211 protein-coding genes, 3 tRNA genes, 5 pseudogenes and 2 riboswitches (1 of these 221 running past the window's edge) are annotated in these 224003 nt (G+C 73.0%); of the genes and pseudogenes, 124 read left to right on the top strand and 95 right to left on the bottom strand.

Features of this window, described 5'->3' with window-relative positions; translation table 11 throughout:
- Positions 1-165: 165 nt before the first annotated feature.
- Positions 166-843, bottom strand: coding sequence for a hypothetical protein (locus ACGFIA_RS19645; protein WP_357474306.1), 678 nt, complete (start codon positions 841-843; stop codon positions 166-168).
- 69 nt (positions 844-912) lie between these two features.
- On the opposite strand from ACGFIA_RS19645, the gene ACGFIA_RS19650 reads away from it, so the two are divergent.
- The 3 genes from ACGFIA_RS19650 to ACGFIA_RS19660 are packed head-to-tail and all read left to right on the top strand — an operon-like array spanning position 913 to position 5376.
- Positions 913-3531, top strand: a complete 2619-nt coding sequence (locus tag ACGFIA_RS19650; protein WP_393261294.1) for a valine--tRNA ligase — start codon at positions 913-915, stop codon at positions 3529-3531.
- A 58-nt stretch (positions 3532-3589) separates the two neighbouring features.
- Positions 3590-4924: a folylpolyglutamate synthase/dihydrofolate synthase family protein gene (locus ACGFIA_RS19655; protein ID WP_357474312.1), complete on the top strand. Its 1335-nt coding sequence runs from the start codon at positions 3590-3592 to the stop codon at positions 4922-4924.
- Complete coding sequence (locus ACGFIA_RS19660; protein WP_357474315.1) at positions 4921-5376, top strand: DUF4233 domain-containing protein; 456 nt, start codon at positions 4921-4923, stop codon at positions 5374-5376. Before ACGFIA_RS19655 ends, ACGFIA_RS19660 begins: the two co-directional genes overlap by 4 nt.
- Before the next feature lie 20 nt (positions 5377-5396).
- Here ACGFIA_RS19660 and ACGFIA_RS19665 read toward each other — a convergent pair whose 3' ends face one another.
- The gene (locus ACGFIA_RS19665; protein WP_357474318.1) at positions 5397-6755 is read right to left on the bottom strand and encodes a VOC family protein; all 1359 of its coding nucleotides are present in this window, start codon (positions 6753-6755) and stop codon (positions 5397-5399) included.
- 144 nt (positions 6756-6899) lie between these two features.
- Here ACGFIA_RS19665 and ndk point away from each other — a divergent pair, with 144 nt between their 5' ends.
- Positions 6900-7325 (top strand): nucleoside-diphosphate kinase, encoded by a 426-nt coding sequence (ndk, locus tag ACGFIA_RS19670; RefSeq protein WP_030503075.1) that lies wholly within the window; start codon positions 6900-6902, stop codon positions 7323-7325.
- Positions 7326-7421: 96 nt separating this feature from the next.
- On the opposite strand, the gene ACGFIA_RS19675 is transcribed toward ndk, so the two are convergent.
- Entirely contained in the window at positions 7422-7862 is a 441-nt protein-coding gene (locus ACGFIA_RS19675) for a carboxymuconolactone decarboxylase family protein (RefSeq protein ID WP_357391061.1), read from the bottom strand.
- A 283-nt stretch (positions 7863-8145) separates the two neighbouring features.
- Here ACGFIA_RS19675 and ACGFIA_RS19680 point away from each other — a divergent pair.
- The 3 genes and pseudogenes from ACGFIA_RS19680 to ACGFIA_RS19690 all read left to right on the top strand — a co-directional run.
- Positions 8146-8427 (top strand): annotated as a pseudogene (locus ACGFIA_RS19680) (alkaline phosphatase); the annotation flags it as partial.
- Positions 8428-8804: 377 nt separating this feature from the next.
- A complete protein-coding gene (ileS, locus tag ACGFIA_RS19685; RefSeq protein ID WP_393261299.1) occupies positions 8805-11951 on the top strand; it encodes an isoleucine--tRNA ligase in 3147 nt (1048 codons plus the stop codon).
- Positions 11952-12092: 141 nt separating this feature from the next.
- Entirely contained in the window at positions 12093-12800 is a 708-nt protein-coding gene (locus ACGFIA_RS19690; protein WP_357391067.1) for a lysophospholipid acyltransferase family protein, read from the top strand.
- A gap of 4 nt (positions 12801-12804) precedes the next feature.
- Here the strand turns inward: ACGFIA_RS19690 and ACGFIA_RS19695 are convergent, their stop codons facing one another.
- A complete protein-coding gene (locus tag ACGFIA_RS19695) occupies positions 12805-14955 on the bottom strand; it encodes a hypothetical protein (RefSeq protein WP_393261302.1) in 2151 nt (716 codons plus the stop codon).
- Between the two features lie 237 nt (positions 14956-15192).
- On the opposite strand from ACGFIA_RS19695, the gene ACGFIA_RS19700 reads away from it, so the two are divergent.
- The 10 genes from ACGFIA_RS19700 to ACGFIA_RS19745 all read left to right on the top strand — a co-directional run bounded on the left by ACGFIA_RS19700 (position 15193) and on the right by ACGFIA_RS19745 (position 28182).
- Positions 15193-17178, top strand: a complete 1986-nt coding sequence (locus ACGFIA_RS19700; protein WP_357476426.1) for a TIGR03960 family B12-binding radical SAM protein — start codon at positions 15193-15195, stop codon at positions 17176-17178.
- 170 nt (positions 17179-17348) lie between these two features.
- Positions 17349-17786, top strand: a complete 438-nt coding sequence (locus ACGFIA_RS19705) for a hypothetical protein (protein WP_357388411.1) — start codon at positions 17349-17351, stop codon at positions 17784-17786.
- 16 nt (positions 17787-17802) lie between these two features.
- On the top strand, positions 17803-19284 hold the full coding sequence (locus ACGFIA_RS19710) for a hypothetical protein (protein ID WP_393261305.1): 1482 nt from the start codon (positions 17803-17805) through the stop codon (positions 19282-19284).
- 10 nt (positions 19285-19294) lie between these two features.
- On the top strand, positions 19295-20704 hold the full coding sequence (gene mycP / locus ACGFIA_RS19715; protein ID WP_357476430.1) for a type VII secretion-associated serine protease mycosin: 1410 nt from the start codon (positions 19295-19297) through the stop codon (positions 20702-20704).
- A 368-nt stretch (positions 20705-21072) separates the two neighbouring features.
- Positions 21073-21792 (top strand): TIGR03936 family radical SAM-associated protein, encoded by a 720-nt coding sequence (locus tag ACGFIA_RS19720; RefSeq protein ID WP_357388519.1) that lies wholly within the window; start codon positions 21073-21075, stop codon positions 21790-21792.
- A 130-nt stretch (positions 21793-21922) separates the two neighbouring features.
- Positions 21923-25255: an Rne/Rng family ribonuclease gene (locus ACGFIA_RS19725; protein ID WP_393261308.1), complete on the top strand. Its 3333-nt coding sequence runs from the start codon at positions 21923-21925 to the stop codon at positions 25253-25255.
- A gap of 295 nt (positions 25256-25550) precedes the next feature.
- Positions 25551-25865 (top strand): 50S ribosomal protein L21, encoded by a 315-nt coding sequence (gene rplU / locus ACGFIA_RS19730; protein ID WP_018787289.1) that lies wholly within the window; start codon positions 25551-25553, stop codon positions 25863-25865.
- 11 nt (positions 25866-25876) lie between these two features.
- Positions 25877-26131 carry a 50S ribosomal protein L27 gene (gene rpmA / locus ACGFIA_RS19735; protein ID WP_013288010.1) on the top strand — a complete coding sequence of 85 codons (255 nt, stop codon included), beginning with the start codon at positions 25877-25879 and terminating at the stop codon, positions 26129-26131.
- A 90-nt stretch (positions 26132-26221) separates the two neighbouring features.
- Positions 26222-27673, top strand: coding sequence for a GTPase ObgE (gene obgE, locus ACGFIA_RS19740; protein ID WP_393261311.1), 1452 nt, complete (start codon positions 26222-26224; stop codon positions 27671-27673).
- Between the two features lie 59 nt (positions 27674-27732).
- A complete protein-coding gene (locus tag ACGFIA_RS19745; protein ID WP_357388421.1) occupies positions 27733-28182 on the top strand; it encodes a GNAT family N-acetyltransferase in 450 nt (149 codons plus the stop codon).
- 3 nt (positions 28183-28185) lie between these two features.
- On the opposite strand, the gene ACGFIA_RS19750 is transcribed toward ACGFIA_RS19745, so the two are convergent.
- Positions 28186-28845 (bottom strand): DUF6766 family protein, encoded by a 660-nt coding sequence (locus ACGFIA_RS19750; protein WP_393261314.1) that lies wholly within the window; start codon positions 28843-28845, stop codon positions 28186-28188.
- A gap of 77 nt (positions 28846-28922) precedes the next feature.
- Positions 28923-29387 carry a DUF4383 domain-containing protein gene (locus ACGFIA_RS19755; protein ID WP_393261576.1) on the bottom strand — a complete coding sequence of 155 codons (465 nt, stop codon included), beginning with the start codon at positions 29385-29387 and terminating at the stop codon, positions 28923-28925.
- Between the two features lie 209 nt (positions 29388-29596).
- Between ACGFIA_RS19755 and ACGFIA_RS19760 the strand changes: the two genes are divergently transcribed.
- Genes ACGFIA_RS19760 through ACGFIA_RS19770 form a run of 3 tightly spaced genes read left to right on the top strand, consistent with a single transcriptional unit; the run spans position 29597 to position 31501 of the window.
- The gene (locus ACGFIA_RS19760; protein ID WP_357388425.1) at positions 29597-30382 is read left to right on the top strand and encodes a hypothetical protein; all 786 of its coding nucleotides are present in this window, start codon (positions 29597-29599) and stop codon (positions 30380-30382) included.
- Positions 30383-30413: 31 nt separating this feature from the next.
- Entirely contained in the window at positions 30414-30866 is a 453-nt protein-coding gene (locus ACGFIA_RS19765) for a phage holin family protein (RefSeq protein ID WP_018787295.1), read from the top strand.
- A complete protein-coding gene (locus ACGFIA_RS19770) occupies positions 30863-31501 on the top strand; it encodes a DUF3618 domain-containing protein (protein WP_357388427.1) in 639 nt (212 codons plus the stop codon). The genes ACGFIA_RS19765 and ACGFIA_RS19770 overlap by 4 nt, the downstream gene beginning before the upstream one ends.
- Positions 31502-31564: 63 nt before the next feature.
- On the opposite strand, the gene ACGFIA_RS19775 is transcribed toward ACGFIA_RS19770, so the two are convergent.
- On the bottom strand, positions 31565-32647 hold the full coding sequence (locus ACGFIA_RS19775) for a glycosyltransferase (protein ID WP_393261319.1): 1083 nt from the start codon (positions 32645-32647) through the stop codon (positions 31565-31567).
- Between the two features lie 120 nt (positions 32648-32767).
- Between ACGFIA_RS19775 and ACGFIA_RS19780 the strand changes: the two genes are divergently transcribed.
- Together ACGFIA_RS19780 and ACGFIA_RS19785 are read left to right on the top strand one after the other, a co-directional pair.
- Positions 32768-33406: a cyclase gene (locus tag ACGFIA_RS19780; RefSeq protein WP_357476436.1), complete on the top strand. Its 639-nt coding sequence runs from the start codon at positions 32768-32770 to the stop codon at positions 33404-33406.
- Positions 33403-34581, top strand: a complete 1179-nt coding sequence (locus ACGFIA_RS19785; RefSeq protein WP_357476438.1) for a zinc-dependent alcohol dehydrogenase — start codon at positions 33403-33405, stop codon at positions 34579-34581. Before ACGFIA_RS19780 ends, ACGFIA_RS19785 begins: the two co-directional genes overlap by 4 nt.
- Before the next feature lie 21 nt (positions 34582-34602).
- Here the strand turns inward: ACGFIA_RS19785 and ACGFIA_RS19790 are convergent, their stop codons facing one another.
- Positions 34603-35886 carry a cytochrome P450 gene (locus tag ACGFIA_RS19790; protein ID WP_393261323.1) on the bottom strand — a complete coding sequence of 428 codons (1284 nt, stop codon included), beginning with the start codon at positions 35884-35886 and terminating at the stop codon, positions 34603-34605.
- Between the two features lie 239 nt (positions 35887-36125).
- Here ACGFIA_RS19790 and ACGFIA_RS19795 point away from each other — a divergent pair, with 239 nt between their 5' ends.
- Positions 36126-36512, top strand: coding sequence for a hypothetical protein (locus ACGFIA_RS19795; RefSeq protein WP_357388437.1), 387 nt, complete (start codon positions 36126-36128; stop codon positions 36510-36512).
- Positions 36513-36519: 7 nt separating this feature from the next.
- Here the strand turns inward: ACGFIA_RS19795 and ACGFIA_RS19800 are convergent, their stop codons facing one another.
- The gene (locus tag ACGFIA_RS19800; RefSeq protein ID WP_013287999.1) at positions 36520-36738 is read right to left on the bottom strand and encodes a DUF397 domain-containing protein; all 219 of its coding nucleotides are present in this window, start codon (positions 36736-36738) and stop codon (positions 36520-36522) included.
- 66 nt (positions 36739-36804) lie between these two features.
- Here ACGFIA_RS19800 and pepN point away from each other — a divergent pair, with 66 nt between their 5' ends.
- The 11 genes and pseudogenes from pepN (at position 36805) to ACGFIA_RS19855 (ending at position 48245) form a co-directional block, all read left to right on the top strand.
- Positions 36805-39321 carry an aminopeptidase N gene (pepN, locus tag ACGFIA_RS19805; protein ID WP_357388439.1) on the top strand — a complete coding sequence of 839 codons (2517 nt, stop codon included), beginning with the start codon at positions 36805-36807 and terminating at the stop codon, positions 39319-39321.
- 84 nt (positions 39322-39405) lie between these two features.
- Complete coding sequence (nadD, locus tag ACGFIA_RS19810) at positions 39406-40002, top strand: nicotinate-nucleotide adenylyltransferase (protein ID WP_357388441.1); 597 nt, start codon at positions 39406-39408, stop codon at positions 40000-40002.
- 110 nt (positions 40003-40112) lie between these two features.
- The gene (rsfS, locus tag ACGFIA_RS19815; protein ID WP_393261328.1) at positions 40113-40535 is read left to right on the top strand and encodes a ribosome silencing factor; all 423 of its coding nucleotides are present in this window, start codon (positions 40113-40115) and stop codon (positions 40533-40535) included.
- Complete coding sequence (locus ACGFIA_RS19820) at positions 40532-41161, top strand: histidine phosphatase family protein (RefSeq protein ID WP_357388443.1); 630 nt, start codon at positions 40532-40534, stop codon at positions 41159-41161. Before rsfS ends, ACGFIA_RS19820 begins: the two co-directional genes overlap by 4 nt.
- 48 nt (positions 41162-41209) lie before the next feature.
- Positions 41210-42064, top strand: coding sequence for a DegV family protein (locus ACGFIA_RS19825; RefSeq protein WP_357388445.1), 855 nt, complete (start codon positions 41210-41212; stop codon positions 42062-42064).
- 9 nt (positions 42065-42073) lie between these two features.
- A pseudogene (locus ACGFIA_RS19830) lies at positions 42074-42580 on the top strand (SDR family NAD(P)-dependent oxidoreductase); the annotation flags it as partial.
- 112 nt (positions 42581-42692) lie between these two features.
- Complete coding sequence (locus ACGFIA_RS19835) at positions 42693-42857, top strand: SDR family oxidoreductase (protein WP_393261579.1); 165 nt, start codon at positions 42693-42695, stop codon at positions 42855-42857.
- Positions 42858-43390: 533 nt separating this feature from the next.
- The gene (locus tag ACGFIA_RS19840; protein ID WP_357388523.1) at positions 43391-44185 is read left to right on the top strand and encodes a ComEA family DNA-binding protein; all 795 of its coding nucleotides are present in this window, start codon (positions 43391-43393) and stop codon (positions 44183-44185) included.
- Positions 44186-44274: 89 nt separating this feature from the next.
- Positions 44275-46725: a ComEC/Rec2 family competence protein gene (locus ACGFIA_RS19845; protein ID WP_393261582.1), complete on the top strand. Its 2451-nt coding sequence runs from the start codon at positions 44275-44277 to the stop codon at positions 46723-46725.
- 120 nt (positions 46726-46845) lie between these two features.
- A complete protein-coding gene (gene holA, locus ACGFIA_RS19850) occupies positions 46846-47826 on the top strand; it encodes a DNA polymerase III subunit delta (RefSeq protein WP_357388449.1) in 981 nt (326 codons plus the stop codon).
- Positions 47823-48245 carry a hypothetical protein gene (locus ACGFIA_RS19855; protein ID WP_393261332.1) on the top strand — a complete coding sequence of 141 codons (423 nt, stop codon included), beginning with the start codon at positions 47823-47825 and terminating at the stop codon, positions 48243-48245. Before holA ends, ACGFIA_RS19855 begins: the two co-directional genes overlap by 4 nt.
- Positions 48246-48416: 171 nt before the next feature.
- On the opposite strand, the gene rpsT is transcribed toward ACGFIA_RS19855, so the two are convergent.
- Both rpsT and ACGFIA_RS19865 read right to left on the bottom strand, forming a co-directional pair.
- Positions 48417-48683: a 30S ribosomal protein S20 gene (gene rpsT / locus ACGFIA_RS19860; protein ID WP_357388453.1), complete on the bottom strand. Its 267-nt coding sequence runs from the start codon at positions 48681-48683 to the stop codon at positions 48417-48419.
- A 236-nt stretch (positions 48684-48919) separates the two neighbouring features.
- Complete coding sequence (locus ACGFIA_RS19865; protein WP_393261335.1) at positions 48920-49990, bottom strand: phosphotransferase family protein; 1071 nt, start codon at positions 49988-49990, stop codon at positions 48920-48922.
- On the opposite strand from ACGFIA_RS19865, the gene ACGFIA_RS19870 reads away from it, so the two are divergent.
- The 7 genes from ACGFIA_RS19870 to ACGFIA_RS19900 all read left to right on the top strand — a co-directional run bounded on the left by ACGFIA_RS19870 (position 49989) and on the right by ACGFIA_RS19900 (position 56887).
- Positions 49989-50525 carry a DUF4240 domain-containing protein gene (locus ACGFIA_RS19870; RefSeq protein ID WP_357388457.1) on the top strand — a complete coding sequence of 179 codons (537 nt, stop codon included), beginning with the start codon at positions 49989-49991 and terminating at the stop codon, positions 50523-50525. The genes ACGFIA_RS19865 and ACGFIA_RS19870 overlap by 2 nt on opposite strands.
- A gap of 106 nt (positions 50526-50631) precedes the next feature.
- Positions 50632-52509, top strand: a complete 1878-nt coding sequence (gene lepA / locus ACGFIA_RS19875) for a translation elongation factor 4 (protein WP_357388459.1) — start codon at positions 50632-50634, stop codon at positions 52507-52509.
- 222 nt (positions 52510-52731) lie between these two features.
- Complete coding sequence (locus ACGFIA_RS19880) at positions 52732-53019, top strand: GlsB/YeaQ/YmgE family stress response membrane protein (protein ID WP_116507974.1); 288 nt, start codon at positions 52732-52734, stop codon at positions 53017-53019.
- Positions 53020-53272: 253 nt separating this feature from the next.
- Entirely contained in the window at positions 53273-53557 is a 285-nt protein-coding gene (locus ACGFIA_RS19885) for a GlsB/YeaQ/YmgE family stress response membrane protein (protein WP_013287983.1), read from the top strand.
- A 224-nt stretch (positions 53558-53781) separates the two neighbouring features.
- Entirely contained in the window at positions 53782-55074 is a 1293-nt protein-coding gene (locus ACGFIA_RS19890) for a sugar ABC transporter substrate-binding protein (protein ID WP_357388461.1), read from the top strand.
- A complete protein-coding gene (locus tag ACGFIA_RS19895; protein WP_357388463.1) occupies positions 55071-56057 on the top strand; it encodes a sugar ABC transporter permease in 987 nt (328 codons plus the stop codon). The genes ACGFIA_RS19890 and ACGFIA_RS19895 overlap by 4 nt, the downstream gene beginning before the upstream one ends.
- Complete coding sequence (locus tag ACGFIA_RS19900; RefSeq protein WP_013287980.1) at positions 56054-56887, top strand: carbohydrate ABC transporter permease; 834 nt, start codon at positions 56054-56056, stop codon at positions 56885-56887. The genes ACGFIA_RS19895 and ACGFIA_RS19900 overlap by 4 nt, the downstream gene beginning before the upstream one ends.
- A gap of 23 nt (positions 56888-56910) precedes the next feature.
- On the opposite strand, the gene ACGFIA_RS19905 is transcribed toward ACGFIA_RS19900, so the two are convergent.
- Positions 56911-57768: a hypothetical protein gene (locus ACGFIA_RS19905; protein WP_357470642.1), complete on the bottom strand. Its 858-nt coding sequence runs from the start codon at positions 57766-57768 to the stop codon at positions 56911-56913.
- A 102-nt stretch (positions 57769-57870) separates the two neighbouring features.
- Positions 57871-58656 carry an enoyl-CoA hydratase family protein gene (locus tag ACGFIA_RS19910; protein WP_393261340.1) on the bottom strand — a complete coding sequence of 262 codons (786 nt, stop codon included), beginning with the start codon at positions 58654-58656 and terminating at the stop codon, positions 57871-57873.
- A 19-nt stretch (positions 58657-58675) separates the two neighbouring features.
- Between ACGFIA_RS19910 and hemW the strand changes: the two genes are divergently transcribed.
- Complete coding sequence (gene hemW, locus ACGFIA_RS19915) at positions 58676-59899, top strand: radical SAM family heme chaperone HemW (protein ID WP_393261343.1); 1224 nt, start codon at positions 58676-58678, stop codon at positions 59897-59899.
- Between the two features lie 39 nt (positions 59900-59938).
- On the opposite strand, the gene ACGFIA_RS19920 is transcribed toward hemW, so the two are convergent.
- On the bottom strand, positions 59939-60532 hold the full coding sequence (locus ACGFIA_RS19920) for a DUF4870 domain-containing protein (protein ID WP_357388473.1): 594 nt from the start codon (positions 60530-60532) through the stop codon (positions 59939-59941).
- Positions 60533-60764: 232 nt separating this feature from the next.
- Here ACGFIA_RS19920 and hrcA point away from each other — a divergent pair, with 232 nt between their 5' ends.
- The 3 genes from hrcA to ACGFIA_RS19935 all read left to right on the top strand — a co-directional run bounded on the left by hrcA (position 60765) and on the right by ACGFIA_RS19935 (position 63742).
- Positions 60765-61787, top strand: a complete 1023-nt coding sequence (gene hrcA / locus ACGFIA_RS19925) for a heat-inducible transcriptional repressor HrcA (RefSeq protein WP_262015148.1) — start codon at positions 60765-60767, stop codon at positions 61785-61787.
- 73 nt (positions 61788-61860) lie between these two features.
- A complete protein-coding gene (gene dnaJ / locus ACGFIA_RS19930; protein ID WP_269704585.1) occupies positions 61861-63006 on the top strand; it encodes a molecular chaperone DnaJ in 1146 nt (381 codons plus the stop codon).
- Between the two features lies 1 nt (position 63007).
- Positions 63008-63742: a 16S rRNA (uracil(1498)-N(3))-methyltransferase gene (locus ACGFIA_RS19935; protein ID WP_357388476.1), complete on the top strand. Its 735-nt coding sequence runs from the start codon at positions 63008-63010 to the stop codon at positions 63740-63742.
- Between the two features lie 115 nt (positions 63743-63857).
- Here the strand turns inward: ACGFIA_RS19935 and ACGFIA_RS19940 are convergent, their stop codons facing one another.
- On the bottom strand, positions 63858-64619 hold the full coding sequence (locus ACGFIA_RS19940; RefSeq protein ID WP_357388478.1) for an SDR family oxidoreductase: 762 nt from the start codon (positions 64617-64619) through the stop codon (positions 63858-63860).
- Positions 64620-64699: 80 nt separating this feature from the next.
- Here ACGFIA_RS19940 and ACGFIA_RS19945 point away from each other — a divergent pair, with 80 nt between their 5' ends.
- From ACGFIA_RS19945 to ACGFIA_RS19990, 10 genes and pseudogenes are all read left to right on the top strand, one after another.
- Entirely contained in the window at positions 64700-65044 is a 345-nt protein-coding gene (locus ACGFIA_RS19945; RefSeq protein ID WP_013475524.1) for a histidine triad nucleotide-binding protein, read from the top strand.
- The gene (locus ACGFIA_RS19950) at positions 65041-66417 is read left to right on the top strand and encodes a serine hydrolase domain-containing protein (RefSeq protein ID WP_357470633.1); all 1377 of its coding nucleotides are present in this window, start codon (positions 65041-65043) and stop codon (positions 66415-66417) included. The genes ACGFIA_RS19945 and ACGFIA_RS19950 overlap by 4 nt, the downstream gene beginning before the upstream one ends.
- Before the next feature lie 133 nt (positions 66418-66550).
- Positions 66551-67246, top strand: a pseudogene (locus tag ACGFIA_RS19955) (PhoH family protein); the annotation flags it as partial.
- Positions 67247-67570: 324 nt separating this feature from the next.
- A pseudogene (locus tag ACGFIA_RS19960) lies at positions 67571-68056 on the top strand (LAGLIDADG family homing endonuclease); the annotation flags it as partial.
- A gap of 261 nt (positions 68057-68317) precedes the next feature.
- Positions 68318-68680: pseudogene (locus ACGFIA_RS19965) on the top strand (PhoH family protein); the annotation flags it as partial.
- Between the two features lie 17 nt (positions 68681-68697).
- On the top strand, positions 68698-69171 hold the full coding sequence (ybeY, locus tag ACGFIA_RS19970; RefSeq protein ID WP_357388482.1) for an rRNA maturation RNase YbeY: 474 nt from the start codon (positions 68698-68700) through the stop codon (positions 69169-69171).
- A complete protein-coding gene (locus ACGFIA_RS19975) occupies positions 69147-70556 on the top strand; it encodes a hemolysin family protein (RefSeq protein WP_357388527.1) in 1410 nt (469 codons plus the stop codon). Before ybeY ends, ACGFIA_RS19975 begins: the two co-directional genes overlap by 25 nt.
- Positions 70549-70935, top strand: coding sequence for a cytidine deaminase (locus ACGFIA_RS19980; protein ID WP_354873826.1), 387 nt, complete (start codon positions 70549-70551; stop codon positions 70933-70935). The genes ACGFIA_RS19975 and ACGFIA_RS19980 overlap by 8 nt, the downstream gene beginning before the upstream one ends.
- The gene (era, locus tag ACGFIA_RS19985) at positions 70932-71828 is read left to right on the top strand and encodes a GTPase Era (RefSeq protein ID WP_357470630.1); all 897 of its coding nucleotides are present in this window, start codon (positions 70932-70934) and stop codon (positions 71826-71828) included. Before ACGFIA_RS19980 ends, era begins: the two co-directional genes overlap by 4 nt.
- Positions 71829-71978: 150 nt before the next feature.
- Entirely contained in the window at positions 71979-73154 is a 1176-nt protein-coding gene (locus tag ACGFIA_RS19990) for an acyltransferase (RefSeq protein ID WP_393261351.1), read from the top strand.
- Between the two features lie 393 nt (positions 73155-73547).
- Here the strand turns inward: ACGFIA_RS19990 and ACGFIA_RS19995 are convergent, their stop codons facing one another.
- The gene (locus tag ACGFIA_RS19995; protein WP_357388488.1) at positions 73548-74345 is read right to left on the bottom strand and encodes a DUF4097 family beta strand repeat-containing protein; all 798 of its coding nucleotides are present in this window, start codon (positions 74343-74345) and stop codon (positions 73548-73550) included.
- 102 nt (positions 74346-74447) lie between these two features.
- Between ACGFIA_RS19995 and recO the strand changes: the two genes are divergently transcribed.
- From recO to ACGFIA_RS20010, 3 genes are all read left to right on the top strand, one after another.
- The gene (gene recO / locus ACGFIA_RS20000; protein WP_357388490.1) at positions 74448-75323 is read left to right on the top strand and encodes a DNA repair protein RecO; all 876 of its coding nucleotides are present in this window, start codon (positions 74448-74450) and stop codon (positions 75321-75323) included.
- A gap of 32 nt (positions 75324-75355) precedes the next feature.
- The gene (locus ACGFIA_RS20005) at positions 75356-76132 is read left to right on the top strand and encodes an isoprenyl transferase (RefSeq protein WP_357388529.1); all 777 of its coding nucleotides are present in this window, start codon (positions 75356-75358) and stop codon (positions 76130-76132) included.
- Between the two features lie 68 nt (positions 76133-76200).
- The gene (locus ACGFIA_RS20010) at positions 76201-76386 is read left to right on the top strand and encodes a hypothetical protein (RefSeq protein WP_073831832.1); all 186 of its coding nucleotides are present in this window, start codon (positions 76201-76203) and stop codon (positions 76384-76386) included.
- Positions 76387-76495: 109 nt separating this feature from the next.
- Here the strand turns inward: ACGFIA_RS20010 and gndA are convergent, their stop codons facing one another.
- The 4 genes from gndA to ACGFIA_RS20030 form a co-directional block, all read right to left on the bottom strand.
- The gene (gene gndA, locus ACGFIA_RS20015; protein ID WP_393261354.1) at positions 76496-77938 is read right to left on the bottom strand and encodes an NADP-dependent phosphogluconate dehydrogenase; all 1443 of its coding nucleotides are present in this window, start codon (positions 77936-77938) and stop codon (positions 76496-76498) included.
- 881 nt (positions 77939-78819) lie between these two features.
- The gene (locus tag ACGFIA_RS20020) at positions 78820-79620 is read right to left on the bottom strand and encodes an energy-coupling factor transporter transmembrane component T (RefSeq protein ID WP_357388494.1); all 801 of its coding nucleotides are present in this window, start codon (positions 79618-79620) and stop codon (positions 78820-78822) included.
- A complete protein-coding gene (locus ACGFIA_RS20025) occupies positions 79617-81050 on the bottom strand; it encodes an ABC transporter ATP-binding protein (protein ID WP_357470621.1) in 1434 nt (477 codons plus the stop codon). Before ACGFIA_RS20025 ends, ACGFIA_RS20020 begins: the two co-directional genes overlap by 4 nt.
- 117 nt (positions 81051-81167) lie before the next feature.
- Positions 81168-81758: an ECF transporter S component gene (locus ACGFIA_RS20030; protein WP_357388498.1), complete on the bottom strand. Its 591-nt coding sequence runs from the start codon at positions 81756-81758 to the stop codon at positions 81168-81170.
- 75 nt (positions 81759-81833) lie between these two features.
- A riboswitch (TPP riboswitch) is annotated at positions 81834-81940 on the bottom strand.
- 76 nt (positions 81941-82016) lie between these two features.
- On the opposite strand from ACGFIA_RS20030, the gene ACGFIA_RS20035 reads away from it, so the two are divergent.
- The 4 genes from ACGFIA_RS20035 (at position 82017) to ACGFIA_RS20050 (ending at position 86274) form a co-directional block, all read left to right on the top strand.
- Positions 82017-82853, top strand: coding sequence for an alpha/beta fold hydrolase (locus ACGFIA_RS20035; RefSeq protein ID WP_393261358.1), 837 nt, complete (start codon positions 82017-82019; stop codon positions 82851-82853).
- Positions 82850-83599, top strand: a complete 750-nt coding sequence (locus tag ACGFIA_RS20040) for an SIS domain-containing protein (protein WP_357476456.1) — start codon at positions 82850-82852, stop codon at positions 83597-83599. Before ACGFIA_RS20035 ends, ACGFIA_RS20040 begins: the two co-directional genes overlap by 4 nt.
- Positions 83600-83688: 89 nt before the next feature.
- Entirely contained in the window at positions 83689-84192 is a 504-nt protein-coding gene (locus ACGFIA_RS20045) for a DUF6328 family protein (protein WP_357388504.1), read from the top strand.
- Between the two features lie 108 nt (positions 84193-84300).
- Positions 84301-86274 carry an acyl-CoA dehydrogenase family protein gene (locus tag ACGFIA_RS20050; RefSeq protein ID WP_357476458.1) on the top strand — a complete coding sequence of 658 codons (1974 nt, stop codon included), beginning with the start codon at positions 84301-84303 and terminating at the stop codon, positions 86272-86274.
- A gap of 78 nt (positions 86275-86352) precedes the next feature.
- Here ACGFIA_RS20050 and ACGFIA_RS20055 read toward each other — a convergent pair whose 3' ends face one another.
- The 6 genes from ACGFIA_RS20055 to ACGFIA_RS20080 all read right to left on the bottom strand — a co-directional run bounded on the left by ACGFIA_RS20055 (position 86353) and on the right by ACGFIA_RS20080 (position 90285).
- Positions 86353-86958 (bottom strand): hypothetical protein, encoded by a 606-nt coding sequence (locus ACGFIA_RS20055; protein WP_194802331.1) that lies wholly within the window; start codon positions 86956-86958, stop codon positions 86353-86355.
- A gap of 52 nt (positions 86959-87010) precedes the next feature.
- Positions 87011-87313, bottom strand: a complete 303-nt coding sequence (locus ACGFIA_RS20060) for a metalloregulator ArsR/SmtB family transcription factor (RefSeq protein ID WP_357388508.1) — start codon at positions 87311-87313, stop codon at positions 87011-87013.
- Positions 87314-87356: 43 nt separating this feature from the next.
- Positions 87357-88232 (bottom strand): metal ABC transporter permease, encoded by an 876-nt coding sequence (locus ACGFIA_RS20065; RefSeq protein WP_393261363.1) that lies wholly within the window; start codon positions 88230-88232, stop codon positions 87357-87359.
- Position 88233: 1 nt separating this feature from the next.
- Entirely contained in the window at positions 88234-88998 is a 765-nt protein-coding gene (locus ACGFIA_RS20070) for a metal ABC transporter ATP-binding protein (protein ID WP_357388512.1), read from the bottom strand.
- Positions 88995-89939 carry a metal ABC transporter substrate-binding protein gene (locus ACGFIA_RS20075; protein WP_357388514.1) on the bottom strand — a complete coding sequence of 315 codons (945 nt, stop codon included), beginning with the start codon at positions 89937-89939 and terminating at the stop codon, positions 88995-88997. Before ACGFIA_RS20075 ends, ACGFIA_RS20070 begins: the two co-directional genes overlap by 4 nt.
- 82 nt (positions 89940-90021) lie before the next feature.
- Positions 90022-90285, bottom strand: a complete 264-nt coding sequence (locus ACGFIA_RS20080; protein ID WP_355512794.1) for a DUF6703 family protein — start codon at positions 90283-90285, stop codon at positions 90022-90024.
- 27 nt (positions 90286-90312) lie between these two features.
- Here ACGFIA_RS20080 and ACGFIA_RS20085 point away from each other — a divergent pair, with 27 nt between their 5' ends.
- The 3 genes from ACGFIA_RS20085 to ACGFIA_RS20095 all read left to right on the top strand — a co-directional run bounded on the left by ACGFIA_RS20085 (position 90313) and on the right by ACGFIA_RS20095 (position 92715).
- The gene (locus ACGFIA_RS20085) at positions 90313-90654 is read left to right on the top strand and encodes an antibiotic biosynthesis monooxygenase family protein (RefSeq protein ID WP_357388516.1); all 342 of its coding nucleotides are present in this window, start codon (positions 90313-90315) and stop codon (positions 90652-90654) included.
- Positions 90655-90748: 94 nt separating this feature from the next.
- Positions 90749-91222: a hypothetical protein gene (locus tag ACGFIA_RS20090; RefSeq protein WP_357388531.1), complete on the top strand. Its 474-nt coding sequence runs from the start codon at positions 90749-90751 to the stop codon at positions 91220-91222.
- Between the two features lie 113 nt (positions 91223-91335).
- Positions 91336-92715 carry a glycine--tRNA ligase gene (locus ACGFIA_RS20095; protein WP_194802327.1) on the top strand — a complete coding sequence of 460 codons (1380 nt, stop codon included), beginning with the start codon at positions 91336-91338 and terminating at the stop codon, positions 92713-92715.
- A gap of 65 nt (positions 92716-92780) precedes the next feature.
- Here the strand turns inward: ACGFIA_RS20095 and ACGFIA_RS20100 are convergent, their stop codons facing one another.
- Entirely contained in the window at positions 92781-93743 is a 963-nt protein-coding gene (locus ACGFIA_RS20100; protein ID WP_357388670.1) for a type IV toxin-antitoxin system AbiEi family antitoxin domain-containing protein, read from the bottom strand.
- A gap of 178 nt (positions 93744-93921) precedes the next feature.
- On the opposite strand from ACGFIA_RS20100, the gene dusB reads away from it, so the two are divergent.
- On the top strand, positions 93922-95085 hold the full coding sequence (gene dusB, locus ACGFIA_RS20105) for a tRNA dihydrouridine synthase DusB (RefSeq protein ID WP_357388668.1): 1164 nt from the start codon (positions 93922-93924) through the stop codon (positions 95083-95085).
- 60 nt (positions 95086-95145) lie between these two features.
- Here the strand turns inward: dusB and ACGFIA_RS20110 are convergent, their stop codons facing one another.
- Positions 95146-95799: a C39 family peptidase gene (locus tag ACGFIA_RS20110; protein WP_357388666.1), complete on the bottom strand. Its 654-nt coding sequence runs from the start codon at positions 95797-95799 to the stop codon at positions 95146-95148.
- A 660-nt stretch (positions 95800-96459) separates the two neighbouring features.
- The gene (locus ACGFIA_RS20115; RefSeq protein ID WP_393261586.1) at positions 96460-98202 is read right to left on the bottom strand and encodes a beta-N-acetylhexosaminidase; all 1743 of its coding nucleotides are present in this window, start codon (positions 98200-98202) and stop codon (positions 96460-96462) included.
- Between the two features lie 399 nt (positions 98203-98601).
- Between ACGFIA_RS20115 and ppdK the strand changes: the two genes are divergently transcribed.
- From ppdK to ACGFIA_RS20165, 10 genes are all read left to right on the top strand, one after another.
- Complete coding sequence (gene ppdK / locus ACGFIA_RS20120; RefSeq protein ID WP_357388662.1) at positions 98602-101310, top strand: pyruvate, phosphate dikinase; 2709 nt, start codon at positions 98602-98604, stop codon at positions 101308-101310.
- Positions 101311-101425: 115 nt separating this feature from the next.
- Positions 101426-101779, top strand: coding sequence for a VOC family protein (locus tag ACGFIA_RS20125; protein WP_357388660.1), 354 nt, complete (start codon positions 101426-101428; stop codon positions 101777-101779).
- 57 nt (positions 101780-101836) lie between these two features.
- Complete coding sequence (locus ACGFIA_RS20130) at positions 101837-103072, top strand: deoxyguanosinetriphosphate triphosphohydrolase (protein WP_357388658.1); 1236 nt, start codon at positions 101837-101839, stop codon at positions 103070-103072.
- 39 nt (positions 103073-103111) lie between these two features.
- On the top strand, positions 103112-103948 hold the full coding sequence (locus tag ACGFIA_RS20135) for a siderophore-interacting protein (RefSeq protein ID WP_357388656.1): 837 nt from the start codon (positions 103112-103114) through the stop codon (positions 103946-103948).
- A gap of 57 nt (positions 103949-104005) precedes the next feature.
- Complete coding sequence (locus ACGFIA_RS20140; RefSeq protein WP_357388654.1) at positions 104006-105640, top strand: BCCT family transporter; 1635 nt, start codon at positions 104006-104008, stop codon at positions 105638-105640.
- A gap of 44 nt (positions 105641-105684) precedes the next feature.
- Entirely contained in the window at positions 105685-106659 is a 975-nt protein-coding gene (locus ACGFIA_RS20145) for an ABC transporter ATP-binding protein (protein ID WP_357388652.1), read from the top strand.
- Positions 106656-107507: an ABC transporter permease gene (locus ACGFIA_RS20150; protein ID WP_357388650.1), complete on the top strand. Its 852-nt coding sequence runs from the start codon at positions 106656-106658 to the stop codon at positions 107505-107507. The genes ACGFIA_RS20145 and ACGFIA_RS20150 overlap by 4 nt, the downstream gene beginning before the upstream one ends.
- Positions 107508-107517: 10 nt before the next feature.
- A complete protein-coding gene (locus ACGFIA_RS20155; protein ID WP_357388648.1) occupies positions 107518-107763 on the top strand; it encodes a helix-turn-helix transcriptional regulator in 246 nt (81 codons plus the stop codon).
- 96 nt (positions 107764-107859) lie between these two features.
- A complete protein-coding gene (dnaG, locus tag ACGFIA_RS20160) occupies positions 107860-109731 on the top strand; it encodes a DNA primase (RefSeq protein WP_357388646.1) in 1872 nt (623 codons plus the stop codon).
- Positions 109731-110270 carry a hypothetical protein gene (locus tag ACGFIA_RS20165; RefSeq protein ID WP_357388644.1) on the top strand — a complete coding sequence of 180 codons (540 nt, stop codon included), beginning with the start codon at positions 109731-109733 and terminating at the stop codon, positions 110268-110270. The genes dnaG and ACGFIA_RS20165 overlap by 1 nt, the downstream gene beginning before the upstream one ends.
- A gap of 3 nt (positions 110271-110273) precedes the next feature.
- Here ACGFIA_RS20165 and ACGFIA_RS20170 read toward each other — a convergent pair whose 3' ends face one another.
- The 5 genes from ACGFIA_RS20170 to ACGFIA_RS20190 are packed head-to-tail and all read right to left on the bottom strand — an operon-like array spanning position 110274 to position 113238.
- Positions 110274-110648, bottom strand: coding sequence for a type II toxin-antitoxin system VapC family toxin (locus ACGFIA_RS20170; protein ID WP_357388642.1), 375 nt, complete (start codon positions 110646-110648; stop codon positions 110274-110276).
- On the bottom strand, positions 110645-110899 hold the full coding sequence (locus tag ACGFIA_RS20175) for a type II toxin-antitoxin system Phd/YefM family antitoxin (protein ID WP_043329066.1): 255 nt from the start codon (positions 110897-110899) through the stop codon (positions 110645-110647). The genes ACGFIA_RS20170 and ACGFIA_RS20175 overlap by 4 nt, the downstream gene beginning before the upstream one ends.
- 33 nt (positions 110900-110932) lie before the next feature.
- The gene (locus ACGFIA_RS20180) at positions 110933-111490 is read right to left on the bottom strand and encodes a TetR/AcrR family transcriptional regulator (RefSeq protein WP_357388640.1); all 558 of its coding nucleotides are present in this window, start codon (positions 111488-111490) and stop codon (positions 110933-110935) included.
- Entirely contained in the window at positions 111487-112311 is an 825-nt protein-coding gene (locus tag ACGFIA_RS20185; protein WP_393261375.1) for an ABC transporter permease, read from the bottom strand. The genes ACGFIA_RS20180 and ACGFIA_RS20185 overlap by 4 nt, the downstream gene beginning before the upstream one ends.
- A gap of 3 nt (positions 112312-112314) precedes the next feature.
- The gene (locus ACGFIA_RS20190) at positions 112315-113238 is read right to left on the bottom strand and encodes an ABC transporter ATP-binding protein (protein WP_357388636.1); all 924 of its coding nucleotides are present in this window, start codon (positions 113236-113238) and stop codon (positions 112315-112317) included.
- A 77-nt stretch (positions 113239-113315) separates the two neighbouring features.
- Here ACGFIA_RS20190 and ACGFIA_RS20195 point away from each other — a divergent pair, with 77 nt between their 5' ends.
- Positions 113316-113855, top strand: a complete 540-nt coding sequence (locus ACGFIA_RS20195) for a GNAT family protein (RefSeq protein WP_357388634.1) — start codon at positions 113316-113318, stop codon at positions 113853-113855.
- 15 nt (positions 113856-113870) lie between these two features.
- Here the strand turns inward: ACGFIA_RS20195 and ACGFIA_RS20200 are convergent, their stop codons facing one another.
- From ACGFIA_RS20200 to ACGFIA_RS20220, 5 genes are all read right to left on the bottom strand, one after another.
- Positions 113871-114842 carry a TAXI family TRAP transporter solute-binding subunit gene (locus tag ACGFIA_RS20200; protein ID WP_357388632.1) on the bottom strand — a complete coding sequence of 324 codons (972 nt, stop codon included), beginning with the start codon at positions 114840-114842 and terminating at the stop codon, positions 113871-113873.
- Entirely contained in the window at positions 114839-115231 is a 393-nt protein-coding gene (locus tag ACGFIA_RS20205; protein ID WP_357388630.1) for a roadblock/LC7 domain-containing protein, read from the bottom strand. Before ACGFIA_RS20205 ends, ACGFIA_RS20200 begins: the two co-directional genes overlap by 4 nt.
- The gene (locus ACGFIA_RS20210; RefSeq protein ID WP_357388628.1) at positions 115228-117582 is read right to left on the bottom strand and encodes a sensor histidine kinase; all 2355 of its coding nucleotides are present in this window, start codon (positions 117580-117582) and stop codon (positions 115228-115230) included. Before ACGFIA_RS20210 ends, ACGFIA_RS20205 begins: the two co-directional genes overlap by 4 nt.
- Positions 117583-117646: 64 nt before the next feature.
- On the bottom strand, positions 117647-118666 hold the full coding sequence (locus ACGFIA_RS20215; RefSeq protein ID WP_357470605.1) for a TAXI family TRAP transporter solute-binding subunit: 1020 nt from the start codon (positions 118664-118666) through the stop codon (positions 117647-117649).
- The gene (locus ACGFIA_RS20220) at positions 118642-120942 is read right to left on the bottom strand and encodes a TRAP transporter fused permease subunit (RefSeq protein ID WP_357470601.1); all 2301 of its coding nucleotides are present in this window, start codon (positions 120940-120942) and stop codon (positions 118642-118644) included. Before ACGFIA_RS20220 ends, ACGFIA_RS20215 begins: the two co-directional genes overlap by 25 nt.
- Positions 120943-121890: 948 nt before the next feature.
- On the opposite strand from ACGFIA_RS20220, the gene ACGFIA_RS20225 reads away from it, so the two are divergent.
- From ACGFIA_RS20225 to ACGFIA_RS20255, 7 genes are all read left to right on the top strand, one after another.
- Positions 121891-122994 carry a YihY/virulence factor BrkB family protein gene (locus ACGFIA_RS20225; protein WP_357388622.1) on the top strand — a complete coding sequence of 368 codons (1104 nt, stop codon included), beginning with the start codon at positions 121891-121893 and terminating at the stop codon, positions 122992-122994.
- A gap of 207 nt (positions 122995-123201) precedes the next feature.
- Positions 123202-124380, top strand: a complete 1179-nt coding sequence (locus ACGFIA_RS20230; RefSeq protein ID WP_357470598.1) for an ROK family protein — start codon at positions 123202-123204, stop codon at positions 124378-124380.
- 238 nt (positions 124381-124618) lie between these two features.
- Positions 124619-126172 carry a sugar ABC transporter ATP-binding protein gene (locus ACGFIA_RS20235; protein ID WP_393261381.1) on the top strand — a complete coding sequence of 518 codons (1554 nt, stop codon included), beginning with the start codon at positions 124619-124621 and terminating at the stop codon, positions 126170-126172.
- A gap of 76 nt (positions 126173-126248) precedes the next feature.
- Positions 126249-127337: an ABC transporter permease gene (locus ACGFIA_RS20240; RefSeq protein ID WP_357388616.1), complete on the top strand. Its 1089-nt coding sequence runs from the start codon at positions 126249-126251 to the stop codon at positions 127335-127337.
- 92 nt (positions 127338-127429) lie between these two features.
- Positions 127430-128482, top strand: a complete 1053-nt coding sequence (locus ACGFIA_RS20245; protein WP_357388614.1) for a substrate-binding domain-containing protein — start codon at positions 127430-127432, stop codon at positions 128480-128482.
- Between the two features lie 53 nt (positions 128483-128535).
- A complete protein-coding gene (locus ACGFIA_RS20250) occupies positions 128536-129708 on the top strand; it encodes a Gfo/Idh/MocA family protein (protein WP_393261589.1) in 1173 nt (390 codons plus the stop codon).
- 329 nt (positions 129709-130037) lie between these two features.
- Positions 130038-131045, top strand: a complete 1008-nt coding sequence (locus ACGFIA_RS20255) for a sugar phosphate isomerase/epimerase family protein (protein ID WP_357388610.1) — start codon at positions 130038-130040, stop codon at positions 131043-131045.
- 150 nt (positions 131046-131195) lie between these two features.
- On the opposite strand, the gene ACGFIA_RS20260 is transcribed toward ACGFIA_RS20255, so the two are convergent.
- The gene (locus tag ACGFIA_RS20260; protein WP_357388608.1) at positions 131196-132380 is read right to left on the bottom strand and encodes an ROK family transcriptional regulator; all 1185 of its coding nucleotides are present in this window, start codon (positions 132378-132380) and stop codon (positions 131196-131198) included.
- Positions 132381-132476: 96 nt separating this feature from the next.
- Positions 132477-132869, bottom strand: coding sequence for a hypothetical protein (locus tag ACGFIA_RS20265; RefSeq protein WP_357388606.1), 393 nt, complete (start codon positions 132867-132869; stop codon positions 132477-132479).
- A 270-nt stretch (positions 132870-133139) separates the two neighbouring features.
- Here ACGFIA_RS20265 and ACGFIA_RS20270 point away from each other — a divergent pair.
- The 4 genes from ACGFIA_RS20270 (at position 133140) to ACGFIA_RS20285 (ending at position 136954) form a co-directional block, all read left to right on the top strand.
- Positions 133140-133212: transfer RNA gene (locus ACGFIA_RS20270), tRNA-Asn, on the top strand.
- A 178-nt stretch (positions 133213-133390) separates the two neighbouring features.
- A complete protein-coding gene (locus ACGFIA_RS20275) occupies positions 133391-135526 on the top strand; it encodes an MMPL family transporter (protein ID WP_357470592.1) in 2136 nt (711 codons plus the stop codon).
- On the top strand, positions 135519-136754 hold the full coding sequence (locus ACGFIA_RS20280; RefSeq protein WP_357470589.1) for an NAD(P)/FAD-dependent oxidoreductase: 1236 nt from the start codon (positions 135519-135521) through the stop codon (positions 136752-136754). Before ACGFIA_RS20275 ends, ACGFIA_RS20280 begins: the two co-directional genes overlap by 8 nt.
- A gap of 123 nt (positions 136755-136877) precedes the next feature.
- Positions 136878-136954: transfer RNA gene (locus ACGFIA_RS20285), tRNA-Ile, on the top strand.
- A gap of 24 nt (positions 136955-136978) precedes the next feature.
- Here ACGFIA_RS20285 and ACGFIA_RS20290 read toward each other — a convergent pair.
- Positions 136979-137353, bottom strand: a complete 375-nt coding sequence (locus ACGFIA_RS20290; RefSeq protein WP_357388600.1) for a hypothetical protein — start codon at positions 137351-137353, stop codon at positions 136979-136981.
- A gap of 568 nt (positions 137354-137921) precedes the next feature.
- On the opposite strand from ACGFIA_RS20290, the gene ACGFIA_RS20295 reads away from it, so the two are divergent.
- Positions 137922-138761 (top strand): alpha/beta fold hydrolase, encoded by an 840-nt coding sequence (locus tag ACGFIA_RS20295; protein ID WP_357470577.1) that lies wholly within the window; start codon positions 137922-137924, stop codon positions 138759-138761.
- Positions 138762-138860: 99 nt separating this feature from the next.
- Positions 138861-139661, top strand: a complete 801-nt coding sequence (locus tag ACGFIA_RS20300; RefSeq protein ID WP_357388596.1) for a helix-turn-helix domain-containing protein — start codon at positions 138861-138863, stop codon at positions 139659-139661.
- 472 nt (positions 139662-140133) lie between these two features.
- Here the strand turns inward: ACGFIA_RS20300 and ACGFIA_RS20305 are convergent, their stop codons facing one another.
- The gene (locus ACGFIA_RS20305) at positions 140134-140925 is read right to left on the bottom strand and encodes an AAC(3) family N-acetyltransferase (protein ID WP_357470574.1); all 792 of its coding nucleotides are present in this window, start codon (positions 140923-140925) and stop codon (positions 140134-140136) included.
- Between the two features lie 178 nt (positions 140926-141103).
- On the opposite strand from ACGFIA_RS20305, the gene ACGFIA_RS20310 reads away from it, so the two are divergent.
- Positions 141104-141691 carry a GNAT family N-acetyltransferase gene (locus ACGFIA_RS20310; RefSeq protein ID WP_357388593.1) on the top strand — a complete coding sequence of 196 codons (588 nt, stop codon included), beginning with the start codon at positions 141104-141106 and terminating at the stop codon, positions 141689-141691.
- Positions 141692-141724: 33 nt separating this feature from the next.
- Here ACGFIA_RS20310 and ACGFIA_RS20315 read toward each other — a convergent pair whose 3' ends face one another.
- Positions 141725-142192, bottom strand: coding sequence for an SRPBCC family protein (locus ACGFIA_RS20315; RefSeq protein WP_357388591.1), 468 nt, complete (start codon positions 142190-142192; stop codon positions 141725-141727).
- Positions 142193-142244: 52 nt separating this feature from the next.
- Here ACGFIA_RS20315 and ACGFIA_RS20320 point away from each other — a divergent pair, with 52 nt between their 5' ends.
- Positions 142245-143015, top strand: a complete 771-nt coding sequence (locus ACGFIA_RS20320) for a GNAT family N-acetyltransferase (protein ID WP_357470571.1) — start codon at positions 142245-142247, stop codon at positions 143013-143015.
- Positions 143016-143053: 38 nt separating this feature from the next.
- On the opposite strand, the gene ACGFIA_RS20325 is transcribed toward ACGFIA_RS20320, so the two are convergent.
- Positions 143054-143746 carry a hypothetical protein gene (locus ACGFIA_RS20325; RefSeq protein ID WP_393261392.1) on the bottom strand — a complete coding sequence of 231 codons (693 nt, stop codon included), beginning with the start codon at positions 143744-143746 and terminating at the stop codon, positions 143054-143056.
- 50 nt (positions 143747-143796) lie between these two features.
- Between ACGFIA_RS20325 and ACGFIA_RS20330 the strand changes: the two genes are divergently transcribed.
- Entirely contained in the window at positions 143797-146940 is a 3144-nt protein-coding gene (locus ACGFIA_RS20330; protein ID WP_393261395.1) for a BTAD domain-containing putative transcriptional regulator, read from the top strand.
- A gap of 33 nt (positions 146941-146973) precedes the next feature.
- Here the strand turns inward: ACGFIA_RS20330 and ACGFIA_RS20335 are convergent, their stop codons facing one another.
- Positions 146974-147798, bottom strand: coding sequence for an ABC transporter permease (locus tag ACGFIA_RS20335; RefSeq protein WP_357388585.1), 825 nt, complete (start codon positions 147796-147798; stop codon positions 146974-146976).
- Positions 147795-148751, bottom strand: a complete 957-nt coding sequence (locus ACGFIA_RS20340; RefSeq protein WP_357388583.1) for an ATP-binding cassette domain-containing protein — start codon at positions 148749-148751, stop codon at positions 147795-147797. The genes ACGFIA_RS20335 and ACGFIA_RS20340 overlap by 4 nt, the downstream gene beginning before the upstream one ends.
- 125 nt (positions 148752-148876) lie before the next feature.
- On the opposite strand from ACGFIA_RS20340, the gene ACGFIA_RS20345 reads away from it, so the two are divergent.
- Both ACGFIA_RS20345 and ACGFIA_RS20350 read left to right on the top strand, forming a co-directional pair.
- The gene (locus ACGFIA_RS20345; RefSeq protein ID WP_357388581.1) at positions 148877-149260 is read left to right on the top strand and encodes a hypothetical protein; all 384 of its coding nucleotides are present in this window, start codon (positions 148877-148879) and stop codon (positions 149258-149260) included.
- A 47-nt stretch (positions 149261-149307) separates the two neighbouring features.
- Positions 149308-149865, top strand: coding sequence for a Uma2 family endonuclease (locus tag ACGFIA_RS20350; RefSeq protein WP_357388579.1), 558 nt, complete (start codon positions 149308-149310; stop codon positions 149863-149865).
- A gap of 21 nt (positions 149866-149886) precedes the next feature.
- On the opposite strand, the gene ACGFIA_RS20355 is transcribed toward ACGFIA_RS20350, so the two are convergent.
- Together ACGFIA_RS20355 and ACGFIA_RS20360 are read right to left on the bottom strand one after the other, a co-directional pair.
- Positions 149887-150408 carry an SRPBCC family protein gene (locus tag ACGFIA_RS20355; RefSeq protein WP_357388577.1) on the bottom strand — a complete coding sequence of 174 codons (522 nt, stop codon included), beginning with the start codon at positions 150406-150408 and terminating at the stop codon, positions 149887-149889.
- A 3-nt stretch (positions 150409-150411) separates the two neighbouring features.
- Positions 150412-150720 (bottom strand): metalloregulator ArsR/SmtB family transcription factor, encoded by a 309-nt coding sequence (locus tag ACGFIA_RS20360; protein WP_357388575.1) that lies wholly within the window; start codon positions 150718-150720, stop codon positions 150412-150414.
- An 87-nt stretch (positions 150721-150807) separates the two neighbouring features.
- Between ACGFIA_RS20360 and ACGFIA_RS20365 the strand changes: the two genes are divergently transcribed.
- Entirely contained in the window at positions 150808-151737 is a 930-nt protein-coding gene (locus ACGFIA_RS20365; RefSeq protein ID WP_357388573.1) for an LLM class F420-dependent oxidoreductase, read from the top strand.
- A gap of 174 nt (positions 151738-151911) precedes the next feature.
- Here ACGFIA_RS20365 and ACGFIA_RS20370 read toward each other — a convergent pair whose 3' ends face one another.
- Positions 151912-152340, bottom strand: a complete 429-nt coding sequence (locus ACGFIA_RS20370; protein ID WP_357470556.1) for a hypothetical protein — start codon at positions 152338-152340, stop codon at positions 151912-151914.
- A gap of 67 nt (positions 152341-152407) precedes the next feature.
- On the opposite strand from ACGFIA_RS20370, the gene ACGFIA_RS20375 reads away from it, so the two are divergent.
- Positions 152408-153634: an FAD-binding protein gene (locus ACGFIA_RS20375; RefSeq protein ID WP_357470553.1), complete on the top strand. Its 1227-nt coding sequence runs from the start codon at positions 152408-152410 to the stop codon at positions 153632-153634.
- A gap of 2 nt (positions 153635-153636) precedes the next feature.
- On the opposite strand, the gene ACGFIA_RS20380 is transcribed toward ACGFIA_RS20375, so the two are convergent.
- Positions 153637-154776 (bottom strand): site-2 protease family protein, encoded by a 1140-nt coding sequence (locus ACGFIA_RS20380; protein ID WP_357388567.1) that lies wholly within the window; start codon positions 154774-154776, stop codon positions 153637-153639.
- 93 nt (positions 154777-154869) lie between these two features.
- Between ACGFIA_RS20380 and ACGFIA_RS20385 the strand changes: the two genes are divergently transcribed.
- Positions 154870-155139, top strand: coding sequence for a type II toxin-antitoxin system prevent-host-death family antitoxin (locus tag ACGFIA_RS20385; protein ID WP_174361730.1), 270 nt, complete (start codon positions 154870-154872; stop codon positions 155137-155139).
- Positions 155136-155417 carry a type II toxin-antitoxin system RelE/ParE family toxin gene (locus tag ACGFIA_RS20390; protein ID WP_357388564.1) on the top strand — a complete coding sequence of 94 codons (282 nt, stop codon included), beginning with the start codon at positions 155136-155138 and terminating at the stop codon, positions 155415-155417. The genes ACGFIA_RS20385 and ACGFIA_RS20390 overlap by 4 nt, the downstream gene beginning before the upstream one ends.
- Positions 155418-155472: 55 nt before the next feature.
- Here ACGFIA_RS20390 and ACGFIA_RS20395 read toward each other — a convergent pair whose 3' ends face one another.
- Together ACGFIA_RS20395 and ACGFIA_RS20400 are read right to left on the bottom strand one after the other, a co-directional pair.
- Entirely contained in the window at positions 155473-155673 is a 201-nt protein-coding gene (locus tag ACGFIA_RS20395; protein ID WP_357388562.1) for a DUF397 domain-containing protein, read from the bottom strand.
- Positions 155666-156544, bottom strand: coding sequence for a helix-turn-helix transcriptional regulator (locus ACGFIA_RS20400; protein WP_357388560.1), 879 nt, complete (start codon positions 156542-156544; stop codon positions 155666-155668). The genes ACGFIA_RS20395 and ACGFIA_RS20400 overlap by 8 nt, the downstream gene beginning before the upstream one ends.
- 366 nt (positions 156545-156910) lie before the next feature.
- On the opposite strand from ACGFIA_RS20400, the gene ACGFIA_RS20405 reads away from it, so the two are divergent.
- The 4 genes from ACGFIA_RS20405 (at position 156911) to ACGFIA_RS20420 (ending at position 158244) form a co-directional block, all read left to right on the top strand.
- Entirely contained in the window at positions 156911-157225 is a 315-nt protein-coding gene (locus tag ACGFIA_RS20405; RefSeq protein WP_357388558.1) for a DivIVA domain-containing protein, read from the top strand.
- Positions 157222-157476, top strand: coding sequence for a hypothetical protein (locus tag ACGFIA_RS20410; protein WP_013287870.1), 255 nt, complete (start codon positions 157222-157224; stop codon positions 157474-157476). The genes ACGFIA_RS20405 and ACGFIA_RS20410 overlap by 4 nt, the downstream gene beginning before the upstream one ends.
- 76 nt (positions 157477-157552) lie before the next feature.
- A complete protein-coding gene (locus ACGFIA_RS20415; RefSeq protein WP_357470550.1) occupies positions 157553-157837 on the top strand; it encodes a hypothetical protein in 285 nt (94 codons plus the stop codon).
- Positions 157834-158244, top strand: coding sequence for a PIN domain-containing protein (locus tag ACGFIA_RS20420; RefSeq protein WP_357470547.1), 411 nt, complete (start codon positions 157834-157836; stop codon positions 158242-158244). Before ACGFIA_RS20415 ends, ACGFIA_RS20420 begins: the two co-directional genes overlap by 4 nt.
- A 13-nt stretch (positions 158245-158257) precedes the next feature.
- Here ACGFIA_RS20420 and ACGFIA_RS20425 read toward each other — a convergent pair whose 3' ends face one another.
- The 3 genes from ACGFIA_RS20425 to ACGFIA_RS20435 form a co-directional block, all read right to left on the bottom strand.
- Positions 158258-158677: a PIN domain nuclease gene (locus ACGFIA_RS20425; RefSeq protein ID WP_357470544.1), complete on the bottom strand. Its 420-nt coding sequence runs from the start codon at positions 158675-158677 to the stop codon at positions 158258-158260.
- Positions 158674-158883: a type II toxin-antitoxin system VapB family antitoxin gene (locus tag ACGFIA_RS20430; protein WP_357388550.1), complete on the bottom strand. Its 210-nt coding sequence runs from the start codon at positions 158881-158883 to the stop codon at positions 158674-158676. The genes ACGFIA_RS20425 and ACGFIA_RS20430 overlap by 4 nt, the downstream gene beginning before the upstream one ends.
- 94 nt (positions 158884-158977) lie before the next feature.
- Positions 158978-159829, bottom strand: coding sequence for an alpha/beta fold hydrolase (locus tag ACGFIA_RS20435; RefSeq protein ID WP_357470541.1), 852 nt, complete (start codon positions 159827-159829; stop codon positions 158978-158980).
- A gap of 137 nt (positions 159830-159966) precedes the next feature.
- On the opposite strand from ACGFIA_RS20435, the gene ACGFIA_RS20440 reads away from it, so the two are divergent.
- Positions 159967-160710 carry a 3-oxoacyl-ACP reductase family protein gene (locus ACGFIA_RS20440; RefSeq protein ID WP_357470538.1) on the top strand — a complete coding sequence of 248 codons (744 nt, stop codon included), beginning with the start codon at positions 159967-159969 and terminating at the stop codon, positions 160708-160710.
- 40 nt (positions 160711-160750) lie between these two features.
- Here the strand turns inward: ACGFIA_RS20440 and ACGFIA_RS20445 are convergent, their stop codons facing one another.
- The gene (locus tag ACGFIA_RS20445; protein ID WP_357470535.1) at positions 160751-161641 is read right to left on the bottom strand and encodes a L,D-transpeptidase; all 891 of its coding nucleotides are present in this window, start codon (positions 161639-161641) and stop codon (positions 160751-160753) included.
- A gap of 73 nt (positions 161642-161714) precedes the next feature.
- Positions 161715-163160 carry an alpha-amylase family protein gene (locus ACGFIA_RS20450; RefSeq protein WP_357470532.1) on the bottom strand — a complete coding sequence of 482 codons (1446 nt, stop codon included), beginning with the start codon at positions 163158-163160 and terminating at the stop codon, positions 161715-161717.
- Between the two features lie 291 nt (positions 163161-163451).
- Here ACGFIA_RS20450 and ACGFIA_RS20455 point away from each other — a divergent pair, with 291 nt between their 5' ends.
- Genes ACGFIA_RS20455 through ACGFIA_RS20470 form a run of 4 tightly spaced genes read left to right on the top strand, consistent with a single transcriptional unit; the run spans position 163452 to position 168088 of the window.
- Complete coding sequence (locus tag ACGFIA_RS20455; protein ID WP_357470528.1) at positions 163452-165065, top strand: hypothetical protein; 1614 nt, start codon at positions 163452-163454, stop codon at positions 165063-165065.
- Positions 165062-166528: an NADH-ubiquinone oxidoreductase-F iron-sulfur binding region domain-containing protein gene (locus ACGFIA_RS20460; protein WP_357388538.1), complete on the top strand. Its 1467-nt coding sequence runs from the start codon at positions 165062-165064 to the stop codon at positions 166526-166528. The genes ACGFIA_RS20455 and ACGFIA_RS20460 overlap by 4 nt, the downstream gene beginning before the upstream one ends.
- 13 nt (positions 166529-166541) lie before the next feature.
- Complete coding sequence (locus ACGFIA_RS20465) at positions 166542-167129, top strand: redoxin family protein (RefSeq protein WP_357470525.1); 588 nt, start codon at positions 166542-166544, stop codon at positions 167127-167129.
- Entirely contained in the window at positions 167126-168088 is a 963-nt protein-coding gene (locus ACGFIA_RS20470; protein ID WP_357470522.1) for a cytochrome c biogenesis CcdA family protein, read from the top strand. Before ACGFIA_RS20465 ends, ACGFIA_RS20470 begins: the two co-directional genes overlap by 4 nt.
- On the opposite strand, the gene serS is transcribed toward ACGFIA_RS20470, so the two are convergent.
- From serS to ACGFIA_RS20495, 5 genes are all read right to left on the bottom strand, one after another.
- The gene (gene serS / locus ACGFIA_RS20475; protein WP_184975299.1) at positions 168075-169358 is read right to left on the bottom strand and encodes a serine--tRNA ligase; all 1284 of its coding nucleotides are present in this window, start codon (positions 169356-169358) and stop codon (positions 168075-168077) included. The genes ACGFIA_RS20470 and serS overlap by 14 nt on opposite strands.
- 417 nt (positions 169359-169775) lie before the next feature.
- Complete coding sequence (locus tag ACGFIA_RS20480; protein WP_357470519.1) at positions 169776-170876, bottom strand: MerR family transcriptional regulator; 1101 nt, start codon at positions 170874-170876, stop codon at positions 169776-169778.
- A 31-nt stretch (positions 170877-170907) separates the two neighbouring features.
- A complete protein-coding gene (locus tag ACGFIA_RS20485; RefSeq protein ID WP_357470516.1) occupies positions 170908-172083 on the bottom strand; it encodes a saccharopine dehydrogenase NADP-binding domain-containing protein in 1176 nt (391 codons plus the stop codon).
- Positions 172084-172114: 31 nt separating this feature from the next.
- Positions 172115-173251, bottom strand: a complete 1137-nt coding sequence (locus ACGFIA_RS20490) for an alcohol dehydrogenase catalytic domain-containing protein (RefSeq protein WP_357470513.1) — start codon at positions 173249-173251, stop codon at positions 172115-172117.
- On the bottom strand, positions 173248-173691 hold the full coding sequence (locus tag ACGFIA_RS20495) for a hypothetical protein (protein WP_357391181.1): 444 nt from the start codon (positions 173689-173691) through the stop codon (positions 173248-173250). Before ACGFIA_RS20495 ends, ACGFIA_RS20490 begins: the two co-directional genes overlap by 4 nt.
- A 151-nt stretch (positions 173692-173842) precedes the next feature.
- On the opposite strand from ACGFIA_RS20495, the gene ACGFIA_RS20500 reads away from it, so the two are divergent.
- Positions 173843-176611 (top strand): LuxR C-terminal-related transcriptional regulator, encoded by a 2769-nt coding sequence (locus tag ACGFIA_RS20500; RefSeq protein WP_357470510.1) that lies wholly within the window; start codon positions 173843-173845, stop codon positions 176609-176611.
- 6 nt (positions 176612-176617) lie between these two features.
- Here the strand turns inward: ACGFIA_RS20500 and ACGFIA_RS20505 are convergent, their stop codons facing one another.
- From ACGFIA_RS20505 to ACGFIA_RS20515, 3 genes are all read right to left on the bottom strand, one after another.
- Positions 176618-177169, bottom strand: a complete 552-nt coding sequence (locus tag ACGFIA_RS20505) for a thioredoxin domain-containing protein (RefSeq protein ID WP_357391177.1) — start codon at positions 177167-177169, stop codon at positions 176618-176620.
- Positions 177170-177276: 107 nt separating this feature from the next.
- On the bottom strand, positions 177277-177951 hold the full coding sequence (locus ACGFIA_RS20510; RefSeq protein WP_357391175.1) for a BON domain-containing protein: 675 nt from the start codon (positions 177949-177951) through the stop codon (positions 177277-177279).
- Positions 177952-178111: 160 nt separating this feature from the next.
- Complete coding sequence (locus tag ACGFIA_RS20515; protein WP_357390347.1) at positions 178112-178516, bottom strand: hypothetical protein; 405 nt, start codon at positions 178514-178516, stop codon at positions 178112-178114.
- Between the two features lie 418 nt (positions 178517-178934).
- On the opposite strand from ACGFIA_RS20515, the gene ACGFIA_RS20520 reads away from it, so the two are divergent.
- Positions 178935-179294, top strand: a complete 360-nt coding sequence (locus ACGFIA_RS20520; protein ID WP_354872311.1) for an STAS domain-containing protein — start codon at positions 178935-178937, stop codon at positions 179292-179294.
- A gap of 101 nt (positions 179295-179395) precedes the next feature.
- Positions 179396-179848, top strand: a complete 453-nt coding sequence (locus ACGFIA_RS20525) for an SRPBCC family protein (protein WP_357390345.1) — start codon at positions 179396-179398, stop codon at positions 179846-179848.
- Between the two features lie 23 nt (positions 179849-179871).
- Here the strand turns inward: ACGFIA_RS20525 and ACGFIA_RS20530 are convergent, their stop codons facing one another.
- From ACGFIA_RS20530 to ACGFIA_RS20545, 4 genes are all read right to left on the bottom strand, one after another.
- Positions 179872-180945, bottom strand: coding sequence for a hypothetical protein (locus ACGFIA_RS20530; protein WP_357390343.1), 1074 nt, complete (start codon positions 180943-180945; stop codon positions 179872-179874).
- A 4-nt stretch (positions 180946-180949) separates the two neighbouring features.
- Positions 180950-181080, bottom strand: a riboswitch (cyclic di-AMP (ydaO/yuaA leader).
- A gap of 143 nt (positions 181081-181223) precedes the next feature.
- Entirely contained in the window at positions 181224-182138 is a 915-nt protein-coding gene (locus ACGFIA_RS20535) for a cation diffusion facilitator family transporter (protein WP_357390341.1), read from the bottom strand.
- A gap of 104 nt (positions 182139-182242) precedes the next feature.
- Positions 182243-184357, bottom strand: a complete 2115-nt coding sequence (locus tag ACGFIA_RS20540; protein WP_357390339.1) for an AAA family ATPase — start codon at positions 184355-184357, stop codon at positions 182243-182245.
- A gap of 123 nt (positions 184358-184480) precedes the next feature.
- Entirely contained in the window at positions 184481-185395 is a 915-nt protein-coding gene (locus ACGFIA_RS20545; protein WP_357390337.1) for an alpha/beta hydrolase, read from the bottom strand.
- A gap of 147 nt (positions 185396-185542) precedes the next feature.
- Between ACGFIA_RS20545 and ACGFIA_RS20550 the strand changes: the two genes are divergently transcribed.
- Entirely contained in the window at positions 185543-186181 is a 639-nt protein-coding gene (locus tag ACGFIA_RS20550) for a carbonic anhydrase (RefSeq protein ID WP_357390335.1), read from the top strand.
- A gap of 21 nt (positions 186182-186202) precedes the next feature.
- Here the strand turns inward: ACGFIA_RS20550 and ACGFIA_RS20555 are convergent, their stop codons facing one another.
- Positions 186203-186532 (bottom strand): hypothetical protein, encoded by a 330-nt coding sequence (locus ACGFIA_RS20555; RefSeq protein WP_013287842.1) that lies wholly within the window; start codon positions 186530-186532, stop codon positions 186203-186205.
- A 326-nt stretch (positions 186533-186858) separates the two neighbouring features.
- On the opposite strand from ACGFIA_RS20555, the gene ACGFIA_RS20560 reads away from it, so the two are divergent.
- From ACGFIA_RS20560 to ACGFIA_RS20570, 3 genes are read left to right on the top strand one after another with little or no spacing between them, the layout of a single operon-like run.
- Complete coding sequence (locus tag ACGFIA_RS20560; RefSeq protein WP_135241468.1) at positions 186859-187350, top strand: DUF3145 domain-containing protein; 492 nt, start codon at positions 186859-186861, stop codon at positions 187348-187350.
- A gap of 33 nt (positions 187351-187383) precedes the next feature.
- Positions 187384-189108, top strand: coding sequence for a glycoside hydrolase family 3 protein (locus ACGFIA_RS20565; protein WP_357390333.1), 1725 nt, complete (start codon positions 187384-187386; stop codon positions 189106-189108).
- Between the two features lie 54 nt (positions 189109-189162).
- Complete coding sequence (locus ACGFIA_RS20570; RefSeq protein ID WP_357390331.1) at positions 189163-189384, top strand: hypothetical protein; 222 nt, start codon at positions 189163-189165, stop codon at positions 189382-189384.
- Positions 189385-189478: 94 nt separating this feature from the next.
- Here the strand turns inward: ACGFIA_RS20570 and fabF are convergent, their stop codons facing one another.
- The 5 genes from fabF to ACGFIA_RS20595 form a co-directional block, all read right to left on the bottom strand.
- On the bottom strand, positions 189479-190705 hold the full coding sequence (gene fabF / locus ACGFIA_RS20575; RefSeq protein ID WP_357390329.1) for a beta-ketoacyl-ACP synthase II: 1227 nt from the start codon (positions 190703-190705) through the stop codon (positions 189479-189481).
- 2 nt (positions 190706-190707) lie between these two features.
- The gene (locus ACGFIA_RS20580; protein ID WP_007072348.1) at positions 190708-190947 is read right to left on the bottom strand and encodes an acyl carrier protein; all 240 of its coding nucleotides are present in this window, start codon (positions 190945-190947) and stop codon (positions 190708-190710) included.
- 83 nt (positions 190948-191030) lie between these two features.
- Positions 191031-191975: a beta-ketoacyl-ACP synthase III gene (locus tag ACGFIA_RS20585; protein WP_357390327.1), complete on the bottom strand. Its 945-nt coding sequence runs from the start codon at positions 191973-191975 to the stop codon at positions 191031-191033.
- Positions 191976-193145 (bottom strand): acyltransferase domain-containing protein, encoded by a 1170-nt coding sequence (locus ACGFIA_RS20590; protein ID WP_357390325.1) that lies wholly within the window; start codon positions 193143-193145, stop codon positions 191976-191978.
- Between the two features lie 97 nt (positions 193146-193242).
- Positions 193243-194517 carry a helix-turn-helix domain-containing protein gene (locus ACGFIA_RS20595; protein ID WP_357390323.1) on the bottom strand — a complete coding sequence of 425 codons (1275 nt, stop codon included), beginning with the start codon at positions 194515-194517 and terminating at the stop codon, positions 193243-193245.
- A gap of 104 nt (positions 194518-194621) precedes the next feature.
- Between ACGFIA_RS20595 and ACGFIA_RS20600 the strand changes: the two genes are divergently transcribed.
- On the top strand, positions 194622-194951 hold the full coding sequence (locus ACGFIA_RS20600; protein ID WP_357390321.1) for a hypothetical protein: 330 nt from the start codon (positions 194622-194624) through the stop codon (positions 194949-194951).
- Positions 194952-195009: 58 nt separating this feature from the next.
- Here the strand turns inward: ACGFIA_RS20600 and ACGFIA_RS20605 are convergent, their stop codons facing one another.
- Complete coding sequence (locus ACGFIA_RS20605; RefSeq protein ID WP_357390319.1) at positions 195010-195678, bottom strand: hypothetical protein; 669 nt, start codon at positions 195676-195678, stop codon at positions 195010-195012.
- A gap of 191 nt (positions 195679-195869) precedes the next feature.
- On the opposite strand from ACGFIA_RS20605, the gene ACGFIA_RS20610 reads away from it, so the two are divergent.
- Positions 195870-196469 (top strand): copper resistance protein CopC, encoded by a 600-nt coding sequence (locus tag ACGFIA_RS20610; RefSeq protein WP_357390317.1) that lies wholly within the window; start codon positions 195870-195872, stop codon positions 196467-196469.
- A 148-nt stretch (positions 196470-196617) separates the two neighbouring features.
- Here ACGFIA_RS20610 and gltX read toward each other — a convergent pair whose 3' ends face one another.
- The 3 genes from gltX to ACGFIA_RS20625 are packed head-to-tail and all read right to left on the bottom strand — an operon-like array spanning position 196618 to position 200664.
- Complete coding sequence (gltX, locus tag ACGFIA_RS20615; RefSeq protein ID WP_357476528.1) at positions 196618-198027, bottom strand: glutamate--tRNA ligase; 1410 nt, start codon at positions 198025-198027, stop codon at positions 196618-196620.
- A 49-nt stretch (positions 198028-198076) separates the two neighbouring features.
- On the bottom strand, positions 198077-199354 hold the full coding sequence (locus ACGFIA_RS20620; RefSeq protein ID WP_357470500.1) for an MFS transporter: 1278 nt from the start codon (positions 199352-199354) through the stop codon (positions 198077-198079).
- The gene (locus ACGFIA_RS20625; RefSeq protein WP_357390311.1) at positions 199351-200664 is read right to left on the bottom strand and encodes a GH1 family beta-glucosidase; all 1314 of its coding nucleotides are present in this window, start codon (positions 200662-200664) and stop codon (positions 199351-199353) included. Before ACGFIA_RS20625 ends, ACGFIA_RS20620 begins: the two co-directional genes overlap by 4 nt.
- Positions 200665-200861: 197 nt before the next feature.
- On the opposite strand from ACGFIA_RS20625, the gene ACGFIA_RS20630 reads away from it, so the two are divergent.
- Positions 200862-201308 carry an SRPBCC family protein gene (locus tag ACGFIA_RS20630; protein ID WP_357390309.1) on the top strand — a complete coding sequence of 149 codons (447 nt, stop codon included), beginning with the start codon at positions 200862-200864 and terminating at the stop codon, positions 201306-201308.
- Between the two features lie 132 nt (positions 201309-201440).
- On the opposite strand, the gene aceE is transcribed toward ACGFIA_RS20630, so the two are convergent.
- Positions 201441-204185, bottom strand: a complete 2745-nt coding sequence (gene aceE, locus ACGFIA_RS20635; protein WP_357390307.1) for a pyruvate dehydrogenase (acetyl-transferring), homodimeric type — start codon at positions 204183-204185, stop codon at positions 201441-201443.
- 189 nt (positions 204186-204374) lie between these two features.
- Here aceE and ACGFIA_RS20640 point away from each other — a divergent pair, with 189 nt between their 5' ends.
- Positions 204375-204779: a secondary thiamine-phosphate synthase enzyme YjbQ gene (locus ACGFIA_RS20640; RefSeq protein WP_357390305.1), complete on the top strand. Its 405-nt coding sequence runs from the start codon at positions 204375-204377 to the stop codon at positions 204777-204779.
- 40 nt (positions 204780-204819) lie between these two features.
- On the opposite strand, the gene ACGFIA_RS20645 is transcribed toward ACGFIA_RS20640, so the two are convergent.
- Positions 204820-206463 carry an alkaline phosphatase D family protein gene (locus ACGFIA_RS20645; protein ID WP_357470495.1) on the bottom strand — a complete coding sequence of 548 codons (1644 nt, stop codon included), beginning with the start codon at positions 206461-206463 and terminating at the stop codon, positions 204820-204822.
- Positions 206464-206648: 185 nt separating this feature from the next.
- On the opposite strand from ACGFIA_RS20645, the gene ACGFIA_RS20650 reads away from it, so the two are divergent.
- From ACGFIA_RS20650 to ACGFIA_RS20670, 5 genes are all read left to right on the top strand, one after another.
- Positions 206649-207119: a MarR family transcriptional regulator gene (locus tag ACGFIA_RS20650; RefSeq protein WP_357390301.1), complete on the top strand. Its 471-nt coding sequence runs from the start codon at positions 206649-206651 to the stop codon at positions 207117-207119.
- A gap of 221 nt (positions 207120-207340) precedes the next feature.
- Complete coding sequence (locus ACGFIA_RS20655) at positions 207341-209746, top strand: transketolase C-terminal domain-containing protein (protein ID WP_393261592.1); 2406 nt, start codon at positions 207341-207343, stop codon at positions 209744-209746.
- A 111-nt stretch (positions 209747-209857) separates the two neighbouring features.
- Complete coding sequence (locus ACGFIA_RS20660; protein WP_013287823.1) at positions 209858-210292, top strand: DUF3052 domain-containing protein; 435 nt, start codon at positions 209858-209860, stop codon at positions 210290-210292.
- Positions 210293-210373: 81 nt separating this feature from the next.
- Complete coding sequence (locus ACGFIA_RS20665; RefSeq protein WP_128138072.1) at positions 210374-210841, top strand: peroxiredoxin; 468 nt, start codon at positions 210374-210376, stop codon at positions 210839-210841.
- Between the two features lie 83 nt (positions 210842-210924).
- Positions 210925-210996 (top strand) — tRNA-Val (locus tag ACGFIA_RS20670).
- Between the two features lie 545 nt (positions 210997-211541).
- Here the strand turns inward: ACGFIA_RS20670 and ACGFIA_RS20675 are convergent.
- From ACGFIA_RS20675 to ACGFIA_RS20735, 13 genes are all read right to left on the bottom strand, one after another.
- A complete protein-coding gene (locus ACGFIA_RS20675) occupies positions 211542-211895 on the bottom strand; it encodes a hypothetical protein (protein WP_357389175.1) in 354 nt (117 codons plus the stop codon).
- Positions 211896-211961: 66 nt separating this feature from the next.
- A complete protein-coding gene (locus ACGFIA_RS20680) occupies positions 211962-212153 on the bottom strand; it encodes a hypothetical protein (RefSeq protein ID WP_357389173.1) in 192 nt (63 codons plus the stop codon).
- A 466-nt stretch (positions 212154-212619) separates the two neighbouring features.
- The gene (locus tag ACGFIA_RS20685) at positions 212620-213054 is read right to left on the bottom strand and encodes a hypothetical protein (protein ID WP_357389169.1); all 435 of its coding nucleotides are present in this window, start codon (positions 213052-213054) and stop codon (positions 212620-212622) included.
- A 146-nt stretch (positions 213055-213200) separates the two neighbouring features.
- Positions 213201-213908, bottom strand: a complete 708-nt coding sequence (locus ACGFIA_RS20690; protein ID WP_357389167.1) for an ABC transporter ATP-binding protein — start codon at positions 213906-213908, stop codon at positions 213201-213203.
- Between the two features lie 2 nt (positions 213909-213910).
- Complete coding sequence (locus ACGFIA_RS20695; protein WP_357470439.1) at positions 213911-216751, bottom strand: FtsX-like permease family protein; 2841 nt, start codon at positions 216749-216751, stop codon at positions 213911-213913.
- Positions 216751-217212 carry a hypothetical protein gene (locus tag ACGFIA_RS20700; RefSeq protein WP_357389163.1) on the bottom strand — a complete coding sequence of 154 codons (462 nt, stop codon included), beginning with the start codon at positions 217210-217212 and terminating at the stop codon, positions 216751-216753. The genes ACGFIA_RS20695 and ACGFIA_RS20700 overlap by 1 nt, the downstream gene beginning before the upstream one ends.
- Before the next feature lie 75 nt (positions 217213-217287).
- Positions 217288-217821: a hypothetical protein gene (locus ACGFIA_RS20705; protein WP_357389161.1), complete on the bottom strand. Its 534-nt coding sequence runs from the start codon at positions 217819-217821 to the stop codon at positions 217288-217290.
- Positions 217822-218142: 321 nt separating this feature from the next.
- Positions 218143-218349, bottom strand: coding sequence for a hypothetical protein (locus ACGFIA_RS20710; RefSeq protein ID WP_357389159.1), 207 nt, complete (start codon positions 218347-218349; stop codon positions 218143-218145).
- 100 nt (positions 218350-218449) lie between these two features.
- Positions 218450-218908 carry a hypothetical protein gene (locus ACGFIA_RS20715; protein ID WP_357470436.1) on the bottom strand — a complete coding sequence of 153 codons (459 nt, stop codon included), beginning with the start codon at positions 218906-218908 and terminating at the stop codon, positions 218450-218452.
- 63 nt (positions 218909-218971) lie between these two features.
- Positions 218972-219502, bottom strand: coding sequence for a hypothetical protein (locus ACGFIA_RS20720; RefSeq protein WP_393261427.1), 531 nt, complete (start codon positions 219500-219502; stop codon positions 218972-218974).
- A gap of 370 nt (positions 219503-219872) precedes the next feature.
- The gene (locus tag ACGFIA_RS20725; RefSeq protein ID WP_393261429.1) at positions 219873-221585 is read right to left on the bottom strand and encodes an ABC-F family ATP-binding cassette domain-containing protein; all 1713 of its coding nucleotides are present in this window, start codon (positions 221583-221585) and stop codon (positions 219873-219875) included.
- A gap of 201 nt (positions 221586-221786) precedes the next feature.
- Positions 221787-223634: a glycoside hydrolase family 15 protein gene (locus ACGFIA_RS20730; protein WP_393261432.1), complete on the bottom strand. Its 1848-nt coding sequence runs from the start codon at positions 223632-223634 to the stop codon at positions 221787-221789.
- Between the two features lie 58 nt (positions 223635-223692).
- A protein-coding gene (locus tag ACGFIA_RS20735) for an NAD(P)/FAD-dependent oxidoreductase (protein ID WP_210868837.1) crosses the window boundary here: on the bottom strand, positions 223693-224003 show its 3' end. Its footprint extends 661 nt past the window's final position; 311 of the gene's 972 nt are visible here — the last part of the coding sequence; its start codon lies off the right edge, out of view; it ends in the stop codon at positions 223693-223695.

A 224003-nucleotide genomic window follows, 5' to 3' on the forward strand; every position in this document is an offset into this window, starting at 1 on the left:
CGGAAGCTAAGCCCTCCAGCGCCGATGGTACTGCACTCGGGAGGGTGTGGGAGAGTAGGACACCGCCGGACAATCTTTCAATTCAGGGCCACCCCCGTGCGGGGTGGCCCTGAATTGCGTTGAGTCCCGGAAAGCCGGCCGGAGCCGGCCCTCGGATGAGCGGGGTCAGCGGCTCTGGACGGACTCGCGGATGTCGCGGAACAGCGCTGCCGCGTCGTCGATCCGGCGGCCCGGGAACATCCCCATTACGACGCTGCCGTGGTCGGCCCAGCCGCACACCGCGAAGTCGCCACCGTCGCCGGTGGTCGTACCGCACTTCATCACGCCGCCCAGGCGGCCGGCGTCCACCTCGCGCAACCCGGCCACCCGGCCGGTCTCGTCCGCCATCAGCCCGAACAGGGTGTCCAGGTCGCGTTCGGGCTGCCACAGCAGCGTGGTGCCGCCGAACAGGAGCACCGAGCGCTTGACGTCTCCCCGGTCGGAGTAGACAGCCCCGAAGCCGCGGTCCAGCTCGATGTCGGCGGCCAGCCCGTCGCGCAGGTACTCAGCGGTGCTGCGGGCCCGCTCACTGTCGTCCCGCACCAGCCCGGCCACCTCGGCGGGCTGGCCGAGGGTCGTGTCCTTCTGCTGGAGCACGCGCCAGCCGCCCACTCCGAAGGCGCCGGCACCGGCCAGGCCGGCCGCGACCAGGGCGGCAAGGACGATCTTCCGGCGCCGCGAGAACGGACGGCGTTCGGACTCCTGCGCGGGGTCGCGGCGGCTCAGCTCGATCGGCTCTTCGGTCAGCTCGAACGGATCGGAACCCCCGTCGACCGCGCGCTCCGTGAGATGCGCATCGGACATGACCGCCACCGTACGCGAATCACAGGTGGTGCACGTCGGGTCCCCGAAAGCGCTCCGTAGACTTTCAGAGTGACCGAGAGACTGGATGCCCGACGCCCCGACGCCCCGACCCTCGCCGGCCAGTACCAGCCCGGCGAGGTAGAGCAGCGACGGTACGAGCAGTGGGTAGCCGGCGGCCACTTCCGGGCGTCGGCGGACAGCGAGAAGCCGCCGTTCACCATCGTCATCCCGCCGCCGAACGTCACCGGGTCGCTGCACATGGGGCACGCGTTCGAGCACACCCTCATGGACGCGCTCACCCGGCGCAAGAAGATGCAGGGGTACGAGGCGCTCTGGCTGCCGGGCATGGACCACGCCGGTATCGCCACCCAGAACCTGGTCGAGCGGCAGCTCGCCGGGGAAGGGCTGTCCCGCCACGACCTCGGACGGGAGAAGTTCGTCGAGCGGGTCTGGCAGTGGAAGGCCGAGTCCGGCGGCGCGATCCTCGGCCAGATGCGCCGGCTCGGCGACGCGGTCGACTGGGACCGTGAGCGCTTCACCATGGACGAGGGCCTGTCCCGGGCCGTGCAGACCATGTTCAAGAAGCTCTTCGACGACGGGCTCATCTACCGGGCCAACCGGATCATCAACTGGTGCCCGCGTTGCCTCACCGCGCTGTCCGACATCGAGGTGGAGCACACCGACGACGAGGGCGAGCTGGTGTCGATCCGCTACGGCGACGAGGTCGTGGTGGCGACCACCCGCGCGGAGACGATGCTCGGCGACACGGCGGTGGCGGTGCACCCCGACGACGAGCGCTACCGGCACCTGATCGGCACCGAGGTGGAGCTTCCGCTCACCGACCGGCGCATCCCGATCGTCGCCGACGAGCACGTCGACCCGAGCTTCGGGACCGGCATGGTCAAGGTGACCCCGGCGCACGACCCGAACGACTTCGAGATCGGCCAGCGGCACGACCTGCCCTCGCTGACGATCATGGACGAGCGCGGCGTCATCACCGCGCCCGGCCCGTTCCAGGGCCTGGACCGGTACGAGGCCCGGCTGGCGATCGTCGCGGCGCTGCGCGAGCAGGGCCGGATCGTGGCCGAGAAGCGGCCGTACCTGCACGCGGTGGGGCACTGCTCGCGGTGCAAGACGACTGTCGAGCCGCGCCTGTCGTTGCAGTGGTTCGTCAACACCGCGCCGCTGGCGAAGGCGGCCGGTGACGCGGTGCGCGACGGCCGGGTGAAGATCGAGCCGGCCGAGCTGGCCAAGCGTTACTTCGCCTGGGTCGACAACATGCACGACTGGTGCATCTCCCGCCAGCTGTGGTGGGGCCACCGCATCCCCGTCTGGTACGGCCCGGACGGCGAGATCGTCTGCGTCGGCCCGGACGAGGAGCCGCCGACCGGCGAGGGCTGGCGGCAGGACGAGGACGTCCTGGACACCTGGTTCTCCAGCGGCCTGTGGCCGTTCTCCACGCTCGGCTGGCCCGAGCGCACCCCCGACCTGGCGAAGTTCTACCCGACCAGCGTGCTCGTCACCGGCTACGACATCCTGTTCTTCTGGGTCGCCCGGATGATGATGTTCGGCCTGTACGCGATGGACGGCGTGCAGCCGTTCGACGTGGTGGCGCTGCACGGCATGGTCCGCGACGAGCACGGCAAGAAGATGTCGAAGTCGTTCGGCAACGTGGTGGACCCGCTGGACTGGATCGACCGCTTCGGCGCCGACGCGACCCGGTTCACGCTGGCCCGGGGCGCGAACCCCGGTCAGGACGTGCCGGTCAGCGAGGAGTGGTGCCAGGGCTCCCGCAACTTCTGCAACAAGCTCTGGAACGCCACCCGCTTCGCGCTCCTGAACGGCGCGCACACCGACGGCCCGCTGCCGGACGCCGCAGGCCTATCCACCGTCGACAGGTGGATCCTGTCCCGGCTGGCGCACGTCACGGCCGAGGTGGACGAGCAGTTCGAGGCGTACGAGTTCGCCAAGGTCTGTGACCTGCTCTACCACTTCGCCTGGGACGACGTCTGCGACTGGTACGTGGAGCTGAGCAAGCCGGTGCTCGCCGAGGGTGGGCCGGCTGCCGACACCACCCGCCGGGTGCTCGGACACGTGCTGGACCAGCTCCTGCGGCTGCTGCACCCGGTCATCCCGTTCGTCACCGACGAGCTGTGGTCCGCGCTCAGCGGCGGCGAGACCGTGCTGACGGCGTCCTGGCCGGTCGCCGACCGTACCCTGATCGACGACGCCGCGGAGGGCGAGGTCGCCACGCTTCAGCGGGTGGTGACCGAGGTCCGGCGGTTCCGCTCCGACCAGGGGCTGCGGCCGACCCAGCGGGTCGCGGCGCGGCTCGACGGCCTGGCCGGCGCGGGCATCGCGGCGCACGAGCCGCTGGTGCGCTCGCTGGCCCGGCTCGACGCGCCCGGCGACGGCTTCCAGGCCAGCGCCACGCTCGCCATGCCCGGTGCGGTGAGCGTCGCGCTCGACACCCGCGGCTCGATCGACGTGGCCGCCGAGCGCGCCCGGCTCACCAAGGACCGGGCGGCGGCCGAGAAGGAGGCCACCCAGGCGCGGGCGAAGCTGGACAATCCGGCGTTCGTCGGCAAGGCGCCCGAACCGGTGGTGGCGAAGATCCGCGAACGGCTGGCGGTGGCCGAGGCGGACCTGGTCCGGATCGACGCCGCCCTGGAGGCGCTGCCCTCGTGAGCGCGAGGAGAGAGCCGGGGGCGCGAGCCCCGCAGTCGCGAACGGAAAGTGGTGCCGCATGAGCGACCGCACCGAGTTCGCCGAGGTGGAGGCCGCGCTCAACGCGCGCGGCTTCACCCGGATGCACTTCGAGCTGGAGAAGATCGAGACCCTGCTCGACCTGCTGGGCAGCCCGCAGCGGGCGTACCCGTCGATCCACCTGACCGGAACCAACGGCAAGACCTCGACGGCCCGGATGATCGACTCGCTGCTGCGGGCGTTCGGGCTGCACACCGGCCGCTACACGAGCCCGCACCTGGAGACCGTCCGGGAGCGGATCAGCCTGGACGGCGAATCGGTGAGCGAGGAGCGGTTCGTGTCCACGTACCGCGAGATCGCGCCGCTGGCCGAGCTGGTCGACCAGCGGTTCGCCGAGCCGCTGACCTACTTCGACATGACCACGGCGCTGGCGTTCGCCACGTTCGCCGACGCTCCGGTCGACGTGGCGGTGGTGGAGGTCGGGCTCGGCGGCGCGGAGGACGCGACGAACGTCATCCAGGCCGGCGTCGCCGTGATCACCCCGATCGGGCTGGACCACACCGAGTGGCTCGGCGACACGATCGAGGACATCGCGCTGCACAAGGCGGGCATCATCCACCCCGGCGCCACAGTCATCGCGGCGGCGCAGGAGGAGGATGCGGCCCGGCCGATCCTGGAACGCTGCGCCGAGGTGAACGCCACCGTCGCGCGGGAGGGCGCCGAGTTCGGCGTGCTGCGCCGCGCGGTGGCCGTCGGCGGCCAGGTGCTGACCATCCAGGGCCTGGGCGGGGTGTACGAGGAGATCTTCATCCCGCTGCACGGCGCGCACCAGGCGCAGAACGCGGCGGTGGCGCTCGCCGCCGTGGAGGCGTTCCTGGGCGCCGGGGCCCGGCGGCAGCTCGACATCGAGGCGGTCCGTGAGGGCTTCGCCGCCACCAGTTCGCCGGGCCGGCTGGAGCGGGTGCGTACCGCCCCGACGGTGCTGCTCGACGGCGCGCACAACCCGCACGGGATGGCTGCCACGGTCGCCGCCGTGCAGGAGGAGTTCGCGTTCAGCAAGCTCGTCGGCGTGCTGGCGGTGCTCGGCGACAAGGACGCGGCGAGCCTGCTGGAACTGCTCGAACCGGTGCTCGACTCGATCGTGGTGGCGGAGAACAGCTCGGCCCGGGCGATGCCGGTGGACGAGCTGGCCGCGCTGGCGCGGGAGATCTTCGGGCCGGAGCGGGTGCAGGCGACCCGGGAGATGCCCGACGCCATCGAGGCGGCCGTGGCGGAGGCCGAGGCGGACGTGCCGGGCGAACTGTCCGGGGTGGGCGTGCTGATCACCGGATCGGTGGTGACAGTGGCCGACGCCCGCCGGCTGCTCAAGCGATGACCGGCCCGCAGCAGCGCCCGGCCGGCGCTGAGCAGCCGACGGGTCCGGAGCAGGCGACGGGTCCGCAGCAGCCGGCTGGCGACGCGGCGGAGGACCGGGCGCCGGACGGCGGGCGGCGGTCCGGGCTACGGAACCCGGACAAGGCGGTACGCGGGCTGGGCGCCGGCACGATGTCGCTGGAGGCGCTGGTGCTGCTGCTGGCCATCCAGCCGATCCGGGTGGTCGGCGGTGACCTGAGCGGCGCGGCGATCGGCGCGATCGTGGCGCTGGCGGTCGCCTGCGTGGTGCTGGCCGGCATGATGCGCCGCCCGTGGGCGTGGCACGCCGGCACCGTGCTCCAGGGTCTGCTGCTGCTCTCCGGGCTGCTGCACTGGTCGCTGTTCGCGCTCGGGGTGATGTTCGCGCTGGTGTGGGCGTACGCGCTGCACGTGCGGCGGGTCATCCTCGGCTGAGGACGGCCGCCGGGTACGGCTCAGGCGTCGGCGAGCGTGCGCCACTGGGTCAGGGCCACGCCGTGGCCGTCGGGGTCGCGGAACGCCGCCGCCCACACCTCCAGCTTGGTGCCCCGGTTGACCACGCGCGGGGCGTACGTGAACCGGACGCCGGAGTCGCGCAGCCGCTCGTACGCCCCCTGGATGTCGTCCACCTCCAGGTTGACGTGCACCAGCCGGCGGCTGATCGGGGCGGCACCGGTCACCCGGCGCAGCACCAGCCGGGTCGGGCCGGAGGAGAGCACGGCGTTGCCCTCGCCCCGGTCCAGTTCGTCGAAGCCCAGTTCGCGGTAGAAGTCGAGGGACCGGTCCAGGTCGGCGACGAGCAGCGTGATGCCGACGCCACTGATCGGGCTGGCCAGATCGTCCGGCTCGGCCGAGCCGAAGATCGCCTCGTCCAGTTCCTCGGCGGTCGGCGGCACGTCGGAGCGCCGAGGAGAGTCCGAGGGATCGTCCAGCGGCACGTCGATCGGGTCGGGCAGGGTGTCAGCTGCCGGCGCGGGGTCGGCTACCGGTCCGGCGTCGGCTGCCGGTTCAGGGTCGACCGCCGGTCCGGGGTCGGCGAGCACCGTGTCGACACGCACCGTGTCGGCCGGCTCCTCGGCCGGTGCGCGGGGCGCGGGGGCACGGCGGGGGAGCGGGCCGGTGGTGGCGGCCCGTTCGACGAGCTGCCCCTCCAGCACCACCGGGCCGCCAGGGCTCTGGTGCAGCACCACCGGCTCGCGTTCCTCGGCCCGGGGCGGGACGTCGTCCAGGTACGGGTCCGGCGCGGGCGGGTAGTCGTCGCGGAAGTCGTCCTCCGGCGCGCGCCCGGCCCACGGCGGCGCCTCCTGCGCGATCAGCGGCTCGTCCAGCGGGTCCGGCTCGGGGGCGTACTCGGGCGGCATATCGGCGACGGCGGCGGCGCTCTCCGTGTGCGTGGGCACCTCGTCCCAGAGCACGCGTACGTGCCGCTGGTCGTCGAGCGCCACCCGGACCGGCAGCGCCTGGCCCAGCGAGGGCCACTTGGCGACCGGCACCCGAGGCTCGATGATCTTCTTGGAGCGGGGCGGCAGCCCCGGCGCGTCGATGACGAGTTGCAGCTCGCACCGGCCGAACGCGTACTGGGTGGGTGGCTCGGAGGCGCTGTGCACGTGCCCCAGGCCGATCACCCAGGTGCGACCGCCGCCGCGCACCGTGGCCAGGGCGATCGCCAGCACGAGCAGGGCGACGCCGAGGGCCACGATGGCCCAGCTCGTCATGCCGAGCCCGAACACCGTCACGAAGGTGGCGACGGTGCCCAGCACCACGCCGATCAGTTTGCGTACCGGCGCGATCGTGCGGTTCCCGCCATTCGCCACAGTGGACCTCCCAGGGGTTCCATGGTCAGGCTAGGCCGCCGCGGCGGGCCAGGGAAGACGCAGCCGCCGCGCCGGCGTCGGGACCGGGTCGCTACGCTGACCGTACCCAGCCGAACCCCGTTGAGCGCACAGGAGGCAACCAGCGTGTCCAGCAGCAGCCCGGACGAGCGGACGCTCGTACTGATCAAGCCCGACGCGGTGCGCCGGGGTCTGGTGGGCGAGATCCTGTCCCGCTTCGAGCGCAAGGGCCTGCGGATCGACGCGATGGTGAGCCGGACCATGGACGGCGACTTCGCCGACCAGCACTACGCCGAGCACGTCGACAAGCCGTTCTACCCGCCGCTGAAGACGTTCATGACCAGCGGACCGCTGGTGGCGCTCGTGCTCTCCGGCGACCAGGTGATCGAGGTGGTGCGCGCGATGATCGGCAGCACCGACGGCCGCAAGGCCGCCGCCGGCACCATCCGCGGCGACCTGTCGCTGTCGAACCGGGAGAACCTGGTGCACGCCTCCGACTCGGCGGACAGCGCCAAGCGCGAGATCGCGCTCTGGTTCCCCGAGCTGGCCTGACCGACCCGCCGACGGCCCCGGCCCCGCGTCTTCGCGGGACCGGGGCCGTCGTGTGTCCGCATTCAGACACAGGCCGCCGTCAGACCAGGGCCGCCCTCAGGCCAGGGCGGGCGGCTGGGTCTGGCAGGTCACCGCGATCCGGTTCCACACGTTGATGGTGGCGATCGCCATCACCAGGTCCGCCAGTTCCTTCTCCGACCACACCTTCGCCGCGGCGTCCCAGACCTCGTCCGGCACGCCGTGCTCGCCGAGCCGGGTCACCGCGTCGGTGAGGGCCAGCGCGGCCCGCTCCCGCTCGTCGAAGAACGGCGCCTCGCGCCACGCCGCCACAGCGAACAGCCGGCGGCTGTCCTCACCGGCCGCCAGCGCGTCCCGGCTGTGCATGTCGACGCAGAACGCGCAGCCGTTGCGCATCGACGCCCGCAGCTTCACCAGCTCCAGCACGGTGTGGTCCACGTTCGCCCGGACGTACTTCTCCAGGCCCAGCACGGCCTGGTACGCCTCCGGTGCCACCGCCACCATGTCCATCCGGCTCATCGCCGCCTCCTCGAGGTTGGGTACGCGGACAGGACGAGGTGGCGCGGGCGCGGTGTGACGGGACGGCGGTGTGACGGTGGTCATGATCGGGCGCTGGACAGCGGGCGTTGACATGCCGGTCACCTCGACCGGAGTTCCCGGCCCCCTGCGGCCGGTAGACCGGGCTGGCGACACTGCCGAGACCGGGAGAACCCATGACGCACTTCGATCGACGTACCCTGCTCCGCGCCGGCCTGGTCGCCGGTGCCGGAGTCGCCGGCGGCGCGCTGCTCGGCGCGCCCGGCGCGCGCGGGCGGCGGTCGGCGACTTCAGCCCGCTCTGGGAGTTCGTCTCCGGCCCCGCGCACGCCGGTGCGTTCGGCCCGAACGCGCTCGACGGCACGTTCGGCCCGAAGGCGGTCTTCGTGCACGCGCCGCCGCGCGCCAACACCTCCCCGGCCGAGGGCTTCCAGCACTTCGGCGAGGTGTCGATCGACGGCCCGTCGGCGGCCCTGACGGTGCACCTGCGGGACCGCTCCGGCGCCTCCCTCTGGACCACCACTCTCACGGCCCCGTCGCGCCGCTGACCCCCGGCCGACTCCGTTGATCATGAGGTTGGCGGCGATGTCGATCTCGGATGTCGCCGTCAACCTCATGATCGCCGGGGGAGAGGTGGGGCGGGCGATACTCGGCGGCGCGGCGGGTGGGAGGTCGAGTACGCTTCAACCCACAGGCGACGACCCGGCCATCACCGGTGAGCCTCCGGAAGAACGGCCGGGTCACCGGCTCAGTAGAACCGGACGGGACGGCCCGTCACAGCCGGCCAACGAGCGGGCGGTCGCACCTCGGCCGCCAAGCGGGGTGGTACCGCGGGCCACGCCCGGTACGCCGTTCACGGCGTACCGGATTCGGCTCGTCCTCGCAGACCACAGACGAGTGAGCTGCTGAGGGAGAGCGACAGGCGATGGCCTATCCGTTGCACGACCCGACCGGCGCCGGTGTCCCGGCAAGCCCGGACCTGCCCGCGGTCGAGCGCCGGGTGCTGGAGCACTGGACGGCCGACAAGACCTTCGAGGCGTCGGTGGAGGCCCGCGACGCCGGCCGCGACGGCGAGAACGAGTACGTCTTCTACGACGGCCCGCCGTTCGCCAACGGCCTGCCGCACTACGGGCACCTGTTCACCGGCTACGTCAAGGACGTGGTGCCGCGCTACCAGACCATGCGCGGGCGGCGCGTCGAGCGCCGGTTCGGCTGGGACTGCCACGGCCTGCCCGCCGAGGTGGTGGCCGAGAAGCAGCTCGGCATCACCACCAAGGCGGAGATCCTGGACCTCGGCGTGGCCCGGTTCAACGACGCCTGCCGCACCTCGGTGCTGGAGTTCACCCACGACTGGGAGCGGTACGTCACCCGGCAGGCCCGCTGGGTCGACTTCGCCAACGACTACAAGACGCTCGACCTGGACTACATGGAAAGCGTCATGTGGGCCTTCAAGACCCTGCACGACAAGGGGCTGGTCTACGAGGGCTTCCGGGTGCTCGCGTACTGCTGGCGGTGCGAGACGCCGCTGTCGAACACCGAGACCCGGATGGACGACGTCTACCGGGACCGGCACGACCCGACGCTCACCGTCTGGTTCGAGCTGACCGCCGACGAGAACGCGCCGGAGCCGCTGCGCGGGCCGGTCAAGCTGGGCGTCTGGACGACCACGCCGTGGACCCTGCCGTCGAACCTGGCGCTCGCCGTCGGCCCCGACATCGAGTACGCGCTGCTGGAACGCGACGGCGAGCGCTACGTCGTCGGTGCCGCGCGCCTCGGCGCGTACGCCAAGGAACTCGAGGGGTACGAGCAGGTCGGCACCGTGTACGGCCGCGACCTGGTCGGACGCCGCTACACGCCGCTGTACGACTTCCTCGTCGAGCCGGCCGGCCCGAACGCCTACCAGGTGCTCGGCGCGGACTTCGTCACCACCGAGGACGGCACCGGGATCGTCCACCTGGCCCCCGCCTTCGGCGAGGACGACCAGAACACCTGCAACGCCGCCGGCATCCCCACCGTCGTGACGGTGGATGACCACACGCGGTTCACCGCGCTGGTGCCGCCGTACCAGGGCGAGCAGGTCTTCGACGTGAACAAGCCGGTGATCCGGGAGCTGAAGGAGCGGGGGGTGGTGCTGCGGCAGGACACGTACACCCACTCCTACCCGCACTGCTGGCGCTGCGACACCCCGCTGGTCTACAAGGCGGTGTCGTCGTGGTTCGTCGCGGTGACGACGTTCAAGGACCGGATGGTCGAGCTGAACCAGCAGATCAACTGGACCCCCGGCCACATCAAGGACGGCTCGTTCGGCAAGTGGCTCGCGAACGCCCGGGACTGGTCGATCAGCCGGAACCGGTTCTGGGGCTCGCCGATCCCGGTGTGGCGCTCCGACGACCCGAACTACCCGCGCGTCGACGTGTACGGCTCGCTCGCCGACATCGAGCGTGACTTCGGCGTACGCCTGACCGACCTGCACCGGCCGGCGGTGGACGACCTGGTCCGCCCCAACCCGGACGACCCGACGGGCAAGTCGATGATGCGCCGGGTGCCGGAGGTGCTTGACTGCTGGTTCGAGTCCGGCTCGATGCCGTTCGCCCAGGTGCACTACCCGTTCGAGAACCGCGAGTGGTTCGAGCACCACTACCCGGGCGACTTCATCGTCGAGTACATCGGGCAGACCCGCGGCTGGTTCTACACCATGCACGTGCTGGCCACCGCGCTGTTCGACAGGCCGGCGTTCCGCAACTGCCTGAGCCACGGCATCCTGCTCGGCTCGGACGGGCGCAAGATGTCCAAGAGCCTGCGCAACTACCCGGACGTCTACCACGTCTTCGACGCCTACGGGTCGGACGCGATGCGGTGGATGCTGATGTCCTCGCCGGTGCTGCGCGGCGGCGACATGGCGGTCACCGAGGCGGGCATCCGGGACGCGGTGCGCCAGGTGCTGCTGCCGCTGTGGAACGTCTGGTACTTCTTCTCGCTCTACGCCAACGCCGACGGCCACACCGCGCGTCGTCGTACCGACTCGGCGAACGTGCTCGACAGGTACGTGCTGGCGAAGACGAACGAGCTGGTCGCGACCATCGGCGCGCAGATGGACGCGTACGACATCTCCGGCGCCTGCGCCACCGTGCGGTCCTACCTGGACGCGCTCACCAACTGGTACGTGCGCCGGTCCCGGGACCGGTTCTGGGCCGGCGACGCGGACGCGTTCGACACGCTGTGGACCGTGCTGGAGACGCTGTGCCGGGTGGTGGCGCCGCTGGCGCCGCTGACCGCCGAGGAGATCTGGCGGGGGCTGACCGGCGAGCGGTCGGTGCACCTGACCGACTGGCCGCAGGCGGCGCAGTTCCCGGCCGACCACGAACTGGTCTCCGCGATGGACAACGTCCGGGCGGTCGCCTCGGCGGCGCTGTCCCTGCGCAAGGCAAAGGGCCTGCGGGTGCGGCTGCCGCTGGCGAAGCTCACCGTGGCGTCGCCGGTCGCCGACCAGCTGCGGCCCTTCGCCGACCTGGTCGCCGACGAGGTGAACGTCAAGGAGGTCGTGCTCACCGACGAGGTGTCCGCGTACTGCCAGCAGGTGCTCACCGTGGTGCCGCGGGCGCTCGGCCCGCGTGTCGGCAAGGCCGTCCAGCAGGTGATCAAGGCGGTCAAGGCGGGGGAGTGGGAGCTGCGCGACGGTGCCCCGGTCGCCGCCGGGGTCACGCTCGCCGAGGGCGAGTACGAGCTGCGCCTGGTCGCCGCCGACGCCGAGCACTCCGCGCCGCTACCAGGCGGTGAGGGAGTGGTCGTGCTGGACACCGAGGTCACGCCGGAACTCGCCGCCGAAGGGCTGGCCCGGGACGTGGTCCGCGTCGTGCAGCAGGCCCGCCGCGACGCCGACCTGGACGTCTCGGACCGGATCACGGTGGCCGTCTCCGCCTCGGAGGAGGTACGCGCGGCGGTCGCCGCGTACACCGATTTCGTGGCCCGGGAGGTGCTGGCCGACAGCGTCGACTTCGCCGAGGGCCTCGACGGCTTCGCCGGTGAGGCGGGCGAGGGCGAGCGCGTGACGGTGACGGTCCGCAAGGTGTGAGCGGACCGGGCCCTCCTGCACCCCCTCGGGTGGAGGAGGGCCCGGCCCCAGCGAGTGGACTGCGGGCCACCCGCTCGGTGGCGGACGGCCGCGTCGGCTACCGTGACAGCGCCTGTTTCACGTACGACCGCCGGAGGACCCGTGCCCCTGCTCTACACCATCGGCAAGCTCACCGTGGCACCCGCGCTCCGGTTGGCCTTCCGTCCGCACGTGGAGGGTTTGGAGCACATCCCGGCGACCGGCGGCGCGATCTTCGCCAGCAACCACCTCTCCGTCGCCGACGAACTGCTCCTCGGCACCGTGGTGCCCCGCCACCTGGCGTTCTGGGCCAAGTCGGAGTACTTCAACGGCACCGGGCTCAAGGGCGGCTTCTCCAAGTTCGTGCTCACCGGGCTGGGCGCGATCCCGGTCGAGCGGGCCGGTGGGCGGGCCGCGCTCACCGCGTTCGACGCGGCGATCCCGGTGCTCAAGGCCGGTGACCTGGTCGCCGTCTACCCGGAGGGCACCCGCTCCCCGGACGGGCGGCTCTACCGCGGGCGTACCGGCACCGTCCGGCTGGCGATCGCCGCGGGCGTGCCGGTCATCCCGGTCGGCGTGACCGGCACCGACAAGGCCCAGCCGATCGGTACGCGGATCCCGCGTCCGGGCCGCGCCAAGATCACCATGAAGTTCGGCAAGCCGCTGGACTTCACCGGCCGCTCCGACGACCGCACGTCGCTGCGCGTGATGACCGACGAGATGATGGCCGAGATCCAGAAGCTCAGCGGCCAGGTGTACGTCCCGCGGTACGCGCCGAAGCGCGCCGACCAGGCCACGGGCGACCAGGCCGGCGGCGAGCAGACCGCCTGAGCGGTCAGGACTTCGGCACCACCACGCGCTGGCGCAGGTCGTTCAGCAGCCGCCCACTGTCGTCCACCGACAGCCGGGTGAACACCCCGGTGGTGAGGCTGCCGTGGTCGGCCGAGACGCAGACCACCACCGAGTCGCCGTCCGCCCGGCCGACCGCGCAGCGCTCGTGGCGTCCCCGCACGCCGGTGTCCACCACCACCGACTCCTGCAGGGCGTAGTCCCCGGCGAGGCGGTCGAGTTCCGACTTGGCGTCCGACTCCGGACTGAACCGCAGGCCGGTGCTGCCGAACAACGTCACCCGCTTGCCGTCGCTGGTGGTGTAGATGCCGGCGAACGTGTCCTCGGCGAGCAGGTTCGACTCGCGTACCCGGGCTTTCAGCTCCTCGGCGACGGCCCGGCTGCTCTCGTCCTGGCGTAGCTGCATCGAGTCGATCTGGTCCGGAAGGCTGGCGCTGGCCGGGTACTGGCTGGAGATCGGCAGGAACCACCAGAGCGGCAGTCCGCAGCAGCAGGCGATGGAGAGCAGCAGCACCCAGGGCCAGCGGCGCCGGCGACGGGTCCGCTTGGGCGGCTGCTGCCAGCCGGGCGGCGGCGCGACCGGCGGTCCGGCCTTGCCCCGGCGCTGCTTCGGCGGCCGTCCGGGCTTCGCCGGCGGCGCGACCGGCGCGGCCGGTGGCATCGGACGGGCGGCCGGCGGTGCGGGGTGGCGCGGCGGCGAGACCGGCCGGGCCGGTCCCGGGTAGGGCGCGCTGGGCGGCGGCGAGACCGGCCGGGCCGGTCCGGGGTACGGCGCGCCGGGCGGCGGCGACACCGGGCGGGCGGCGGGCGGCGCGGGATGGGCCGCGGGCGGTGCCGGCTGCGGGGCGGAATGCGCCGGGTGGGCCGGTGGCGCCGCGGGTGGGGCCGGGTGGGCCGGGTGCGGGTTCGGCGCGGCCCAGGGCGCGGTGTACGGCAGCGTCGGTGTCAGGGGCGGCAGCTCCGGGGCGTGCAGCTCCCAGCCGGTGGTGTCCACCCCCGCCCACGGGTCGACAGGTGTGGCGTGTTCCGGCGACGCGAGCGGCGGCACCGGCGTGGGCTCGGCGGACTCCCCCCAGGCGGGCCGGCGTGGCGGCGGTGGCGGGACGGCGGCGGAACCACTCCAGCGGGGCGCGGGCGCCTCGACCCGGGTCGGGTCCGGGGTCGTCTCCACCCGTGTGGGATCCGGCGTGCTCGCGGCCCGGGCGGCGTTCTCGACCTTCGTGGGGTCCGGGGCGGTGGTGGCCCGGGGCGGCTGCGGCGCGAGGTCGATCCGGGTCGGATCCGGCCGGCGCCCGGTCCGGGGAGTGGGTACGGGCGTGGTGCGGCCCGGAACCGGTGCCGATCCCCGAGCCCGGGTGACCGGTGCGGGCGATCCTGCCCCGGCGGTCGGTGCCTCGGCCGTGTCACTCGGCGTCCCGGCGGGAGCGTCGCCGGTCGCCGCGTCGCCGGTCGCCGCGTCGCCGGTCGCCGCGTCGCTGGTCGCCGCGTCGGCGGGCGGGTGCGGGGTGGCGTCGTCGAGTAGGGCGGTGCCGGCAGGGTCCGCGTGGCTCCCCGCCGGTTCGGCTCGTTCGTCCTGCCGCGCGGCTTCGGCCCGCGCCGTCGGTTCGGCCTGCGCTGTCGGTTCGGCCCGCACTGTCGGTTCGGCGGGGCCTGGGGAATCTGCCGCCGCTTCGGTCTGCGCCGTCGTCCCGGCCTGTGGTGCCGCGGTCGGCGCGGGCGTGGACTGCGGGTCGAGGGTCGAGGTCGCCGGACTCTGGGCGGTCGGGACGTCCGGAGGCGAGTCGTCGGAGTGGTCGCCCGACGGCCGGTCACCGGGCTCGGCACCGCGCGGCTGCTCGCCGGACGCGGCGGACGGCCGGCGGTCGGGCGTACCGTCGTGCGGCCTGCTGTCGGCGTCGGACGAGCGGTCGACTGGTGCCCCGGCGGGGGTCTGGTCGGCGGCGGCGTCCGACGGCCGTTCGGCCGGTGCCCTGTCGGGGGTCCGGTCGTCGGCGGTCTCCGGCGTGCCGGCGGACGGAGACGCCGGAGCCGAGGCGCCGGTGGCGTCCTCGGTGTCGACGGCGGTCGCCGGCTCGGTGACGGACGGCATCTCGGCCCCGTCGGCCGGCCGGCCCGCCGCCGGCTGCGGCTGCGGCATCGCGGCTATCTCCTCTCGCGCCCGTTGCGAGGTTAGTACCGTCCCGCCACCCACCACGAATCCCGCCCTCTCGCACCGGTGATCTAGTCCCCACGCCGGTGATCAAGGAGTTCGTGTCCGTCAGGAGCGCGGAACAGCACGCAAACTCCTTGATCAACGCGGCGGAGCCGGGCGCGGGCGGGTGGCGGCGGGGCGGAGGGCGGGGGAGGGCGGGGGCACCGCGTACGCTTGGGCATCATGAGTGCCCCGTCCACGACCCCGCGTCCCGCCGCCGCCAACTCGGTCTGGCCTCGGCTGGAGCCGTTGCTGCCGCAGGTGACAAAGCCCATCCAGTACGTGGGTGGAGAGCTGGGAGCGGTGGTCAAGGACTGGGACGCGGCCACCGTCCGCTGGGCGCTGATGTACCCGGACGCGTACGAGGTGGGTCTGCCCAACCAGGGCGTGCAGATCCTGTACGAGGTGCTCAACGAGCTGCCCGACGTGCTGGCCGAGCGCACCTACGCGGTCTGGCCCGACCTGGAGAAGCTGATGCGCGCCCACGGCGTGCCGCAGTTCACCGTCGACGCCCACCGTCCGGTGCGTGACTTCGACGTGTTCGGCGTCTCGTTCTCCACCGAGCTGGGCTACACCAACCTGCTCACCGCGATCGACCTGGCCGGCATCCCGCTGCTCGCCGCCGACCGCACCGACGCCGACCCGGTGATCGTGGCCGGCGGGCACGCCGCGTTCAACCCGGAGCCGATCGCCGACTTCGTCGACGCCGCGGTGCTCGGCGACGGCGAGGAGGCGGTGCTGGAGATCACCGCCATCGTCCGGGAGTGGAAGGCGGAGGGCTCCCCGGGCGGCCGGGACGAGCTGCTGCTGCGGCTGGCCCGCACCGAGAGCGTCTACGTGCCGCGCTTCTACGACGTCGACTACCTGCCGGACGGCCGGATCCAGCGGGTCGTGCCGAACCGCCCGGACGTGCCGTTCCGCGTGCACAAGCGCACGACGATGGACCTGGACGCCTGGCCGTACCCGAAGAAGCCCCTGGTCCCGCTCGCCGAGACCGTGCACGAGCGGTACGCGGTGGAGATCTTCCGCGGTTGCACCCGGGGCTGCCGGTTCTGCCAGGCCGGCATGATCACCCGACCGGTGCGGGAGCGCTCGATCACCACCGTCGGCCAGATGGTCAAGGAGGGGCTGGAGTTCTCCGGCTTCCACGAGGTGGGCCTGCTGTCGCTGTCGTCGGCCGACCACTCGGAGATCGGCGACATGTGCTCCGGCCTGGCCGAGCAGTACGCCGGCACCAACGTCTCGCTGTCGCTGCCCTCGACCCGGGTGGACGCGTTCAACATCGACCTGGCCCAGGAGCTGTCCCGCAACGGGCGGCGGACCGGTCTGACGTTCGCCCCGGAGGGCGGGTCGGAGCGGATCCGCAAGGTGATCAACAAGATGGTGTCGAAGGAAGACCTCATCCGCACCGTGGTCACCGCGTACTCCAACGGCTGGCGCCAGGTGAAGCTCTACTTCATGTGCGGCCTGCCCACCGAGACCGACGAGGACGTCCTGGAGATCGCCGACATGGCGCACGAGGTGATCCGGGCCGGCCGCGCGGCCACCGGATCCAAGGACATCCGCTGCACGGTCTCCATCGGCGGGTTCGTGCCGAAGCCGCACACCCCGTTCCAGTGGGCCTCGATGGAGCGGCCGGAGGTCATCGACGGCCGGCTCAAGCTGCTCAAGCAGGCGATCAACAGCGACCGGTCGCTGGGCCGGGCGATCGGCTTCCGCTACCACGACGGCGAGCCGTCGCTGATCGAGGGCCTGCTGTCCCGGGGTGACCGCCGGGTCGGCGCGGTGATCCGCAAGGTCTGGGAGAACGGCGGCCGGTTCGACGGCTGGAGCGAGCACTTCTCGTACCAGCGCTGGGTCGACGCCGCCGCCGAGGTGCTGCCGGCGTACGGGGTGGACCTCGACTGGTACACCACCCGGGAGCGCGAGGAGCTGGAGGTCCTGCCCTGGGACCACCTCGACTCCGGCCTGGACAAGGACTGGCTCTGGCAGGACTGGCAGGACTCGCTGTCGGAGTACGAGCAGGACGACTGCCGCTGGACGCCCTGCTTCGACTGCGGCGTCTGCCCGTCCATGGACACCGAGATCCAGATCGGCCCGACCGGCCGCAAGCTGCTGCCACTCACCCCGGTCAACGGTCTCAAGCTGCCCGCCACCGCCCAGGGCTGAGGCCGCCGGCACCCGACCGGAGCGCGGGCACCCCACCGGGTGCCCGCGCTCCGTCGTCTCTGCCGGTGGCCACCGCGCGACGCGGGGTGGGGGTGCCCCGACTGGTCCATCCTCGATACGCTGCGTCCGTAGTGGACCGGCCGGGGCCGGCAGCGGGGAGGACAGGCAGCATGGGCATCAATCCGCCGGACACCGGCGATCTGCACGTCAGCGTCGAGGACCTGGATGCGGCGGCCGAATACATCGAGCGCCTCAAGCAGTACGTCGAGGACACCATCTCCTGGGAGATGGAGCGCATCAAGCTGAACATGCAGGGCGACAGCAACAGCCCGCAGATCGTGGCCAACGGCACCCCGTTCGGCGCCTTCAGCGACGCCCGCCTGCAGTGGCAGGCGCTGGAACGCTCCACGGCCAACATGGAGAGCCACCTCAAGGGCCTCTCCGCGAAGCTGGCCGGTCTGAAGAAGGGCACCGAGGAGATCGCCAAGGCGTTCCGCGACGCCGAGGAGCGCAACGCCGCCAACGGCAAGGACATCGAACGGCTGCTGGAGTCGGCGGCGGAGCCGCCGGCCGCGGCAGAGCCGCCCACCTACCCGTACCCGGCCTGAGAGAGAGGAGACGGTCATGGCTGGAGCCACCTGGGAACGCTGTGTCCGCGAGGTGACGCTGTCAGCGGATCCGTACACCGTCGGCCTGGTCGGCTCGGGGTGGAGCAACCTCTCCACCGCTCTCGGCCACCTGCGCGACTCCCTCGCCGGCCGGTCGTTCGTCGGCCCGATCGCGGCCGGCCAGGAGCGCCCGCACACCGGCGGCCTGCCCGGGATGCTCGCCGGCTGGAAGGGCAGCGGCGGCGACGCGTACCGCGAGCACCTGTCCGAGATCGGCAAGGACATCGAGGATCTGATCACGCACGCCAGCAACGTCAGCGGGGCGCTGTCGCGGATCGAGAGTGACATCCGCAAGACGGTGGCCAGCATCCCGATCCCGCTGATGGACAACTTCGGCTGGAACGAGTGGAGCCTGCCCGGCGGCACCGAGCTGGACGACGCGCGCGACGGTGAGAGCCAGTCCGGCTTCCTCGCCGCCCTGCGCAGCGACTTCCAGGCGAACCAGGCGCTGTACGCCGACGGCGCGTTCCGCGACAAGGCCGACGACCTCGAAGCCACCATGAAGATCGACGGCAACGCCAACGACCAGAAGCGTGGCGGCTGGTGGGACACCAAGTCGCACCTCGACAACTGGTACAACGACAACCAGAAGGCGGCCAACGCGGCGATGTCGCCGCTTCCCGCCGCGGTGGATGCCGAGCGTCCCAAGCTGGCCGTACCCCGTCCCACCCGGGAAGAGCTGGACGACGGCTACCGGGGGGACCCGCGGGTCCCCCCGACGGGTGTGCCCGGCGGTGGCCTGCCGGGTGGCGGCGGGATGCCGGGCGGCGGGATGCCCGGAGGCGGCGGTGGCGGCCCGATGCCGTCGATCGGCAGCACCGGCATCGGTGGCGGCACGCCCGGTGGTGGTTCGTACACGCCGCCCCCCGGTGGGCCCGGCAGCGGCGTCCCCGGCGGCGGTTCCTACACCCCGCCGACCATCGGCGGGCCCCCCGAGCTCGGTGGTGCCCCGGGCTCGGGCACCCCGGAGTACGGCAGCGGCCTGGCGGGCGCGGGCGGGCCCGGCACGGTCACCGCGGGCGGACCGGCCACGCTCGGTCTCGGCGGGGGCGGACTGAGCGCTGGTGGCGGCGGCTTCGGTGGCGGTGGCGGCGGCGCCGGTCTGGGTTCGGCCGGTGGGATCGGCGGCGGTGGGATCGGTGCGGCCGGCGGCCTGGCCATGGGCGGCCTGCCCGGCATGGTCGGTGGCGGTAACGGCAAGGTTCCGCCGCTGACCAGCGCGGCCAGCGCGCTGAAGGCCGCGGCCGGAGCGGGGCCGGGCGGCGCGGCCGGTACGCGTGGCGGGATGGCCGGCGCCGGGATGATGGGCGGCGGAATGATGGGCGGTCACGGCGGCGCCGGGCACGGGGGTGACGCGGCAGGGCACTCGTCGTGGTTGACTGAGGACGACGATCCGTGGGGTGCCGGTGACGGTGCGTCCCCGGGCATCCTGCGATGAGGACGGACGGATGAAGGTGCACGTCGGCGCGCTTCGGCCGGTGGCGGCCGGTCTGCTTGCCGGACTGATGCTGCTGGGCGCCGTCCAGCCGGCGGTCGCCGCTCCGCGCCGTGCCGAGCAGTGGTATCTGGACGAGCTGCGGATCGACAGGGCACATCAGATCTCCACCGGGCGGGGCGTCGTCGTCGGCGTGCTGGACACCGGTGTCGACGCCGGGCACCCCGACATGCGGGGTCAGCTCCTGGCCGGGGGCAGCACCCGCGGCTCGGGCGACGGCCGGAGCGACCCGGACGGCCACGGCACCCACATGGCCGGGATCATCGCGGCCAACGGCGCCGGGGTGGTCGGCATCGCGCCCGACGCCCGGATCCTGCCCATCCGCAAGCCCGTCGGCGCGGCGGCCACCCCGGACGACTCCGCGACCGGCATCCGGATGGCAGTCGACGGCGGGGCGAAGGTGCTCAACCTGTCGTACGGCGGTGGTGGGGCCGTGGACGAGGGCGAGGCGGCCGCGATCCGGTACGCGCTGGAGCGCGACGTGGTCGTGGTGGCCGCCGCCGGCAACATCCGGCAGTCCGGCCCGGACGTCGCCTCACCCGCAAACATTCCCGGCGTGATCGCGGTGACCGGCACGGTCCGGGGTGGAGGCTTCTGGTCCGGATCGGCCCAGGGCCCGGAGGCGGTGATCGCCGCACCCGGCGACGAGGTCTACAACATCGGCCCGGACCGGGGCTACGGCTGGGGGGACGGCACCTCCGACGCCGCCGCCATCGTCTCCGGCGTCGCGGCGCTGATCCGGTCGAAGCACCGCGACCTCTCCGCGCCCGACGTGATCAACCGGATCATCCGCACCGCTCGGGACGCCGGCCCTCCCGGCCGGGATCCCCGGTTCGGCTTCGGCCGGATCGACCCGGTCGCGGCACTCACCGCCGACGTGCCGTCGGTGTCGGCGAACCCACTGCTCGGGGACGCCGCGCCGAGCGCGTCCGCGCCACCGGCCGCCGCCGAGGACGACAACTTCGACGTGACGAAGTACGGCGACCGGGGCGGCCCCACCGACCAGCAGGTGATGGTGATCGGCATCGGCATCGCCGTGGCGCTCGTCGTGCTGCTGGCGCTCGTGGTGTTCCTGATCTGGAACCGCCGCCGTCACCGGCGCGAACTGGCCCGGGCCGGCTCGATCCCGGACGAGGAACTGGACCGGATGAACGGGCAGGGCCCGCCGGTGCCCGCCGGTCACGTGACCGCCCAGCCGCCCGGCTACGGCCCGCCCGGCGCCTACCCGCAGCCGGGCGGACACCCCCAGCCCGGTGCGTACCCGCCGCCCGGCGCGGGCACCTACCCGCCCCACGGTCAGGCCCACCACACTCCACCCGGCCGGAGCCCGTACGCCCCACCCGGTGACGACGACCGTTCCTGACCCACCGCGGGTACGGATCCCGCACACCACCCCTCACCGCCCCCGGAGAGCCGCCCCCGCACGCCCGCGCCCGGACGCCCGGCCGGGCCCCTGAGCTCGTCGATCATGAAGTTGACGGCGCAATCGGAGATCGACTCCGCCGCTAACTTCATGATCGACGAGGCGGGGTCCAGGGCGGGGTGGGGTGGGCTGGGGCGAGGGTGGGGCGAGTTTGGGTGGGTTTGGGGTGGGTGGGGTGGCCCCGGGTGTGGGGCGCGGTGAGCGCTGCGTCAGGATGAGACCGATACGCAGGCACAGCCGAGGAGCTCACGATCGCCAGAAAGCCTCAACCCGAGGGCGGCCAGGCCCCCGTCGTCCAGCGGGTCCGTATCCGGTACGCCAAGCGTGGGCCGCTGCGGTTCACCTCGCACCGGGACTTCGCCCGGGCCTTCGAGCGCGCGCTGCGCCGGGCCGGCGTGCCGATCGCCTTCTCCCAGGGCTTCACCCCACATCCGAAGATCTCGTACGCCTCGGCCGCCCCGACGGGCGTGGCGAGTGAGGCCGAATACCTGGAGATCGGGCTCCGTGAGCCCGTCGACCCGGCGCGGCTGCGCGAGGCCCTCGACGCCGCGCTCTCGCCCGGCCTCGACGTACTCGACGCGGTGGAGGCCACCGGCGGCAGCCTGGCCGACCGGATCGAGGCGTCGTACTGGCGTATCGAGCTGCCCGAGGTCGACCCGAAGGTGCTGGCGGAGGCCGTGGCGGCCTTCACCGCCGCCGAGGAGATCCAGGTCGAGCGGATGACCAAGCAGGGGCGGCGTACGTTCGACGCCCGTGCGGCAGTGGCGTCGATCGATGTCGTGGCTCCGGCTGAGACGCCTTCCGGGGCGGCGGCCGTACCGTGTGCGATACTCGAACTGGTCGTGCGGCAGGTCACCCCGTCCGTTCGGCCCGATGACGTCCTGTCCGGCCTCCGCGCGGTGGCCGCCCTGGAGCCGCCGGTCACCCCGAAGGTGATCCGGCTGGCGCAGGGCACGTTGACCGCGCAGGGCGAGATCGTCGATCCGTTGGACGCGGATCGCGACGGGGCAACCATCGGAGAGCGCTGACCGTCGGTCAACGCTCTGGCAGGCAGACTTCGGCGGTCGCGCGTCTGCGCGCCCGGCGGAAACACCTTTGCGGCAACCCTGCGTGGCAGCGCTCACCCGCGCCCGGGGCGGCCAGAACTGGAGAACGTCCATGCTCGAGAACGAGCCCGAGGGCGGCGAACGGACCGGCGCGCAGCCGGCCGGGACGACCGCCGACAGTGCCACCACCGCCTCCGGCGGCGCCGCGAGCGCGGCCTCCGCCGGTGCCGAGGGTGCCGCCTCCGGCAGCGCCGACGGCGCTGTCGCGGAGGGCGTGGCCGAGACCAAGCCGCCGGCCCGCAAGCGGGCCAGCCGCCGCAAGGCCGCCCCGTTGAACCAGCCGGAGCAGACCGACGCGCCGGTCGAGGCGTCCACGACGGTGACCGGCAGCGGCGAGTCGCCGCAGGCCGAGGTGTTCGCGCCGGTGGCCGGCGAGTTGGACACCGCGCCGAAGACCACCCGGCGGCGTCGTAAGGCGACACCGGCGAAGGCGGTCGAGGAGCCGGTGGCCGCAGCCGGGGTGGAGGCCGCCTCGGAGGAGGTCGTGCCGCCGGTCAAGGTGACCCGGACCCGCCGTCGCAAGGCCCCGCCGCCGGCCGCCGAGACCGTGGCGCCGGACGAGACCGCCGCTGGGCAGGCGCCCGCGGACGCGGTGATCGACGGGCCGGTCTCCGCGCCCGGTGGCGACCTGATCGCCGAGGGACGCGCCGACATCGACGGCGGCGAGGCCGGCGTCGACCGGCCCGCCACGGGCGAGGCCGTCGGCGGGGAGGCCGCCGCGGCTGCCGGGCAGCCCACCACCGGCCGGCGCACCACCCGCAGCCGCAAGGCGAGCACCCGCGGTACGGCGAGCACCGAGGGCACGGCGAGCACGGCCGCCATCAGCGGCACGGCCGCCATCGGCGAGCCCGTCGAGGACGAGGACGCCGAGGGCGAGACCACGAGCGCCGCGTCGACGCGTACCCAGGAGGTCGACCTGGCTCGCGGCGGCGGCCCGGCGGACGCGACGGGCGTGGTGTCGACGGGCGCCGCGGTACCGCGTGCGGACGAGGAGCCGGCGGAGACGCCGCCTGCCACCGGCCGCCGGCGTCGTGCCGCGCTCTCCGCGCCGACCGTCCTGTTCATGGCGCCGCAGCCCGACGAGGCGCCGGCCGTCCAGGTGACCTACCCGGCCGCTGAGGAGCCGATCGAGGAAGCGGTCGAGACCACCCGGCGCCGCCGTCGTGGCCGCCGTGAGGTCGAGCCGGTCGAGGCCGAGGTCGAGCCGGAGGCCGTCGAGGAGGAGCCGGTCACCGAGGCCGAGGAGTCCGCCGAGGCGGACGAGGCGGACGAGGACGACGAGACGGCCGCCGCCCGGCGTCGCCGCCGCCGGGGCCGCCGTGGTCGCGGCCGGGGCAAGGGCGGCGCGGACGAGGCCGACGACGAGGATGTCGACGAGTCCGGCGCGGCCGAGACCGCCGAGGGTGAGGCCGAGGAGCCCGCGGAGGACGAGGAGGCCGAGGGCGAGGGGATGACCCGTCGCCGTCGCCGTCGCCGCCGCCGGGGCGCCGGGGAGGCGGACACCGCCGCCGAGGACGGCGTACCGACCGTGGTCAAGATCCGCGAGCCGCGCAAGCCGGTCGACGAGGTGCAGGGTGTCTCCGGCTCGACCCGGCTGGAGGCCAAGCGGCAGCGCCGCCGGGACGGCCGCGAGCAGCGGCGTACGCGGCCGCCGATCCTGAGCGAGTCGGAGTTCCTGGCCCGCCGCGAGGCGGTGGACCGGGTGATGGTGGTCCGCCAGCGCGGTGACCGTACCCAGATCGCCGTGCTCGAGGACGGCGTGCTGGTCGAGCACTACGTCACGCGCAACTCGTCCGGCACCATGGCCGGCAACGTCTACCTGGGCAAGGTCCAGAACGTCCTGCCGAGCATGGAGGCGGCCTTCGTCGACATCGGGCGCGGACGCAACGCGGTCCTGTACGCCGGTGAGGTCAACTGGGACGCCACCGGCCTGGAGGGCCGGGCCCGCTCGATCGAGCAGGCGCTGCGCTCCGGTGACTCGGTGCTGGTGCAGGTCACCAAGGACCCGATCGGGCACAAGGGCGCGCGGCTGACCAGCCACATCGCGCTCTCCGGCCGGCACCTGGTCTACGTGCCGAACGGCAACGCCTCGGGGATCAGCCGCAAGCTGCCCGACACCGAGCGCAAGCGGCTGCGCGACGTGCTGAAGAAGCTGGTGCCGGACGGCGCCGGGGTGATCGTCCGGACCGCGGCCGAGGGCGCCAGCGAGGACGAGCTGGCCCGTGACGTCAAGCGGCTGCAGGCGCAGTGGGAGGACATCCAGGCCAAGGCGACCGAGGGTGGCGCGCCGGTGCTGCTCTACGAGGAGCCGGACCTGGTCATCCGCGTGGTCCGGGATCTCTTCAACGAGGACTTCCGCGAGCTGGTCATCGAGGGCGAGTCCGCGTACGGCATGGTCGAGTCGTACCTGTCGCACGTCTCCCCGGACCTGGTGGAGCGGCTGCGCCGGCACGCCGGGGTGGTGGACGTGTTCGCCGAGTACCGGATCGACGAGCAGATCCTCAAGGGGCTGGACCGGAAGGTCTTCCTCCCCTCCGGCGGCTCGCTGGTGATCGACCGCACCGAGGCGATGACTGTCATCGACGTCAACACCGGCAAGTACACCGGCTCCGGGGGCAACCTGGAGGAGACGGTCACCCGCAACAACCTGGAGGCGGCCGAGGAGATCGTGCGCCAGCTGCGGCTGCGCGACATCGGCGGCATCGTGGTGATCGACTTCATCGACATGGTGCTGGAGTCGAACCGGGAACTGGTGCTGCGCCGGCTCACCGAGTGCCTCGGCCGGGACCGCACCAAGCACCAGGTCACCGAGATCACCTCGCTCGGCCTGGTGCAGATGACCCGCAAGCGCATCGGTGCGGGCCTGCTGGAGGCGTTCAGCGAGACCTGCGAGTGCTGCAAGGGCCGGGGCGTGATCATTCACACGGAGCCGGTGCCGGAGAAGCCGCGCGGCGGTGCGGGGGAGAAGGTCAAGGCGGTCGCCTCGGCGGTCGCCGCGCCGGCCGAGGAGAAGGGCCGCCGCCGGGGTCGCAAGACCGCCGCGGCGGAGGCCGCGCCGGAACAGCCTGCCGCGTCGCCGCAGGCCGCCGACGAGGCACCGGCCGTCCCGGCCGCCCCGGAGCGGACCGTCGCCCCGGAGCGGACCGTCGCCGAGGTGGTCGAGAACGACGACGACTACTACGACACCCAGGGCTACGACCTGTCCCGGTTCGAGACGGACACGCCCGCCGCCTCGGCGGTCGCGGACAGCCAGGAGGGCGACTCGGCCCGGCTGGCCGCCGCCGACGACCCGGACGCGATCGGTGACGGCGACAACGACGACGACAGCGGCGCCCCGCGCCGGCGGGCGCGGCGCGGCGGTGCCCGGCGGCGTACCCGGCCGTGAGGCGCTGATCTGCTCGAACAGAACCCCCGAATCCGCGCCCTATGGGCGGATTCGGGGGTTCTGTCGTGTCCGTCGGTCGGCCGTGAGGACGCGGACCGCGGGCCCGGTTTGGGGGGCGGGCCGGGTATGCCGTACGCTTGCCTGCGGCGCACTTTGGTGTGCTGAGTTCCCGCGTGCCCGCGCTGCCGGTGTCACGGCTCCCGGCGAGACGCCGTGGGAACGACCGTGAACGGTGTGACAGCCGACAGCGGTGGAATAGACGCCAGTAGCCTCAACGACAGGGAGTCCGCCTCCGATGTACGCGATCGTCAAGACCGGCGGCAAGCAGTACAAGGTCGCCGAGGGCGACGTGATCGAGGTCGAGAAGCTCGCCGGTGCCCCCGGCGACGCGGTGAAGCTCACCGCGGTGCTCCTCGTCGACGGTGACGACCTGGTGACCGACGCGGCGAAGCTCGCCAAGGTCGCGGTGTCCGGCGAGATCGCCGCGCACACCAAGGGCCCGAAGATCCGGATCCACAAGTTCAAGAACAAGACCGGCTACCACAAGCGCCAGGGTCACCGCCAGCCGCTGACCCAGGTCAAGGTGACCGGCATCTCCAGCGGGAAGTAGGTCGTCCTCCAATGGCTCACAAAAAGGGTGCGTCCAGCTCGCGTAACGGCCGTGACTCCGCGGCCCAGCGGCTCGGCGTGAAGCGCTTCGGTGGTCAGGTCGTCAGCGCGGGTGAGATCCTCATCCGTCAGCGTGGCACCAAGTTCCACCCCGGTGACCTGGTCGGCCGTGGCGGCGACGACACGCTGTTCGCGCTGGCCGCCGGTTCGGTGCAGTTCGGCACCAAGCGCGGTCGCAAGACCGTCAGCATCGTGCCGCAGCAGTAGTTCTCAAAGCGTTGCGGGCCGCGGACCTCGAGTCCCGGCCCGCTTCGCTTTTCCCCGTGCGGGGCGGACCCCGCTGGAAGGATTGGCGTCGTGACGACGTTCGTTGACCGGGTCGTCCTGCACATGCAGGCCGGCGACGGCGGGCACGGCTGTGTCTCGATCCACCGGGAGAAGTTCAAGCCGTTCGGTGGGCCCGACGGCGGTAACGGCGGCCACGGCGGCAGCGTGTCGCTGGTGGTCGACCCGCAGGTCACCACGCTGCTCGACTTCCACTTCCGGCCGCACCTGAAGGCCGAGAACGGCAAGGGCGGCGCCGGCTCGAACCGGGACGGCGCCAACGGCCGCGACCTGCTCATCAAGGTGCCGAACGGCACAGTTGTGCAGAGCCTCGACGGCGAGGTGCTGGCCGACCTGGTCGGCGTCGGCACCACGTTCGAGGCGGCCCGGGGTGGACGGGGCGGGCGCGGCAACGCCTCGCTGGCCAACGCCCGCCGCAAGGCGCCCGGCTTCGCCGAGCTGGGTGAGCCCGGCGACCGGCTGGACGTCGTGCTGGAGCTCAAGAGCGTCGCCGACGTGGGCCTGGTCGGCTTTCCGTCCGCCGGCAAGTCGTCGCTGATCTCGGTGATCTCGGCGGCCAAGCCGAAGATCGCCGACTACCCGTTCACCACGCTGGTGCCGAACCTGGGCGTGGTCCGGGTGGACAACCACACCTTCACCGTCGCCGACGTGCCCGGCCTGATCCCCGGCGCGGCCAGCGGCAAGGGCCTGGGCCTGGAGTTCCTCCGCCACGTCGAGCGCTGTGCCGTGCTGGTGCACGTGATCGACACCGCGACGCTGGAGCCCGGCCGCGACCCGCTCGCCGACATCGACGCCATCGAGTCCGAGCTGTCCCAGTACGGCGGGCTCGCCGACCGGCCCCGGCTGGTCGCGCTCAACAAGGTCGACGTGCCGGACGGCAAGGACCTCGCCGACATCGTCCGCCCCGACCTGGAGGCGCGCGGGCTGCGCGTGTTCGACGTCTCCACCGCCACCCGGGAGGGCCTGCGCGAGCTGACGTACGCGATGGCGGAGCTGGTCGACCAGGGCCGCCGCGCCGCCCCGCCGGCCGAGCCGACCCGGATCGTGATCCGCCCGAAGGCGGTCGACGACGCCGGCTTCACCATCGAGGCCGAGGACGACGGCTCGTACACGGTGCGCGGCAGCCGCCCGGAGCGCTGGGTGAAGCAGACCAACTTCGACAACGACGAGGCGGTGGGTTACCTGGCCGACCGGCTGGCCCGCCTCGGCGTCGAGGAGAAGCTCGCCAAGGCCGGCGCCCAGGCCGGCGACCTGGTGCGCATCGGCGACCGGGAGTTCGACTGGCAGCCGACGCTCTACGCCGGTGTCGACTTCGTACCCGGTAACCGGGGCACCGACGTCCGGCTGGAGGAGAAGTCGAACCGTCCGTCGGCGTCCGACCGGCTGGCGGCCCGCAAGGCCCGCCGGGTCCGGCCGGAGGACGAGATCGAGGCCGCGTCCGCCGCGGAAGCGGACGCCGAGTAGCCGTTTGCGGGTCGGTGGCGGGAAACCTGCGCGAAATCCGGCCGATCTAGCGTACGGACATGTTGATCGAGTCCCGTCCCGTCACCGATCCGGAGATCGCCGCGCTCGTCGTCGCCCAGCAGCGTGAGCTGCGCGACGCGGACGGCGGCCTGGACGGGCAGGTCACAGTCGTGCACACCGACATCCACTACCTGGCCGCTGTCGTCGGCGGCCGGGCGGTCGGCTGCGGCGGACTCCAGGCGCTCGACGCCGGCACCGGCGAGCTGAAGCGGATGTACGTGCGGCCGGCGTACCGGGGGCGGGGCATCGCCCGGCAGCTGCTCGTGGCGCTGGAGGAACTGGCGTTCCGGCAGGGTCACCGCACGGTGTGCCTGGAGACGGGCACCTACCTGCCGGCCGCGATCGGGCTCTACCGGTCCAGTGGTTACGAGCCGATCCCGGTCTACGGCGAGTACGTGGACAACCCGTACAGCGTCTGCTTCGCCAAGCGGCTGCCGGTCGCGGCCTGACGCTCAGGCGCTGGTCTGCGCGTGCGGCGCGGTGACCGGCTTGGACTCCGGGCTGGCGTGCTGGCGCAGCACGATGCTGAGCAGGATCAGCACGCCGACGGCGAGGAACTCGCTCTGCCAGTTCTGCATGGACTGGAACCAGAAGTCGCTGGTGCCGAGGAACTGCCAGGCGCTGATCGGGGCGGCGCCACTCTCCAGCGCCTGCTCCCGGTTGTAGGTGGCCACGCCGCCGAACAGGTGCCCCAGGAACGCGCCCCCGAAGATCATCAGGAGTGCGATGGCGAGGCTGTTGCGGTAGACCACGAGCGGCAGCCCGCCCACGCGTACCGGCCACGGCGCGTGCGGGCCGGCGTGGTCGCGGTTGTCCTCCGGCCGGTCCGTCTGGTCCACCGGCTTCGACTCGGCCGAGCCCTTCTGCACCAGGTACGCGGTGAGCAGCACGTAGCCGCCCATCTGGAGGAACTCCGACTCCCAGTTCTCGAACACCGCCTCGGCGAAGTGCCCGGTGCCCAGATAGGCCCACCAGCTCAGCGGCTCGGCGCCGTACCGGCTCAGTTCCTCGTTGTGCACCTGCCAGCCGAACACGCTCTGCAGCAGCAGGAAGACGAGGAACGCGCCGAGCATGGCCACCGAGAGCATGTTGTCGCGCAACCACCGTGGCATCGCCCGAACCTCCTCGTCGCTGCCCTCCTGCCCCCGGCGGTACCCGGGCAAACGCCGGCCCGGCGTGTCGCGCCTGGTCAGGGGCGGTCGAACGGGGCCTCGACCGGGCTGCCGGTGCCGAGATTGTCGTTGAGCAGCAGGCCGGCGGCGAGCATGCCGAAGCCGAGGAACAGGTGCAGCCAGTTGTCGGCGTCGTTCACCGGCACGAAGTTCGCGGCGGTGTCCCTGTCGACGGCGAAGCCGTACAGCCACAGCACCAGGTAGAGCGTGCCGCCACCGGCCAGGAACACCCGTGCCCCGGCCAGCCGCCGGGCCATCACCAGCCCGACCAGCCCGAACAGCAGGTGCAGCAGGTTGTGCAGCACCGACACCTGGAACACCCCGAGCAGCTTCGCCCCGGAGTGGTGCCCGGCGAACGTCAACTCGCCGTAGTGGGTGGTGATGCCGGGCACGAAGCCGAGCACGCCGATGAGCGCGAAGAGGGCCGCCGCCGCGAGGGCGACCTTCTGCACCGCAGGCCGGGCGGGCGCGTGTTCGCGCAGGTCACGTGCCATCCCTGTCACCCCCGTGGGACGCGTCGCCGCCCGGGTGGGCAGGCATCCCATTCTCTGACCGGGGCGGGCCGGTCCCGCAGAGAATTCACGAATCAGGCATGGAGTCGTCGACCTGGGGTAGGGCGATTGTCACGCGGAAACGATCCGCGTACCCCCCGAAGACAACCGCTGGGAAACACACGAGCGGAAGGGACACCATGACTCAGGATCTTTCCCCCAGTTCGGCCACGTACCAGTCGACGAACGGTGGTGGCGGCGTACGTGATCAGGCCCGCCAGGTCGGCTCCGACGCCGCGAACGCGGGCGGCGCTGTCGCGCAGACCGCCAAGGAGCAGGGCCGGGAGGTGGTGGGCGAGGCCAAGCGGCAGGCCCGCGACCTCTACGGCGAGACCCGCAGCCAGGTCACCGCCCAGGCCGGCCAGCAGCAGCAGCGCGCCGCCAGCGGGCTGCGCTCGCTCGCCGACGAGATGCGCACCATGGCGCAGCAGGGCGGCGGCTCCGGGCCGGTCACCGAGCTGGCCCACCAGGCGGCCGAGCGGGTGCACGGCGTGGCCGGCTGGCTGGAGCAGCGCGAGCCGGGCGACCTGCTCAACGAGGTGAAGAGCTACGCCCGCCGCAACCCGGGCACGTTCCTCGTCGGCGCGGCGCTGCTCGGCGTGGTCGCCGGGCGGCTCACCCGCAACATCGCCGCGATCGGCGACGACAGCACGGCGCGGCCGGCGTACGACCCGGACCGCACCGCCGTCATCCCGACCGCGCGCGAGGTGCCGGGCCAGGTGCCGCCGGGCGGCTACCTCGACCCGACGCCGGGCAGCTACGCCGAGCCGGACCCGGGCTACTCCGCGCCGGGCGCGACCTACCCGGCCGGCGGCGCCCCGAACACCTGGGCCGACCCGGCGGGTGGCACCGGTCAGCCGCTGCCGCCGCCGGAGCGCACCGACCCGCTGCCTGGTGTCCCGTCCACCGGTGCTCCCCGCCCGTGACCGGCCGCACCGGCAGAAGGGAGGCGACGGCATGACCGTACCCACGCAGGACCCCGGCTATCAGGCGGCGGGCGCACCGCCCCACGCCGACGAGGTGCGCGGCAGCTCGCTCGGTGACCTGATGCGTCAGGTCACCACCGACCTGTCCACGCTGATGCGCCAGGAGGTCGAGCTCGCCAAGGCCGAGATCCGCCAGGAGGGCAAGAAGGCGGGCAAGGCCGCCGGACTGTTCGGCGGCGCCGGCTTCGGCGGCTACATGGTGGCGCTCTTCGTCTCGATCGCGATCTGGCAGTTCCTCGACAACGTCATGGACTCCGGGCTGGCCGCGCTGATCGTGGCCGTGATCTGGGCCGCTGTCGCGGCGGTCCTGTACTCGATGGGCAAGAAGAACGCCGAGCGGATCCGCGGCCTGAAGCAGACGAACGACAGTGTGCAGCGCATCCCCGACGCGCTCAAGCCGCACCCGGAGGGAGTCACCCGATGAGCACCGATCCCGAGCAGATCCGCCGTGAGATCGAAGCCACTCGCAACAACCTCAGCTCGGACGTGGACGCCCTGGCGTACAAGGTCAGCCCGAGCCGCATCGTCGACGACCGCAAGCAGCGCGTACGCAGCGCGCTGACGAACGTGAAGGACAAGGTGATGGGAACCGCTTCGGACCTCGGCCACAGCACCGGCCACGCCGCCCACTCGGTGGGCGACCACGCCTCCTCGATGGCCTCCACGGTGGGCGACAAGGCGCAGTCCGCCGCCGCCACGGTGAGTGACGCCGCCCACCGGGCGCCGCAGGTGGTGCGGCGCAAGTCCGAGGGCAACCCGATCGCCGCCGGCGTGATCGCCTTCGGCGTCGGCATGCTGGTCTCCTCGCTGATTCCGGCCACCCGCCGCGAGCAGCAGGTCGCCGCGCAGGTCAAGGAGAAGGCCGCCGAGCACGGTGGCGTGGTCAAGGAGAAGCTTGGCGAGGTCGCCGGTGAGCTGAAGGAGGAGCTGCGCGAGCCCGCGCAGCACGCCGCCGAGTCGGTGAAGGCGACCGCGCAGGACGCCGCGTACGCGGTCAAGGACGACGGCCGCGCCGCCGCGCAGGACGTCCGGCACAGCGCCGAGCAGGTGCGGTCCTGAAGTCCGCGCCCTCGGTAAGGAAGGGCCCCTTCTTATCGCCAGGCGATAAGAAGGGGCCCTTCCTTACACCTCGGCGCGCAGCGGCGGGGGCAGTGCCCCGGCCTGCACCCAGAGCACCAGATCGTCGGGGCGGCGCCGCGTCATCCGCCGGCGCAGGGCGCGTGTGGGGTTGGCCGCCGTCCGCAGCCGGGCGCCCGCGTAGGGCACCCCGCCGCGCAGCCGCCGGCCCACCGCCAGCCAGGCGCACAGGCCACGCTCCAGCACCCAGGCGGGCGCGGCGAGGCCGGTGTACGCCGGGAAGACCCGGGCGCCGCCGGCCCGGCGCCGGCCCAGCTCCGCCACCGCGACCGTCGCCAGCCCGGCCCGCAGCAGCAGCCCGGGCCGGCGGGCGGCGATCGCGACCGCCGTCGCCGGCAGCACCGCCAGCGCGGCCAGCAGCCACACCGGCCGGGCCGTCTCGTCGTACGCCTGGCGCACCCGCTGCCCGAGGAAGTGCGCGGCGGAGGGCGGTAGCCGCCGCACGTACAGCCAGGCCGGGGTGGCGGTGCTGCCGCCGTACGCCCGCACGGTCCGGGCCAGCTCCAGGTTTTCGAAGAGCACGTCGGGGTCGTAGCCGCCCATCGCCAGGAACGTGCTCCGCCGCACTCCCAGGGTGCCCGGCCAGTCGCCGCCGAACACGCGGGCCAGCAGCGTCCGGCCGGTGTCCCACCAGGCGTGCCAGGGCAGCGGGTCGAAGTGGTTCTGCGGCCGGACCAGGTCCACCCCGTCCAGCATCTGGTGCACCGCGCACAGGGCGGGCCGGTCGTACCGGACGTCGTCGTCGGCGATCACCACGTGCTCGTGCCGGGCCAGCGCGACGCCGGTGAGCACGCCGAGCGCCTTGCCGTTGCGCCCGCGCAGCGCCGGGTCCGGCGGCACGTGCCGCACGAGCCCGCGCCAGGCGGCGGCGTGCCGGGCGAACAGCTCCGGCGCCGATCCGTCGACCACCACCACGTCGACAGACCGGCTCAGCTCGCGCAGGTACCCGGTCAGCTCGTCCAGGCCGCTGTCGTCGTGGGCGCGCAGCGGCAGGACGTACGCCATCGGAAGCCGGACCGGCGCGGACGCGGCGCCCTCGTCGCGGTACGCGGCGGTCGGTCGGGTCACGTCGCCTCCCTCGTGTCGGGTGACGCGACTTGCCCGGAATGCGGTCGCTGAAACCGTTTCGGGCGTGCTGCGTCGGGTAGCGCAGCCGGATACGGACGGACCGAGTCGGAAGGAGACGTGATGCCCAGCAACGCGACGAGATGGGCGCTGGCCGGCGCCGCCGCCGTGACGGCGCTCGGAGTCACCCGGACGGTGGCGCGGCGGCGGCACCGGCACCAGCCCGACCGGGAGGACGGCTGGTACGTGGTGCACCGGGGGATCACCGTGAACCGGCCGGTCGACGAGGTGATCGGCTTCTGGACCGACCGGGAACGGCTCGACCGAGGGCTGGCCGAGTGGGCCACGCTGGAGCAGCTCGACGCGAACCGGTGGCGCTGCGTGGCGGTCGACCCGGCCGGCGGCGGCACCGAGTGGCGGGCCGAGATCACCGTCGACGGGCCGGGCCGGCTGAGCTGGCGGGTCACCGACGGGCCGGTCGCCCAGCGCGGCCGGGTCGAGCTGGTCGCCGCCCCGCAGGACCGGGGCACCGAGATCCGGGCCGAGCTGCGGTGGCGCTCCGGGCCGATCCGGCGGGCGGTCGGCCTGGCCGGCGGCGACGACCCGGACCTGGGGCTGCGTACCGCGCTGCGCCGGATCAAGTCGCTGATCGAGACCGGGCAGGTGCTGGACACCCGGCACGACCCGTCCGGGCGCAACCCCCGGCAGGAACGGGCGACGGACAAGGTACGCGAGAGGCTGACGGCGGGAGGACGACCGTGAGGGCGCTGTGCTGGGAGGGCGTGGGCAAGCTGGCGGTGCGGGACGTGCCGGAGCCGACCATCAGGTCCGGCGGCGACATCATCGTCAAGGTGCGCGCGAGCAGTGTCTGCGGCTCCGACCTGCACCTGATCAACGGTTACCTGCCGGCCATGCGCGAGGGCGACATCCTCGGCCACGAGTTCATGGGCGAGGTGGTCGAGACCGGCCCGGACGTGCGGCGGATCTCCGTCGGTGACCGGGTGGTGGTCGGATCCGTGGTGGCCTGCGGCTCGTGCTGGTACTGCCGCACCGAGCAGTTCTCGCTCTGCGACAACTCCAACCCGCAGCCGGTCTTCACCGAGAAGCTGTGGGGCCACTCGCCCGCCGGCATCCTCGGCTACTCGCACGCGGCGGGCGGCTACTCCGGCAGCCACGCCGAGTACATCCGGGTGCCGTTCGGCGACGTCGGCGCGTTCACGGTGCCCGACGGGGTGCCGGACGACTCGGTCGTCTTCGCCTCCGACGCGATGCCGACCGGCTGGATGGCCGCCGACTTCTGTGACCTCAAGGGCGGCGAGGTGGTGGCCGTCTGGGGCGCCGGCGGCGTCGGCCAGATGGCCGCCCGGTCCGCGCAGATCCTCGGCGCCGAGCGCGTCGTGGTCATCGACCGGCTGCCGGAACGGCTCGCCACCGCCGCGCAGCGGCTCGGCGTGGAGACGATCAACTACGCCGAGACCGACGTGCTGGAGGCGCTGCGGGAGATGACCGCCGGGCGCGGCCCGGACGCCTGCATCGAGGCCGTCGGCATGGAGTCGCACGACGTCGGCCCGGCGTACGCGTACGACAAGGCCAAGCAGACGGTACGCGCGCAGACCGACCGGCCCACCTCGGTCCGTCAGGCGATCATGGCGGCTCGCAAGGGCGGCACGGTGAGCATCGTCGGCGTGTACGGCGGCCTGGTGGACAAGTTCCCGCTCGGCGCGGCCATGAACAAGGCACTGGTGCTGCGGATGGGGCAGATGCACGCCCAGCGCTACATCCCGATGCTGCTGGACCGGGTCGCGGCCGGCGAGATCGACCCCGGCTACCTGGCGACCCACCCGATGTCGCTGGAACAGGGCGCCCGGGGCTACGAGATCTTCGAGAAGAAGGAGGACGGCTGCCTGCGTAGCGTGCTGCACCCGCAGGCCGCCTGACCGAGTGAGGGGTGCGCCCGTTCAGCGCAGCGGGCGTACCCCGTCGGCCGGGTGTGCCCCGTCGGCCGGGCGTACCCCGTCGAGCACCAGTCCGGCGGGCGGCAACGCCGGCATCGAACCGAGGTCGAGCGCCAGGTCCTGGGGCGGTACGCGGTAGCTCATCGCCCCGGTCAGGTTCGTCACGGCCCGCTTCATCAGCTCGATGGTGATCCACTCACCGGCGCAGCGGTGGCCGGTGAAGTGGTCACCGCCGCCCTGCGGGATCAGGCCGAACGGGTCGTCGCGCCAGCCGGTGAACCGCTCCGGGCGGAACTGCTCCGGCTCGGGCCACACGTCGGGGTGGTGGTTGGTGCCGTACAGGTCGAGCAGCACCCGCCGGCCCTGCGGGAACGTGTACCCCCGCCACTGGAACGAGCGGCGCACCCGGGCCGCGGTGACCGGGAAGAACGGGTAGTAGCGGCGTACCTCCTGCACGAACTGCTCGGTCGCGTCGTCGTCGCCGGACAGCCGGTCCCGCCAGTGCGGGTGGTCGTGCAGCGCCAGCGCGGCGAAGACCACGTACCGGTCCACCGCGACGGTGGGGCGCAGCACGTTCAGCAGCTCCACGGCGGCGATCCGGCGCGGCAGCGGCAGGCCCCGCTCGTCCCGGTGCCCGGCCACGACCGCCAGCGCGCTGCCCTCGGGTGCGGGCACCGCGCCCGCGCGTACCCGCTCGATCAGCTCGCCGGCCCAGCGTTGCGCGTGCCGGCGGCCGAGCCGCCCGCGCCAGTGCCGGGGGCCCAGCGCGGCCGGTGACTCGATCATGGCGTGCATCTCGGCGGTCCGGCGCGGCACGTCGGCCTCGGCCAGCGGCACCCCGGCCCAGGCCCAGACCGTACGGGTCAGGATCCGGCCCACCTCGTCGTAGAGCACCACCGGCCCGCCCCGCGCCCAGACCGGGATCCGGGCCCGCCACTGCTCGTCGAAGACCTCCCCGAGGCGGCGGATCGCGGCCGGCGTCATGATCGACATGAACATCGCCTTGCGGACCCGGTGCGCCTCGCCGTCGAGGCCCTGCACACCACCGACGCCGGTGAGCGTGCGCTGCCCGCGCATCGGCATCGCGCCGCGCCGGACGAACCGCTCCTCGTCGTAGAACAACTCGGCGGCCTCCCGGCCGCGCAGGCAGATCGTCGGCTCCAGCAGCAGCCGGGTCTGGAAGACATCGGTGCCGAGGCGGTCGCAGCGGGCGCCGACGAAGCGGTAGCCCTCACGGAGGAACGCGAGCGTGCTGTCCGGGCTCCGGTCGCTCGGCATGGTGCTCATCTCAGCTGCTCCTGACGCGGTTCGGCGGCCCTGCCTACCTACCCGGGCCGGCGCGGCCGAACCCTCCATTCCAGCAGCTCCGGCCCGTTGAGGGAGGGGCCGGCGACACGGACGCGTGCTGGCCCCTCCCCGGGCGCGGAAAAGCTGGTTGTCTCGGTGTCGCGGACCGGCGGCGACCGGCCCGCCGCCGCCGGCGCGACGTCCGGCGGCGCGGTCACCGGAGACGGGGGAGGACACCGATGCGTGACGACAGGGCGGTACGACGGCACCGCGAGGCGACGGCCCGGCTGCGCGGCGACCGCGGCGGCGGGCCGCTGATCGGCGCGCCCCGGCGCTCCGCGCCCCGCCCGCCGCGCCACTTCACAGTGCACCTGGGCTTCGCCGCCGCCGATCCCGCCGTCGCGCGGGAGCACGCGGTGGCGTACGCCGAAGCCCTCGGCCTGCTCCGCCCGGAGCTGGCGCTCGGCGCGGCGGCGTTGTCCCCGGCGGACGCCTGGCACCGCGCCGAGCGGCTGTTCTGCGACGCCCTCGGCCCCGACGGCGAGGGCTGTGCGGACGTGGCCGGCCACCCCGGCTTCCACCACGCGCCCGGTCCGGGCGGCCTCGGCTGGGGCGACGGTGACTGAGCCGCGCTCAGTCCAGGTCGAACTCGCCGTCCTGGGCGCCCGCGACGAACGCGTCCCACTCGGCCTGGGTGAAGACCAGCACCGGCCCGTCCGGCTCGGCGGAGTTGCGCATACCGATCAGGTCGTCGACGAATGCCACTTCGACCGCTCCCTCGGAGGTGTCGCCCTCAGCCCGCTGCCAAACCGCCCGGGAGAGGTCGAAATCGCCCTTGGGGTGCTGACCCATCGCTGTTCCTCCATCGCCACGCGTAACGAGACGGCCCGAGCGGACCACATCGGGCAGGATAAGCGGATGCCGAGCCTCACCCGTGCAGAGGCGACCGCGCGCCGCGCGTCGATCACCGTCGAGTCCTACGATGTGGACCTCGACCTGACCGGCGACGCCGAGCGGTTCCGCTCCGCCGTCACCATCCGGTTCCGGGCCACCCCCGGCGCCGAGACCTTCGTCGACGTCAAGCCGCGCCGACTCCTCGCCGTCCGCCTCAACGGCAACGACCTCGACCCGGCCCTGCTGGCCGGCGACCGGCTGCCGCTGACCGGCCTGGCCGAGGACAACACGCTCACCGTCGAGGCCGAGATGGCCTACTCCAACACCGGCGAGGGGCTGCACCGTTTCGTCGACCCGGCAGACGGCGAGACCTACCTCTACGCGCTGTCGTTCCTGGACGACGGGCCGCGCGTCTTCGCCGCGTTCGACCAGCCCGACCTGAAGGCCCCTGTGACGCTGACCGTCACCGCGCCGCCGGAGTGGACTGTCGCCGCCAACGGGCCGCTGGCCGACCGGCCCGCACCGGGGCGTTGGGACTTCGCCACCACCGAACCCCTGGCCACCTACTTCGTCTCGCTGATCGCCGGGCCCTGGCACGTGCTGCGCGCCGAGCACGACGGCATCCCGCTCGGCCTCTACTGCCGGCGTTCGCTCGCCGCCCACCTGGACGCCGACGCCGACGAGATCCTCACCGTCACCCGGCAGTGCCTCGACCGCTTCCACCAGCTCTTCGCCGAGCGCTACCCGTTCGGCAAGTACGACCAGGCGTTCGTGCCCGAGTTCAACGCCGGCGCGATGGAGAACCCGGGCCTGGTCACGATCCGCGACGACTACGTCTTCCGCTCCGCCGTCACCGACACCCAGCGGGAGCTGCGCGCCACCACCATCGCCCACGAGATGGCGCACATGTGGTTCGGTGACCTGGTCACCATGAGCTGGTGGGACGACCTGTGGCTCAACGAGTCCTTCGCCGAATACCTCGGCACCCGGGTCACCGCCGAGGCGACCCGGTTCGACCGGGCGTGGACCACGTTCGCGAGCCACCGCAAGGCCTGGGGCTACACCGCCGACCAGCGCCCCTCCACCCACCCGGTGGCGCCGGAGGAGGTGGCAGACGCCGCGCAGGCGCTGCTCAACTTCGACGGCATCTCGTACGCCAAGGGCGCCAGCGTGCTGCGCCAGCTCGTCGCCTGGCTCGGTGACGAGGCGTTCCTGGCCGGGCTGAACGCGCACTTCGCCGCGCACCGGTTCGGCAACGCCACGCTCGCCGACCTGCTGGCCGCCCTGGGCGCGGCGAGCGGCCGCGACCTGGACGGCTGGGCGGAACGCTGGCTGCGCCGCGCGCAGGTGAACACGCTGCGGGTCGACACCGCCGTGGACGCCGACGGCCGGTGGACCGATGTGGCGATCGTGCAGACCGCCCCGGCGAGCCACCCGGTGCTGCGGCCGCACCGCATCGGGGTGGCCCACCACACCGCCGACGGTCCGGCGTACCGGTTCGAGGTCGACCTCGACCCCGACGCCGACGGCGGTCGTACGCCGCTGCCCGAGCTGGTCGGGCGGCCTGCCACCGGGCTCGTGCTGCCGAACGCCGGTGACCTGACGTTCGCCAAGATCCGGCTCGACCCGGCCTCGGCGGACGCGGTGCCGCTGCTGCTGCCGGGGCTCGACGATTCGCTGGCCCGGGCGCTGCTCTGGGCCGAGACGCTGGACGCGGTCACCGACGGGGAACGGCCGGCCGGCGCGCTCGCCGGGCTGATCGCGGCGGCGCTACCCGCCGAGACCGAAGTGACGATCGTCGAGGACGTGCTGCTGCTCAGCCGCCGGCTGATCGACCGCTACCTCGACCCGCTCGCCCGGGACGCGGCGCTGCTGCGGGTGGCGACCGCCTGCGCGGCGCTGCTCGACTCGGCGCCCGCGGGCGGCTCCCTGCAACTGGCGGCGGCGCGGGGCCTGATCGGTGCCACCACCGACACGGCCATGCTGACCGGCTGGCTCGCCGGCAAGGACGTGCCGCCAGGGCTCGCGGTCGACGCCGACCTGCGGTGGGCGGTGCTTCGCCGGCTCGTGGTGCTCGGCGCGGCCGGGGCGCCGGAGATCGACGCCGAGGCCGACGGCGACCGCAGCGCCACCGGCGCCGAGCAGGCCGCCGCGTGCCGGGCCGCGCTGCCCGACGCCGACGCGAAACGGGCCGCCTGGGAGATCGTCACGCGCAGCACCGAGCTGTCGAACCGGCTGGTCGAGGCGACCGCCGAGGGCTTCTGGCAGCCCGAGCAGCCCGAGCTGACCGCCGGGTACGTGGAGCGCTACTTCACCGATATGCCGGCGGCGGCGCGTCTGCGTACCGCCTGGGTGGCCGACGCGGTCACTGTCGCCGCGTACCCCCGTTACGCCGTGTCGCAGCCCACCCGGGAGATGGCCGCGGCGCTGCTGGCCCGCGACGACCTCACGCCCGGTCTGCGGCGGTGGGTGACCGACCTGGACGACGACATGCGCCGGGCGCTCGTGGCGCGGACGGCGGTGGCCGCCGCGTCGGCCTGACCGGGCACGCCGGGCGGGGGGCGCACCCGCCCGGCGTGGCCGACCCCGCCCGGGCCCGTCCGAGACGCGGCCTACGATCGCTGGGTGGAGGAAGACATCCGGCGGATCGGCATCATGGGCGGCACGTTCGACCCGATCCACCACGGGCACCTGGTAGCGGCGAGCGAGGTGGCCGACCGGTTCGGCCTGGACGAGGTCGTCTTCGTGCCGACCGGGCAACCGTGGCAGAAGGCGGAGGAAGCGGTCACCCCGGCCGAGGACCGCTATCTCATGACGGTGATCGCCACCGCCTCCAACCCGCGTTTCCAGGTGAGCCGGGTCGACATCGACCGGGGCGGCCCCACCTACACCGTCGACACGCTGCGCGACCTGCACGCCGAGTACGGCCCGAAGGCCCAGCTGTTCTTCATCACCGGCGCGGACGCCCTGGAGCGCATCCTCTCCTGGAAGGACCTGGACGAGGCGCTCGAACTGGCCCACTTCATCGGCGTGACCCGGCCCGGTTTCGAACTCACCGACAAGCACCTGCCGGCCGACTCGGTGAGCCTGGTGCAGGTGCCGGCGATGGCGATCTCGTCGACCGACTGCCGTGCGCGCGTCGCACGGGGCGAGCCGGTGTGGTACCTGGTGCCCGACGGTGTGGTGCAGTACATCGCGAAACGGCGTCTTTACCAGCGGTGATTCGCCCCGTTCCGTCCCGGTCCATGCCTGAAATCGACCAGAACTGACGAGTCGCCACACCGCCGGGTGTGAGACGCTTGGAGGGTCGCACTGTTGATCGAAGGAGAACGGTGACAGTTTCCGAACGCGCGCACGAGCTGGCGATGGCCGCCGCCCAGGCCGCGGCCGACAAGAAGGCACAGGACATCGTCATCATCGACGTGGGCGACCAGCTCGCGATCACCGACGCGTTCCTGCTGGCCGCCGCTCCGAACGAGCGTCAGGTGCTCGCCATCGTCGACGCCATCGAGGAGCGCCTGCTGGAGCTGCCGGAGAAGGCCAAGCCGGTGCGCCGCGAGGGCGAGCGCGGTGGCCGCTGGGTGCTGCTCGACTACGTCGACATCGTGGTGCACGTCCAGCACACCGAGGAGCGCGAGTTCTACGCGCTGGACCGGCTCTGGAAGGACTGCCCGCAGATCCCGTTCACCGATCGCGACCTGGCCGACTCGGCCGCCGGCACCGCCACCGCCACCGCCACCGCCACCGCCGAATGACCCGCCTGATCATCTGGCGGCACGGCAACACCGACTGGAACGCCGGCAACCGCGTCCAGGGCCAGACCGACGTACCGCTCAACGACCTCGGCCGGGAGCAGGCCCGGGCCGCCGCGCCGGTGCTCGCCGCGCTGCGCCCGGACGCGATCGTCGCCAGCGACCTGCGCCGGGCCGCCGACACCGCCGCCGCGCTGGCGGCGCTGACCGGGCTGCCGGTCCGCTCCGACGCCCGGCTGCGCGAACGGCACTTCGGCCAGTGGCAGGGCCTCACCCTGACCGAGGTGGCCGAGCGGTTCCCCGACGAGTACGCGCGCTGGCGGGCCGGCGACCCGGACCCCGGCGCCGGCATCGAACCCCTGGACGACCTGGGCGCCCGGCTCGGCGCCGGATTCCAGGACGCGGCCGATCTGGCCACCGGCGGCACCGTCGTGGTGACCACGCACGGCGGCGGCGCCCGGCAGGGCGTCGGGCACCTGCTCGGCTGGGACCACGCGGTGCTGCGCAGCCTCGGCTCGCTGGCCAACTGCCACTGGTCCGAGCTGCGCCACGACGACGTCCGGGGCTGGCACCTGCGCGCGCACAACGTCGGCCTGATCACCCAGCCGGCGCTCACCGACGCGTTCTGACACCTCCGGCCCCGGCACGTCACAGCGCCATCGGCTAGCGTGCCGGGCATGCCCGTCGCGGTCGTCACCGACTCCACCGCCTACCTGCCCCCCGACCTGGCCCGCGCCCGCGGCCTCACGGTCGTCCCGCTGACCGTCGTGCTCAACGGCGCGGAAGGGCTGGAGGGCGTCGAGACCTCGCCCGCCGACGCCACCCGCGCGCTGGGCGCGCGGCGGGTCTCGGTGAGCACGTCCCGGCCCGCGCCGGAACAGTTCGCGCAGGTCTACCGCAGGCTGCTCGCCGAGGGCGCCGACGGCGTGGTGTCCGTGCACCTGTCCGCCGAGCTGTCCGGCACGGTCGAGGCCGCCCGGCTGGCCGCCGCCGAGGTCGGCGACGACAAGGTCACCGTGGTCGACAGCCGATCCACAGGCATGGGCCTCGGCTTCCCGGCGCTCGCGGCCGCCGCGGCCGCCGCGCGGGGCGCCGACCTGACCGGGGTACGCGACGCGGCGCTGGACGCCGTCGCCCGGACCACCATCTACTTCTACGTCGACACGCTGGAGTTCCTGCGGCGGGGCGGCCGGATCAACGCGGCCGAGGCACTGCTCGGCACCGCCCTCTCGGTCAAGCCGATCATGCACATGCCGGACGGCGCGATCGTGGTCAAGGACAAGGTCCGTACCGCCAGCCGGGGTGTGGCGCGCCTGGTCGACCTCGCCGTCGAGGCGGCAGACGACGCCGAGGTGGACCTCGCGGTGCACCACCTCGCCGCGCCGCAGCGGGCCGAACATCTGCTGACCGCGCTGACCGAGCGGCTGGGCGACCGCCTGCACGACACGTACGTCACCGAGGCCGGAGCGGTGGTCGCCGCCCACGCCGGGCCGGGGCTGGCATGCGTGGTGATCCACCGCCGCACGCCCTAGGGTGGCCGGATGAGCCCACTGTCGTACGTCGTCACCGGCGGCGGGCGCGGCGTCGGGCGGGCCGTCGTGGAACGGCTCGCCGCCGACGGCGGAACCGTGGTCGTGGTCGAGCGGGACACCAGCGCGCTGGACTGGCTGGCCCGGCATCCGCTCGCCGACCGGCTGCACGCGGTGACCGGCGACGCCGGCGACGAGGCGGTCACCGACCGGGCCGCCGACCGCGCCGAGGCGCACGCGCCGCTGGGCGGCTGGGTCAACAACGCCGCCGTCTTCCGCGACGCCGACCTGCACCGCGCGCCCGCGAGCGAGGTCGTCGACCTGATCGCGCTCAACCTGCGCCCCGCCGTGGCCGGGGCCGGCACCGCCGTACGCCGGTTCCTGGCCGCCCGCACCGGCGGCGCGATCGTCAACGTCTCCTCCCACCAGGCACGCCGGGCGGTGCCCGGTGCGCTGCCGTACGCGACGGCGAAGGCCGCGCTGGAAGGGCTGACCCGGGCGCTGGCAGTCGACTACGGTCCCCGGGGGATCCGCGCCAACGCGGTGGCGCTCGGCTCCGTCCACACCGAACGGCACGCCGCCTACCTGGCCGGACTCGACCCCGGTGGAGGCGGCGCACGTCGACGCGGAGATGGCCCGGCTGCACCCGGTCGGCCGGATCGGCCGCACCGACGAGGTGGCCGAGGTGGTCGCGTTCCTGCTCTCCGAACGCGCCTCGTTCGTCAACGGCGCTACGGTGCCGGTCGACGGTGGACGGGCCGCGCTCGGGCTGGACCCGGAGGCACGGCCGGCGTGACCCGCTGATCTGCCGGGCGCCGTGCCTAGCACGGCCACTGCTTGATCGGGTGCCTGTCCACAGCGCATCGGTCGTCCACAGGTGAGCGTTCACCGGCCGATGCGGGACGAACGATCGCCGTACCGTCCCGAGCCGTGCCAGACGACGAGGAGACGACGGTACGGCGGCGGCTCGCCCGGCTGTTCGGGTTCGCGGACGCCGCTGGTGTTCCGCCGATCCCCGCCGACCGCGTGGGCGGGTCGGGCCGGGCGGAGCGGTCCTCGCGGCGGCCGGGGCTGTCCCCGTCCGGACCCGACCGCGAGCCCGGGCCCGGCCGCGAGCCCGGACCCGAGGAAGCCGGGCCGTTCTTCGAGCCTGGGCCCGGGGAAGCCGGGCCGTTCTTCGAGCCCGGGCCCGAGGAAGCCGGGCGGGTCTTCGAGCCCGGGCCCGAGGCGGCCGGGCCGGTCTTCTTCGCGGCCGGGGCCGGCTCCGGGTCCGCCCCCGGCGGCGCCTGGCCCGATCTCCCTGCTCGGCCCGGGCGTGCGCCGGGCGGGATCGAGCCGGGTTTCGGCCTGCGCCGTGGCTTCCCGGAGCACGACAGCGGGCGGGAGCATCCGTTCGGGACGGAGCCGGCCTCCGGCGATCCGGACGACGACGGAATCCACGACGCCCCGGCGACCGGGCGCGGCCTGTCCCGGCTGCCCGGCCCCGGTGCGTTCGATCCCGGTCGCCGGGGCGTCCGCGCGCTCGCGGCGGTGGCGGCAGTGGTGGTCGTGGCGGCAGCCGTCTGGGCGTGGCGCTCGCGTCCGAGCGCCGAAGCCGTCCAGCCGGTCGCGGCGTCCGCCGAGGCGCCGGTGACCGAAGCGGTTTCCGGGGCACCCGTGCCCGCGGGCTCATCCGGTCAGGTGGTGGTCGCTTTGGCCGGGAAGGTCCGGCGGCCCGGCCTGGTCCGTCTCCCGGCCGGCGCGCGAGTCGCCGACGCGATCGAGGCGGCGGGCGGTGCGTTGCCCGGCGTCGACACCGCCCTGCTCAATCCCGCCCGCAAGGTCACCGACGGGGAGCTGATCCTGGTCGGCGTCACCGCCCCGCCCGGCCAGGCCGCGCCCGGCCCGGCGGCGGGCGGCGGTGGAGCGCCGGGCGGCCCGGCGGCACCGGCCGGACCGGTCAACCTGAACACCGCCACCCTGGCCCAGCTCGACGCGCTGCCGGGCGTCGGTCCGGTGCTCGCCCAGCGGATCCTCGACCACCGGGACCGCAACGGCGGGTTCCGGTCCGTGTCCGACCTGCGCCAGGTCGACGGCATCGGCGACGCCCGGTACGAGCAGCTCAAGGAACTGGTGACGGTGTGAACGGCCGGCGCCAGCCGTCCTCGGACCTGGATCGCCCCAACTTCGCCGGTGCGGGCACCACCGAACGAGCCGGTGCCCGCGTGACGGGTATGGAGCGGGCGCGATCCGGCGCCGCGGCGAGCGGCGAGCGCGGCCGAGGCATTCCCGCGAGCTCCTTCACCGTCGACGGGGAGTCGGCGGGTCGCGACGCTCCCGACCTGCGGCTGGCCGGGCTGGCGGTGGCGGCGTGGCTCGCCGCGCTGGCCGGGCTGCACCTCAGCCTCGGGGTGACGGTGTGGGTGGCCGCCGTCGCCGCCACGCTCGCCCTGCTCGCGGGCCTGCACCTGGGAGGTGTGCTGGGCCGGCCGGGTGTGGCGGCCCGCCGCTACGGCTGGATCGCGGTCGCCGTGCTGCTCGGCGTGCTCTGCGGGGCGGCGGCCACCGGCGCCCGCGTCGTGGTCCGCGACGCCGCTCCGGTCCGCGCGCTCATCGCCGACCGTGCCCAGGTCACCGCCGAGCTGGTGCTGCGCGACGATCCCCGCCCGGTACGCGGTGCGCCCGGGCGGCAACCGATGCTGCTGGTCCGCGTGGATCTGATCCGGCTCACCGGGCCCGACGGCGCGCGCGTCACCGGCCCGGTACGCGCCCTGGTGCTCGCCACCGACCCGGCCTGGCGTCCACTGCTCCCCGGGCAGCGGGTCACCAGCCGGGGACGGCTGTCCGCGCCGCGCGGCGGCGACCTGACCGCCGCCGTGCTCTCCACCACCGGCCCGCCCACGCCGCGCGGCGCGGCGTCGTGGCCGCAACGGGCCGCGGGCGTGCTGCGGACCGGGCTGCAACGGGCCTGCGAGCCGCTACCCGACGCGCCGGGCGGGCTGCTGCCCGGCCTGGTGGTGGGCGACACCAGCCGGCTGCTGCCGGAGGTGGAGGAGGACTTCCGGGCCACCGGGATGACCCACCTCAACGCCGTGTCCGGGTCGAACGTGGCGATCGTCGTCGGGGCGGTGCTGCTGCTGGCCCGCTGGGCCCGCGCCGGCCCGCGTACCGCCGCCGTGCTCTGCGTACTCGCGCTCGTCGGGTTCGTCATCCTGGTGCGGCCGTCGCCGAGCGTGGTGCGCGCCGCCGCGATGGGCGCGATCGGGCTCGCCGCGCTCGCCGCCGGGCGGTCCCGGTCGGCGCTGCCGGCGCTCGCCACCGCTGTCACCGGCCTGATCCTGTACGACCCGGACCTCGCCGGCGACCCGGGCTTCGCGTTGTCGGTGTGTGCCACCGGGGGACTGCTGCTGCTCGCGCCCGGGTGGCGGGACGCGCTGCGGCGCCGGGGCGTACCGGCCGGGCTGGCCGAGGCGCTCGCGGTGCCGGCCGCCGCGCAACTGGCCTGCGGCCCGGTCATCGCCGGGCTGTCCGCGACGGTGAGCCTGGTGGCGGTGCCGGCGAACCTGCTCGCGGTGCCCGCCGTCGCGCCGGCCACCGTGCTCGGGGTGCTGGCGGCGGTGCTGTCACCGCTGTGGCCGGGCGGCGCGGAGTTCCTGGCCTGGCTGGCGAGCTGGCCGGCGCGCTGGCTGGTGGCGGTCGCCGCATACGGGGCGGACCTGCCCGCCGGGAACCTCCCGTGGGCGGGCGGGGTGGCCGGCGCCCTGCTGCTGGCGGCGGTGAGCGTGGCGCTGCTGCTCGGCTTCCGGCGACGCCGGGCGCGGCGGCTGATCGCTGTCGTCGCGGTCGCTGTGGTGCTCGGTGCGGTGCCGATCCGGCTGCTCGCCTCCGGCTGGCCGCCGCGCGGCTGGGTGGTGGTGGCGTGCGCGGTGGGGCAGGGGGACGCCGTGGTGCTGCCGGTCGCCCCCGGCCGGGCCGTCGTGGTCGACGCCGGCCCGGAGCCGTCCGGCGTGGACGCCTGCCTGCGCCGCCTTGGCGTACGCGAGGTGCCGCTGCTGGTGGTCAGTCACTTCCACGTCGACCACGTCGGCGGCGTGGCCGGAGTGTTCCGGGGCCGGCGGGTGGGCGCGGTGGTGGGTCCGTCCTGGTCCGAGCCGCCCTACGGCGCCGCCCAGGTACGCGAGGCGGCCCGCCGGGCCGGTGCGCCGCTCGCCTCGGTGCGGGCGGGCTGGCGGTGGCGGGCGGGTGCGGTGGACCTGGCAGCTGTCGGTCCGCCGTATCCGCTGCGGGGCAGCCGGTCCGATCCGAACAACAACTCGCTGGTGCTGGCCGCCACAGTGGGCGGGGTACGGATCCTGCTCACCGGTGACGCCGAGACCGAGGAGCAGCGGGCGATGCTGGAGACGACGCCGGCCGCCGCGATCCGGGCGGACGTGCTGAAGGTCGCCCACCACGGGTCGGCGTACCAGGCGCCGGAGTTCCTGGCCGCGGTGCGTCCGGCGGTGGCGCTGGTGTGCGTAGGCGTCGACAACGACTACGGGCATCCGAACGCGGGGCTGCTGGACCGGCTGACCCGGGGTGGCGCCCGGGTGCTGCGCACCGACGTCGACGGGGACGTCGCCGCGGTCCGGGCGGGCGACGGTCTCGTGGTGGTGAGGCGCGGCCGCGAGTCCGAACCGTCACGATGAACGGGGATCTTGTGGCGGTAGGCGGTAGATCAAGGCAAATGTCTGGATTTGCGCTGTGTGCGGGCTGTGCCGTCACAGTCCCCGATGAGCGGGCCCGGCAGGGTCGGAGGGCGTGCGAGTATGGGCGACGTGACCCCCGCCGACCTGCCTCCTATTGTGCTCGTCCTCGGCGACGAGGAGCTGCTCGCCACGCGAGCGGTCACCGAAGCCGTCGCCCGGGCCCGCGAGGTCGACCCCGACGTGGACGTGCGGGAATACCAGGCCGGCACGCTCACTGTCGGCGAGATCGCCGAGATGCTCAGCCCGTCGCTGTTCGGCGGTCGCCGGGTGCTCGTGCTCCGCTCCGGCCAGGACGCCCGCAAGGACCTGTCCACCGCGCTGCTGGCGTACGCGAAGAACCCCGACCCGGACGTGCAACTGGTGGTGCTGCACCTGGGCGGGGCCAAGGGCAAGGCGTTCGCCGACGGCCTGCGTGCGGCGGGTGCCACAGTGGTGCCGGCGGTCAAGCTCAAGGGCGACCGGGAGCGGGCCGCCTTCGTGCGGGACGAGATCCGCCGCATCGGCGGCAAGTGCTCGCCCGACGCGGCCGACGCCCTGGTCGCCGCAGTCGGCAACGACATGCGCGAGCTGGCCGCCGCCTGCTCGCAACTGGTCGCCGACACCGACGGGCGCATCGGCGCCGACACGGTCGCCCGGTACTACCGGGGCCGGGCCGAGGTGACCGGCTTCACCGTCGCCGACGCGACGATGGTCGGTGACGTGCCAGGCGCGCTGGAGGCGCTGCGGTGGGCGCTGCACGTCGGCGTCGACCCGGTGCCGATCGCCGACGCGCTGGCCGACGGCGTACGGACCGTGGCCCGGGTCGCCGCCGCCGGCCGGGGTAACGCGTTCCAACTGGCCAAGACGCTCGGCATGCCGGCGTGGAAGATCGAGAAGGCTCAGGTACGCGCCCGGGGCTGGACGCCGGAGGGTCTGGTCGAGGCGATGCGGGTGGCCGCCGAGTGCAACGCGGCGGTGAAGGGCGGCGCCGACGACCGCGCGTACGCGCTGGAGCGGGCCGTGTTCTCGGTGGCCGCGGCCCGGCAGGGCGGCGCCCGGTGACCCGAGCGTGGTCGACGGTGGCCACGGACGAGGAGCGGTACCGACCGCTCTACGCCCGGGTGCTCGGACTGCGCTTCATCAACCCGGGTGGGGTGCTCTGTTTCCTCTTCTTCGAGGGCGCGATGGCGCTGGCCGTCCTGCTCGCGCTCGCGGAGCTGGTGAGCTGGTGGGCGGTGGTGGTGCTGCCGATCGCGGTGGCCGCAATGGTCAAGCTCAACGACGTGGTGGCCGAGGTGGTCGTCCGCACCGCGGCGCAGGTGCCGGAGCAGGAGCGGGACCGCTTCCGCCGGCAGATGGAGCCGGTGATCGGGCGGGCCCGGGTGCCGGCCAGCGCCCGCGCGATGCCGGTCGCCGGCTCCCGGGGCGTCCGCTACCACCACCCGCAACAGTCGACGTTCCACCACCCAGGCGAGCGGTAGCACGCGTCGCCCGTGAGCACGCCGCAGATCTTGGTACGAAACGGCCCCTGTGGGGGCCACCTCGTACCAAGATCTCGCGCTGGTGTGCCGGCGCGATCAGGGGAGGGCGGACGGCCGGAAGCCCCGTGGGCACGATGGCCCCGGGGCTTCCGGTGTGATCTGTAGCGCTGGTCAGGCGGAGAACGAGGCGACGCGCTTGGCGATCGCCGACTTCCGGTTGGCCGCCTGGTTCAAGTGGATGACACCCTTGCTGGCAGCCTTGTCCAGCTTGCGGGTGGCCTCACGCATGAGCACGGTGGCCTTCTCGGTGTCGCCCGCCTCGGCAGCCTCGTGGAACTTCCGGATGGCGGTCTTCAGCGACGACTTGACCGACTTGTTACGCAGCCGGCGCTTCTCGTTCTGCCGGTTGCGCTTGATCTGGGACTTGATGTTCGCCACGCGACAGCCTCGTCTTGATAGCTCGGGTTGGTCTGCTTTCGCGCACGACGAGCATGCGTCATCGCCGCGCGAAAAGCCAGGCTACCAGGTCGGCCCCGGACGAGCCAAAACGCCTCCGCCCGGCCCTTCCGGCACCGCCACCATCCTGCCCTCGCGGCCAGGGATCACGCCAGGCCGGACCGGTTCCCGGGCTGGGCGCGGGAGACGTCCCCGCCCTCCCGGCGAAGCGGTGTGGATCAAGAGGTGGGACGAGCCCAGGACCAGCCCCGCCGCTCGGCCAGCCAGCCGAGCGCCTGCTCCCCGCTCCAGCGCTGGTGGGCGCGCAGGTGCGGGGAGCCGTTCGGCGGCCCGGCCGCGGCGCCGGTCAGGTAGTAGCCGGCCAGCGCGGCGAGCGTCACGTCCAGCGCGTCGCCGGGCGCTCCGGCCGCCGCCGGGTGACCGGCGAACGCGGCGTCCGCGTCCAGGCCGCTGGCGTACGCGGTGAGCAGCAGCCCGGCCAGGTCGAACCAGGCCGGTCCGTGGCAGAGCCAGGGCCAGTCGCACAGCCAGGCCCGTCCCTCGGGGCCGATCAGGAGGTTGTCCACCCGCAGGTCGCCGTGGGCGAGCCCGGGGGCGGCGTCGGCGTACGTGGGCAGGCGCGACTCCAGCGCGACCAGCTCGGCCAGCGGGGCGCCGGCGGCCGGCTCGGGCAGCGGCTCGCGCCCGGCGGTCACCTCGCCCCACCAGAGGATGTCGTCGCGGGCCAGGTCGGCGAGGCGGGGGAGCCGGAGCGCGGCCAGCTCCGCGGGCGGGTCGGCGAGCGCGGCGGCCACTTCGGCGTACGTGGCGAGGGCGGCGTCCAGCTCGGCCGGCGCCCAGGGCAACCGGGGGGTGTGCCCGTCGATCGCGTCGAGCGCGAGCGCGTACCAGCCGGACTCGGTGAGGGCCCAGCGCGGCCGGGGCACCGGCAGCCCGGCCGGGAGCCGGGCCAGGACCGCCGCCTCGTGGGCGTACCAGTCGACCAGGTGCCGTTGCCCGTGCAGCGCCGCCGCCTTGACGAACACGCGCTCCCCGGCGGGGCCGGTCAGCACGGCGGTGAAGCCGCTGGTGAACCCGCCGGCCGCCACCCGTACCGCCGCCGGTGGACCGCCGATCCGGGCGGCCAGCGCGTCGCGCAGCCCGGCCGGCAGGTCGGGCCAGCCGGGCCGGACGGCTGTCGACCCGTACGGAACCGGCGGTAGGGAGATCGCGCGCACCGCACCATGCTGCCGCACCGGCGGCGCGCGTCGGGCCGGTGCGTCGGTGGGCTCTGCCAGACTGCCCACCATGAGGACCGACGAGTTCTGGCAGTTGATCGACGACGCCCGCGCCGGTGCCGGGGGAGAGCCCGACGCGGTGGCCGCCCGGGCGGTCGCGCTGCTGGCCGAGCGCGACCCGGAGGAGATCGTCGGCTACGCCCACCACCAGCGGCGGGTGCTCGCCGCCTCCTACAAGGTCGACCTGTGGGGTGCGGCCTACCTGATCAACGGGGGCGCCTCGGACGACGGCTTCGAGTACTTCCGGGGCTGGCTGATGACGCAGGGGCGGACGGTGTTCGCCAAGGCGGTCGGCGACCCGGACGCGCTGGCCGGGCTGCCGCAGGTGCGGGCCGCCGCGCTCAGCGGCGAGGAGTTCGAGTGCGAGCAGATGCTGGCGGTGCCGTGGGACGCGTACCGGAAGGCCACCGCGTCCGACCTGCCGGCCGAGCGCGACCCGGTCCCGGTGCCCGACCTGAACGACTTCTGGGACTTCGACGACGAGGAGGAGGCCCGCCGCCGGCTGCCGAGGCTGGCCGCCCTGTTCGTCGAGCCACCTGTGGAATAGCCGTGGAGTGAAGGGGGAGTCCGGGCGCGTCCCGGAGGACGTGGGACCATGGAGCGGGCCGGCGGCGCGCCGGCCCGCTCACGTCAGCCGACCAGAACGGACCGCTGTGCCACCGACGCTCGATCCCGGCGCGAACGCTCCTGGTGCCACCGACCCGGCGCGCATCCGGAACTTCTGCATCATCGCCCACATCGACCACGGGAAGTCGACCCTGGCCGACCGGATGTTGCAGCTCACCGGTGTGGTCGACCCCCGGCAGATGCGCGCGCAGTACCTGGACCGGATGGACATCGAGCGCGAGCGCGGCATCACCATCAAGAGCCAGGCCGTGCGGATGCCGTGGACGATCCGTGAGGGCGACCGGGCCGGCGAGGCCGCCGTGCTCAACATGATCGACACCCCGGGGCACGTCGACTTCACCTACGAGGTGTCCCGTTCGCTGGCCGCCTGCGAGGGCGCGCTCCTGCTCGTCGACGCCGCGCAGGGCATCGAGGCGCAGACCCTGGCGAACCTCTACCTGGCGCTCGAGAACGACCTGCGCATCATTCCGGTGCTCAACAAGATCGATCTGCCGGCCGCCCAGCCCGAGAAGTACGCCGAGGAGCTGGCCCACCTGATCGGCGGCGACCCGTCGGACTGCATCCGGGTCTCCGGCAAGACCGGCGACGGTGTGCCCTACCTGCTGGACGAGATCGTCCGGCAGTTCGTGCCGCCGGTGGGTGAGGCCCAGTCACCGGCCCGCGCGATGATCTTCGACTCGGTGTACGACGTCTACCGGGGCGTGGTCACGTACGTCCGGGTGATCGACGGCCGGATCTCGGCCCGGGACCGGATCAAGATGATGTCCACCGGCGCGGTGCACGAGCTGCTGGAGATCGGCGTCATCTCGCCGGAGATGGTCAAGGCCGACGCGCTCGGCGTCGGCGAGGTGGGTTACCTGATCACCGGCGTGAAGGACGTGCGCCAGTCCCGGGTCGGTGACACGGTCACCATCAACGGCAATCCGGCCAAGGAGGCCCTCGGCGGCTACAAGGACCCGAAGCCGATGGTCTACTCGGGGCTCTACCCGATCGACGGCTCGGACTACCCGAACCTGCGCGAGGCGCTGGACAAGCTCAAGCTCAACGACGCCGCGCTGGTCTACGAGCCGGAGACCTCCGGCGCGCTGGGCTTCGGCTTCCGCTGCGGCTTCCTCGGCCTGCTGCACCTGGAGATCATCCGGGAGCGGCTGGAGCGCGAGTTCAACCTCGACCTCATCTCCACCGCCCCGAACGTGGTCTACCGCGCCATCCAGGAGGACGGCGAGGAGATCGTGGTCACCAACCCGAGCGAGTACCCGACCGGCAAGATCGCCGAGGTGTACGAGCCGACGGTGCGGGCCACGGTGCTGACCCCGAACGACTACGTCGGCGCGGTGATGGAGCTGTGCCAGGGCCGCCGGGGCAGCCTGCTCGGCATGGACTACCTCTCCGCCGACCGGGTGGAGCTGCGTTACACGCTGCCGCTGGCCGAGATCATCTTCGACTTCTTCGACCAGCTCAAGAGCCGTACCAAGGGCTATGCCTCGCTCGACTACGAGCCCTCCGGCGAGCAGGCGTCCGACCTGGTGAAGGTGGACATCCTGCTGCACGGCGAGCCGGTCGACGCGTTCAGCGCGATCGTGCACAAGGACAAGGCGTACACGTACGGGACGACGATCGCGGCGAAGCTGCGCACGCTGATCCCGCGCCAGCAGTTCGAGGTGCCGATCCAGGCGGCGATCGGCAGCCGGGTGATCGCCCGGGAGACCATCCGCGCGATCCGCAAGGACGTGCTCGCCAAGTGCTACGGCGGTGACATCAGCCGTAAGCGCAAGCTGCTGGAGAAGCAGAAGGAGGGCAAGAAGCGGATGAAGATGGTGGGCCGGGTGGAGGTCCCCCAGGAGGCGTTCATCGCGGCGCTGTCGTCCGACTCCGGCGACGGCAAGCCCGCCGGCAAGAAGTAGCCGTCAGAGCCCACGAACCGGCCGGCGTCCTCTCCTGCGAGGGTGCCGGCCGGTCGCGTACCCAGGGAATTTTCAGCTTGTGGCAGCGCTCCCACCTGCGGATTCGGCCAGGCCGGGGGAGCGGCGGTCGATGCGGCCGGTTTCGGTTTTCGATGCGTCGGGCACTTAGCGGGCACGACAGCAAACGCACAGAACGTGCGAAATCGTTTAGGAGGACCGACCGTGGAGTTCACCGTCTGGGGCATCATCACCGCGCTCGTCGTGGGTCTGATCGTCGGCGCGCTGGGCCGGCTGGTCGTGCCGGGCCGGCAGAACATGCCGATGTGGCTGCACATGGTGATCGGCGTCGGCGCCGCGCTGCTGGGTACCGTCCTGGCCCGCGCGCTCGGCATCGCCACGCAGACCGCCGGCATCGACTGGGCCGAGCTGGCCGTGCAGGTCGTGCTCGCCGCCATCGGTGTGGCCCTGGTGGCCGGCGTCGGCCGCCGCCGCAGCGTCTCGCGTTACTGATCGACGCACCACGCGCCTCGACGGGCGCCCGGCCGCACCGGCCGGGCGCCCGTCGGCGCATTCGGCGCATTGAACCCTGTCGGTGCGCCGGGCCCGCCCGCCGCGCCGGGTTTCGGGGCGAAGTGGCAGGTCAGGGTACGTCTGAACAATTCGTCACCGGAGTCGGTTTGGATTTCCGGGCGGTCGGGAACTTAGCGATCACGACAGTAACCACACAGGAATGTGTGACCCGATCTTAAGGAGGAGGGCGACCATGGAGCTCACCGTTTGGGGCATCATCACGGCGCTGGTCGTTGGTCTGATCGTCGGCGCGCTGGGCCGGCTGGTCGTGCCGGGCCGTCAGAACATGCCGATCTGGCTGCACATGCTGATCGGTGTCGGCGCCGCGCTTCTGGGCACGATCGTGGCCCGGGCCTCCGGCTTCGCCGAGACCGCCGGTATCGACTGGCGCGAGCTGATGCTGCAGGTGCTGTTCGCCGCGATCGGCGTGGCCCTGGTGGCCGGCGTCGGCCGTCGCCGCGGCGTCTCGCGCTACTGACCCCGCACCCCGCGCCTCGACGGGCGCCCGGCCTCACCGGCCGGGCGCCCGTCGGCGTATGCGGGGGCTCCGAACAGCCCGGTCGGCATCGATGTCGGCCGGGCTCCGGCTGCGATACGGTCGCCTGTGCCCTCCGTCACGCACACCCCCTGTTGTAAAGGAAATTTTCCTACTAAGGTGCGGCGGAGAAGGTTAGTGCCAAACGGCCCTGAGGGAGATATGGCGTGAACAGGTGGAAGCGGCTGGCTCCGGTCACCGCCATCGTGGCGTCGGCCGCGTTGGTGCTGACCGCGTGCGGTGGCTCCGGCGACGACGACAGCGCCGCCGACAACAGCAAGCTCACTGTGTGGATGATGGGTGAGGGCGGCGACGCCCAGACCACGTTCCTCGACGGCGTCGAGGCGGAGTTCAAGAAGAAGCACCCCGAGACCGACGTCGTGGTGCAGTACATCCCCTGGCTCGAAGCGCCGAAGAAGTTCCAGGCCGCGCTGGCCGGCGGCGAGGGCCCGGACGTCACCGAGCTGGGTAACACCGAGACCCAGGGCTGGGCCGCGCAGGAGGCCCTGGCCGATGTCTCGGACAAGTTCAACGGCTGGTCCGAGGGCAAGGACATCCTGCCCGACCTGGTCAAGAACGCCCAGCTGGACGGCAAGCAGTACGGCGTGCCGTGGTACGCCGGCGTACGCGCCGTCTACTACCGCACCGACTGGTTCGCCGAGGCCGGCGTGAAGCCGCCGACGAACTGGGAGGAGATGGTCGCCGCCGCGAAGGCCGTGCAGGCCAAGAAGCCCGGCACCTATGGCATCGCCCTGCCCGGCAACTCCGAGCTGCCGTTCTACTCCTTCCTCTGGGGTGCCGGCGCGGAGATCGCCACCAAGGAGGGCGACAGCTGGAAGTCCGGCTACAACACCCCCGAGGCGCAGAAGGCGGTCAAGTTCTGGACCGACCTGGTGACCGTGCACAAGGTCGCCCCGCCGGCCGCCGCCGGGTGGAACGAGGTCGACGCCCGTACCCAGTTCGCCACCGGCAAGGCCGCCATGGCGTTCGCCGGTAGCTGGCAGGGCGGCGCGATGAAGAAGGACAACCCCGACATCGAGAAGGTGTGGGGCACGTTCCCGATCCCCGGCCCGGACGGCAAGGCCGCCCCGGCGTTCGCCGGCGGCTCCGACATCGCCATCTGGAAGGACAGTAAGCGGGCGGCGCTGGCCTGGGACTACATGACCGTGCTGCTGAGCAAGCAGAAGGACAAGGAGTTCGCCAGCAGCCTCGGCTTCTTCCCGGTCTACCAGGATCTGGTGAGCAGCGGCGACTACGCCAACGACAAGGTGATGGCCGCGTTCGCCACCGCCATCCAGAACACCAAGCTGACCCCGCTCACCCCGAAGTGGGTCGAGGTCAGCCGGACCAAGACGGTGACCCAGGCGATGAACAGCTCGGTCATCAAGGGCCAGAAGACGGTCGAGAAGGCCACCGCCGACGCGGCCACCGAGATCGAAAGCATCCTCAACGCCAAGTGACCACGCTGACCAAGGCCACCGGCGAGGCCGCCGCGCGGGAGACCCCCGCGCGGCGGCGCCGTCGCCGGGTGGACCACCTTCCGTACCTGCTCCTGCTGCCCTGCCTGGCGATCATCGCCGTGTTGCTGCTCTGGCCGCTCGGCCAGGTCGTGTGGATGTCCTTCCACAAGCTGGACAGCGTCCGGCAGCTGCGCGGCGACCGCGAGTGGCCGTGGGTCGGCCTGGCCAACTACGCGCAGATCCTCGGCGACCCGTTCTTCCGTACGGTGCTGCGCAACACGGTGCTGTTCGCGCTCGCCAACGTGGCGCTCACGATGATCCTCGGCACCCTGGTCGGGCTGCTGCTCAACCGCCTGGGCAAGAAGATGGCCACGTTCGTGGCGAGCTGCGTGATGCTCGCCTGGGCCACCCCGGCGCTGACCGGCACGATCGTCTGGAAGTGGATCTTCGACGACACGAGTGGCCTGGTCACCTGGCTGTTCAACAAGCTCCCCGACGGGCTCTCCACGGCCCTGTTCGGGCGCAGCGACTGGACCGGGTACGGCTGGTTCAACGACCCGCTGCTGTTCTTCGCCATCCTGACGCTGGTGGTGGTCTGGCACTCGTTCCCGTTCATTGCGGTGAGCGTGCTGGCCGGGCTCAAGAGCGTGCCGACGGAGTTGCAGGAGGCGGCCCGGGTCGACGGCGCCGGGCCGTGGAAGGTGTTCTGGTCGGTCACGTTCCCGGTCCTGCGGCCGGTCTTCGGCATCCTCGTGGTGCTCTCCACGATCTGGGACTTCAAGGTCTTCACCCAGCAGTTCGTGCTGGCCGGCGGCACCCAGGACCGGTCGACGTTCATGCTGTCGATCTACTCGTACGCGGAGGCGTTCTCGCCGCCGCCCAAGTACGGCCTCGGCTCGGCCATCGCGGTCATCCTCACCGTGATCCTGCTCGTGGTGACCGCCCTGTACGTCCGCATGGTGCTGCGGCAGGAGGACGAATGATGAAGAAGATCGCCCTCAACGGCGCGGGCCTGCTGGTCGCGCTCTTCGCCGCGTTCCCGGTCTACTGGATGGTGGCGACCTCGCTGAAGCCCAACCGGGAGATCTTCTCGTCCACGCCCCGGCCGGTGCCGGCGGAGCCGACGCTGGAGCACTACCGGGAGATCCTCACCGGCAACCTCATCCCGGGCGTGACGTTCGCCGACTTCTTCCTCAACAGCGCGCTCGTCGCGCTGGCGACGGTGCTGCTCAGCGGGCTGGTCGCGCTGCTCGCGGCGACCGCCGTGGCCCGGTTCCGGTTCAAGCTGCGCACCACGTTCCTGATCATGCTGCTGGTGGTGCAGATGATCCCGCTGGAGGCGCTTGTCATCCCGCTGTTCCTGATGATCCAGCGGCTCGGCCTCTACAACACGCTGCCCAGCCTGATCCTCACGTACCTCGGTTTCTCACTGCCGTTCGCGGTCTGGATGCTGCGCGGCTTCGTCGCGGCGGTGCCGAAGGAACTGGAGGAGGCCGCCGCCATCGACGGGGCCAGCCGGGCCCAGACGTTCCGCAAGGTGCTGTTCCCGCTCGTCGCGCCCGGCCTGGTCGCCACCAGCATCTTCTCGTTCATCACCGCCTGGAACGAGCTGATCTTCGCGTTGACCTTCATCAACGACCAGCAGAAGTACACCCTGCCGGTGGCCATGACGTTCTTCTTCGGCCGCGACGACACCGCCTGGGGCTCGGTGATGGCCGCGTCCACGCTGTTCACCCTGCCGGTGATCGTGTTCTTCCTGCTGGTGCAGCGCCGGATGGTCTCCGGCCTGGTCGCCGGAGCGGTGAAGGGCTGAGCGCCGGGGCGATCCGGCGCCGGTCAGGCGGCGAACACCTCGGCGCGCACCTCGGTGGCCGGGTCGCCCTTCACCCGGGCCCAGGAGCCCTGCTCGGCGGTCCACTCCAGGTTGCCGAAGCGGACCTTCTTCACGCCGTGGTCGTCGGCGTGCGAGACCAGCCAGTGCGCGTACCGCCAGCCGTTGCGGTCGTCACCGGCCGGCACGGTGAGCGCGGTCAGGTCCGTCGCCGTGGGCAGCCGGGGCAGCCCCCAGTCCAGCGACAGGCTCTCCAGCACGGCGCTGGCGGCGGCCGGGCCGCGCATCGTCGGCGGTGAGGAGACGGTGCAGGCCACCGCGCCGGTCGCGTGGCCGAGCAGCGCCCGGGTGAGGACCTCCGACTCGTCCGCCCACTTCTCGTACGCCTCGGGGAACGCCGACCGCTGCACCCGCTGGGCGGCGTCGGTGACCCGCATCCGCTCCCAGCCCTTGACCTTCTTCAGCGCGGCGTAGAACTTGTTCGCCGAGTACCGCGGGTCCTGCACCTGCTCCGGGGTGCCCCAGCCCTGGCTCGGGCGCTGCTGGAACAGGCCGAGCGAGTCGCGGTCGCCGTGCGCGATGTTGCGCAGGTGCGACTCCTGGTACGCGGTCGCCAGCGCCACCACCACCGCCCGCTCGGGCATCCGGCGTTGCATCCCGATGGCCGCGATGGTGGCCGCGTTCGCCATCTGGTCGGCGCCGAGCACCACCTCGCCGTCCGCCTTGACCGTGCAGGTCCGGCTGGCCAGCGGCAGCCGCAGGTGCTCGCCGAACTGCTTGGTCACGACATAGACCGCGAGCAGTGCCAGCACGCACACCGCCACACCGGCCGCCACGATCGCCCCTCGCGTCCGCACCCGCACCCCCTGTCCCGACAGTCCGACAAGCGTACGTCCCATCCGCCGGCGCGGGCCTCGGCCGACCGGCGGGCCCCAGGTCGGCTCACCCGGGGCCCGCCGTACGGCTCAGTCGCCGGCGGGCACCCAGGCGGCGGGACGCTTCTCCCGGAACGCCATCACGCCCTCGCGCCCCTCGTCGGAGAGGAAGTACCCGGTGGACAGCGCGGCCAACTCGGCGATCTCGGCCCGCAGGTCAGGCCCGGCGGGCCGGCGCAGCAGCTCCTTCGCCCCGGCCAGTGCCCCGGGCGCGCCCCTGACGAGCGAGTCGCAGTAGCGCGCGACTGCGGCGTCCAGCTCGTCGGCCGGCACCGCGGCGGTGACCAGGCCGATCTCGGCGGCGCGGCGGCCGTCGAACGTGTCGCCGGTCAGGTACAGCTCGGCGGCGGCGCGCTGACCCAGCCGGGGCAGCACGGTCGCCGAGATCACCGCCGGGATCACCCCGATCCGCACCTCGGTGAACGCGAACGTCGCCTCCCGCGCGCAGACCGCCAGGTCGGCGGCGGCGATCAGGCCCAGCCCACCGGCCCGGGCCGGGCCGGCCACCTTCGCCACCACCGGCTTCGGGCATTCCCGCACCGCCACCAGCACGTCGCCGAGCATCCCGGCGGGCACGGTGCCGCTGGCGTACGCGGCGGCGGTCTCCTTCAGGTCGGCGCCGGAGCAGAAGACCGGGCCGGTGTGGCCGAGCACGATCGCGCGTACCGCGTCGTCGGCGACCGCGTCGGCCAGCCCGGCCAGCAGCTGGGTCATCAGGGGCGTGGAGAGCGCGTTGCGATTGTGCGGGCTGTCCAGGGTGAGGGTGGTCACCCCACGGGCCGTGGCGACTCGCACGAGAGCGTCCGGAGAGGTCATGCCGGGCACACTAGTGGCCATGCCCGGCGTCCTTCCAGAAGGCGAACCCGTCCCGCGCGACGGATCGCTGCCCGCCACCGCCCGTCGCGCCGTCGGCGCGCGCGGCTTCGGCGTGTACGTCCACGTCCCGTTCTGCGCCAGCCGGTGCGGTTACTGCGACTTCAACACGTACACCGCCGCGGAGCTGGGCGGCGGGGCGAGCCGGGAGACGTACGCCGACTCCGTGCTGGCCGAACTGGCGCTGGCCGCCCGGGTGCTGGGCGACTCGCCGCCGCAGCGGGTGGACACCGTGTTCGTCGGCGGCGGCACGCCGACCCTGCTGCCCGCCGACGACCTGGCCCGGATCCTCGACGGCATCGACCGCGTCTGGGGGCTGGCCGCCGACGCCGAGGTGACCACCGAGGCCAACCCCGAGTCGGTGAGCCCGGAGTCGCTCAAGACGCTGCGGGCGGCCGGCTACACCCGGATCTCGCTGGGCATGCAGTCCGCCGCGCCGGGGGTGCTCGCGGTGCTCGACCGGCGGCACAGCGCGGGCCGGGCCGCCGCCGCCGCGCTGGAGGCCCGCGACGCCGGGTTCGAGCACGTCAACCTGGACCTGATCTACGGCACGCCGGGCGAGACAGCAGAGGACTTCGCCACCTCGCTGGCCCAGGTGGTCGACGCCGGGGTGGACCACGTCAGCGCGTACGCCCTGATCGTGGAGGACGGCACCCGGCTGGCCGCGCGGATGCGCCGGGGCGAGCTGCCGTACCCCTCCGACGACGTGGCGGCGGACCGTTACCTGGCCGCGGAGGAGGCGCTCGGCGCGGCCGGATTCTCCTGGTACGAGGTGTCGAACTGGGCCCGCTCGGCGGCGGCCCGGTGCCGGCACAACCTGCTCTACTGGACCGGCGCCGACTGGTGGGGCCTGGGCCCGGGGGCGCACAGCCACGTCGGCGGCGTGCGCTGGTGGAACGTCAAGCACCCGAGCGCGTACGCGGCGCGGCTGGCCGAGGGCGCCTCGCCCGCACTGGCCCGGGAACAGCTCAGCCCGGACGAACAGCACATGGAGGACGTGATGCTGCGGGTGCGGCTCGCCTCCGGGCTGCCGCTGGACGTGCTGGGCGCCGCCGGCCGGACGGGCGCCGAGCGGGCCCGGGACGCCGGGCTGCTCGACGCCGGGGCGTACGCGCGAGGGCTTGTGGTGCTGACGCTGCGCGGCCGGCTGCTGGCCGACGCGGTGGTACGCGACCTGCTGCCGTGACCGGCACCGGCCGGCCGCCCCCTCGGCCGGCCGGCGGTGTCACTTGACGAAGTTGTAGGTCATCGGATAGCGGTAGAGCACGCCCTCGTTGGCCTTGACCCCGCCGATGATCCCGAAGATCAGCGGCACCAGCCAGACCAGCATCGGGACGAAGAACAGGATCCCGCAGGTGATGACCGTGATCACCCAGGCGAGCACGCTGGCGATGGTCCAGGTGATCTGGAAGTTCAGCGCCGAGACCGCGTGGGCGCGGACGGTCGGCGACTGCTGACCCCGGGTCATCATCGCGATCAGCGGGGCGACCCAGCCGAGCAGGCCGCCGCCGACGATGACACCGGCCGCGCCGCCGAAGTGCGCCACCAGGGCCCACGTCTTCTCGTCGCTGTTCGCGTATCCGGCGGGGCCGTAGCCGCCACCGGCGGGGTAGCCGGCGCCGTAGCCGGGCGTGCCGCCCGGCGGGGGGTAGCCGCCCGGAGGCGGATAGTCGCCGGGCGGGGGATAGCCGCCGGCACCCGGAGCCCCGGACAGTGGAGCGGTGGGCGGTTCGCTGCCCGGCGACGAGCCGTATGGCGCCGACGGGTCGGGCTGGGGTCCGTAGTCCCCTGCCCCCGGTGGGCGAGGAGGTTCAGTCATGGTCGCCACGGTAGGTGCACGGGTCAACTCGCACCAGAGCGACACAGACCGACGATGACCGGCTGTTCGGGCCGATCGGGCCGGGCCGTGTGGCGGGCCGCACCGCGGGTCCGTCAGGCGCTCGTCGCGTCGGCGGGGGTGCCGACGTAGACTGGCACTCGCTACAGTCGAGTGCCAGCCGCCCGGCGGATGTCGCGCGCCGGCCCGACCGAGCTGCGTCAGGAGGTGGGACATGGGTCTCGACGACCGCAAACTCGCCGTGCTGCGCGCGATCGTCGAGGACTACGTCGCCACGCAGGAGCCGGTCGGCAGCAAGGCCCTCGTCGAACGGCACCAGCTCGGTGTCTCGCCGGCCACCGTGCGCAACGACATGGCGGTGCTGGAGGAGGAGGGCTACATCCGGCAGCCGCACACCAGCGCCGGCCGGGTGCCCACCGACCGCGGCTACCGCCTCTTCGTCGACCGGCTCTCCCGGGTCAAGCCGCTGAGCCCGGCCGAGCGTCGGGCGATCGAGCGCTTCCTCGTCGGCGCCGTCGACCTGGACGACGTGGTGCACCGCACGGTCCGGCTGCTCGCGCAGCTCACCCGGCAGGTCGCCGTGGTGCAGTACCCGAGCCTGGCCCGCTCCAAGGTGCGCCACCTGGAGCTGGTGCCGATCTCCACCACCCGGCTGATGGTCGTCATGATCGCCGACACCGGCCGGGTCGAGCAGCGGCTGGTCGAGCTGCCCGCCCCGGTGCCCGCCGACGACGTGACCGACCTGCGCCGGCTGGTGAACGAGAAACTCGTCGGCTGCCAGCTCGCCGAGACGCCGCCGCTGGTGCAGGCGCTCGTCGAGGAGTCCGCGCCGCATCTGCGCCCGGCCATGACGACGCTCTCCACAGTGCTGCTGGAAACCCTCGTGGAACGGCACGAGGAACGCCTCGCGCTGGCCGGGCAGGCCAACCTCACCCGGGGTGGCCTGCTCGACTTCCAGGGTTCGCTGCGGCCCATCCTGGAGGCGCTCGAAGAAGAGGTCGTACTGCTCAAGCTGATCGGCGAGACGGAGCCGAGCACCACCCGGGTGCTCATCGGCGACGAGAACGAATTCGACAACCTGCGGGCCGCCTCGGTGGTCAGCACCGGCTACGGACCGGGCAGCACGATCGTCGGTGGTCTCGGCGTGCTCGGGCCGACCCGGATGGACTACCCCGGCAATATCGCCATGGTGAGAGCCGTGGCACGCTACGTGGGCGAACTGCTGGCCCAGAACTGACCAGTCAGGGCCGACGGCCGGTTCCGGCCGACGACCGGAGCGACGCGAGACGAACATGAGGACACCTAACGCAGTGGCCAGGGACTACTACGGCATTCTCGGCGTGAGCCGGGACGCCTCCGACGACGAGATCAAGCGCGCCTACCGCAAGCTGGCGCGGCAGTTCCACCCGGACGTCAATCCGGACCCGGAGGCCCAGGAGAAGTTCAAGGACATCAACGCCGCGTACGAGGTCCTCTCGGACGACCGGAAGCGGCAGATCGTCGACCTGGGTGGCGACCCGCTCGCCCCGGGCGGCGGTGGCATGGGCGGTCCGGGCGGGCCCGGCGGCGCCGGTCCGTTCGTCGGCTTCCAGGACATCATGGACGCGTTCTTCGGCGGCGCCGCGGGCGGCAGCCGGGGGCCGCGTCCGCGTACCCGCCCCGGCGCGGACGCGATCCTGCGCCTGGAACTGGATCTCAACGAGACCGCGTTCGGTGTCGAGGCGCCGATCACCGTCGACACCGCTGTGCTCTGCACCACCTGCTCCGGCGCCGGCACCGCCGCCGGCACCCACCTGGCGACCTGCGAGGCGTGCGGTGGCCGGGGCGAGGTGCAGTCGGTGCAGCGGACCTTCCTCGGCCAGGTGGTCTCCGCCCGGCCGTGCACCGTCTGCCAGGGCTACGGCACCACCATCCCGCACCCCTGCCCGACGTGCGCCGGTGACGGCCGGGTGCGTACCCGCCGCTCGCTGACCGTCAAGATCCCGGCCGGGGTCGAGGACGGCATGCGGATCCGGCTCGCCCAGCAGGGCGAGGTCGGCCCGGGTGGCGGCACCGCTGGTGACCTCTACGTCGAGATCCACGAGCGGCCGCACGACGTCTACTCCCGCAAGGGCGACGACCTGCACTGCCGGGTCACCGTCCCGATGACCGCCGCCGCGCTCGGCACCCGGCTGACCATCAAGACGCTGGACAGCGAGGAAGCCGTCGACGTCAAGCCCGGCACCCAGCCCGGCAGCACGCTGCGGCTGCGCGCCCGGGGCGTACCGCACCTGCGCGGCACCGGCCGGGGTGACCTCTACGTGCACCTGGACGTGCGTACCCCGACCAAGCTCGACGCCGACCAGGAGCGGATGCTGCGCGACTTCGCCAAGACGCGCGGCGAGGAGGTCGCCGAGCTGACCAAGCAGGGCGGCTTCTTCTCCCGGATGCGCGACGCCTTCAACGGGCACGCCTGAGGTGTCCGCCCCGCTGTTCCTGGTCGAGGCGCTGCCCACCGCTGACACGCTGACGCTGGACGGCCCGGAGGGCCACCACGCGGCCACCGTGCAGCGGCTGCGCGTCGGTGAGGAACTGCTGCTCGCCGACGGCCGGGGCGGCACCGCCGCCGCCGTGGTCACCGCCGTCGGCCGCGGGACGCTCGACCTGCGGGTCACCAGCCGGGGGTACGCGGACGCGCCGGTGCCCCGGCTGGTCGTGGTGCAGGGCATCGCCAAGGGCGACCGGGGCGAACTCGCCGTGCAGGCGATGACCGAGGTCGGGGTGGACGAGATCGTGCCCTGGGCGGCGTCCCGCTCGGTGGCGCAGTGGCGCGGCGAACGGGGCGAACGGGCCCGGCAGAAGTGGGTCGCGACCGCCCGGGAGGCGGCCAAGCAGGCCCGCCGCCCGTGGCTGCCGGTGGTGGCCGGCGCACCTGACGAGTCCACCGCCTCGGTGGCCCGCCGGATCGCCGGTGCGGCCGGCGCGTTCGTGCTGCACGAGGGCGCCCGGGACCGGCTGACCACAGTCGACCTGCCGACGGCCGGCGAGATCGTGCTCGTGGTCGGGCCGGAGGGCGGCATCGCCGATCACGAGCTGGCCACCTTCACCGACGCGGGTGCCCGCCCGGTCCGCCTGGGCCCGACGGTCCTGCGCACGTCCACAGCAGGCGTGGCCGCCCTGACAGTCCTGGCCACCCGCCTGACCCACTGGTAACCCCCCCCCGGCGTTCTCCCCGCACGCGTCGATCTTGCAGGTTCGGCCCGCGTGGCGTCTCTTTTGTGATGTTTTGCCGGGGCTGAAAGTGCAAGACCGCCGGGGTCGGGGTGGGTCAGGAGCGGAGGTAGGAGGCGCCGTTCAGGTCGATGATCGTGCCTGCCGCCCACTCGGCCTCGGGGCTCGCCAGCCAGTGCACCGCCCCGGCGATCTCCTCCGGCCGGGCGACCCGGTGGAACGGGGACTGGGCGCGTACCGCCTCGCCCCGCTCGGCCTTCAGGTGCTCGTTCGTCATGTCGGTCTCGACGAAACCGGGTGCCACGCAGGCCACCCCGATGCCGTACGGCGCCAGCGCCACCGCCAGCGACTGGGCCATCGCGTTCATCCCCGCCTTGCTGGCCCCGTACGCCGGGTTGGCCGGCTCGCCCCGGAACGCGCCCCGGGACGACACGTTCACGATCCGGCCCCCGCGTTCGCGCATGTGCTGCGCGGCGCACCAGGCGGCGTTCGCGGCGCCGACCAGGTTGGTGTCCAGCACCTCCCGCCACCGTGCCCGCCACTGCTCGTAGCTGCTCTCGAAGACCGGGTGCGGGGGATCGGCCGGCCCGAACACGCCGGCGTTGTTCACCAGCACGTCGAGGCCGCCGAGCCGCTGGGCCGCCTCGTCCACCATGGCGCGTACCGCGTCGGGGTCGGCCATGTCCGCGCGGACCACGACGTGCCCGTCACCGGGCAGTTCGGCGCGCAGCCGCCCGGCCAGCTCGGCCGAGTCCCGGTGGTGGATCGCCACCCGGTCCCCGCTCGCGGCGAACGCCCGCGCCACCGCCCGCCCGATGCCCCGCGAGGCCCCCGTCACCAGCACCGCCCGTCCCGTCATGGCGGCCATCCTGCCGCACCGGGCCGGTCCGTCCGGCGGTGCCCCCGCCGCGCTCTGCGCCCTCTCCTTACACTGCTGCGATGGACTGCCTCTTCTGCCGGATCGTCGCCGGGGAGATCCCGGCCACCATCGTCCGCGAGACCGCCACCACGCTGGCCTTCCGCGACATCGACCCGAAGGCGCCCACCCACGTGCTGGTGATCCCGAAGGAGCACTACGCGGACGTGGCCACGCTGGCCCAGGGCGCACCCGAGCTGGCCGGCGAGGTGCTCCAGACCGCCGCCGTGGTGGCCGAGGAGGAGGGCCTGACCGTGGACGGGTTCCGGCTGATGTTCAACACCGGCCCGTACGGCGGCCAGGAGGTCTTCCACGTGCACGCCCACCTGCTCGGCGGCGCGCCACTCGGCCCGATGCTCTGCCGATGACCGACGTGTCCGACCGGCTCGGCCGGATGGTCCGCCAGGCCCAGGCCACCGGGCGGATCCCGGCGGTTTCGGCCGCCCTGCACCGGGCCGACCGGCCGCTGTGGACGTGCGCCGTCGGCGACACCGGCAACGACACCGCGCTCGGGCCGGAGACGGTGTTCCGGATCGGCTCGGTCACCAAGACCTTCACCGCGGCGCTGGTCATGCAGTGCCGCGACGACGGCCTGCTCGACCTCGACGACCCGATCGGGCGGCACCTCGACCTGCCCGCGCACGGCGACGCGACAGTACGCCGGCTGCTGTCGCACACCGCCGGCCTGCAACGCGAGCCGCACGGCGACGTGTGGGACAGCCTGCGCGCCCCGGCCGTCGACGAGCTGCTGGCCGGCCTGGCCCGGGTCGAGCGGGTGCTGCCCGCCGGTCGCCGCTTCCACTACTCCAACCTCGGCCTGGCGCTGCTCGGCGAGACTGTCGCCCGGCTGCGCGGCGGCACCTGGGCGGAGGTGCTGGCCGACCGGGTGCTCACCCCGCTCGGGCTGACCGCCACCGGCCCGCAGCCGACCGGGCGCGCCGCCACCGGGTTCCTGGTCGACGCGTACTCCGACGAGGCCCACCCGGAACCGCCCACCGACTTCGGCGCGGTGGCCCTCGCCGCGCAGCTCTGGAGCACCGCGACGGACATGGCCCGCTGGGCCGCGTTCCTGGCCGACCCGGCGGCGGTGGACCCGGACGGCGCGGTGCTCGCCGCGACGACGGTCGAGGAGATGCGCTGGCCGCTCACCCCCACCGACGAGTCGGTCTGGTCGGCCGGCTTCGGGCTGGGGCTGATCCTGATCCCGCAGCCGGAGCGGGTGACCCACGTCGGCCACGACGGCGCGATGCCCGGATTCCTCGCCGCCGTCTACGGGCGGCGCGGCGGGCAGGGCACCGCCGGGGCGATGGGTGCCGCGGTGCTCGGCTCGTCCGGCACCGGCGTGGAGGTGTTCGACCTGGCACACCGGCTGCTCGCCGCCGCCGCCGAGCACGACCCGGCGGAGATCGAGCCGTGGCGTCCCGGCCCGCCCGCCCCGGCCCACCTGCGCGGCGTGCTGGGCCGCTGGTGGGGCGAGGGCTTCGAGTACGTCTTCTCCTGGCACGACGGGACGCTGCGGGCGCGGGGCGCGGACGACCCGGCCGGGAGGCCGCCCGCCGTGTTCGCGCCGCTGCCGGACCGGCCGGACGTGTTCCGCACGGTCTCCGGCCGCGAGGCGGGGGAGCTGCTGCGGCTGACCCGCGACGAACGGGGCGTGGTGGTCCGGATGCACTGGGCGACCTACCGCTTCACCCGCGCCCAGGAGACCTTCGACGGGTACGACTTCCGCGCCGGCGGCTGACCGCCGGGCACCCGAAATGGGCGCGGTGCGTACGGTGCCGACCCGATACGATGGAGGTAACCGTACGCCGTGCCAGCAGGGCCCGGCGCCGAGTAGCGGAGAGCAGGTGGCGCAGGGCCCGACGGCCCGACCTATGACCGGCACCCCACCTCCCGGCACGCCGCGTGTGCAGACCAGGATCACGGTCGGAGACCAGAAGATCATGGTGAACCTGCTCGGCGCGGGCGACGAGATCCTGCGGCTCGTCGAGCGCTCGATCGACAGCGACGTCCACGTCCGCGGCAACGAGATCACCATCACCGGCGCCCCGGCCGACAACGCCCTCGCCGAGCGCCTCTTCAGTGAGCTGCTCGAACTGATCGAGAAAGGCGAGACCCTGACCACAGACGCGGTACGGCGTACCGTCGGCATGCTCGAGCAGGGCGGCACCGAGCGGCCCGCCGAAGTGCTGACGCTCAACATCCTCTCCCGGCGCGGCCGCACCATCCGTCCCAAGACGCTGGGCCAGAAGAAGTACGTCGACGCGATCGACGCACACACCATCGTCTTCGGCATCGGCCCGGCGGGTACCGGCAAGACGTACCTGGCCATGGCGAAGGCCGTGCAGGCGCTCCAGGCCAAGCAGGTCAACCGGATCATCCTGACCCGGCCGGCGGTCGAGGCGGGGGAGCGGCTGGGCTTCCTGCCCGGGACCCTGAACGAGAAGATCGACCCCTACCTGCGCCCGCTCTACGACGCGCTGCACGACATGCTCGACCCGGAGACCATCCCGAAGCTGATGGCCGCCGGCACGATCGAGGTGGCGCCGCTGGCATACATGCGCGGGCGGGCCCAGCCCTACGACGCCCGGGTGCTGACCCCGGAGGGCTTCCGGCCGTTCGGCTCGCTCCAGGTCGGTGACCTGGTCATCGGCTCGAACGGGACGCCCACGCCGGTGATCGGCATCTACCCCCAAGGCCAGAAGCAGGTCTACCGGGTCACCACCCAGGACGGCGCGTCCACGCTCTGCTGCGGCGAGCACCTGTGGACCGTAGCCACGCCGGACGACAAACGTCGCGGCCGGCGGCGCACGATCGAGACGCAGGAGATGATCGGCAAGGAGTGGCGAGGCCACACCCGTCGCTACGAACTCCCGCTCGTCGCGCCGGTGCAGATGGAGCCGCGGGCGGTTCCGCTCGACCCGTACGCGCTCGGGCTGCTGCTCGGCGACGGCACGATCTCGTCCCGCGCCACGCCGGCCTTCCGCACTGCCGACCCGGAGCTGGCGACCGCGCTGGAGGATGCGCTCGTCGACATCCAACTGGTTCGCAAGGGTGACTACGACTACGTCCTCCGGCACGTCAACGGGCACCGCGGCGGCGTGATCGTGGCGAACCCGGTGACGGTGGCCGTCCGCGAACTGGGGCTGGCCGGGGCCACCTCGGGCACGAAGTTCGTCCCCGAGGTCTACAAGAACAACAGCGTCGGCGTCCGGCTGGCGGTCCTGCAAGGGCTGCTGGACACCGACGGCGGGCCGGTCACCCAGGCCGGACGCACGTGCCGTGTGCAGTACTCGACCACGTCTCCCCGGTTGTGCGACGACGTGGTCCACCTGGTCGAGTCGCTCGGAGGGGTGGCCACGGCACGGGTTCGTCCCGCCGAGGGACGCAAGCCCGGTCTGGCGAAAGGCCGGCCGGTTCCGTACCGGTCCGACGCCTATGTCGTGGAGATCCGGCTGCCCGCCGGTGTCGCGCCGTTCCGCCTGTCGCGCAAGCGCCGGCTCTACGACGAGCACGGCGGTGGCCGACCGATGCGGTTCATCGACTCGATCATCCCGGCAGGGGTGCGGGAGACGATGTGCATCCAGGTCGCGGCGGAGGACTCGCTCTACGTCACCGACGACTTCCTGGTGACTCACAACACGCTCAACGACGCGTTCATCATCCTGGACGAGGCGCAGAACACCACGCCCGAGCAGATGAAGATGTTCCTCACCCGGCTCGGCTTCGGCTCCAAGATCGTCGTCACCGGCGACGTCACCCAGGTGGACCTTCCCGGCGGGACGACCAGCGGCCTGCGGGTGGTCCGGGAGATCCTGAACAACGTCGAGGACGTGCACTTCGCCCAGCTCTCCAGCTCCGACGTGGTGCGCCACAAGCTGGTGGGCGACATCGTCGACGCGTACGCCCGCTGGGACGCCGAGCGGGAGAACCAGCAGGCGCAGAGCGTGCACGCCGTGCCGGGCCGGACGGCCCAGGGCAGCCGGCCGGGCCGGCGCCGCTAACCACCAGAGGAAGACAGTTGTCCATCGAGATCGCCAACGAGTCGGGTGTCGACGTCGACACCGACGCCGTGCTCGCCGTCGCGCGGCACGCCCTCGACGAGATGGGGGTCAACCCCCTCGCCGAGCTGTCCGTGCTGCTCGTCGACATCGAATACATGTCGGAGCTGAACCACCGCTGGATGGGCGGCGACGGCCCGACCGACGTGCTCGCCTTCCCCATGGACGAGGGCAGCGTCGACCACGGCCCGGGTGAGAGCACCCCGGCCGGCGGTGAGCCGGCCCTGCTCGGCGACATCGTGCTCTGCCCGGGGGTGGCGGCCAAGCAGGCCGCCGCGGCCGGGCACTCGGCGGCCGACGAGCTGCACCTGCTCACCGTGCACGGCGTGCTGCACCTGCTCGGTTACGACCACGCCGAGCCCGAGGAGGAGCGGGAGATGTTCGGTCTCCAGGCCCGGCTGCTGGCCAGCTGGCGGTCGACCCGGTCGCGGTGATGGACGCCTTGGCGGCGGTCCGGGCCCCCGCCGGTCTGCCCGATCTCCAGCTGCTGTTCTTCGCCGCCGGGCTGGTGGTGCTCGCCGGCCTGATCGCGATGACCGAGGCGGCGCTGGCAGCGGTCTCGCCGGCCCGCGCCGCCGAACTGACCAGGGACGGCGCGCGCGGCGCTCGCGCCCTCCAGGTGGTCGCCGGTGACGTGGTCCGCCACCTGAACCTGCTGCTCCTGCTGCGGCTGCTGGCCGAGCTGACCGCCACCACGCTCGTCGCGCTGGTGGCCGTCGACACGTTCGGCGCGGGCTGGCGGGCGGCGCTGGTGACGGCGGGCGCGATGACGGTGGTGAGCTTCGTGGCGGTCGGGGTCGGCCCTCGTACGCTCGGCCGCCAGCACGCCTACGCGGTCGGCCGGGCGGTCGCGCCGCTGGTGCGGTGGCTGGGCCGCGCGCTCAACCCGCTGGCGTCGCTGCTGATCCTGATCGGCAACGCGGTCACTCCCGGCAAGGGTTTCCGCGAGGGGCCGTTCGCGACCCAGGTGGAGCTGCGTGAGCTGGTCGACCTGGCCGAGCAGCGCGGGGTGGTGGAGCACGGCGAGCGCCAGATGATCCACTCGGTCTTCGCGCTCGGCGACACCATCGCCCGCGAGGTGATGGTGCCGCGTACCGAGATGGTGTGGATCGAGGAACGCAAGACGCTCGCGCAGGCGCTGGCGTTGTTCCTGCGCTCCGGGTTCTCCCGCATCCCGGTGATCGGCGAGAACGTCGACGACGTGCTCGGTGTGCTCTACCTCAAGGACCTGATCCGGCGGGTGCAGGGCGACCAGGCCGCCCGGCAGATGCCGGTGGCCGAGCTGATGCGCCCGGCCACGTTCGTGCCGGAGTCCAAGCCGGTGGACGACCTGCTCTCGGAGATGCAGGCGGCCCGTAACCACCTGGTCATCGTGGTCGACGAGTACGGCGGCACCGGCGGGCTGGTCACCATCGAGGACATCCTGGAGGAGATCGTCGGGGAGATCACCGACGAGTACGATGTCGAACGCCCGCCGGTCGAGCACCTGCCGGACGGGGCCGTGCGGGTGACCGCGCGGCTGCCGGTGGAGAATCTGGGCGAGCTGTTCGACACCGACCTGCCCACCGACGAGGTGGAGACGGTCGGTGGCCTGCTCGCCCAGGCGCTGGGCCGGGTGCCCATCCCGGGCGCCGAGGCCGAGGTGGCCGGCCTGCGGCTGGTGGCCGAGGGCACGACCGGCCGGCGCAACCGGATAGACACGGTCCTGGTGAGCCGGGTCGACCGGGGCGACGCCCCGGAGGGCACCAACCGAAGTGAGCCGCCCGATTCCCGTGGCGACAACAACCGTTCCGAGGAGAGGCAACCCGCCGATGCCTGAGACACCCGCCGTACCGGCTGCCCTGCCCACCCCCGCCGATCCGGCCGAGCTGAGCGCCGAGGACGCCAAGCTGGTCGTCCTGGCCCGGGGCGCGCGGAGCCGGGTGGCGGCCGTGGAGGGCGCCGCGGTCCGCGACCAGGACGGCCGGACGTACGCGGCGGCGAGCGTGGCGCTGCCGTCGCTGACGCTGACCGCGCTCCAGCTCGCGGTGGCCTCGGCGGTGGCGGCGGGCGCGAGCCGGCTGGAGGCCGCCGTGGTGGTGACCGAGGCGTCGACGCTGGACGGGGCAGGGCACGCCGCCGTGCGGGACCTGTCCGCCGACGCGCCGATCCACGTGGCCGCGCCGGACGGCACCGTCCTCGGCACGGTGGTCGAGTGACAACGCCCGAGGCACGTCCCTACCGGGCCGGTTTCGCCTGTTTCGTCGGGCGGCCGAACGCTGGCAAGTCGACGCTCACCAACGCGATCGTCGGCACCAAGATCGCGATCACCTCGAACAAGCCGCAGACCACCCGGCACATCATCCGGGCGGTGCTGCACCGGCCGGACTCGCAGCTCGTGCTGGTCGACACCCCGGGCCTGCACCGGCCCCGGACGCTGCTCGGCGAACGCCTCAACGACCTGGTACGGGAGACCTGGAGCGAGGTCGACGTGATCGGCCTGTGCGTCCCGGCGAACGAGCCGGTCGGCCGGGGCGACCGATTCATCACCGGCGAGCTGGCCAGCCTCAAGGCCACGGTGCTGGCGGTGGTCACCAAGACCGACCTGGTCGACAAGAAGCGGCTGGCCGAGCAGTTGCTCGCGGTGAGCGAGCTGGGTGAGTTCGCCGACGTGGTGCCGGTCAGCGCGGTCTCCGGCCACCAGGTCGACACGCTCGTCGACGTGATGACCGGTTATCTGCCGTCGTCACCGCAGCTCTACCCGGACGACATGCTCACCGACGACCCGGAGCAGGTGCTGGTGGCGGAGCTGGTCCGCGAGGCGGCGCTGGAGGGCGTCCGCGACGAGCTGCCGCACTCCATCGCCGTGGTGGTCGAGGAGATGATCCCGGAGGGCAACCTCACCAAGATCTACGCCGACGTGTACGTGGAGCGGTCGAGCCAGAAGGCCATCGTGATCGGGCACCGGGGCAGCCGGCTCAAGCATGTGGGCACCACCGCCCGGCGGCAGATCGAGGAGTTGCTCGGCACCCGGGTCTACCTCGACCTGCACGTACGCGTGGCGAAGGACTGGCAGCGCGACCCGAAGCAGTTGCGCAAGCTCGGCTTCTGACCGGCGGCCGGCCACGGCTTGGCGGTAGGTGATCAGGATCAGCCAGACCTATGGGACATCTCACTTTCCATAGGTGTTCTTGGCTGTTTCACAGGGTCCCGGAGCAGGGTAGGGAGCATTGTCTCTGCCCCCGGACCCCGCCGCGAGCTGATGCGAAACCGCTACCTGGACCTGCTCCGCTTCCTGGCCATCCTGCGCGTCGTCACCTACCACGTCACCGGCTACGCCACGCTCACGCTGGTGTTCCCGGCCATGTCGGTGATGTTCGCCCTGGCCGGGTCGCTGATGGCGGCGTCACTCGACCGCAACGGGGTGCGCGCGGTCGGCCGCCGGCTGCGCCGCCTCCTGCCGTCGCTGTGGGTGGTCGCCGCGGTCTTCGTACCGGCCATGCTGCTCACCGGGCTGACGTTCAGCCCGAAGGTGTTCCTCTGGCTCTTCCCGATCAGTGACCCGCCGGCCAACTACTGGGGTGGGCTGGCGCTCAGCCCGATCTGGTACCTGCGCGACTACCTGTGGTTCGTGCTCGCCTCACCGCTGGTGCTCTGGCTGTTCCGCCGGGCACCGCTGCCCACGCTCGCCGCGCCGTACCTGCTGCTGATCGCGATCGAGGCCGGCGTCCTGGCGAACCCGCACACGGTGCTGCGCGAGTTCGGCCTCTACTTCGGCGCCTGGCTGCTGGGCTTCGCCCACCACGACGGGCTGCTGCGCCGGATGCGCAACCGGGTGCTGCTGCCGGTGGCCGCTGTGGTCGGCGCCGCCGGGCTGGCCTGGATCCTCACCCACCAGGGCCCGCGCGGATACGACATCAACGACATCCCGCTTGGTAACGCGCTCTGGTCGGCCGCGTTCATCCTGGTGGCGATCGGCCGGGCGCCGGTCGGGGTGAGCTGGGTCGACCGGGTGCCGGCGTTCGGCCGGGCGGTGACGGTGGTGAACCGGCGCGCGCTGACGATCTACCTGTGGCACATGCCGTTCGTGGTGGCGCTCACCCCGCTGGTCGGCCTGGTCGGCTGGTCGCCGCGCGACCCGGTGGGCCTGTGGCTGCGGGTGGGGCTGGTCTTCGCCCTCGTCGGCGTGGTGACGCTGATGGTCGGCTGGGTCGAGGACGTGGCGGCCCGGCGTACCCCCGAACTGCTTCCCGGCAAGGCGCGGCGGACGGTGGCCGACCGGGCGGCGGCCGCTCCGGCCAGCCCGGCCCCCGCCGGTGCGGAGGACGCGCTGGTGAGCGCCGGGGCCCGGGTCCCGGCACCGCGCCGCCCGGCCGAGGCCCCCGTGCGCCCCGGCCGGGACAGCGCCCCGGCGTCCCGGCGGGACGGGCCCGGCTGAGCCACCACCGGGTACGGCCCCGGTCCTCACGACGTCCGCGACCGCCCGGCCGCCTGTCCCCGTTGATCATGAGGTTGGCGGCAGTTCGTGCCCGATTTGTCGCCGCCAACCTCATGATCGCCGAGGTGAGGGCGGGGTCGCGGCACCAGTTCGGGGGAATGGGGGTGTCCGGGGTGCGTGGACCTAGCCACTTCCCCGTACTGGTTTCGTCCCGCCTCGGGCGCCCCGGTGATCAAGGGGTTTGGGTCGTCTTGGCCTGCCTGAGGGGACACCAACTCCTTGGTCAACTTCCGGGAACGTGGGGTTCCGGCCGGGGCCGTCACGCGAAGCCAGTTTGGGGAGTGGGGGTGTCGGGGGTGCGTGGATGCAGTCACCCGGCCGGACGCCGTCGGCTCAGCGCGTGCTGACCGTGACGTTGCCGCTGGTGGCGGACGCTTCGAGCTGGATCGACGCGGTCGGGTCGTCGGTGACGCGCACGTCGGTGTCGCCGGAGGTGGCGGTGGCGCGTACCCGGTAGCGGCCGGCCGGCACGGCCAGGTCGACGTCTCCGCTGGTGGCGTGCAGCCGGGCCGGAGCCGGCTGGTCCAGTTCGACGACGATGTTGCCGGAGGTGGTCTCCACGTCGGCGGCGGAGGCGAGCCGGCGGGCCTCGATGTCGCCGGAGCGGGCCCGCAGCCGCACCGGGCCGGCCGCCTCGACGACCCGCATGTTGCCCGACGTGGTGGACGCCCGGACCTCGCCGGTGGCGCCCCTGACGGTCAGGTCGCCGGAGCTGAGCGTGAAGTCGACCGCGCCGACGTCGGTGAGGTCGACGTTGCCGGAGCCGGTGCCGCCGCGTACCACCACGCCGGGCGGCGCTGTCACCTCCCAGGAGATGCTGCACCGGTGCCCGCAGTCGGTGGGCAGGACGAGTTCGTCGCCCTTGATCTCGTACCGGCTGGTCGGCTCGTCGCCCTGGTAGCGGACCACGCGCTTGACGCGTACCTGGTCGGCGGGGCCGTTGGCCCGGACCACCACGTCGCCGGCACCGTCGTCGTCCACGGTGATCTTCGTGATCTTCGTCCGCTCGGTGTGGTCGTAGTCGAGCCGGCGGAACGAGAGCGTGTCACACCCGGCGAGCACGATGAGCGTGGTGGCCGCGGTGGCGGCCACCACGCCACGCAGCCGGGGTGCGGTGCGGAGCGAAGCCATGGCCAGCACACTAGGACCGGCCGGACGCCCGGCACATCGGGGATCGCCCGACGGTCCACCCCGAGCCGACCCTGAGATCGCACCCGGAGGGAGAATGGCCTGATGGCCGGGTACCGCCGACAGCTCTACCGCGACGACGCGGTGGTGCTGCGTGTGCAGAAGCTGGGCGAGTCCGACCGGATCATCACCCTGTTCACCCGCCGGCACGGCCGGTTGCGCGCGGTGGCCCGGGGCGTGCGGCGCACCACGAGCCGCTTCGGCGCGCGGCTGGAGCCGTTCGGGCACGTCGACCTCCAGCTCGCCGGTGACCCCAAGGGCAACCAGGGCAGCTCGCTGCACACCGTCAGCCAGGTCGAGGCGATCGAGCTGTACGGCAAGCGCTTCCTCGGCGACTACCCCCGCTACACGGCGGCCAGCGCGATAGCCGAGACCGCCGAGCGGCTCACCCCGGTCGAGCGGGAGCCCTCGCTGCGGCTGTTCCAGCTCACCCTCGGCGCGATGAAGTCGCTGGCCCGCGGCGAGCACGCCACCACGCTCGTGCTCGACGCGTACCTGCTGCGCGGCATGGCGTTCGCCGGCTGGGCGCCGGCGCTCGCCGCCTGCGCGGTCTGCGGCGAGCCGGGCCGGCACCGCGCGTTCTCCGTACCGGCCGGCGGCGCGGTCTGCCCGGACTGCCGGCCCCCCGGCGCCGCCCACCCCGCGCCCGCCACGCTGGCGCTGATGTCCGCGCTGACCTCCGGCGACTGGGGGTACGCCGACGCCGCCGAGACCGGCGTACGCCGGGAGTGCAGCGGGCTGGTCGCGGCGCACCTCCAGTGGCATCTGGAGCGCGCGCTACGCTCGCTGCCGCTGGTCGACCGGGGCGCCCCGGCGTCCGGCGCGGTCCCGCCGCCCGGCGGCGCGGGTCCGGATGTGGTCCCGTCGCCGCGCTCCGGCGCCGGGCCCGTCGCCGGAGTGAACAGGGAGATGACCGAGTGATCCGATCGACGAGGGCGACCCGCCGCGAGCCGGTGCCGCCGACCCCGCACCCCTCCGGCGCGCGCCCGCCGGCGCTGCCGCCCGCCGCGGTGCCCCGGCACGTCGCCATCGTGATGGACGGCAACGGCCGCTGGGCCAAGGAGCGCGGGCTGCCCCGCACGAAGGGGCACGAGCAGGGCGAGCACAGCCTGTTCGACGCCGTCGAGGGCGCGATCGAGATGGGGATCCCCTACCTGTCGGCGTACGCGTTCTCCACCGAGAACTGGCGGCGCTCGCCGGACGAGGTCCGCTTCCTGATGGGCTTCAACCGCGACGTCATCCGCCGCCGCCGCGACCAGCTGGTCGACCTGGGCGTACGGGTGGTCTGGTCGGGTCGCGCGGGCCGGCTGTGGAAGAGCGTCATCTCCGAGTTGCAGACCGCCGAGGAGATGTCCCGCGGCAACTCGACGCTGACGCTGCAGTTCTGCGTCAACTACGGCGGCCAGGCCGAGATCGCCGACGCCGCCGCCGGGATCGCGCGCGACGTGGCGGCCGGCAAGCTCGACCCGGCCAAGGTGAACGAGAAGACGATCGCGCGTTACCTCTACCACCCCGAGGTGCCCGAGGTCGACCTGTTCCTGCGCCCCTCCGGCGAGCAGCGCATCTCCAACTTCCTGCTCTGGCAGACCGCGTACGCCGAACTGGTCTACCTGGACACGCTCTGGCCCGACTTCGACCGCCGCCACCTCTGGTACGCCTGCGAGCTGTACGCCCAGCGCGACCGCCGCTTCGGCGGCGCACTGCCCAACCCGGTCGCCCCGGGCGTCTGACGTCACGCTTACCGACGCGCCGAGCTGGGTACCGATACCTCCAGACAGCAAACGCGGAGGTGAACCACATGATTCAGAAGCGGATCGCGCAGTGGGCGGTCATGGCGGTCGCCGTGCCGCTGGCGGCGGCCGGCGCGCGCCGGCTCAGCCACACCCTGGAGGCCCGTCGCGGCCCGTCCGGGGTGAGCCGTCTGCTGACCAAGGGCGCCGACCTGGTCCGGCCGCAGAAGGCCAAGCGTCGCCGGTTCTTCTGACCGCGACGCCCGGCCCGACCGTAACGCCCCGCATCCGGCCTTCCCGCCGGGCGCGGGGCGTTTCCGCTCTACGGTCGGCGCAGGCGCGCCGCGAGGCTGCCTGCCCGGCTCACGCCCGCACTTCGGAGCGGTCGCCCGCCCAGCGGGTGTGGAACGAGCCGTCCCGGTCCACCCGGTGGTAGGTGTGCGCGCCGAAGTTGTCCCGCAGGCCCTGGATCAGCGCGGCCGGCAGCCGCTGCGCCCGCAGCGCGTCGAAGTAGGCCAGCGACGACCCGAAGGCCGGGGCCGGCACGCCCGCCCGGGCCGCGTCGGCCACCACCCGTCGCCAGGCCGGTACGCCGTCGCTGACCCGCTCGGCGAACCACGGCGCGACGAGCAGCGTCGACAGGTCCGGCTCCGCGTCGTACGCCTCCCGGATCCGGTCCAGGAAACCGGCCCGGATGATGCAGCCGCCCCGCCAGATGGTGGCGGTGCCGCCCAGGTCGATGTCCCAGTCGTACTCCCGGCTGCCGGCCCGGATGTGGTCGAAGCCCTGCGCGTACGCGACGATCTTGCTGGCCAGCAGCGCGCGGCGCACGTCCTCGACGAAGGTCTCCCGGTCGTCCACCTGCCACTTGTCACCCGCGTCGGCGAACACCCGGCGGGCGGCCTCGCGCTGGTCGGCGTGGCCGGACAGCGACCTGGCGAACGTGGTCTCGGCGATGCCGGTGATCGGGATGCCGAGGTCGAGCGCGCTCTGCACGGTCCAGCGGCCGGTGCCCTTCTGCTCGGCCTGGTCGAGCACCACGTCCACGAACGCCTGGCCGGTGGCCGCGTCGGTGTGGCCGAGCACGTCGGCGGTGATCTCGATGAGGAACGACCCCAGCTCGCCGCCGTTCCACTCCCGGAAGATCTCCGCGATCTCCGCCGGGCTCGCCGACAGCCCGGCCCGCAGCAGGTCGTACGCCTCGGCGATGAGCTGCATGTCGGCGTACTCGATGCCGTTGTGCACCATCTTCACGAAGTGGCCCGCGCCGTCCGGCCCGATGTGCCGGCAGCAGGGCTCGCCGTCCACCTGCGCGGCGATCCGCTCGAAGATCGGCCCGAGCTTGCGGTACGACTCGGCCGAACCGCCGGGCATGATGCTCGGCCCGAGCAGCGCGCCCTCCTCGCCGCCGGACACGCCGGTGCCGACGAAGTGCAGGCCGTGCTCGCGTAGCGCCTCCTCCCTGCGGCGGGTGTCGGCGAAGTGCGCGTTGCCGCAGTCGACGACGATGTCCCCCTCCTCCAGCAGCGGCACCAGCTCGTCGATCACCGCGTCGGTGGGTGCGCCGGCCTTGACCATCACGATCACCGCGCGGGGCCGCTCCAGCGAGGCGACGAAGTCCGCGAGCGACTCCGACGGCACGAACGTGCCCTCGTCGCCGTGCTCGGCGACCAGGCTGCGGGTGCGCTCCGGCGACCGGTTGTGCACCGCCACGGCGAAGCCGTTGCGGGCCAGGTTCCGGGCCAGGTTGCGGCCCATCACCGCCAGACCGGTGACCCCGATCTGCGCCGTCGCCTGCTCTGCCATGCGTACCGCCACCTCTCGTCTGCACTGCTGTGCTGCGACCGTATCGCGGTCGTCGGGAGAGTGGGCGGGGACGTCGACAGGGCGTGACCGGTGGGTGGCCGTGCGTCTGCGGCGCGTTCACGCCTCGCTTTCCGGTAATTCGGGTGCGGGACGTCCGGGCGACGGGATAGCGTTGCCGCATGCGTAAGTGACGTCCCACCTCCGAGCCCGGTCCACCGCCGTCAGTGCCCGTGGACCCGTCCTGCTCCGGGCGTCCGCATTCCTTCCCCGCCACCGTCGGTCGCGGTGTCCGTCGTGATCGGAACGCACCGGAGCCCCCGCTCGGCGCGTCCCGGTCGGCGCGTCCGTACGACAGGAGGCCCGCGAATGCCCGCGAAGCGCAACCCGAAGAAGTCCCGTAAGCCGTCCGCGCCGCAGGTGACCCCGCCGAAGCTCGACGCGCTCACCGCGTCGCCGCCCGCGGTGGTACTCCCGACCGAGCTGGCGGCACCGACCGTGTCTCCGGATGCGGTGTCGCCAGTCCCGGCTGTGCCGGCGGTGTCGCCCTCGGAGTCTCTGGAGACCCCGGTCCTGCCAGGCGCATCCGCGACGCCGCCCAGGTCGGGTCCACCGGCAGGGCGGCAGGCCCGGTTCACCGGGCGCAGCCAGCGCGCCGGCCAGACCCGGTTCTACGCCTTCCGCCGCAGCTGATCGACAGTCCCGTTCCCGGTCAGCCGTCCACCGGGCAGGCCCGTCCAGGGCCTGCCCGAGCGTCCCCGACCCTCGTAGGGGCCATTCCGTACCAACATCTCGCCCGGCCCGGTTGATCATGAGGTTGGCGGCGATAAACCCGGCAACCGGTGCCGTCAACTTCATGGTCAACGGCGCGGATAGGGGAGGGGTCAGCCGATCAAGGGGCGGAAGGTGCCCAGGGCGATGCTTGTGGCCAGGGCGGCGGCAGCCAGGGCGGCGGCGCCTGCGACCAACAGCGCGTCGGCGGCGGTGAAGCGCTGCGGGCGTGCCACAGTGCGCGGGGTACCCGCGTCGAAGCCACGGGCGTCCATCGCCACGGCGAGCCGCGTACCCCGCCGGATCGCGCCGACCAGCAGCGTGAACGCGGTGGACGCGAACAGCCGCAGCTTGGCCAGCGGGTTGCGGCCGGCGTCCACGCCGCGGGCCCGCCGGGCCATGCTGATCATCCGCCACTCCTGCTCCAGCAGCGGCACCATCCGGAAGGCGGCCAGCGCCCCGATGGCGAACCGGGCGGGCGCCTTCGCGTTCTGGATCAGCGCGTCGGCCAGGTCGGTGGGGTCGGTGGTGGCGAACACGACGACGCCGGGCAGCGCCACGGCGAGCATCCGCAGCACCAGGCCCAGCGCCGTGACGAGCACGCCCTCGGTGACCAGGACCGGGCCGGCCTCGACGAGCACCCGGCCGGAGCGGTCGGCGGCGAAGAGCACCAGCGTGACCAGGATGCCGACGGCACCGGCGAGCAGCGGCCAGGCCCGCCGGGCGAGCACCCGGTAGCGGACGCCGAACAGCGGCAGCACCGCGAGTTCGACGGCGATGGCGACGGCCGGGGCGACCGGGTCGAGCGTCGCCACCAGGATGACTGTGAAGACCAGCGCGGCGGCCAGCTTGGCCACCGGGTTGCGCCGGGCCAGCGCCGCACCGGGCGCGGCGACCGGTTCGAGGTCGATCACGGGACCACCCCGGCGGAGGAGCGGTCCACTGTGAGCGTGCGGTCGGCCAGCGCGGCCACGAAGTCCGCGTCGTGGGTCACCGCGACCACACCGTGCCCGGCGTCGCGCAGCCCGGCCAGCAGGTCGACCAGCTCCAGCCAGGTGCGCCGGTCCTGGCCGAACGTCGGCTCGTCGCAGATCAGCAGGCGGGGCGCGGTGGCCAGGGCCGTCGCCACGCTCAGCCGCCGCGCCTCACCACCGGAGAGGGTGTACGGGTTGGCGCCGGCCAGCCGGTCCAGCCGCAGCCGGTGCAGCAACTCGTCCACGGTGGCGGTCACCGCCGTCTCGGGCTGCCCGGTGCGGCGCGGGCCGAGCGCCAGCTCGTCGCGGACGGTGGCGGTGACGAACTGGTGCTCCGGGTCTTGGAACACCGACCCGATCCGGCGTACCAGCGCGGGCGCCCGCCAGCGGTGCGGGGGAGTGCGCGCGTCCCGCCCGGCCAGTTCCGCCGACGCGGTGACCGCGCCCGTTCCGGGTCTCAGCAGGCCGCCCAGGAGCAGCGCCAGCGTCGACTTGCCCGCACCGTTGGGGCCGAGGACGGCGAGCGCCTCGCTGGCGCGTACCCGGAGGTCGGTGGGGTTCAGCCGGGGCGGCAGGCCGAGCCGCTCCGCGGTGAGCAACACGTCGCCGGGCGGCGCGGCCGCGTGCCGGGGTGGCGCGACGTGGCCGGGTACCCAGACCCCGGCGGCGGCCAGCGTGTCGCCGTGCGCGGCGAAGACCACGTCGGGTGGCCCGTCGGCGCGCACCCCGCCGCCGGGTTCGAGCACCACGACCCGGTCGACGAGCGGCAACGCCTCGGTGACCCGGTGCTCGACCAGGATCATCGTGGTGTCCGGGTCGAGCGCGTCCGCGACGGCCCGACGGATCAGGGCGGCGCCGGCCGGGTCGAGGTTGGCGGTGGGCTCGTCGAGCAGCAGCAGGCCGGGGCGCAGCGCGAGCGTGCCGGCCAGCGCCAGCCGCTGCTGCTCGCCGCCGCTGAGCGCGGCGGTCGGGCGGTCCCGGGGGTACGGGAAGCCGGCCCGGTGCAGCGCCTCGTCGACGCGGGCCCAGATCTCGTCGGCCGGTACGCCGCGGTTCTCCAGCCCGAACGCGACGTCGTCGCCGGAGCGGGCCATCACGAGCTGGGTCTGCGGGTCCTGGAACAGGATGCCGACGCGCTCGCGGGCCTTACGCGGATCGAGCCCGTCGATCTCGACGGTGCCCTCCTGCTCGCCGGAGTCCTCCGGCAGCAGCCCGGCCAGCGCGGCCAGCAGGGTGCTCTTACCGGCCCCGGAGGGCCCGAGCAGCAGCACCCGCTCGCCGCTCTCCACCCGCAGATCCACCCCACGGAGAGCCCAGCGCCGACGTCCCCCGTGCCGCCACCCGAACCCCCGCAGCACCACCCCGCTCACCCCCCCACCACCCCTCTCCCGCCCCAGCCTGCGTGATCAAGGAGTTCGCGTCCGGAAAACCGTGCCCGGCGGACGCGAACTCCTTGATCACCGGGGTGGGTGGGGTGGTGCGAGCCGTCAGACCAGGGCTCGGTCGCGGCCGGCGGGGAAGCGGTCCAGGACGCCGGTGTTGGCCAGGGCGCGGGTGAGGATGTGCGCGCCGAAGCCGGCGACGATCGTGGCGCTGACGATCGTGATCAGCGCGTACGGGAGGCGGTAGGAGGCGAAGTCGAGCGCCTTGTTCCAGTAGACGAAGTCGAAGATGGCCGCACCGAGGCCGGTCATCGCACCGGCCAGCACCGCCACCGGCAGCTTGAACGAGCGGTACCGGAACGCCGCGAAGGCCAGCTCGGCACCGATGCCCTGCATCAGGCCCTGGAGGATCACGATCCCCGCCCACTGGCTGCCCAGCAGGGCGGAGACGATCGCGGCCACCGTCTCGCAGTACAGGGCGGCGCCCGGCTTGCGGATGATCAGGCCGGCGAGCACCGCCGGGATCAGCCACACGCCGTAGAGCACGGCCTGGGCCGGCGGGAAGAACGCGAACGCCGCGTCGGTGGCGCTCCAGAGCAGGCCCCAGGCCCAGAACACGACGCCGAAGGCGACGGCGATGACCGAGGCGACGACGATGTCGACGGTACGCCAGCGGTTGCTGTCGGTGTGGTTCACGGTTGGCTCCCAGTTCGTCGAGGTGAACCAGGAGAAGACGCACGCCGCGCCCGGTGGTCACCGGACGGCGACGCGGCTGGAGGTCGACCGAACTCCCTGCGCTGGCATTACCCAGATCAGGTTCGAGGGTCTGCGGGCACCGGCCCGCACTCTCAGCGCTGTGCGCTCCCCTGTCGGATGTAAAGTTGTCTCGTCGCAGACGCTAGCACCGACGACTGCCCCCGGCCCAGCAGGGCGAGTGTCGGTATGGTGGCGATCATGCTGGTGGATGCGCGGGGACTGACGTTCGAGGTACGCGCCGGCGGCCCCGAGGGCGGTGACCCGGTCCTGCTGCTGCACGGCTTCCCGCAGCACTCCGGCGAGTGGGACGCGGTCACGCCCGCGCTGCACGCCGCCGGGCTGCGCACGTACGCGCTCGACCAGCGCGGCTACTCGCCCGGCGCTCGGCCGGCGGACGTCGGGGCGTACCGGATTCCGGAGCTGGTGGCCGACGCGGCGGCGGTCCTCGACGCACTAGGGGTGAGCCGCGCGCACCTGGTCGGCCACGACTGGGGCGCGATCGTCGCGTGGGGCCTGGCGGCGGCGCACCCGGAGCGGGTGCGGACGCTGACCGCGGTGTCGGTGCCGCACCCGGCCGCGATGGGGCACGCGCTCGCCACCGACCCGCGGCAGAAGGTCAAGTCCGCCTACATCACGTTGTTCCGCAAGCCGGGTACGGCGGAGAAGGTGCTCCTGGCCCTGAACGCCACCGCGCTGCGCAGGCTGCTCAGCGGGGTGGGCGACGCCGGCGCGGTGGCCCGGTACGCCGAGCGGATGCGCGAGCCGGAGGCGTTGACGGCGGCGCTGAACTGGTATCGCGCGATGACCGGGGCGGACATGAAGGCGGTCGCCCCGGTCGGGGTGCCCACCACGTTCGTCTGGAGCGACAAGGACGTGGCGATCGGCCGGACGGCGGCGCAGGCCTGCGCCGCGCACGTCACCGGCGACTACCGGTTCGTGACGCTGTCCGGGGTCAGCCACTGGATCCCGGACGAGGCGCCCGGCCCGCTGGCCGAGGCGATCCTCGCCCGGTGTGCGGAAACGGAGGAAGCATGACGGTGAGCGCCGAGGCGTACCTGGCGGTGGTGACCGAGACCATCGGCCGGGTTGCCGCCGAGCAGCGACGCAACGTGGCCGCCGCGGCCGACCTGATCGCGGCGGCGGTGAGCGCCGACGGGGTGGTGCACGCGTTCGGCACCGGGCACTCCGAGGCGCTGGCCATGGAGATCGCCGGGCGGGCCGGCGGGCTGGTGCCCACCAACCGGATCGCGTTGCGTGACCTGGTGCTTGTCGGCGGCGACCCGGCCGACGTGCTCAGTCCGAAGCTGGAACGCGACCCGGCGGTGGCGCACCGCCTCTACGAGCTGGCGCCGATCCGGCCGCAGGACGTGTTCGTGCTCGCCTCGAACTCGGGCGTGAACGGGGCGATGGTCGAGTTCGCGTCCATCGTGAAGGAACGCGGGCACGGCCTGGTGGCGATCACCTCGGCGCGGCACTCGGCCCGGATGACCTCGCGGCACCCGTCCGGCCGTAAGCTGGCCGACTTCGCCGACGTGGTGCTGGACAACGGCGCCCCGTACGGCGACGCCACGCTGCCGCTGCCCGGTGGCGGCGCGGTCGGCGCGGTCTCCTCGATCACCGCCGCGCTGCTCGCCCAGCAGATCGTCGCCGAGGTGGTGGCCCGGCTGGTCGCGGCGGGGCAGCGCCCGCCGGTCTACCTGTCCGCGAACATCACCGGCGGCGACGAGCACAACGCCGAACTGGAAGCCCGGTACGCAGGCCGGATCCGCAGGGGTTCCTGAGCCGGTTTCGTGATCATCCGTACGGGGCACAGGCGGTGCGCCGGTGGGCGTTTCCCGCCGGCCGTGCCGTCTCCCGGGGAGGTCCGCGAGTGTCGAAGGAATCCGAGAAGCAACGCTGGCAGCGCAACTTCGCCGACCTGTTGCAGGAGCTGCGGGTCGCGCAGACCGGCGTGCAGATCCTGTTCGCCTTCCTGCTGACGCTGCCGTTCAGTGCCGGGTTCGACCGGACCACCGAGTTCCAGCGCGACATCTACATCCTGGCGCTGCTGACCGCCGCCGCGTCCGCCGCCATGATCATCTCTCCGGTGGCGTTCCACCGGGCGCTGTTCCGCCAGGGACGCAAGCCGGAACTGGTCCGCTTCGCCCACCGGATGGCCACCGGCGGCCTGTTCTTCATGCTCATCGCGATGGTCAGCTCGGTCCTGCTGGTCTCCGACTTCGTACTCGACCGGCCGATCGCGTTCCTGCTCAGCGCGCTCACCGGCCTCTGGTTCCTGATCTTCTGGGCGATCCTTCCGTTCAGCCGTCGCAACTGGGGTGAGGACGACATCGACGACGAGGACGACGACCCGCAGACGCTCACCGGCGGCTGACCGTCCGCCAAATCGGACGTGCACGCGGCGCTACCCCTGGGTAACACCCGGGGGTAGCGTCGTTTTCGTCGAACGCGTCGACGCAGCCGGACCGACGAGGAGGCAGCCGTGACCACGACACACAACAGCCGGCCCGAGTCACCCGACGGCGCGGGGCCGCTGCCCACCGAGGCGGGCCGGGTCTCCGAGAAGGAGGCCCGCCAGGTCGCCGAGGCGGCCCGCGAATCGGCCTGGGACCGGCCCAGCTTCGGCAAGGAGCTGTTCCTCGGCCGGTTCCGGCTCGACCTGATCGACCCGTGGCCCCGCCCCGACCCGGCCGAGGTGGCCCGCGCGGACGAGTTCCTCGGCGCGCTGCGCGCGTACCTGACGTCCGAGGTGGACGGCGAGGCGATCGAGCGGGACGCCCACATCCCCGACGAGGTGTTCCACGGCCTGGCCGGGCTGGGCACGTTCGGCATGAAGATCGACCGCAAGCACGGCGGGCTCGGGCTGAGCAACCTGCACTACTGCCGGGCGCTGATGCTCGTCGGTTCGGTGAACCCGGCGGTCAGCGCGCTTCTCTCCGCACACCAGTCGATCGGCGTGCCGCAGCCGCTGAAGATGTTCGGCACGCCCGAGCAGAAGGAACGGTTCCTGCCCCGGCTCGCCGCCGGTGAGGTCTCCGCGTTCCTGCTCACCGAGCCGGACGTCGGCTCCGACCCGGCCCGGCTCGCCACCACCGCCGAGCCCACCGCCGACGGCACCGGCTACCGGCTCAACGGGGTGAAGCTCTGGGCCACGAACGGCACACTCGCCACCCTGCTCGTGGTGATGGCCCGGGTGCCGGCCGGCGAGGGGCGGCGCGGCGGCATCACCGCGTTCGTGGTGGAGGGCGACAGCGACGGCATCACAGTCGAGCGGCGCAACTCCTTCGTCGGGCTGCGTGGCCTGGAGAACAGCCTCACCCGGTTCCACGACGTCTTCGTGCCGAAGGAGAATGTGATCGGCGGTGAGGGCAAGGGCCTGAAGATCGCACTGACCACGTTGAACACCGGCCGGCTCTCGCTGCCGGCCATGTGCGTCGGCGCCGGCAAGTGGGCGCTGAACGTGGCCCGGGAGTGGGCGGCGGACCGGGTCCAGTGGGGCCGCCCGGTGGGCGAGCACGAGGCGGTGGCGAAGAAGCTGTCCTTCATCGCCGCCACCACGTACGGCATGGAGTCGATGCTCGACCTGTCCTGCATGCTCGCCGACGACGACCGCAACGACATCCGGATCGAGGCGGCGCTGGTCAAGCTCTACGCCAGCGAGATGGCCTGGCGGATCGCCGACGAGCTGATCCAGATCCGCGGTGGCCGCGGCTACGAGACGGCCGACTCGCTGGCCGCCCGTGGGGAACGGCCGGCCGCCGTCGAGCAGCTCCTGCGCGACCTGCGGATCAACCGGATCTTCGAGGGCTCCACCGAGATCATGCACCTGCTGATCGCCCGCGAGGCGGTCGACGCGCACCTGTCGGTGGCGGGCGACATCATCGATCCCGACGCCGGGCTGGGCCGCAAGGCCAAGGCGGGCGCGCGGGCCGGCGCCTTCTACGCGAAGTGGCTGCCCACGCTGGCCGTCGGCAAGGGGCAGACGCCCGGGGCGTACCAGGAGTTCGGGCCGCTGGCCGGGCACCTGCGCCACGTCGAGCGGACCTCCCGCAAGCTGGCCCGGTCGACGTTCTACGCGATGTCCCGCTGGCAGGGGAAGATGGAGCGCAAGCAGGCGTTCCTCGGCCGGGTGGTGGACATCGGCGCGGAGCTGTTCGCGATGAGCGCGGTCTGCGTCCGGGCCTACGCCGAGCGCGACGCGCACCCGGAGAACGTCGAGCTGGCCGACCTGTTCTGCCGGCAGGCGCGGCTGCGCGTCGACGAGCTGTTCACCGGCCTGTGGTCGAACACCGACTCGGTCGACGTGGCCGCAGCCAAGCGGATCGTCGCCGGCCGGTACGCCTCGCTGGAGGAGGGCGTGGTCACCCCGCCGGCCGACCTGCCCTGGGTGGCCCGCTGGGAACCCGGCCCGTCCACCGGGCCGGACGTCCGCCGCCGCATCCCGCCCATCGGCTGACCGGACCGCCCGGCGGCCGTGCCGCCCGGTCGGCCGCCGGGGTGCGGCCGACCGGGTGCGCGGACCGCGCGGCACACCTCACCGGCCGCCGCGCAGCCCCAGTTCGCGCAGCTCCAGCGCGGCGAGCGCGTCGACTGTCGCGTCGTCGCCGCGCCGCCACGCCTCGGCGACGTCGGGCGCGATCCGGGTCAGCTTCGACAGCGGCTGACCGGCCAGCGCGCGCAGCGCCAGCAGGTCCCGGCCGGCCGGCACGCCGGCCAGGGCCTTGGCCGCGCCGGCCCGGCGCATCCAGCGCAGGCGCAGCGGCAGCCAGCCGAACAGCACCAGGCCGAGCGGGAACACCAGCACCGCGACGGTCAGCCCGAGCGCGAGCTGCCCGACCAGCTCCTGCTGGTCGCGGCCCGCCTCGGCGACCGCGCGGGCGGCGTCGGCGGCCCGGGTGAACGGCGCGGTCAGCTCGTCACCGACGATCGGCACCCGGCCGACCTTGCCGCCGGCGTCGGCCAGGTTGTCGGCGAGTCCACCGCCGGCCCCCTCCAGCTTCTGCCCGGGTACGGCGAGCTTCTCGACCACGTCGTGCAGCCACAGCGCGAAGCGGATCGCCGCGTACACCCAGACGACAACGAGCAGGTCGGTGAGGAACTGGCGGACGGCGGTGGGAAAACGGTCGGCGTAGATCTTCACGCCGGACAGCGTCCCACGACACGGGCGCGTCGGCACCTGGCCGATTTCCCGCTCAGTGCGACCCTTCGCCGGCGTGACTGACCGCGTCCCTGACGATGTGGGCCACGTGGTCGTCGACGAGCGCGTACGCGATCTCCCGGCCGCGCCGCGACCCGCGCACCACCCCCGCGCCGCGCAGCACCCGCAGGTGCTGGGAGACCAGCGGCTGCGGGGCGCCGAGCTTCTCGACCAGCTCGTGCACGCAGCGCTCCCCCTCGGCCAGCTCGCTGACGATCGCGAGCCGGATCGGGGCGGAGAGCGCGCGCAGCAGGTCACCCGCACCCTCGAAGGCGTCGTACCCGTTCGTGCCGGTCACCCTGTAACGGTAACCAATCCCAGCTGCGCCGGCGGGCAGGGTCTCATCCCAGCAGCACCTCGTGCTCGGCCGGCTCGGGCGGCGGCGTGGACCGGTCGGCCCGCACCCGCCGCCGCACCGCCCGCAGACCGGCCGCGGCGATCGCCACCAGCAGGAACGAGCCGATCGCCACGATCACCACCGAGGCGCCGGGCGCCGTGTTGGCGGTCGCCGCCACCCAGACGCCGGTGCCGGCGGCGAACACGCCCAGCGCCATGGCCGCCGTCATGGTGGACCGGAAGCCCCGGGTCACCTGCTGCGCGGTGGCCACCGGCACGACCATGAGCGCGCTGATCAGCAGCACCCCGACCGCCCGCATGGCGATGGTCACGGTGACCGCGGTGCCGACGGCGATGACCAGGTTCAGCGTCCGCACCGGCAGGCCGGACACACGCGCGTACTCCTCGTCGTGGCAGACCGCGAACAGCGCCGGGCGCAGCACCAGCATGGTCACCAGCAGCACCGCGCCGAGCACGCCGATGGTGACCAGGTCGCCCGGCGAGGTGGTGGTCAGCGACCCGAACAGGTACGCGTTGAGCGACCCGCTGCTGGCGTCGGAGAGCCCGACCAGCATCACGCCACCGGCGATGCCGCCGTAGAACAGCAACGCCAGCGCGAGGTCGCCGGAGGTGCGCCCGTACGCGCGGACCAGCTCGATCACGATCGCGCCGAGCGTCGCCGCGATCACCGCCACCAGCACGGGGGAGCGGTTGAGCAGCAGTCCCGCGCCGACGCCGGTGAGCGCCACGTGCCCGAGCCCGTCGCCGATCAACGCCAGCCGGCGCTGCACCAGGTAGATGCCGAGCGCCGGGGCGGCCAGCCCGATGATCAGCGCGCCGACCAGGGCGCGGAGCATGAAGTCGTACTGGAAGAGACCCATCTCAGATGCCTGTCCAGAGCCGGGCGGGCTCCTCGTCGCAGTGCGGGTGCACGTGCTCGTGGTCCGGGTCGGCGTGGTGGCCGGCCGGCTCCGGCACCGCGCCGTCGTGGGCGATCCCGCCCTGGTGCACCACCACGGCCCGGCTGATCAGCGGGCGCAACGGGCCCAGCTCGTGGGCGACGAGCAGCACCGTGCCGCCGCCGTCGCGGAACCCGCGCAGCGCCTCGGCGAACGCCTCCTGGCTGGCCGCGTCCACCCCGGCGGTCGGCTCGTCGAGCACCAGCAGCTCCGGCCCGCCGGCCAGGGCGCGGGCGATCAGGGTGCGCTGCTGCTGGCCGCCGGAGAGCGTGGACACCGGGTCACCGGCCCGGTCGGCGAGCCCGACCGCGTCCAGCGCCGCCGTCACCGCCTCCCGGTCCGCGCGCCCGGCGGGCCGCAGTACGCCCCGGCGGGCCAGCCGCCCGGACGCCACCACCTCGCGCACCGTCGCTGGTACTCCGCTGCCCGCGCCGAGCCGCTGCGGCACGTACCCGATGCGGTGCCACTGCCGGAAGCGGCGCTGCGGCGTGCCGAAGAGGGTGACCGACCCGGCACCGACCGGCACCAGGCCGAGCGCGGCGCGCACGAGCGTCGACTTGCCGGAGCCGTTGGCGCCGAGCACGGCGACCACCTCTCCGGAGGTCACTGTCAACGAGACGTCACGCAGCACCGGGCGGCCGTCGTAGCCGACCGTGGCGTGCGCGATCTCGATCACGGGTGGGGTCATGAGCAGTCCAGAGCGGTTCGCAGGGTCTGCAGGTTGGCGCGCATCGCGGAGAGGTAGTCGCCCTCGGCGGGCGGGCCCTCCAGCGGGTCCAGCATCGCGGTCTTCGCCCCGACCTCGCGCGCGATGGTCTCGGCGACCTTCGGGCTGACCCGGCTCTCGAAGAAGATCGTCCCGGCCTGGTGCTCCCGGGCCTCCTTCGCGACCTCGGTGAGCCGCTGCGGGGACGGCTCGGTCTCCGGAGTGAGCCCGCTGATGCCGATCTGCTCCAGCCCGTAGCGCTCGGTCAGGTAACCGAACGCGGCGTGGCTGGTCACCACCTCCCGGCGCTGGCAGGTGCGCAGGCCGTCGGCGTACTCGGTGTCCAGCTTCGTCAGCTCGGTGCGCAGCGCGCCGGCGCGGGCGGTGTAGTCGGCGGCGTGGTCCGGGTCGGCCTTGCCGAGGCGCTCGGCGAGCCTGTCGCCGATGGTGGCGAGCCGGGTCGGGTCGAGCCAGACGTGCGGGTCCTTGCCGCCGCCCTCGTCGGAGTGCCCGGCCTCGCCGTCGTGGTCGTGGTCGTGCCCGCCGGCGGCGTCCCGCAGCGGCGTGACGCCCGCCACGTCGAACGCGCGGTCACCCCCGTTCTGCTCCACCGCCTCGTCCACCGCCGGCTGGAAGCCGCCGAGGTAGACGACCACGTCGGCGTCGACGATCTGGCCGACCTGCCGCGGGTTGAGTTCCAGGTCGTGCGGCTCGGCGCCGGGCTTGGTCAGGTTGCTGACCGCGACCGTGTCGCCGCCGATCCGCTCGGCCAGGAACTGGAGCGGGTAGAACGCGGCCACCACGCCCACCCGGCCCGGCTCGCTCGCGCCGCCCGTGCCGTCCGCGCAGGCGGTCAGGCCGGCGGTGGCGAGCAGGGCGGTGGCGGCGGCGATCAGGGTACGGCGAGGTGCGCGAACGGTCATGGGCTCAACTGTCCGCGACAACGAAAACTATTGTCAAAAACGCATGATTGCATGTCAGCGCAGGTCAGCTCGGCTTCTCCGGTCAGCCGACCATGAGCTTCGCCAGCGCCACCGCGATCAACAAGGTGAGCATCACCAGCCGGAGCAGCCGGGTCGCCGGGGCCTGCACCGGCCAGGTGACGGACATCAGCCAGACCAGCCCGCCGGCCAGCACGAGCAGCAGGACGCCGCCCGCCGGGCCGGGCGCGAAGAGGCCGACAAGCACCAGGGCCAGCACGGCCAGGAACACCGCCGTCGGGTTGAGCCGTGCCAACCGGGACAGCACGGGACTCTGCGTACGCTGCATGCCACAAACTCTACGAGGAGGAACGCCGTGCTGGTCACCAACCGGTTCGTGGTGGAAGCCGAAACGGTGGACGAGTTCACCCGGGAGGCGCACGCCGCGCTGGCCGCGCTCGCCGCCCGCCCCGGCTACCTGCGCGGCGAACTGCTGCGCGCCCTCGACGACCCGGACCACTGGCTCCTGGTCACCGAGTGGGAGTCGGTCGGGGCGTACCGGCGGGCGCTGGGCGGCTTCGACGTCAAGGTCACCGCCGTGCCGTTGCTCGCCCGATCGGTGGACGAGCCGTCGGCGTACGAGACGCTCGCCAGCGCTGCTCCCGAGGGGGAGATCGTCGTCGTCGCCAGCGATCGTGCCGCAGGTCCGTACCGCTGAGTGCCGGGGCACTACCCTGGCGCGTATGACCGCTCCCGGACCGGCCGCGCCACCCCCGCCAGCAGTTCCGCCCGCGCCGCCGGCGGACCCCGGGGTGCCCGCGCCGCCGCAGGGGCCCGGCGTCGCGCCGCCGTTCGCCGCCCCGCCCACAGAGGGCGGGCGGACCCGGCTCTGGCTCGGCCTCGGCGCGGGCGCGCTGGCGGTGCTGATCTGCTGCGGTGGAGGCGGCGCGGCGGTGGTCGGCCTGGCGGTGAGCAACGCCCAGGCGATCGGCGAGCAGGGCCGGGCGGTCACGAACGACTACTACCAGGCGCTCGTGGCCCGGGAGTGGTCGAAGGCGTACGACACGCTCTGCGAGGACATCCGGAGGCAGGAGCCCCGGCGCGAGTTCGAGCGGCGGGTCGCCGCCGAGCCGCAGATCTCCGGCTACCGGGTGGGCGAGGTCGACCTCGCCACGCTCACCGTGCCGGTGGACGTCACGCTCGCCGGCGGCCGGCGGGAGGCGCAGACCGTGACACTCGCGCCGGACCAGCAGTCGGGCGGCGTGGAGGTCTGCGGGGTGAGCTGACCGGCCCCCGGTATTCTGCTGGGCTCGGGACGGACACGGTCGTACCGTTGTCCCGAACAGCCCGGTTCCATCCATCTCAACCGCGCCGACCGCCAGCCGGCGTAGGAGGAAACATGCCAGCCGACCGTATCGACGCCGTCACCAGCCTCGCCAAGCGCCGGGGCTTCGTCTTTCCCTCAAGCGAGATCTACGGGGGCACCCGGTCGGCGTGGGACTACGGTCCGCTCGGCGTCGAGCTGAAGGAGAACGTCCGCCGGCAGTGGTGGCGGACCATGGTGCAGCAACGCGACGACGTCGTCGGCCTCGACTCGGCGGTCATCCTGGCCCGCAAGGTCTGGGAGGCCAGCGGCCACATCGCCGAGTTCGTCGACCCGCTCACCGAGTGCCAGTCCTGCCACAAGCGGTTCCGGGCCGACCACCTGGAAGAGGCGTACGAGGCCAAGCACGGCAAGCCGCTGACCTCGCTGACGGAGCTGAACTGCCCCAACTGCGGCAACAAGGGCACCTTCACCGAGCCGAAGATGTTCAACGGCCTGATGAAGACCTACCTGGGCCCGGTGGAGAGCGACGAGGGCATGCACTACCTGCGCCCGGAGACCGCCCAGGGCATCTTCGTCAACTACAAGAACGTCGAGACGGTCGCCCGCAAGAAGCCGCCGTTCGGCATCGCGCAGACCGGCAAGTCGTTCCGCAACGAGATCACCCCCGGCAACTTCATCTTCCGGACCCGCGAGTTCGAGCAGATGGAAATGGAGTTCTTCGTCGAGCCGGGCACCGACGAGCAGTGGCACGAGTACTGGCTTCAGGAGCGCTGGAACTGGTACCTCGACCTCGGCCTGTCCGAGGAGAACCTGCGCTTCTACGAGCACCCCAAGGAGAAGCTCTCCCACTACTCGAAGCGCACCGTCGACATCGAGTACCGGTTCCGGTTCGGCGGCAGCGAGTTCGCCGAGCTGGAGGGCATCGCCAACCGCACCGACTTCGACCTGTCCACGCACAGCAAGCACTCCGGCGTCGACCTGTCGTACTTCGACCAGGGCAAGGGCGAGCGCTGGATGCCGTACGTGATCGAGCCGGCCGCCGGCCTCACCCGCGCGGTGCTGGCGTTCCTGCTGGAGGCGTACGACGAGGACGAGGCGCCGAACACCAAGGGCGGCGTGGACAAGCGCACCGTCATGCGCTTCGATCCGCGGCTGGCCCCGGTCAAGGTCGCCGTGCTGCCGCTGTCGCGCAACGAGGCGCTGTCGCCGAAGGCCAAGCAGCTCGCCACCGACCTGCGCAAGCGCTGGGTGGTCGAGTTCGACGACTCGCAGGCGATCGGCCGCCGCTACCGCCGGCAGGACGAGATCGGCACACCGTTCTGCGTCACCGTCGACTTCGACACGCTCGACGACAACGCGGTGACCGTCCGCAACCGCGACACCATGGCCCAGGAGCGGGTTTCGCTGGACCAGGTCGAGCGCTACCTGATCGAGCGCCTCCCCGGCTGCTGACCGCGTGTAAGGAAGGGCCCCTTCTTAACGCCTCGCGTAGAGAAGGGGCCCCTTCTTAACACCCCTCATCCGGGGGAGATCGGCTCCGCCCGTACGCCGGTCCCGGCGCCCAGCCCGCGCCGGGCCGCGTACGCGTCCTCCACCGTGCGCCGCACGCGGCCCGGCTCCCTGCGGATCTGCGCCGGCGTGAAGTGCAGGATGAGCACCCCGTAACGGCTCAGCTCGTTGTGCCGGTCCAGCGTCCGCGCCCAGTCGGCCGGGCTGAGGTGGTACTCTCGCGAGTCGACCTCCAGCGCCACCGCGCAGTCGGCGAGGTAGCCGTCCGGCGTCGGCAGGCGGGTGCCGTCGGCCGCCGACAGCCGCGGGTTCCACAGGATCCGGCCGAGCACGCCGCTGCCGCCCAGACACTCCCGCAGCTCCGTCTCCGGCGCGGAGCGGGCCCCGTCGGTGATCTCCGCGAATGCCTTCCGGATCAGGGCGGTGCGGCTGCGCCGGGCCCGGCGGATCTCCGCGTCCAGGCTGTCCAGGTCGGTGAAACCGCGCTGCACGGCCTCCGCCACCGTCGCCCGTACCGGCCGCAGCTGGCGCAGGTCGCGGGCGGCGTCCACGACCGCCCGGGCCGGTGAGCACACCGGGTACAGCGCGGTCCGCCGGGCCCGCGGATCAAGCTCCAGAGCCCGCGCGATCACCGCGTGACCGGCCGAGCGGCGCCGCACGTGGTGCGGCAGGACCAGGTGTACGTCAGTGCTGCGCGGACTGTGCCGGAAGCCGTACCAGACCAGGGCGGCCAGGCCGGTGAGCTGCGCGTCGGCGCCCGCGTAGAGCGCCGCTGAGATGCGCCGTTGCTCGTCGGTGAGGGTGCCGGTGACGAGTGCGTACGTGGCCGGCAGCACGCGCTGCCACAGGCCGCGCCGGGTCTGCCGGTACAGGTACATGTCGTCGTATCCGACGCCGAGCAGCTGCGTCCGCGTGACGATCTGCTGCTGGCGCTCGGCCAGGTCGCTGAGTTCGGGTGGCTGTTCGCGCATGCCCGGCAGCCTGCGGGCTCGACCGCTGCTCCTCCTGCCCGTGCGCCCGGCCTGTGGACAGCCGCCCCGGTTGTGGAGAACGCCCGCCGGACGGGCCGGCTGTGATATGCGCCCTGTTAAAAAGGGGCCCGTGCTCTACCGGAGACGTTAAGAGGGGGCCCTTCCTTACACTTGTGCGGTGACTGCTCCGACGCTGCCCGCGCTGACCATCAGCCCGCACCAGGTGTGGCCGCCGGTGGTGCTCGCGCCGATGGCCGGGATCACAAACGTCGGCTTCCGCCGGCTCTGCCGTGAGCAGGGCGGCGGCATCTACGTCTGCGAGATGATCACCACCCGCGCGCTCGTCGAGCGGAACCCGAAGACGCTGCGCATGATCGCCTTCGGCGCCGAGGAGCACCCCCGCAGCCTCCAGCTCTACGGCACCGACCCGGAGATCACCGCCGCCGCCGTGCGGATCGTGGTCGAGCGCGATCTCGCCGACCACATCGACCTGAACTTCGGCTGCCCGGTGCCCAAGGTGACCCGCCGTGGCGGCGGCTCGGCCCTGCCGTGGCGCCGCCGGCTGTTCGCCCGGCTGGTCAAGGCCGCGGTGGACGCCGCGTCACCCGCCGGGGTGCCGGTCACCGTCAAGATGCGCAAGGGCATCGACGACGACCATCTGACGTACGTCGAGGCGGGGCTGGCGGCCCAGGACGCGGGCGTCGCGGCGGTCGCCCTGCACGGGCGTACGGCCGCGCAGCGCTACTCCGGCACCGCCGACTGGGACGCCATCGCCACGCTCAAGTCGGCGCTCGACGTGCCGGTGCTCGGCAACGGCGACATCTGGGAGGCCGACGACGCGCTGCGGATGGTCGCGCACACCGGCGTGGACGGCGTGGTGATCGGGCGTGGCTGCCTGGGCCGGCCGTGGCTGTTCGCCGACCTGGAGGCCGCGTTCAACGGCAGTGCCGGGCGGCGGCTACCGAGCCTCGGCGAGGTGGCGGTGACCATGCGGCGGCACGCCGAGCTGCTGGTGGAGCAGTTCGTGGCGGGCGCCCGGAACCCGGCCCGGGGCGAGCGGGACGGCTGCACCGACTTCCGCAAGCACGTCGCCTGGTACCTGAAGGGCTTCCCGATCGGCAGCGAGCTGCGCCGCTCACTTGCCATGATCGAGAGCCTGGCGCAGCTGGACGACCTGCTCGGCAAGCTCGACCCGGCCGTACCGTTCCCGGTGGAGAACCTCGGCCAGCCGCGTGGCCGCACCAACTCCCCGGGCAAGGTGTTCCTGCCCGACGGGTGGCTGGCCAGCCGCGACGACGACACCCCGCCGGACGGCGCCGAGCTGGACGACTCCGGCGGCTGACCCGGATATGACGAAGGGCCCGACCCCCGTTGGGGTCGGGCCCTTCGTCATGTCGTTCGGTCAGGAGCTGTAGCCGCGGCTGGCGATCCAGCGGGCGAGCTCGTCGACGTCCATTCGGTAGGAGGCCTGGTTCGGGTTGGCCGAGTCGGCGATCGTCACGACCTTCCCGTTGTCGCGGTAGCCCACGACGCTGATGTAGTGGCCGCCCTCGAAGGAGTGGGTGTTGCCGTCGGTGTCGGTGGCGGTGCCGGCGATGTTGGCGACCACGGCGCGGCCGTCGTCGACGGTCTTGACCACGTCGGCACGCAGCTTGTCGACCTTGTCGCGGTCGCGGGCCTTGTCCACGGGGATCTCGGTGGACTTGTAGACGTCCTTACCGGTCTCCTTGTTCAGCACCGGGGTGATGTCGTTGATGGAGTCGGTGCCGGACTCGGTGGTGCCCATCTCCTTGGCCATGGCGTGCACGTCGATGTTCTTGCCCTGCACGCTCAGCGCGTTACGGGCGGCGGCCGGGCCGCAGAAGTAGAAGTTGGGCTGGGCTTCGTAGCGCACGTCCAGCTCCCGCTCGCCGTGCTTGCGGTCGGTGGTGACGACCTGGGCGGCGCGCTCGGCCGGGGTGGCCTGGGCGGCGATGGCGGGGCCGGCGATGCCACCAGCGGTGGCGACGATGCCGGCAGCGGTCAGAACGGTCTTGCGCAGCAGAGTGGTAGCCATGATCAGTTGCCTCTCTGTCGGGGGTACGCGGCAATGGGGGATGCCGCGAATAGAGATCAGGTGGCCCGGTATGTGCGTCGGGCCGGTGGCTCGCTCGGGCGGCCAGGGGGACGGCCTGCTCCGGCGGCTCGGGGATGTAACGACCGGGGACCCGGGGTCATTCCCGGCGCGCGTCGCCCGGTCTTACTGCTCGACAGGCGCTGTCGGCCTGCTCCGGCGGCGGGATCCGTCGGCCTGCTCGACGGCCCGGTGATGTAACGACCGGCGTCCCGGCCTGATTCCCGGACCGAGGGCGGGGCGGTCGGCGGGTGCGGCGCGGTCTGCCATGTACAACGCCCCGCACCCACCCCCGATTCCACCCGACCGGTGACCCGACCACCCCGATTCCGGACACCAACCCCGTCGAGGCTGCCCCGGGCTCCGCCCCCGCCGCCCCAAGGGCTCCCTCCCTCCCCCCACCCCGGTGATCAAGGAGTTTGTGCCCGGCGCGCGGCCTCGAACGGACACAAAATCCTTGATCACCGGACCGATGGGGGTGAGTCGTGATGGTGCCGAATGTCGGTTTCTGGGATGGGGCGTCGATCATGAAGTTGGTGGTGCCTGGTTTGTCGCCGTCTACTTCATGATCGATCGGCTTGGGGTCGGCGGGGCCGGGGGCGGTTAGGGGGTGGTGGTTGGGGTGGGGGTGGGGGTGGGCTGGGTGGGGATGTGGGGGGCGGTTGAGGGCCAGGGAATCTCGGGGGAGGGGTGGAAAGTGATGCCGGCAGCCGCCCAGCGTGGGCCGTGGCCGGCGAGCCGGCTGCGGAACCGGGACCAGTCGTGCGTCTCGCGCGGCGACCAGCCCAGTTCGGCGACGGCGGGCAGGCGCGGGAAGAGCATGTACTCGACCTCGGCCGGCGTCGAGACCGACTCGGTCCAGAGCGGCGCCTCCACGCCCAGCACGGCCTCTGCCGGTACGCCCCGAACATGGGTGCCCGGATCCCACTCGTACGCCCGGCGTACGTCGATCAGACCGGCCCAGTCGTGCCCGATCGGGGTGTCCGGGGCGTACTTCATGTCCAGGTACGCGTGGTTGCCGGGGGAGAGGATCAGCCGAGCGCCCCGGCGTACCGCGTCGGCGGTCTCCGGGTCGTCGCCGTTCGTGCCCCACCACTGCAGGACGCGCCCGTCGACGTGCTCGGCCGGGGCGAGCTGGTGCCAGCCGACGACGGTCTTGCCGGTGGCGGCGACCAGCCGCTGCGCCCGCGCCACGAAGGCGCGGTAGCTGTCGGCCGGCACCTTGAACGCCTCGTCGCCGCCGAGGTGCAGCCACGGCCCGGGCGTCAGCGCGGCCACCTCGCCGACCACGTCCGCGACGAAGTCGTACGTCCGCTCGTCGGCGGGGTCGACGTAGCTGAACCCGACCTCGGTGCCGGTGTACGGCGGCGGCCCGATCTTGCCGGGTGCCAGTTCGGGGTACGCGACGAGCGCCGCGTTGGTGTGGCCCGGCAGGTCGATCTCGGGCACCACTGTCACGTGGCGGCGGGCGGCGTACGCGACGATGCGGCGGTAGTCGTCACGGGTGTACCAGCCGCCCGGGCCGCCGCCGACCTCGGTCGCGCCGCCGACCTCGGCGAGCCGGGGCCAGGAGTCGACCGCGATCCGCCAGCCCTGGTCGTCGGTGAGGTGCAGGTGCAGGTGGTTGAGCTTGTAGCGGGCCAGGTGGTCGACCACCCGCAGGACGTCCTCGACGCCGAAGAAGTGGCGGGCGACGTCGAGCATGGCGCCCCGGTAGGGGAAGCGCGGCCGGTCGACGATGGTGCCGCCGGGCACCGCCCAGCGCGCGGCGACAGCGGTCGGGCTCTCGATCGGCGCGGGTAGCAGCTGCCGCAGCGTCTGCGCCCCGTGGAACAGCCCGGCCGGGTTGACGGCGGTGATCCGCACGCCGTCGGCGGTCACGTCGAGCCGGTAGCCCTCGTCGCCGAGGGCTGCGCCGTCCGGCTCGCCGGAGCCTGTCGCCGCCTCGGGACCGGGAGCCGCCGGCGACAGCGTGAGCGTCAGCGGGCCGCCCTCGGGGGCGTCGGCGACCGGGAGCGGGAAGCCGGTGGCCGGGCGCAGCCAGGCGGCGAGCTGTTCGGCCACGTCCCGGCCGGCGGGACTGACCCGCAGCACCGCGTCCGCGCTCAGGGTGAAGTCCGCCGCCGGGTCCGGGACCACCCGCTCGGGCGCCGGCACCACGTCGTCGAGACGGACCGGCGCCGCTGCGGCGAGCGCGCCGTCGGCCCGGCTCGCGGCGACCCGCGCCAACTCGGCGGCGGGTGCCGGCACGCCGGGCAGCCCTGCATCCGCCGCGACGTCGGCCGACGGTCCCGCATCGGCGGATGCCGCGACGCCGGCGGGGGCCGCCGCGCCGGACGGCGACATCGCGGGTACGTCACCGGAAGACGTGCTGGCAGGACGGGTGGCGGTCGGCTCCGGACCGGTCTCCGGGGCGGTGGGGGTGGTCGGCACGGCGACAGCTCCGAGGGGTGTATTCGCGCGGGATATGGCAAAGGTGAGGATCCGCGAGACGCAGTGACGTCAAGAGTACGAGAGGAAGCGGAATTGCGTGATCGTGCTCGTGGAAGCGTTCCCAAAAACCCGTACGAACGCGGATTGTGGTGACCGTTGTGCCGAAAGTCACCGAACGCTCCCAGGTTTCGCGAAGTTCGCCTAGCCTTCGGCCCACCGACGCTGACGAGCCGGGATTACCGGTGGTCACTACCGGGGTATGTCCGAACTGAACCTTCGTTAAGTGTCAATGGCGCGCGTGGGAGGGCTCTGGTGGCAGCGCACGATTCGGTCGAGCAGAAGTACGTCTACGACTTCGCCGAGGGCAACAAGGATCTCAAGGATCTGCTCGGCGGCAAGGGGGCCAACCTGGCCGAGATGACGAACCTCGGCCTGCCGGTCCCGCCCGGCTTCACGATCACCACCGAGGCCTGCAAGGCGTACCTGACGACCGGGCGCGAGCCGGACGGCCTGGCCGCGCAGATCGAGGCGCACCTGGAGTCGCTGGAACGCGAGATGGGCCGGCGCCTCGGCGACCCGGACGACCCGCTGCTGGTCTCGGTACGCTCCGGCGCCAAGTTCTCCATGCCGGGCATGATGGAGACCGTCCTCAACGTGGGCCTCAACGACCGCAGCGTGGTCGGCCTGAGCAACCAAGCGGGTGGGAACGACAGGTTCGCCTGGGACTCCTACCGCCGCCTGATCCAGATGTTCGGCAAGACGGTCTGCGAGGTGCCGGGCGAGGAGTTCGAGCACGCGCTGGACGAGATCAAGCATGCCAAGGGCACGCACAACGACCTCGACCTGGACGCCGACGACCTGCGCGGGCTGGTCGACGCGTACAAGAAGATCTTCGCCAAGCACACCGGCCGCGAGTTCCCGCAGGAGCCGCGCGAGCAGCTCGACCTCGCCATCCGCGCGGTCTTCGACTCGTGGAACGCGGAGCGGGCGATCCTCTACCGCCGCCAGGAGCGCATCCCTGCCGACCTGGGCACCGCCGTCAACGTGGTGGCGATGGTGTTCGGCAACCTCGGTCCCGACTCCGGCACCGGCGTCGCGTTCACCCGCGACCCGGGCAGCGGCGCGCAGGGCATCTACGGCGACTACCTGGCCAACGCCCAGGGCGAGGACGTGGTGGCCGGCATCCGCAACACCGTGCCGTTGCAGGAGCTGGAGCAGCTCGACAAGACCTCCTACGACCAGCTGCTCGGCATCATGGCCCGGCTGGAGGAGCACTACAAGGACCTCTGCGACATCGAGTTCACCATCGAGCGCGGCAAGCTCTGGATGCTGCAGACCCGGGTCGGCAAGCGCACCGCCGCCGCCGCGTTCGTCATCGCCGGGCAGCTCGTCGACGAGGGCCTGATCGACCTGGACGAGGCGCTGCACCGGGTCAACGGCGCGCAGCTCGCCCAGCTGATGTTCCCGCGCTTCCAGCTCGACCACGGGTTCGAGGCGGTGGCCAAGGGCATCGGCGCCTCACCGGGCGCCGCGTCCGGCAAGGTCGTCTTCACCTCGGCCCGGGCGGTCGAGCTGGCCGCCGAGGGCGAGGCGGTGATCCTGGTCCGCCGGGAGACCAACCCGGACGATCTCAACGGCATGATCGCCGCCAAGGGCATCCTCACCTCCCGGGGCGGCAAGACCAGCCACGCCGCCGTGGTGGCCCGCGGCATGGGCAAGACCTGCGTCTCCGGCGCCGACGAGCTGGACGTGAACGTGCCGGCGAAGAAGTTCACAGTGGGCGGGCACGTGGTGAACGAGGGCGACGTGATCTCGGTCGACGGCACCACCGGCAAGGTCTACCTCGGCGAGGTGCCGGTCATGCCGTCCGAGGTGGTGCAGTACTTCGAGGGCGAACTCGACCCGGAGGACGTCGACGACGCGCTGGTCCGCGCCGTACACCGGATCATGACGCACGCCGACGCCACGCGGCGGCTGCGGGTACGCACGAACGCCGACACCGGCGCGGACGCGGCCCGGGCGCGGCGCTTCGGCGCCGAGGGCATCGGCCTGTGCCGCACCGAGCACATGTTCCTCGGCGACCGGCGCGAACTGGTCGAGCGGCTCATCCTGGCCTCCGGCCCGCAGGAGCGGGAGGACGCGCTCGCGGCGCTGCTGCCGCTGCAGCGGGCCGACTTCATCGAGATCTTCCGCGAGATGGACGGCCTGCCCGTCACCGTGCGGCTGATCGACCCGCCGCTGCACGAGTTCCTGCCCCCGCTGGAGCAGCTCGCGGTGAACGTCGCGGTGGCCCAGGAGCGCGGCGAGGACGTCGCCAAGGAGGAGGCGCTGCTCGCCGCCGTGCGGCGGATGCACGAGGAGAACCCGATGCTGGGCCTGCGCGGCGTCCGGCTCGGCCTGGTCATCCCGGGCCTGTTCGCCATGCAGGTCCGCGCGATCTCCGAGGCCGCCGTCGCTGTCGTCCGCGACGGCGGCAAGGCCTGCCCGGAGATCATGGTGCCGCTGGTCGGCGCCGTGCAGGAGCTGGAGACGGTACGCACCGAGGCCGAGCGGATCATCGCCGAGGTGGTCGGGGACAGCGGCGTCGAGGTGCTGATCGGCACGATGATCGAGGTGCCCCGGGCGGCGCTGACCGCCGGGCAGATCGCCGAGGCGGCCGAGTTCTTCTCCTTCGGCACCAACGACCTGACCCAGATGGGCTGGGGCTTCTCCCGCGACGACGTGGAGGGCGCGTTCTTCTGGCGCTACCTGGAGCTGGGCATCTTCGGCATCTCGCCGTTCGAGTCGATCGACGCCGACGGCGTCGGCCGGCTGGTGCGCATCGCCGCCGAGGAGGGCCGGGCGGCCCGGCCGGGGCTGAAGCTCGGCGTCTGCGGCGAGCACGGTGGCGACCCGGACTCGGTGCACTTCTTCCACTCCGTCGGCCTGGACTACGTCTCCTGCTCGCCGTTCCGGGTGCCGGTGGCCCGGCTGGAGGCCGGTCGCGCAGCCATCACCACCACCGGTTCGGACTCCCGCTGAGGAGGCGCGGGGCCGCCGGTGTTCGCCGGCGGCCCCGCGTACGCCCGACGCGCCTTTCCGGTCTCCTCGGCGTAACCTGAGCTTCCGCCACGTGTCGATCAGGAGGGGTGGGCGCATGACCGCCGTCTGGGAGAACCTGACCATCGACGCCCGGGACCCGTCCCGGCTCGCCAGTTGGTGGGCGGAGGCGCTCGGCTATCAGGTGATCACCGACAAGCCGGACGAGGTGGAGATCCGCCGCACGCCCGACACCTCACCCGGTCTCGTCTTCGTCCCGGTCGCCGGGCCGAAGGAGGGAAAGAACCGGCTGCACATCGACCTGCGACCGGCCGACATGGAGGCCGAGGTGGAGCGCCTCGTCGACATGGGCGCGCGGCACGTCGACATCGGCCAGGGAGACGTGGAGTGGACGGTGCTCGCCGACCCGGAGGGCAACGAGTTCTGCGTGTTGCGGGAGCGCGAGGGGTGAGCCGGTTTTGCGAGCCCCGCAGTCGCGACCTCCGGCCGTTGCGCCAACGCGGCAGCGGTGACCGGGGCTGACGACGCGGCGCGGCTGGTCGGCGAGGCGCCCAAGGACACCGGGTACGGCCGGTCGCCGTTCGAGCGGGACCGCGCCCGCGTGCTGCACTCGGCGGCGTTCCGCCGGCTCGCCGCGAAGACACAGGTGCACGTCGCCGGGACGAACGACTTCCTGCGTACCCGGCTGACCCACTCGCTGGAGGTCGCGCAGATCGCCCGCGAGATGGGCGCCCGGCTGGGCTGCGACCCGGACGTGGTGGACACCGCCGGGCTGGCGCACGACCTGGGCCACCCGCCGTTCGGGCACAACGGGGAGTACGCGCTGGACGAGCTGGCCGCCTCCTGCGGCGGCTTCGAGGGCAACGCGCAGACGCTGCGGGTCCTCACCCGGCTGGAGGCGAAGGTGTTCGCCCCGGACGGGCGCTCGGCCGGGCTGAACCTGACCCGGGCCGGGCTGGACGCGGTGAGCAAGTACCCGTGGCCCCGCCGGCCCGGCGAACGCAAGTTCGGCGTGTACGCCGACGACCGCCCGGTCTTCGACTGGCTGCGCGAGGGCGCCCCGCCCGGCGACCGGCGCTGCCTGGAGGCCCAGGTGATGGACTGGGCCGACGACGTGGCGTACTCGGTGCACGACGTCGAGGACGGCATCCACGGCGGGTACGTCGACCTGCGCCCGCTGCTGGCCGACCCGGACGAGCGGCGGGCGCTCTGCGCCGACGTGGCGGCCACCTACTCCGGTGAGGCGCCGGAGGACCTGGGTGAGGTGCTGGGCGAGCTGCTCGCCGATCCGGTGCTCGCCCCGCTGGCGGCGTACGACGGCAGCCACCGTGCCCTCGCCGCCCTGAAGGCCACCACGAGCGTGCTCACCGGCCGGTTCGTCGCCGCGGTGGTGGCCGCCACCCAGCAGCGCCACGGTCCCGGCCCGCACCGCCGCTACCAGGCCGACCTGGTGGTGCCGCGCCGGATCCGGGCGCAGTGCGCGCTGCTCAAGGGCGTGGCGCTGCGGTACGTGATGCGCCGCCCCGGCGCGGAGGAGCGCTACGCGCGGCAGCGGGACGTGCTGGCCGGGCTGGTCGCGGCGCTGCTGGACCGGGCGCCGGACGGGCTGGACCCGATGTTCGCGCCGCTGTGGCGGGACGCGCCGGACGACGCCGCGCGGCTGCGCGTGGTGATCGACCAGGTCGCCTCGCTCACCGATCCGGCCGCGCTGGCCTGGCACGCCCGCCTGGTGCCACCGAGCTGACGGAGCCGCCGACGCGGCGCTTAGGCTAGCCTAAGCGTTATGACGGACCGCCCGAAGAAGCTCACCGCCGCCACGGTCGTCCGGACCACGCGGCCCACCCCGCACCTGATCCGCCTCGTGCTGGGGGGTCCGGAGCTGGCCGGGCTGCCGGTGGGCGCGTACACCGACCACTACGTGAAGTTCGCCTTTCCGCCGGCCGGGGTGAGCTACCCGGACCCGGTCGACCTGGCGACGATCAAGCGGGAGTTCCCGGCGGAGCAGTGGCCGCGCCTGCGCGCGTACACGGTGCGGGCCTGGGACGCCGCGGCCGGTGAGATGACTGTGGACGTGGTGCACCACGGCGACGAGGGTCTGGCCGGGCCGTGGGCGGCGGCGTTGCGCCCCGGCGACCGGGTGTTGTTCACCGGGCCGGGCGGCGCGTACGCGCCGGACCCGGTGGCCGACTGGCACCTGCTGGCCGGCGACGAGAGCGCGCTGCCCGCCATCGCCGCCGCCCTGGAACGCCTGCCCGCCGGGGCCCGCGCGACGGTGTACGTCGAGGTGGACGGTCCGCCCGACGAGCTGCCGCTGGACAGCGCCGCCACCGTCGACCTGCGCTGGCTGCACCGGGCCGGGCGCCCGTACGGCGAGCCGCTGGTCGAGGCGGTCCGGGCGCTGGAGTTCCCGCCCGGCCGGGTGCACGCGTTCGTGCACGGCGAGGCCGGGGCGGTCAAGGAGCTGCGGCGGCTGCTGCGGGTCGAGCGCGGCGTGCCCCGGGGTGACCTGTCCATCTCCGGCTACTGGCGGCGGGGCATGGACGACGAGGGCTGGCGGTCGACCAAGCCGGCCTGGAACGCCGCCGTGGAGGCCGAGGAGGCCGCCACCGTCGCTGCCTGACCGGCGTCCTGCGGCGTTCCGGCCCGCCGATACGGCCGGTCCGCCCACGATGAGGGCATGACGGGACGGATGGGGCAACGGCCCGCGACCCAGCCGGTCGACCGGGTGGTGCTCGGGGTCGGGGTCGCCGGTGTGGTCGCCGTGGTGCTGTGGGGCGTGCTCGCCAGGGGTTCACTGGCCCGCTTCGGCGAGTCCGGCCTGGCCTGGACCGTGGGCACCTTCGGCTGGTTCTTCGTGGTCGCGGCCGACGCGTTCCTTGTGCTGGCGGTGGTGATCGCCGCCACCCGGTTCGGCCGGATCCGGCTGGGCGCCGACGACGACGAGCCGGAGTTCGACACGCTGGCCTGGATCGCCATGATGTTCAGTGCCGGCATGGGCATCGGCCTGGTGTTCTTCGCCGTCGCCGAACCGATCCAGCACTACGCCGCGCCGCCGCCGGCCTCCGGGGTCGAGCCGCAGACCGGGGCCGCCGCCGCGACGGCCATGCAGTACACGCTCTTCCACTGGACGCTGCACCCGTGGGGCATCTACGCGATCGCGGCGCTGGCACTGGCCTACTCGACGTTCCGCAAGGGGCGGGGCAACCGCATCTCGTCCGCGTTCGCACCGCTGCTCGGCGACCGGACCGACGGTCCGATCGGTCGCGCGATCGACCTGCTCGCCGTCTTCGCCACCGTGTTCGGCTCCGCGACCAGTCTCGGCCTGGGCGCGCTCCAGGTGGCGGCCGGCCTCGACCTGGTGGCCGGCGTGCCGGACAGCCGGGCCGTCGAGTTGACGATCATCGGCGCGCTCACGCTCGCGTTTGTCGTGTCCGCCTTCTCCGGCCTGCACCGGGGCGTCAAGTGGCTCTCCACCACGAACGTCCTGATCGCTGTCGTGCTGATGCTGTTCGTGTTCGTGGTCGGTCCGACCGTCTACACGCTGGAGGTGCTGCCGGCCTCGATCGGTGACTACCTGAGCGGCCTGGTGCGGATGTCGACGCGGACCGGCGCGTTCTCCGACCCGGGCTGGCTGGGCTCGTGGACCATCTTCTACTGGGCGTGGTGGATCTCCTGGGCACCGTTCGTGGGCACGTTCATCGCCCGCATCTCGCGCGGCCGTACGGTCCGGCAGTTCCTGATCGGGGTGCTGCTGGTGCCCAGCGGTGCCAGCGCCGTCTGGTTCGCGATCATGGGCGGCACCGCGTTGCGTACCCAGACCACCGGCACCCGTGACCTGGTCGCGGATGTGGGTGCCAGCTCGGAGCAGGCGCTGTTCGGGCTGCTCGACGCGCTGCCGCTGGCCACGCTGACGAGCGTGCTCGCCATGGTGCTGATCGGGCTCTACTTCGTCACCAGCGCCGACTCCGCGTCCCTGGTGCTGGGCTCGCTCAGCTCGCGGGGCGCGCTGCGGCCGCACCGCGGGGTGGTGGTGCTCTGGGGCGTGCTGATCGGCGCGGTGGCGGGGGCGTTGCTGCTGGCCGGAGGTCTGGCCGCGTTGCAGCAGGCGACCATCCTGGTCGCGTTGCCGTTCGTCGTGGTGATGCTGGGCCTGGCCGTGGCGGTCGTGCGGGAGATGGCTGTCGATCCGATGATCCGCCCCGGGCCTCCGCCCCGCCGCTCCGGCCTGGCCGCGGCGGTCCGGGCGGCGCGGTCGTACGAGGAGGAGGATCCGGCCCCCGTCACGAGATGGTTCCATCGCCCTCGCCGTTGAGTGGGGATACCTCGATTTATAGTAGAGATGCTACATTCCGAGGTATGACTGCGGTCGAACTCCCTGGGGCCGTCGCGTCCCCCCGACCGCCCGACGAGGATCTCGTCCTCGACGTGCGGGATCTGCGTATGCGCTACGGCGCCGTCGACGTGCTGCACGGCGTCGACCTGACCGCCCGGCGGGGCGAGGTGGTGGCGCTGCTCGGGCCCAACGGCGCCGGCAAGACCACCACCATCGAGATCCTCGAAGGCTTCCGGCTGCCCTCGGCCGGCACGGTGCGCGTGCTCGGCACCGACCCCGCACGCGGCGACGAGCGGTGGCGCGCGCGGCTGGGCGTGGTGCTCCAGTCCTGGCGCGACCACGGCAAGTGGCGGGTGCGGGAGCTGCTCGCCCACCTCGGCGACTTCTACGCGCCCTACGCCACCGACCGGATCCCGCGCCCGTGGCCGGTCGACGACCTGCTGGACACCGTCGGGCTGAGCGCGCACGCCGGCAGCCGGGTGGCCCGGCTCTCCGGCGGCCAGCGCCGCCGCCTCGACGTCGCGGTCGGCATCGTCGGCCGGCCGGAACTGCTCTTCCTCGACGAGCCCACCGTCGGCTTCGACCCGGCCGCCCGGCGCGAATTCCACGAGCTGGTGCACCGGCTGGCCGACCTGGACGAGACCACGATCGTGCTGACCACGCACGACCTGGCCGAGGCGGAGAAGCTGGCCGACCGCATCCTCATCCTGGCCGGCGGCCGGATCATCGCCGAGGGCTCACCCGACCAGCTCGCCCGGCGCGTCGCCGGGGACGCCGAGGTGCGCTGGACCCGTGACGGCGAGCGGTACGTGCACGCCACGCCCGACGCCACCGCGTTCCTGCGCGACCTGCTCCGCGAGCACGGCGACCGGATACGCGAGCTGGAGGTGCGCCGGGCCACCCTGGAGGACGCGTACCTGACCCTGGTGCACGAGGAGGAGACGGGTATCCGTACCGGCCGGGCCGAGCGGGTGTGGCAGCAGGAGGCGAACCGATGAACCCGACCACGAACGCGCTGCGGGCCGGGCTGCGGCGCGGCGTCATCGAGCTGCGCGCGACGTTCACCAACGGCCAGGATCTGTGGACCTACTTCTTCCCCACCGTGGTGCTGCTGGTCGCCGTGTTCTGGATGCGCGGCTCGACCGTGCCCGGCACCGACTTCTCCCTCGGTGCCCGTACGCTGCCCAGCGCGCTCGGCATGGGCCTGCTCTTCGGCGGCCTGCTCGGGTTGGCCAACCAGCTCGTCATCGACCGGGAGGACGGCACGCTGCTGCGCGCCAAGGCGATCCCGGACGGCATGCTCGGCTACCTGGTCGGCAAGATCGTGCTGGTCTCGGCGGTCTCGCTGATCGGCGTGGCCATCCAGCTCACGCCCGGCCTGTTCTTCCTGGACGGCCTGCGACTCGGTGACCCGGGCGCGTGGCTCACGCTGGCCTGGGTGGTGCCGCTCGGGCTGGTGGCGACGCTGCCGCTGGGCGCGGTGATCGGCTCGCTGATCGACAACCCGCGCAACATGGGCCTGGTGGTGATGCCGATCTTCGGTCTGATCGCGCTGTCCGGCATCTTCTATCCGATCAACGGCCTGCCCGGTTGGGTGCAGGGCATCGCCCAGGTCTTCCCGCTCTACTGGCTAGGCTTGGGCATGCGCTCGGCGCTGCTCCCGGCCGACCTGGCGGCTGTCGAACTCGGCGGCTCCTGGCGGCACCTGGAGACGCTCGGGGTGCTCGGCGCCTGGGCGGTGCTCGGGCTGGTGCTGGCCCCTGTGGTGCTGCGCCGGATGGCCCGCCGGGAGTCCGGCTCGCGGGTCGCCGCCCGGCGGGAACGGGCCATGCAGCGGGTCGGATGAGAGGGCGGCGATGAGCGAGACCGTGCACAACCGCATCGCGGTGCTGCGCGCCGAACGGGGCGTCTCCCGCCGGCAACTGGCCGACGCGCTCGGTGTGCACTACCAGACCGTGGGTTACCTGGAACGCGGCGAGTTCCGGCCGAGCCTGCACCTGGCGCTGCGCATCGCGGCGTACTTCGAGGTGCCGGTCGAGGTGGTCTTCTCCATCGAGCCGTTCCCGCGCATCGGCGACCCCGCGGCGGCCCGCTCGGCCTGAGCCGGGGGACGGGCGTGGTCGGCCACACGCCCGTCCCCCCGGCCGCCGGAACGTCGGTCCGGCAGGGCAGGATGTACGCCGAGGGGGGTGGCGGTCATGGCGGGGCGGATCCGGGACGAGGACATCGCGCTGGTCCGCGAGCGCACCGCCATCGCGGACGTCATCTCCGAGGTGGTGACGCTCAAGTCGGCCGGCGGCGGCAACCTCAAGGGGCTCTGCCCGTTCCACGACGAGAAGAGCCCGTCGTTCAACGTCTCGCCCGCCCGCAACGTGTTCTACTGCTTCGGCTGCGGGGTCGGCGGCGACGCGATCAAGTTCCTGATGGACGCCGAGCACCTCAGCTTCGTCGAGTCCGTCGAGCGGCTGGCCGCGCGCGCCGGCATCCAGTTGCGCTACGTCGAGGACGACAGGTCCGCGCCGCGTACCCGGCCGCAGCAGGGGCAGCGGCAGCGCCTGATCGCGGCGCACGCCGCCGCCGTCGACTTCTACCGGGCCCAGCTCACCACCGCCGGCGCCCGCCCGGCCCGCGAGTTCCTCGCCGGGCGCGGGTTCGACCGGGCCGCCGCCGAGCGGTACGGCTGCGGCTTCGCCCCGGACGGCTGGGACCTGCTCACCAAGCACCTGCGTCAGCAGGGCTTCACCCACGACGAGCTGGTCACCGCCGGGCTCTCCCGCCCGGCGCGCTCCGGCTCGCTGATCGACCGGTTCCGCCGTCGCCTGATGTGGCCGATCCGGGACATCACCGGCGACGTGATCGGCTTCGGGGCCCGCAAGCTGTTCGACGACGACGACGGCCCGAAATACCTCAACACCCCCGAGACGCCGATCTACAAGAAGTCGCACGTGCTCTACGGCATCGACCAGGCCAAGCGGGAGATCGCCAAGCAGGGCAAGGTGGTGGTCGTCGAGGGCTACACCGACGTGATGGCCTGCCACCTCGCCGACGTGCCGACGGCGGTGGCGACCTGCGGCACCGCGTTCGGCGGCGACCACATCTCGGTGCTGCGCCGGGTGCTGTTCGACAGCGACGAGCGGGCCGGGGAGATCATCTTCACCTTCGACGGCGACGCCGCCGGGCAGAAGGCCGCGCTGCGCGCCTTCGAGGACGACCAGCGCTTCGTCGGGCGTACCTTCATCGCGGTCAGCCCCGACAACATGGACCCGTGCGAGCTGCGCCTGGCAAAGGGCGACCTGGCCGTACGCGACCTGGTGGCCCGCCGCGAGCCGCTGGTGGACTTCGCGCTCCGGCACGTGATCAGCCGGTTCGACCTGGACACCGTCGACGGCCGGGTCGAGGCCATGCGCCGCGCCGCGCCCCTGGTGGCGAAGATCAAGGACCGGGAGAAGCGCCCGGAGTACGTGCGCAAGCTCGCCGGTGACCTCGGCATGGAGATCGAGCCGGTGCAGCGCGCGGTGCTGGCGGCAGCACACGGGCAACCGGGGCCCGGTGCGCCCGCCGCACCCGCACGCCGCGGCCCGGCCGCGCCCGCCGTGGACAGCCCGCGTTCCATGGTGGAGCGGGAGGCGCTGAAGCTGGCGTTGCAGGAGCCGGTCCTGGCCGGCCCGATGTTCGACGCGGTCGAGGCGACCGACTACCAGCACCCGGTGCACGTCGCGGTGCGCGCCGCCGTCGCCGCGGCCGGCGGCGCGTCCGCCGCCACCGGTGGCGCGGTCTGGATCGAGCGGGTCCGCGACGCCTGCGACGACCTGGCCGGGCAGGCGCTGGTCGGCGAGCTGGCGGTGGAGCCGCTGCGCATCGACGGCGAGCCCGACCCGCGGTACGTCTCGATCACCATGGCCCGGCTCCAGTGGAGTTCGGTCACCGGCCGCATCCGCGACCTGAAGTCCAAGATCCAGCGGATCAACCCGGTGAGCAACAAGGACGAGTACTTCGCCCTGTTCGGGGAACTGCTCTCGCTGGAACAGCACGCACGGGCACTGCGCGAGCAGGCCGCCGGAGGATTGTGATGGGACTGTTCAACCGCCGGCCGAAACTCCCGTCGGCAGACCGGCCGCCGCTGGCCGCCGACGAGCGGGTGCTCGCCTGGGCCGCCGCCGGCACCGGCGAGGGCGGCAACGACGGCGTGCTGGTGGCCAGCAACCGCGGGCTGTGGCTGCCCGGCCGGGTGGAGCGCCTCGGCTGGCACGACATCCTCAAGGCGGTCTGGTCCGGCCGCGAACTCACAGTCACCCCGGCCGAACCGGTCGGCGAGCACGACGGCTACCTGGTGGTCGCGGACGGCCTGCCCGAGACGTATCTGCTCGTCGACCCGGGTGACCTGCCGCACCAGGTCCGGGCCCGGGTCACCGGCTCGGTGGCGTACACCTCGCACCACGAGATGCCCGGCGGCTCCGGGCGGATCGCGGCCCGGCGGGTGTCCGGGGTCGACGGGCTGACCTGGACGGTCCGCTACGACCCGGGGACGCCCGACGACGAGGCGGTGACCGCCGAGACCGCCCGGCTGGTAGCGGCGGCGCGGGCCGCCACCGCCCCCGCCGACGCCTGAGGCCTACACCTTGAGGACGTCGACCTCGTAGAGCGGGATGGAGGCGTCGCGGGTGGCCAGGGTCAGGTTCTCCGTGATCGCCTGCGCCACCAGCATCCGGTCGAAGGGATCCCGGTGATGCGGCGGCAGGCGGCCTGCGGTGATGGCGTGGTCGTGGGTCACCGGGAGTTCACGGAAACCCATGTCCCGCACCCGTTCCGCGAGGTCGGGAGGACCGGAGAGCTTTCCCGCCTGCTGCTTGATGGTGATCTCCCAGAGGCTGACCGGGGAGAGGAAGACATCGGGGTCGTGGCGTAGCCGGTCGAGGAACTCGACGGCGAGGGTGGCGTCGCCGGTGATGGCCCAGAGCGCGACGTGGGTGTCCAGCAGCAGGGTCATGCGCCGATCCCGAAGTCGGCGGCGATCTCGGCGTTGGTCTGTGGCGAATCCCAGTCACCCGAGAGGTCCACCTGCCCCGCGAGGGAGCCGATCGCGGTGCGGTCGGTCCGGCGCACCAGCGGTACGACCTTCGCCACCGGGGTGCCCGCCCGGTCGATGATGATCTCTTCGCCGCGTTCCACCCGCTCGATGATGCGCGACAGGTGGGTCTTGGCGTCATGCATGTTGTAGTGCACAGCCTCAGCCGACATGGCGCGCCCTCCTCGGTTAGCTAAGTTCTTAGTTTAGGCACGTGGGCGGGCGCCGTCGAGGAAGAGCGCGACGACCCGGGCGGGTCCGGTCTCGTCGGTGAGGTCGGCCGCGCGGGCCAGGTGCAGGAACGCGTTCATCAGGAACTCCGGTTCGCCGGTGACGGCGCCCTCGGCCCGGGCGTCGGCGAAGAACCGGGTCACCGGCGCCAGCATCAGGGCGACGTAGAGGCCCGAGACGTGCTCGCTGGTCGCGGCGGAGACGAGCGGCAGCGTGTCGTAGATGCGCTGCTCGAACGTGATCGCGTCGCCGTGCTGCCCGGCGGCGACGGTGGCGAGCGCGTGCAGCCGCCGCGGCACGTCGCCGGGGCCGGACAACGCCGCCGAGATCAGGCCGCCGACGTCGCGGATGTACCGTTCCGCCACCGCGATGTAGAGATCTTCCTTCCCGCCGGGGAAGTGGTGGTAGATGGACGGCTTCTGGATGCCGACGCTGCGGCCCACGCCGACCAGGGAGATGCCCTGGTAGCCGGTCGCGGCGAGCTGCTCGGCGAACGCGTCCATGATCTGGGTGCGGGTGTCGGTGGGGCTCATCGGTTCTCTCTCGCGTGGCGGAGGGCGAGGGCGCAGGCGGCGGTTCCGGCGACGGCGAGGACGGCGATCGCCGTGACGCCGATCGGAGCCGCGGTGAGCGCCGCGTCGCCGCCGAGCTGGCGGGCGGTGTCGACGATATAGGTGAGCGGGTTGACGACGGCGATCGCCCGCATCCAGCCGGCCAGTTCGTCGACCGGCGCGAACACGCCGGTGAAGAACGACAGGCCGAACACGGCGAGCGTGACCAGGTTGGTGGCCGACGCCGAGGCGGACCGGATCGCGAGCGCCATGCTCAGCAGCGCGACGCCGAGGCCCAGGGCCAGCATCAGCAGCAGCATCGCGGCGACGCCGGACCAGCTCGCCGGCCGGTAGCCGAGCGCCGTTGCCCCGGCGACGGTCACCGCCATCTGGAGTACGACGGCGACCAGCGCGGCGACGGCCGGGCCGACGAGGAACGGTGTGGTGGTGCCGTGGGCGAGCCGGAGACGGTCCAGGTATCCGCTGGTGAGGTCGCCCAGCACCAGCGTGCCGGCCGCACCCGCGCCGGTGGCGACGCCGGTGAGGAGGATCAGCGGCAGCAGGAACGCGGTGAAGCTCGTCCCGCCCAGGTAGGTGCTGCCGACGGCGTCGAGCTGTCCGGCGTAGACGAGCAGGAAGAACAGGGACTGGGCGACCGGGGCGACCAGCAGCGCGGGCGTACGGAGCACGGCGCGGGTCGAGCGTCCGATCGCCGCGAGGACGACCGGTGCCGGAGACCGGCGGGATGAGGCGACTGCCTGCGGGAGCACGGGTTCGGGCCTTTCGGGTCGCGGTGGGAGCACGCGTCAGCGGGCGGAGAGGGCGACGAAGACGTCGTCGAGGGAGGGCTCGGCGAGGTGGAGACCGGTGATGTCGGCGGCGACGTGGCCGGCCTCGGTCAGGGCGCTCGCCAGGGCCCGCGGATCGTCGGGCACGGCGAGGCGTACCCGGTCCGGGTGATCGGGGTCGGCACGGAACCCGGCCTCGGAGGCGGCGACGAGCGCGTTCGCGGCGGCGGCGCCGGACAGGTCGAGCGTGAGCGTACGGGCGCCGACGCGCTGCTTCAGCGACGCCGGTGAGCCCTGGGCGACCACCCGGCCGTCCCGGAGCACCGCGATCTCCGTGGCCAGCACGTCCGCCTCGTGCAGGTCCTGGGTCGAGATGAGCAGCGACGTTCCGGCCTGGTTGAGGCGGGTCAGCTCGTTCCAGAAGTCGATGCGCGCGAGCGGGTCCAGGCCGGTGGTCGGCTCGTCCAGGATCACCACGGCGGGCTCGGCGACGAGTGCCACGGCCAGGTCCAGCTTGCGGCGGGTGCCGCCGGAGAGCTTGGCGACCCGGGTCGAGCGGTGCTCGCCCAGGCCGAACAGGTCGACGAGTTCCCGCGTGCGGTGGGCCCGCTGCCGGCGTCCCAGCCCGAGCGCCACGCCGTGGAAGTCGAGCACCTCGGCCGGGGAGGCGAGCGGGTCAAGCGCGTTCGACTGCGGCGCGAGGCCGATGAGGCGCCGGGCGTCCCGCGCCTGGGTGACGGTGTCGAACCCGCCGACGCGTACCGAGCCGGACGTCGGGGTGCGCAGCGTCGCGATGATCTCCAGCAGCGTGGACTTGCCCGCGCCGTTGTGGCCGAGCACGACGAACCGGGCGCCGGGCGCGACGGTCAGGTCGAGCGCGCGCAGGGCGTCGCGGCTGCCGTAGGTCTTGGTGAGGGCGGTGGCGAGCACGAGCGGGGTCATGCCGCCACCCTACCGACCGGTCGGTAGGGTGGCCAAATCCGGTTGTCGGCAGGCCAGCCCGCCGTTAGCGTCGCGGCATGTTCGCCACCGACCGGGTCCGCCTGCGCCCGCCCACCCCGGACGACGCGCCGGACATCTTCCGCCTGCACGGCGATCCGGAGCTGCACCTGGTCACCGACGACGAGCCGTTCCTGCCGCACCACGTCGGGCAGGTCCGGGCCCGGCTGGAGAAGCGCGCCGCCGAGCAGCCGGACGCCGGCGCTCCGGTGTCGCTGCTGGCCGAGGCCGTCGCCGACGGCACATTCCTCGGCACCGGCGTGCTGTGGGGCATCAACACCTTCAACGGGTACGCGCACCTCGGCATCACGCTGCTGCCGGACGCGCGTGGCCAGGGCTACGGCACCGAGGTGATCCGGCTGCTCTGCCGGTACGGCTTCCGCAACCGCAACCTGCGCCGCCTGGAGATCGAGACGCTGGCCGGCAACACGGCCATGCGGCGTACCGCCGAGAAGTGCGGCTTCGTCCACGAGGGCACCCAGCGCGACCGCGAGTACGACGGCGACGGCTTCACCGACCTGGTGATCTACGGCCTGCTACGGCGCGACTGGACGCCGTAGCAGGCGGTCTCGCGCTCAGCCGGTGCGGTAGAACCGCTGCGCGCCCGGGTGCAGCGGGATCGGCCGGGTCGCCGCGGCGCTCGCCCGGTTGAAGTTCGCCGCCTCCGGGTGCACCTGGATCAGCTCGCCCTGCCAGGTGAACAGCACCCGGGTCAGGTCGTACGCGAGTTGCTCCGGCATGTCCGCCGCCACCAGGATCACGTTCGCCACAGTGATCGTCGGTGTCGGCTCGGGTGTGCCGTAGACCTCCCTCGGCAGCGTCGCGGTGGTGTAGACCGCGCCGAAGCGCGCGCTCAACGGCTCGATCAGCTCGTTGAGCGGCAGCAGCCGGAACGTGCCCGGAGCGGAGGTGAGCAGGTCCTTGACACCCGGTGTGGGCAGGCCGCCGGAGAAGAACATGGCGTCCAGGCCCTTGGCCCGCATCCGCTTGACCGTCTCCGGCAGCGACAGGTTGAACCGCTGGATGTCCCGGGTCGGGTCGATGCCACCGGCGGTGAGCAGGCGCCCGGCGATGATGTCGGTACCGGACTTCGGCGAACCGGTGGAGATGCGCTTGCCGCGCAGGTCGGCGAAGCTGCGGATCTTGCCGTCGGCGCGGACGATCACGTGGGTGTAGTTGCTGTAGACCCGGGCCAGCGCCCGTACCGGCTGCGGCTGCTTGTCGAACGCGCCGCGCCCGTCGACCGCGTCCGCCGCCGTGTCGGCCAGGCTGAACGCGATCTCCATGTCCCCGCTCGCCACCCGGGTGATGTTCTCCACCGACGCGCCGGTCGGCTCCGCCCGCGCCTCGTACCCGGGCAGGTGGCGGGTGATCAGGTCGGCGTACCCGCCGCCGAGCTGGTAGTAGACGCCCGTGGTGTTGCCGGTGGCCAGGAAGATCCGGCCGCCGTGCCACGCCTCGGGGGCGGAGTCCTCGGCCGCGCAGCCGGCGGTCACCAGCACCGCCGTCATCAGCGCGGCCACCAGCCGCAGCGGCCGGCCGGTCACCGGCGGACCGCCGGTTCCAGCGCCTCCGCGACCCGCTGCACCAGCGTCGCCGTCTCGTAACCGATCTGGCCCAGGTCGCAGCCGGGCGCGGCCAGCACACCCAGCAGCGCCCGTTCGCCCACCGCCATCACCAGCATCACGCCGCCGTCCATGTCCACGATCTGCTGGCGTACCCGGCCGGCGGACATCAGCCGGGCCGCGCCCACGGTCAGGCTCGCCAGTCCGCTGATCACCGCCGAGAGCTGGTCTACCTGGTCGAGGGAGAGGTCCGGCGAGGACGCCAGCCGCAGTCCGTCCTCGGAGACGGCGAGCGCGTGTGAGACGTCCGGCACCTGCTCGGCGAAGTTCGCCAGCAGCCAGTCCAGTCCCGTGGAGGACGGTGAGGTCATGGTCTTCTCCCGTTGGGTGTGGTGTTCGGGGCACGGCGCGTGGCGCTGGCCACCCCCTCGGCGAGGGCGGACAGCCGGGCGCGTACCACTTCGGGGTCGAGCAGATCGGTCGCCGGCGGCGGCGCGACGGCGCCCGGCATCTGCTCGGGCAGGTGCCCGCCCACCGGCCGCCGGGGCAGCCCGGCGGCGGTGGTCGGCACGGGCGTCGGCGGCGTGCTCACCGGCCGGATCCGCGCCGCGCTCGGTGCCAGCAAGGCGCCACCGGGCGTGCGGACGGCGGCGACCCCGCGCACCGGGCCGACGGCTGCCGGAGCCGCGGTGACCAGGTCACGGGAGCCGGCCGCCGACCGTGCGGCGGGCCCCGCCTTGAACCAGGCTGCGGCGCGCGGTCGCCGCTCCACAACCGGCCGGGACGCCACCGACTCCACCCGGGTCAGCACCGACTCCGGTACGTCGACCTGCGCCACCGTGCCGGTGCCGGGGTTGTGCAACTGCACCCGGATGCCGTGCCGCGCGGCCAGGTGGGCCACCACGTGCAGGCCCATGCTGCCCGCCGCGGCGCTGGAGAGCGTGGCCGGCGCGGCCAGCCGCTCGTTGATCTCGGCAAGCCGGCTCTCGCTGACGCCGATGCCCTGGTCGTGTACGCGCAGCACCAGCCCGTCGACTGTGCGCCGCCCGTCGACGAGCACCCGGGCGTCAGGTGGCGAGTAGACGGTGGCGTTCTCCAGCAGCTCGGCCAGCAGGTGCACCAGGTTGCCGGCCGCCGCGCCGTGCACCGCCGCGGTCGGCACGTCGATCTCCACCCGCGGATAGTCCTCGATCTCGGAGGCCGCCGCCCGCACCACGTCGTCGAGCAGCAACGCGCCCTCGTGGCCCCGGCCGGGCTCGCCACCGGCGAGCACCAGCAGGTTCTCCCCGTTGCGCCGCAGCCGGGCGGCGAGGTGGTCGAGCGCGAACAGCCGGGCCAGCGCGTCCGGGTCGGTCTCCTCGCGCTCGAAGTCGTCGAGCAGCCGCAGCTGCCGGGTGATGAGCGTACGGATGCGGCGGGCCAGCGCCTCCGCCATCCGGGTCACGTCCAGCCGCAACTCGGCCTGCTGCCCGGCCAGCCGCAACGCCGCCCGGTTCACCGTGTCGAACGCCTCGGCGACCTGCGCCACCTCGTCCTGGCCACGCCGGATCCCGTCGGTCATCCGGGTCGCCGGACCCTCGGCGGGTGTCCGCTCGCCCGCCGCGATCGCGGTGATCCGTTCCGGCAGCTCCCGGTTCGCCATGGTCAGGGCGGCTACCCGCAGCCGGCGCAGCCGCCGGCTGGTGCGTACCGCCAGCAGCACGGCGGTGACCAGCGAGCCGAGCGCGACTGTGCTCGTCGCGCCAGCTGTCAGCACCGCACGCACCCGGGCCGCGCCGGCCAGGTCTGCCGCGTCCCGGTCCAGCCCGTCGGTCAGGTCACGGCCGAGCAGGTTGTACCGGCGGATCGCACCGCTCTGCGCCACGTACCAGGCGTCACCGTCGGTCTTCACCGTGCCCGGCGCGCCGTCGGAGTCGAGCACGGCGTCACCTATCCGGCGGGCAGTGGTCACGTCGGTGCCGTCGACCAGGCGGTACCAGGCCCTGTTCGCCGGGGCGGAGGCGATCCGCAGGAACTCGGCCTGCCGCTGCTCCCGGGCGCCCCGCAGCCGGCCCAGCCGGGCCAGTTCGCCACTTTGCAGTCCACCCCGGACGAACACCGCCCGCAGCAGGTCGCGCTCCAGCGCGGACAGATGCTCCTGGGCGGCCACCGAGGCCACCTCGCGCGCCTGGTTGGCCAGGCCGGCGTCGCGGAGCTGGCTCGGCAGCGCGTCCGCGACCGCGAGCAGCGACTCCACCAGCGACACGTATGCGGGATCGCCACGCTCACCGGCCAGGGCCAGATCCCGGGTGGGCGCGAGCTGTTCCAGACGCCCGCGCGCGTCGTCCAGCACCCCGGCCAGATCGGGGGCGGCCCGGCGCGCGTCCCCCTGGGCCGAGCGGTAGCGCTCCACGGCCGTGTCCACCCGGCGGCGCTGCGCGTCCACGAGCGGGCGGCCGGACGTGCCACCGCGCTGACGCAACGCGGCCGTCTCGGCCAGTTCGCGTTCCAGCTCGTGCACCAGCCGCACGGTCGCGGTGGCCGTGCCGGCCAGGACGCGTGCCCGGTCGGCGTCGGCGGACGCGTCGAGCGCGGCGCCGGTCTGCGCCGTCCCCAGCACGATCAGGCCGGCGGTGGCCACCAGGATCGGGGCCAGCAGTTGGACGCGGACCGAGCGGAGGCGTCCGGTGCGGTCCGCGGAGCGGTGATGCCGGCGTACGCGAGCCGGGTGGGGCAGCGGCACGGGGGTCTCCGGGTCGGGTCGGTGGGCCGGGCCCGGACGCACGTCCGGGCCCGGCCCGTTCGGGTCAGCTCGCGCCGAGGTCGCTCAGCGCCCGCTCCGCGCCACGGTGCAGCGGCACCGGGTCGGTCTTGCGTGCGTTGCCCAGCTCGATGCCCTTCGCCGCCGGGTTCGCCTGGGCCAGGGCGTCCTTGGAGTCGAAGACCGTCCGGGTGATCGCGCAGGCCACGTCGGCGTCCAGGTTGTCCCGCACCAGCAGCACGTTCGGCACCACGATGGTGGGCACGTCGGCCGGGGTCCGGTAGACGTCCTTGCCGATGGTGCCGGCCTGGTACGCCGGGTTCAGCTCGGCCATCTTCGGCAGCAGCGGGCTGATGTCGAGGAACTTCACCTTGTCACCGGACGTGGTGAACAGGTCGGTGACCCCGCCGGTCGGGACGCCGCCGGACCAGAAGAAGCCGTCGACGCTGCCGTCCTTCATGCCGTCGACGGTCTTGGTGAGGTCCAGCCGCTGCGCCTGGACGTCCTTTGCCGGGTCCAGCCCGGCGGCGGTGAGCAGCCGGTTGGCGATGACCTCGGTGCCGGACTTGGGCGAGCCGGTGGAGATCTTCTTGCCCTTCATGTCGGCCACCGACGTGATCCCCGCGTCGGCGCGGACCACCACCTGGGTGTAGTTGTCGTAGATCCGGGCCAGCGCCTTGACCGGCTGTGGCGAGCTGAAGCTCCCCTTGCCCTGCACCGCGTTGACAGCGGTGTCGAACAGGGAGAACGCCACGTCGTACTGGCCGGCGACGAGCTGTTCGACGTTCTGCACCGAGGCGCCGGTCTCGGCGGCCGTCCCGGTGAGCTTGCCGTCGGTGGCCTTGCTCAGCTCACCGGCGAGCGCGTTGCCGACCACGTAGTACACGCCGGTGGCGTTGCCGGTGGCGATGCCGACCCGGGTGTCCTTGGTGACCTTGCAGCTGACCTCGCGGGCGGCGTCGTCCTTCGCCGCGCCGTCCTGACGGCCCCCGCAGCCGGCGGCACCGGCGGCGACCAGGACGAGCGCTCCGACACCCGCCACTATCCTCGCGTCGATCCGTCCCACTCTCTCTCCTCCCCATGGTCCACGGATTTTTCGACCGACGGGTGGCCGGCGTGCCCGGCGGCGCCACGTCGGACGTACACGCCCGCGACCGCGAGCGCGGTGAGCGCCGCGCCGATCGCCATGGGCAGCGGTTCCAGCCAGAGCAGCACCAGTCCGGCGAACGCGCCGACGATCCGCTCCGGCGCGCCGGCCGGGCCCACACCGGGGAGCCAGCCACCGGCCGCGACCGCCAGCACGGCCACGCCCAGCGCCGACACCAGGCCGGCGGTCACGATCCGCCCGGCGCCGCCGATGCCGAGCAGCCCGAGACCGGTCGGCGTGACCACGAAGGCCAGCGGGATCAGGTACGCCGGCAGCGCGTACCGCAGGGTCTGCCACATGGTCGGCACCAGCCGGCCGCCGGTGACGGCGGCGGCGGCGACCGCTGCGAGCGCGGTCGGCGGCGAGACCTCGGACAGCACCGCGAAGTAGAAGACGAACATGGCCGCGGCGGGCGCGGCGACGCCCAGGTTCAGCAGCGCCGGACCGATGATCACCCAGCCGATGACGAAGGACGCGGTGACCGGCACGGCGAGGCCGAGCAGGCTCAACGCGACGGCGGCGAGCACGGCGGTCAGCGCCAGCACCACGGCCGGCTCGGAACTGACCGACTGCGCGCCGTCGATCAGCAGCGCGGCGGCCTGCGGCCCGAGGCCGGTCTTCGTGGTGGTGGCGGTGATGATGCCGGCCGCGGCACAGACGGCGCTCACCGCGAGCACCCCGCGTACGCCGTCGCGCAGCGCCGCCACCAGCCGGGCGGGCGTGAGCCGGTGCCGCCGGTCCAGGAAGGACAGCACCGCCGCGATCACTGTGGCGATGACCACCGCCCGCGTCGCCGAGGCGCCGAGCGCCAGCACCAGGATGATCACGAGAAGCGAGAGGAAGTGATAGCCGAAGCGGGCCAGCAGCCGCCAGGCCGAGCCGGTGTCGATGACCACCGGCCGGACGCCGGAGCGCCGGGCGTCGATCTCGACGGAGAGCAGGATCCCCAGGTAGTAGAGGATCGTCGGCACGGTGGCCCAGCCGAGCACCTGGAGGTAGGACACACCCAGGTACTCGGCGATGATGAACGCCGCGGCGCCGAGCGTGGGCGGCGACAGGATCGCCCCGACTCCGGCGGCGGCGAGCATGCCGCCCGCGCGTTCGGCCGGGTAGCCGGCGCGGCGCAGGATCGGCCAGGTCACCGCGCCGATGCTGACGGTGGTGGCGGCGCCGGAACCGGAGACCGTGCCGAGCAGGAAGCCCGAGGCGACGGCGGTGCGCCCGGCGGCCGTCCGGGAGCGGCGGAACGCGGCCGCGGACAGCTCCACGAAGAACCGGCCCGCGCCGGACAGGTCGAGCACCGCGCCGTAGATGGTGAACAGCACGATGTACGAGGCGGCCACGTCCAGCGGGGTGCCGTAGAAGCCGCTGTCGGAGTTGTAGAACGCGTCGACGAGCTGCCCGAAGTCGAGCCCCGCGTGCGCCACCGGCCAGCCCTGCGGCAGCAGCCCGCCGTAGTAGCCGTACCCGAGGAACAGCACGCAGACCGCCGGCAGGATCCAGCCGGTGGTGCGCCGGCACGCCTCCAGCAGCAGGAGCAGCAGCCCGGTGCCGAACGCCACGTCCAGCGGATCCAGCAGGCCCTGCCGGTCGAGGAAGGCGTCGTAGCCGCCGCCACCGGCGCCGACGGTGACCGGCAGTACCGGGTAGAGGCAGACCACGAGCGCCGCGGCGGCCAGCAGCCAGTCCACAGGCGTCGGTCCGTGCCGGTCGTCCACCTCGGTCGCCGTGCGGCGCAGCCGCACCCCCGAGGGGTACGCGAGGAAAACCATCGGCAGGATGCCGGCCAGGAAGAAGATGAGGTAGTACTTGCTGCCCTGGGCCAGCGGGAAGAACACCTGCCAGAGCGTCAGCAGCCCGACCGCGACGGTGACGCCGGTGAAGAGGAGCCCGACCGGCCCGGCGAGCACCCGTCCCGGCTTCTCCTCCTCGAACCGGGCCGCCAGTTCCCGGGCGTCCTTCGTCTGTTCCAGGCTCTGGCCGGGGGTGTGGGTGTCGCTTCCGCCGGGGCTGTGCTGCTCGTCCGTCCGGTGCTGCTCGTCCGTCCGGTGCCGCTCGTCCGTGCTGTGCTGCTCGGCCGCGGCGTGGTGTTCGGCCCGGCTGTGGTGGTGCGTCTCGCCCGGCCCGTCGTCGGCCCACTCGGGGCCGGCCACGCTCCCGTCGTCCGGAGGCAGCGGCACCACCTCGGCGTCCACGTCGGACCCCGGTCGTCCGTCGGACGGCGGCCGGGGTTTGGGGGGAGTCGCGTCGGGGGGGCGAACGGACGGCACGAGGGGGCACGATACGCGAATAGCGCGCATGGTGGGAACATTGCCGATCGTGATTGCAATGAGTGACGGAATGGGGCTTCGCTCACTCATGGGACTCATTTCTTGAAACCGTTTCGCAATGGCTGAGGGCGGTCTCTCGCAGCTCACTCACGACTGTGGGCGGGCGGTTTCTGCAACGATGCAAACGCGTTCCCCTGGAACTGCTGCCGTCACGGAACGTGGTCGATAGGTCCGGTGTCCTCTCGTGGGAGCGGCACCCGCCGTACCGGCCCGAGCCGGGCTGTCCGCCCTGGCGTCGGCCACGCCGCCGGGGCGTCGAGCGGCGGGTGAGCCGCTGGCGGGACCGCGCGCGACCACGCCCGTAGCGACTTCGCCGAGGTGGTGACATCGGTCCCGCGACGACACCGCCGCTTCGTCGAGCCGGCGGTGTCGTCATGCGCGCCCCGGTCTGCCCGCTCGCCCAACCGCGCCGCCGGCTCCGGGGAGTGGAACGTCATGGGTGTCAACGGCGGGCGGAGACACCCATGACGTTCCACTCGCCGTGACGACCGTCGAGATATTGCGCGAGTGGATATTTGTGGCGGCCGACAAGTCGCCACTGTCGCGGAAGGGGGTGGCGGGGTGCCGGTGAGGGTGCCGCGTCGCCCTTGCTGCTCTGCATCCGTCGGCGCACATGATCACGGAGCGTGTTTGTCGCGCGGGTGGCTGCAGAGCAAGGCATTGGCATGACGCGGTGGAAGCCCGAGTGGGGCGCCAACCGACGGGGTGAGCGGGGCGACGGGTGGCGGTCGAGTGGCCGGTTGCGGGCGCGGTGGTTATCGCCGCCGCCGTCAGGGCATGTCGTCCGGGACGACATGCCGATCAGGAGGTGCCATGGCCGCCCGCGACGTCCACGACGACGCCCGAGACGGGCACGACGACGCCCCCGCTTCGCACGACCAGCCCGGTGCCGGAGGCCGGCCCGCACCCCGCGACCGGGGCGACCGGCCGGCCGGGCGGGACCGGGTGGGGCCGGTGGGGCCCGACGACGGGCCGGACAGCCCGGCCGACCTGTCTGGCACGCGCTGGATGGCGACGCTCAAGCGGACCGTACGGGAGTTCCAGGACGACAGCCTGACCGACTGGGCCGCCGCGCTCACCTACTACGGCGTGCTCTCCATCTTCCCGGGCGTCCTGGTGCTGATCTCGCTGCTCGGCCTGCTCGGCGACCGGGCCACCGAGGGGGTACGGGACACCGTCGGGCAGGCGGTGCCGGAGCCGAACATCCGACGCATCATCGAGAGCGCGATCGACCAGGCCGGCCAGTCCGGCGGGCTGGCGAGCATCGCGGCGATTGTCGGTCTGGTGGCGGCGTTCTGGTCGGCCTCCGGCTACATCGCCGCGTTCATGCGCGCCTCGAACAGCATCTACGACGTGCCGGAGGGGCGGCCGATCTGGAAGACGTTGCCGGTACGCCTCGGCGTGACCGCGGTGATCGGGGTGATGCTGCTCGTCAGCGCCGTGATCGTGGTGTTCACCGGCGGCCTGGCCGAGCAGGCGGGAAACGCGATCGGGCTCGGCGAGACCGCCGTGACGGCGTGGAACATCGCCAAGTGGCCGGTGCTGCTGCTGATCGTGAGCCTGATGTTCGCGATCCTCTACTGGGCTTCGCCGAACGCCCGGCACGGTGGCTTCCGCTGGGTGAGTCCGGGTGGCGTGCTCGCGGTGGTGCTCTGGCTGGTGGTCTCCGGCCTGTTCGCGCTCTACGTCAGCAACTTCGGCTCGTACAACAAGACGTACGGCGCGGTGGCCGGCGTGATCATCTTCCTGGTGTGGCTGTGGTTGAGCAACGTCGCCATCCTGCTCGGCGCGGAGTTCGACGCCGAGTTGGAGCGCAGCCGCGCCATCGCGGCCGGGCACCCGGCCGACGAGGAGCCCTACGTGGAGCTGCGTGACGACCGCAAGCTGCGCAAGAAGGACCGGAAGAACTCCCGTTGACCCGAAAACCGCAGCACCCCGCCCGGAAGGAATACGGGCGGGGTGCTGCTTTTCATGATCCACGCCATGCTTTTGTTCGTATGGACAAAAGTTTGCATCGTGCGTGCCGAAGCTATGGACATGCGACCCGGAAGGCTCCTACTGTGTCGGGCACGACACACATCGTCATCGTCGATGTGGCGGACTCCGATGCGGAGGTGACTGCCGGTGCGGACGGTCGACCCCCTGCACGTACGGCTGCTGCGGCTGCTCCGGGACGAGGGCCCGGTGTCCCGCGCCGAACTCGGCGACCGGCTCCAGATGCCCCGCCCGCGACTGGTCGCCGAGCTGGAACGGCTCGTCTCCCTCCGGTACGTGGCCGAGGCCGGACTGGCCGCCTCGCGGGGCGGGCGACGATCCACGCTCGTCGAGCTGAGCCCGCACCTGCGCTTCGCCGCCGTCGACCTGGGTGCCAGCTCGATCGACGTGGAGGTGGTGAACGGCCGGCTGGAGGCGGTGGCCGCCTACACCGAGGCCGCTGACATCCGCTCCGGCCCGAAGGTGACGCTCCAGCGGGTGAACGAGCTGCTGCACAAGGCCAGGGTGGAGGGCGCGTACGAGCGGCTCGACGCGGTCGGCATCGGCGTACCCGGGCCGGTGAGCTTCCGCGACGGCGTGCCGGTCTCCCCGCCGATCATGCCGGGCTGGGACCGGTTCCCGGTCCGCGAGTTGCTCACCCGCGAGCACGGCTGCCCGGCGGTGGTCGACAACGACGTCAACATCATGGCGATCGGGGAGCGGCACGGCGGCGTGGCCCACTCCGTCGACGACTTCCTGTTCATCAAGATCGGTACCGGCATCGGCTGCGGCATCTACCTGCACGGCGAGGTCTACCGGGGCACCGACGGCTGCGCCGGGGACATCGGTCACATCCAGGTCGACCCGAACGGTCCGATGTGCTCCTGCGGCAACCTCGGCTGCCTGGAGGCGGTGTTCAGCGGCGCCGCGCTGGCCCGGGAGGCGGCGGTCGCGGCCCGCGCCGAGACGTCCCCGGTGCTGGCCGAGCGGCTGTCCGCCCGGGGTGGGGTGACCGCGCTGGACGTGGCGCAGGGGGCGGTCGAGGGGGACGTCACCTGCATCCGGCTGATCCGCGACGGCGGCCGGCGGGTCGGCGGGGTGCTGGCCGGGCTGGTGAGCTTCACCAACCCGTCGATGATCGTCATCGGCGGCGGGCTCGCCCAGCTCGGCCACATCCTGCTCGCCGAGATCCGCAGTGTGGTCTACCGCCGGTCGCTGCCGCTGGCCACCGGCAACCTGCCCGTCGTCCTGTCCGAGCTGGGCCCGCGCGCCGGCGTCGCCGGCGCGGCCGTGCTCGCCAGCGACCTCGCGTTCGGCGAAGCAGCGTGAGCGCGAGGAGTGAGCCGGTGTTGCGAGCCCCGCAGTCGCGAACGGGGGCGGGCTCGGTGAGCGCGAGGAGTGAGCCGGTGTTGCGAGCCCCGCAGTCGCGAACGGGGGCGGGCTCGGTGAGCGCGAGGAGCGAGCCGGTGTTGCGAGCCCCGCAGTCGCGAACGGGGGCGGGCTCGGTGAGCGCGAGGAGTGAGCCGGTGTTGCGAGCCCCGCAGTCGCGAACGAAGGGCGAAGCAGCGTGAGCGCGAGGAAGGCGGGCGCGGGCGCCGTCGCGGGCGAGGTGGTGCTGCGCCTCACCGACGTGGTCAAGAAGTTCCCGGGGGTACGCGCGCTCGACGGCGTGCGACTGGAGGTGCGGGCGGGCGAGGTGCACTGCCTGCTGGGGCAGAACGGTGCCGGTAAGTCCACACTGATCAAGGTGCTGGCCGGGGTGCACCGGCCGGACTCGGGCGAGGTGCTCTGGCGGGGCGAGCCGGCCTCGTTCGCCGATCCACAGGCCGCCATGCGCGCCGGCATCGCCACCATCTACCAGGAACTCGATCTGGTCGACGACCTGTCGGTGGCGGAGAACGCGTTCCTCGGTCACGAGCCGCGCCGGTTCGGGTTCGTCCGGCGGGGGCACACGGCCCGGCATACCCGGCAGATCCTGGCCCGCCTCGGCCACCCGGAGATCCCGCCGGGACGGCTGGTGCGGCACCTGCCCGCCGCCGGCAAGCAGATCGTCAGCATGGCCCGGGCGCTGTCCCACGAGGCCCGGCTGATCATCATGGACGAGCCGAGCGCCGTGCTGGCCCACGACGAGGTGGCGAACCTGTTCCGGATCATCCGCGAACTCACCGCGCAGGGCATCGCGGTCGTCTACATCTCGCACCGGCTGGAGGAGATCCGCGAGATCGGCGACCGGGTCACCGTACTCAAGGACGGCCGGACCACGGCGGCGAGCCTGCCGGCCCGCGAGACACCGACCCGCGACCTGGTCGCCCGGATGACCGGGCGGACCATCGAGTACGTCTTCCCGAAGCGCCCGCCCGGCCACGGGGGCGGCGCGGAGCTGTTGCGGGTGGACGGGCTGACCCGGCCCGGCGAGTTCGCCGACGTCTCGCTCCGGGTCCGGGCGGGAGAGATCGTCGGCATCGCCGGGCTGGTCGGTTCGGGCCGCTCGGAGTTGCTGGAGACCATCTTCGGCGCGCGCCGGGCGCACGCCGGGACGGTCCGGGTCGACGGCCGGGTGCTGCGTCCCGGCAGTGTGGGCGCGGCGGTACGGGCCGGGATGGGCATGGCGCCGGAGGAGCGCAAGAGCCAGGCGCTGCTGCTGGGCGAGCCGGTCTACCGCAACGTCACGCTCGCCACGTTCGGCAGGTACGCCCGCCTCGGCTTCACGGACGCCGCCCGGGAGCGCGCCGAGGCGGACCGCGTCGCCGCGTCGCTGGAGCTGCGGCCCCGGGACGTACGCCGGCCGGTGCGCACGCTGTCCGGCGGCAACCAGCAGAAGGTGGTGGTCGGGCGGTGGCTGCTCGGCGGCACCCGGCTGCTGCTGCTCGACGAGCCGACCCGGGGCGTGGACGTGGGCGCCCGCGCCGAGCTGTACCAGGTGATCCGCGATCTGGCCGCCCGTGGTGTGGGGGTGCTGCTGGTCTCCAGCGAGGTCCCCGAGGTGCTGGGCCTGGCCGACCGGGTGCTGGTGATGCGGGAGGGCCGGGTGGTACGTGAGGCCCCGGCCGGCGAACTGGACGAGAACACAGTGCTCGACCTCGTCATGGCGGGGTCCCTCATGGAAGGCGCGCCGGCATGAGCGAGCGACAGCGAGCGAATCATCGACACAGCGCCGGAGAGTCTCGTGGCGGCGCCGCGCGAAGCGGGGCGCCGGCATGAGCGACGTGACCGAATCCGCCCTGCCCGCGCAGTCGCCGCCGGTGGAGCGGGCGGAGACCGCGAAGGCCGACGCGCCGGCGAAGCTCTCCTGGTGGCGCGGCGACGGCGGTGAGGGCGCCAAGCGCAACCTCGGCCTGCTCGCCACGCTCGTCGTGCTGGTGGTCATCGGCGTCCTGACCCGCCCCGACCTCTACGGCGACCCGAACTGGGTGTGGGGCAACACGCTCACCATCCTCAAGCTCGCCTCGGTGGTCGGCGTGGTCACCGTCGGTATGACCTTCGTGATCATCGGCGGCGGCATCGACCTGTCTGTGGGCGCGATCGTCGCGCTCGCAGGGGTGTGGTGCACCACTGTGGCCACGCAGAGCTACGGTGCGGGCGGCATGATCTTCACCGCGCTGACCGTCGGGCTCGCCGTCGGCGTGGTGAACGGGCTGCTCGTCTCGTACGGGCGGCTGGTGCCGTTCATCGCCACGCTGGCCATGCTCGTCGCCGCCCGGGGGCTGGCGGCGGAGATCTCCGACAAGCAGACCCAGGTGTCGGGCAACACGTTCATCAACGGCATCGCCAGCACGAACGTGCTCGGCATCCCGCTGCTGGTCTACATCCTGGTGGCGGTGGTGGCGGCGGGCTGGGTGCTGTTGAACCGCACCACGTTCGGCCGCCGTACGGTGGCGGTCGGCGGCAACCCGGAGGCGGCCCGGCTCGCCGGCATCAACGTCCGCCGGCACACAGTGCTGCTCTACGCGCTGTCCGGCCTGTGCTGCGGCATCGCCGCGGTCATGCTGACCGCGCAGGCCACCTCCGCGCAGGCGGCGATGGCCAACCTCTACGAGCTGGACGCGATCGCCGCCGCGATCATCGGCGGCACGCTGCTCAGCGGCGGGCGGGGCACGATCATCGGCTCCCTGCTCGGGGTGATCATCTTCTCCACCATCACCAACCTGTTCGCCATCAACAACCTCTCCGCCGAGGCCCAGAACATGGTCAAGGGCGGCATCATCGTCGCCGCCGTCCTGGTCCAGCAGGTGCAGTTCGGCAGTCTCACCCAGTTCCTCGCCCGCAACCGGGCCACCACCACCTGACCCCACCCGCGCACACCCGGCTGCCGTCGTACCGACGGTGGTCCGGCCCGCCACACCCGAAACCACCCCACCACCTCATCCCAGGAGGCGTCATGAGAACACCGCGCCATGACCTGTCCCGCCGCCGGCTGCTCTTCGGCGGGGCCGCCGTCTCCGCCGGGGTGCTGCTCGCCGGCTGCACCAGCAACGAGCAGAGCCCGACCGAGGCGCAGACCAAGGCGGCCGGTTCCGGCGCCGGCACCGAGCCGGGCAAGAAGGTGAGCATCGGCTTCTCCGCCCCGGCCGCCGACCACGGCTGGATCGCCGCCATCACCAACAACGCCAAGGCGCAGGCCGGGGCGTACCAGGACGTGGAGCTGAAGTCGGTCGAGGCCGGCGCGGACGCGGCGGCCCAGCGCGCGGCGCTGTCCACGCTGATCTCGCAGAAGCCGGACGTGATCGTGCTGCTGCCGCACGACGGCAAGGAACTCAACGCGTTCGGGCTGGAGGCGATGAAGGCCGGCATCCCGGTGGTGAACCTGGACCGGGCCTTCCCGGACGCGCGCGCCTACCGGTGCCAGATCAAGGGCGACAACTACGGCATGGGGGTGGCCGCCGCCACCTACATCGCCGAGCAGCTGAAGGCCAAGGGCGTGAGCAACCCGGTGATCGGCGAGATCCCCGGCATCGAGTCGCTGGAGCTGACCCAGGAACGGTCGAAGGGGTTCGCCGACACGCTCGCCTCGTACGGATTCAAGGTCGCCAACCGGCGGCCGGCCGAGTTCACAGTCGACTCCGGGCAGCAGGCGGCCACCGGCCTGTTCCAGGCTCTGCCGAAGCTCGACGCGGTCTGGAACCACGACGACGACCAGGGCATCGGCGTGCTCGCGGCGGTCAACCAGGCCAACCGCAAGGAATTCATCATGGTCGGCGGCGCCGGCTCGAAGAAGGCGATGGAGGACATCGCCGCCGACAACACGGTCCTCAAGGCCACAGTCACCTACAGCCCGTCGATGGCCTCCTCGGCCATCTCCCTGGCCCGCCTGATCGGCCAGGGCAAGGGCATGTCCGACCTGGTCGAACTCCAGGTACCGAAGGAGATCGTGCTCGCCTCCGAGACGATCACCAAGGAGAACGCGGGCGACTACCTGAAGCTCGGGTTCTGACACACGGGGGGAGACCCACCTTGTCCAGTCACGACAGCATCCTGCGCGTCGGCATGGTCGGCTACGCGTTCATGGGCGCCGCGCACTCCCAGGCGTGGCGCACCGTGAACCGGGTGTTCGACCTGCCGGCGCGGGTGCGGATGGCGCTCGTCTGCGGCCGGGACGAACCGAAGGTGGCCGAGGCCGCCGACCGGCTCGGCTGGGACGGCTACACCACCGACTGGCGGCGGCTCGTCGAGTCCGACGAGATCGACGTGGTCGACATCTGCACGCCGGGGGACAGCCACCGCGAGATCGCGCTCGCCGCGCTCGCCGCGGGCAAGCACGTGCTGTGCGAGAAGCCGCTGGCGAACAGCGTGGCCGAGGCCCGCGAGATGACCGGGGCCGCGGCCCGGGCACGCGAGTCCGGGGTACGTGCCATGTGCGGTTTCAACTACCGGCGGGTGCCGGCTGTCGCCCTGATGCGGCAACTGGTGGCGGACGGGCGGATCGGCGAGATCCGGCACGTCCGGGCGACCTATCTCCAGGACTGGATCGTCGATCCGCAGTTCCCGCTGGTGTGGCGGTTGCAGAAGGACAGGGCGGGCTCCGGCGCGCTCGGTGACATCGGCGCGCACATCATCGACCTGACCCAGTACGTCGCCGGTCAGCTCATCACCGGGGTCAGCGCGCTGACCGAGACGTTCGTCCGCCAGCGGCCCCTCGTGGCCGGGTCGAGCGGCCTGGCCGCGCGGGCCGACGGCAACGGCAGCGCGATGGGGCAGGTGACAGTGGACGACGCGGCGGTGTTCGTGGCCCGGCTGGACGGGGGAGCGCTGGCCACGTACGAGGCGACCCGCTTCGCCACCGGCCGTAAGAACGCGCTGCGGGTCGAGATCAACGGCTCGTGCGGCAGCGTCGTGTTCGACCTGGAACGCCTCAACGAGCTGGAGTTCCTGGACGCCACCCGACCCAGCGCCGAACAGGGCTTCAGCCGGATCCTGGTGACCGAGCCGGAGCACCCGTACCTGGGTGCGTGGTGGCCGCCCGGCCACATCATCGGCTACGAGCACTCCTTCACCCACCAGGCGCGCGACTTCGTCGAGGCGGTCGCCACCGGCGCCGACCCGGCCCCGTCGTTCGCCGACGCGTTGCAGGTCCAGCTCGTGCTCGACGCGGTCACCCGCTCGGCCGAGCGGGCCGCCTGGACGGAGGTGGAGCCCGCTCTGGCCGACGCCTCCGCCTGACCCGAGGCGGGCCCCGTGCGGTCCGCCGACACTCACCGGCACCGGCCGGCGAGGGCCCGCCGCGGTTGCGCCCCGCAGTGGGACGAGGCCGGCGCCGGCGAGCGTGCCGCCGGAGTCCGCCGGCACGACCAGCACGGCCCGCCGGTGGGGCCGGACCGGGATTCCCCGGCCGCGCCGGCGGGCGACCGCGAGGTGGCCGGTGACCCGGCGGGAGGCGCAACCCGCCCGGGAGCAGACGCCGCGGCGTCCACCGGTGCCCACGTGCCGCCTCCGGTCGTCCTCGCCCCGGTCCGCGACGGAATCCCCCATCACCGCAGGGGAGAAGGACAATGGCGCGACCCATCACGCTCTTCACCGGCCAGTGGGCCGATCTGCCGTTCGACGAGGTCTGCCGGCTTGCCGCCGAGTGGGGCTACGACGGGCTGGAGATCGCCTGCTGGGGCGACCACTTCGAGGTGGACAAGGCACTCGCCGACGACTCGTACGTGGAGCGCAAACGGGACACCCTCGCCAGGCACAACCTCCAGGTGTTCGCCGTCTCCAACCACCTGGTCGGGCAGGCGGTCTGCGACCACCCGATCGACGAGCGGCACCAGGACATCCTCCCGGCCCGGATCTGGGGCGACGGCGAGCCGGAGGGGGTGCGGCAGCGGGCCGCCGAGGAGATCAAGGACACCGCGCGGGCGGCGGCGAAGCTCGGCGTACGCACCGTCGTCGGCTTCACCGGTTCGTCCATCTGGCACACCGTGGCGATGTTCCCGCCGGTGCCACCAGCCATGATCGAGCGCGGCTACCAGGACTTCGCCGACAGGTGGAACCCGATCCTTGACGTCTTCGACGAGGTGGGCGTGCGGTTCGCGCACGAGGTGCACCCCAGCGAGATCGCGTACGACTACTGGACCACGAAGCGCACGCTGGAGGCGATCGGGCACCGGGAGGCGTTCGGGCTGAACTGGGATCCGTCGCACTTCGTCTGGCAGGAGCTGGACCCGGTGAACTTCATCTTCGACTTCGCCGACCGGATCTACCACGTCGACTGCAAGGACGCGAAGGTCCGTACCGGGGACGGGCGGCGCGGACGGCTCTCCTCCCACCTGCCCTGGGCCGACATGCGGCGCGGCTGGGACTTCGTCTCCACCGGCCACGGCGACGTGCCGTGGGAGGACTGCTTCCGGGCGCTGAACGCGATCGGCTACGACGGCCCGATCTCGGTCGAGTGGGAGGACGCCGGCATGGACCGCCTGGTCGGCGCGCCGGAGGCATTCCAGTTCGTCCGCCGCCTGGCCTTCGACGCCCCGTCCGCGGCCTTCGACGCCGCCTTCACCAGCCGCGACTGACCCACCCCACCCACCCTCCCGCCCCGCCCTCCGTCCTCTCGCGCCCGCGATCTTGCAGTTGCGGCCCTCCCGAAACGGGAATAAGCGGCATCACAGGGGCCGCAACTGCAAGATCGGCGGGGCGAAGAGGGTGGGGTGGGGTGGGGTGGGTCAGCGGGCGGTGTAGGTGTGGTTGCTGGCCAGGTGGGCTGCGCCGAGCAGGCCGGCGGTGTCGCCGAGGTCGGACAGGACGATCGGCATGCTGCCGGTGGCCAGCGGTGTGGAGCGCCGGTAGACCACGCTCCGGATCTCCGCGAGCAGGACCGGCCCGGTCCCGGCCGGCGCCCCGCCGATGATGACGATGGCCGGGTTGACGAAGCTGACCAGCCCGACCAGCACCCGGCCGAGCCGGCGCGCGGCGTCGCGGACGAGTGTCTGTGCCGCCGCGTCGCCCTCGGTGGCCGCCGACGCCACGTCGGCCACCGACAGCGTCCCGGCCGCCGCGAGCCGGTCCGCCAGCGCCGTCGAGCGCCCCGCCCGCGCGGCCGTCACCGCCTCCCGCACCAGTGCGGCATCCCCGCAGTACGCCTCGACGCACCCGTTGTTGCCGCAGCCGCAGAGCGGCCCGTCCTCGGTGAGCTGGAGATGGCCGATGTCGCCGGCCCCGCTGGCCGCGCCCCGGTAGAGCGACCCGGCGAGCACCAGCCCGCAGCCGACCGCCTCACCCAGCTTGACGTAGAGGAAGTCGTCGAACGGGCGGCCGGTGCCGGCGTGCCGTTCGCCGAGGGCCATCGCGTTGGCGTCGTTGTCCACCTGCACCGGGCAGCCCAGCTCGGCGGCGAGCGTGTCGCGTACCGGGAAGCGGTGCCAGCCGGGCAGGGCCGGCGCGGACACCGGCGTGCCGTCGCGGACCTCGACCGGCGCGGGCAGCGCGACGCCGACGCCGGTGAGTGACGTCAGTCCCGCCTCGACGCGAAGCTTGCCGAGCAGTTCGGCGACGCGCCCGACCACCACGTCCGGGCCGAGCCGCACGTCCACCGGTTCGTCGTGCCGGGCGAGCGGGTTCAGTTCGCCGTCGGTGAGCGCGACCCGCAGGACGCCGCCGCCGACGAGTACCGCGCCGAACCGGACCTGCGCGCCGACGCGCAGCAGCGACGAGCGGCGTCCGCCTCGCGACGCGGCCGGTCCGGCGCCCTCCACCAGGCCGAGCGCGGTCAGCCGCTCCACCTCGGCGGCGAACCGGGCCCGGGGCAGGCCGAGCAGGTCGGCCAGCTCGACCCGGGAGCGTGGACCGTCGTCGCGCAGCAGGCGCAGCAGCCGCGCCTGATCCACCGTCTCCGGTCCGACCATCGGCATGCGGCCACCTCCCCACCGAGAATGTGCCACACCCGGGCCCAGGCGCACGGAAGCGGGCCGGTCACCCGGAGGTGACCGGCCCGCTGTCCGCTGTTGTCAGAGCGTGTTGCCGGTGCTGGACGGCTTGGTGCTCGTGCCGGTCGTGCTGGTCGAGCCGGACGTGCTGGTCGAGGCCGTGCCGTTGGCGCTGCGGCTGCCGACCGAGGCCGGCGTGCCGGCGAACGGCTTGTCGGCGTCGGTCATGCCCGGCTTGCCGCCGTTGCCGGTGGCGAGCTTCTCACCGATCTTGGTCTGTCCCAGCTTGTCCTTGCCCTCCGAGTAGAGCCGGTTCGCCTGGGCCTGCGCGACCCCGGCCGCCTCCTGGACGGTCGGGTGGTCGAGCACCTTGCGCCCGCGGACCACCAGCTCCTCGTACTTCTCCCGGCCGGCACGGGCGCCCAGGACGAATCCCGCAGCCAGCCCGCCAAGAAACATGATCTTTCCGCGCATGGCGGCTCCTTCCGTACCTGACGCTCTCGCCGGTTTCCCGCCAGCTCGGCGGAACGACCGTCTCGCGCCTGCGTTCTCTGTCGACGGCTAACTACCCATCCTGCTCTCCGCTCATGCCTCCCTGTGCCGAGATGACGATTTGTCCGGAATCCTGGCGCGTCCGCCCGGTCGGGTCCTCCTCCGGTAACCCCCTGGCGCACCACCCCCCGATGTCCTGTACTCTTGTCCCCGTCGCACGGAGCGGAGAGATCCGCACCGAGCGGTGCACGGTCCCCTGTAGCTCAATTGGCAGAGCAGCCGGCTGTTAACCGGCAGGTTATTGGTTCGAGTCCAATCGGGGGAGCTTCGATCCACGTCACGCCCGTCGGCATCGCCGGCGGGCGTTCGTCGTTCCGGTGGCCCCGGCGATGCGCCCGGCTGCCCGGTTTCCGCCCCCGAGTCCTCGTTCGCCCGGCAGGATGGTCGGCGTCGACTTAGACTCCCGCTGCGTCGATTGATGCGTCGATTCGAGGACGGTGGAGATGGCCGCAGGACGCAGCCGCTGGACCGCGACGCTGATCGCGGTGGCGGTGGTGCTCGGGTGGCTGATCGTCGGCGGCATCGCCGGCCCCTACTCCGGCAAGCTCGGCGAGGTCTCCACAAACGACAACGCCTCCTTCCTGCCGGCCGACGCCGAGTCCACCCGGGCGCAGGACCTGGCCGGCGGATTCGTCGACCGCGAGACCACCCCGGCACTCGTGGTCTACGAACGACCCGGCGGCCTCACCCCGGCCGACCAGCAGCGCATCCAGGCCGACGCGGCCCGCTTCGCCGAGGTGCCGGGCGTGGTCGGCCCGCTGCCGCCACCGGTCGTCAGCCAGGACAAGCAGGCCGCCCAGGTGATCGTGCCGATCGACAGCGCCGAGGGCGAACAGATCCGGTCCGTGGTGCAACGCCTGCGCGACATCGCCGGCCCGGACCGCGACGGGCTCACCGTCGACGTGGCCGGACCCGCCGGGCTGCTCGGCGACCTGATCGAGGTGTTCAGCGCGATCGACGGGCCGCTGCTGCTCGTCACGCTGACAGTGGTGCTTGTCATCCTGCTCGTCGTCTACCGCAGCCCGGTCCTCTGGATCTTCCCGCTGCTGGCCGCCGGGATGTCGTACTCGCTCGCCGCCGTCTTCGTCTACCTGCTCGCCGACCACGACATCGTCAAGCTCAACGGGCAGGCGCAGGGCATCCTCACCGTGCTCGTCTTCGGCGCCGGCACCGACTACGCGCTGCTGCTCATCGCCCGCTACCGGGAGGAACTGCACCGGTACGAGCGGCCCTGGGACGCGATGCGGGCCGCCTGGAAGGGCGCCGCCCCGGCCGTCATCGCCTCCGGCGCCACAGTCATCGTCAGCCTGCTCTGCCTGCTGCTGTCCAGCCTCAACTCCAACCGGGCGCTCGGCCCGGTCAGCGCCGTCGGCATCGCCGCCACGCTGCTGGTGATGCTCACGTTCCTGCCCGCGCTGCTCGTCCTCGGCGGCCGGTGGGCGTTCTGGCCCCGGCGACCCCGCTACGACCAGGCCGACCCGCGCACCGAGCACGGCATCTGGGGGCGGATCGCCGGGTTCGTGGCGCGCCGCGCGCGTACCGTCTGGGCCGTCACCGCCGTGGTGCTCGCCGCCCTCGCGATCGGGGTGACCCAGCTCGGCGCCACCACGCTCGGCCAGTCCCAGCTGTTCACCCAGCGCACCGACTCGGTGGCCGGGCAGGAGGTCATCGACAGGCACTTCCCGGCCGGCACCGGCAGCCCCGCCCTCATCTTCACCACCCAGGCCACCGCCCGGCAGGTCGCCCAGGTGGCGCAGGGCGTACCGGGAGTCGCCTCGGTGCTGCCGCTCGGCGAGCGGGGCGAGAACGCGCCGCCCGACCCGAACGCGCCCCCCAAGGTGGTCGACGGCCGGGTGCAGCTCGACGTCACGCTCGCCGACCCGCCGGACAGCAACGGCGCCGAACGCACCATCCGCGACCTGCGCGAGGCGGTGCACCGGGTACCCGGCGCCGACGCCGTGGTCGGCGGCTTCACCGCGATCAACGTGGACACCGCCGACGCCTCGGTACGCGACCGCGACGTCATCATCCCGGTGGTGCTGCTGGTCATCGCGGTCATCCTGGCCCTGCTGCTGCGCGCCCTGGTCGCCCCGGTGCTGCTGATCGCCACAGTGGTGCTGTCGTTCCTGGCCACGCTCGGCCTGTGCGCGCTGCTGTTCCGATACGTCTTCGACTTCCCCGGCGTCGACCAGTCGTTCCCGCTGTTCGCGTTCGTGTTCCTGGTCGCGCTCGGCATCGACTACAACATCTTCCTGATGAGCCGGGTCCGCGAGGAGTCGGTACGCCGCGGCACCCGCGCCGGAGTGCTCGCCGGACTGGCCGTCACCGGGGGCGTCATCACCTCCGCCGGCATCGTGCTCGCCGCCACGTTCTCCGCGCTCGCCGTCCTGCCGCTCGTGGTGCTCGTCGAGCTGGGCGTGGCGGTGGCCGTCGGCGTACTCCTGGACACCATCGTGGTCCGCTCGCTGCTGGTGCCCGCGCTCGCGTACGACATCGGGCCGAAGGTCTGGTGGCCGGGCCGGTTGTCGCGGTCGCACCGTGAGGGCGACCGCGCCGGGGCGGGGGTGGACCGTGCCTGACACGGACGTGGTGGTCGTCGGCGGCGGCCTGGCCGGTCTCGCCGCCGCCCGGCGGCTGCACCGCGCCGGTGTGCCGTGGCGGCTGCTGGAGGCGGGCGACCGGCTCGGCGGGCGGGTCGCCACCGACCGCGTCGACGGGTTCCTGCTGGACCGGGGCTTCCAGGTGCTCAACACCGCGTACCCGCGGCTCGGCGGCCTGGTCGACCTCGACGCGCTCGACCTGGGCTGGTTCACCTCCGGGGTGCTGGTGCGTCGCGGCGACCGGCTGGAACGCCTGGTCAACCCGTTGCGCGAACCCAGCGGCGCGCCCGGCACGCTCACCGCCGGAATCGGGTCGCTGACCGACAGGTTGCGGTTCGCCGCGCTCGCCGCCGGCTACGCGACGGTGCCGGTCGGGCGGCTGCTCGGCACGCCCGAGACCACCGCCGAGAAGGCGCTGCGCCGGACCGGGCTCTCCGACGCGATCATCGAGGAACTGCTCCGGCCGTTCCTGTCCGGCGTGCTGCTCGACCGTGAGCTGGCCACCTCCAGCCACGTCCTCGCGGTCGTCATGCGCTCCTTCGCCCGGGGGAGGATCGGCCTCCCGGCGGACGGGATGCAGGCGCTGCCCAGGGCGCTCGCCGCGCCGCTGCCCGCCGAACTGATCGAGCTGAACACCCCGGTCACCCAGGTCGGCCCCGGCCGGGTCCGCACCCCGTCCGGCGAGATCACCGCCCGCGCCGTCGTGGTCGCCGTCGACCCACCGGCGGCGGCCACGCTGCTGCCAGGTCTTCCTCGGGTACGCATGCACGCCTACACCACCTACTACCACAGCACCGGCACGGCGCCCCTGGACGAGCCGATCCTGCTGCTCGACGGCGACCGGCGCGAAATGATCGCCAACACGGTGGTGGTGAGCCGGGCCGCGCCCACGTACGCGCCGGACGGCCGGCACCTCATCGCCACCTCGGTGGTCGGCCCGCAGGCCCCGCCCGAACCGGTGATCCGGCGCGAACTGGACCGCCTCTACGGCCGCTCCACCGCCGACTGGACCCACCTCACCACAGTCGCCGTGCCGGACGCGCTCCCCGCCGCCCCGCCACCGCAGGGCCGGCTGCGCAAGCCGGTCGCGCTCGGCGACGGCCAGTACGTGGCCGGGGACCACCGCGACAGCCCATCCATCCAGGGCGCGCTCGCCAGCGGATGGCGTACGGCCGGTGCCGTGGTGGCCGACCTGCGGGGCGCGTGACGCGTTGGTGGGCGGGTTGCGCGTTGTTATCCTCGCGTTGCCCATCGTGCTGTCGCGGCAGACTTCCGCCCGGTGGGTGGTGGTCCGGGCAACGATCGGCGGGTTACGATCCGGCGCGGTCACGGGGCGGTAGCTCAGCCGGTTAGAGCAGGGGACTCATAATCCCTCGGTCGCGGGTTCGAACCCCGCCCGCCCCACCACCCGAAACCTCCTGCTCAGCCGAGCTACCAGTACCTGCCGCAGATCGGCTCGAGCTTGTCGACCGCAGCCTCCAGGGCAGCCGTGTCGCTCGCTACCTTCACGAGCCCTTCCACCTGGGTCGGCTTGATCGAGCGGATCTCGGCGGCCTTCCGGCCTGCGGCCATCATGAGCGGCGCGAATTTGCTCCGCAGCGTGCGGTCCGCCTGCTCGCCGGCCACCCGGTTCGTCACCACCTCGAGGTTGCGCAACCGGTCGAGCGCTTCCGCCCGAGCGTTGACGATCTCGGCCTCCACTGTCGAGGCGGCGGCGACCCCGGCCAGGGTGATCAGGCCGGCGATGGCCTTCTCCAACGGGCCCTTGAGGGCGGTGCAGGCCGCCTTGTTGCTGGCGGTGGCCACTTGAGTGGCCTTCCTGGTCGTGGGCGGCGCCGCAGGGGCCGTCGAGGACCTGGAGGTCCCCGCAGTCCGTGGGGTCTCCGAGGGCCGGGGGGTCGACGAGGGCTCGGGTGCGAGGCTCGGTGTCGCAGTCGGCGCCGCGGGCGTCGCGAGGGGGAACTCCGTGGATGTGCTCGCCGCCACGGTGGGCGTGCTCGGCATCTCGTCGGCGCTGCCACACGCCGAAGCGGTGAGCAGCATCGCGGCGACCGCCACGCAGAGCCCGAGCCGTCGTACCGTCACGTCTTATTCCTGTCTCTCGATCTTGCGGAAGCGCGACGATACATGGCGGACGCAGTGCCGACCATGGGCCGGCTGGACCGGGCGCCGGTCGGCAGGACCTCGGCGATCCCAGGGCTCTGTCCCGAGCCACGCCTCGCCAGAGACCGGCCGGGGCGGATGAGCCTCGGCGACCCGCTGTGACGGCGCGTTGTCCGGATGAATGATCGCGCCGGGCCAGGTCGACGGGCCGGCGACCGACTCAGACATTTGTCCAAGACGAGCACCCGATGCCCCGCGCACCATCGCCTACATGACCCAGCACGACGTCGAGCACCCGCACGGCATACATGTCGTCCACGACGGCCCGCGGCAGGCGCCGCCGCTGGTACTCATCCACGGCTCGGGTGCCGCGAGCGCCTCCTGGGGCCTGATGGTCCCGGCACTGGCCGCCCACCATCACGTCATTCGGGTCGACCTCCCGGGGTGCGGCCGGTCCGCGCCCGCGCCGTCGTACGACGTGGTCGCCCAGGCGAACCGGGTGGCAGCGGTCCTCGACGACCTCGGCGTTCGCCGGGCGGCGGTGGCCGGACATTCCAGCGGCGGCTACGTCGGGACCGCGCTCGCCGAACAGCGCCCCGACCTGGTGGCGTCGCTCGCCCTGATCAGCACCGGTCCGAGCCTTGACGTGCTCCTTCCGCAGCCGGTCGTCCTCCGCGTACTGCTGGGGCCGCTGCTCGGTCCGCTCATCTGGTCGATCCGGCCGGACGGGTGGATCCGCAGGGGCATCGGTGCGACGGCCGCTCGCCCGGTGGACATCCCGGACGAGATGGTGGCCGAGGTACGCGGCCTCACCTACCGCACGATGAGGACGGTTCTCCGCCACAACGCCGAGTACATCGCCGAGCGCGGCGTGCCCGAGCGGATCGCCGCGCTCGAAGTGCCGGTGCTGGTGATCTTCGGCGCTGCCGACCCGCGCTGGGATCCGGCGTCGGTGCACCGGTACGACGCGGTGCCGAACGCGCGGGTCGAGCTGCTGCCCGGCGTCGGGCACATGTCCGTCCTCGAAGCGCCCGCGACCACCGGCGAACTGCTGCTGGACTTCGCGGCGGCGAGTAGCGGCGGCACCCCGCCCGTCACCCCTCAGGCATAGGCTGGTCACGTGCCGTCAAGTGGGCCCTCATCCGACTGGGCGTGGTCGGACGTGGACGTCGCGGTCCCGCGCCAGTCATGTCGGCTGCCGGGGATCAGCATGGCCGGGTTCCGCCGACGTGCGGGCGTGCCGTGGGAGATCGCGATGGTGGCGCATCCAGCCGTCACCCTGTTGCTCGACCTGGGCAAGGGCGACTACACCGTCTACGACGCCCACGGCCGGGACCATCGCGGCAGCGTCGCCGTCGGGCTGCTTCCCGGCGGGTTCCGGGCAGCCGGCCGATCGCGGGTCGACTGCCTCCAGATTCGGCTGGAGCCCGCCGTGGCGGCCACCGTTCTCCACGCGTCGGCCGAGCTCACCGGGGTGGTCGTGCCGCTTGAGGAGATCTGGGGCCGCGACGCCGGGCGAGCCGAGGACAGGCTGCGCGCCGCCACGTCCTGGGACGAGCGGTTCGCGATCGTGGCGGAGATCCTCGGCCGGCGGCCCGCACTCCGCAGGATCGATCCCGAGGTCGCCCACGCATGGCGGCGGACGCTGACCAGCCGAGGGCGCCTGCGGGTCGACGGCCTGGCGGACGAGGTGGGCTGGAGCCGTAAGCGTCTGTGGTCCCGCTTCCGGTCCCAGCTCGGCATCACACCCAAACGCGCCGCCCGGCTGGTGCGGTTCGACCACGCCGCCCACCTGCTCGCGGCCGACCGCACCCCGGCCGGCGTCGCCGCCGAGAGCGGGTACGCCGACCAGTCCCACCTCCACCGCGACGTCACCGCGATCACCGGGCTCACGCCCACGGCCGTGGCCGCCGCTCCGTGGCTCGCCATCGACCACGTCGCATGGCCGGCTTCGCCGTTGACCCGCCATCTGTGCCCGGGTGGCCGAGAAACCACTGACCCCGCAACTTGACCATCAGCTTCGGCGATCGGGGCTCGCAGGAGCACACGGTGTTCTCCGGCTCGTGTGCCCAGTCGAACGGGGGTGGCGTGTCGGGATCGATGACGAAGTTGCCCGGGTACGCCGCGGAGCACTCGGCACACCGGGCTGACAGCTCCATCATCGTGGTGAACGGGCTGCCGTGTTCGGACGGCAGGCACGGCATGAGGTAGCCGTTCATCTCCGTGACGAGGGCCGGCCACTGGGGACGGCAGCGGCACGCCGGCTTCCTGCTCCGGAACAGTCTGATCACGTACGCTCCCACGTCCTGCTGGTGAGCCGGGGAGTCTAGCGGCCCACCGTAACCCCTTCGCCCCGTCCCGTCCGAGCGTCCACCCGTTATCGATCTTGGAGTTGTGGCACCTCGCAAACGCCACTAGCGGGACATCCGAGGCACCATAAGTCCAAGATCGACGGAGCGGGCGCGGCGGGCGCGGCGGGCGGGTCAGGGTGTGCGGTTCGCGGCCATCCAGGCGGTTGCGAAGTCGACCAGTGCGCGCTGGCGCATCAGCCGGGCCGGCGCGCTGCCGACCCGGCCGGTCGTCGCGTCGCCTGTCGCCTCGAAGTCGGCGCCCAGCCGGTCGAAGTCGTCCTCGTCGGTGACGACGTCGGTCCAGGTGGTCCACCGGCTCGTGCCGTCCGGCATGCGTACCGCCGAGCCCGTCACCGCCCGCGGCGGCGACGCCTGGCGCCACTCCGCCAGGTGCAGCGAGGTGTTCGAGCTGTGGTCGCAGCCGAGTAGCAGCACCGTGCCGTCGAGCCGGTACACCGCGCCCAGCGGTGAGTGCTCGCCCAGCGCGTCGTCGAGGCGGTGTCCGTCCACGATGTCGGCGGCGTGCGCGCCGAGCGCGGCGAAGGACACCTGCGGGTGGTCGCTGCGCCGGGCGCCCGGCCAGGTGCGTACCGTCTCGGCGACGGCGCCCATCCACCGGCTCGGCGTGCACGACGGGTCGAAGCCGGGCGTCTGCTCGCGGATGACCGGCCACCACGCCTCTGGTACGGGCGGATGCCGCCACTGCGCCGGGTCCGTGTTCTCCGGTGTGTGCGTCGGCACGACCAGGGTGCCGCCCGACCCGAGCGCGTCGAGGAGCGCCCGCACCACCGCCTCGGTGCCGCCGGCGACGAACCCGAGACTCCGGAACGACGAGTGCAGCAGCAGGACGTCACCTGGGGCGACGCCGAGCGCGCGCAGGTCGTACGCGAGGGAGCTGACGGTGTGCGGCGCGGCCTGGTCCACGCGGCGCAGTGTAGGCGGCCGGTGACGGTGCCGGTGGATCGTTTCTCCGGTTCCGGGATAGCTGCGGTGCCGTCCGGCGTCTGTTGCCGGTGAACGAGGAGACGAGAGTGACGCAGCAGGCCCGCCCACGCTCACGCGGGCGGGTGGTAAGCCGACGGTCCGTAGTGGAAGGTGAGGCATGCGCTTTCCCCTGTCGACACCGCCCGCCGTCCCCGCCGGCAGCCTCGCCGCAGGCCCGCAACCGACGCTGCCCGCCGATGATGGCCTGATCCTGCGCCCGTGGGAGCCGGCCGACGCGCCCGCTGTCCTGGCCGCGTACCAGGATCCAGAGATCCGCCGCTGGCACACCCGCCGGCCCGCGTCGGAGGAGCAGGTGCTCGACTGGTTCGCCCACCTCCACCGGGCCTGGCAGCAGGAGGCGGGCGCGGGCTGGGCGGTGACGCGCGGCGGCGGCGAGGTGGTGGGCCGCATCGCCATGGGCGGCGTCGACCTCGCCGACGGCGTGGCCGCGTGCGCGTACTGGGTGGTCCCGGCCGCCAGGGGCGCGGGCGTGGCTTCGCGGGCGCTGCGGGCGCTGAGCGCGTGGGCGCTCGCCGAGGGCCGGCTGCACCGGCTCTGGCTGGACCACTCCACCCACAACCTCGCGTCGTGCCGCGTCGCGGTCAAGGCCGGGTTCCGGCTGGAGGGCACCACCCGCAGCGCCGCCGTCCACGACGACGGGCGGCACGACATGCATCTGCACGCCCGGGTCCGCGGCGACGACTGACGGGCCACGACCGCCCGGCCGCCTCCGTCGTGGTCAGGCGCCTGGTTCGAGGTACGCGGCCAGGTGCGCCAGCGAGGACGCGATGCCCTCCTCGTGGGCCGTCTGGTCGATACCCGGCGGCACGCCGGTCGCGGTGACAGTCACCTCGGTGCCGCCGCCCGCCGCGCCGAGGTGCCAGGTCATGGTCATGGTGCCCGCGTACGCCGGGTCGTCGGCCTGGAACACGGCGGTCTGCACCACCCGCCGCCCCGGTACGAGTTCGGCGAACCCGACGTCGACCACGTCGGTGGCGTCCGACGTCTTGCCGGGGGCGCCGGCCGGGTCGAGGTAGGTGAGCACCATCCGGAACCCGCCGCCCGGGCGCGGATCCCAGTGTTCGATGCGTCCGCGCATCCCGTCCGGCGGCAGCCACGCCTCCAGGGCGGCCCGGTCGACGAGCGCGTCGTACACCGCCGCCCGGCTCGCGGCGATCGTCCGTCCACCCCGATCGACCCTGCCCACCCCCCAACCCTAGGCCCAGGCCCCACGGCAGGGGGACGGTACGCTCCCGCGAATGCCGGTAGGACCGCACCGCGACGCCCCGGAAGACTCGCTGCTGCTCGGTGACGACGACACCGAGCTGGCCCGGATGCGGCTGCGGGACGACGACGGCACGCCTGTCGCGGCCGAGGTCCGGCCACTGCCCGGGGCACCGCTCGCCGGGCTCGTCGCGCAGGTGCGGCGTGACCTCGCCGGGCACCGGCTGGAGACACCCGACGACGCACTGGCCGCCGCGCTGATCGCCGACGGCCTGCGCCTGGAGCGGGCCGCCACGGACATGCGGCACGCCCTGGCCGACGTACCCGAGCCGGTGGTGCTGCCGGACGGCTGGTCGCTCGGCGCCCCCGGCTGGGACGACGACCTCGCCGAAGGGCTGGACGCCGCGTACGGCCCGGACCACCCGGACGGCCGCTGGCAGCCCGGCGACACCGAGGAGGTACGGGCCATGTTCGACACCGGCGAGCCGGTGCCGCCGCTGGTGCCCGCCTCGGCCCGGCTGATCGACCCGGACGGCCGCAGCGCCGGGCACGTGCTGTGTGCCGGGCCGGTGCCGTGGACCGACGACGACTGCGCCTGGATCCTCAACCTGGGCGTCGCTCCTCGCGCGCAGCGCCGGGGGTTCGGCCGCGCGCTGCTCGTGCACGCGTTGCGCGGCGCACGCGAGGCAGGGCTGCCGTCGGTCGGCCTGTCGGTGGTCGACGGCAACCCGGCCCGCCGCATGTACGACGCGGCCGGCTTCCGCATCCTCACCCGGGTGCTCACGGTCCGGATCCCCGACGCGTAGCCCGCCGGCCGTCGACGCGCTCCCGCGGCGGTGAACCCTCAGGCGCCGGTGAGCAGAAGGCGGTGCTCGGACCAGAGCCAGCGCAGGTAGTCGCGCAGCCGTTCCGGGCTGGCGATCCAACCCTCGCCGGGATAGCGGAGCAGCCGGCTGACCTCGCCGGCCACCAGGTCGTACCCGGCCGCGCCGGTCTCCGGCACCGGGGCGTCCGGTGCGACAGCCACGGGCAGCGGGACGATCGGGATCCGCAGGCCGGCGTCGTCGCAGGCCCGCAGCACGGTGAGGTAGACCCGGACCAGGTGGTACGGCGAGACGACGAGCGCGACGCTGCCGATGCCCAGCGCCCGTACCCGCTCCACGATCCACACGGCCTGCCGGCCGGTGCCGGTGACCGGCTCGGCCTGGAGCACCACCCCGTCGACCCGGCGCAGGCCCAGTCCCCGCAGCCGGTCCAGCGTCAGCGGGTGGTAGGTCCGCTCGGCCGGATCGGTGTTCGCCACCAGCAGGTGCCGCACTGCCGGGCCGGTCTCCCAGGCGCGGATCGCGTCGGTGAGACGCCAGTCCTCGCCCTGGCCGGTGGGCACCACGAGCGCGTCCACCCGCTCGGCGGCGCGGTGGGGGAGCGTGAGGACCATCGTGACCGCCTCCAGCACCGCCAGGAGCCGGTCGGCGGGGACGTCCGCGAACGCCTCGGCCGGTACGAGCCGGGGCAGCGGGCGGGACACACTCGTCACGCCCGCGATCTTGCCAGCATCGGGTCTGCGGGGAATGAGAGAGTGGCACGGTGCAGGTGGGGATCCTCGGGCCGCTTGAGGTCCGCGACGGCGATCGGCCGGTCGGCGTCGCCGGGGCGCGGCTGCGGGCGCTGCTGATCCGTCTCGCCCTCGACCCAGGCCGGCCGGTGAGCGTGTCCGCGCTGGCCGAGGCGCTCTGGGGTGACGAGCCGCCGACCGACACCGCGAACGCGGTGCAGACGCTGGTGTCGCGGCTGCGCCGGGCGGTGCCCGGGCTCGGCGTACGCAGCGGCCCGGCCGGCTACCGGCTGGATCTCGACCCGGACGACGTGGACGCCGGGCGGTTCGAACGGCTGACCCGGCAGGGGCGGGCGGCGCTTCGTGACGGGGACCCGGCGACGGCGCGTACGACGTTGGGCGACGCGCTCGCGCTGTGGCGGGGGCCGGCGCTGGCCGAGGTCGCCGACGTCCCGTACGCGGCGGCGGCCGTGGCGCGGCTGGCGGAACTGCGGCTCACCGCGCAGGAGGACCGGATCGAGGCGGAACTGCGTACCGGGCGGCCGGAGCTGCTGGTCGCCGAGTTGGAGGAGCTGACCGCCGCGCATCCGTTGCGGGAACGGCTGGCCGAACTGCACCTGCGGACTCTCGCCGCCGCCGGGCGGCCCGCCGAGGCGCTCGCGGCGTACGAGCGGATCCGGCAGCGGCTCGCCGACGAGCTGGGCGTCGACCCGTCGCCGCAGTTGCGGGCCGCGCACCTGGAGCTGCTGCGCGGCGAGGCGGCCCTGCCGCGGCCGGCGCCCGTGGCGCGGCGGGGCAACCTGCGGGCCGCGCTCACCACGTTCGTCGGGCGCGACGAGGACCTGCGCCGGCTCACCGGGCTGCTCGCCGGCAACCGGCTGGTCACCCTGCTCGGGCCGGGTGGAGCGGGCAAGACGCGGCTGGCCAGCGTGGCGGCGGGCGAGCTGGCGGACGGCGTACCCGGCGGGGCCTGGCTGGTCGAGCTGGCGCCGATCACCGACCCGGCGGACGTGCCACGGGCCGTGCTCGACACGCTCGGCCGGCGGGACCGGACGCTGGAACCGGCACGCCAGCCGGCCCGCGACACGCTCGGCCGCCTGGTGGAGACGATCGCCGCCGACGAGACGCTGATCGTGCTGGACAACTGCGAACACGTCGTCGAGGCCGCCGCCCGGCTCGCCGAGGAACTGCTCGGGCACTGCCCGGGACTGCGCGTGCTGGCCACCTCGCGGGAGCCGCTGGGCATCGTCGGTGAGGCGCTGGACCCCGTACCCCCGTTGCGGCTGCCACCGGCGGACGCGGCGCCGGGCGACGCGCTCGCGTACCCGTCGGTGCAGTTGCTGCGCGACCGGGCCGCAGCGGTGCGGGCCGGGTTCGGGGTGACCGGCGACAACGTGGCGGACGTGGTGGAGATCTGCCGGCGGCTCGACGGCCTGCCGCTGGCCATCGAACTCGCCGCGGCGCGGCTGCGGACGCTGTCGCCGCGGCAGGTCGCGGCCGGTCTGGACGACCGATTCCGGCTGCTGACCGGCGGCAGCCGCACCGCGCTGCCCCGGCACCGCACGCTGCGGGCGGTGGTGGACTGGAGCTGGGGGCTGCTCACCGACGACGAGCGCCGGCTCGCCGAACGGCTCGCCGTCTTCCCGGCGTCGGTCACCGCCGACTCGGCGGCCGGCGTCGCCGGCCCGGCCGCCGCCGCGCTGCTCGACGCGCTCGTCGACAAGTCGCTGCTCCAGGTGGTCGGCGACGGGCGGTTCCGGATGCTGGAGACCATCCGGGAGTACGGGCTGGAACGGCTCGCCGCCGCCGGGGCGACGGCCGGGGCGCGCGCCGCCCACGCGGCGTACTTCCGGGACCTGGTCCGGACCGCGGAGCCGCACCTGCGCACCGCCGGTCAACTGCCGTGGCTGCGCCTGCTGGAGGCGGAACGGGAGAACATCGTCGGCGCGCTGCACTACGCCTGCGACGCCGGTGACGCCGACACCGCGCTGCGGATCGGTGCGGGGCTCGCGTTGCCGCTGGTGATCTGGGGCGACACCGGCGGCATCGGCGGCGACGTGCTGGCCCGCGCGCTGGCGCTGCCCGGCCCGGCGCCGGCGGAGGAGCGGGCGGTGGTGCTCGCCATCCGCATCGGCGCGGAGCTGGCGAACGGGGAGCGGGGGCCGTCGCCGGAGCAGATCGCGGAGCTGACGGCGGCGCTGCGGGCGGCGGAGGGGACCGGGCACCCGATCGTGGGGCTGCTGGCGCCGATGTTGTCGATCTTCGGCGAGGACACAGCGGCCGGGATCGCCGCGATCGACCGGGCGCGGGGGCACCCCGATCCGTGGACCGACGGCACGCTGCTGGCGATCCGCGGCAAGTTCAAGGAGAACGACGGCGACGCCGAGGGCACGCTGCGCGACCTGACCGACGCCGCCGGGGAGCTGCGCGCGGTCGGTGAGCGGATGAGCCTGTCGCACGTGCTCAGCGAGTACGCGGACGCGCTCACCAAACGCGGCGACTTCGCGGCGGCGACCGAGGCTCTGGAGGAGTCGGTGCGGCTGGCCCGGGAACTCAACCCGGCCTCGGAGCCGGGCTTCCAGTTGATCTGGCTCGCGGCCATCCGCGCCCGCGCCGGCGACGTGACCGGCGCCAAGGCCGAACTGCGCCGGTTCGTGACCGGCCGGGACGGGCGGGACGCGGCGTTCGGGCTGATGATGCTCGGCAGCATCGCCCGCTCCGACGGCTCGCTGGACGAGGCGCGGGAGTGCCTCGCCGAGGCGACGCGCCACCAGGCGGAGACGCCGCTTCCCGCCCCGCAGTTCCACGCCCTGCTGCTGACCGAGACGAGTCACCTGGCGCTGGCCCGCGGTGACCTGCCGGGGGCACGCCGGTGCCTCGACGAGGCGACCACGCGCAGCCTCGCCGCCCGGGACATGCCGGTGGTCGCGATCATCGCGGTCGGCTGGGCGGCGTTGTCCTCGGCGGAGGGCCGGTACGAGCGGGCGGCCGAGCTGCTCGGCGTATCCGACTCGCTGCGCGGCCGGCCGGACCGGTCCAACCCGGACGCGCAGCGGCTCACCGAGCGGCTGCGCGCCGAGCTGGGCGAGGACGGATACGCCGCCGCGTACGCCCGGGGCAGCGGCCGGAGCCGGGCCGACGCCCTCACGTTCGTGGGCGGCGACCCGGCTCGGTGATCGTGCGGCCCGGTCCGGGCCGGTGCGGTCTGCTCAGGCGCGGCGGCGGTAGGCGCGGACGGCGAGCGGCGCGAACACCGCGATGATCGCCACGGTCCAGAGCAGCGTCCGGCTCACCGGCCCGGCCACCGGACCACCGATCATCAGGCCCCGGGTCGCCTCCATTACGTCGGCCACCGGGTTGACCCCGACCCACCACTGCAACCAGCCGGGCAGCGTGTCCGTCGGCACCATCATGTTGGTGCCGAAGGTCAGCGGGAACAGCAGCAGGAAGGCGGTGCCCTGCACGGCGCCCGGGCTGCGCATCACCACGCCGAGCAGCACACCGATCCAACTGACCGCGAACGCGAACCCGATGGTCAGCAGGCAGGCGGCGAGCGCGGACAGCGGATCGGTGCCGACCCGGAAGCCGAGCGCGTACCCGAAGCCCAGCAGCACCACGATGGAGACCACGAACCGGACCAGGTCGCCGACCACCGAGCCGACGAGCGGCGCGGACCGGGCGATGGGCAGGCTGCGGAACCTGTCGAAGACGCCCTTCTCGACGTCGGTGTTGAGGCTGACGCCGGTCGCGATGGACGCGAACAGCACGGTCTGCACCATGATCGCGGGAAGCAGGAGCTGGAGGTACTCGTGCTGTGAGCCGGCGACCGCGCCGCCGAGCAGGTAGACGAAGATCAGCACGAAGACGATCGGCTGGAGCGTGACGTCCAGCAGTTGCTCCGGGGTGCGTACCGTCTTGACCAGGCTGCGGCCGGCCAGCGCCAGACTGTGCCGGAACAGCCCGAACGGGCGGCCGGCGACGTGGGCGGTGCCGGTCCGGGACGGCGTCGCCGCCGCGCGGGTCGTCGTGGTCATGCCGCCACCTCCGTGGACTCCTCGGCACCGTGGCCGGTCAACGTGAAGAACACCTCGTCGAGGCTGGGCAGCCGCAGCGCCAGCTCCGCCACCCCGATGCCGGACTCGTCGAGACGGCGCACCACAGTCGGGAACGTGGCGTCGCTGTCCACCGGCACGGTGAGCAGGCCCGGCCGGGGCAGCTCGGGATCGGCCCCGGTGCTGACGCGCAGGATCTCGGCGACAGCGCCGATCCGGCCCGGATCGGTCGGCCGGACCACGATCGTCTGACTGCCGGCGATCCGCTTCAGCTCGCCGGGCGTGCCGTGCGCGATCACCCGCCCGTGGTCGATCACCGAGATCTCGTCGGCGAGCGCGTCGGCCTCGTCCAGGTACTGCGTGGTGAGCAGCACCGTCGACCCGTCGTCGACGAGCGAACGGACCACGCCCCACATCTCCTCCCGCTTCGCCGGGTCCAGGCCGGTCGTCGGCTCGTCCAGGTAGATCACCTCCGGCCGGCCGACCAGGCTCGCGGCCAGGTCCAGGCGACGGCGCATGCCACCGGAGTACGTCTTGGCCGGTCGCCCGGCCGCGTCGGTCAGGCCGAACCAGGCGAGCAGTTCCGCCGCCCGCGCCCGTGCCTCGCGGCGGCTCAGGTCGAGCAGGCGGCCGATCAGCGCCAGGTTCTGGGTGCCGGTCAGGTCCTCGTCGACCGAGGCGTACTGGCCGGTCAGCCCGATCAGCCGGCGTACCCGGGCGGCGTCGGTGACCACGTCGTGGCCGCCGACGGTGGCGCGTCCCCCGTCCGGGCGCAGCAGTGTGGCGAGGATCCGTACCGCAGTGGTCTTGCCGGCGCCGTTGGGCCCCAGCACCCCCAGCACGGTTCCCCGGCGTGCGGCGAGGTCGATCCCGGCCAGCGCGGTGGTCGTACCGAACCGCTTGACCAGGCCCTCCGCTTCGAATGCGTAACTCATGACGCCGACGATGACCGGTGCCGCTGGCACCCGGCGCACACGCCGCGCACACGGCCGTGTGCGCTGCCGGAATCGAGTACGCGTGCTCATTCGCGCGGGCCGCCGACCGGGGGAGGATCGGAGGCGTGACAAGGAGACGTACGCTGCTCGGCGGTCTGTTCCTGGCGCTCGCCACGGCCGGTGCCTGGGCGGCTTGGCTGAGCTGGGAATCAGGCTGGACCACGGACCCGGAGACGGGCGACATGAGCGGGCCGTACGCGGTCTGGCAGGTCGCCGCCGCGGTGCTGACCCTGTGCGCGCTGGCCGCTGTCGGCGGCTGGTGGCTGAACGTCTGGCTGGTGGGGACGGTGATGACAGTGGCGTTCACCGTCCCGTGGGCGGTGCACGCCGCCTCGACAGACGACACCGGCCTGTGGGCGGTCGGTGCGGCGCTGGTGGCCATCGGCACCACCATCGGCACGACGCTGGTCGGCGGCGCCGCCGGGTGGCTGCGCCGCCGGACCGCGTGACGGGCTGGATGCCGCGGTGATGCCGGCTGCTGCCATAGGATGGCGTCATGAGCGCTGAGGCAGTCGGCATGCACATGCCCGCCGTCGTGACGCTCGACGACGTCGCGAAGATGAACGCCGTCGACCCGAACGGTCACCGCTACGAGACCAGCCCCGAGGGGGTTCTGTCGGTCATGCCGCCGCCCGACTCGGAGCACGCCATCATCGCGAGCCGGATCTTCGCCTGGCTGATCATGGCGGGCTGGCCTGCCGAGCAGGTGCTCCAGGCCGTCGGCGTTCGGGTGCCCGGGCCCAGCGGTGACGGTGGCCGGATTCCCGACATCACGGTGTGGCGGAAGCCGCCCGCCCGTCGAGTCTGGTCGGCCGTGGCCGACCTCGTGCTGGTGGTCGAGATCGTCTCGCCCGGCTCGGAGACCATGGACTCGGCGACCAAGGCCCGGGAGTACGCCTCGGCCGGCATCCCGCGTTACTGGGTCGTGGAGCGGGACGGCGCGCAGACCGTCACGCTCCACGAGCTCACCGGCGACGGCCGGTACGCCGAGCACGCCCGGATGCCGCTCGCGTGGCTGCTGCAGACCGCCCCCGCCGACCACCTCGACGGGTAGGACGAGCCGCGCGGGAGTGCGTCAGTCGCGGTCCAGGCGTTCGGCGTACGCGTCGCGCAGCTCCGCCCAGCCGAAGTCCTTCGCCTCCGCGCCCCGGATCGGGCCGACCGGGTCACCGTCGAGCAGATGGGCGGCGACGTCCAGGCACAGATGCCAGCCGGCGGCCATCGACGGGGCCAGGTCGGGCCGGGCGACCCGGTGCCGCAACGTCAGCGTGGTGCCGTCGCCTGTCGCGGTCAGCTCCCAGCGGAGCAGGTCGTCGCCCCAGGTGTACTCCAGCAGGTTCGGCCGGTCCGCGCGCAGCACCCGGGCCGGCGCCGGGTGGGTCTGCTCGCCGTCGACGGTGCTGAGCACGGCGTCGCCGGTGCGGCCCAGGCCGCGGTCGGCCAGGAACGGCGCCCACCCGGCAAGTTGCTCCGGGTCGGTGAGCGCGGCCCACACCTTCTCCGGCGGGTGCCGCAGGGCGCGGACGAAGATCAGTTCGTTTTCGGGGGTCAGCGCCACCCGGGCGAGCGGGCCGGGACGGAACGAGTCGCGGTCCATCTGTCACTCCTGACTGTCGAGATGGCTTTCCAGGGCGTCGAGATGCGCGGTCCACATCGACCGGTACGGCCCGAGCCAGTCGTCCACTGCCCGCAGCGGCGCCACGTCGACCCGGTAGATCCGCCGCTGCGCGGCCGTGCGGCAGGTGACCAGGCCGGCGTCGCGGAGCACGCGCAGGTGCTTGGAGACCGCCGGCTGGCTCATGCCCAGCGCGTCCACCAGCTCGCCGACGCTGCTCTCCGCCCGGCGCAGCCGGTCCAGGATGCGGCGCCGGGCGGGCTCGGCCAGCACGGCGAAGGCGTCGACGGTCACGACTTCAATATGCCGCATCCGTTATATGCCCGGCAAGGAATCAAAGGTGGCGCTGCCCCGCGCCGGCCGGCTCCCTATGCTCGGGGGATGGAACTGCGGATCTTCACCGAGCCCCAGCAGGGCGCCACATACGACCAGCTCCTCGCCGTGGCCCGCCGCGCGGAGGAGACCGGCTTCGCCGCGTTCTTCCGCTCCGACCACTACCTGAAGATGGGTTCGGTGAGCGGTGATCCCGGCCCGACCGACGCCTGGACGACGCTCGCCGGCCTGGCCCGCGACACCACCCGGATCCGGCTCGGCACGCTGATGACAGCCGCCACGTTCCGGCTGCCCGGCCCGCTGGCGATCACCGTGGCGCAGGTCGACCAGATGAGCGGCGGCCGGGTCGAGCTGGGCATCGGCACCGGCTGGTACGCCGAGGAGCACACCGCGTACGGCATCCCGTTCCCGCCGCTGGGGGAGCGGTTCGACCGGCTGGAGGAACAGCTCGCGGTCATCACCGGGCTCTGGTCCACCCCGGACGGCGCCACGTTCGACTTCCCCGGCACGTACTACCCGGTCAGCGACTCGCCCGCGCTGCCCAAGCCGGTGCAGCGCCCCCGCCCGCCGATCCTGCTCGGCGGCATGGGACCGAAGCGCACGCCCCGCCTGGCCGCCCGGTACGCCGACGAGTTCAACCTGCCGTTCGTCTCGGTCGAGGACACCGTCACGCAGTTCGGGCGGGTACGCGACGCCTGCGCCGCGATCGACCGGGACCCGTCGACGATGATCTGGTCGAACGCGCTCGTGCTCTGCTGCGGCCGGAACGAGGCCGAGGTGAAGCGTCGCGCCGAGGCGATCGGGCGCGACCCGGCGGAGCTGCGCGCGAACGGCGCCGCCGGCACGCCCGCCGAGGTGGTCGAGACGCTCAGCCGGTACGCCGAGGCGGGCAGCTCGCGCGCCTACCTCCAGGTGCTGGACCTGACCGACCTGGACCACCTGGAGCTGGTGGCCGCCGAGGTCATGCCCCAGCTCTGACCCGGCCCCTGCCCGCCCCCCGTCGAGATCTTGGTACCAAACGGCCCCATAGGGGCCCTTTCATGCCAAGATCTCCATCTATCCCACCTTGCGGAACAACAATCTCGCTTTACGGGAGGCGCTCCCGCGCCAGAACTCCAAGATCGTCGCCGAGTCGCGTGAGTTTCGGGCGGGTCAGCTTGTTGTGGCGCGGCGGACGGTGTCGAGGCGGCCGTCGCGGTCGCTGTCCAGGTACGTCACGTCGGGCACACCGTCCCCGTCCAGGTCGACCTGCACCACGTCGGCCACGCCGTCGCCGTCCAGGTCGGTCACCACCTCGACGGAGCCGTCCAGGTGCCGGGTCACGATCGACCGGCCGGAGGCCTGGCGTGGCGGCGGCCCCGGGTGGGGCACCGGGACCGGCTCGGGCTCCGGCGTGGGCCCCGGCACCGGCGCGGTCGCGGCGGGCACCACCCCCACAGCGGCAGGCGGCATCTCCGCAGCGGCGGGCCCCACACCGGCGGGCGGCATCTCCGCAGCGTCGGGGTCCACGCCGGTCGGGTCGATCTCCTCCTCCGACGGGTACACGTCGCCGCGGAGGCTCGGGTCGCGGTAGCTGCTCATCCCGCCAGGATTCCCGCCGAGTGGCCGGGGCAACCCTGCCGGCGCATGATGGCGGATGATGCAGCGCATGACGGAGACCAACTGGGCCGGAAACGTCAGCTGGTCGGCGCGTACCCGATCGCGGCCGACCTCGACCGACGAGCTGCGGCGGCTGGTCGCGGAGGCCGACCTGGTCCGGGCCGTCGGCACCGGCCACTCGTTCAACCGGCTCGGCGACACCACCGGCACCCAGATCACGCTGGACGGCCTGCCGCCCACCGTCGCGCTCGACCCCGACCGCGGCGCCGTCACCGTCGCGGCCGGCCTGCGCTACGGCGACCTGGCCACCGCGCTCCAGGCTCAGGGGTACGCGCTGGCGAACCTCGCCTCGCTGCCGCACATCTCGGTGGCCGGCTCGGTCGCCACCGCCACCCACGGTTCCGGCGCGCGCAATCGCAACCTCGCCGCCGCCGTCGCCGCGCTGGAACTGGTCACCGCCGACGGCGACCTGATCACCGTCGACCGTAGTGACCCGCGCTTCGCCGGGATGGTGGTCAATCTGGGCGCGCTGGGTGTGGTCACCCGGCTCACGCTCGACGTGGTGCCCACGTACGCGGTGCGCCAGCACGTCCGCCTCGGCCTGCCCCGCGCGGCGCTGGACGAGGCGCTCGACGCCGCGTACAGCGTCAGCGTCTTCACCTCGTGGCGCTCGGAGCGCTTCGACCAGGTGTGGGTCAAGCAGCACGCCGACGAGCCGCCGCCGCCGGCCGACTGGCTGGACACGGTGGCCGCCGACTCGCCCCGGCACCCGGTGCCCGGCATGTCACCGGAGCACTGCACCGCTCAGCTCGGTGAGCCGGGGCCGTGGCACGAGCGGCTGCCGCACTTCCGGCTCGGCTTCACCCCGAGCAGCGGCGACGAGTTGCAGTCCGAGTGGCACGTGGCCCGCGCCGACGCCTCGGCGGCGCTCGCCGCGCTCGATCCGGTCGCCGACCGCATCGCCGCCGTGCTCCAGATCTGTGAGCTGCGTACGGTCGCCGCCGACGAGCTGTGGCTGAGCCCGAACTTCCGGCGCGACTCGCTGGCGCTGCACTTCACCTGGATCGGCGACCCGGTGGCTGTGGCGCCGGTGCTGGCCGAGGTGGAGGAGCGGCTCGCCCCGTTCGCGCCGCGCCCGCACTGGGGCAAGCTGTTCGAGCGCGATCCGGCCGCCGCGTACCCCCGGCACGCCGACTTCGCCGCGCTGCTGCGCGAGTTCGACCCGAAGGGGAAGTTCCGCACCGCCGAGATGGACCGCTACTTCCCCCGGGACTGAGGTCAGCGCCCGGCCGGTACCTGCTGGCGCAGGCTGCCGCGCTGCACGGCCCGGCTGATGTCGCTGGGCGAGACGATGCCGACAAGCTGGTCGTCGATCACCACGAGCGCCCGGCCGTCGGTGCACTCGTTGAGGCGGGGCAGCAGGTCGGTGAGCTGCTCGTCCGGGCGGGCGAGCACCAGTTCGTCGGCGCGGCAGGACACCTCGGCCAGCGTGGTCGAGGCGCGGCGGTCCGCCGCGATGCCGCGTACCCGATCGAGCGTGACCAGACCGACCGGCCTGCCGTCGACGGTGAGCGGGAGTGCCGAGTGCCGGTACGCGAACAGGTAGTGGTCGACGAAGTCGGCAACTGTGAGGTCGCCGGACGCGGTCTGCGGCTGCGGCGTCATCACGTCGCCGACCCGGATGCCGCGCAGCGCGTCGCCCATCCGGGCGGCACGCTCCTCCTGGCCGGCGGCGCCGAGCAGGAACCAGCCGATCAGCGCCAGCCACAGCCCGCCGAACCCGGCGCCGGTGAAGAACCGCCACAGCCCGAGCCCGATCAGCACGACGCCGAGCACCCAGCCCGCGCGGGCCGCCACTACCGACGCCTTGGTCCGGTCGCCGGTGAACTTCCAGACCGCCGCGCGCAGCAGCCGCCCGCCGTCCAGCGGGGCGGCGGGAAGCACGTTGAAGATCGCCAGCAGCACGTTGATGCCCGCCAGCCACGCCAGCGCGCCGAGCAGCAGGCCGTGCCCGCCGGCGGCGGCGACCGCCACCGCGATCGCCGCGAAGACCACGCCGATGATCAGGCTGACCAGTGGCCCGACCCCGGCGATCCGCAGCTCGGCGCCCGGGTCCTTCGCCTCGCCCTTCAGTTCGGCGACGCCGCCGAACAGCCACAGCGTGATGCCCTCGACCTCGATGCCGTTGCGCTTGGCGACGACCGCGTGCGCCACCTCGTGGGCGAGCAGGCCGAGGAAGAAGACCACGGCGGCGGCCAGGCCGGCCGCGACGTAGGCGACGGGGGAGTGACCGGGGTACGAGGCCGGGAACAGGCTGGCCGACAGCGCCCACGCGATCAGCACGAAGATGACCAGGACACTCCAGTTGACGCCGACCGGTACGCCCGCAATCCGGCCCAGCCGGAAACTCGCCCTCATGTTTCCGTCATACCCGGCGCACCCACCCGCACACCAGAGCCAGCAGGCGGCACTTTGCACTCGTACGAGTCGTACGAGTTGTACAATCGGGATATGAGCGAGCCCGCCGCCGAACTGCCGATCTCCGATGCCCGAGACAGCCTCGCGGATGTCGTGTCACGTGCCCACTACGCCGGGCGGATCACTTACGTGACCCGCCGGGGGCAGCGCTTGGCGGCCATCGTCCCCGCCGAGCTTGCCGAAGCGATCGAGCGAGCCGAGGACGCCGCAGATGTCTCGGCGGCCCGCGATGCCCTGGCCCGTATCGACGCCGGCGACACCCCCGTCCCGCTGGCCGACCTGCGCGACGAGCTCGGCCTGTGACGCTGCCACCGGAGCCGGTCTTCGCCGTCCGGGTCGATCGAGCCGCTGCCAAGCTGCTGCGCAAGCTCGATAGACCCGTGCAGGCCCGCCTTGTCGACGCCGTCGCCTCGCTGGCCATCGAGCCCCGTCCGGCCGGGGTGAAGGCGCTAGCCGGGCATCCCGGTCTACTGCGCATCCGGGTCGGTGACTACCGCATTATCTACACCGTCCGCGATCGTGAACTGATCGTCCTCGTGGTTCACCTCGGCCATCGTGGCGATGTCTATGACACGCTCTGAGCCTGACTCCGGTGAGATCATGATGCCGCCGCTCCGGTGTCGGCGCGGGCAACGGTCAGCGGCTCAGCGTCTCGCTCTTGACGGCCCGGATGAAGGCGGCCCAAGTGCCCGGCGGGAAAGCGAGGGCCGGGCCAGCGGGGTTCTTGCTGTCGCGCAGGCCGACCACGTCGGGGAGATTGTCGGCCACCTCCACGCACTCCCCGCCGTTGTTGCTGCGGGTCGACTTGCGCCAGACGGCGCCGGTCAGGTCAGGCACGGGAGTACTCCTCTGCGACATGCTGGATCAGGCTCTTCGACTTGGACTCGCTCAGCGCGCGGCTCGCTATGTCAGTCCAGATGGTGTTGTAGGCGTCGGTCTCGTGTGGCTTGTCGAGGTAGATGGCACCGGTAGCGGCTTCCAGGTATGTCACCGGCGGTTCCACCTCCTTGCCGCTGCTGTCTCGCGGAAATTCCAGGATCGAGAAAGCCCCGGCCATCGCTCCGGCGTGCAGCCCGGAAGAAAAAGCTAGAACCTGCACGGTTACGTTGGGTAGCTCTGCGGCCTTCAGGATCTGATGTAGCTGCTCGGTCATGATGGTCGCTCCACCAACCGGACGCCGCAACACCGCCTCGTTGACTATCACGCTGAGTTGTGGGGCGGAGAAGCGGGTGAGAAGTGCCTGCCGCTCCACGCGGAGCTGGATGGCTCGCTCTTGGCCCTCGCGGTCACCTGCCTCGATGGCGCCGCCGGGCATCCGGAAGAGCTGCTCGGCGTAGGCGCGCGTCTGGAGTAGGCCGGGAACCAACTCGGCTTGGTACTGCCGGATGCTGGACGCCGCTGCTTCAAGGCCGATGTAGAGCTGGAACCAGCGCGGAAGGCCCGAGCCGATGTAGTCGTGCCACCAGTTCTTGTTTTCTCGCGTGGCCGATGCCATGGCGAGAACCAGTTCGCCGTCCTCCTCCGAAGCGCCGTAGAGCTTGAGCATCTCCTTGACGTCCGCCGCGCGGAACCGGACGTTCTCGGCGCCGCTCTCGATGCGATAGAGGGTTGCCCTCGCCCGGTCCAGTTCCTCGGCGGCCTTCTCCATCGTCAGCCCGGCAGCCTTGCGGAGGGATTCGAGTTTCCTGCCCAGCTGTCGCCGAAGCATGGTCGATCCCGTTACGGCCTGTGACACCCCTGCCTCCGATGGTCAGGTCATAGTTGACGCGCCTCCGTTCAATTAAACGCCGCTGATGTATCAGAAACAATAGACACGTCACGCTGAGTTCTACTAAATGCATGTGGCTCTAGTAGGACGCTCTCTGTTAGACGTTGCATTTGACTAGATGCGGTGCTTCACTTCCCCTGCGGCCACTGTGGAGTTCTCCTGCTCAATGGCCATGTGAGCCCTGCTGACGTACTGCTGGTCGAAGGCTGCGGTGGCAGGTGCCCGGGGTGGGTCCGCCGGTGCGGGGCGGGCCGGCGGGCCCGCCCTTCCACGGTTCGATCTCGACGGTGAGAGGCAGGTCCTGTCATGCGCGTCTTCCTCCGGCGTGTCCGGCGTCGCCGGCGGTCGGTCCTCGGATCGACCTGCTACCGCTCGTCCGCCTACCAACCCCTGCGCCCGTGGCAGGTCCGTGAGCGGAGCTTCCGGCCGACCCCGCTGGGCCGGCGCGGGCTCGACCCGCAGGAGGTGCGGGAGTTCCTCGACCGGGTCGCCGGTGACCTGGCCGCCGTCTACGACGCGCTGGCGCAGAGCCGCCGGGAGACAGACCGGATCAAGAACGCGCTTCGCCGCTGGCAGTCGGAGCAGGCCCGGGCCCGCAGCGAACGGGGGTACGACAGGTGACCGAGCGCTGGGTGATCCACCTGCCGGTCGTCGTCAACGACCTGCTCTCCGCTCAGCGGCTGGCGCGGGTGGTGGCGCACTGGACGCATGTCCTGCCGCAGACCGAGCCGGGCGGCACCACCGTCTCGGCGGAGGACGACCAGAACGTCCGCCACTGGGTGTTCTGCGACCGGTTGCTGCCCGGCGGGCAACGGTGTCTGCTCCGGCCCGGACACGACGGTGAGTGTTCCCGGCGGTTCCGGCCGCGATGAGCATGCGCCGGAGCAGGGTCGGACGACACCCGCGCGCCGCACCGCAAGCGGAGTATGCACGAGCTATGGTGAGAGTATGACGCGGCGCATCACGATCAGCCTGCCCGACGACGTGGCCGAGTACGTCGAGCGGTCGCACGGCACGACGTCCGGCTTCATCGCCGACGTGCTCCGTCGCAAGATGCGCGCGGACGGCCTGCGGGCTCGATGGGCCGAGCACGGCTACGTGGTGACCGACGAGGACGTCGAGCGGGCCCGCCGGAGGCTGGCCCAACAGCCACCGATCAGCGACGAGCAGCACGAACGGAACATGGAGTGGCTGCGCCAGTTCGGGGACGGTGACGGGGCGGCCGCCGCGTGAACGGGCTCGTCCTGGACACGTCCGCACTGCTCGCGTACGCCGCGGGCGACAGCGTCGAACCGGGTGCGCTGCTGACCCTCGCGCAGGAGGATCCCGAGCAGGAGGTGTGGATCCCGGCGCTCTGCCTCGGGCAGGCGCAGCTTCAGGTCGCGGATACTCCGGCCGCCGACCTGCTCGACCTGCTCCTCGACACGGACCGGGACATCCGGATCGCGGTCTACGACGGCCCGACCAGCCGGCGGGTGGCCCGGATCGCGGCGAGCCGGAAGGTGCCGCTCGACGTGGCCCATGCGGTCGCCACCGCCGTGCTCTACCGCTGCTACCTGGTGACGCGGGACGCCGAGACGGTGGCGGCAGCGGCCCCACCCGATCTCGAAGTCCTCGACATCTCCGACTCGTGGGAGTGAGGGCCGGAGTCGGTCAGTCGGCCTTTCCGGCCGGGACGACCCACGTCGTCGGCTGGCCGGTGATCGCGGTGATCAGGTCGAAGTCGCCGTCGTAGTGCAGAACTGTCACGCCATGCCGTTCGGCCGTCGCGGCGATCAGCAGATCGGCCATCGAGAGCGCGCGGTGGTTGCCCTTGTGCAGCGCCTGCACCCGGACGTCGATCGCCCGATCCCAGATGTCGTCGGGCATGGCGAGCCAGTCGAAGCCGCGGAGCAGCCATCGCGCGCGCTTCGCGTCCTTGGCCGAGCGGGCGCTGTGCACAACATCGATCTCGATTGCGCCGCAGACCGCCAGCAGGCCGCGCTCGGACAACTCGTCCAGGACGGCTGCCACGGCAGGTTTCGGCCACCTGGCCAGCGCGGACTTGTCGAGAAGGTAGCGCTCCCGCGTCATGCCGCTTCGGGCTTCGACGCCTGCTGCGGGTCGGTGAGGTCTGGCAGGCCGCCGCTCTTGAGCCATTCGGCGAACTCCCGGCGCTTCTCCCGGTTGACCACTGCCTGAAGCGCGGCGTTGACGGTGGCCTTCTTGGTGCCGGTGCCGAGGATCTCGGCGGCCTCGGCCAGGAGTTCGTCATCGACGTCAAGGATGGTTCGGGACACGCTGCGCCTCCTCGTCCGGCCAGTCGAACGAGTCGATGATATCAAGTTGGGCAGATTTTGATATCTACGCAAGCGAGCGATGGTTCCGGCGTGGTCAGCGCCGTCGAGGGGCCTCGGCGACCACCGTCGGGGAGAACTCGTTCGCCGCCTCGACCGCCCACTCCAGCGCGAAGTCCGCCTCCTCCTCCCAGCCCGGTTCGCCGCCGACGAAGTGCGACCGGCCGGGGAACTCCCGGTAGCCGGTGAGCGCCGTGGAGCTCCGGTAGAGGTTGGCGATGCTGCTGGCCAGCGACGCGGGCACCACGTGGTCCTCGCCGCCCGCGGTGATCAGCAGCGGGGCGCGGTCGCTGCGCTTCTTGTCGATCTCGGTGGCGGAGTTCGGGTCCAGGTTGGCGAACGCGGCCTCGAACAGCACGTGCCCGGCGCCCGGTACGGCGTACCGCTGCCATGCCGCGTCGGACTGCTCCTGGCTGATGGTGTTGCCGAAGGCGTACCGGAAGTCCTCCGGGGTGAACGGCACCGCGCGGTGCCGGTTGGCCGGGTTGTGAAGGATGGAGTACCCGGAGCGCAGCGTGCTCGGCGGCAGCTTGAGCACGCCCCGTACCGGCGCGGGGTGCACGGCGACCACGGCGGCGCCGAGGCGCCGGTCCGCCAGCAACTGGGCGATCAGGCCGCCGAACGAGTGGCCCATGATGATCGGCGGGCGCGGCAGGTCCCGGATGATCGCCTCGTAGTGGTCGGCGATGTCGGCGATGCGCTGCGCGGCGATCGGGGCCGGGTCGGCCCGCAGCTCCTCCACCTCGCGGTCCATGCCGGGCCAGGCGGGCGTGAGCACCTGGAAGCCGCGCGCGGCGTACCGCTGCGCCCAGTGCTCCCAGCTCCGCGAGGTCATCCAGAGCCCGTGGATGAGCACGATCGTGTCGACCCGTCCCGTCGGTGCGCTCATGTCTAGTCTCCCCGTTCGCCGCTGGACGGCCCGCGCGTACCCGGCCTGGGTGCTGACAATCCTGTCTGATCGAACGGACGGAAACGGACGGGTGACCCGGATGGTCAGCGTCCTGAGGCGACTGTCAGGATGACGGCATGACGGTCAGACCTGCCGACAGGGTTGCCCTGGTGACGGGCGGGAGCCGTGGCATCGGCGCCGCCGTCGTGCGTCGGCTGGCCGAGGACGGCATCCACGTCGCGTTCACCTACCGCACCGCGGAGGACAGCGCGAAGTCCGTGGTGGCCGAGATCGAGGCGTACGGCCGGACCGGCCTGGCGATCAACGCGGACAGCACCGACGCGACGGCCGTGGTCGACGCTGTGGAGCGGACCGTCGCCGAGTTGGGGCGGTTGGACATCCTGGTCAACAACGCCGGGGTGTTCGCGGGTGGGCCGATCGAGTCGGTCAGCCTCGACGCCCTGGACCGGGCGATCGCGGTGAACGTGCGCGGGGTCTACCTCGTCACCCAGGCGGCGGTACGCCACATGGGTGCGGGTGGGCGGATCGTCAACATCGGCAGCAGCTTCGCCAGCCGTGTCCCGGCTCCCGGGGTGAGCGCGTACGCGATGACCAAGAGCGCCGTGAACGGGCTGACCCGGGCGCTCGCCCGGGAACTCGGTCCGCGCGGGATCACCGTCAACCTGATCCTGCCCGGCTCGACCGACACCGACATGAACCCGGCGGACAGCGCGGGCGCGGACGGGCAGCGGTCGCACATCGCCCTCGGCCGGTACGCGGCTCCGGAAGACGTGGCGGCGACTGTCAGTCACCTGGTGGGTGCCGGCGGACGGCACATCACCGGCGCGTCGATAGCGATCGACGGCGGCGCGACGGCCTGAGCGGATCCGGGCCGACGGGTGGCTGCTGGGCTGAGCCCGGTCAGGGCAGGCGGTCCACGACCACGAAGGCGGTGCCCGGCTCGACCTCGGTCAGCAGCAGGCGCTGGGCGCTGCGGGTCAGCCGGATGCAGCCGTTCGTGACGTTCTTGCCGAGCGTGTCGTCGTTGTACCAGCTGTGCAGTCCGATGTGGGCCCCGCGCAGGCCGGTCGGCACCGCGTCCGGGTCGTCGGGGATCGCGCCGAGGGCGAAGATGTCGACACCGCCGTAGACGGCCTGCGGGGGTGGCGTGCGGCCCAGCACGAACGTGCGCCCGAGCGGGGTGAGCTGCCCGGACATGCCGAGGCTGACCGGCCAGGTGCGCATCGCGCGCCCGTCCCGGCTCCAGGTGAGGCGGTGGGTGCGCCGCTCCACCACGATCTGGTCGCGCAGCGCCACAGTGGTCCAGCCGCCGGACGGCAGCCACGCGATGGTGCGGTTGGCCGACGGGAGCAGCACCGCGGTCCAGCCGGCGCGGCGGTCGACGATCGGCACCGTCAGCCGTACGCCGCTGATGGTCGGCGCGAGGAACGCCAGCGGACGCCCGCCCGGCGCGTCGTACGCGGCCACGTTCCGGTTCGGGCGCAGCCCTTCGCTGAGCGGGCGGGTGTCGGCCGGGTCCGGGTCGGGCGGGAAGCCGCGCGGGGCCGGGTCGTAGGTGACCACCGGCAGGTCGTCCGGTGCCGGCGCGGCGGGCGGCACCGACTCCAGCGGCGACGGGCTCGGAGCGGCGGTCGTGGCCGGGGGCGCGGCGGCGGGCGGCGCGGACGGGGGTTCGGGCGTGACGGTGAGCGCGCGGCCGACCAGCAGCGCGGTGACGAGCAGCAACGGTACGGCGAGCGCGGCGATCAGCCAGCCGGGAGGCCGGCGCGTGGCAAACCGGTCGAACAGCACGAAACCGACTGTAACGGAACGGAAGTCCTCATACCCGGTACTGCGGGTACGAGGGCTTCCGCGCCGGATCGGCTCAGCTCAGCTTCGCGCCGACGTGGATGGCGATCGCGTCGTGCGCGGCCACGTTCGCGGCGAACCAGCCGGACGAGTCCACGGTGATCACCGGGCCGCTGCACGAGCCGTTACTGAACGTGCCGTGGACGACGTCGCAGTAGCGGCCCGCCGGCAGCCCGGTGTAGTACGACCGGCCGTTCACCGCGCTGTCCTCGTCGTTGATCGTCAGGTAGCCCTTGCCGGTACGGCTGAACGCGATGTGCTGGTAGCCGTTGTCGTACCAGTTGGAGACCCCGGTGCCCTCGGTGGCGTTGCGGAAGCCGACCATGTTGGCGATGACCGGCCAGCGGTGCTCGCACTCCCAGCCCGAGTAGCAGGTGACGTTGGTGATCCGGTTGCTGCCGTCGGAGGGCGGGCCCTGGTCCCGGCCGCTGTAGGTGAAGCTCGACATCACCGCCGGGGTGCCGTACGGCCAGGCCAGCATGAACGCGTTGGCGAGCGCGTACGTGCCGCGGTTGCGGTAGGTGAGCACGCCGCCCTCGCGCTGGGTGTCGTGGTTGTCGGTGAAGACCACCGCCTTCGCGCTCGACAGGTAGCCCCAGGACTCGCCGAAGTTCCGCAGGTACGCCAGGCGCTCGTTGTTGAACATCCGGGCCAGGTCCTTGCCGTACCGGAACTCGTGCACGTCGCCGTTGCCGGTGTACTCGGTGGGCTGGATCGGCTCACCCGCGCCGTAGATGACCTCCTGCACCAGGTACGCGCCGCGGTTCAGCTTGGCCTTGATCGCGGCGATGTCGGCGGCCGGCATGTGCTTGCTGCCGTCGAGGCGGAAGCCGTCGACGCCGAGCGAGAGCAGGTCGTTGAGGTACGCGGCCAGCCTGCCGCGCACGTACTCCGACTCGGTCTTGAGGTCGGCGAGGTTGACCAGCTCGCAGTTCTGCACCTCGTACCGGTCGTTGTAGTTGGCGATGTCGTTGTTGCCGTTGCGGCCGCAGTAGTGGAAGTCCTGCGCCGAGTAGACGCCCGGGTAGTTGTAGTGCCCGTACGACGAGCCGGCCCAGCCGGTGCCGCCGTTCTCCTGGCCGGACATGTGGTTGACCACGGCGTCGACGATCACCTTGACGCCCGCCGCGTGGCAGGTGTTCACCATGGACTGGAACTGCGCGCGGGTGCCCTTGCGGGACTCGATCCGGTAGCTGACCGGCTGGTACGACACCCACCACGGGCTGCTGTTGACGTGCTCCTGGGGTGGGGACACCTGCACGTAGCCGTAGCCCTTCGGGCCCAGCGTGCTGGTGCACTCGGCGGCCACCGAGGTCCAGTTCCACTCGAAGAGCTGGACGATCACCTTCTTGGTGCCCGGGGTGGCGGCGGCGGCCGGGGGTGCCGCCGCGGTGAGGGGGACGAGCAGGCTCGCGGCCAGGCTCAGGGCGAGCGCTGCGGCGCGGCATCGGCGTCGATGCATCAGGACTCCTGCGGGTTGCGGGGGATGCGGGGGAGTGGAGCCTGTATCAGTGCCGGGTTCTTGCAGCCGACCTGAAAGTTTGCGGCAAGGTTACGAGAATGTTGCAAGAGCTGTCAACGTATGGGCATCCGTCGCTGCGTCGGTCGCTACACGCGCGTCCGGTCCGGACGGTTCGAGAATCCGGCCGAGAAATTCGCCACCGGAGGTGATCCGTGCGCGCCGTCCCTCCGTACCTGAGGTGGGAGCAGGGTCGGCCGGTGGGGGCGCCGCCGCGAGACGATCGAGGAGCAGATGGCCCGGGCACAGCAGAACGAGAAGGCGACGACCGTCCGGACCACCACCACCAGCCGTGGTGCCCGGACGATGTCGAAGTCCGCGATGGTGGCACTGACCGCCTCCGCGCTCGGCCTCGCGTGGGCCGGTGTGGAACTGGCCGGCGCCGGCGGCGTCATGTACTCGTACGGATTCTTCTTCACCGAGTTCTTCGCCGGGGTGGTCGCCCTGGTCTCGCTCAGCATCACAGTGATGCTGGGCCTGCTCGCCACCGACCGCCTGGTGCTGCTCATCCGGCACCGCGTGCTGCTCCAGTCGGCGCACCGCGCCACCGGCGTGCTCGGCGTCGCCGGGCTCGTCTTCCACGTCATCACCAAGGTGGCGATCGGCCGGGCCGGGCCGACCGACGCGGTGGTGCCGTTCCTCAGCGGCAGCGGCCTCTACATCGGACTGGGCACCGTCGCCGCGCTGCTGATGGTGGGCGTGCTCTGGACCGGCCTGATCCGGGTCCGGTTCGCCGGAGTCGGTCCGAGGTGGTTCTGGCGCGCGCTGCACTCGATGGCGTACGTGTCCTGGCCGTTCGCGCTGGTGCACGGCCTCAACGCCGGCCGGCCCGCCGCCGCCTGGGTGGTGCTGAGCTACCTCGCCTGCGTGCTGCTGGTGGTGATGGCGCTGCTGGTGCGCGTCTCGGTCCACCTCGGCAAGCGCAGCCGCGAGCAGCACCAGGCCGTCGCGCTGAACAAGGCGATGGCCGGCAAGGGCGAGGAGCGTACCGGCGTGTTCGCCGCGCTCACTCGCAAGAAGGCCGCCGACAAGGAGGACAGCGGAGCCGGCCGGGGCCGCTGGGCCGAGGCGAGCGCCACCTGGACCGCACCGGCAGGCACCGCCCGGCGGCGCGATCCGGAGCGGTTCGCCGTACCCGTGGTGCCGGAACCCGGATCCCTGCGCGAGCCGGTCCGCGCGGCCGCCGCCCGGCGGCGCGAGGCCGAGCCGGACGCGCCCACCCGGCGGGCCCGCACCCAGGAGGCGCCCGCCCGCCGCCGTCGCCGCGACGACGAGGAGCGTGTGACCCGCCGGTCCCGGACCGAGGAGCGGGTGGCCCGCCGCTCCCGCGACGACGAGGACCTGGTCGCCCGGTACTCCGCGCCGCCGGAGAGCGGCGGCCGGCACTCGGCGCCGCCGGACACCGGTGGCCGCCACTCCGCGCCCCCGGACAGCGGCCGGTACGCCACGGCCTCCGAGGTGGCCCGCTACTCCGCGCCGCCGCGCGCCGGCGACGAGCCGGAGGAGCCCTGGGACAGCCCGCGCCGCTGGGAGACCCGCCCGGTCTCCGGCGAGCCGATCTCGGCCGGCCCGATCTCCGGCACCCCGCTCTCGGCGGAGCCGCTCAGCGGGTCCGGCCGGCGCTACCGGGACGAGGAGGACGTGCCGGAGGAGCCCGACTACTGGCGCCCGCCGGCCCGCTACGCCGCCGACGAGGCGTTCGTCGACGACACCCCGACGCTCGTCGACCTCGCCTCTCGCCGCGCCATGCGCGCGGGCAAGGAGAGCCGGCCCGGCCGCCGCAAGCGGGCCGACGCGGAAGCGGTCGACGGCGCGTACTGGGCCGGACTGCGGGGTGAGGCCCGGTGAAGCGCGCGACGATCCCACCTGTCGCCTGTGTCGGCGAGCCCCGCCTGACCGCCGGTTTCGCCGAGTTCGGCCGGCTCGACCTGCTGGCCCACGAGGAGGTGCACGGTCCGATCGGCCCGATGGAACCGGCGGCGCTGCTGCGGCTCGCCGAGGCGATCGACCTCAAGGGCAAGGGCGGCGCCGGTTTCCCGTTCGCCCGCAAACTGCGCGCCGTGCTGGAGTCCTGCGAGCGGCAGGACCTCGGCGCCGTGGTGGTGGTGAACGCCACCGAGGGGGAGCCGGCGAGCTGGAAGGACAAGGTGCTGCTCACCCGCGCCCCGCACCTCATCCTGGACGGCGCCGCGCTCGCCGCGTTCGCGCTCGACGCCGAGGAGATCGTGATCGGCGTCGCCGACGACGACGTGGGCCGCCCCTCGCTGGCCGAGGCGTTGCAGGAACGGCGCATGCCGGTGCCGACCACGATCGTCACGGTGCCGCACCGGTTCATCTCCGGCGAGGGCGGCGCGCTCGTCAACGGCATCAACGGCCTGCCGCACATCCCGCCCGGCACGAAGAAGCGCTCCAGCGACTCCGGCGTCGGCGGGCTGCCCACGCTGCTGTCGAACGCCGAGACGTACTCCCAGCTCGCCGTCGCCGCCCGGATCGGCCCGTACGAGTACGCCGCGCTCGGCACCGACGACGAGCCGGGCACCGTGCTGCTCACCGTCACCGGCTCGGCGAAGCGCCCCGCCGTGGTGGAGTGCGCCGCCGGCACCCCGCTGCGGGAGATCCTCGACCTGTGCGAGGTGCCGCCGGGCCCGGGCATCCTGATGGGCGGCTACCACGGCAAGTGGATCACCTCGGCGGCGGCGGAGCGGGCCGAGGTGTCCCGCAAGGGGCTCACCGCCGTCGGCGGCACGCTCGGCGCCGGCATCATCGTGCCGCTGGGCGCCGACACCTGCCCGCTGGGCGAGGCCGCGCAGGTGGTGCGGTACCTCGCGGGCGAGTCCGCCGGGCAGTGCGGCCCGTGCAAGATGGGCCTGCCCGACCTGGCCCGCTCGGTCGACCTCGCGGTCTCCGGCAGCGCCCCGGTCGAGCTGGTCCGGGCCGCGGCCGGCGACGTCAAGGGCCGCGGCGCGTGCAGCCACCCGGACGGCACCGCCCGGTTCGCGTTGTCGGCCATGGAGGTGTTCGCCGACGACCTGCGGCTGCACGCCACCGGCGAGGGCTGCGGCAAGCGGGTCAAGGGCATGATGGGGCTGCCCGGCGCGCCCGACGCCAACCCGCAGAAGCTCACCCTGGACTGGTCGCGCTGCGACGGGCACGGGCTGTGCGCGCATGTGGTGCCGGACTTCATCCGGCTCGACGGCAACGGCTACCCGGCGTTCCCGCCCACCCCGGTGCCGACGTGGCTGCGCGAGGGAGCGCTCAAGGCGGTAAAGGTCTGTCCCGAACTCGCGCTCCGGCTGGTCCGGGCCGAATAGCCAGGAGCCGCCGATGCGTACCGCCGTCCGTGTCACAGCCGCCGCCGTACTGACCGCTGTGCTCGCCGCCACGACCGGCTGCGCCGCCGGACCGGAGCCCGACGCGGCAGCGGGCGCGGTGGCCCTCGCGTCCACCGCCGCACCCCGGGCCACCGTGACGCCGTCCGGCCCGGCGTCCGCGTCACCGGCCCCGGTGCCGGCCGCGCTGTCGTTCACCGGCAAGACCCTCGACGGTACGGCGTTCGACGCCGCCGCCCTGGCCGGGCGGCCGGTCGTGCTCTGGTTCTGGGCGCCCTGGTGCGCCACCTGCGCGAGCCAGGCGTGGACGGTGGCCGAGATCGCCCCCACCTACCGCGACACGGTCCCGATCGTCGGCGTCGCCGGGCTCGGCGAGCAGAAGGCCATGAAGTCGTTCGTCACCGAGTTCGACCTGGGCGGCACGACACAGATCGACGACCGGGCGGGCGCGCTGTGGCGCCGGTTCAAGGTGGCCGAGCAGAGCACGTTCGTCGTCCTGGACCGCACCGGCCGGGTCGTACACAAGGGATTCCTGGACGGCGAGGCGCTGACCCGGCAGGTCGAGACGCTGGCCCGGGGATGACCGGCGCGCTGCTGCTCGCGCTGACCGCCGGCATGCTCGGCGCGGTCAACCCGTGCGGCTTCGCGATGCTGCCCGCGTACCTGTCGCTGCTCGTCGCCGGCCCCGACGGCGAACGCGGCGCGGTCGGCCGCGCGCTCACCGCGACGGCCGGGCTCACCCTCGGGTACGTGCTGGTGTTCGGCGCGTTCGGGCTGGCCCTGGCACCGGCGGCGGACTGGCTGCGGCCCCGGCTGCCGTGGCTGACCGTGACGCTCGGCGTGCTGCTGGCACTGGCCGGGTGCTGGCTGCTCGCCGGCCGTCGGCTGCCCGCGCCGCGCCCGCTGCGCGTCGCGCCCCGGCTCAGCCGCACCTGGCCGTCCATGGCGCTGTTCGGCGCGGCGTACGCGCTCACGTCGCTGACCTGCGCGATAGCGCCGTTCCTGGCGATCGTGGTGACCAGCCTGCGGGCCGGGTCGCCGTGGCGCGGGCTGGCGCTGTTCGGGGCGTACGCGCTGGGCATGGCGCTCGTGGTCGGCGTGGCCGCGCTCGCCGTGGCGCTGCTGCGCGGTCGGGTGGTGGCGCGGCTGCGCGGCGCGGGCGCGTGGGTGCCGCGGCTGAGCGGCCTGGTGCTGGTGGTCGCGGGCGGCTACGTCGCCTGGTACGGCTGGTACGAGGTACGCCTCGCCCGGGGCCGCTACGACGCCTTCACCGACCCGGTCATCCGCACCGCAGCCGCTATCCAGCAGTCCTTGGTGAGCGCTGTCAACACGCTGGGCCCCGCCGTCCTGGCGGCGCTTCTCCTGACCGCGCTGCTCCTAGCCGCCCTCCGCCCCCGCCCCCGCTCCCGCTCCCGCTCCCGCGATCTTGCACTTGGTGCCCGGGCAGAAGGGGTGAACCGGACTTCTGGCGGGCTGCAAGTGCAAGATCGCGGGGGAGAGGCGGGTGCGGCGTGTGCGGGGGAGCGGGTCAGCGCGGGGTGAGGCGGTCGGTGCCGAGCTTGTCGCGGAGGACCTCCGGGACCACCACCGAGCCGTCGGGCTGCTGGCACTGCTCCAGGATGGCCGGGAACAGGCGGCTGGTGGCGAGCGCCGAACCGTTGAGCGTGTGCACGAAACGCGTCTGCTTCGCGCCCGGCTCGCGGTAGCGGATCGCCGCCCGTCGCGCCTGGTAGTCGCCGGCCCAGGAGACCGACGACACCTCCTTGTACTTGCCGGTGCTCGGCATCCACACCTCGACGTCGAGCGTCTTCTTCATCGAGGCGCTCGCGTCACCGGCGGCCAGCAGGCTGGTCTGGAAGTGCAGGCCGAGCTTGCCGACCAGGCCCTCGACGTGGCCGACCATCGCCTCCAGCGCCTCGCCCGCCTGCTCCGGCAGCGTGAACTGGAAGATCTCCACCTTGTTGAACTGGTGGCCGCGTACGGTGCCGCGCTCGTCGGAGTGCGAACCGGCCGCCTCACGCCGGTAGCACGGCGTGTACGCGAACGCCTTCAACGGCAGCTTCGGCGTCTCCAGGATCTCGTCCTGGTACGCGCCGAGGATCGCCGTCTCCGCCGTGGGCAGCAGGAACTGGCCGCGCGAGGACGACTGCTTGTCGATGTGGTAGACGTCGTCGTGGAACTTCGGGAACTGGCCGGCGGCGAAACCGGCGCTGTCCAGCAGCAGGTGCGGCGGGAGCAGGAACTCGTACCCGGCCTGGATGTTCTGCTCGATCAGCCAGTTCACCAGCGCCCACTCCAGCCGGGCGCCCAGACCGGTGTACATCCAGAAGCCCGAGCCGCCGAGCTTCACGCCCCGCTCGTGGTCGACCAGGCCGAGCGCGCGGCTCAGCTCCACGTGGTCGCGTACCTTCTCGATGGCCGGCGCCTCGCCGAACGTGCGCACCACCCGGTTGGCCTCCTTGCCGCCGGGGACCACGTCGTCGGCGGGCAGGTTCGGCAGCTCGCTCATCGCCGAGCGCAGCCGGGACTGCACCTCGTCGAGCTGGGACTCCAGCTCCGCGAGCTGCTTGCGCTCGGCCTCCGGGGCGACCGGCTGCGGCGTGCCGCCGGACCGTTTCGCCTCCGCGTACGCGCGCGCCTCGGCCTTGCGGCGCTGCCGCTCGGCGTCGATCTCCGTGATCAGGGCGCGTCGTTCCTGGTCGAGCCGCTGGATATCGTCCAGCGCCCGGGTGACCTCGGCGGGATCCAGACGCTTCGCCAGCGCGGTCGCCACCGCCTCGCGATCCTTCCGGATCAACTCCATGTCGAGCATGCTGCTCGTACGCCTCCGTCCAGGCAGTCAGGTGGGACCTCCAGATGCTACCGTCGCGCCCCCGCTGCCCCGGCCCGGCCCGCGCAGCCCGCCGTCGCGGGGCCCGTTCCGGTGACTGTGCGTGGTGACGGTGCCGTCGGCGGAGGGTGCTCACTTTCCGTGATGGCGCATTGATGCACTCGTCGCCCCGCTTCGGCTCACGAGCGCCCTGAGCTGGTCAATCTCGCGGCTCCGCTCCCCGACGGGCATGTCCCTCCGGCGACTTTGCTCTGCAGCCATCGACGCGACGTTCGACGGACCGTAAGCGATGCGCGGATGGCTGCAGAGCAAAGTGCGCAAGGGGTGAAGCATCCGGAGAGTGGCGGCGTCACGCACGGTCACAGATCGGCGTCGCAAGGTGGCGCTGCGCGCGGAACCTCAGAGGCGTACCGGCATCAGGACGGAGAAGGCGCTCGCGTCGTCGGCCCGCCGCACGGCCAGCGGGGTGATCGGGCCGTCCAGCTCCAGCACGAGCTGGCCGTCGCCGGAGCCCAGCGCGTCCAGCAGGTACTCCCGGTTCACCGCCACCCGAAGCGCATCCGCGCCGCCCGCGCCGCCCGCGCCGCTCGGGTCGACCAGGCGCAGCTCGCCGCGGCCGTCCAGGCCGAGCGCCACCACCTCGTGCTCGACGCCCTCGTGCGCGCGGCGGCAGACCGGGACGCCGTCGGCGGTGAGCGCCGCCCGTAGCGCCGCGCCGTCGAACGGGATCCGGTACGCGGGCGCGTCGCCGAGCTGCGCCCGCAGCAGCCGCCGGTAGTCGGGGAAGTCGTACGGCAGCGGGGCGGCGGTCAGCGGCCGGCCCGCCACCGTGACAGTCACCCGGTCGGGGGCGACGACGACTTCGGCGTCCCCCGCGCCGTCGGCTCCGAGCAGCGCCCGCAGCTCGTCGACGGCGGCCACCGGCAGCAGCGCGCTCACCGGCGGGCCGTCGACGGTGCCGCCGGCCCGGGCCACGGCCAGCCGGAACCGGTCGGTGGCGAACAGGTGCACCCCGTCCGGGGCCACCTCCAGCAGCACACCGGACAGGACCGGCAGGCCGGGGTCGGCGCCGACGGCGAAACGTACGGCGTCGAAGGCGGCGGCGAGGTCGGTGCGGGACAGCACGAGTCGGGTGGTCACGATGGTCTCCTCCGGGTCGATCAGGCTGCGGATCCGGGAGAGTTCGCGACGCGCGTCGGCCAGGCCGTCCTCCAGGCGGCGCAGGTGCGCGTCCAGCAGCCGGTGCACCTCGGCCGGCCGGTGCCGGTGCCGCAGCGCCTCGGCGATGCCGGTCAGCGGCATCCCGACCCGGCGTAGCCCGGCCACCAGGCGGGCCGGTCCCACCTGCTCCTCGGTGTACCAGCGGTAGCCGGTCACCGGGTCGACCCGGGCCGGCGCCAGCACGCCGGAACGGTCGTAGAAACGCAGTGCGCTGACCGTCAACCCGCTGGCCCGGGCCAGTTCGCCGATGCTGCGAAGCTCGCTCTCCACGGCCGTCATCCTGTGACCTCAAGCGGGTCGAGGGTCAACCTCACGCCGACAGCGTGCGGAACGTGATGCCCGCGCGTACCAGCCGGTCCAGCAGCGCGTCGCCCATCGCCGCGACCGGCGTGACCTGCCCGGCGGTCTCCGGCAGGTCGTCGAAGGCCAGGCACAGCGCCGACTCGGCGAGCATCTTGGCCGTCTCGTCGTAACCCGGGTCGCCGCCGGACACCTCGGTCACCACCCGCCGGCCGCCGCCGGTGCCCACGAACCGCACCTGGAACCACGACTTCGCCCGCTGCTCGGCGGTCGGCCCCTGCCCGGAGGCGAGCCGCCCGAGCAGCCAGCGCCGCGTCGGCGCCACCTTCACCAGCCCCATCACGCCGGCCAGCCCGACACCCGCGACGAGCACAGTGGGCAGCCGCTTCATCGCCGCGAAGTGCCGGTAGCGGAAGTCCGGGCCGTACTCCGGTCGGGCCGCCGCCGATCGGCGGACCACCTGCGGGTCGATGGTGGGCAGCGGCACCGCCCACTGGCCGAACTCGCGTACCCGGCCGACCTTGCCCGGCACCGCGCGGACCCGGCGCCCGTCCGGGCCGGGCTCCATCGCCCGGCGGGCCCGCGCCGCGCGGCTCATCTCACCGGTACGGGAGAACGCGGTGAGCGCCGAGTGGTACGTCCCGGCGGAGAACCGGCCACCGGCCCGCACGTACCCGTCCACGGCGACCGGCCCGTCGGCGGGCAGTTGCTTGACCGTGTACCAGACGCCCAGGTCGTGCGGAATCGAGTCGAAGCCGCAGGCGTGCACCAGGCGTGCCCCGGTGCGCACCGCCTCGGCGTGGTGCCGCACGTACATCCGGTCCACGAACTCCGGCTCACCGGTGATGTCCAGGTAGTCGGTGCCGGCCGCGGCGCAGGCGGCCACCAGCGGCTCGCCGTGGTGCACGTACGGGCCGACGGTGGTGGCCACCACCCGGGCGCACTCCGCCACCGCGCGCAGCGACGCCGTGTCCGTCACGTCGGCGGTGAGCAGCGGCAGCTCGGCCAGGGCCGGGTCGATCGCGGCCAGCCGGTCCCGTACGGCGGCCAGCTTATCCGGGTTACGCCCGGCCAGCGCCCAGCGCAGCCGGTCCGGCGCGTGCCGGGCCAGGTACTCGGCGGTCAGCCCGCCGGTGAAGCCGGTGGCGCCGAACAGGACGAGGTCGTACGGACGGTCTGCGCGCATCCGCCGAGTGTGCCACCGATGACGCTCACCTTCACGGCGTGAAGACCACCCGGACGCAGCCGTCGGTCCGGTCCCGGAACAACGCGTACCCCTCGGCGCCGCGCTCCAGCGGCATCCGATGCGTGGCCAGGTGCTCGGTGACCAGCTCGTCGCGGGCCATCCGCGCCAGCAGCGCCGGGATCGCGGCCCCGCCCCGGCGGCGGGCGGCACGGACGGCGAGCCCCTTGTCCGCGAGCGCGCCGAGCGGGAACCGGTCCACGAACCCGGGCCGGGCGTCGAGCACCACCACCACGCCGCCCTTGCGGCAGGCGTGCACCGCCTCGCGCAGCGCCGCCCCGCCGTCCGGCTCGGCCACCGGCCACCGGACCGGTACGGTCGCCACCCCGCAGGCGTCGACGCACACGTCCGGGCCCCGGCCGCCGCTGCGTTCGCGCAGCTCGGCGAGCACGTCCACGTACCTGTGGTTGAGCGCCTCCACGCCCTCGTGCCCGGCGACCATCCGCAGCCGGTCGTCCCGGTCGTCGACCACGATCACCCGGTGCGCGCCCCGGGCCACCGCAGCACCGGCGGTGAGCTGGCCGACCGCTCCCGCGCCCCACACCGCCACGACGTCACCGGGGGCGACCTCGCCCAGCTCGGCGCCGTACCAGCCGGCCGGCGCGGCGTCCGCGGCGAACACCGCCCGGTCGTCGCTCACCGACTCCGGCACGGCGAACGCGCCCACGTCGGCGTACGGCACCCGCACGTACTCGGCGTGGCCACCGGCGAAGCCACCGAGCCGGGCCGGCCGTCCGTAGCCGCCGGCGGACGGCTGCCCCCACTCCGGCTCGGCCGTCACGCCGCTCGTGCCGTTGTCGCAGCAGGCCGGCAGCCCCTGCCGGCAGAACCAGCACGCCCCGCACGCCACCGCCGCGCTCACCACCACCCGGTCGGCGACGCGGTGCCGGCGTACCTCCGGGCCGACCTCGACCACGTCGCCGAGGAACTCGCGTCCGAGCACCTCACCGGCGGACGCCTCGGGCACCCGCCCGGCCAGAAGCGGCAGGTCCGCGCCGCAGGTCGTGCTCCGCCGGACCCGCACGATCATGTCCTGGGCGTTGCGCAGCTCCGGGTCCGGGACGCGGCACACCTCCAGCAGGTCGGCTCCGGCCCAGCACAGCGCCCTCATCTCACGGCTCCCGGCCGGTCCAGCGGCGAACGGTCCGCGCGCAGCACCTCGCCGGTCTCCAGGAGCTGCTTGGTCTGCCGCAGCACGTGGCGCAGGAACCGGCCCGGGTCGTCGCCGACCAGGTGTGCGGCTAATCCCGGGAGCGCGCACTCCCCGCCCAGCGGGCGTACCGCCAGCTCGGTGCCGCGCCCGCCGGGAGCCGGGCGGGCCCACACCTCGACCGCGCCGTCGAGGCGGCGCAGCGGCTCGGGCCACCGCCCGGCCGGGAGCACCTGTTCGGGCGGCGCGGCCACCGTCACCACCTGCCACCGGCCCGGCCGTGGATCGACGCAGGCCCGCCGCGCCCGGCGGCGTGCCAGCATCCGCGCCCCCGCCGGCGCCAGCACCCGCGCTCCCGCTAGTGCCAGCGCGCCGACCGCCAGCCGTCCGCTCCGCGCCACCCGACCTCCCGCCGTCTCCGGGTGGCCGGCGTCGGCCGGCCGTCCCGTGTGCCTACAGGGTGCGGGGCGGCCGGGTGAGCCGGGTTCGCCCGGAAGGGGTGAACCGGCCCGGTCCGGGTAACCGCTGCCCGCACCGACGGGGGAGGGACGCATGCCGGAGGAGGCAGACCAGGTCGTCGCACCGAGCGACACGAGCGACATCACCGGTACGCCCGATCTGCTCACCGCCGGCGTCGAATCACCCGCCGGTGCCGCGCTGCCGGGTGGGCCGCCGCTGCTGGCGTCCCGGTTGGCGCCGCCCGCGCCGCCCGAGCCGGTCCTGCTGCGTCCCCGGCTGCTCGACCGGCTGGAGCAGGGCGCGTCCGGTCCGGTGACGCTCGTCTGCGCGCCGGCCGGCTGGGGTAAGACCACGCTGCTGTCGACCTGGGCGCAGGGGGAGCGGGACGGGCCGTCGCCGGCCTGGGTGACGGTGGCCGAGGGCGAGACCACCGGGCGGCTCTGGGGCTACCTGGCCGCGGCCCTGCGCACCGCCGCCGCCGACGACCCGGACGACGGACCGCCACCGGTGCCGGACGGCCCGCCCCGGGCCGAGCAGCTCGAAGCGCTCGCCGCCGCGCTCGCCGCACGGGAACGGCACGTGCTGCTGGTCCTGGACGACCTGCACCGGGTCACCGAACCGGACGCGTTGACCGGGCTGGAGTTCCTGCTCCGGCACGCCGACGGCCGGCTGCGGCTGGTGGCCGGGGCGCGCCGCGAACCACCGCTGGCCCTGCACCACTGGCGGCTGTCCGGCGAGCTGACCGTCATCGGCCCCGCCGACCTGGCGTTCACCGCCGACGAGGTGGCCGACCTGCTCGTCGCGCACGGACTGTCGGTGCCCGCCCCGGCCGTGAGCCGCCTGGCCGAGCGCACCACCGGCTGGCCGGCCGGGCTGCGCTTCGCCGCGCTCGCGCTCGGTGCCGACGCCGACCCGGCGCGCGCGGTGGACCGGTTCGCCGGTGACCAGCCGGACGTCGCCGCGTACCTGCGCGACGAGGTGCTCGCCCCGCTGGCACCGGCGGCCCGCGACGTGCTGCGCCGGGTGGCGGTGGCCGGCGCGGTCCACGCCGACCTGGCCGCCGCGCTGACCGGGCGTTCCGACGCCGGGCACCTGCTCGCCGAGACGGCCCGGGAGGGCGGCTTCCTCCACCAGGACGGCGGCGACCCGCAGTGGTTCCGGCCGCACCCGCTGCTGGCCGACGTGCTGCGCGACGAGCTGGACCGGCTGCCCGCCGACGAGGTGCGTGAGCTGCACCGGCGGGCAGCCGGCTGGTACGGGGCCCACGGCCGCCCGGCCGACGCGCTGCGGCACGCGCTCCTGGCCGGCGAGTGGACCGCCGCCACCGACCTGCTCGTCACCCGCTGGCCCGAGCTGGCGCCGGACGAATCCGCCGCCGCTCCGGCCCCGCCCGAGCCGCCCGCCGAGGCGGTCCGCCGCGATCCGGAGCTGGCGCTGGCCGCGGCGTCCGAGCGGGCGTACGCCGGGGACCGGGCCGCCGCCGACGCGCAGTTGCGGCGGGCGCTCGCCCGGGCCGGTGACCTGCCCGCGCCGCGCCGCGACCGGTTCGGCCGGCTGGCCGCCGCCGTGAAGCTCAGCCTGGCCCGGGCCGGTGGCGACCACGAGGAGGTACGCCGGGCCGCCGACCGCCTGCTGTCCACCGTCGCCGCAAACGAGTCCTCGGGCGGCCCGGAGGCCGGAGCCGGTGACCCGCGCGCCGGGACGGCCGAGCGGGACGACGTGCGCGCGGTGGCCGGCGCCGCGCACGGGCTGGTCGCGCTGGCCGAGGGGGACCTGTCGACGGCCTGGGAGCGGTTCGCCGCGGCGCGGGAGGCGGCGCGGCGGGCCGGGCGACCGCGTACCGAACTGCTCTGCGTCAGCCGTGCGGCGCTGCTGGAGGCGGCCCGGGGCGCGCTGCGGGCCGCCGAGGACCTGGCCCGGGAGGCGCTGGCGATGCCGCCCTGCCAGGGCTGGTCGTCGCGGTCCGACTGCGGCTACGCGTACCTGGCGCTGGCGTTCGTGGACTGGCAGCGGGACCGGCCGGCGGAGGCCACCGCCCACCTGGCGCTCGCCGGGCCGGCCGGCGCGGAGCCGGGCGGCGCCGCCCTCACCGCGCTCTGCCGCGCGGGACTGCTGGCCGACGGCGGCGACCCGGGCGGCGCGTTGCGCACGCTCACCGAGGCGCGGACGGCCGCGCCCGGCCCGGAGCTGGGCGGACGGCTCGCCGCCGCCGAGGCACAGGTACGCGCCGCCGTCGGCGACCTCGACGGTGCCCGGGCGCTGCTCGACGCGGCGGGTGACGGGCCGGCGCCGGCGCTCGCGTCGGCGCGGCTGCGGCTGCGCGCCGGTGACGCCCACGCGGCCGAGCGTGCGTTGCCCGACTGGACCGGGCTTGGCGCGGCGGACTGGCCGCTGCCGGTGCGGCTGGGCGCCGGGCTGCTCGACGCGGCGCTGGCCGACGCCGCCGGTGACGCCCGGCGGGCCGGCCGGTTGCTGGAGGAGGTGCTGGCGCTCGCCGAGCCGGACGGCTTCCGGCGCGTCTTCACCCGGGCCGACCCGGGGGTACGCGATCTGCTCGCCGCGCGCCTGGACTCCGGCACCGCGTACTGGGCCACCGTGACCGAGCTGGTCCGGGGCGTGGACGCGCGACCGGCCACCGCGACGCCGGACGGTCCGGCCCGCACGCTCGACGAGCCGCTCACCGAGCGGGAGCTGACCGTCCTGCGCTACCTCCAGAGCATCCTGTCCAACGTGGAGATCGCCGCAGAGCTGTCACTGTCGGTGAATACAGTGAAGACGCACGTGCGCAACATCTATCGCAAGCTCGACGCGACCCGCCGGCGGGACGCCGTCCGGCGGGCGCGCGAGCTGCGCCTGATCTGACAGCTCTCAGGCGTCGGCGGCGGCGTCCACCACTGCGAGCAGTTCGGCCAGGTCGTAGCCGCCGTCGTGGCGCATGTCGTTCACGAACAGCGTCGGGGTGGCGTCGACGCCGCTGCGGATGCCGCCGACGAAGTCCTGCCGGACCCGGTCGGCGTGTTCCTGGCGGCCGACCTCCGCGGCGACCTCCTCCGGCGACAGGCCGATCTGCTCGACGCCGAGCGACAGGTGCACCGGGTCGAGCTGGTCCTGGTGCTGGTAGAGCCAGTCGTACATCTCCCAGAACCGGCCCCGCGCGGCGGCGGCCTCGGCGGTCTCCGCGGCGTTCTCCGCGTACGGGTGGACGTTCGTGATCGGGAAGTGCCGGTACGCCAGCCGCACCACGTCGGCCCGCTGACGCAGCACCTCGGTCAGGTTCGGGTACGCGGCGCCGCAGAACCGGCACTGGAAGTCGCCGTACTCGACGACTGTGACCGGCGCGTCCACCGGCCCGCGGACATGGTCGCGTTCGGTCACCGGGACCCGTAGCCGCGCGGTGGTGACCTGAAGTGGCGTGGTCATCCGGCACTCACCCGCCCGCTCGTGGTCAGCCGGTTCGGATCACTCATGCCTCCCACGGTGGCGGTCGCCCGGGTGAGCCGGGCTCACCCGGGCGGGGTGGTTCCGCCTCATCGCACGGCGAGGTGGTTGCGCACCTCGCGGATGCCGGGGGCGTTCCACACCACCCGCTCGATCTCCTCGCGTTCGCCGGCCGAGTGGACCTGCCCGTCCAGCAGCACCGTGTCGCCGTGCACCCGCACGTCGACCTCCTCGGCCTCGGTGGCGCGGTTGCGGGCCAGCGCGTCCACGATCCGCTCGGCCAGGTCGTCTCCGTCCGGGTGGGCGGTGGGACGCACCGCGATGCCGTTGCTCACCCCGCACACGCCGGTGAGCCGGGCGACCGCGCGTTCGGCGGCCCGCCGCTGGTACTCCCACTCGACCTCGCCGTGCAGCGTGACCCAGCCGTCGGCCACAGTCACCTGCAACGTCTCGATCGGCACGAACGCGTCCCACTCCAGCGCCCGGACGGCGGCGATGGCGATCTCCGGGTCCTCCCGCCCGGCCGCGGTGCCGATCCGGACGGCGAGGTCGTTGGCGACCGCGCGGACCCGGGTGACCCGGTGCGCGGCCCGCTCGGCGGCCCACTTCTTGGCGTAGCTGTCCACCCGGCCGGTGAGCGTCACCACGCCCTCGGTGACAGTCACCCCGATCTCGTCCGGGCCGACCCGGGGTTCCCAGGTCAGCTCGTCGAGCACGGCGGACTGGATGTCCCGGTCGGTACGCGTGATCGTGTCGGTGGCCATCCGGCTCTCCCTCCCGTCGGTCGCGGCACGGGCACGTGGTCCCGCACCCGCGATCCTGCGCGCGTTCCGGGTGAGCGGCCCTCGCCCGATCCGGGTGAGGCAGCACGGTGGCCGCCCCCGGGAGTCCCGGGGGCGGCCACCGTGTCTGGCGCGTCTGGGGTCAGCCGTCCAGGCCGGCCGGGGAGTTCGGCCGGTCCACGTCCACGAACTCGATGTCGTCGGCGGCGCGGTCCCGGCTGCCGGCGGCGCGTGCCGCGGTGCCGGCGGCCCAGCCGATCGCCGCGCCGGCGAGCGCCGCCGCGATCAGCAGCGTCCAGGGCAGCGCGGGACGGCGGCCGGCGAGCGCGTCGAACGCGAGACCGGCCCGGCGGCGTGCCTCCTCGGCGGCGGAGCCGACCAGGTCGGTGGCGTCGTCGGCCAGGCCGGAGGAGCTGCGGCGGGCGGTCCGGGTGGCGTCGCGCATGCTGTCACCGGCGGAACCGACGGCGGAGAGCAGGTGCTGCCACGCCTGGTCGGCGACCCGCTCGGCCTTGCCCCGGCGGTCCAGCAGGTTGGTTCCGAACATCGTTCTACCTCCTCGGGTGCCGAAGGCCGGCGGCCACTTCGGACTCCGGTGTCCATCCGGCGGTCACTGTCCCGGGCAGTGCCCCACCGGACCCGGCGGCAAACCACGCCCGGGTCATGGCGGGTGCGGCCGGTGAACGGGACGAAGCACCCGAACGCGCCGGGACGGGTGCGGACGGGACGTGCGTGCGCCAGCTACCCTGGTCCGCGGGATCGGCGGGCCCGCCCGGTCGCACGGTTGGCCGTGGCCCGCCACAGGGGGAAACTGGAACCCGGTGGTCCGGATTGGGTACGCCCAGGTGTGCCCAGTTCGCGAATTGCTCATCCCGGGGGGTGGCGACCGGGGCGTGGGAGGAATACTCTCGGTCGCGGCCCGCGTACTGATGAGGCGCCCGTCATGGGCGAGTGGAGGTGCTCGCGTGAGCCTGTCGATCGTGAAGTCGGTGCGGCCGGGTGGTGTCGTCGAGATCGCGCCCCGTGGGGAGATCGACGTCGACACCGCGTACGAGGTGCGGGAAGCGATCGCCGAGGTGCTCGCGAAGGCCCGCCCCGCGCGGATCGAGCTGAACATGCGGCTTGTCACGTTCATCGACTCGGTCGGCATCAGCGCCATGGTCGCCGGCTTCCAGACCTGCGAGGTCAGCGGCGTCAAGCTCGTGGTCACCGAGCCGAGCCGGTTCGTGCACCGGCAGCTCTGGGTGACCGGCCTGCTCGGCCTCTTCGGCGCGCCCGAGCCGTGGTTCGCCGACGACACCCCCGAGGTGCTGCCCGGCGCCTGAGCGCCGTTCGCACCCCCTGCGGCCAGGGGACCTTCTACCCGTTGCCAGTCCGGCGTCGGTACGGGACGATCGTCGCGACGCACGACGGCGAGGGGGCCCGCTTGCAGAGCAGCGACAGCTTCAGCTACACCGTGCAGGCCCGGTGCAGCCGGGCCGAAGCGGTGGCCCTGCTAGGCGACCTGAGTCGCCAGGGTGAGCTGCATCCGCTGATCGTCCGGGTCCGGAAGCTGCCGGCCCGGCCCGGCGCGCTGGCCAGCTACGCGATCACCGACCGGCTGCAACTCGGCCCGCTGCACTTCCCGGTGACCTACCAGGCGGACGTGCTGATCGCGAGCGAGGACGAGGTGGTCACCGTCGCCCGGCAGCAGCCGGCGACGACCGTACGCAACCACACCCGGCTGCGCGACGAGGACGACGGCACGGTACGCGTCGAGGTGGAGATCACGCTCACCGCGCCGGCACCGCTGTTCGGGTACGCGTTCCGCCAGGCCCGGGCGGCTCACCTGGGCCTGGCGGCGCGTCTCGGAGCGACCCTGGAGGGCCGGCCGGCCTGATCCGGCCGGCCCCTTCCGGGCGCTCAGTACACCGACAGGTGCACGTGGTTGGTGTGGTCGCTGGACGGGTCGCCGTTGCCCCCGCTGTACGACTTCCACCCGCTGCTGGGCAGCCAGATCTGCTTGAACCAGATCACGTAGAGCACGGCGAGCGGGTCGGCGTTGCGCACGAAGTACGCGGCCAGGTTGTTGCCGTACGTCCGGTCGCCGCCGGAGGCCACGCCGCCGAAGCCGTTCTTCTGCGCGGCGAAGTCGCAGGCCCGCCCCTTCGGGTGCTCGCCCGAGCCGCTGGGCCGGTGGCACGAGACGTACCTGGTGAAGCCGGCCGCCTTCGCCTGTTGCAGCGCGTGCAGCGTGCGCGGGGTGATGCAGCCGTTGGCCGGGGTCGGGTCGTTGACGCTGCACGACTCCGGGGGCCAGGAGCCGTCCGAGTTGCGCGGCGCCGGCTTCGCGTTCTTGGTGGAGGTGCCCTGGACGCTGCCGCCGCTGCTGCTGCGCGTGGCGCGGTCGTTCGCCACCTCCAGGGCGCGCTCGGCCTGCTCCTTGCGCTTGGCCATCACCGTCACCTGCTTGCGCTGCTCGCGGATCTCGCCGTCGAGCTGGGCGCGGGTGCGGGTGGCCTGGTCCCGGGTGGCGATCAGGTCGCGCAGCGTACGGTCCTCGTGCGCGGCGACCTGTTCCAGCGCGGCGGCCCGGTCCATGAAGCCCTCCGGGCTGCTGCTGCCCAGCAGCACCCCGGCGGTGCCCAGGCGGCCGTTGCGGTACGCCACGGCGGCGATCTCGCCGACCTTGGCGTCGCGTACGGCCAGCTCGGCGCCGACCGTCTTGAGCTGTTCGTTCAGTTGCTTCTGGCGGCTCACCGACCGGTTCAGCGCGGCCTTGGCCTCCAGCCAGCCCTTGCTGGCGGCGTCGAGCTGGGCACGCAGTTCGGGCGTGCCGCCCTCGTCGTCGCCGCCGGGCGCGGCGGCGAGCAGGCCGGTCGCCGGCCCCGCCGAGGCGGGGGAGACCGGAACAGTCGCGACGCCGAGGGCCAGCGTCGCGACGAGCAGGGCCGCCAACCGGGCGGCTGTCCGTCGTACAGGTGCCACGTGGGGCATTCACACGTCCTTCCGTCAACGCCGACCGGGTTAGCTGACGGGTTCGGGACGGAAGATCCCTACCGCTGACGCGGATGCACCCCACGTACGTGGTTCCCCGGCTCGTCCCTGCGGACGATTAGGCGACGGCCGCCCCACCGGGGCCGGTGGCGTCCGCGGGTGCGGCCGCGACCGACACTACCGGCGCTGCCCGGGCGTGGCTCGGTGGAGCAACGCCACCAGGTGGGGCAAAACCGGCATAAGACTACAACAGCCACAGTGATTTAAGTCTGCCCTAATCACCACTCGGTCTTCCCGCACACGCCGGCCGACGCTCCGGGTTCGACCTGCAACGTGGCGTGATCGATGGAGAAGTCCTCGTGCAGGGCGGCCCGCGCGGCGGCCAGCACCTGCCCCGGGTCCACGCCCGGGTCGGTGGTCAGGTGCGCCGAGGCCACCTCCATGCCCGAGGTGAGCGTCCAGACGTGCAGGTCGTGCACCTCGGCCACGCCGGGTACGGCGGCCAGCCGGTCGTGCACGGCGGTCACCTGGAGGTGCTCCGGCGCGGCCTGCACCAGGATGCGCAGCGCGGCCCGGCCGAGCCGCCAGGTGCGCGGCAGGATGAACAGGCCGATCCCGACGGCTACCAGCGGATCGGCCCACCACCAGTCGGTCGCGGCGATGACCAGCGCGGCGGCGATCACGCCGAGCGAGCCGAGCAGATCGCCGAGCACCTCCAGGTACGCCCCGCGCAGGTTGATGCTCTCCTTCGCCCCGGCGCGCAGCAGCGCGAACGCGACGATGTTGGCGAGCAGGCCGAGCACCGCCACCACGAGCATCGGGCCGGCCAGCACCTCCGGCGGCTCGCCGAACCGGCGTACCGCCTCGACCAGGACGTAGAGCGCGACGGCGCCGAGCAGCACGGCGTTGGCCAGGGCGGCGAGCACCTCCAGCCGGTAGAGCCCGAACGTGCGCTGCGGGTCGGTGCCGGCGCGGCGGGCGGCGGTGATCGCGGCCAGGGCCATGCCGATGCCGAGGACGTCGGTGAACATGTGCCCGGCGTCGGAGAGCAGCGCGAGCGAGCCGGTGGTGAAGGCGGCCACCGCCTCGACCACCATCAGGACGGCGAGCAGCGCGAAGGCGGCCCAGAGGCGGCCCCGGTGGCGGTGTGCCGCGTTGGCCACCGCGCCGCTGTGGTCATGACCTGCGCCCACGCCAACACCCTTCCTGCCCCGTACCGGCCAGGCCCAATGTATGTTCACATCGCTATGTATGCAACTGAACTGTGGGTGACGTCAGGGGCGCGGACGGGTGTCCCTCAGAGCGGGTCGAGCGTGGTGAGGCGCTGGGTCGCCCGGGACAGCGCCACGTAGAGCGTGCGTACCCCCGAACCGGGGTCGGCCCGGATCTCACTCGGCGCCACCAGCACCACGCCGTCGTACTCCATGCCCTTCGCCTGGAGGCTGGTGACCACCTGGAGCCGGCTCGCGCCGAGCGCGCCCAGCCAGCCGGCCACCTCGTCCCGGCGCGGCACCGGCGTGATCACACCAACGGTGCCCTCCACCTGCGCGAGCAGCGCCTCGGCCGCCTCGACGGTGGCCGCCGGCAGGTCGGCGGCGGGCACCGTGCGCTCGACCGGCGGCACGCCGGTGGACCGCACCGCGTCGGGCAGCGGCAGGTCCGGGTAGAGCCGGCGGATCTCCGCCGCCGCCACCGCGAAGATCTCCGCCGAGTTGCGGTAGTTGGTGGTCAGCTCGTAGCGGTGTCGCTTGCGTCGGCCCAGCGCCTGGTCCCGGGCGCGGTCCAGCTCCTGCGGGTCGCCGGTCCAGGCGGTCTGCGCCGGATCGCCGACCACCGTCCAGGACGCCAGCCGCCCGCGCCGCCCGACCATCCGCCACTGCATCGGCGAGACGTCCTGCGACTCGTCCACCACCACGTGCGCGTAGTCGCGGTAGTCGGCCGGACGCTCCCGGGCCGCCGCGCGGGCGGCACGCTGCCGGTCGGCGTACGTGCTCAGCTCGCGCACGCCACCGGCGAGCTGGTACGGGTCGCGCCTGGGCCGGGCCCGCTGCACGGGCTTGCCGAGCAGCGCGTCCAGCTCGTCGAGCAGCGCGATGTCCGCCACGGTCAGCCCGTCGGTCCCGAGCGTGCGGTACGCCTGCCCGAGCAGCCGGATCTCGGCCGAGGAGAGGATCCCCCCGGCGTAGCGGCGCAGCCGGTCCGGGCGGGCCAGCCAGTCCAGCACGTGCCGCGGGTGCAGCCGCGGCCACCACGCCTTGAGGAACTCGCGGAACTCCGGCCGCTCGATGATCTCGTCCTCGAACGCCGGCTGCTCCGGCAGCCGGCCCACCCGCAGCGTGCGGGCCTGCGCGTAGAGCGCGGCGAGCACCGCGTCGAACGCCGCCCGGCGCACCTCGTTGCGGCGGGCGCCCCGGGCCAGCGTCCGGTCCCGGACCGCGTCCAGCGCGGCGCGCTCCAGGCGCAGCAGCTCGCCCCGGTAGAGCAGGCGCAGCTCGGCCGGGGAGTCCGGCACCGCGTCGCGGACCGCGCGTTCCAGCACCCGGCGCATCCGCAGCGAACCCTTCACCGCCGCCACGTCCGGCGGGTCGGCGCGGGACGCGGACAGGCCGGGGAACAGCGAGCCGAGCGAGTGCAGCGTGGCCGTCTCCTCGCCCAGCGAGGGCAGCACCGAGGCGATGTACTCGACGAACACGCCGGACGGGCCGACCACGAGGATGCCGCCGCCGGCGTACCGGGCCCGGTCGGAGTAGAGCAGGTACGCGGCCCGGTGCAGCGCCACCGCCGTCTTGCCGGTGCCCGGGCCGCCGGAGACGATCGTGACGCCGTTGCCGGGGGAGCGGATCGCCTCGTCCTGCTCCCGCTGGATGGTGGCGACGATGTCCCGCATGCCCCGGCCGGTGGCCCGGGACAGCGTGGCCAGCAGGGCCCCGTCACCGACCACCGCCATGTCCGGCGGCGCGGCCTCCGGATCCAGCAGGTCGTCCTCGATCCGGGTGACCTTCTCGGAGGCGGACTGGATCGTGCGCCGGCGCACCACGCCGCGCGGCTCGGCGGGCGTGGCCTGGTAGAACGCGGCGGCGGCGGGCGCCCGCCAGTCCACCACCAGCGTCTCCGCGTCCACGCCCCGCACGCCCAGGCGGCCGACGTGCAGCACCTGCCCGGTCCGCAGGTCCAGCCGGCCGAACACCAGACCCTCGTGCTCGGCGTCCAGCACGTGCCGGCGCTGGGCGGCGTGGAAGACCATCGCGTCCCGCTCGACCAGCGCGCCGAAGTTGCCGACCCGGGCCAGCAGGTAGCCCTCCCGCTCGGCGTCGGCCGCAGACCGGCGCAGTTCGGCCAGCCGGGCGTACACCCGGTCGAGGTGACGCTGCTCGGCGGCGATCTCCCGGTCCAGCGTGGTCTGGTCGGTCAACGCGGATGCTCCTGTGTTCGGAGGGCACGACGGGCTGAATGAGGGTACGGGCCGCCGGCAACCGGCACACCGGGGCATGCCGCGCACGTGGCGTACGTCGGTGCCGCCCGCGTGCGGGGACGCTCAGCGGCGGACCGCCGGGCGGTCGGCCAGTACCCGGTCCAGCACGCCGGCCAGAGCGGCGTTGACCTTCTCGGGGCGCTCCATCATCAACATGTGCCCGGCACCCGGGCAGACGGTCAGCTCCGTGGTGGGCAGCGCCGCCGCGATCGACTCGGCGCAGGGCGGCGGGGTGAGCCGGTCCCGGTCGCCGACCAGCGCGGCGGCCGGCAGCCCGCCGAGCGCGGCGAGCGTCTCCAGCCGGTGCTGGGCGCCGATCGAGGCGCGGAAACCGCCGATCGAGCGCAGCGTGGCCCGGGCCACCGCCGAGGTGACCAGCCGGATGTCCGCCGGGTCGCAGCGGTCGCCGAACAGCATCCAGCGGATGCTCGGGCGCAGCGCGCGCAGCAGCGCGTGCGGGGGCCGCCAGCCGCCGCAGCGGGCCAGCACCCCGGCGCCTGTCGTCTCGGCCAGGCGGATCAGCCGGGTGATCCGGGGGGAGAGGCCGTACGCGGTGTGCGTGTGCCCCTCGGCGGTGGTGGAGACGAAGACCAGCCCGGCGGTACGCGCGGCGAACCGGTCGGGGTGCCGGTGGGCGTACTCCATCACCGTCATCCCGCCCATCGAGTGCCCGACCAGGACGATCGGACCGGCCGGGACGATCTCGTCGATCACCGCGGCGAGGTCGTCGCCGAGCTGGGCGAGGGTGGCGTCGCGCAGCGCCAGGCAGCTCGACCGGCCGTGGCCGCGCGCGTCGTAGGTGACCACGCGGACCCGGCCGCCGAAGCGTTCCCGCAGCTCGGCGACCTGGCGGTGCCAGCTGCGCCCGTCGAGCGTCCAGCCGTGCAGCAGCACGGCGGTGACGTCGGCGTCGACCGGCCCGGTGACGGACACGTGCAGCCGTACGTCGTCGGGGAGCCGCAGTTCCAGGTCCGGCATCGTCCACCTCCCGGGCCCGCCGATGTGTGTCCACCGGATGACCCGGCGGTGACACCGGCGTTACCCGCCATGAGACCACGGCAACCGGTCCGGAGAGAAGATTCCCGTCCGGCCCCACGTCGTCGGATCGGTGACCAGGCTGGAGACATGCCGACCACCAGTCCGCGTGCCGCGCTGGCCGAGCTGCTCGCCGGCAACCGCCGCTTCGTCAGCGGGCAGCCGGTGCACGGGCACGACGTCACCGCCGCCGCGGCGGTGGCCTCCGGCGACCAGCAGCCGTACGCGGTGGTGCTGGGCTGTATCGACTCCCGGGTTCCGTTGGAGGCGATCTTCGACCAGACGTTCGGTTCGATCTGCGTGATCCGTACCGGCGGGCACGTGCTGGACCGGGCCGTCCGCGGCTCGATCGAGTACGTGGTGGAGCAACTGGGCGTACGCCTGGTGATGGTGCTGGGCCACGAGCGCTGCGGCGCGGTCGGCTCGACCGTCGAGGCGCTGCGCGCCGGGCGGCGACCCGGCGGGGACCTGGCGTACGTGGTGGACCGGATCGCCCCGGCGGTGACCGACGTCGGGGTGGACGACCCGGACGCGCACCCGCTGGCCATCCGCCGCCACGTCCGGCGCACCGTGGCCGCGTTGCGCCGCGACGACCGGCTCGCCGGTCCGGTGGAGGCCGGTGAGCTGGCGGTGGAGGGCGCCCTCTACGACCTGGCCACGGGCGAGGTGGCGCTGCTGCCGCAGGAGCAGACGCGAAACCGCCCGCCGGGTGATCCCGGCGGGCGGTAGCGGTGGTGCGGGTGAGGGTGCTCAGCCCTCGAAGACACCGGCCTCGACCAGGCGCTTCTCGGTGGCGTCCCAGCCGTGGTCCGGGTAGGACGCGGCCAGGCCGTTGATCTCGGCGCGGATCTTGGCGGCGTGGCCGGCGGCGGCCAGCACGCGGATCTCCTCGACGAAGGCGTCGGAGTCGGTGCGCAGGTGCGCGGTCTTGCCGTTGGTCAGGTTGCGCACGTAGGCGTGCTTGCCGCCGTTGAGCGGGATCAGGTACTTGAACTCGCCCAGCACGCTGAGGGCGCCACCCTGGCCAGCCTGGCCGGCCCGGACTGACGCGCGCGCGGTCTTAGAGGTGTTGCTCGCCACGGAGGTACTCCTTGCAGACGTACGGTGGGGACGGAAGCCGTCCGGGGGCTGTGCGGATGACGCCCGGATGAGCGCCGGCCCGCGAAGATGTACGGCGGCACAGAACCGCCCAGAGAACTGTACACGACCACGACACCTGGCTGGTGATCGCGGCGTCAGAGGGCACAACCAGGTCCGCCGCCCGGGTATTTCCCGCCCCCGGGGTCCGGCGAATTTTCCGATTCGCTGGCGCACCACCAGTCACAACAGTCATCATGTGTGCCAGGGACCGCTCGGCAGGACGAGGTCGTAGGGGAAGACGCACCTCGGCTCACCGGGAGGTCACCGTGCCAACGCGTGGCGTCGTATACGTCCACTCGACCCCGCTCGCCGTGTGCTCGCACGTCGAGTGGGCGATCGCGCGCGTCCTCGCCGCGCCGGTCAACCTGCACTGGACGGCGCAGCCCGTCGATCCGGGCGCCCGTCGCGCCGAGTGCGGCTGGACCGGCAGCCCGGGGACCGGCGCGGAGCTGGCCGCTGCCCTCCGGCAGTGGCCCATGATCCGTTTCGAGGTCACCGAGGAACCCAGTCCCGGCGTCGACGGCGAGCGCTTCATGTACGTGCCGGGTCGGGGCCTGTTCCGGGCCGCTGTCGGCGCGGCCGGCGACATCCAGCTCGGCGAGGACCGGCTGCGCAGCCTGATGGCCGCCGCGCGCGGCCCGGAGGCGCTGGCCCACGCCCTGGACAAGGCGCTCGGCACCGCCTGGGACGCCGAGCTGGAGCCCTACCGGTACGCCGGTGACGGTGCGCCGGTCACGCTGCTCACCCGGGTCGGGTGACGAAGGTCGAGTTGCCCCGATACGGTGGGCCGCGTGTCGATTTCCTCGCGGCGCTCCGCCGTCGCGCTCGCCGCACTGACCGCGCTGCTCGTCTCCGGGTGCTCGGACGGGCCGGACCGGCCCCGGCCCGCGCCGTCGAGCCCGGCGCCGTCGTCGGCCGCGCCGGCGCCGAGTGACCCGCCGACCGCCGACCCGGCCGCCCGGGCCGCCGCGCTCGTCCGCACGCTGAGCGACGAGGACCTGGTCGGGCAGGTGCTGATGCCGTACGCGTACGGCAGCTCGGCCACCGAGGTCTCAGCCGGTTCGGCGGCCGGAAACCGGGCGCTGGCCGGTGTCGACACCCCCGCCGAGATGGTGGCCAAGTACCGGCTCGGCGGGGTGATCCTGGTCGGCTTCAGCGCCGACGACCCGACCTCGGGCAACCAGGCCACCACGAACGTGGACAACCCCAAGCAGGTCCGGGCGCTCACCGACGGGCTCCGCGCCGCCGCCGGCAAGCTTCCCGCCGGCTCCGCGCCCTTCCTGATCGGCACCGACCAGGAGTACGGCGTGGTCACCCGTATCACCGACGGGGTGACGCTGCTGCCCAGCCCGCTCGCCGCCGGCGCCGCCGGGAACCCGGCGCTGACCGAGGCCGCGTGGCGGGCCGCCGGGGCCGAGCTGGCCGCGATGGGCATCAACCTCGACTTCGCCCCGGTCGCCGACGTGCTGGCGACCCGCAGCACGGTGATCGGCTCCCGCTCCTTCGGCGCCGACCCGGCGACCGCCTCGCCGCAGGTGGCGGGCGCGGTACGCGGCCTGCAGGCCGAGGGCGTCGGCGCGGTCGTCAAGCACTTCCCCGGGCACGGCCTGAGTGCCGACGACTCACACACCGAACTACCAGTGATCAAGCAGTCCCGCGCCGAGCTGGACCGCCTCGCGTTCCCGCCCTTCCGGGCCGGGATCGGCGCCGGCACGATGGCGGTCATGTCGGCCCACCTGGACGTCAGGGCCGTCGACCCGGGCACTGCCGCCACGTTCTCCCGCAAGCTGCTCACCGACGTGCTGCGCGACCAGCTCGGCTTCCAGGGCGTGGTGATCACCGACGGGATGAACATGGCCCCGGCGAAGAAGTGGTCCCCGGGCGAGGCGGCCGTACGCGCGCTCAACGCCGGCAACGACCTCATCCTGATGACCCCGAACGTCAAGCAGGCGTACGACGGGCTGCGCGCCGCGCTCAAGGACGGCTCGCTGCCCCGGGCCCGCCTGGTCGAGGCGGTCACCCGGGTGCTGACCATGAAGTTCCGGCTGGCCGGGCGGGACACGCCCGCGCTGTCCACGCTGGGCGGCGCCGCCCACCACAAGGCCGCCGACGCCCTGGCCACCGCCGCGGTGACGGTGCTGCGCGGAAAGTGCGGCGGCGCGGTGAACGGACCGGTGAGCGTCACGTCCTCCGGCGGCCGGGAGCGCACCCGCAAGCTGCTGACCGACGCGCTCACCGCGGCCGGGGTCAAGGTGGTGCCCTCCGGCGGCACCGTGGTGCACCTGGTCGGGTACGGCGACGGCGCGAAGGACCTGCGCGCGGACGCCGCCGTGACGGTGGCGATGGACACGCCGTACGTGCTGTCCGGGGCGAAGTCGCCGACGCTGATGGCCACCTACTCGTCCACCCGCGCCTCGATGACCGGGCTCGCCGCGGTGCTCGCCGGCAAGGCCCGCCCGGCCGGCCGCTCCCCGGTGCCCGTCTCCGGCCTGCCCGCCACCACCTGCCGTACCTGACCGCCGCCGTAACTCGGGTGCGGCCCGGGGCGGCCGGCTGGCAGGGTGGCGCGAATGGGAGAGGCAGCACACGGTTTCCGCTACGTCGAGCGCGCCGACGGCACGGTGGTCATCACGCATCACGGCCGGGTCGCCGGCACGCTTCGCGGTGGCCGGGCCGCGCAGTTCCTGGCCGAGGTCGGCGACGATCCGCAGCTGACCATGGCCCGGTGGACCGGCAACTACCGGCACGGCAACGAGCGGACCGCCCGGCAGCACCCCCGCAACCGCCGCTGAGGTGTAAGGAAGGGCCCCCTCTTAACGCCTGCGGTAGAGGAAGGGCCCCTTCTTAACAGGCGACTGTTAAGAAGGGGCCCTTCCTTACATCCGATCAGGGGCGGGTGAAGACCAGCGCCACGTTGTGCCCGCCGAAGCCGAACGCGTTGTTCAGCGCCGCCGGGATCTCCATGTGACGCGGCTTGTGCGCGGCCACGTCCAGGGTCAGGCCCTGGTCCGGGTCGTCCAGGTTGATCGTCGGCGGGATCACGCCGTCCCGGATGGCCAGGATGGTGGCGATCGACTCCAGCGCGCCGGCCGCGCCGAGCAGATGCCCGGTCATCGACTTGGTGGCGGTGAGCACCGGGTGGTCGCCGATCGCCTGGCGCAGCGCGCCGATCTCCAGCATGTCGCCGACCGGGGTGGAGGTGGCGTGCGCGTTGACGTGCACGATGTCGGTACGGGCCACGTCCGCGTCGGCGACCGCCCGGGCGATGGCCCGGATGGCGCCCTCACCCTCGGCGTGCGGCTGCACGATGTCGTACGCGTCCGAGGTGATCCCCGCGCCGGCCAGGCGCGCGTACACCCGGGCACCCCGGGCGGCGGCGTGCTCGGCCCGCTCCAGGATCACCACGCCCGCGCCCTCACCGAGCACGAAGCCGTCGCGGCCCGAGTCCCACGGCCGGGACGCCCGCTCCGGCTCGTCGTTGCGGGTCGACATGGCCCGCATCGAGCTGAAGCCGGCGATCGGCAGCGGGTGGATGACCGCCTCGGTGCCGCCGGCCACCACCACGTCGGCCCGGCCGGCGCGGATGATGTCCAGCCCCAGCGCGATCGCCTCCGCGCCGGTGGCGCAGGCGCTGGCCACCGTGTGCACGCCGGCCTTGGCGCCCAGTTCCAGACCGACCCAGGCGGCCGGACCGTTGGGCATCAGCATCGGGATGGTGTGCGGGGAGACCCGCCGCGGTCCGGACGCCTCCAGGATGTCGTCCTGGGCGAGCAGGGTGGTGGCGCCACCGATGCCGGAGCCCACGCTCACCGCCAGCCGCTCCGGGTCCGGCGCGGCGTCGGTCAGGCCGGCGTCGGCCCACGCCTGCCGGGCGGCGATGATGGCGATCGCCTCCGAGCGGTCCAGCCGGCGCAGCTTCACCCGGTCGAGCACCTCGGACGGGTCGACCGCCAGCTCGGCGGCGATCCGGACGGGCAGTTGCGCCGCCCACTCCTGGGTGAGCGCACTCACCCCGGAGCGGCCGGCCAGCATGGCGTCCCAGGTCGACGCGACGTCCCCGCCGAGCGGGGTCGTCGCGCCGAGCCCGGTGACGACGACGTCGGGGCGACTCATGGTCAGGACTGCGCCTCGATGTAGCTGACCGCGTCCCCGACGGTCTTGAGGTTCTGCACCTCGTTGTCCGGGATCTTGACGCCGAACTTCTCCTCGGCCGCCACCACGACCTCGACCATGGAGAGCGAGTCGACGTCGAGGTCGTCGGTGAAGGACTTCCCCTCGGCCACGTCGTCCGGGTTCACCCCGGCAACCTCTTCGAGGATCTCGGCGAGGCCGGCGGTGATCTCGTCACGGGTCATTACGGTTGGTTCCTCTCATCGGGGGTTACCGGTGGCCGGCGTCGCCGGCCACACGCCTCGGCGCGTTCGCGCCCGAGGGGGTCTCAGGGGCAGCGCACGACCTGACCGGCGTAGGTCAGACCGCCACCGAAGCCGAACAGCAGCACCGGGGCGCCCGAGGGCACCTCGCGCCGCTCGACCAGCTTCGACAGGGCGAGCGGGATGCTCGCCGCCGACGTGTTGCCGGACTCGACGATGTCCTTGGCGACGATCGCGTTCGGGATGTTCAGCCGCTTGGTGATGCCGTCGATGATCCGGGCGTTGGCCTGGTGCGGTACGAACGCGGCCAGCTCCGACGGGTCCACCCCGGCGCGCTCGCACGCCTGCAGCGCGAGCGGGGCCAGCGCGGTGGTGGCCCAGCGGAACACCGACTGCCCCTCCTGGGCGATGTACGGCTGCCAGCCCTCGATCCGTACCGCGTCGCTCTTCTCCGGCGCGGAACCCCAGACCACCGGCCCGATACCGGACGGCTCGTCGTCGGCGGTCGCGGTGACCACCGCCGCCCCGGCGCCGTCGGCGAAGATGATGCAGGTCGAGCGGTCGGTCCAGTCGGTGAGGTCGGAGAGCTTCTCCGCGCCGACCACGATCGCGTTACGCGCCGCGCCGGCCCGGATCGCGTGGTCCACCGTGCCCAGCGCGTACGCGAAGCCGGAGCAGGCGGTGTTGAGGTCGTACGCCGCCGGTGCGCTGATGCCCAGCTTGGCCGCGACCCGGCAGGCCACGTTCGGGCTGCGGTCCGCCGACGAGCAGGTCGCCACCACGACCAGGTCGATGTCGGCGGCGGTCAGGCCGGCGTTGGCGAGCGCCTTGCCGGCGGCGGAGGCGGCCATGTCGGCCACCGTCTCGTCGCCCGCGATCCGCCGGGTGGCGATGCCGACCCGGTCCCGGATCCACTCGTCGCTGGTGTCGACCATCTGTGCGATCTCGTCGTTCGTGACGACGCGGGAGGGCTGGTAGTGCCCCATCGCGACGATCCGGCTGCCGGCCATTTACTGCGTTCCTCCGATGCGGACGAGGGGCTGGCCCGGGGCGACCGGGTCGTCGTGGTGCGCGAGCCACTCGGTGAGCAGCCCGTTGTCGTGCGCGGTCACCTCGGCCGGCCCGTGCGGTCCGGCGACGTGGCCGAGGACCTGGCCGGCGCTCACCTCGGCGCCCTCGGCCGGCCCGGCCGACCGGTCGAGGCGGCCCGCGGCGGGGGAGACCACCACCCGGAACCACGGCGCGGGCGGGCGGGCGGCGGGGCCGGCGTGCCGGGCGATCAGCCGCCGTGCGGCGGGCAGGTCGGCCGGGGTGTTCAGGGTGACGATCTCGGGCGCGCCCTCGCCCTTGAGTTCCCGCTTGACCAGCCCGGCCAGCGTGCCGGCCGGCGGCAGTTCGATCACGCCGGTGACGCCGAGGTCGGCCAGCGTACGCATGCACAGGTCCCAGCGGACCGGGGCGGTGACCTGCCGGACCAGCCGCCGCATCGTTTCCGGGCCGTGCCCGACCGCCGCGCCGTCGAGGTTGGACAGCAGGATCCGGGCCGGGGCGGTGGCCGGGACACCGGCGGCCACCGCGGCGAGGGCGGTCTCGGCCGGTGCCATGTACGGCGTGTGGAACGCGCCCGCCACCTGGAGCCGGATGACGCGGGTCCGGGCGGGCGGCTCGGCGGCGAGCTTGTCCAGGCCGTCGAGCGGACCGGCGGCCACGATCTGACCGGCGCCGTTGCGGTTGGCCGGGTGCAGCCCGTGTGCCGTGAGCGCGGCGAGCACCTCCTCCGGGTCGCCGCCGAGCACGGCGGCCATCCCGGTCGGCTCCAGCGCGCAGGCGGCGGCCATCTCCCGGCCGCGTACGCCGGCGAGCGTCACGGCGGCCTCGGCCGGCAGCACCCCGGCCAGCGCGGCGGCGCCCAGCTCACCGACGCTGTGCCCGGCGACCAGCCCGACGTCGTGCATCGGCAGGTGCTCGGCGGCGAGCAGCGCGGCGGCGACCAGCAGCGGCTGGGTACGGGCGGTGTCCTTGATCTCGTCCGCGTCCGCCTGGGTGCCCAGGTGGATCAGATCCACCCCGGCCAGCGCCGACCACCAGCGCAGACGCGCCTCGGCGCCGGGAAGGTCGAGCCACGGCGCGAGGAAACCGGGCTTCTGCGAGCCCTGTCCAGGGGAGAGTACGGCGAGCACGTGTACGACTTTGACGGATCGCGGCGTGCCGCGCTGTAACGTACGGCACGAAACCGCACTAGAACCTTTGGAGGAAACCTACAAAGATCGTCGGATGTCATCGCCGATCGGAGGCCGTCGGCGCCACCGGGTCGAGCCGGCCCACCGTCACCGCGACCTGCAACGCGAACGCGTCGCGCGGGGCCAGCGGCGAGAAGCCGGTCACCTCGGCGATCCGCTTCAGCCGGTAGCGCACGGTGTTCGGGTGCACGAACAGAGCCCGCGCCGCGCTCTCCAGCGTGCCGCCGGCGGCGAAGAACGCGTCCAGCGTCTCCAGCAGCTCACCGCCGGAGCGGGCCAGTGCCGCGTACACGTCGTGGCGCAACCGGCGGCGGGCCTCGGTGTCCCCGGCCAGCGCGCGCTCCGGGAGCAGCTCGTCGGCGGCGACCGGGCAGGGCGCGGTCGGCCAGGCCGGCGCGGCCCGGAACCCGGCCAGCGCGGCCCGCGCCGACTCGGTGGCCTCGTCCAGGCTGGGCACCGCCGGGCCGACCACCACCGGCCCGTCCCCGAAGGCGGTACGCAGCTTCTCCGTGGCCGCCACCGGATCGGCCGCCCCGCCCAGCACGATCACCAGGCGGTCGCCGTGCACACCGCCGATCACCTCGACGCCGATCCGCCGGGCCTGCCGGTAGACGGTGTGCAGCACGGCGGCCACCTCGCCGCCGGGGGAGCGGCCCACCGCCACCGCCACCGGCGGCGCGTCCGTCCAGCCCAGCGCGGCGGCCCGGCTGGCCAGCACGTCGGGGGAGTCACCGCGCAGCAGCGCGTCGACCAGCAGCGCCTGCAACCGGGCGTCCCAGGAGCCGCGGCTCTCGGCGGCCCGGGCGTACACCCGCGCGGCGGCGAACGCGATCTCCCGGGAGAAGCGCAGCACCGCCTCCCGCAGTGACTGCTCCTCGCCCGGCACGGCCAGGTCCGACACCTGCTCCTCGACCACGTCGATGGTCACCTTGATCAGCGCCACGGTCTGCTGGAGGCTGATCGTGCGGGCCAGCGCCTGCGGCGCGGCGGCGAAGACCTCGTCCGACACCTCCTGGGTGCGGTCGGTCGCGCCGCCGCCCTGGCGCAGCCACTGCACCAGCGAGCGCACACCGGCCTGGGCGACGAGCATGACCCACGAGCGCTGGTCGGCCGGCAACTCCCGGAACCACGGCAGCGTCTCGTCCATCCGGGCCACGCTGGCGGTGGCCAGCCCGCCCGCCGCCCGTTCGATGCGGCGCAGCGTCGCCGACGTCTCCGTTCCGCCCGGTTCGCTCACCGCCCCAGCCTGACACGGCGTGACCAGCTGTTGCACGTCGAGGTGACGGGCCCGGGGCGGCGTGACGAGCCGCACCGGTACGCGCTGACGATCTTGTTCGGCCGGGCCAGTACGGTGTCAGGGCACGGCGGGCCAGACTCCGGCCGGGCAGGCGAGGGCGACGCGTGAGGGAGGCCGGGATGGCGCAGGGGGAGGCCGAGCACGGTTGCGCCCAGGGGGAGGCCTGCCGGCGGGGCCACGACCAGCCGGCGACTGCCATGCACCAGCGCCGGCCGTGCCTGCACCACCAGGGCGAGCAGCCGGCCGGCCGGTCGCCGGAACGCGGCGACGACGAGCCGGGCGTGCCCCGGCAGCGGGCGGCGGAGCCGGTGCACCTGGCCGACGACGGACCTGCCGACCCGAGTTGCCGCAGCGAGTTGGCGGGCTGGGCGGGCGCCCACCGGCACGGCGCGGTACGCCCGCGTAACCGCACGATCCGCCGCGAGCGTCCGCCGCGCCGCTGGTGCTGACGCGGCACCGACTGGGCTGATCCGGCTCCGGCCGGGTCGGGCGAGGCCCGGTCCGGCCTCAGCGGGTGCGGCGGCGGACCAGCAGCGCGATGCCGGCCAGCCCGGCGGTGATCACCAGCACGACGCCCACGTTGAGCAGCAGCAGCCGCTGGAGTTCGCCGAGCGCGGTGTCGAGGTCCTGCACCGGGTCGAGCGCCTCCTCCGGCAGTACCCGCTCCCCGCCGCCGCCGACGCCGCCGGCGAGCGTGTCGAACTGCGCCGGCATCGGCACACCGACCGAGCGCAGCGTCTCGGGCATGTTGAGCCGCCCGAAGAACCAGCCGGCCCGGGTGCTGCTCGAATCCGGCTGCTTGCCCGGCCGGTAGATCCGCGGACCGCCCTTTGCCAGCGGGAACAGGTCGTAGGTGCGCTGCGGGCCGGCGGCGGCGAGCACCAGCACCGTGTATTTCGGACCGAGGTCCTTGGCGGCCGGGCCGCGCAGCTGACCGGTCGTGCCCAGCCACTTGACCTGGTCGATCACCAGGTTGACCTCGTTGGGGCTGACGTCGGTGCGCAGTTTCAGCGGCGCGTCGAGCCGTTCGCCGGTGATGTCCACGCCGGTCGGGGCGGCCGGCTTGGGCTTGGGCGCGGCCTGGGCCGCCGCCGTGCCGGCCAGGGCCAGCGAGCACGCCAGAGCCGCCACGCTCCCGGTCACGGCGACCAGCAGCCGTTTCACCCTTCGGATCATCGCCGCCTCCTCGCCCCGTTCGATGGCTGGCTTCCGCTGCGGGTCACACTGGACCGGTGTCCACCACAAGACTCCGCATAACGGCGCTCGGTCGCAGCAGGTGGAAGAGTATTTGGAACTATCTGCGAGCTGAGACCGACCAACGAACGGTCGATGATCATCGGCCGGATCCTACCCGGACGGAGGGAACCATGGGGGGCAGGGTCGCCCGTGTGGCGCGTACCTGGGCGGTGGTGTTGGGGGTGGTGGCGGCGTCGGCGCTGCTGCCGGCCGCGCCGGCCGCGGCTCACAACTCACTCACCGGCAGCGACCCGCGCGACGGGGCCCGGCTGGCCGCCGCACCCGAGCGGATCGAGCTGCGGTTCCTGGCCACGCCGAAGGAGGCCACCACCGAGGTCACCGTGACCGGCCCGGACAACGTGGCCGCTACCGGCGGGGCACCGGCCTTCTCCGGCAAGCGGGTGAGCGTGCCGTTCCGGCCGGGTCCGGCCGGGCTCTACGTCGTGACCTACCGTCTCGCCTCGGACGACGGGCATCCGATCAAGGGAGAGGTCCGCTTCACCCTGACCACCGGCACCCCGCCCTCGGCGAGCGCGCCGCCGACCAGCGCCGCCCCCACCGTCAGTGCGGTCCCGACCAGCGCCGCGCCGTCCCCGGCGAGCCCCACCCCGGCAGCCGCCGGGGCGGACGACGGCGGGAGTACGGGCTGGCTCTGGGCGGCCGGGGCCGTGGTGGTGCTCCTCGCGCTCGGGGGAGGGCTGCTGGTGCGCCGCCGCGCGACCCGCCGCTGAACGGCGGCGAACACTCTCGGTGAGCCAGCGCGGAGCAACGACCGCTGCGAACGGATATGCCTCTGAGTCATAAAGATGATTCAGAGGCATATCGCTCACGAGGGATACCGCTGCCCGGCCGCGACGCGCCCGGACGCGGGCCGGTGGCTCAGACCAGGCGTACGCGGGCGGCGCGCAGCCGGGTCAGCGTACGGTCGCGGCCGAGCACCTCCAGCGACTCGAACAGCGGCAGGCCGACGGTGCGCCCGGTGACCGCGACGCGTACCGGCGCCTGCGCCTTGCCGAGCTTCAGCCCGCGCTCCGCGCCGACCGCCTCCAGCGTGGCCTTCAGCGACTCGGCGTCCCAGGACTCCAGCGCCTCGAACGCGACGATCGCGGCGTCCAGCAGCTCGGCGGCGCCCTCCTTCATCGCCTTGGCCCAGGCCGCCTCGTCGATCAGCGGGTCGGCCAGGAACAGGAAGTCGACGTTCGGCACGATCTCGCTGAGCACCGCGATCCGGGTCTGGGCCAGCGGGGCCACCGCCGCGAACGCGGCCGGGTCGAACTCGTCGGGCTGCCACGGCGGCGGGGCGATGATGTCGGTGCCGGTGAGCCACGGCCGGCACGCCTCGACGAAGTCGGCCACCGGTAGTGCCCGGATGTAGTCGCCGTTGAACGCGCGCAGCTTCTTCTCGTCGAAGAACGCCGGGGACGGGTTGACCTCGTCCAGCCGGAACTCCTCCTCGATCACCGACCAGGGCACGATCTCCCGGTCGCCCGAGGGCGCCCAGCCCAGCAGCATCAGGTAGTTGCGCATCGCGTCGGCGAGGTAGCCCTCGTCCCGGTACGCCTCCAGCGCGACCTTGTCCCGCCGCTTGGACAGCTTCTGCCGCTTCTCGTTGACGACCACCGGCACGTGTGCCCAGATCGGCGGCTTCACACCGAGCGCGTCCCACAGCAGCTGCTGCTTCGGGGTGTTCGGCAGGTGCTCCTCGGCCCGGATCACGTGGGTGATCCCCATCGACATGTCGTCGACCACGTTCGCCAGCAGGAACACCGGGGAGCCGTCGCCGCGGGCGATGACGAAGTCCTCGATCAGCTTGTTCTCGAACGTCGGCTCGCCGCGGACCAGGTCGACCACCACCGTCTCGCCCTCGTCCGGCGTACGGAAGCGCAGTGCCCGCCCCTCGCCCGGTCCCAGGTCGCGGTCGCGGCAGAAGCCGTCGTAGCCGCGCTGCTGAGGCCCGGTACGCGCCTGCACGTCCTCGCGGGTGCAGTCGCAGTAGTAGGCCCGGCCGCCCTCGTACAGCCGCTGCGCGGCGGCCCGGTGCTCACCCGCGTACGAGGACTGGAAGTACGGCCCTTCGTAGCTGCCCCGCGCGATGCCGATCCAGTCGAGCGCGGACAGGATGCCCTCGGTCCACTCGGGCCGGTTACGTGCCGCGTCGGTGTCCTCGATGCGCAGCACGAACACCCCGCCCTGCTGCTTGGCGAAGATCCAGTTCTGCAGCGCCGAACGGGCGCCGCCGACGTGGAACATACCGGTCGGGGAAGGGGCGAAGCGTACACGTACCGTCACGCCCCCCAGCCTACGGCGGGCCGCTACGGGTTTCCGGCAGGGGGCCGGGTCAGGGCACCGACTTGATCTTCACGACCAGGGCGCTGCCGAGCAGGGTGACCGCCGCGGTGACCGCGTACAGCGTCGGGTAGCCGCCGAGGTGCACCACGATCGGCGCGGACAGCGCCGGCCCGAGCACCTGCGGCGCCGAGTTGGCGATGTTGATCACGCCGAGGTCCTTGGCCCGGTCGGTGGCGGTGGGCAGCACCTGGGTGATCAACGCGGCGTCCACCGACAGGTAGACGCCATAGCCCGCGCCGAGCAGCAGCGCCGCCACGACCGTCATCGACCAGGTCGGCGCCACCGCCAGCAGCACCGCCGCCACCGCCATGATCAGCCCGGAGGTGATCACGAAGACCTTGCGCCGGCCGGAGCGGTCGGACATGCGCCCGGCGACCACGGCGGTCAGCATCATCCCGACCGTGTAGAGCAGGATCAGCACCAGCAGTGAGCCCTCGGGGTCGGCCACCCGCACCCCGTCGGTGAGGAAGTAGAGCAGGTAGAGCGTGCCCAGCGCGTTGCCGGTCTGCACCAGGAACCGGGTGAACCAGGCCCAGGCGAAGTCGGGGTGGCGGCGCGGGCTGATCCACATCGAGGCGAACAGCGACCGCAGCCGCAGCGGCGAGCGGTGCTCCCGGGGCAGGTGGTCGTCCTGGGTCAGCAGCGCGAACGGCAGCGAGAGCAGCAGCACGGCGAGCGCGATCGCCGCGTACCCGGCCGCGTTGCCGGTGACCACCGCGGTCACCAGCACCGCGCCGAGCACCAGGCCCAGCGCCTGCGGGATGCCGACCCAGCCGGACACGCCGCCGCGCTGCGCCACCGGCACCCGGTCCGGGATCGCCGCGGTCAGGCTCGCCAGCATCGCGTTGAAGCAGACCTGCGCGGCGACCCAGGCCACCGCCACCCCGGCGATGGTGTTCTGCCGGGCCAGCAGCACCAGGGCGAGCGCGCCGATGACAGCGCCGAGCGCGGTCCAGACGTGCCGGCGGCCGAAGTGCCGGTTGGCCAGCCGCAGCGAGGTGCGGTCGGACAGCGCCCCGGCCAGCGGGTTCGCCAGCACCGCGGCGAGCGCGCCGATGCCGGTGACCACCGCCAGCATGGTCTCCTTGTCGGCCGGGGCGATCCGTTCCACCTGCTGCGGCAGCAGCACCTGGATCGGGGTGAAGAACGCCATCCAGACGCCCAGGTTGGCCGCGAAGATCAGCGCGATCCAGCCGCGCCGCACCGGCACTGTCGGCTCCGCGAGCGCCGCCGGCAGCGAGGCCGGCGTCGGGTTCACTGTGGTCATCGCCGGACCAGGTCCCGCAACCAGGTGTACGACGACTTCGGCGTCCGCCGCTGCGTGTCGAAGTCGACGTGCACCAGGCCGAACCGCTTGGTGAAGCCCTCTGCCCACTCCCAGTTGTCCAGCAGCGACCAGACGAAGTACCCGGTCACCGGCACGCCCTCGGCCATCGCCTCGCGTACCGCGCGGATGTGCCCGTCCAGGTACGCGATCCGCTCCGGGTCGTGCACCAGGCCGTCGGCGTCCGGCGCGTCGTCGTACGCGCAGCCGCTCTCGGTGACCTGGACCGGCGGCAGCGCGTCGCCGTACCGCTCGTGCAGCTGGAGGAGCAGGTCCCGCAGGCCGTCCGGGGCCACCGGCCAGTCGAACGCGGTGCGCGGGTAGCCCTCCAGCGGCACGATGTCGAACGGCAGCGGCGAGTCCGCCTCGGGCGCCCGGATGCCCGTCGGGTTGTAGTAGTTGACCCCGAGCACGTCGATCGGGGCGGCGATGACGTCCAGGTCGCCGTCGCGGATCATCGTCGGGTCCATGCCCGGCGCGTCCGGGTAGCCGCGCCCGAGCAGCGGATCGGTGAACAGGAGGTTGTGCAGCGCGTCGTACGCCGCCGCGGCGGCCCGGTCCGCGTCGGTGTCGCCGGCGACCCGCACCGGGGAGTAGTTGTTGGCGATCGCCACCGGTGACGTGGTGCGGGCGCGCAGCGCGGCGACCGCGAGACCGTGCCCGAGGAGCTGGTGGTGGGCCACCGGGAAGGCGTCGAACAGCAGCATCCGGCCGGGAGCGTGCACGCCCATGCCGTAGCCCATGCTCATGTGGATGAACGGCTCGTTGAGCGTGATCCAGAGCTTCACCCGGTCACCGAGGCGGGCCGCGGCCAGGTCGGCGTACTCGGCGAAGCGGGAGGCGGTGTCCCGGTTCAGCCAGCCACCGGCGTCCTCCAGCGGCTGCGGCAGGTCCCAGTGGAACAGCGTGGCGACCGGGTCCACCCCGGCGGCGAGCAGGCCGTCCACCAGCCGGTCGTAGAAGTCCAGCCCGGCGGCGTTTGCCGCGCCCGAGCCGGCCGGCTGGATCCGGGGCCAGGCGAGCGAGAACCGGTACGCGGACACCCCCAGCCCGGCCAGCAGCGCGGTGTCCTCGGCGTACCTGTGGAAGTGGTCGCACGCCCGGTCGCCGGTGCTGGCGTCGGCGACCCGGCCCGGCTCGTGGGCGAAGGTGTCCCAGATGGACGGACCGCGACCGTCGGCAGTGGTCGCACCCTCGATCTGGTACGCGGACGTGGAGACCCCCCAGCGGAAGCCGGCAGGGAACTCGGGCATCGCGGTCGTCAAGTCACCCTCCAGGACGTGAGGCGTGCTCGCGACTCTAGGGCTCCGCGGACCGCTGCGCCATAGGCCGAGATGACTGGGTGGCGCAAGGGAGTTCGGCGTGTCTTTTCCGAACCCGTCCGCTTAAGTCCGATTTACACATAGAGTGCCGAATATCGCGGATGTGATTTAAGTGGGGGAAAGTACTCATGATCCTCGTGGAACGCAGCGCACACGTGGCGGCGCCGGTGGAAGTGGTCTGGGACGTCGTGCAGCGCGCCGAGCAGTTGCCGGCCTGGCTGGCCGGGGTCCGCGCGGCCGAGGTCCTGTCCGGGGAGGGATTCGGGCGGCGGCAGCTGGTCCAGGCCGGACGCGGCGCCGCGCACGAGGCCGAGGTGATCGCCTTCCAGGAGCCGACGCTGATCGGCTGGCGTGAACGCGCGAAGGGCGCCGGCGCCCGGGCCGAGGCACGCACCGAGATCTACGTCCAGCTGACCCCGGACGAGGAGGACGGCGGCAGCGTCGTACGCCTGATCGTGGTGCGGTGGCCGGCCGGACCCGTCAAGGCGGCCCTGCTCCGGCTCGGCCTGCGCCGGGTCGGCGCCGACCTGGAGGACTCGCTGGCCCGGCTGACCGACCTGGCCGCCGTCGGCTGACCGAGCCCGTCCCGGCGTCGCCCGCGTTGTGACGGCCCGGCGTTCCCGCCAGGGACGCCGGGCCGTCGTCGCATCGGGGGACGAGAAGGGCCCGGCGCACCTGGCGCCGGGCCCTTCTCGTGTGACGGGTACTTAGCTGTCGCCGCCGGTCTCGCCGACGGGTGCGGCGTTGACGTCGTCCAGCGCGTACTTGCGGGCGGCGTCGGCCGGCACGTGCGCCGGCACCACGCCGCGCAGCGCGAGCTGGCGCAGCGTTGCCACCGCCACCGACTCGGCGTCCACGTGGAAGTGGCGGCGCAGCGCGTGCCGGGTGTCCGACATGCCGAAGCCGTCGGTGCCGAGCGAGGTGTAGTCCCCGGGTACCCAGCGGGCGATCAGGTCCGGTACCGCGCGCATCCAGTCGCTGACCGCGACCTTCGGCCCGTCGGCGTCGGCCAGCTTCCGCGCGATGTACGGCACGCGCGGCTCCTCGCCCGGGTTGAGCAGGTTGTGCTCCTCGCACTGGACCGCGTCGCGGCGCAGCTCGGTCCAGGACGTCACCGACCACACGTCGGCGGACACGCCCCAGTCCTCGGCGAGCAGCTGCTGGGCCTTGAGCGCCCACTGCATGCCGGTGCCGGAGGCGAGGATGTTCGCCTTCGGCGCGTCGTCGCCGACCTGCGGCGCGGGGGAGTAGCGGTGGATGCCCTTGACGATGCCCTCGACGTCCACGCCCTCCGGCTCGGCCGGCTGGAAGATCGGCTCGTTGTAGATGGTGAGGTAGTAGAAGATGTTCTCCTGCGCCTCGCCGTACATCCGGTGCAGGCCGTTCTCCACGATGTGCGCCAGCTCGAAGGCGAACGCCGCGTCGTAGGAGACCACCGCCGGGTTGGTGGCGGCGAGCAGCAGCGAGTGGCCGTCCTCGTGCTGGAGGCCCTCACCGTTGAGCGTGGTCCGGCCGGCGGTCGCGCCGAGCACGAAGCCCCGCGCCATCTGGTCCGCCGCCGCCCAGAACCCGTCGCCGGTGCGCTGGAAGCCGAACATCGAATAGAAGATGTACAGCGGGATCATCGGCTCGCCGTGCGTGGCGTACGCCGTGCCGGCGGCGGTGAACGAGGCCACCGACCCGGCCTCGTTGATCCCCTCGTGCAGGATCTGGCCGGTGGTCGACTCCTTGTAGGACAGGAACAGGTCCCGGTCCACGGCGGTGTAGCGCTGGCCGTGCGGCGAGTAGATCTTCTGGGTCGGGAAGAGCGAGTCCATGCCGAAGGTACGGGCCTCGTCCGGGATGATCGGCACCCAGCGCTTGCCGAACTCCTTGTCCTTCATGATGTCCTTGAGCAGGCGGACGAAGGCCATCGTGGTGGCCACCTTCTGCTTGCCCGACCCGCGCTTGACGTCGGCGAACCGCTCGCTGCCCGGGATGGCCAGCGTCTTGCGCGCGGTGCTGCGCGTGGGCAGGTAGCCGCCGAGCTGCTGACGCCGGTCCTTCAGGTAGGTGATCTCGTCCGACTTCTCGCCCGGGGTGTAGTACGGCGGGAGGTACGGGTTCTCCTCCAGAGACTTGTCCGGGATGTCCAGGTAGAGGCGGTCGCGGAAGAGCTTCAGGTCCTCCAGCGTCAGCTTCTTCATCTGGTGCGTGGCGTTGCGGCCCTCGAAGTGCGAGCCGAGCGTCCAGCCCTTGATCGTCTTGGCGAGGATCACCGTCGGCTGGCCGGTGTGCTCCATCGCCGCCTTGTAGGCCGCGTAGAGCTTGCGGTAGTCGTGGCCACCCCGCTTGAGGTTCCAGATCTCGTCGTCGGACAGGTGCTCGACCATCTTGCGGGTCCGCGGGTCGCGGCCGAAGAAGTGCTCCCGCACGTACGCCCCGGACTCCGCCTTGTAGGTCTGGTAGTCACCGTCGGGCGTGGTGTTCATCAGGTTGACCAGCGCGCCGTCGGTGTCCGCGGCGAGCAGCGGGTCCCACTCCCGGCCCCAGACGACCTTGATGACGTTCCAGCCGGCGCCCCGGAAGAACGCCTCCAGCTCCTGCATGACCTTGCCGTTGCCGCGGACCGGTCCGTCCAGGCGCTGGAGGTTGCAGTTGATCACGAAGGTGAGGTTGTCCAGCTCCTCGCGGGCGGCCACGCCGATCGCGCCGAGCGACTCGACCTCGTCCATCTCGCCGTCGCCGAGGAACGCCCAGACGTGCTGCTGGGAGGTGTCCTTGATGCCGCGGTGCTGCAGGTAGCGGTTGAACCGCGCCTGGTAGATCGCGTTCAGCGGCCCGAGGCCCATGGAGACGGTGGGGAACTCCCAGAAGTCCGGCATCAGGCGCGGGTGCGGGTACGACGGCAGCCCGCCGCCGGGGTGCGACAGCTCCTGCCGGAACCCGTCGAGCTGGTTCTCGCTGAGCCGGCCCTCCAGGAACGCCCGCGCGTACATGCCGGGGGAGGCGTGACCCTGGTAGAAGATCTGGTCACCGCCGCCGGGGTGGTTCTTGCCCCGGAAGAAGTGGTTGAAGCCCACCTCGTAGAGGGACGCCGAGCTGGCGAACGTGGAGATGTGGCCGCCGACGCCGATCTCCGGGCGCTGCGCCCGGTGCACCAGCATCGCGGCGTTCCACCTGATGTACGCCCGCAGCCGCCGCTCGACGTGCTCGTCACCCGGGAACCACGGTTCGCGCTCCGGCGGGATCGTGTTGATGTAGTCGGTGGTGGTCAGTGACGGCACCCCGACCTGCCGCTCGCGGGCCCGCTCCAGCAGGCGCAGCATGACGTACCGGGCTCGCTTTGTCCCGCGCTCGTCGATGACACCGTCGAGTGACTCGACCCATTCGCTGGTCTCTTCAGGGTCGATGTCCGGAAGCTGGCTCGGCAGACCAGCGGTGATCACCGGGCGCTTGCGTTCCGTAGCCACAGGCGTTCCCTCGGTTTCGTGTGGGATAGGTCTCTAGCGCCATCCTGCCCCCTGGTGGCGCGTGCCGTCACCTCTCCCACCCCCAGACGCGACGCTGAACACAGGTACCCGTCGGTAACTTTGCGCGATCACGGGATGCGCTATCGGCGGGCGCGGCGCGGAGTCGGACGCTGCGGCAGAATGCGCCCTATGCGCAGTGAGGTGATCACCGTCCGGACCGGCTCCCGGCCGGCCGTCCGGGACATCACGAGCGAGGCCGAGCGGTTCGTGTCCGGGGCCGGCGACGGCCTGCTGCACGTCTTCGTCCCGCACGCCACCGCCGGGCTGGCGATCATCGAGACCGGCGCCGGGTCCGACGACGACCTGCTGCGGGCGCTCGACGACCTGCTCCCCACCGACGACAGGTGGCGGCACCGGCACGGCTCGCCCGGGCACGGCCGCGACCACGTGCTGCCGGCGTTCGTGCCGCCGTACGCGACGCTGCCGGTGCTCGGCGGGCGCCTCCAGCTCGGCACCTGGCAGTCGATCTGCCTGGTCGACACCAACGGCGACAACCCCGACCGTCAGGTGCGCTTCTCGTTCCTGGCCGGCTGACGGCCGGGCCGGGCGCGACGCGCCCGGCCCGGCCGCGCCGTCACGGGCGGACCGTCTCCGTCTCCACCGTCTGCCGGCCCTGGTCGACGCCGGGGGCGGCGGTGCGTGCCGCGGCCGGCGGGCGGTCGTACGTCAGGTTCAACCCGGGCACCCGGTCCTCGATCACGAACCGGGCCCGGGTGTACGCGGGCGCGTCCGGCCGGCTCACGTACGGCAGCACGTCGAAGTCCGCTGTCAGCTCGGTCGGGGTGATCGTGGTCCGGACGTATCCCCGCAGGTTGTTCTGGAAGCGCAGGTGCGGGTTGAACGCCAGCCACGGGTGCGAGCCGGTGGGCGAGTCCGCGCCGTCACCGGTCGAGGTGATCGACGAGCAGACCAGCTCGCTGCCGACCGTCCGCGAGGTCGGGTCGGCGTAGTCCAGCTTCAGGTCGCTGGCCCAGTGCGCGTGCACGTCGCCGGTGAGCACCACCGGGTTGCGCACCCCGGCCGCCAGCCAGCCCCTGGTGATCCGGTCCCGGGAGGCGACGTACCCGTCCCAGGCGTCCATGCTCGTCACCGTCAGCGGGCCCGAGTTGTTGTCCCGCTGGGCGAAGAAGACCTGCTGGCCGAGCAGGTCCCAGCGCGCCTCGGAGCGGCGGAAGCCGTCCAGCAGCCACGCCTCCTGGGCGGCGCCGGTGATCGAGCGGGCCGGGTCGGACGCCGCGTCGCAGCTCTTGTAGCCGTCGCCGCACGCCTGGTCGTCCCGGTACTGCCGGGTGTCGAGCATGTGGAAGGTGGCCAGCCGGCCCCAGCGCACCCGCCGGTAGAGCCGCATGTCGATGCCGCGCGGGATCGAGGTGCGGCGCAGCGGCATGTTCTCGTAGTACGCCTGGAAGGCCGCCGCCCGCCGGGCGAGGAAGTCCGGGTCGGGCGCCTCGGGCACCTCGTCGGCCCAGTTGTTTTCCACCTCGTGGTCGTCGAAGACCACCACCCAGGGCGCGACAGCGTGCGCCGCCTGCAGGTCGGTGTCGGTCTTGTACTGGGCGTGCCGCTGCCGGTAGTTGGCCAGCGTGCGGGTCTCCGGCCCCTCGTGGTCGCGCGGGTTGCCGCCGGGCACGTTGTACGTGTCCGGCGCGTACTCGTACTGGTAGTCGCCGAGGTGCAGGATCAGTTCCGGCTCGGTCTCGGCGAGGCGCCGGTACGCGGTGAAGTAGCCGTGCTCGTACTGCGAGCAGGAGGCGAAGCCCATCGCCAGGGCGGACGGCATCAGCCACGGCGCCGGGGCGGTGCGGGTCCGCCCGGCCGGGGACAGCCAGCGCTCGGCGCGGAACCGGTAGAAGTACTCCCGTCCGGGCAGCAGGCCGCCCAGTTCGACGTGCACGCTGTGCGCCGACTCCGGCCGCGCCAGGGCCACGCCGCGGCGCACCACGTGCCGGAAGCGCTCGTCGGCGGCCACCTCCCAGGCCACCGGCACGACCCGCGACGGCATCCCGCCCAGGCCGTCCTCGGCCAGCGGCTCCGGCGCCAGCCGGGTCCAGAGGACGAAGCCGTCGTGGTCCGGGTCGCCGGAGGCCACGCCGAGCGTGAACGGGTCGCGTCGCAGCGGGCCCGGCGACGCGGCGGCCGCGAGCGGCAGGCCGGCTGCCGCGCCGGCGGCGCCGAGCGCCGCGCCGCTGAGCAAAATGGTACGTCGGGACAGAGCCACGTTTTCCTCCCCGGAGTCCGGTTCGTCGACTCCGGGAAGCCTCACGGACGTCGATGGCCGCCAGGTGAAGGGCGGACGACCGGGCGGGAATTTCCGCCGAACAGCGCCTCATGATCGGCAATCGGTTGCATGAGGTGCCTCACCGTTCGGCTGATTGAAGATCGACTCGCCCATAACATGAACGGATGGCGCATTCCACCGTTCCCACCGTCCGCGACCGGGCCGAACTGGCCGGGGAGACGGTGCGCCGGATCCTGCACGTCGCCGCCGCGATGCGGCACCACCAGGACGAGGGGATCGCCGCGCTGGGACTGACCCCGGCCGCCGCCCGCGCGCTGCACGAACTCGACCCGGACCACCCGCTGCCCGCCCGCGACCTCGCCGAGCAGCTCGGCTGCGACAGGTCCAACGTCACCGGCCTGGCCGACAAGCTGGAGCGGGCCGGGCTCGTGGAACGCCGTACCGACCCGGCCGACCGGCGGCAGAAGGCGCTGGTGGTCACCCGGCGCGGCCGGGAGGTCCGTGAGCGGGTCGGTCAGGTCATGTCCGACCCCCGGCTGCTCGACGGCCTGAGCACCGCCGAGCTGGCCGCGCTGCGTGACCTGGTCTTCAAGGTCTCCGACGGCGGCTGCCCGGAGGACTGCGGCGAGGTCTGAGCCACGCCGGGCGGAACGTGTCCGACTGGGCGCGGCGGGCCGGAGTCGGTAATGCTGTCCGCGTGAGCACCCCGCAAGATCTCGACGACCGGCTCCGAGCCGCACTGGCCGCGCTCGGTGCGCCCGACCAGCGGCGCGACCTGGGTGAACCGCTGCCCGACGGCGGGCCGCTGACCGGGTCGCAGGCGCTGGCGCTGTTCGACGCGCAGTCGACCAGCCGGCTGCTCGACCTGGCCGGGCGGTGGCTGTCCGGCTTCGGTGAGGGGTACTTCACGATCGAGTCGGCCGGGCACGAGGGCGACGCCGCGGTGGCCGCCGCGCTGCGGCCGACCGACCCCGCGCTGCTGCACGCCCGCTCCGGCGCGTTCTACTGCCTGCGCGCCGCCCAGGCCGCCGGTGCCTTCCCCGCCACCCCGCCGCCCGCGTCGGGCACCGCCCCGGGCACCTCACCCGGCGAGCCGATCCCCGCCACCCCCACCCCGCCGGACCTGCCGCCCGCGACCGACTCCGACGCCGATCCCCACCCCGCTCCTGCTGTCCGAGACGACCGTTCCGCTCCCCGGGAACCAGGAAGATCTCGGAGCGAAGGTGCCCCCCTGGGGGCCGTTTCGTACCAGGATCTCGACGTCGACCCGGATGAGCGGGAGGCGGAGAGCCTTCCGGTGGGGGCCGGGGTGGTCGTGGACGCGGACGGGGACGCGACTGTCGGCGTACCCGATCTGCCGCAGCCCGCGCCCGACGACGCGTTCGCGGCGGCGGCGCGCGACGTGCTGCGCGGCATCGTCGCCTCCGCCGAGGAGCCGGCCGCCGGCGGGCGGGCGAAGGTGTTCGGCCGCGCGGACCTGGCGGTCGTGCCGACCACCTCGGCCGCCGGTTCGCACCTGCCGCGCGCCGTCGGCCTGGGGCTGGCGCTGGAGCGGCTGCGCCGCGGCGCGCGACCTGCCGACGGCGCGGCGGAGGCGGCGTCCTGGCCGGCCGACTCGGTGGCGGTCTGCTCCTTCGACGACGGCGCGATCAACCGGGCCACGGTCACCGCCGCGCTCAACACGACCGGCTGGTACGACCACACCGGCCTGCGCATCCCGGTGCTGTTCGTCTGCGCCGACGCCGGCGCCTCCACCGAGGGCTGGGTGGCCACCGCGTTGCGGTCCCGGCCCGGCATCCGGTACTTCGCCGCCGACGGCACGGACGTGGCCGCGACCTACCGGGTCGCGGCCGAGGCGGCGGACTGGGTACGCGAGCAGCGCCGTCCCGCCGTGCTGCACCTGAGCGCCGTCCGGCTGATGGAGCCGGATGACGGGGACGCGGACCGCGACCCGCTGCTGGCCACCGCGCGGCTGCTGGTGACCTCCGGGTACGCCAGTGGCGAGGAACTGCTGGCCCGGTACGACGAGCGGGGCTGGCAACTGCGCCGTGTCGCCGAGGAGGTGCTGGACGAGCCGAAGCTCGCGTCGCCGGTCGAGATCGTGCGGGAGCTCGCGCCGCGCCGGCCGGTCCGGGTGTCCCGGGAGGTCGCCGAGGCGGGTGCACGGGCGGCCGGGCCGGGTGCCGGAGCGCGGGCCGAGGCGTTCGGCGGCAAGCCGCCGGAGCTGACCGGCCGGCTGACGCTGGCGCAGAGCATCACCGCCGCGCTCGCCGACGGGATGCTCGACCATCCCGGGATGGCGGTGTTCGGCCACGAGGTGGCCTCCCGGGGCGGGACGCACGGGGTGACCGGGGGACTGCGGGACCGGTTCGGGGCGGCGCGGGTGTTCGACACGCTGCCCGACGAGACCTCGATCCTCGGGCTCGGGCTGGGCGCCGGCCTGGCCGGGCTGCTGCCGGTGCCCGAGATCCGCCACCTCGCGTCGCTGCACGGCGCCGAGGACCAGCTCCGCGGCGAGGCGGCCACCATGCGCTTCCTGTCCCGGGGCGCGTTCCGCAACCCGATGGTGGTGCGGGTGGCCGGCCTGGCGGCCCCGGACGGGCTCGGCGAGCACGACCGCACCGACAACTCGCTGGGGGCGCTGCGCGACGTACCGGGGCTCGTGGTGGCCGTGCCGGCCCGGCCGGACGACGCCGCGCCGATGCTGCGTACCTGCCTGGCGGCGGCCCGGGTGGACGGCAGCGTCTGCGTCTTCGTGGAGCCGGTCGCGCTCTACCACGTCCGTGACCTGCACACGGACGGTGACGAGGAGTGGACCGCCGAGTACGCCGAACCGGGCGCCTGGGGGGACCGCCACGTGCCGATCGGGCGGGCCCGCGTCTACGGGGTCGGCTCCGCCGAGGACCTCACCATCATCACCTTCGGTAACGGTGTGCGGATGTCGCTGCGTGCCGCCGCCACGCTGGCCGAGGAGGGCGTGGGCAGCCGGGTGGTGGACCTGCGCTGGCTGGCCCCGCTGCCGGTGGCCGACATCATCCGGGAGGCCTCGGCGACCGGCCGGGTGCTGGTGGTGGACGAGACGCGGCGGTCCGGCGGAGTGGGCGAGGGTGTGCTGTCCGCGCTGGTCGACACCGGGTACGTCGGTGCCGCGCGGCGCGTGGCCGGACTTGACTCGTTTGTACCATTAGGTCCGGCCGCCCGTCAGGTTCTGGTCTCAGCGGAAGCCATCACCGAGGGTGCCCGTACGCTGCTGGCACGGTAAATTCCGTTCCACCCGGTGCGCCACTTGCGCGGCGAGCCGCAACTGTGTGGACTGAGCCCGACGGTGTCACCCGACGCCACGAGCAGGGATGAGATGAGGAGGCACTCGACAGTGAGCGCGACCGCTGGCCAGGCCGACGGGGTACGCAGCCTGGCGGACCGGTTCGGTATCGAGCCGGGCATGGTCGTCATGGAGATGGGCTACGACGACGACGTAGACACCGATCTCCGGGACGCCCTGACCGACCGCTGTGGGGAACTCGTCGACGAGGACACCGACGAGGTTGTCGACGCGGTTCTGGTCTGGCACCGAGACGGCGACGGTGACCTGTTCGAGCTCCTCGTCGACGCCCTCGGGCCGCTCGCGGACAACGGCGTGGTGTGGCTCCTCACCCCGAAGGCCGGCCGCGACGGACACGTCGAGCCGAGCGAGGTCGCCGAGAGCGCGCAGACCGCCGGGTTGCAGCAGACCTCCACCATCAACGCCGGCCGCGACTGGAGCGGCGCCCGCCTCGTCATGCGGCGCGGGTCGAAGAGCAAGAAGTAGGGACGCGCCGCACACCCGGCGACCACGGTCGCCGGGTGTGGCAGGCTGATCATTTCCAGACCCGATCCCGAGGGAGCACGCATGCCCATCGAGGTTGGCGCCGAGGCGCCCGACTTCCTGCTCAAGGACCAGAACAACCAGGAGGTCCGGCTCTCCGACTTCCGCGGTCGCAAGACCGTGCTGCTGGTCTTCTACCCGCTCGCCTTCACCGGCATCTGCCAGGGTGAGCTGTGCGAGGTGCGGGACAACCTCAACGAGTACGTGAACGACGACGTCCAGGTGCTGACCGTCAGCGTCGACTCCGTTTACGCCCACAAGATCTGGGCCGACCGCGAGGGCTACCAGTTCCCGCTGCTGGCCGACTTCTGGCCGCACGGCGCGGTCGCGCAGGCGTACGGCGTCTTCAACGACGTCGCGGGCATCGCCAACCGGGGCACCTTCGTCATCGACAAGGCCGGCGTCGTCCGGTTCGCCGAGATGAACATGCCCGGCGAGGCGCGCGACCAGCAGGGCTGGCGCAAGGCGCTGGCCGAGGCCGTCGCCGCCTGAGTCCCACACCCCAGGCACGTCGTTGCGCGGGGCCGGAGGCGGGCAGGTAAGCTGGCCGCTCCGGCCCGCCGTACGGGCGTTCCGGGCGCGTAGCTCAGTGGGAGAGCACTCGCCTTACAAGCGAGGGGTCGCAGGTTCGAAACCTGCCGCGCCCACCCTTCACCACCAGCAGCGTCCTGGACGGCCCGATACCGCTGTTCCATCACGCTCATCTCCACCAACACTCGGCGGAGTGTCACCCAGGTTCTGATACCGATGTGTCAGGCAGGTTCCGAGACCGGACAAGCCGGCTGCCGGCGATGTGCAAAGTTTCTGTACGTCTTCCAGGCGGCCCTGAACGGGCCGCACGCGCCGCCGCCTGGGCGCGCGCCCGTCGCTCCGCTGACGCTCCGACTCCGGCCACGCAACACGCCCGGCGGCTGGCGCGGAAGCGGGAAGCCCAAGGGGCCGCCGCAGAACGACAGGGGCGTTGACCGCCGGGCAGGTTGACCGCCGGCCCGGACGAGCCGGCCTGGCAGCAGCCTCGCCTTCTGGTCTCCGGTGCTGGAGGAGACCTTCGGTGACGGTGCCGCGGAGCGCAGCCTCGTCAGCGATGAAGACCACTGGCAGGCAATCTTGAACCTCTGCTTGCTTTTTGCGAGTTCCTCGGGCAGCGGGCGGCGACGGCAGCGCCGTACAGCGGCGGTGCCTGAGGGCTGCGTCAGTCGTCCTCGACGATCGGTTCGGCCCACGCGGCGTGGTGGAACTGCCATGTCTGCCGGAGGCCGTCCGCCTCGGCCCGTGCCGGGTTCAGGGGCGCAGTGATCAAGTGCCGGCCCGGAGGGACAATGATGACTTCTCGCCGGACTCTCTTGGTGTGGCGGATCCGGTACCTCAGACCCTCCACGTTCACGACACCGCACTCGTCGCCCGGTTGATCCAGCGAGGTCGACTCCACAGTCACCGACCAACCCTCCTTGTCGGCTCTGTAGAGCCACACCTCGAAGGCGCGGTGCTTGCCCTGCTGTTCTGACACCCGAGCGATGATCTCGATCGGGTCGATGCGGTCGTCCATGAGCGTCCTTCGGGCCGGCGAGGAGAACAGCGAAGGCACGCTACCTCCCCGGCGGACGGCCCGGTGCTACTGGTCCTCGTCATCGTCTCGCATCAGGCGGTCCAGATCCTCGGGACGCATCCGCTTGATCTGGGTCTCCAACTTGCGGCTGTAGTGACGGTCGTTCGGATTCATCCCGTTGCGAGACCGAGAGCTGCGGCCGTACTCCTTGAGGAAGCCGCCCAGCTCCCGGCGCATGCGTTCCCGGCGGCCCGACATGAGCGTCACTCTAGGGTCCGAAGGTCCGGCGACGCCTTTCAATAACCGCTACCGGCATCGACCGCACCTGTGAGCCGAGCCGTCACTGCCGGGCGTTGCCCGGCCGGTGTTCGGCGTCCTGGTCGTCGGCGTACGCGGTGGCTTCGAGCGGCCAGGTCGTGCCGAACAGGCGTTCTGCCTCCAGAAGATCGGATCGAAGCTCTACGAGCAAGCATGCGGGCCCGTACCGCCTACCTAGAAGAGGGCGCCTCGCTTGTCACCGGCTGAGAGGCTGAGCCGCCGTTCGCCAGCACAAGGCGTCTGGCCCTGTTCCATCGAACGCACGTTCAATCCGGAACGGCCGCCGGCGATGCGATCCGACAGTTGATGTCGACGCAGCTCCGCGAGGTGATGTGCAACAGAATCCAGCAAGCCAGCGGCGACAGGATGTCGGTCGTGGTGGGCACTACCGGCCGGCCCTCAGCTCCTAGGTGGGCTCGTTCCGTAGCTGTCTGTGGAGCTGACCGGTGGTGTTGACCACTGCGACGAAGCCGAACACCTCAATCCGATCGACGTCGAAGCTTCCCGTGACGATCGGCGGTGGCGCGTAGGCGTAGATCTGACTGGCGTCCAGGTGGAGCCCGCGCCGCTGGTATGCGCCCATGGCGAGGGGGGCCAGAAGATACCGGTCCTGGCCATCCTCGGTGTCCAGCTCGGCAGTCAGGTCGGCACGGGAGCCCCACCCCCGTATGAGCTGCCCTTCGAAGGTGTCGAGGAACCACCACGCGCCGTCGGCAGACTCAAGGAACACATCACCAAACAGCGAGGTGAACCGCGCGGCCTTCCCGTCGAGATCCAGCCATGCCCATGACTCCAGCGCCGCAGCGAATTCCCGCTCACTGAACTGCTTGGTGAGTTCCACCGCGACATTGGATCATGCACCTGCTCAGGTTGCCTCCAGCGGTGGCAACAGCCGGCGCTTCTGGCCGGCTCGCCGCAGCAACCGCTTGACGCCGCGTCGGCGGACCTGCGCCGCGTTTGACCCCGGCAGGATGCCTGCGCCGGTGATCAGTCAGGAGAGGGAGCGGTCAGTACCGCCCCGTCCGCCATGCGGATCACCTGCGCGCAGGACCGTGCGATCTCATGGTCGTGCGTCACGATGAGGAGGGTTACCTGACGTTCATGACACGTGCGTGTCAGAAGTTCCAGAATCATGGCCCCGCTGGCGCTGTCGAGATTGCCGGTGGGCTCATCCGCCAGAATGACGCTCGGGTCTGTGACGATCGCACGGGCGATGGCGACGCGTTGCTGCTGGCCCCCAGACAGTTGCGATGGGAGGGCGCCCGCGCGTTCACATAGCCCCACCTGTTCGAGCGCCTCGAATGCGAGGCTCCGGCGACGTGCGGCCTTCAGGCCGGTGCCGTACAGCGGGACCATGACGTTCTCGGCGGCAGTGAGTGCCGGGAGCAGATTAAAGCGCTGAAACACGAAACCGACGGAACGCCGGTGCCGCACCAACTCTGATGCGCGGAGCGCGGCCAGTTGCCGGGTACCCACCTGAATCGTGCCGGCGCTGGCCTTCTCGATACCTCCGATCAGGTGCAGGAGCGTCGATTTCCCGGAACCGCTCGCACCTGTCACGGCGAGGGACGTGCCACCATCAACGCGCAGGGAGACATTGTCCAGTGCGGTGGTATGCACGTCGCCCGACACGAAGTACTTGGAGACGTTCGTCAACAACACGGTCCGGTCGGGTTGCAAGACCTCCGATCCCATGCTCACCCCTCATCACACATCGTGGCAGCGGAGAGTGCCGGCGTCGCGGCGGCTGCTACCGCCCCACAGGCGCTGGTCAAGGCCACGGCAACTGCCGCCAAGACAACGACCGTGCCGATCGTCGCCCCTGACACGCCGCCGAGCGGCCATCCCACGGCGATGACGGCACCCACAGCGCCCAGGAGAGCACCGGCTCCACCGATGATCGCCCCTTCGACGCCCGCGAGCTGTCGGATCGAACTTTCGGTCCAGCCCACTGCTCGCAGGGTGTTGATCTCCATGGCTCGCTCCCGAAGACCAACGTAGATGACATTGGCGACCGTCATCAGGCTCGTCGCCAGGAGCATCGCCATCAGGGCTGCGTCAGCGCCCGAAACCCGGGCCTGCACCTCGTTGCCGAGCAGACTTCCGGTGATTGTTCCCGCGTAATCGTTCCTGATCGCCAACAGTGCCGATCCTGCGATCACCGTCAAGGCCACCGCCGTCGCCGCGGTAAGGGTGCGACCCGGCGAGCTCAGGGCGTTGGTCCAGGCGAGGCCTGCTGGCGTCGGTCGGCCTCGGGTCCGGCGTACGGACACTGCCCGGACATCTGGGGCCAGCGAAGGGTAACGACGGGCCGCGCGGAGCGCCGGAACGAGCGCGATGAGAGCGGTCATCACAGTCACGATCGCGAGTGCGGCAAGCGACGCGACCAAAGGCACGTGAAGTGCGGTGATCGCAACCAGTACCCCGCCAAGAGCAAGCGTGACGAGGCCCCCCAGAAAAGCGAGTATCGTCGCCTCGACGACCAGGAGGCCCACGACCCGACGCCGACGCCAGCCGAGGACGCTGAGGACGGCCAACTCCCGGCGGCGACCTCGCAGGTTGGCCACCATATTGCCGGCGAGGAGCCCGAAGCACATCACGGTCACCAGGCCGAACAGTGTCACCGTCTTTTCGTCAGTAGCGCGTACGACGGTCAGGGCGGCGCCCTTTCGGGGCCACATCTCATCAAGGAGCACGGGTGGCCGTCCGAACTGGCCGGATGGCAGGTTGACCGACCGCACCTCAGGCGAGGAACCGAGGGTCACGTCGACCTCGAGGCCTGGAATAGCCGCGATTTGTTCCGCCACCTGCGTGACCCGCTCGCGGGAGCGTCCGTCGACACCGTCGACGTCCGACACTCGTACCCGCAGTGCCCCCACGACGTCGTCGCGTCCTGTCAGCCGCACCGCGTTCTCGACGGAGATCAGGGCCGACGGTGGCAGCGCCAGATAGCTCGTCGGGTTGGAGTTCGGACCGAGGTGGACCTGCCGACCGTCGGCCAGCGCGGGAAGCCCAGCGTCGTACAGCTCGAGTGGCACAGCAGCGAACTCGGAGAACTGTCGGATTGAGTTCGGCTCGAACGTGCCCACCGTACGAACGCGCGCGGGACGCCTGACGTCCTGCGGGTCGAGGAAGGCAGGGCCGACCACGGACCGGAAAACGACGTCCCCGCTCAACAACGGTTGCAGCGCCCGGCGCCCGGTTGCCCGTTCGCCATGGTCGGACACTGCCGTGCTCCATGCGGCCGGAGGATCAGCGGAAACGGGTATGCCTTGCTGCCGGCCGTCCGGGGCGGTCGAGACGCTGGCCGGGCCGATCTTGAGACCGCGATCCAGCCGAACCTCACTGCCCGGCGAGACCTGGGAATGGTAGACGTCCGCCAGGTCGTGCGAGGAAGTCACCTTCCGGATACTGCGAGCCGAGGTCAGCTCCGACAACAACTCGCGAGGAGGGCGCTTGACCAGATCACCCGCATCCACCAGCGCGGTCTCGACCAAGAGCCGCTCATCGAGCGGAAGCCGTTCGGCGACGAGTGCTTGAACGATCAGCTCGGAGTCCGCCGTGGACTCTCCCACGCCACCGGCCAGGTAGCGTCCGCGTCGCACCGAGGCGGGGAGGTCGACCAGATCGGCTTCGGCGGCCGGATCGATCACACCGATCGGCAGCCACAGCGGAGTCGTCATGACGAGCTGCGGATCCGTGACGACTGCCGGGGCAGTGGGAGCGCCCGTGACTGGATCGGGCAGTTCGTTGACGCCGGTGAAATCCTTGTATCGGCCGTCCGGCAGAGCTTGGAAGACCGAAAACGTGGACATGTTCAGCTGCGGACTGCCTCGGTCGACCCCGGGCTGCGGCGCCAGGAACTGCGTGCCGCAGATGGGAACCCAATCGCCCGCGTCGGTCTTCTCAAGATAGACGTACGGCACCTGAACGTGCGCGCAGCCGAGGTCCAGAAGGTCTTCCTGCGAGAGGAGACGGTTGTCGGGCGTGGTGAAGCCCTCGCGTCCGTCGTCTGTCACGATGTGACGGGGAACCGCCACGGGGCGGGTAGTGACGTACGCGAAGCGGGGCTCGGAATCATCAACCCTGGTGAGGCCGGCATCCGCGAGCGTCGACGGTCGAACCCGGACCACTTGCTGCTCGCGGGTGCGGTCGATGATCGACGACAGGGCGATCGGTACCTCCAGGTTCACCCCGATGTACCCGAGCACCCCTGCTGGAGCGGCGGCGTCCACTCCAGCGATCGAGCTGACCGCCTTCCACTGCGCGAGGGTGATGCCGCCGTCATGTCCGATGAGATATCCCGGACGGACCAGACCGGACTCGACCTCGGAACGACTGCGCGAACCTGCGGGACGGACCAGCAGGTCGTACGCTCCTCGGGAGTTGGCGCTGACGAATTGATCGATTGCCAGTCGACGACTTTCCGACGTTCCAGCCAGGACGAGGAATCCGCTCATGACGATGACGACAGCCGCCATCGTGGTGACCAGGCGGTAGGGTCGAGCGATGCCCTGCTGGATAGCGAGCTTCAGCACTACTGTTCCACCCGCAGGTTCCATGTGAGGCCGGATGGGGCTTCGACCCGGATGCGGTACGTGGCGGGTGTGTCGATGACGATTTGATTGGCGAAAGGCGCGCCCGCCAAGTCGTCACACGGCACTGGCAGGACAGCCAGCGGCTCAATATGCAGCTTCAACGTGCCGTGGTCGCACCGACCGGTCAGCCACAGATCGCCCACCGCGACGCTGGCCTTGCCCACCGTGCGTGATCCGGTGGTGGCCGCGACGACCAGAAGTGTCGGACCGTCTCCGGCGGGCGGGGTCCCGACAATGGGCTCCGGCCGGGGCGTGGGTCGACGGGAGGTGTCCGGCGTCGGAGCGCTGCCCGTTGTCGTGGCGGTCTCCGTCGACCTGGTGCCCGCCGAGGTGCATCCGCCAAGCGCCACGGCGCACAGCGCGCCGACGACGAGCGAAGTCGACAAGGTTCGCTTGGACATGTGAACGCCCTTTCGGCCGGTGTATCGAAACCGCTCGGGTCCAGGCGTCCCAATGGACGCCTGGACCCTACGAGCTCAGATCGAGGTCTGCCACAACTTCCAGCCGACACCGGTGGGATGCTTGGCAAGGGTGATCGAGGTCGTCGCACCCGTGCAGTTGGTGTATTCGCGACCGAAAGTTCCCTTGGTCTTCCGCACGTTCACGCCGTAGGTGGCCCATTGGATCTTGTTCGCCGGGACGGTCATCGGACCGGCGGTAATTCCGGCCTTTGCCGTCAGGGTGTAGGTAGCGGCGATGCCCAGGGTGGTTGCGGCGTCCGCATTGATCACCGCAAGGCTGATGCCACCCGAAATGGTAGTCGAGTAGCTCGCGGTAACGGAGACCGAGCCGGTTACCTCCGAGGTGAAGGAGGCGCTTGTGGGTGTCGGATTCTGGTTCCGGACATAGAGCTCGGGACCGACGCGCACGTGATCGTTACCCAAGCTCGAGATGTTGTAGTAGTAGGAGTCGGCGACGCAGGCCGTGGGCCCGGCCTCCGTCGCCGAGGCCGGTGCTGCCGGGGCGGCAACGACGGCGACGAGAGCAGCGGCCATGAGCCCGGCCTGCACTGTCCTTCTCGTTACGGGTAGGATGGACTGTGTACTCACGGGACCTCCGAGGGTTTGACGTGGGAACACAGCGGCTGCGGTGTTGGCGCACCGCAGCCGCACTAAGGGCTATAGAAGCTCCTCTTTTCCCTGGCGAAACAGTAACAGAATCAATTCACGGCGGTTGTCCCGTCGCGGGACGCCGCGTCCGTCACCAGGGCCCCTTCGACGATCACCGAGCACGTCACCGCAGGCCGGATGGATCTGGTGGACGACCTGGAAGGACCACCGGTAGCTCCGACGGATGTCTTCTTGCCCTGGCGCTGGAAGTTCCGGTCGAGGTCAGGAGCTCCAGCCGCCCACGCCGCCGCTCCCGGTGTTGCTGCCGTCCGAACGATTCCGGTGGTCGTCGAGCCGGCGGCGGGCCTCGGCGGATGCCCGGAGGTCGCGTACCCGGCGGCCGTCCACGCGTGTCTGCCGACGACGACGCAACAGGCCGGCGACGAACACGGCGGCCGCGATGACGAGTACGAGGATCACCCAGCGCATGTCGACCTCCCGGTGTCATATGCCTGCCCCCAGTGTCCGCAGCCGGTCAAGGGCCCGCTCCCTCGCGATCACCGCTGTTTGGCTCGCTCTCGGGAGCCGCTCAGGCTGGATGGTCGTGCAGGAACGACTGGGCCGCCGCCTTCGCGGCCGCGGTCGCCTCCTCCGTCTGGTCGAAGGCCGCGCCCCATCCGACGTACAGCTCGAAAAAGCGATCGGCCACGGGTCGCAGCTCCGGCAACCGGGATGTGGCCGCCTGGCAGTAGATCTCGTGCGCCAGGTCCTGGGCGTCACCCTCTCCCGCAACGATGCTCGCCGCTGCCTGACGCATGAGGTGCAGCCGAGCGCCGCGCTCGTCCGGCACCGGCGAGCCGAGTTCGTCCATCGCCTGCCGGAACAGATCGACGGCCTCCCGCGACTGGCCCTTCGACAGGCCGGCAAGCTCACGCAGACCCGGCGAGTCGATGCCTCGGGTCAGAGCGTGAGCAGCCGCCATCGGCAGGGCTTCGCCGACCGGTTCGTCCATCGCCAGCCGGATGGCGAGGTCGCGCAGGTGCTCCACGCCCGAGAGGCTAGGCGACGGACGAGAACAGCGTCGACCGTCGCGATGAGGTGTAGCGCGGGGTCAGTGGATGCCCGCGGCGTGGAGGCGCCGGGTGGCGTCCGGGTCGATGCTGGTCCGCGCGAGCGAACCGGGCGCATCCGCGGAACCGGTGCTGAACGCGCTCACCACCAGCACGACGGACAGCACCGGCATGAACAGCGTCCGGACCAGCATGGCCCAGCACGCCTTGACGCCGATCCGGCTGCCGTCCTCGACCCGCACGAGCTGTGTGCCGGTGAGGACCGCGCCGAGCGCGCGGCCGTTGCCGTAGCAGAGGCCGTAGAGAACCGGCACCAGTACGAACAACGCGAGCACCGCCCCGGCGAGGGCACCGCCGGAGAGGGGCACGGCGCGGTCCACCACGGACAGGGCGACGACACCTACCGCGACAGCGAACAGGCACACCACGAAGTCGATGAGCCAGGACATGACCTGCGCCATCGTGCCGGCCTTGACATACAGCGTGCCGTTGCCGAACATCGCGATCCGCTTGGCCTTCCGGGCACCGAGCACGTGCTCTGCCTGCGCCTGGGCGGCTTCCAGTCGGGTCAACGGCCGGCCCGTGGCGCGGACTGTCACAGCGCTCTCCTGTTGTCGTCGCGAGCACGATGTGCGCCTCGCCTGGGTGCGGACACCCCGCCGTGCCGCATTCCGCTGGAGAGTAGTCGACGCGAGCACTGTTCATGTCCACTGGTCGAGGTGATGGTGCACCTGGACGTCACTGTGGATGCGGAGGCGGGAGCGGCGCGCCGAGTACGCCGGCGCGCCGGTGTCGCTGGCCCTCTACCTCGGCGCCTACCTCGTGGTCGCCGGCCGGCGCACCGCACCGCCGCTTCGTCGGGTGGACCCGGGAAGCCGGTCCGCACGAGCGATATGACTGAGAGGCATAAATATTCCTCTCAGTCATATCGGCTCGACGGCATCAATCTTCCGGCAGGCATGACCCTGTGTGACCGGATGGCCCGGCGTTGCCGGCGGTGAGCGGCAGCGTGGGCCAGGCCGCGAGGTCGTGGAGCATCTGCCGGTCGTGGGTGGCGACGACCACCGCGGCCCTGGTCGTCAGCAGGGCGGCGGTGAGGTCGTCGACGAGCGGCGCGGACAGGTGGTTCGTGGGTTCGTCGAGGATCAGCAGGTCGGGACGTTCGGCCAGGCGCAGTGCCAGGTTCAACCGCCGTTGCTGTCCGTGCGACATTCGGCCGACGGGGGTACGCCGGGCCTCGGCGTCGAGCAGGTTCGTCGCGCCCAGCGGCAGGGTCGTGCCGGCGCAGAGACGCCCGGTGGAGCGCAACCGGCCCACGTGCTGCTCGTACAGGTCGTGCGCGAGCAGCGCCGGTGGCCAGTCGGGCACCTCCTGACCGAGGTACGCGACGCGCGCCCCGGACAGGTGCCGGACCTCCCCGGTCGACGGCGTGAGGTCGCCGGCCAGCACGGAGAGCAGCGTGGACTTGCCGGCGCCGTTGGGTCCGGTCACCAGCAGGCGGTCCCCGCCGTCGAGCGTGAGCGTGACCGGGGTACGCAGGCGCCCGGCCACCGTCACGTCGTGGCAGCGCAGGATCGGCAGTCCGGGACGGGTGTCCAGCGATGGCCAGCGCAGCGGCTGCGGTGGCTCCGGCACGGTGACGCGGTGCGCGTCGAGCGCCTCCTGCCGGCGGCGCAGCGCCTGGACCAGTCCGGGCGCGCGGGACTGGCGCTGGTGCTTGCCGTGTCCCTTCTCCGGCCGCCAGCCGGTGCTGAGGCGGTCCTGCGCCTCCCGTACCCCGTCGGCCAGCCGCTGGTGCTCGGCCTGCTGCGCCTCGTGGTCGCGTACCCAGTGCGCGAAGTCGCGGCGGCGCCCGTCCTGCCAGGCGGCGTAGTCCCCGGCGTAGCGGCGCGGGCGCCCGTCCGCGCTGGGGTCGAGGTCCAGGAACTCCGTGGCGACGTCCCGCAGCAGGGCGCGGTCGTGGGTCACCAGCACGACGCCGCCCGGGTGGTCGCGTAGCCGGGCGGTGAGGAAGGCCAGGCTGTCCGCGTCGAGGTGGTTGGTCGGCTCGTCCAGCATCAGCAGGTCGACCCGCGCTCCCAGCAGGCATGCCAGCCGGACCCGGTAGCGCTGGCCGACGGACAGCGTGGCCAGCTCCCGGTCCCGGTCCGGGCAGGCGTCGAGGCCGGCCAGCGCCACGTCGACGCGCCGCTGCGCGTCCCAGGCGTCCAGCCGGGTCGCCGCGTCCAGGGCGGCGGCGTACGCGTCGTCCGCGCCCGCCCGGCCCTCGGTGAGCGCGATCGCGGCCGCGTCGAACGTCCGCAGCGCGCGTTCGGACTCCCGGATCGCCTCCCGGACGAGCGTGCCCACGGTCTCGCCGTGGCGCGACTCCAGGTTCTGCCGGGCGACGCCGATCGTGCCCAGCCGTTCCACCACGCCCTGGTCGGGAGCGATGAGGCCGGCCAGCACGTGCAGCAGCGTGGTCTTGCCGCGGCCGTTCTCGCCGACGACCGCCAGGCGGGAACCGGCGGAGACGGTCACGCTGACGTCGGACAGCACGACCCGGCCGCCGAGTACGACGCTGACGCCGTCGGCCCGCACGTGCGCCCGGTGCCCGGCGGGCAGCGAACCGCCCGAGGTGGATGGGAAGGAAGGAATGTTGTCGAGGTTGTGCACAGTCCGCTCTTCGGCTCGTCGTGGAGCCGGGCAGCGCGAGGACACCGCCCGGCGGGAACGCCGGGACGGCGGAGCAGAGCTGGTACGTCAGAAGAAGCCGGTCACCCTGCCGCCGTCAGCGGAGGGACCAGGGCTTCATGACAGCGGCGAAGAACCTCATGCGGCAAACAGTACCCGGCTCCGGGCCGGAGATCACCGGAGTTACCGGCGGAGGCGGGCGGAGGCCTCGGCGTCGAGCAGGTCGTTCACCGCCAGCGCCGAGTTGATCAGCGCGAGGTGGCTGAACGCCTGCGGGTAGTTGCCGATCTGCTCACCGGTGGAGGCGATCTCCTCGGCGTAGAGGCCGAGGTGGTTGCTGAAGGTGAGCATCTTCTCCAGCGTGAGCCGGGCGTCGTCGAGCCGGCCGGAACGGGCCAGCGCCTCGACGTACCAGAACGTGCACATGTTGAAGGTGCCCTCGTGGCCGGGCAGCCCGTCGGGGGAGTGGACCGGGTCGTAGCGGTGGACCAGGCTGTCCGAGACCAGGTCCCGTTCGATCGACTCCAGGGTGGACATCCACAGCGGGTCGCTGGGCGTGACGAAGCCGACCGCCGGCATGTAGAGCAGGGCCGCGTCGAGCACGTTCTCGTCGTACGCCTGCACGAAGCTGCCGCGTTCCCGGTGGAAACCGCGGGCCATGACCTGGTTGTAGATCCGGTTGCGCTGCTCGATCCAGCAGCTCATGTCCCCGGGCCGGCCGGTGCGGCTGGCCAGCCGGATGGCCCGGTCCAGCGCGACCCAGGACATCACCCGGCCGAACGTGTAGTTGCGCGGATGGTGCCGGCTCTCCCAGATCCCGGCGTCGCGCTTGTCCCAGTTGTGGCAGAGCCAGTCGATCAGCCGCACGGTGCTCTTCCACACCTGGTGCGACACCCGGATGCCCTGCTCGTCGGCGAGGTGCATGGCGTAGAGCGCCTCGCCGTGGATGTCGAGCTGGAGCTGGTCGGCGGCGCCGTTGCCGATCCGCACCGGACGGGAGCCGCGGTAGCCCTCCAGGTGGTCGAGCACCTCCTCGTGCAGGTCCGAGGACCCGTCCACCCGGTACATGATCTTCAGTGGGTCCTGGTGGTCGCCGGCCTCGCGGATGCGTTCGTCCAGCCAGTCCATGTACCGGCTGACCTCCTCGGTGAACCCGAGGCCGAGCAGCGCGTGCACGGAGAACGAGGTGTCGCGTACCCAGGTGTAGCGGTAGTCCCAGTTGCGGGAGCCGCCGACCAGCTCGGGCAGCGCGGCGGTCGGCGCGGCGATCATCGCGCCGGTCGGCGCGTACGTCATGAGCTTGAGCGTGATGGCCGAGCGCTCGACCATCTCCCGCCAGCGCCCGGTGTAGCGGGAGCGCTCGACCCAGCGCCGCCAGTAGTCCCGGGTCCACTCGAACATGCCCTGGACCTCTTCCGGCGGGATGATCCTGGGCTCGTCGATGCCGGTCTCCAGGACCACCCCGCCGGTGTCGCCCTCCTGCAACGTGCCGTAGGCGATCAGGTCGCCGTCCTCCATGCGGATCTCGCCGGTCTTGGCCCAGAGCTGCCGCACCGGATCGATCGGGTTGAACGCGAGCGTCGCCGACCGGCTCCGGAACAGGTAGCCGTTGCGGTGTCGCTCCAGCTCATGGCTCTCCCGGGCGAAGTCGAAGCGCGGCCGGCACTCCACCCGGAACCGCATGCTGCCGCGCACCATGTTGACCATGCGCACGATGCGGTGCGAGTCGGTGACCCGCTCGCCGGTCACCGGCATGAAGTCCATCACCTCGGCGACGCCGTCCGCGCTGATGAACCGGGTGATCAGGATTGGCGTGCCGGGGAGGTAGAGCTGCTTCGTGACGTACCGGACGTCGTGCGGGGCGATCTGGAAGAAGCCGCCCTTGTCCTTGTCCAGCAACGCGCAGAAGACGCTGGGCGAGTCGAAGCGCGGCGCGCAGAACCAGTCGATCGTCCCGTCACAGGTCACCAGCGCTGCGGTCTGGAGGTCGCCGATGAGCCCGTGATCCTCGATCGCCGGATAGCTCTTCACGTCGCCCCCCAGGTTCCGACTGCCCTCTCCGACTCAACCTAGGGGAAGAATTGTCAGGTTAGAGGGGATTCGTGGTCACCCACCCTCGCGCGTCACGCCGCGCCTCGACCGCCCGGCGGGTCTCCTCGTTCACCAGTTCCGCGTTGATCATCGCTGCGGTCCGGGCACCAGCCGCGGCAGCGGCCCCGACCTGCGCCGACAGGTCGGTCACGTTGCCCGCGACCCACACCCCGGGCACCTCGGTACGCCCCGACTCGTCGGCCGGCAGGTACTCGCCCATCCCGCTGGGGTGCGGTTGCGGGCGCAGTCCCAGTCCGGCCAGGAACCCGGTGCGCGCGACCATCCGGGGCGCGACGGTCAGCACCTCCC

Origin of the sequence: Micromonospora sp. NPDC049203, from assembly GCF_043197215.1 — a bacterium.
Lineage (GTDB): Bacteria > Actinomycetota > Actinomycetes > Mycobacteriales > Micromonosporaceae > Micromonospora.

Coding starts and splice junctions, on each gene's coding strand:
- ACGFIA_RS19645 (WP_357474306.1), bottom strand. CDS start 843: ATGTCCGATGCGCATCTCACGGAGCGCGCGGTCGACGGGGGTTCCGAT.
- ACGFIA_RS19655 (WP_357474312.1), top strand. CDS start 3,590: ATGAGCGACCGCACCGAGTTCGCCGAGGTGGAGGCCGCGCTCAACGCG.
- ACGFIA_RS19660 (WP_357474315.1), top strand. CDS start 4,921: ATGACCGGCCCGCAGCAGCGCCCGGCCGGCGCTGAGCAGCCGACGGGT.
- ACGFIA_RS19675 (WP_357391061.1), bottom strand. CDS start 7,862: ATGAGCCGGATGGACATGGTGGCGGTGGCACCGGAGGCGTACCAGGCC.
- ileS (WP_393261299.1), top strand. CDS start 8,805: ATGGCCTATCCGTTGCACGACCCGACCGGCGCCGGTGTCCCGGCAAGC.
- ACGFIA_RS19695 (WP_393261302.1), bottom strand. CDS start 14,955: ATGCCGCAGCCGCAGCCGGCGGCGGGCCGGCCGGCCGACGGGGCCGAG.
- ACGFIA_RS19700 (WP_357476426.1), top strand. CDS start 15,193: ATGAGTGCCCCGTCCACGACCCCGCGTCCCGCCGCCGCCAACTCGGTC.
- ACGFIA_RS19705 (WP_357388411.1), top strand. CDS start 17,349: ATGGGCATCAATCCGCCGGACACCGGCGATCTGCACGTCAGCGTCGAG.
- ACGFIA_RS19710 (WP_393261305.1), top strand. CDS start 17,803: ATGGCTGGAGCCACCTGGGAACGCTGTGTCCGCGAGGTGACGCTGTCA.
- mycP (WP_357476430.1), top strand. CDS start 19,295: ATGAAGGTGCACGTCGGCGCGCTTCGGCCGGTGGCGGCCGGTCTGCTT.
- ACGFIA_RS19725 (WP_393261308.1), top strand. CDS start 21,923: ATGCTCGAGAACGAGCCCGAGGGCGGCGAACGGACCGGCGCGCAGCCG.
- rplU (WP_018787289.1), top strand. CDS start 25,551: ATGTACGCGATCGTCAAGACCGGCGGCAAGCAGTACAAGGTCGCCGAG.
- rpmA (WP_013288010.1), top strand. CDS start 25,877: ATGGCTCACAAAAAGGGTGCGTCCAGCTCGCGTAACGGCCGTGACTCC.
- ACGFIA_RS19745 (WP_357388421.1), top strand. CDS start 27,733: ATGTTGATCGAGTCCCGTCCCGTCACCGATCCGGAGATCGCCGCGCTC.
- ACGFIA_RS19750 (WP_393261314.1), bottom strand. CDS start 28,845: ATGCCACGGTGGTTGCGCGACAACATGCTCTCGGTGGCCATGCTCGGC.
- ACGFIA_RS19760 (WP_357388425.1), top strand. CDS start 29,597: ATGACTCAGGATCTTTCCCCCAGTTCGGCCACGTACCAGTCGACGAAC.
- ACGFIA_RS19765 (WP_018787295.1), top strand. CDS start 30,414: ATGACCGTACCCACGCAGGACCCCGGCTATCAGGCGGCGGGCGCACCG.
- ACGFIA_RS19770 (WP_357388427.1), top strand. CDS start 30,863: ATGAGCACCGATCCCGAGCAGATCCGCCGTGAGATCGAAGCCACTCGC.
- ACGFIA_RS19780 (WP_357476436.1), top strand. CDS start 32,768: ATGCCCAGCAACGCGACGAGATGGGCGCTGGCCGGCGCCGCCGCCGTG.
- ACGFIA_RS19790 (WP_393261323.1), bottom strand. CDS start 35,886: ATGAGCACCATGCCGAGCGACCGGAGCCCGGACAGCACGCTCGCGTTC.
- ACGFIA_RS19795 (WP_357388437.1), top strand. CDS start 36,126: ATGCGTGACGACAGGGCGGTACGACGGCACCGCGAGGCGACGGCCCGG.
- ACGFIA_RS19800 (WP_013287999.1), bottom strand. CDS start 36,738: ATGGGTCAGCACCCCAAGGGCGATTTCGACCTCTCCCGGGCGGTTTGG.
- pepN (WP_357388439.1), top strand. CDS start 36,805: ATGCCGAGCCTCACCCGTGCAGAGGCGACCGCGCGCCGCGCGTCGATC.
- ACGFIA_RS19820 (WP_357388443.1), top strand. CDS start 40,532: ATGACCCGCCTGATCATCTGGCGGCACGGCAACACCGACTGGAACGCC.
- ACGFIA_RS19825 (WP_357388445.1), top strand. CDS start 41,210: ATGCCCGTCGCGGTCGTCACCGACTCCACCGCCTACCTGCCCCCCGAC.
- ACGFIA_RS19835 (WP_393261579.1), top strand. CDS start 42,693: ATGGCCCGGCTGCACCCGGTCGGCCGGATCGGCCGCACCGACGAGGTG.
- ACGFIA_RS19845 (WP_393261582.1), top strand. CDS start 44,275: ATGGAGCGGGCGCGATCCGGCGCCGCGGCGAGCGGCGAGCGCGGCCGA.
- holA (WP_357388449.1), top strand. CDS start 46,846: ATGGGCGACGTGACCCCCGCCGACCTGCCTCCTATTGTGCTCGTCCTC.
- ACGFIA_RS19870 (WP_357388457.1), top strand. CDS start 49,989: ATGAGGACCGACGAGTTCTGGCAGTTGATCGACGACGCCCGCGCCGGT.
- ACGFIA_RS19865 (WP_393261335.1), bottom strand. CDS start 49,990: ATGGTGGGCAGTCTGGCAGAGCCCACCGACGCACCGGCCCGACGCGCG.
- ACGFIA_RS19885 (WP_013287983.1), top strand. CDS start 53,273: ATGGAGCTCACCGTTTGGGGCATCATCACGGCGCTGGTCGTTGGTCTG.
- ACGFIA_RS19900 (WP_013287980.1), top strand. CDS start 56,054: ATGATGAAGAAGATCGCCCTCAACGGCGCGGGCCTGCTGGTCGCGCTC.
- ACGFIA_RS19910 (WP_393261340.1), bottom strand. CDS start 58,656: ATGACCTCTCCGGACGCTCTCGTGCGAGTCGCCACGGCCCGTGGGGTG.
- hemW (WP_393261343.1), top strand. CDS start 58,676: ATGCCCGGCGTCCTTCCAGAAGGCGAACCCGTCCCGCGCGACGGATCG.
- ACGFIA_RS19920 (WP_357388473.1), bottom strand. CDS start 60,532: ATGACTGAACCTCCTCGCCCACCGGGGGCAGGGGACTACGGACCCCAG.
- hrcA (WP_262015148.1), top strand. CDS start 60,765: ATGGGTCTCGACGACCGCAAACTCGCCGTGCTGCGCGCGATCGTCGAG.
- ACGFIA_RS19940 (WP_357388478.1), bottom strand. CDS start 64,619: ATGACGGGACGGGCGGTGCTGGTGACGGGGGCCTCGCGGGGCATCGGG.
- ACGFIA_RS19945 (WP_013475524.1), top strand. CDS start 64,700: ATGGACTGCCTCTTCTGCCGGATCGTCGCCGGGGAGATCCCGGCCACC.
- ACGFIA_RS19950 (WP_357470633.1), top strand. CDS start 65,041: ATGACCGACGTGTCCGACCGGCTCGGCCGGATGGTCCGCCAGGCCCAG.
- ACGFIA_RS19980 (WP_354873826.1), top strand. CDS start 70,549: ATGCCTGAGACACCCGCCGTACCGGCTGCCCTGCCCACCCCCGCCGAT.
- ACGFIA_RS19990 (WP_393261351.1), top strand. CDS start 71,979: ATGCGAAACCGCTACCTGGACCTGCTCCGCTTCCTGGCCATCCTGCGC.
- ACGFIA_RS19995 (WP_357388488.1), bottom strand. CDS start 74,345: ATGGCTTCGCTCCGCACCGCACCCCGGCTGCGTGGCGTGGTGGCCGCC.
- recO (WP_357388490.1), top strand. CDS start 74,448: ATGGCCGGGTACCGCCGACAGCTCTACCGCGACGACGCGGTGGTGCTG.
- ACGFIA_RS20010 (WP_073831832.1), top strand. CDS start 76,201: ATGATTCAGAAGCGGATCGCGCAGTGGGCGGTCATGGCGGTCGCCGTG.
- gndA (WP_393261354.1), bottom strand. CDS start 77,938: ATGGCAGAGCAGGCGACGGCGCAGATCGGGGTCACCGGTCTGGCGGTG.
- ACGFIA_RS20035 (WP_393261358.1), top strand. CDS start 82,017: ATGCTGGTGGATGCGCGGGGACTGACGTTCGAGGTACGCGCCGGCGGC.
- ACGFIA_RS20040 (WP_357476456.1), top strand. CDS start 82,850: ATGACGGTGAGCGCCGAGGCGTACCTGGCGGTGGTGACCGAGACCATC.
- ACGFIA_RS20065 (WP_393261363.1), bottom strand. CDS start 88,232: ATGGGTCTCTTCCAGTACGACTTCATGCTCCGCGCCCTGGTCGGCGCG.
- ACGFIA_RS20070 (WP_357388512.1), bottom strand. CDS start 88,998: ATGACCCCACCCGTGATCGAGATCGCGCACGCCACGGTCGGCTACGAC.
- ACGFIA_RS20075 (WP_357388514.1), bottom strand. CDS start 89,939: ATGACCGTTCGCGCACCTCGCCGTACCCTGATCGCCGCCGCCACCGCC.
- ACGFIA_RS20080 (WP_355512794.1), bottom strand. CDS start 90,285: ATGCAGCGTACGCAGAGTCCCGTGCTGTCCCGGTTGGCACGGCTCAAC.
- ACGFIA_RS20095 (WP_194802327.1), top strand. CDS start 91,336: ATGCCAGCCGACCGTATCGACGCCGTCACCAGCCTCGCCAAGCGCCGG.
- ACGFIA_RS20100 (WP_357388670.1), bottom strand. CDS start 93,743: ATGCGCGAACAGCCACCCGAACTCAGCGACCTGGCCGAGCGCCAGCAG.
- ACGFIA_RS20110 (WP_357388666.1), bottom strand. CDS start 95,799: ATGGCTACCACTCTGCTGCGCAAGACCGTTCTGACCGCTGCCGGCATC.
- ACGFIA_RS20115 (WP_393261586.1), bottom strand. CDS start 98,202: ATGTCGCCGTCCGGCGCGGCGGCCCCCGCCGGCGTCGCGGCATCCGCC.
- ACGFIA_RS20125 (WP_357388660.1), top strand. CDS start 101,426: ATGACCGCCGTCTGGGAGAACCTGACCATCGACGCCCGGGACCCGTCC.
- ACGFIA_RS20135 (WP_357388656.1), top strand. CDS start 103,112: ATGACGGACCGCCCGAAGAAGCTCACCGCCGCCACGGTCGTCCGGACC.
- ACGFIA_RS20140 (WP_357388654.1), top strand. CDS start 104,006: ATGACGGGACGGATGGGGCAACGGCCCGCGACCCAGCCGGTCGACCGG.
- ACGFIA_RS20145 (WP_357388652.1), top strand. CDS start 105,685: ATGACTGCGGTCGAACTCCCTGGGGCCGTCGCGTCCCCCCGACCGCCC.
- ACGFIA_RS20150 (WP_357388650.1), top strand. CDS start 106,656: ATGAACCCGACCACGAACGCGCTGCGGGCCGGGCTGCGGCGCGGCGTC.
- ACGFIA_RS20155 (WP_357388648.1), top strand. CDS start 107,518: ATGAGCGAGACCGTGCACAACCGCATCGCGGTGCTGCGCGCCGAACGG.
- dnaG (WP_357388646.1), top strand. CDS start 107,860: ATGGCGGGGCGGATCCGGGACGAGGACATCGCGCTGGTCCGCGAGCGC.
- ACGFIA_RS20165 (WP_357388644.1), top strand. CDS start 109,731: ATGGGACTGTTCAACCGCCGGCCGAAACTCCCGTCGGCAGACCGGCCG.
- ACGFIA_RS20170 (WP_357388642.1), bottom strand. CDS start 110,648: ATGACCCTGCTGCTGGACACCCACGTCGCGCTCTGGGCCATCACCGGC.
- ACGFIA_RS20175 (WP_043329066.1), bottom strand. CDS start 110,899: ATGTCGGCTGAGGCTGTGCACTACAACATGCATGACGCCAAGACCCAC.
- ACGFIA_RS20180 (WP_357388640.1), bottom strand. CDS start 111,490: ATGAGCCCCACCGACACCCGCACCCAGATCATGGACGCGTTCGCCGAG.
- ACGFIA_RS20190 (WP_357388636.1), bottom strand. CDS start 113,238: ATGACCCCGCTCGTGCTCGCCACCGCCCTCACCAAGACCTACGGCAGC.
- ACGFIA_RS20195 (WP_357388634.1), top strand. CDS start 113,316: ATGTTCGCCACCGACCGGGTCCGCCTGCGCCCGCCCACCCCGGACGAC.
- ACGFIA_RS20205 (WP_357388630.1), bottom strand. CDS start 115,231: ATGACCTCACCGTCCTCCACGGGACTGGACTGGCTGCTGGCGAACTTC.
- ACGFIA_RS20225 (WP_357388622.1), top strand. CDS start 121,891: ATGGCCGCCCGCGACGTCCACGACGACGCCCGAGACGGGCACGACGAC.
- ACGFIA_RS20240 (WP_357388616.1), top strand. CDS start 126,249: ATGAGCGACGTGACCGAATCCGCCCTGCCCGCGCAGTCGCCGCCGGTG.
- ACGFIA_RS20245 (WP_357388614.1), top strand. CDS start 127,430: ATGAGAACACCGCGCCATGACCTGTCCCGCCGCCGGCTGCTCTTCGGC.
- ACGFIA_RS20250 (WP_393261589.1), top strand. CDS start 128,536: ATGGTCGGCTACGCGTTCATGGGCGCCGCGCACTCCCAGGCGTGGCGC.
- ACGFIA_RS20255 (WP_357388610.1), top strand. CDS start 130,038: ATGGCGCGACCCATCACGCTCTTCACCGGCCAGTGGGCCGATCTGCCG.
- ACGFIA_RS20260 (WP_357388608.1), bottom strand. CDS start 132,380: ATGCCGATGGTCGGACCGGAGACGGTGGATCAGGCGCGGCTGCTGCGC.
- ACGFIA_RS20265 (WP_357388606.1), bottom strand. CDS start 132,869: ATGCGCGGAAAGATCATGTTTCTTGGCGGGCTGGCTGCGGGATTCGTC.
- ACGFIA_RS20275 (WP_357470592.1), top strand. CDS start 133,391: ATGGCCGCAGGACGCAGCCGCTGGACCGCGACGCTGATCGCGGTGGCG.
- ACGFIA_RS20295 (WP_357470577.1), top strand. CDS start 137,922: ATGACCCAGCACGACGTCGAGCACCCGCACGGCATACATGTCGTCCAC.
- ACGFIA_RS20300 (WP_357388596.1), top strand. CDS start 138,861: ATGGCCGGGTTCCGCCGACGTGCGGGCGTGCCGTGGGAGATCGCGATG.
- ACGFIA_RS20310 (WP_357388593.1), top strand. CDS start 141,104: ATGCGCTTTCCCCTGTCGACACCGCCCGCCGTCCCCGCCGGCAGCCTC.
- ACGFIA_RS20320 (WP_357470571.1), top strand. CDS start 142,245: ATGCCGGTAGGACCGCACCGCGACGCCCCGGAAGACTCGCTGCTGCTC.
- ACGFIA_RS20335 (WP_357388585.1), bottom strand. CDS start 147,798: ATGACCACGACGACCCGCGCGGCGGCGACGCCGTCCCGGACCGGCACC.
- ACGFIA_RS20340 (WP_357388583.1), bottom strand. CDS start 148,751: ATGAGTTACGCATTCGAAGCGGAGGGCCTGGTCAAGCGGTTCGGTACG.
- ACGFIA_RS20350 (WP_357388579.1), top strand. CDS start 149,308: ATGAGCGCTGAGGCAGTCGGCATGCACATGCCCGCCGTCGTGACGCTC.
- ACGFIA_RS20355 (WP_357388577.1), bottom strand. CDS start 150,408: ATGGACCGCGACTCGTTCCGTCCCGGCCCGCTCGCCCGGGTGGCGCTG.
- ACGFIA_RS20365 (WP_357388573.1), top strand. CDS start 150,808: ATGGAACTGCGGATCTTCACCGAGCCCCAGCAGGGCGCCACATACGAC.
- ACGFIA_RS20370 (WP_357470556.1), bottom strand. CDS start 152,340: ATGAGCAGCTACCGCGACCCGAGCCTCCGCGGCGACGTGTACCCGTCG.
- ACGFIA_RS20375 (WP_357470553.1), top strand. CDS start 152,408: ATGACGGAGACCAACTGGGCCGGAAACGTCAGCTGGTCGGCGCGTACC.
- ACGFIA_RS20380 (WP_357388567.1), bottom strand. CDS start 154,776: ATGAGGGCGAGTTTCCGGCTGGGCCGGATTGCGGGCGTACCGGTCGGC.
- ACGFIA_RS20385 (WP_174361730.1), top strand. CDS start 154,870: ATGAGCGAGCCCGCCGCCGAACTGCCGATCTCCGATGCCCGAGACAGC.
- ACGFIA_RS20400 (WP_357388560.1), bottom strand. CDS start 156,544: ATGCTTCGGCGACAGCTGGGCAGGAAACTCGAATCCCTCCGCAAGGCT.
- ACGFIA_RS20405 (WP_357388558.1), top strand. CDS start 156,911: ATGCGCGTCTTCCTCCGGCGTGTCCGGCGTCGCCGGCGGTCGGTCCTC.
- ACGFIA_RS20415 (WP_357470550.1), top strand. CDS start 157,553: ATGACGCGGCGCATCACGATCAGCCTGCCCGACGACGTGGCCGAGTAC.
- ACGFIA_RS20425 (WP_357470544.1), bottom strand. CDS start 158,677: ATGACGCGGGAGCGCTACCTTCTCGACAAGTCCGCGCTGGCCAGGTGG.
- ACGFIA_RS20435 (WP_357470541.1), bottom strand. CDS start 159,829: ATGAGCGCACCGACGGGACGGGTCGACACGATCGTGCTCATCCACGGG.
- ACGFIA_RS20440 (WP_357470538.1), top strand. CDS start 159,967: ATGACGGTCAGACCTGCCGACAGGGTTGCCCTGGTGACGGGCGGGAGC.
- ACGFIA_RS20450 (WP_357470532.1), bottom strand. CDS start 163,160: ATGCATCGACGCCGATGCCGCGCCGCAGCGCTCGCCCTGAGCCTGGCC.
- ACGFIA_RS20455 (WP_357470528.1), top strand. CDS start 163,452: ATGGCCCGGGCACAGCAGAACGAGAAGGCGACGACCGTCCGGACCACC.
- ACGFIA_RS20465 (WP_357470525.1), top strand. CDS start 166,542: ATGCGTACCGCCGTCCGTGTCACAGCCGCCGCCGTACTGACCGCTGTG.
- ACGFIA_RS20470 (WP_357470522.1), top strand. CDS start 167,126: ATGACCGGCGCGCTGCTGCTCGCGCTGACCGCCGGCATGCTCGGCGCG.
- serS (WP_184975299.1), bottom strand. CDS start 169,358: ATGCTCGACATGGAGTTGATCCGGAAGGATCGCGAGGCGGTGGCGACC.
- ACGFIA_RS20480 (WP_357470519.1), bottom strand. CDS start 170,876: ATGACGGCCGTGGAGAGCGAGCTTCGCAGCATCGGCGAACTGGCCCGG.
- ACGFIA_RS20485 (WP_357470516.1), bottom strand. CDS start 172,083: ATGCGCGCAGACCGTCCGTACGACCTCGTCCTGTTCGGCGCCACCGGC.
- ACGFIA_RS20490 (WP_357470513.1), bottom strand. CDS start 173,251: ATGAGGGCGCTGTGCTGGGCCGGAGCCGACCTGCTGGAGGTGTGCCGC.
- ACGFIA_RS20500 (WP_357470510.1), top strand. CDS start 173,843: ATGCCGGAGGAGGCAGACCAGGTCGTCGCACCGAGCGACACGAGCGAC.
- ACGFIA_RS20505 (WP_357391177.1), bottom strand. CDS start 177,169: ATGACCACGCCACTTCAGGTCACCACCGCGCGGCTACGGGTCCCGGTG.
- ACGFIA_RS20510 (WP_357391175.1), bottom strand. CDS start 177,951: ATGGCCACCGACACGATCACGCGTACCGACCGGGACATCCAGTCCGCC.
- ACGFIA_RS20515 (WP_357390347.1), bottom strand. CDS start 178,516: ATGTTCGGAACCAACCTGCTGGACCGCCGGGGCAAGGCCGAGCGGGTC.
- ACGFIA_RS20530 (WP_357390343.1), bottom strand. CDS start 180,945: ATGCCCCACGTGGCACCTGTACGACGGACAGCCGCCCGGTTGGCGGCC.
- ACGFIA_RS20545 (WP_357390337.1), bottom strand. CDS start 185,395: ATGCCGGACCTGGAACTGCGGCTCCCCGACGACGTACGGCTGCACGTG.
- ACGFIA_RS20550 (WP_357390335.1), top strand. CDS start 185,543: ATGCCGACCACCAGTCCGCGTGCCGCGCTGGCCGAGCTGCTCGCCGGC.
- ACGFIA_RS20570 (WP_357390331.1), top strand. CDS start 189,163: ATGGGAGAGGCAGCACACGGTTTCCGCTACGTCGAGCGCGCCGACGGC.
- fabF (WP_357390329.1), bottom strand. CDS start 190,705: ATGAGTCGCCCCGACGTCGTCGTCACCGGGCTCGGCGCGACGACCCCG.
- ACGFIA_RS20580 (WP_007072348.1), bottom strand. CDS start 190,947: ATGACCCGTGACGAGATCACCGCCGGCCTCGCCGAGATCCTCGAAGAG.
- ACGFIA_RS20585 (WP_357390327.1), bottom strand. CDS start 191,975: ATGGCCGGCAGCCGGATCGTCGCGATGGGGCACTACCAGCCCTCCCGC.
- ACGFIA_RS20600 (WP_357390321.1), top strand. CDS start 194,622: ATGGCGCAGGGGGAGGCCGAGCACGGTTGCGCCCAGGGGGAGGCCTGC.
- ACGFIA_RS20605 (WP_357390319.1), bottom strand. CDS start 195,678: ATGATCCGAAGGGTGAAACGGCTGCTGGTCGCCGTGACCGGGAGCGTG.
- ACGFIA_RS20610 (WP_357390317.1), top strand. CDS start 195,870: ATGGGGGGCAGGGTCGCCCGTGTGGCGCGTACCTGGGCGGTGGTGTTG.
- ACGFIA_RS20620 (WP_357470500.1), bottom strand. CDS start 199,354: ATGACCACAGTGAACCCGACGCCGGCCTCGCTGCCGGCGGCGCTCGCG.
- ACGFIA_RS20625 (WP_357390311.1), bottom strand. CDS start 200,664: ATGCCCGAGTTCCCTGCCGGCTTCCGCTGGGGGGTCTCCACGTCCGCG.
- ACGFIA_RS20630 (WP_357390309.1), top strand. CDS start 200,862: ATGATCCTCGTGGAACGCAGCGCACACGTGGCGGCGCCGGTGGAAGTG.
- ACGFIA_RS20640 (WP_357390305.1), top strand. CDS start 204,375: ATGCGCAGTGAGGTGATCACCGTCCGGACCGGCTCCCGGCCGGCCGTC.
- ACGFIA_RS20650 (WP_357390301.1), top strand. CDS start 206,649: ATGGCGCATTCCACCGTTCCCACCGTCCGCGACCGGGCCGAACTGGCC.
- ACGFIA_RS20665 (WP_128138072.1), top strand. CDS start 210,374: ATGCCCATCGAGGTTGGCGCCGAGGCGCCCGACTTCCTGCTCAAGGAC.
- ACGFIA_RS20675 (WP_357389175.1), bottom strand. CDS start 211,895: ATGGACGACCGCATCGACCCGATCGAGATCATCGCTCGGGTGTCAGAA.
- ACGFIA_RS20680 (WP_357389173.1), bottom strand. CDS start 212,153: ATGTCGGGCCGCCGGGAACGCATGCGCCGGGAGCTGGGCGGCTTCCTC.
- ACGFIA_RS20690 (WP_357389167.1), bottom strand. CDS start 213,908: ATGGGATCGGAGGTCTTGCAACCCGACCGGACCGTGTTGTTGACGAAC.
- ACGFIA_RS20700 (WP_357389163.1), bottom strand. CDS start 217,212: ATGTCCAAGCGAACCTTGTCGACTTCGCTCGTCGTCGGCGCGCTGTGC.
- ACGFIA_RS20710 (WP_357389159.1), bottom strand. CDS start 218,349: ATGCGCTGGGTGATCCTCGTACTCGTCATCGCGGCCGCCGTGTTCGTC.